The 230,686-nt window shown below is 44.0% G+C and carries 172 protein-coding genes, 6 tRNA genes and 3 pseudogenes (1 of these 181 cut by a window edge); 81 read left to right on the forward strand and 100 right to left on the reverse strand.

Features of this window, described 5'->3' with window-relative positions; genetic code table 11:
• From ABV001_RS15765 to ABV001_RS15775, 3 genes are all read right to left on the reverse strand, one after another.
• A partial coding sequence (locus ABV001_RS15765; protein WP_352423701.1) for a transposase occupies positions 1–1,571 on the reverse strand: 1,571 nt, incomplete at its 3' end.
• Between the two features lie 108 nt (positions 1,572–1,679).
• The gene (locus tag ABV001_RS15770) at positions 1,680–3,047 is read right to left on the reverse strand and encodes an LA2681 family HEPN domain-containing protein (RefSeq protein ID WP_352423702.1); all 1,368 of its coding nucleotides are present in this window, start codon (positions 3,045–3,047) and stop codon (positions 1,680–1,682) included.
• 43 nt (positions 3,048–3,090) lie between these two features.
• Complete coding sequence (locus tag ABV001_RS15775; RefSeq protein WP_352423703.1) at positions 3,091–4,413, reverse strand: ATP-binding protein; 1,323 nt, start codon at positions 4,411–4,413, stop codon at positions 3,091–3,093.
• A 1,000-nt stretch (positions 4,414–5,413) separates the two neighbouring features.
• On the opposite strand from ABV001_RS15775, the gene ABV001_RS15780 reads away from it, so the two are divergent.
• From ABV001_RS15780 to rbp, 6 genes are all read left to right on the forward strand, one after another.
• The gene (locus ABV001_RS15780; RefSeq protein WP_323424113.1) at positions 5,414–6,031 is read left to right on the forward strand and encodes a type IV toxin-antitoxin system AbiEi family antitoxin domain-containing protein; all 618 of its coding nucleotides are present in this window, start codon (positions 5,414–5,416) and stop codon (positions 6,029–6,031) included.
• The gene (locus ABV001_RS15785; protein ID WP_352423704.1) at positions 6,028–6,816 is read left to right on the forward strand and encodes a nucleotidyl transferase AbiEii/AbiGii toxin family protein; all 789 of its coding nucleotides are present in this window, start codon (positions 6,028–6,030) and stop codon (positions 6,814–6,816) included. Before ABV001_RS15780 ends, ABV001_RS15785 begins: the two co-directional genes overlap by 4 nt.
• Before the next feature lie 94 nt (positions 6,817–6,910).
• Positions 6,911–7,246 carry a hypothetical protein gene (locus ABV001_RS15790; protein WP_323424111.1) on the forward strand — a complete coding sequence of 112 codons (336 nt, stop codon included), beginning with the start codon at positions 6,911–6,913 and terminating at the stop codon, positions 7,244–7,246.
• An 801-nt stretch (positions 7,247–8,047) separates the two neighbouring features.
• Positions 8,048–9,268: a sugar transporter gene (locus ABV001_RS15795; RefSeq protein WP_352423705.1), complete on the forward strand. Its 1,221-nt coding sequence runs from the start codon at positions 8,048–8,050 to the stop codon at positions 9,266–9,268.
• A 181-nt stretch (positions 9,269–9,449) separates the two neighbouring features.
• Positions 9,450–10,181 (forward strand): lysophospholipid acyltransferase family protein, encoded by a 732-nt coding sequence (locus tag ABV001_RS15800; protein ID WP_352423706.1) that lies wholly within the window; start codon positions 9,450–9,452, stop codon positions 10,179–10,181.
• Positions 10,182–10,403: 222 nt separating this feature from the next.
• Positions 10,404–10,703: an RNA-binding regulator gene (rbp, locus tag ABV001_RS15805; protein ID WP_352423707.1), complete on the forward strand. Its 300-nt coding sequence runs from the start codon at positions 10,404–10,406 to the stop codon at positions 10,701–10,703.
• 288 nt (positions 10,704–10,991) lie between these two features.
• Here the strand turns inward: rbp and ABV001_RS15810 are convergent, their stop codons facing one another.
• From ABV001_RS15810 to ABV001_RS15820, 3 genes are read right to left on the reverse strand one after another with little or no spacing between them, the layout of a single operon-like run.
• Positions 10,992–12,593 carry a RagB/SusD family nutrient uptake outer membrane protein gene (locus tag ABV001_RS15810; RefSeq protein ID WP_352423708.1) on the reverse strand — a complete coding sequence of 534 codons (1,602 nt, stop codon included), beginning with the start codon at positions 12,591–12,593 and terminating at the stop codon, positions 10,992–10,994.
• Positions 12,594–12,608: 15 nt separating this feature from the next.
• On the reverse strand, positions 12,609–15,578 hold the full coding sequence (locus ABV001_RS15815; RefSeq protein WP_352423709.1) for a SusC/RagA family TonB-linked outer membrane protein: 2,970 nt from the start codon (positions 15,576–15,578) through the stop codon (positions 12,609–12,611).
• Positions 15,579–15,582: 4 nt separating this feature from the next.
• Complete coding sequence (locus ABV001_RS15820; RefSeq protein WP_352423710.1) at positions 15,583–15,804, reverse strand: hypothetical protein; 222 nt, start codon at positions 15,802–15,804, stop codon at positions 15,583–15,585.
• Between the two features lie 149 nt (positions 15,805–15,953).
• On the opposite strand from ABV001_RS15820, the gene ABV001_RS15825 reads away from it, so the two are divergent.
• Positions 15,954–16,316, forward strand: coding sequence for a hypothetical protein (locus tag ABV001_RS15825; protein ID WP_352423711.1), 363 nt, complete (start codon positions 15,954–15,956; stop codon positions 16,314–16,316).
• A gap of 64 nt (positions 16,317–16,380) precedes the next feature.
• On the opposite strand, the gene def is transcribed toward ABV001_RS15825, so the two are convergent.
• Positions 16,381–16,947, reverse strand: coding sequence for a peptide deformylase (gene def / locus ABV001_RS15830; protein ID WP_352423712.1), 567 nt, complete (start codon positions 16,945–16,947; stop codon positions 16,381–16,383).
• A gap of 111 nt (positions 16,948–17,058) precedes the next feature.
• Between def and ABV001_RS15835 the strand changes: the two genes are divergently transcribed.
• Positions 17,059–17,907, forward strand: coding sequence for a helix-turn-helix domain-containing protein (locus ABV001_RS15835; RefSeq protein WP_352423713.1), 849 nt, complete (start codon positions 17,059–17,061; stop codon positions 17,905–17,907).
• 75 nt (positions 17,908–17,982) lie between these two features.
• On the opposite strand, the gene ABV001_RS15840 is transcribed toward ABV001_RS15835, so the two are convergent.
• Genes ABV001_RS15840 through ABV001_RS15850 form a run of 3 tightly spaced genes read right to left on the reverse strand, consistent with a single transcriptional unit; the run spans position 17,983 to position 19,953 of the window.
• Entirely contained in the window at positions 17,983–19,533 is a 1,551-nt protein-coding gene (locus tag ABV001_RS15840) for a right-handed parallel beta-helix repeat-containing protein (protein WP_352423714.1), read from the reverse strand.
• Positions 19,530–19,748, reverse strand: a complete 219-nt coding sequence (locus tag ABV001_RS15845) for a HipA N-terminal domain-containing protein (protein ID WP_352423715.1) — start codon at positions 19,746–19,748, stop codon at positions 19,530–19,532. Before ABV001_RS15845 ends, ABV001_RS15840 begins: the two co-directional genes overlap by 4 nt.
• Positions 19,749–19,758: 10 nt before the next feature.
• The gene (locus ABV001_RS15850; protein ID WP_352423716.1) at positions 19,759–19,953 is read right to left on the reverse strand and encodes a helix-turn-helix domain-containing protein; all 195 of its coding nucleotides are present in this window, start codon (positions 19,951–19,953) and stop codon (positions 19,759–19,761) included.
• Positions 19,954–20,222: 269 nt separating this feature from the next.
• On the opposite strand from ABV001_RS15850, the gene ABV001_RS15855 reads away from it, so the two are divergent.
• The 3 genes from ABV001_RS15855 to ABV001_RS15865 all read left to right on the forward strand — a co-directional run bounded on the left by ABV001_RS15855 (position 20,223) and on the right by ABV001_RS15865 (position 22,440).
• Complete coding sequence (locus ABV001_RS15855; RefSeq protein WP_352423717.1) at positions 20,223–20,639, forward strand: VOC family protein; 417 nt, start codon at positions 20,223–20,225, stop codon at positions 20,637–20,639.
• A 125-nt stretch (positions 20,640–20,764) separates the two neighbouring features.
• Positions 20,765–21,703: a helix-turn-helix transcriptional regulator gene (locus ABV001_RS15860; protein WP_352423718.1), complete on the forward strand. Its 939-nt coding sequence runs from the start codon at positions 20,765–20,767 to the stop codon at positions 21,701–21,703.
• A 41-nt stretch (positions 21,704–21,744) separates the two neighbouring features.
• Positions 21,745–22,440: a DNA alkylation repair protein gene (locus ABV001_RS15865; RefSeq protein ID WP_352423719.1), complete on the forward strand. Its 696-nt coding sequence runs from the start codon at positions 21,745–21,747 to the stop codon at positions 22,438–22,440.
• 3 nt (positions 22,441–22,443) lie between these two features.
• On the opposite strand, the gene ABV001_RS15870 is transcribed toward ABV001_RS15865, so the two are convergent.
• From ABV001_RS15870 to ABV001_RS15890, 5 genes and pseudogenes are all read right to left on the reverse strand, one after another.
• A complete protein-coding gene (locus ABV001_RS15870; protein ID WP_323424096.1) occupies positions 22,444–22,965 on the reverse strand; it encodes an IbrB-like domain-containing protein in 522 nt (173 codons plus the stop codon).
• Positions 22,965–24,247: pseudogene (locus tag ABV001_RS15875) on the reverse strand (DUF3440 domain-containing protein). Before ABV001_RS15875 ends, ABV001_RS15870 begins: the two are co-directional and overlap by 1 nt.
• Positions 24,228–24,641 carry a hypothetical protein gene (locus tag ABV001_RS15880; RefSeq protein WP_352423720.1) on the reverse strand — a complete coding sequence of 138 codons (414 nt, stop codon included), beginning with the start codon at positions 24,639–24,641 and terminating at the stop codon, positions 24,228–24,230. The pseudogene ABV001_RS15875 and the gene ABV001_RS15880 overlap by 20 nt, the downstream one beginning before the upstream one ends.
• Positions 24,642–24,658: 17 nt before the next feature.
• Complete coding sequence (locus ABV001_RS15885) at positions 24,659–25,507, reverse strand: bifunctional helix-turn-helix domain-containing protein/methylated-DNA--[protein]-cysteine S-methyltransferase (protein WP_352423721.1); 849 nt, start codon at positions 25,505–25,507, stop codon at positions 24,659–24,661.
• A 69-nt stretch (positions 25,508–25,576) separates the two neighbouring features.
• Positions 25,577–26,263, reverse strand: a complete 687-nt coding sequence (locus ABV001_RS15890; RefSeq protein ID WP_352423722.1) for a Crp/Fnr family transcriptional regulator — start codon at positions 26,261–26,263, stop codon at positions 25,577–25,579.
• A 270-nt stretch (positions 26,264–26,533) separates the two neighbouring features.
• On the opposite strand from ABV001_RS15890, the gene nrfH reads away from it, so the two are divergent.
• From nrfH to ccsA, 4 genes are all read left to right on the forward strand, one after another.
• Positions 26,534–27,124, forward strand: coding sequence for a cytochrome c nitrite reductase small subunit (gene nrfH / locus ABV001_RS15895; RefSeq protein WP_294081293.1), 591 nt, complete (start codon positions 26,534–26,536; stop codon positions 27,122–27,124).
• Positions 27,125–27,296: 172 nt separating this feature from the next.
• Positions 27,297–28,793: an ammonia-forming cytochrome c nitrite reductase gene (gene nrfA / locus ABV001_RS15900; RefSeq protein ID WP_294081292.1), complete on the forward strand. Its 1,497-nt coding sequence runs from the start codon at positions 27,297–27,299 to the stop codon at positions 28,791–28,793.
• On the forward strand, positions 28,793–30,052 hold the full coding sequence (locus ABV001_RS15905; RefSeq protein WP_352423723.1) for a cytochrome c biogenesis ResB family protein: 1,260 nt from the start codon (positions 28,793–28,795) through the stop codon (positions 30,050–30,052). The genes nrfA and ABV001_RS15905 overlap by 1 nt, the downstream gene beginning before the upstream one ends.
• Entirely contained in the window at positions 30,049–30,837 is a 789-nt protein-coding gene (gene ccsA / locus ABV001_RS15910; RefSeq protein WP_294081289.1) for a cytochrome c biogenesis protein CcsA, read from the forward strand. Before ABV001_RS15905 ends, ccsA begins: the two co-directional genes overlap by 4 nt.
• Here the strand turns inward: ccsA and ABV001_RS15915 are convergent.
• From ABV001_RS15915 to ABV001_RS15960, 10 genes are all read right to left on the reverse strand, one after another.
• The gene (locus ABV001_RS15915; protein WP_294081288.1) at positions 30,788–31,165 is read right to left on the reverse strand and encodes a hypothetical protein; all 378 of its coding nucleotides are present in this window, start codon (positions 31,163–31,165) and stop codon (positions 30,788–30,790) included. The genes ccsA and ABV001_RS15915 overlap by 50 nt on opposite strands.
• A gap of 168 nt (positions 31,166–31,333) precedes the next feature.
• The gene (locus tag ABV001_RS15920; protein WP_352423724.1) at positions 31,334–32,698 is read right to left on the reverse strand and encodes an IPT/TIG domain-containing protein; all 1,365 of its coding nucleotides are present in this window, start codon (positions 32,696–32,698) and stop codon (positions 31,334–31,336) included.
• Between the two features lie 14 nt (positions 32,699–32,712).
• On the reverse strand, positions 32,713–33,507 hold the full coding sequence (locus ABV001_RS15925; protein WP_352423725.1) for an endonuclease/exonuclease/phosphatase family protein: 795 nt from the start codon (positions 33,505–33,507) through the stop codon (positions 32,713–32,715).
• A 20-nt stretch (positions 33,508–33,527) separates the two neighbouring features.
• Entirely contained in the window at positions 33,528–34,247 is a 720-nt protein-coding gene (locus tag ABV001_RS15930; protein ID WP_294081285.1) for a DUF3823 domain-containing protein, read from the reverse strand.
• Between the two features lie 22 nt (positions 34,248–34,269).
• Complete coding sequence (locus tag ABV001_RS15935; protein ID WP_352423726.1) at positions 34,270–36,186, reverse strand: RagB/SusD family nutrient uptake outer membrane protein; 1,917 nt, start codon at positions 36,184–36,186, stop codon at positions 34,270–34,272.
• Positions 36,187–36,198: 12 nt separating this feature from the next.
• Positions 36,199–39,348 (reverse strand): SusC/RagA family TonB-linked outer membrane protein, encoded by a 3,150-nt coding sequence (locus ABV001_RS15940; protein WP_352423727.1) that lies wholly within the window; start codon positions 39,346–39,348, stop codon positions 36,199–36,201.
• A 30-nt stretch (positions 39,349–39,378) separates the two neighbouring features.
• The gene (locus tag ABV001_RS15945) at positions 39,379–40,554 is read right to left on the reverse strand and encodes a beta-1,2-mannosidase (RefSeq protein WP_294081282.1); all 1,176 of its coding nucleotides are present in this window, start codon (positions 40,552–40,554) and stop codon (positions 39,379–39,381) included.
• 52 nt (positions 40,555–40,606) lie between these two features.
• Positions 40,607–41,863 (reverse strand): MFS transporter, encoded by a 1,257-nt coding sequence (locus ABV001_RS15950; protein WP_294081281.1) that lies wholly within the window; start codon positions 41,861–41,863, stop codon positions 40,607–40,609.
• 21 nt (positions 41,864–41,884) lie between these two features.
• Positions 41,885–42,928, reverse strand: a complete 1,044-nt coding sequence (locus ABV001_RS15955) for a glycoside hydrolase family 130 protein (RefSeq protein WP_352423728.1) — start codon at positions 42,926–42,928, stop codon at positions 41,885–41,887.
• A 19-nt stretch (positions 42,929–42,947) separates the two neighbouring features.
• Positions 42,948–43,748 carry an endonuclease/exonuclease/phosphatase family protein gene (locus tag ABV001_RS15960; protein WP_352423729.1) on the reverse strand — a complete coding sequence of 267 codons (801 nt, stop codon included), beginning with the start codon at positions 43,746–43,748 and terminating at the stop codon, positions 42,948–42,950.
• Positions 43,749–44,078: 330 nt separating this feature from the next.
• On the opposite strand from ABV001_RS15960, the gene ABV001_RS15965 reads away from it, so the two are divergent.
• The 6 genes from ABV001_RS15965 (at position 44,079) to asnB (ending at position 60,021) form a co-directional block, all read left to right on the forward strand.
• Positions 44,079–47,930: a hybrid sensor histidine kinase/response regulator transcription factor gene (locus ABV001_RS15965; RefSeq protein ID WP_352423730.1), complete on the forward strand. Its 3,852-nt coding sequence runs from the start codon at positions 44,079–44,081 to the stop codon at positions 47,928–47,930.
• Positions 47,931–48,189: 259 nt separating this feature from the next.
• A complete protein-coding gene (locus tag ABV001_RS15970; protein WP_294081277.1) occupies positions 48,190–49,344 on the forward strand; it encodes an AAA family ATPase in 1,155 nt (384 codons plus the stop codon).
• Positions 49,345–49,778: 434 nt separating this feature from the next.
• The gene (locus ABV001_RS15975) at positions 49,779–51,974 is read left to right on the forward strand and encodes a glutamine synthetase III family protein (RefSeq protein WP_294081276.1); all 2,196 of its coding nucleotides are present in this window, start codon (positions 49,779–49,781) and stop codon (positions 51,972–51,974) included.
• A 109-nt stretch (positions 51,975–52,083) separates the two neighbouring features.
• On the forward strand, positions 52,084–56,616 hold the full coding sequence (gene gltB, locus ABV001_RS15980; protein WP_352423731.1) for a glutamate synthase large subunit: 4,533 nt from the start codon (positions 52,084–52,086) through the stop codon (positions 56,614–56,616).
• A gap of 249 nt (positions 56,617–56,865) precedes the next feature.
• Positions 56,866–58,338, forward strand: a complete 1,473-nt coding sequence (locus tag ABV001_RS15985; RefSeq protein ID WP_352423732.1) for a glutamate synthase subunit beta — start codon at positions 56,866–56,868, stop codon at positions 58,336–58,338.
• A 15-nt stretch (positions 58,339–58,353) separates the two neighbouring features.
• On the forward strand, positions 58,354–60,021 hold the full coding sequence (gene asnB, locus ABV001_RS15990; RefSeq protein WP_352423733.1) for an asparagine synthase B: 1,668 nt from the start codon (positions 58,354–58,356) through the stop codon (positions 60,019–60,021).
• An 11-nt stretch (positions 60,022–60,032) separates the two neighbouring features.
• Here asnB and ABV001_RS15995 read toward each other — a convergent pair whose 3' ends face one another.
• On the reverse strand, positions 60,033–61,115 hold the full coding sequence (locus ABV001_RS15995) for a mannose-1-phosphate guanylyltransferase (protein ID WP_294081272.1): 1,083 nt from the start codon (positions 61,113–61,115) through the stop codon (positions 60,033–60,035).
• Between the two features lie 324 nt (positions 61,116–61,439).
• Here ABV001_RS15995 and ABV001_RS16000 point away from each other — a divergent pair.
• A tRNA-Leu gene (locus tag ABV001_RS16000) sits at positions 61,440–61,523 on the forward strand.
• Between the two features lie 88 nt (positions 61,524–61,611).
• Here ABV001_RS16000 and ABV001_RS16005 read toward each other — a convergent pair.
• The 5 genes from ABV001_RS16005 to ABV001_RS16025 all read right to left on the reverse strand — a co-directional run bounded on the left by ABV001_RS16005 (position 61,612) and on the right by ABV001_RS16025 (position 65,927).
• Positions 61,612–61,770, reverse strand: a complete 159-nt coding sequence (locus ABV001_RS16005; protein WP_352423734.1) for a hypothetical protein — start codon at positions 61,768–61,770, stop codon at positions 61,612–61,614.
• A 14-nt stretch (positions 61,771–61,784) separates the two neighbouring features.
• Positions 61,785–63,248 (reverse strand): Fic family protein, encoded by a 1,464-nt coding sequence (locus tag ABV001_RS16010; protein ID WP_352423735.1) that lies wholly within the window; start codon positions 63,246–63,248, stop codon positions 61,785–61,787.
• Positions 63,249–63,447: 199 nt separating this feature from the next.
• Positions 63,448–64,245 (reverse strand): site-specific integrase, encoded by a 798-nt coding sequence (locus ABV001_RS16015; RefSeq protein WP_352423736.1) that lies wholly within the window; start codon positions 64,243–64,245, stop codon positions 63,448–63,450.
• Positions 64,246–64,251: 6 nt separating this feature from the next.
• Positions 64,252–64,851, reverse strand: a complete 600-nt coding sequence (locus tag ABV001_RS16020; RefSeq protein ID WP_352423737.1) for a hypothetical protein — start codon at positions 64,849–64,851, stop codon at positions 64,252–64,254.
• A gap of 347 nt (positions 64,852–65,198) precedes the next feature.
• A complete protein-coding gene (locus ABV001_RS16025; protein ID WP_352423738.1) occupies positions 65,199–65,927 on the reverse strand; it encodes a FecR domain-containing protein in 729 nt (242 codons plus the stop codon).
• Positions 65,928–66,154: 227 nt separating this feature from the next.
• On the opposite strand from ABV001_RS16025, the gene ABV001_RS16030 reads away from it, so the two are divergent.
• From ABV001_RS16030 to ABV001_RS16045, 4 genes are read left to right on the forward strand one after another with little or no spacing between them, the layout of a single operon-like run.
• Complete coding sequence (locus ABV001_RS16030; protein ID WP_352423739.1) at positions 66,155–66,724, forward strand: RNA polymerase sigma factor; 570 nt, start codon at positions 66,155–66,157, stop codon at positions 66,722–66,724.
• A gap of 28 nt (positions 66,725–66,752) precedes the next feature.
• Positions 66,753–67,571, forward strand: a complete 819-nt coding sequence (locus tag ABV001_RS16035; RefSeq protein ID WP_352423740.1) for a 1-acyl-sn-glycerol-3-phosphate acyltransferase — start codon at positions 66,753–66,755, stop codon at positions 67,569–67,571.
• Between the two features lie 26 nt (positions 67,572–67,597).
• Positions 67,598–68,827: a glycosyltransferase family 4 protein gene (locus tag ABV001_RS16040; RefSeq protein ID WP_352423741.1), complete on the forward strand. Its 1,230-nt coding sequence runs from the start codon at positions 67,598–67,600 to the stop codon at positions 68,825–68,827.
• Between the two features lie 52 nt (positions 68,828–68,879).
• Positions 68,880–70,127, forward strand: coding sequence for a glycosyltransferase family 4 protein (locus tag ABV001_RS16045; protein WP_352423742.1), 1,248 nt, complete (start codon positions 68,880–68,882; stop codon positions 70,125–70,127).
• A 21-nt stretch (positions 70,128–70,148) separates the two neighbouring features.
• On the opposite strand, the gene ABV001_RS16050 is transcribed toward ABV001_RS16045, so the two are convergent.
• The 16 genes and pseudogenes from ABV001_RS16050 to ABV001_RS16125 form a co-directional block, all read right to left on the reverse strand.
• Entirely contained in the window at positions 70,149–70,322 is a 174-nt protein-coding gene (locus ABV001_RS16050) for a BF3379 family histone-like protein (RefSeq protein ID WP_323425033.1), read from the reverse strand.
• Positions 70,323–70,568: 246 nt separating this feature from the next.
• A pseudogene (locus ABV001_RS16055) lies at positions 70,569–71,429 on the reverse strand (alpha/beta hydrolase); the annotation flags it as partial.
• Positions 71,430–71,472: 43 nt separating this feature from the next.
• Complete coding sequence (locus ABV001_RS16060; protein WP_352423743.1) at positions 71,473–73,035, reverse strand: sulfatase family protein; 1,563 nt, start codon at positions 73,033–73,035, stop codon at positions 71,473–71,475.
• Between the two features lie 127 nt (positions 73,036–73,162).
• Positions 73,163–74,770 carry an alpha-L-arabinofuranosidase family protein gene (locus tag ABV001_RS16065; protein ID WP_352423744.1) on the reverse strand — a complete coding sequence of 536 codons (1,608 nt, stop codon included), beginning with the start codon at positions 74,768–74,770 and terminating at the stop codon, positions 73,163–73,165.
• 12 nt (positions 74,771–74,782) lie between these two features.
• Positions 74,783–76,327: an alpha-L-arabinofuranosidase family protein gene (locus ABV001_RS16070; RefSeq protein ID WP_352423745.1), complete on the reverse strand. Its 1,545-nt coding sequence runs from the start codon at positions 76,325–76,327 to the stop codon at positions 74,783–74,785.
• A gap of 77 nt (positions 76,328–76,404) precedes the next feature.
• Entirely contained in the window at positions 76,405–77,685 is a 1,281-nt protein-coding gene (locus ABV001_RS16075; RefSeq protein WP_323425037.1) for an MFS transporter, read from the reverse strand.
• Positions 77,682–79,178, reverse strand: coding sequence for an FAD-dependent oxidoreductase (locus ABV001_RS16080; RefSeq protein ID WP_352423746.1), 1,497 nt, complete (start codon positions 79,176–79,178; stop codon positions 77,682–77,684). The genes ABV001_RS16075 and ABV001_RS16080 overlap by 4 nt, the downstream gene beginning before the upstream one ends.
• A gap of 75 nt (positions 79,179–79,253) precedes the next feature.
• Positions 79,254–80,912 carry a RagB/SusD family nutrient uptake outer membrane protein gene (locus ABV001_RS16085; RefSeq protein WP_352423747.1) on the reverse strand — a complete coding sequence of 553 codons (1,659 nt, stop codon included), beginning with the start codon at positions 80,910–80,912 and terminating at the stop codon, positions 79,254–79,256.
• Positions 80,913–80,933: 21 nt separating this feature from the next.
• Positions 80,934–84,290, reverse strand: a complete 3,357-nt coding sequence (locus ABV001_RS16090) for a TonB-dependent receptor (protein ID WP_352423748.1) — start codon at positions 84,288–84,290, stop codon at positions 80,934–80,936.
• A 200-nt stretch (positions 84,291–84,490) separates the two neighbouring features.
• Positions 84,491–85,507, reverse strand: a complete 1,017-nt coding sequence (locus ABV001_RS16095) for a FecR family protein (protein WP_352423749.1) — start codon at positions 85,505–85,507, stop codon at positions 84,491–84,493.
• A 129-nt stretch (positions 85,508–85,636) separates the two neighbouring features.
• On the reverse strand, positions 85,637–86,194 hold the full coding sequence (locus tag ABV001_RS16100; protein ID WP_352423750.1) for an RNA polymerase sigma-70 factor: 558 nt from the start codon (positions 86,192–86,194) through the stop codon (positions 85,637–85,639).
• A 214-nt stretch (positions 86,195–86,408) separates the two neighbouring features.
• Positions 86,409–87,692 carry a phosphopyruvate hydratase gene (eno, locus tag ABV001_RS16105; RefSeq protein ID WP_352423751.1) on the reverse strand — a complete coding sequence of 428 codons (1,284 nt, stop codon included), beginning with the start codon at positions 87,690–87,692 and terminating at the stop codon, positions 86,409–86,411.
• Between the two features lie 236 nt (positions 87,693–87,928).
• Positions 87,929–88,537: a MarC family protein gene (locus tag ABV001_RS16110; RefSeq protein WP_352423752.1), complete on the reverse strand. Its 609-nt coding sequence runs from the start codon at positions 88,535–88,537 to the stop codon at positions 87,929–87,931.
• 83 nt (positions 88,538–88,620) lie between these two features.
• Positions 88,621–89,796 carry a glycosyltransferase family protein gene (locus tag ABV001_RS16115; RefSeq protein WP_352423753.1) on the reverse strand — a complete coding sequence of 392 codons (1,176 nt, stop codon included), beginning with the start codon at positions 89,794–89,796 and terminating at the stop codon, positions 88,621–88,623.
• A 204-nt stretch (positions 89,797–90,000) separates the two neighbouring features.
• Positions 90,001–90,636 carry an OmpH/Skp family outer membrane protein gene (locus tag ABV001_RS16120; RefSeq protein WP_323425050.1) on the reverse strand — a complete coding sequence of 212 codons (636 nt, stop codon included), beginning with the start codon at positions 90,634–90,636 and terminating at the stop codon, positions 90,001–90,003.
• A gap of 11 nt (positions 90,637–90,647) precedes the next feature.
• The gene (locus ABV001_RS16125) at positions 90,648–90,869 is read right to left on the reverse strand and encodes a hypothetical protein (protein ID WP_323425051.1); all 222 of its coding nucleotides are present in this window, start codon (positions 90,867–90,869) and stop codon (positions 90,648–90,650) included.
• A gap of 143 nt (positions 90,870–91,012) precedes the next feature.
• Between ABV001_RS16125 and ABV001_RS16130 the strand changes: the two genes are divergently transcribed.
• The 4 genes from ABV001_RS16130 to tatC all read left to right on the forward strand — a co-directional run bounded on the left by ABV001_RS16130 (position 91,013) and on the right by tatC (position 94,813).
• Positions 91,013–92,485 carry an aminoacyl-histidine dipeptidase gene (locus ABV001_RS16130; RefSeq protein WP_352423754.1) on the forward strand — a complete coding sequence of 491 codons (1,473 nt, stop codon included), beginning with the start codon at positions 91,013–91,015 and terminating at the stop codon, positions 92,483–92,485.
• A 3-nt stretch (positions 92,486–92,488) separates the two neighbouring features.
• Positions 92,489–93,523 (forward strand): endonuclease/exonuclease/phosphatase family protein, encoded by a 1,035-nt coding sequence (locus ABV001_RS16135; RefSeq protein ID WP_352423755.1) that lies wholly within the window; start codon positions 92,489–92,491, stop codon positions 93,521–93,523.
• Between the two features lie 121 nt (positions 93,524–93,644).
• Entirely contained in the window at positions 93,645–93,842 is a 198-nt protein-coding gene (locus ABV001_RS16140; protein WP_323425053.1) for a Sec-independent protein translocase subunit TatA/TatB, read from the forward strand.
• A gap of 140 nt (positions 93,843–93,982) precedes the next feature.
• On the forward strand, positions 93,983–94,813 hold the full coding sequence (tatC, locus tag ABV001_RS16145) for a twin-arginine translocase subunit TatC (protein ID WP_352423756.1): 831 nt from the start codon (positions 93,983–93,985) through the stop codon (positions 94,811–94,813).
• 61 nt (positions 94,814–94,874) lie between these two features.
• On the opposite strand, the gene ABV001_RS16150 is transcribed toward tatC, so the two are convergent.
• From ABV001_RS16150 to ABV001_RS16180, 7 genes are all read right to left on the reverse strand, one after another.
• Positions 94,875–95,249 (reverse strand): YccF domain-containing protein, encoded by a 375-nt coding sequence (locus ABV001_RS16150; RefSeq protein WP_352423757.1) that lies wholly within the window; start codon positions 95,247–95,249, stop codon positions 94,875–94,877.
• A complete protein-coding gene (locus ABV001_RS16155; RefSeq protein WP_323425056.1) occupies positions 95,246–95,623 on the reverse strand; it encodes a RidA family protein in 378 nt (125 codons plus the stop codon). The genes ABV001_RS16150 and ABV001_RS16155 overlap by 4 nt, the downstream gene beginning before the upstream one ends.
• A 41-nt stretch (positions 95,624–95,664) precedes the next feature.
• A complete protein-coding gene (rlmB, locus tag ABV001_RS16160; protein WP_352423758.1) occupies positions 95,665–96,408 on the reverse strand; it encodes a 23S rRNA (guanosine(2251)-2'-O)-methyltransferase RlmB in 744 nt (247 codons plus the stop codon).
• Positions 96,409–96,411: 3 nt separating this feature from the next.
• Positions 96,412–98,076: a DNA repair protein RecN gene (gene recN / locus ABV001_RS16165; protein WP_352423759.1), complete on the reverse strand. Its 1,665-nt coding sequence runs from the start codon at positions 98,074–98,076 to the stop codon at positions 96,412–96,414.
• An 11-nt stretch (positions 98,077–98,087) separates the two neighbouring features.
• On the reverse strand, positions 98,088–99,002 hold the full coding sequence (gene porD / locus ABV001_RS16170) for a type IX secretion system protein PorD (RefSeq protein ID WP_352423760.1): 915 nt from the start codon (positions 99,000–99,002) through the stop codon (positions 98,088–98,090).
• Between the two features lie 65 nt (positions 99,003–99,067).
• Positions 99,068–101,155, reverse strand: coding sequence for an OmpA family protein (locus ABV001_RS16175; RefSeq protein ID WP_352423761.1), 2,088 nt, complete (start codon positions 101,153–101,155; stop codon positions 99,068–99,070).
• A gap of 92 nt (positions 101,156–101,247) precedes the next feature.
• Positions 101,248–102,765 (reverse strand): DUF4301 family protein, encoded by a 1,518-nt coding sequence (locus ABV001_RS16180; RefSeq protein WP_352423762.1) that lies wholly within the window; start codon positions 102,763–102,765, stop codon positions 101,248–101,250.
• A 255-nt stretch (positions 102,766–103,020) separates the two neighbouring features.
• On the opposite strand from ABV001_RS16180, the gene dnaK reads away from it, so the two are divergent.
• The 19 genes from dnaK (at position 103,021) to ABV001_RS16275 (ending at position 121,444) form a co-directional block, all read left to right on the forward strand.
• Positions 103,021–104,937 carry a molecular chaperone DnaK gene (gene dnaK / locus ABV001_RS16185; protein ID WP_352423763.1) on the forward strand — a complete coding sequence of 639 codons (1,917 nt, stop codon included), beginning with the start codon at positions 103,021–103,023 and terminating at the stop codon, positions 104,935–104,937.
• Between the two features lie 602 nt (positions 104,938–105,539).
• Complete coding sequence (gene rpsU, locus ABV001_RS16190; protein WP_323425071.1) at positions 105,540–105,731, forward strand: 30S ribosomal protein S21; 192 nt, start codon at positions 105,540–105,542, stop codon at positions 105,729–105,731.
• A gap of 57 nt (positions 105,732–105,788) precedes the next feature.
• Positions 105,789–106,688 (forward strand): tyrosine recombinase XerC, encoded by a 900-nt coding sequence (locus ABV001_RS16195; protein ID WP_352423764.1) that lies wholly within the window; start codon positions 105,789–105,791, stop codon positions 106,686–106,688.
• Positions 106,689–106,700: 12 nt separating this feature from the next.
• Positions 106,701–106,994 (forward strand): ribosome hibernation-promoting factor, HPF/YfiA family, encoded by a 294-nt coding sequence (gene hpf, locus ABV001_RS16200; protein WP_352423765.1) that lies wholly within the window; start codon positions 106,701–106,703, stop codon positions 106,992–106,994.
• A 111-nt stretch (positions 106,995–107,105) separates the two neighbouring features.
• A tRNA-Thr gene (locus ABV001_RS16205) sits at positions 107,106–107,179 on the forward strand.
• 22 nt (positions 107,180–107,201) lie between these two features.
• A tRNA-Tyr gene (locus ABV001_RS16210) sits at positions 107,202–107,284 on the forward strand.
• Between the two features lie 99 nt (positions 107,285–107,383).
• Positions 107,384–107,456: transfer RNA gene (locus tag ABV001_RS16215), tRNA-Gly, on the forward strand.
• Positions 107,457–107,462: 6 nt separating this feature from the next.
• Positions 107,463–107,534 (forward strand) — tRNA-Thr (locus tag ABV001_RS16220).
• A 113-nt stretch (positions 107,535–107,647) separates the two neighbouring features.
• Positions 107,648–108,835, forward strand: a complete 1,188-nt coding sequence (gene tuf, locus ABV001_RS16225; RefSeq protein WP_352423766.1) for an elongation factor Tu — start codon at positions 107,648–107,650, stop codon at positions 108,833–108,835.
• A gap of 102 nt (positions 108,836–108,937) precedes the next feature.
• Positions 108,938–109,010, forward strand: a tRNA-Trp gene (locus ABV001_RS16230).
• Between the two features lie 22 nt (positions 109,011–109,032).
• Positions 109,033–109,224, forward strand: coding sequence for a preprotein translocase subunit SecE (gene secE / locus ABV001_RS16235; RefSeq protein ID WP_323425075.1), 192 nt, complete (start codon positions 109,033–109,035; stop codon positions 109,222–109,224).
• A gap of 23 nt (positions 109,225–109,247) precedes the next feature.
• Positions 109,248–109,790, forward strand: a complete 543-nt coding sequence (gene nusG / locus ABV001_RS16240; RefSeq protein WP_352423767.1) for a transcription termination/antitermination protein NusG — start codon at positions 109,248–109,250, stop codon at positions 109,788–109,790.
• 75 nt (positions 109,791–109,865) lie between these two features.
• On the forward strand, positions 109,866–110,315 hold the full coding sequence (gene rplK, locus ABV001_RS16245) for a 50S ribosomal protein L11 (protein WP_352423768.1): 450 nt from the start codon (positions 109,866–109,868) through the stop codon (positions 110,313–110,315).
• Positions 110,316–110,330: 15 nt separating this feature from the next.
• Positions 110,331–111,032 carry a 50S ribosomal protein L1 gene (rplA, locus tag ABV001_RS16250; RefSeq protein WP_352423769.1) on the forward strand — a complete coding sequence of 234 codons (702 nt, stop codon included), beginning with the start codon at positions 110,331–110,333 and terminating at the stop codon, positions 111,030–111,032.
• Positions 111,033–111,047: 15 nt separating this feature from the next.
• A complete protein-coding gene (rplJ, locus tag ABV001_RS16255; RefSeq protein WP_352423770.1) occupies positions 111,048–111,560 on the forward strand; it encodes a 50S ribosomal protein L10 in 513 nt (170 codons plus the stop codon).
• 91 nt (positions 111,561–111,651) lie between these two features.
• Positions 111,652–112,029: a 50S ribosomal protein L7/L12 gene (gene rplL, locus ABV001_RS16260; protein ID WP_076931514.1), complete on the forward strand. Its 378-nt coding sequence runs from the start codon at positions 111,652–111,654 to the stop codon at positions 112,027–112,029.
• Between the two features lie 96 nt (positions 112,030–112,125).
• On the forward strand, positions 112,126–115,938 hold the full coding sequence (gene rpoB / locus ABV001_RS16265) for a DNA-directed RNA polymerase subunit beta (protein ID WP_352423771.1): 3,813 nt from the start codon (positions 112,126–112,128) through the stop codon (positions 115,936–115,938).
• 128 nt (positions 115,939–116,066) lie between these two features.
• Positions 116,067–120,350 (forward strand): DNA-directed RNA polymerase subunit beta', encoded by a 4,284-nt coding sequence (gene rpoC / locus ABV001_RS16270; protein ID WP_352423772.1) that lies wholly within the window; start codon positions 116,067–116,069, stop codon positions 120,348–120,350.
• 74 nt (positions 120,351–120,424) lie between these two features.
• On the forward strand, positions 120,425–121,444 hold the full coding sequence (locus tag ABV001_RS16275) for a stealth family protein (protein WP_352423773.1): 1,020 nt from the start codon (positions 120,425–120,427) through the stop codon (positions 121,442–121,444).
• A 114-nt stretch (positions 121,445–121,558) separates the two neighbouring features.
• On the opposite strand, the gene ABV001_RS16280 is transcribed toward ABV001_RS16275, so the two are convergent.
• The 4 genes from ABV001_RS16280 to ppk1 all read right to left on the reverse strand — a co-directional run bounded on the left by ABV001_RS16280 (position 121,559) and on the right by ppk1 (position 128,719).
• Positions 121,559–122,686 (reverse strand): glycosyltransferase family 4 protein, encoded by a 1,128-nt coding sequence (locus ABV001_RS16280; RefSeq protein WP_352423774.1) that lies wholly within the window; start codon positions 122,684–122,686, stop codon positions 121,559–121,561.
• 361 nt (positions 122,687–123,047) lie between these two features.
• Positions 123,048–125,393, reverse strand: coding sequence for a TonB-dependent receptor domain-containing protein (locus ABV001_RS16285; RefSeq protein WP_352423775.1), 2,346 nt, complete (start codon positions 125,391–125,393; stop codon positions 123,048–123,050).
• Between the two features lie 150 nt (positions 125,394–125,543).
• Positions 125,544–126,398: a LytTR family DNA-binding domain-containing protein gene (locus ABV001_RS16290; protein WP_352423776.1), complete on the reverse strand. Its 855-nt coding sequence runs from the start codon at positions 126,396–126,398 to the stop codon at positions 125,544–125,546.
• Positions 126,399–126,649: 251 nt separating this feature from the next.
• On the reverse strand, positions 126,650–128,719 hold the full coding sequence (ppk1, locus tag ABV001_RS16295) for a polyphosphate kinase 1 (RefSeq protein WP_352423777.1): 2,070 nt from the start codon (positions 128,717–128,719) through the stop codon (positions 126,650–126,652).
• A 143-nt stretch (positions 128,720–128,862) separates the two neighbouring features.
• On the opposite strand from ppk1, the gene ABV001_RS16300 reads away from it, so the two are divergent.
• On the forward strand, positions 128,863–129,360 hold the full coding sequence (locus ABV001_RS16300) for a metallophosphoesterase family protein (RefSeq protein WP_352423891.1): 498 nt from the start codon (positions 128,863–128,865) through the stop codon (positions 129,358–129,360).
• A gap of 79 nt (positions 129,361–129,439) precedes the next feature.
• Here ABV001_RS16300 and ABV001_RS16305 read toward each other — a convergent pair whose 3' ends face one another.
• On the reverse strand, positions 129,440–130,075 hold the full coding sequence (locus tag ABV001_RS16305; protein ID WP_352423778.1) for a LysE family translocator: 636 nt from the start codon (positions 130,073–130,075) through the stop codon (positions 129,440–129,442).
• A gap of 130 nt (positions 130,076–130,205) precedes the next feature.
• On the opposite strand from ABV001_RS16305, the gene purL reads away from it, so the two are divergent.
• The 7 genes from purL (at position 130,206) to epsC (ending at position 140,289) form a co-directional block, all read left to right on the forward strand.
• Complete coding sequence (purL, locus tag ABV001_RS16310; protein WP_352423779.1) at positions 130,206–133,907, forward strand: phosphoribosylformylglycinamidine synthase; 3,702 nt, start codon at positions 130,206–130,208, stop codon at positions 133,905–133,907.
• Between the two features lie 38 nt (positions 133,908–133,945).
• Positions 133,946–134,347, forward strand: coding sequence for an acyl-CoA thioesterase (locus ABV001_RS16315; RefSeq protein WP_294082339.1), 402 nt, complete (start codon positions 133,946–133,948; stop codon positions 134,345–134,347).
• A 108-nt stretch (positions 134,348–134,455) separates the two neighbouring features.
• Positions 134,456–135,565: a DNA-processing protein DprA gene (dprA, locus tag ABV001_RS16320; RefSeq protein ID WP_352423780.1), complete on the forward strand. Its 1,110-nt coding sequence runs from the start codon at positions 134,456–134,458 to the stop codon at positions 135,563–135,565.
• Positions 135,566–135,780: 215 nt separating this feature from the next.
• Entirely contained in the window at positions 135,781–136,251 is a 471-nt protein-coding gene (gene bcp, locus ABV001_RS16325; RefSeq protein ID WP_352423781.1) for a thioredoxin-dependent thiol peroxidase, read from the forward strand.
• Between the two features lie 48 nt (positions 136,252–136,299).
• The gene (gene recA / locus ABV001_RS16330; protein WP_352423782.1) at positions 136,300–137,316 is read left to right on the forward strand and encodes a recombinase RecA; all 1,017 of its coding nucleotides are present in this window, start codon (positions 136,300–136,302) and stop codon (positions 137,314–137,316) included.
• Positions 137,317–137,465: 149 nt separating this feature from the next.
• Positions 137,466–139,454, forward strand: coding sequence for a DUF4954 family protein (locus ABV001_RS16335; protein ID WP_352423783.1), 1,989 nt, complete (start codon positions 137,466–137,468; stop codon positions 139,452–139,454).
• 13 nt (positions 139,455–139,467) lie between these two features.
• Positions 139,468–140,289 (forward strand): serine O-acetyltransferase EpsC, encoded by an 822-nt coding sequence (gene epsC, locus ABV001_RS16340; RefSeq protein ID WP_352423784.1) that lies wholly within the window; start codon positions 139,468–139,470, stop codon positions 140,287–140,289.
• On the opposite strand, the gene mfd is transcribed toward epsC, so the two are convergent.
• Positions 140,271–143,624, reverse strand: coding sequence for a transcription-repair coupling factor (gene mfd, locus ABV001_RS16345; RefSeq protein ID WP_352423785.1), 3,354 nt, complete (start codon positions 143,622–143,624; stop codon positions 140,271–140,273). The genes epsC and mfd overlap by 19 nt on opposite strands.
• Positions 143,625–143,698: 74 nt before the next feature.
• On the opposite strand from mfd, the gene ABV001_RS16350 reads away from it, so the two are divergent.
• Together ABV001_RS16350 and glgP are read left to right on the forward strand one after the other, a co-directional pair.
• Positions 143,699–145,408 carry a glycogen/starch synthase gene (locus ABV001_RS16350; RefSeq protein WP_352423786.1) on the forward strand — a complete coding sequence of 570 codons (1,710 nt, stop codon included), beginning with the start codon at positions 143,699–143,701 and terminating at the stop codon, positions 145,406–145,408.
• A gap of 219 nt (positions 145,409–145,627) precedes the next feature.
• The gene (glgP, locus tag ABV001_RS16355; RefSeq protein WP_352423787.1) at positions 145,628–148,192 is read left to right on the forward strand and encodes an alpha-glucan family phosphorylase; all 2,565 of its coding nucleotides are present in this window, start codon (positions 145,628–145,630) and stop codon (positions 148,190–148,192) included.
• A gap of 137 nt (positions 148,193–148,329) precedes the next feature.
• Here glgP and ABV001_RS16360 read toward each other — a convergent pair whose 3' ends face one another.
• From ABV001_RS16360 to ABV001_RS16375, 4 genes are all read right to left on the reverse strand, one after another.
• The gene (locus tag ABV001_RS16360; RefSeq protein WP_323425104.1) at positions 148,330–148,806 is read right to left on the reverse strand and encodes a helix-turn-helix domain-containing protein; all 477 of its coding nucleotides are present in this window, start codon (positions 148,804–148,806) and stop codon (positions 148,330–148,332) included.
• A 346-nt stretch (positions 148,807–149,152) separates the two neighbouring features.
• On the reverse strand, positions 149,153–149,629 hold the full coding sequence (locus ABV001_RS16365) for a helix-turn-helix domain-containing protein (protein WP_352423788.1): 477 nt from the start codon (positions 149,627–149,629) through the stop codon (positions 149,153–149,155).
• Positions 149,619–150,020, reverse strand: coding sequence for a hypothetical protein (locus tag ABV001_RS16370; protein WP_352423789.1), 402 nt, complete (start codon positions 150,018–150,020; stop codon positions 149,619–149,621). The genes ABV001_RS16365 and ABV001_RS16370 overlap by 11 nt, the downstream gene beginning before the upstream one ends.
• 181 nt (positions 150,021–150,201) lie before the next feature.
• Positions 150,202–151,875 (reverse strand): hypothetical protein, encoded by a 1,674-nt coding sequence (locus ABV001_RS16375; RefSeq protein ID WP_352423790.1) that lies wholly within the window; start codon positions 151,873–151,875, stop codon positions 150,202–150,204.
• A gap of 190 nt (positions 151,876–152,065) precedes the next feature.
• Here ABV001_RS16375 and ABV001_RS16380 point away from each other — a divergent pair, with 190 nt between their 5' ends.
• The gene (locus tag ABV001_RS16380; RefSeq protein WP_352423791.1) at positions 152,066–153,280 is read left to right on the forward strand and encodes an MFS transporter; all 1,215 of its coding nucleotides are present in this window, start codon (positions 152,066–152,068) and stop codon (positions 153,278–153,280) included.
• Between the two features lie 478 nt (positions 153,281–153,758).
• Here the strand turns inward: ABV001_RS16380 and ABV001_RS16385 are convergent, their stop codons facing one another.
• The 4 genes from ABV001_RS16385 to bamJ (ABV001_RS16400) form a co-directional block, all read right to left on the reverse strand.
• Positions 153,759–155,246, reverse strand: a complete 1,488-nt coding sequence (locus tag ABV001_RS16385; protein ID WP_352423792.1) for a RagB/SusD family nutrient uptake outer membrane protein — start codon at positions 155,244–155,246, stop codon at positions 153,759–153,761.
• A gap of 22 nt (positions 155,247–155,268) precedes the next feature.
• Entirely contained in the window at positions 155,269–158,307 is a 3,039-nt protein-coding gene (locus ABV001_RS16390; protein WP_352423793.1) for a SusC/RagA family TonB-linked outer membrane protein, read from the reverse strand.
• Between the two features lie 582 nt (positions 158,308–158,889).
• Entirely contained in the window at positions 158,890–159,900 is a 1,011-nt protein-coding gene (bamJ, locus tag ABV001_RS16395) for a BamJ family beta-barrel-assembly machinery protein (protein WP_352423794.1), read from the reverse strand.
• A gap of 124 nt (positions 159,901–160,024) precedes the next feature.
• On the reverse strand, positions 160,025–160,609 hold the full coding sequence (gene bamJ, locus ABV001_RS16400) for a BamJ family beta-barrel-assembly machinery protein (protein ID WP_352423795.1): 585 nt from the start codon (positions 160,607–160,609) through the stop codon (positions 160,025–160,027).
• Positions 160,610–160,780: 171 nt separating this feature from the next.
• Between bamJ (ABV001_RS16400) and ABV001_RS16405 the strand changes: the two genes are divergently transcribed.
• A complete protein-coding gene (locus tag ABV001_RS16405; RefSeq protein ID WP_352423796.1) occupies positions 160,781–161,467 on the forward strand; it encodes an SIR2 family NAD-dependent protein deacylase in 687 nt (228 codons plus the stop codon).
• Positions 161,468–161,479: 12 nt separating this feature from the next.
• On the opposite strand, the gene ABV001_RS16410 is transcribed toward ABV001_RS16405, so the two are convergent.
• Genes ABV001_RS16410 through ABV001_RS16425 form a run of 4 tightly spaced genes read right to left on the reverse strand, consistent with a single transcriptional unit; the run spans position 161,480 to position 162,673 of the window.
• Complete coding sequence (locus ABV001_RS16410; protein WP_502929914.1) at positions 161,480–161,731, reverse strand: helix-turn-helix domain-containing protein; 252 nt, start codon at positions 161,729–161,731, stop codon at positions 161,480–161,482.
• The gene (locus tag ABV001_RS16415) at positions 161,728–162,039 is read right to left on the reverse strand and encodes a GNAT family N-acetyltransferase (RefSeq protein WP_323425117.1); all 312 of its coding nucleotides are present in this window, start codon (positions 162,037–162,039) and stop codon (positions 161,728–161,730) included. Before ABV001_RS16415 ends, ABV001_RS16410 begins: the two co-directional genes overlap by 4 nt.
• An 11-nt stretch (positions 162,040–162,050) precedes the next feature.
• On the reverse strand, positions 162,051–162,455 hold the full coding sequence (locus tag ABV001_RS16420; RefSeq protein WP_352423797.1) for a CopG family transcriptional regulator: 405 nt from the start codon (positions 162,453–162,455) through the stop codon (positions 162,051–162,053).
• A 23-nt stretch (positions 162,456–162,478) separates the two neighbouring features.
• Complete coding sequence (locus tag ABV001_RS16425) at positions 162,479–162,673, reverse strand: type II toxin-antitoxin system HicA family toxin (RefSeq protein ID WP_352423798.1); 195 nt, start codon at positions 162,671–162,673, stop codon at positions 162,479–162,481.
• Positions 162,674–162,978: 305 nt separating this feature from the next.
• On the opposite strand from ABV001_RS16425, the gene mutS reads away from it, so the two are divergent.
• From mutS to ABV001_RS16440, 3 genes are all read left to right on the forward strand, one after another.
• The gene (gene mutS / locus ABV001_RS16430; protein WP_352423892.1) at positions 162,979–165,567 is read left to right on the forward strand and encodes a DNA mismatch repair protein MutS; all 2,589 of its coding nucleotides are present in this window, start codon (positions 162,979–162,981) and stop codon (positions 165,565–165,567) included.
• Positions 165,568–165,636: 69 nt separating this feature from the next.
• The gene (locus ABV001_RS16435; RefSeq protein ID WP_352423799.1) at positions 165,637–166,227 is read left to right on the forward strand and encodes a thymidine kinase; all 591 of its coding nucleotides are present in this window, start codon (positions 165,637–165,639) and stop codon (positions 166,225–166,227) included.
• Positions 166,228–166,290: 63 nt separating this feature from the next.
• On the forward strand, positions 166,291–166,761 hold the full coding sequence (locus ABV001_RS16440) for a hypothetical protein (protein WP_352423800.1): 471 nt from the start codon (positions 166,291–166,293) through the stop codon (positions 166,759–166,761).
• Positions 166,762–166,920: 159 nt separating this feature from the next.
• Here ABV001_RS16440 and ABV001_RS16445 read toward each other — a convergent pair whose 3' ends face one another.
• Positions 166,921–167,301, reverse strand: coding sequence for a hypothetical protein (locus ABV001_RS16445; protein ID WP_352423801.1), 381 nt, complete (start codon positions 167,299–167,301; stop codon positions 166,921–166,923).
• Positions 167,302–167,816: 515 nt separating this feature from the next.
• Between ABV001_RS16445 and ABV001_RS16450 the strand changes: the two genes are divergently transcribed.
• Both ABV001_RS16450 and ABV001_RS16455 read left to right on the forward strand, forming a co-directional pair.
• A complete protein-coding gene (locus tag ABV001_RS16450; protein WP_352423802.1) occupies positions 167,817–168,305 on the forward strand; it encodes a helix-turn-helix domain-containing protein in 489 nt (162 codons plus the stop codon).
• A 105-nt stretch (positions 168,306–168,410) separates the two neighbouring features.
• On the forward strand, positions 168,411–170,741 hold the full coding sequence (locus tag ABV001_RS16455; protein ID WP_352423803.1) for an ATP-dependent helicase: 2,331 nt from the start codon (positions 168,411–168,413) through the stop codon (positions 170,739–170,741).
• An 8-nt stretch (positions 170,742–170,749) separates the two neighbouring features.
• Here ABV001_RS16455 and odhB read toward each other — a convergent pair whose 3' ends face one another.
• Positions 170,750–172,066 (reverse strand): 2-oxoglutarate dehydrogenase complex dihydrolipoyllysine-residue succinyltransferase, encoded by a 1,317-nt coding sequence (gene odhB / locus ABV001_RS16460; RefSeq protein WP_352423804.1) that lies wholly within the window; start codon positions 172,064–172,066, stop codon positions 170,750–170,752.
• An 88-nt stretch (positions 172,067–172,154) separates the two neighbouring features.
• Positions 172,155–174,890: a 2-oxoglutarate dehydrogenase E1 component gene (locus ABV001_RS16465; RefSeq protein ID WP_352423805.1), complete on the reverse strand. Its 2,736-nt coding sequence runs from the start codon at positions 174,888–174,890 to the stop codon at positions 172,155–172,157.
• A gap of 297 nt (positions 174,891–175,187) precedes the next feature.
• Between ABV001_RS16465 and ABV001_RS16470 the strand changes: the two genes are divergently transcribed.
• Positions 175,188–176,849 (forward strand): diphosphate--fructose-6-phosphate 1-phosphotransferase, encoded by a 1,662-nt coding sequence (locus ABV001_RS16470; RefSeq protein WP_352423806.1) that lies wholly within the window; start codon positions 175,188–175,190, stop codon positions 176,847–176,849.
• Between the two features lie 93 nt (positions 176,850–176,942).
• Here the strand turns inward: ABV001_RS16470 and ABV001_RS16475 are convergent, their stop codons facing one another.
• The 8 genes from ABV001_RS16475 to ABV001_RS16510 all read right to left on the reverse strand — a co-directional run bounded on the left by ABV001_RS16475 (position 176,943) and on the right by ABV001_RS16510 (position 187,635).
• The gene (locus tag ABV001_RS16475; protein WP_352423807.1) at positions 176,943–179,072 is read right to left on the reverse strand and encodes a peptidylprolyl isomerase; all 2,130 of its coding nucleotides are present in this window, start codon (positions 179,070–179,072) and stop codon (positions 176,943–176,945) included.
• Positions 179,073–179,201: 129 nt separating this feature from the next.
• The gene (locus ABV001_RS16480; RefSeq protein ID WP_352423808.1) at positions 179,202–180,491 is read right to left on the reverse strand and encodes a hemolysin family protein; all 1,290 of its coding nucleotides are present in this window, start codon (positions 180,489–180,491) and stop codon (positions 179,202–179,204) included.
• Between the two features lie 163 nt (positions 180,492–180,654).
• Positions 180,655–181,305 carry an LPS export ABC transporter periplasmic protein LptC gene (gene lptC / locus ABV001_RS16485; RefSeq protein WP_352423809.1) on the reverse strand — a complete coding sequence of 217 codons (651 nt, stop codon included), beginning with the start codon at positions 181,303–181,305 and terminating at the stop codon, positions 180,655–180,657.
• Positions 181,306–181,331: 26 nt separating this feature from the next.
• Positions 181,332–182,696 (reverse strand): tetratricopeptide repeat protein, encoded by a 1,365-nt coding sequence (locus tag ABV001_RS16490; RefSeq protein WP_352423810.1) that lies wholly within the window; start codon positions 182,694–182,696, stop codon positions 181,332–181,334.
• A gap of 142 nt (positions 182,697–182,838) precedes the next feature.
• Complete coding sequence (gene bamG / locus ABV001_RS16495; RefSeq protein ID WP_352423811.1) at positions 182,839–184,185, reverse strand: BamG family beta-barrel-assembly machinery protein; 1,347 nt, start codon at positions 184,183–184,185, stop codon at positions 182,839–182,841.
• A gap of 156 nt (positions 184,186–184,341) precedes the next feature.
• Complete coding sequence (locus ABV001_RS16500; RefSeq protein WP_352423812.1) at positions 184,342–184,902, reverse strand: nitroreductase family protein; 561 nt, start codon at positions 184,900–184,902, stop codon at positions 184,342–184,344.
• A gap of 1 nt (position 184,903) precedes the next feature.
• A complete protein-coding gene (locus tag ABV001_RS16505) occupies positions 184,904–185,509 on the reverse strand; it encodes a riboflavin synthase (protein ID WP_352423813.1) in 606 nt (201 codons plus the stop codon).
• A gap of 92 nt (positions 185,510–185,601) precedes the next feature.
• Positions 185,602–187,635 (reverse strand): M13 family metallopeptidase, encoded by a 2,034-nt coding sequence (locus ABV001_RS16510; protein WP_352423814.1) that lies wholly within the window; start codon positions 187,633–187,635, stop codon positions 185,602–185,604.
• A 316-nt stretch (positions 187,636–187,951) separates the two neighbouring features.
• Between ABV001_RS16510 and ABV001_RS16515 the strand changes: the two genes are divergently transcribed.
• Positions 187,952–188,194 (forward strand): hypothetical protein, encoded by a 243-nt coding sequence (locus ABV001_RS16515; protein ID WP_352423815.1) that lies wholly within the window; start codon positions 187,952–187,954, stop codon positions 188,192–188,194.
• 632 nt (positions 188,195–188,826) lie between these two features.
• Here ABV001_RS16515 and ABV001_RS16520 read toward each other — a convergent pair.
• The 6 genes from ABV001_RS16520 to dapA all read right to left on the reverse strand — a co-directional run bounded on the left by ABV001_RS16520 (position 188,827) and on the right by dapA (position 201,247).
• Positions 188,827–189,645: a hypothetical protein gene (locus ABV001_RS16520; RefSeq protein WP_352423816.1), complete on the reverse strand. Its 819-nt coding sequence runs from the start codon at positions 189,643–189,645 to the stop codon at positions 188,827–188,829.
• A gap of 57 nt (positions 189,646–189,702) precedes the next feature.
• Positions 189,703–191,259: a RagB/SusD family nutrient uptake outer membrane protein gene (locus ABV001_RS16525; protein ID WP_352423817.1), complete on the reverse strand. Its 1,557-nt coding sequence runs from the start codon at positions 191,257–191,259 to the stop codon at positions 189,703–189,705.
• 21 nt (positions 191,260–191,280) lie between these two features.
• Entirely contained in the window at positions 191,281–194,427 is a 3,147-nt protein-coding gene (locus ABV001_RS16530) for a SusC/RagA family TonB-linked outer membrane protein (RefSeq protein WP_352423818.1), read from the reverse strand.
• A gap of 657 nt (positions 194,428–195,084) precedes the next feature.
• Positions 195,085–196,641 (reverse strand): SusD/RagB family nutrient-binding outer membrane lipoprotein, encoded by a 1,557-nt coding sequence (locus ABV001_RS16535; RefSeq protein WP_352423819.1) that lies wholly within the window; start codon positions 196,639–196,641, stop codon positions 195,085–195,087.
• A 25-nt stretch (positions 196,642–196,666) separates the two neighbouring features.
• Positions 196,667–199,870 (reverse strand): SusC/RagA family TonB-linked outer membrane protein, encoded by a 3,204-nt coding sequence (locus tag ABV001_RS16540; RefSeq protein ID WP_352423820.1) that lies wholly within the window; start codon positions 199,868–199,870, stop codon positions 196,667–196,669.
• Positions 199,871–200,359: 489 nt separating this feature from the next.
• On the reverse strand, positions 200,360–201,247 hold the full coding sequence (dapA, locus tag ABV001_RS16545; RefSeq protein ID WP_352423821.1) for a 4-hydroxy-tetrahydrodipicolinate synthase: 888 nt from the start codon (positions 201,245–201,247) through the stop codon (positions 200,360–200,362).
• A 381-nt stretch (positions 201,248–201,628) separates the two neighbouring features.
• On the opposite strand from dapA, the gene hydG reads away from it, so the two are divergent.
• Positions 201,629–203,050, forward strand: coding sequence for a [FeFe] hydrogenase H-cluster radical SAM maturase HydG (gene hydG / locus ABV001_RS16550; RefSeq protein ID WP_352423822.1), 1,422 nt, complete (start codon positions 201,629–201,631; stop codon positions 203,048–203,050).
• Between the two features lie 2 nt (positions 203,051–203,052).
• Complete coding sequence (gene hydF / locus ABV001_RS16555; protein ID WP_352423823.1) at positions 203,053–204,276, forward strand: [FeFe] hydrogenase H-cluster maturation GTPase HydF; 1,224 nt, start codon at positions 203,053–203,055, stop codon at positions 204,274–204,276.
• Positions 204,277–204,308: 32 nt separating this feature from the next.
• On the opposite strand, the gene ABV001_RS16560 is transcribed toward hydF, so the two are convergent.
• The 10 genes from ABV001_RS16560 to ABV001_RS16605 form a co-directional block, all read right to left on the reverse strand.
• Positions 204,309–204,818: an NADH-quinone oxidoreductase subunit NuoE family protein gene (locus ABV001_RS16560; protein WP_352423893.1), complete on the reverse strand. Its 510-nt coding sequence runs from the start codon at positions 204,816–204,818 to the stop codon at positions 204,309–204,311.
• Between the two features lie 142 nt (positions 204,819–204,960).
• Positions 204,961–206,730, reverse strand: coding sequence for an NADH-dependent [FeFe] hydrogenase, group A6 (locus ABV001_RS16565; protein WP_352423824.1), 1,770 nt, complete (start codon positions 206,728–206,730; stop codon positions 204,961–204,963).
• A gap of 327 nt (positions 206,731–207,057) precedes the next feature.
• Positions 207,058–208,881 (reverse strand): NADH-ubiquinone oxidoreductase-F iron-sulfur binding region domain-containing protein, encoded by a 1,824-nt coding sequence (locus ABV001_RS16570; RefSeq protein ID WP_352423825.1) that lies wholly within the window; start codon positions 208,879–208,881, stop codon positions 207,058–207,060.
• 10 nt (positions 208,882–208,891) lie between these two features.
• Positions 208,892–209,281, reverse strand: coding sequence for a (2Fe-2S) ferredoxin domain-containing protein (locus ABV001_RS16575; RefSeq protein ID WP_352423826.1), 390 nt, complete (start codon positions 209,279–209,281; stop codon positions 208,892–208,894).
• A gap of 256 nt (positions 209,282–209,537) precedes the next feature.
• Positions 209,538–210,104 carry an ATP-binding protein gene (locus ABV001_RS16580; protein WP_352423827.1) on the reverse strand — a complete coding sequence of 189 codons (567 nt, stop codon included), beginning with the start codon at positions 210,102–210,104 and terminating at the stop codon, positions 209,538–209,540.
• Entirely contained in the window at positions 210,097–210,816 is a 720-nt protein-coding gene (locus ABV001_RS16585; protein ID WP_352423828.1) for a PHP domain-containing protein, read from the reverse strand. Before ABV001_RS16585 ends, ABV001_RS16580 begins: the two co-directional genes overlap by 8 nt.
• A 237-nt stretch (positions 210,817–211,053) precedes the next feature.
• Positions 211,054–211,392 carry a DRTGG domain-containing protein gene (locus tag ABV001_RS16590; protein ID WP_352423829.1) on the reverse strand — a complete coding sequence of 113 codons (339 nt, stop codon included), beginning with the start codon at positions 211,390–211,392 and terminating at the stop codon, positions 211,054–211,056.
• 69 nt (positions 211,393–211,461) lie between these two features.
• Complete coding sequence (locus ABV001_RS16595; protein WP_352423830.1) at positions 211,462–212,823, reverse strand: [Fe-Fe] hydrogenase large subunit C-terminal domain-containing protein; 1,362 nt, start codon at positions 212,821–212,823, stop codon at positions 211,462–211,464.
• Positions 212,824–212,907: 84 nt separating this feature from the next.
• Positions 212,908–213,318, reverse strand: coding sequence for an ATP-binding protein (locus ABV001_RS16600; protein WP_352423831.1), 411 nt, complete (start codon positions 213,316–213,318; stop codon positions 212,908–212,910).
• Between the two features lie 196 nt (positions 213,319–213,514).
• The gene (locus ABV001_RS16605) at positions 213,515–213,859 is read right to left on the reverse strand and encodes a DRTGG domain-containing protein (protein WP_352423832.1); all 345 of its coding nucleotides are present in this window, start codon (positions 213,857–213,859) and stop codon (positions 213,515–213,517) included.
• Between the two features lie 374 nt (positions 213,860–214,233).
• On the opposite strand from ABV001_RS16605, the pseudogene lysS reads away from it, so the two are divergent.
• From lysS to ABV001_RS16620, 3 genes and pseudogenes are all read left to right on the forward strand, one after another.
• Positions 214,234–215,754 (forward strand): annotated as a pseudogene (gene lysS, locus ABV001_RS16610) (lysine--tRNA ligase); the annotation flags it as partial.
• Positions 215,755–215,780: 26 nt separating this feature from the next.
• Entirely contained in the window at positions 215,781–216,776 is a 996-nt protein-coding gene (locus ABV001_RS16615) for an NAD(P)H-dependent glycerol-3-phosphate dehydrogenase (protein ID WP_352423833.1), read from the forward strand.
• A 171-nt stretch (positions 216,777–216,947) separates the two neighbouring features.
• On the forward strand, positions 216,948–218,297 hold the full coding sequence (locus ABV001_RS16620; RefSeq protein ID WP_352423834.1) for a glucose-6-phosphate isomerase: 1,350 nt from the start codon (positions 216,948–216,950) through the stop codon (positions 218,295–218,297).
• 68 nt (positions 218,298–218,365) lie between these two features.
• Here ABV001_RS16620 and ABV001_RS16625 read toward each other — a convergent pair whose 3' ends face one another.
• Positions 218,366–219,148: a DeoR/GlpR family DNA-binding transcription regulator gene (locus tag ABV001_RS16625; RefSeq protein ID WP_352423835.1), complete on the reverse strand. Its 783-nt coding sequence runs from the start codon at positions 219,146–219,148 to the stop codon at positions 218,366–218,368.
• A gap of 254 nt (positions 219,149–219,402) precedes the next feature.
• Between ABV001_RS16625 and ABV001_RS16630 the strand changes: the two genes are divergently transcribed.
• The 8 genes from ABV001_RS16630 to ABV001_RS16665 all read left to right on the forward strand — a co-directional run.
• Positions 219,403–220,530, forward strand: a complete 1,128-nt coding sequence (locus tag ABV001_RS16630; RefSeq protein WP_352423836.1) for an SIS domain-containing protein — start codon at positions 219,403–219,405, stop codon at positions 220,528–220,530.
• A gap of 11 nt (positions 220,531–220,541) precedes the next feature.
• Positions 220,542–221,771, forward strand: a complete 1,230-nt coding sequence (locus tag ABV001_RS16635; RefSeq protein WP_352423837.1) for a class II D-tagatose-bisphosphate aldolase non-catalytic subunit — start codon at positions 220,542–220,544, stop codon at positions 221,769–221,771.
• On the forward strand, positions 221,768–222,721 hold the full coding sequence (locus ABV001_RS16640) for a carbohydrate kinase family protein (protein WP_352423838.1): 954 nt from the start codon (positions 221,768–221,770) through the stop codon (positions 222,719–222,721). The genes ABV001_RS16635 and ABV001_RS16640 overlap by 4 nt, the downstream gene beginning before the upstream one ends.
• A gap of 4 nt (positions 222,722–222,725) precedes the next feature.
• Positions 222,726–223,544, forward strand: a complete 819-nt coding sequence (locus ABV001_RS16645; RefSeq protein ID WP_352423839.1) for a class II fructose-bisphosphate aldolase — start codon at positions 222,726–222,728, stop codon at positions 223,542–223,544.
• Between the two features lie 34 nt (positions 223,545–223,578).
• Positions 223,579–225,633 carry a glycoside hydrolase family 36 protein gene (locus tag ABV001_RS16650; protein ID WP_352423840.1) on the forward strand — a complete coding sequence of 685 codons (2,055 nt, stop codon included), beginning with the start codon at positions 223,579–223,581 and terminating at the stop codon, positions 225,631–225,633.
• A 201-nt stretch (positions 225,634–225,834) separates the two neighbouring features.
• Positions 225,835–226,725 carry an amidohydrolase family protein gene (locus tag ABV001_RS16655; RefSeq protein ID WP_352423841.1) on the forward strand — a complete coding sequence of 297 codons (891 nt, stop codon included), beginning with the start codon at positions 225,835–225,837 and terminating at the stop codon, positions 226,723–226,725.
• A 235-nt stretch (positions 226,726–226,960) separates the two neighbouring features.
• Positions 226,961–230,140: a SusC/RagA family TonB-linked outer membrane protein gene (locus tag ABV001_RS16660; RefSeq protein WP_352423842.1), complete on the forward strand. Its 3,180-nt coding sequence runs from the start codon at positions 226,961–226,963 to the stop codon at positions 230,138–230,140.
• Between the two features lie 15 nt (positions 230,141–230,155).
• Positions 230,156–230,686, forward strand: partial view of a RagB/SusD family nutrient uptake outer membrane protein gene (locus ABV001_RS16665; RefSeq protein ID WP_352423843.1) — the start only. 1,185 nt of this gene lie beyond the right edge of the window; the window shows 531 of its 1,716 coding nt (coding positions 1–531); its start codon is at positions 230,156–230,158; the stop codon falls past the right edge of the window.

The following is a 230,686-nucleotide window of genomic DNA, read 5'->3' on the forward strand; positions in this document are numbered from 1 at the left end:
CCGTTGAACAACCGCTTGAAGGCGGCAAAAATGCCGTCAATGGTTCTTTGACTTGCTGTTATCAGGAAAATCTCCAGCCTCCGGCAGTTTATCCACATGCACCTGGCGTATGAGAACAGTTTCTGCTTGATCAATCCCCTGTAACGGGTCTTGTTGTTGCGAAGGTGGAAGCAGTACTGGAAGATGGTGGCCTCGACATTGTTGCGCATGTTGGTCTTTTCGGGCGGGATGTCCCGCAGTTCCCTGCGCAGCAGGGATATTTCCACCTGCCCGGGGGTAAAGTAGCGGTATTTGCTCTTTGCCCTGGGGTCGGGATGGGATATCCTCCACTTGTCTTTTGTCCTGACCGCCGGGATTACCTCTCCGGTCATGTTGTCAATCACCGTGAGGCTGTCCCCGTCGGGTATCAGTTCAAAACGGGAGGGTGTACCCTGCAACCCGCTTGTGATCAACTCGATGTTATTCTCTTCGGCGAATTCCCGGTTGTCGGGTCCCTGGTATGCCCCGTCGGTGATCACCGTTTCGACGGTGTCCCCGGTGACCTCCCCGGCGGCCTTGACGGCATCCTGCACGAAACCGTTGTCCGCTGCCGTGGCGGGCTTCACCTGCACGTCGACGATCAGGCCGGGCTTCCCGGTTTCACCGTCGATCGTTTCGGTGATGTTCGTGCTGTAGCCCTTGACCTTCTGATCCCCCTTCTGACGGTAGTGGGCCTCGGGGTCGTTGTGGTTCTGCAGGCTCGAAGCGGTAATTTCTCCCTTCTCCCGGGCGGCGGCTTTGCCCCTGTCCACGCTATACTGCTCGTGGAACACGTGCCACAGGAGGCTTCCCTCACCCGCCTTGACGCGGACAAGCACCTCGTAAATAACCTGCCCGAGCAGGGTGATGCGCTCACCGATTTGCTCGCCGCTTAAACGGTAAACAGTCTTTTGGGCATCTTCGTCCAGGAAGCTCTCCACCCGCCTGCGCAAGCTCGGGTTCAGCCGTGAAAGCATCCCCGCCGATTGTATCTCCCGGCAGAATGTATTGTGTATCAACTCGTAGCGGGAGTAGTGGGCGATATTGCTGCCGATCAGCTTGCTGTCCATGCGGATGCTCTTGCCAGATATGTTGAACTCCCCGGCCTGTTCACCTGTCACCTGGTGGAAGCAAAGCTCCATCAGGTTCACACCGTGAAGTTCCTCGTGTTGGCAGATACGCCGGCGGAAAAGGTACCAGGTGTCAAGTGAGACGACCTTGTCCCCGAGCTGCACCAACCCCAGGGCCTTGCGCGTGAGAAGGTCGAACTCGCATTTCTCGAACAGGTCCTCGTCGCTGCAACCGAATCCCTCCTTGAGGATGGAAAGGGCCACCAGTTGACGCACAGACGCGTTGGGGGCGCCGGTGCGGCCACTGCCCGAGGTGAACAGGGGCGAGAAGACCTCTTCGTCTATCTTCGAGGTGACCAGCTTGTAGAACTGGTTATGCCAACCGTTCGGGTCGTCATACTTTTTAGCTCCACGTTTAGACAGGTGGTTCGCCACGTTCTCAAACATGTCCAACTGGGGTGTATTATCGGTCTTTCTGAACATAATCGGTTGCGCTTATTTTCCCTACAAGATACGATTTTTTTTCCTGATAGCAATGGGTTTTTGAACCCCGCTCGTGATATTTTTAGTAAATAATCTGTCCGCGACTTTTTAAAGTGGACTCAATGATTTATCATAAAAATCAAGTCTTTCTATTTCATATGTCTCAGGAGACTCATCCCAACAAATATTTTTTGCTTCTACGATTTTAAATGATTTATGCTCCATAAAATTTCTCATTGTCGCTATTTCTTTCGCTTCCGGTTCTATAGGCGAGTCTGCTCCTTCATCCAAATCTTTGCTTAACCAAAATAAACCCTGTAGAGCCAAATTATTGGAAGCAAACATTTCTTCATTTATTGGATTATTTCTATTGCCTTTCTTATGCCATATATTCCTAAAAGAAACACGATTTTTATCAATGCCTAACTTCAAATAGATATTCAGAAGGTAGGCGATCTTGTCAAATATAGAATAGCAAATGCGAAAAGCAATTTTTACTTTTTCAATAGAAATAGCATAGACTGGACAATCCAAAGTAGTATAAAGAGTAACATCCTTGTCGGAATAATGAGGCTCATCAGTATTTACACCTTCATAGAAAAAAAATCTTGCAGAAACGAATTCTTGCTTCATTTGATTATACATTGATTGGTATATCGGTTTTTCTTCCCTCTTCAGAACCATCGTTGGCGTATGTAGAATATCATGTGCAACAACACTTTGCACCAAAACATCGTTTAATGGATTTAAGAATAATACATTATCAATACACCATTGACGATAATCGATTTCATCCGTTGATAGTCCTTTTAAAAAATCATCATATTGTTTGAAGTCATTCAAATCCTTTAAAGAGTATCCTGTGGCAATATGTTCAGCCAAATTGCTAAAAGAGGAACGAGCTTCATCATAGACATCCTCTTTTTCACATGCTTCGATTAGATATTTTCGTGCATATTGCAAAAAAATAAATTGATGTACTCCATCAAAAACCTCTCTTGCATAGCGATATAATCCCAAACCTTTATTCCCTAATGCCATGCCAAAGCTAGGGTTGATTGAAAGTGCTTTATTGAAATAATCTTGTGCTTCCGAGAAACGCCCAATATGATCAAAAGCACATCCAAGATTAGTAAGGATTTGACAAATGTTACTATTGTTTTCCTCGTTAGTAAACTGTAATGCATATCGTAAATGATATACTTGTTGCTCAAATTCTTTGGAACTAACAGGAACTTCGTAAGAATTTGGATATTTTATCTGTAATATATAACTCCAACCATTTGCTACAAAATAGTGAAATCTGCTTTTCTCTTCATCATTGAAACGGTTTAAGTCTACACTTGAAGTTAGATTCAGTCCATTTCGCAGAGAAACGAGGTCAGCAATATCTCTGGAATTTTCAAAAATGATGGCAAAGTTATTCAGTATCTCATTAGGGGAATGAGAGTTTATATTAGCTAAGTTTATGTTCATTCTTCTATCGTCCTATTGTTTCATATTAATTATTTTAGAGCACCTACATATCCTCTAACGACAAACAAACTGTCTCAATCTGATACTTTGGGAGTATCTTATTTTTAAGATGCTCCACCTTCGCTGCCAATAACTCCGGTTTGAAATTTTTCTTTTGTCGTTTCACTTCGGCAACTACCGCTTGATTTTTCTCCAATTTCAGGGCAACAATATCAATTTCATTTTGATTGCCTTTAAGTTCCCACCAAGAACCGATAGCACGGTATTGAAAACTTTCGGCGAATTGCTGTTTGAAATACCGTTCTAACATTATACCTGAATAGGTAGGATAATCCGCTTTTATAATAGACTGTAATCCTACAAAGTTTTTAATCTCTATCAGTGAACGATGACGATCAAAATAGTTGAACCAAAAACGGATGAAGTTATCCTGTATTTCGTACCGGACAGCTTGGCTTCCTTCCTTTGCTAGTATTGGACGTTGGCGGATAATGATGTTATAATCTTCAATCAGCCGTTTGATTTGACCTCCAATGCTCTTATCTCCCAATGCTGATTCTATTTCAGGTTGTGTATTGATACCGCCTGAAATAGCACTTAAAATAGAAAAATAAGTGGCGTAGTTTTTCCCAAATTCTTCTATTAGCAGATTTTTTCCTTCATCCGTAAAAGGGGAGTTCTCCCGAACCATGAATGAAATCATTTCGTCCACAGTCAACATTTTGTTATCACAGAATAGTTCTACATATTTGGGAACTCCACCCGTGAAAGAATAAAGAGCCAGCAAATCATCATTCGTATATTTCGGTTTGTAATCATGCATAATTTCTTTTAGCGTGGCTAAATCAAATGCAGAAAGTTTGATGATATTGTCAGCCCTACCAAATAACGGTTCTTTCTTGTTCTGGAATATTTTCTGCATCAACGAATAGATAGAGCCGGAAACAATAAGATTCATTTTAGATTTCTTCCGATAGGTATCCCATATATTCTGCATATCGCTATACACCGACTCATTGATGTTATAAAACTCTTGAAATTCATCTATAACAAGATTGAACGCCTTGTTTGATGCCAACTCCATTAAATATTGGAATAAAGAGCGGAATGTGCGTATTTCCGTCGGAACAAATGCGTCAAGTGATTGGGCAATAACCGGAATGAACTCAGAACAAAGTGTTGCTTCGGCTTTGCGACCAACAAATAAATAAACAGTTGGCAAACCTTCAACCGATTTCATTATAAGGCTTGTTTTTCCGATACGCCTTCTACCTGTTACAACAGTCAACCGAGAGTGGTCGTTAAACGATAAATCCTGTATCCGTTGTAATTCAGCTAATTCACTTGACCGATTATAAAACTTCATATCCTTTTCACTTTGTTATATCCGTAATAGTTACGGAGGTTACAAAGTTAAGAAAAAGTTTGGATATGTATGCAAATTGCGAATTAACTGATAGAATAAGTTCGTTTTATCCTTCGCTCACGCTCATTATATTTCTATAGTTCAGTATTTTTGCTGAATTATAGAAACAAAAACGCAATAAATAATTTGCAATAATGGACACAATCTGTACATCTTAGCAAAATATTTATGAGAAAAAACCATCTTGCTTTATCCCTGTTACCTTCGTTACAGTTACAGAGATAACAGGAAATTTGTTTTATTCATAGAATAAGAACATATCATTTTTGTTTTGTCGACAAAACAAAAACATCCTATTATTGTCTTGCGTACAAAACAGTCAAGATAAAACAGACAAAACACATGCAATTCCCACACTTTTTTGTAACTTTGCAAAAGCAACCCTGCTAATAGCGAGCAGAACGATGAAAAATAATCGTGTGCTAAATCGTGTGGGATTCCAATTTTGAAATATGATAAAAGATTGACTATCAGTAGAGATACAATTTAGGTTCTCTTCTTGGTGGCACCACTTGATAAAACCTCATAAAACGTTGTAATTAAACAAATTACATCGTTTTTTATTTGTCTTGGGTAAAACAATGGTAAAACATTTGAAATAATCTATTAACCTATATATCAAATATTTACATTGCAAATGTAAATATAATTTTGTAACCTTACGGTAATATTTAAAGAAAAATCAATATGAAAGCAAATGTTAACCAGTGATAAGAAATTTCTTTCATTTGAAATAAAAAATATCTTTCACTATGCTAAACGACTATCTTAATTATAATGGCAACTTACTGCATATCAAATATTTTCATTCTATAACCGCCACAACCGTTGCCGTAATAACAGAATGAAAAACATTCTAATGATATCAAACTCATTCCTATATTTTGTTTTGTTTCCAAGATGCACTATATTTGCATCATAATAGAAACAAAATAAAAGAATGACTTTTCTAGAATTTAAGGATAAAATGTTCGATTTGGCATGCTTCAATATCTATCAGATATATGCATGGCAGCCGGATTTTGACCGGAATAACCTTACCCGCTGGGTAAAGAAGGGATATCTTATTCGGCTACGACAGGGGTATTTTGCTTTTTCGGATTATAAGAACAAGCCGGATTATTCCCTTTATTTTGCCAACCGGATTTATCGTCCGTCCTATATCAGCCTGCACACGGCATTGTCGTTCTATGGAATGATACCGGAAGCGGTGGTTCAGATTACCAGTGTGACATCTCTAAAAACGGCATCATTCGCCAATGATTTCGGCGAATACTCTTATAAGAATGTCAAGGAAAACCTACTATTCGGGTATGACTTAAAGCCAATGGCAGATCACCGCACCATACAGTTTGCCACACCCGAAAAAGCATTGCTTGATTTGCTATATCTTTATCCATTCTACGATAGCGAACAAGAATTGGAAGAATTGCGTTTGGATGAAGATTACCTGCACGATGATTTGAACAAGGATTTACTGATGGATTACTGTGCCAAGTTTCAAAGCAAGGCACTTGACCATCGGGCAAAACTGCTCTTAAAGACTTACGATTTATGATACAGATTGAACAGATAAGAAATTATTTTCCGGCACAAATCCGTGGAATTTCGGGTTTTGATAAACACATACTGAAAGAGTATTTACAGTTGATGGTTCTGGATTATCTTTCTTCTACCCCAAATATCCAAAAGATGGTTTTCATCGGTGGAACAAATCTGCGTTTGGTAAAAGGGATAGACCGGTTTTCCGAAGATTTAGATTTTGACTGCAAAGACCTGTCGAAAGACGAGTTTATTGAAATGACAAACGGCGTAGTTCAATTTTTGGAACGTTCGGGATTACGAGTGGAAGCGAAGGATAAAGAAAATCCAAAATTAACAGCTTTCCGGCGCAATATCCATTTCCCGGAACTGTTATTCGATTTGGGATTAAGCGGACATAAGGAAGAACGTTTCTTGATAAAGGTCGAGAGCCAAGACCAAGGAATCGTTTATCCTCCGGTTATCACAAATATCAAAGGCTGCGGATTCTTTTTTCCGTTTCCCGTTCCTTCCGATGGTGTATTGTGTAGCATGAAGATTGCTGCCATGTTAGCCCGTGGGAAAGGACGTGATTTTTACGACTTGATGTTTTTATTGGCACAGTCTAAACCGGATTACAATTTTCTTTTAAAACGTTACGGAGTGCATAACTTGGAAGAATTCAAGCGGGTGACAACCGAACTGCTGAAAACGGTTGATTTGAAAAAGAAGCAGAAGGACTTTGAACACCTTCTTTTCAATAAAGCGAATAGCGAGAAGATTTTGAGGTTTGGGGAATTTATAGATTCGCTTACAGAATAATTCGATGCGAAATGTGCATTTCGGAACTGACGGTTTCGGAATAGAGATGAAGCAAAATGAAATGCCAACACATAACAAACTAAAGAATTTCAGTATGGATAATAAACTAAAAGCAGATATAAGTAAGATAATTGATGAGGTGGTGTCGTCCCGACTATCAAATCAACAAGCAACCCTAATGTTTAATCTGGAAGATTTGGATGCGGAAAATAGATTGAAAAAGATGCTGAATGTGGAGAATTACAGCATTGCCCTATATGATTTCAGTCAATTTCTAAGAAATTTCCTTAAATATGAAAATGGTCAAAAAGTGCGCTTCAAATCATTTGATGAGTACAAAGAGATTGTTCCCGATTATGATACGATGGAATACGTAAGGGAGAAGTTTTATGAATGCCTTGAAAACAATAGAGTAAATCTGGATGATTAATATTGACTAACTCAATATTTTTTCTTATTTTTGCAAAAACAATCGTGCTAAACGACGGGCAAAACGATGAAAAACAATCGTGTGCCAAATCGTGAAGGTTTTCCGGTTGAAGAAAAGATAAATCGGTGATTATCAATAGTGAATCATGTAGCGTTCACTTTTGGGTGGCACCACAGAACAAACACTTGAATATCAGATATTCAGGTGTTTTTCTTTTTATATAGCCTATATAAATCTTTCGCCTGAATTTTCAGTTTTTTGGTGCTTTTCTATGTAAAAGTTAAACCGGGAGTTAAACCGATATTGATACCGTTTGAACGCCAATACCGAGCCGCAAGCGGTTTTTAGAAATTTCTTCCTTTCGTTCCGAAAGAGTAAATTTCTAAAAAGTGTTGCCCCATCTTCCGCCTACATGAATGAAATGTATATCAATTGAAAAAAGGAAAAAATATGTTGTGGGAGAGGATTTGCTATAGAACCTTTACATCCTAATGTTCCCAAAGCTTGTTTGAAAGACAATAAATTGCATGAGTTACGGGCTTTGGTTGATGCTATCAGAATCGGAAACAAACGGGAATTTAATTTAGCAATAAACGAGTTAAAACAACGATTAGACGTATGAAAAACATATTGATAAACAAGCTTTTAGTTACCTGTGGTACCGATGAGTATTTGCATATCATAAATATGATTTCTATTTTACACGGAAATATCCTTCAGTGTTTAATAATTTTTCTGATATATATCAGTTCTACATGAGCATATATTCTATAATTTTGCAGCCGAAAAATTTCAGCTTCGGTGGATAACAAAACAAGCTTTCCAGGTTCTCACAATCATATCATAACAAGGACGGGGCGTCCGACCTTTAAAGAGTGGCTACCCTGCATTGGTATTGCCATTGCGGCATTCGTATTCAATACTACCGAATTTGCTCCGATAGCCCTTTTAAGCGACATCGCAAAAAGCCTTTCTATCACCGATGCCAAAGCCGGGCTCCTGATTACCATTTATGCATGGGTGGTGGCATTGGCCTCTTTGCCGTTGATACTTATTTTTGCGGGGGTAGAACGCCGTAAGCTGATGACTGCCCTACTGTTATTCTTCATTATAAGTCATCTCATTTCGTGGCAATCCTATAATTATACATCACTGCTTGTTTCACGTATTATGATAGCTTGTGCCCACGCTATCTTCTGGTCTGTCGCTGCTCCTACCGCTGTACAAATGGCACCGGAAGGATATCGTTCAACCGGGCTGGGTATCCTTGCCACCGGCGGTTCGCTGGCGACCGTCCTCGGGCTCCCTTTCGGGCGGACGGTGGGGCTGTATATGGGATGGAGGACAACTTTTTTATTCATTGGTGTAGCTGCTTCCCTGGTACTTATTCTTCTGGTATTCGTATTGCCGGTTTTAAAAAGCAATAATTCGGGATCATTCAAAAGTTTACCCCAATTAGTCAAACGCCCGGCCCTGACGGGTATATACATACTGACCGCACTCATGATCGCGGCTCATTTTACAGGATATACCTATATTGAACCTTTTATGATCAATATAGCCGGACTCAGTGAAAATACGGCTACAGTAGGACTGCTTATTTTTGGTATTGCCGGGATTGGCGGAAGTTTTTTATTCTCCCGTTACAACGAAAAGCGATCGCTATCTCTTATGGGTGGAAGCGTAATTTGTATAACCATATCGCTTTTACTTATATATCCGTTAGCGATCAACACCTTTACTGTATTTTTGTTATTTACATTCTGGGGTATCTCCATTATGATCTTTAACCTGGTATTTCAGGATGCCGTGATCAAAATCGCACCCGATGCCACCGCCGTGGCAATGTCTATTTACTCAGGCATATATAATGTCGGCATAGGCAGCGGTGCACTTACTGGCGGTACTGTAAGCACCCATGCAGGCACACAGTTCACAGGTATGGCAGGGTGCATTATAGGCATATTAGCCGTATCTTTTTATTTCTTTGTAATGAAACGCCATTTACAGGGAAGAATATAACAACTGGAACGTCCCATATATCCAGGGATTTCCGGATTGATAACACATCCCTCCAAAATAAAATCGTCAATTCAACCCAACCAAAACAACAGAAAGACTATCTTTGTCAGGTATTTCTTTTCTGTGTGGATGGCCAGGTCAGAAATATGAAAACAGATTATTCAAATAAGACAAAATCATTATGCAGAAGTTAATAGCATATCCTCTTTCCATCATTTATTATCTCTTATTTGGGACTACGTTGGTGATCTTTCACGTGATTCAATGGATATGTTTCAACCTGTTTGGATATAATGCGCACAAAAAGAGTGTAGATGCACTCTGTTTCTTCCTTGTGCTGAATACCTATGTGCTGGGTACAAGATATAAGATTACAGGAAGAGAGAAACTTCCTGCAAACATACCGCTGATCATCGCTGCCAACCACCAGAGCTGGTATGACATCACCACGATCGGCTGGTTTTTACGAAAAATTCACCCTAAATATGTCAGTAAGATTGAATTAGGAAGAGGAATTCCCAGCATATCTTACAATCTGAGGCATGGAGGATCGGTATTAATCGACCGAAAAGACGGGAAACAAGCCATATCCGCAATCCGTCATTTGTCCGAGTATATAGAAATCCACAGACGCTCCGCGGTAATATTCCCCGAAGGGACACGGAGCAAGACAGGCAAGCCACGGCGCTTTGCCGAGAACGGACTGAAAATCCTCTGCAAGTACGCCCCTTCCGCTTACATTGTCCCCATTACGATCAACAACACATGGAAAATGACCAAGTGGGGCTCTTTCCCTTTAGGTATCGGCAATAAGATCGAGCTTACCATTCATGACCTTATCCCCGTAAACGATACTCCATTCCCTCAACTTTTTGAAAAAACAGAGCAGGTAATAATACAAGCTTTACATTGATATGATACAATTAAGCTTGTCGATTATTTATCATTCCAAAAAACACCTCTGATGCCAAGGCTTTGTATTAACGGGAATCATACATTATAAATATTTATTGAATAATAACTTTAACAATCTGATAAACAGTAAATTTTATTTCGTACTTTTACAGTCTGAAAAAGGAGTTTATATTGTACCAATAAGAACGACCGGCAATCAGTAATAATTAATTTTAAAAAAATGAACATTTATGTATCAAATCTAAACTCAAGCACAACAAGCGAGAGTTTACAGGAATTATTTGCAGCGTATGGTGAAGTAACATCCGCTAAAGTTATTACGGACAGGGAAACCGGAAAATCCCGCGGTTTCGGCTTTATCGAAATGTCTGATGATTCGGAAGGGCAAAACGCCATTTCGAAATTAAATGACACGGATTTTGAAGGAAAAACAATTGTCGTGAACGTGGCTCGTCCTAAACCTGAAAGAAGTAACAGGGGCTACAACAACCGCGGCGGATATAACAGGAATCGTTATTAACCAAAAGATAAATATGTAAAACGGGCAGGGATAAGCTTTCTTATCTTGCCCGTTTTTTTTGAAAGAGATTCTCCATATTGTCGCCTTCAGGCTTCGCATATTTCACCATCATCCGATTACCCATATAACCAGTGTTATGTAAATTTTGACATGAGGTATCGTATATTTGCCTTTGAGTAAAAAAACTCATGATACGATATACCATAAAATTAACAAAATTATGATGGTACATTCAATCTGGAAGTAAAAACATTGCTAAAAATAGTTGAAGGTTCGTAAGGTAAGAAATTAATATCCAGTATTTTGAACAAGTCCCGGCTCTACTTTCAAGCTATTCTCATGGAACGGCCATAAGTAATTATGAGATTTAAACGAACGGTCTTCTACTTTCAAGGTCTCCCTATGTCCGTTTACTATTCTAGTATGTCCTTCCGCCGGGCTATTGAGTACATTTTCGGCTATCCGCCAACGAATGATATCATCATATCGTTGGCCTTCAGCGACAAGCTCCAACCTTCTTTCATTCCGGATCAACTCGATCCACTGTTGTTGGGTATACGAATTGTATTCCGGAAGCGTTACATCTGCATAAACCATATCAAGCCCTGCTCTCCTACGAATATCGTTAATACATTTTTTAGTTAAGTCATCTACCTGATTGAGCATGATTTTTGCTTCGGCATATGTCAATAGTACTTCGGCATAGCGCAATAATGGAAAATCCATATTACCTCCGGTTTTGAATGCATCCGTTTCGTCTACAAATTTTTTAAACCAGTAACCTGTCCTGCTGGCTCTCAAATTCTGATAAAACATAGGCGAATTTTCATTATAGATATCGATCTCTTCACCATAGAAAATATCTCCTTGCCCCATAATAGAGGCACTATAACGTGGATCCCTATTCAAAGAAGGATTCAACTCATATTCTTCTTTTGTATGCAACGGACAATCATCTATCATTCTTCCCTGTTTAGTCCAGTAGGCATCTACCAATGCTTTTGTGGGTACACAATAGGATTGTCCCGGTCCTGTCCTGTAATGAGGTCCCAGATGCTGAAACGATTGGGTGGCACTGTTAGCATGACTGGACATATCGAACCACATGATAAACTCTTTATTTGTGGAGGCCGCATTATAGTTGAACAGGTCGCCATAAACCGGATATAAAGAATATTTCCCGCTATCGATTATCTCTTTGGCCAATCTTGCCGCCAGTTCATATTTTCCGTTGTACAAAGCATAGCGCATGGTAAGTGCTTTAAATGAATACCGGTTGAACATGTACTTGTCAGATGTATATTCATCGGGAGGCAACAACGCAGCGATTTCTTCCGCCAACGGAAACAAAGTATCCAATATTTCTTCTTTGGGAGTGGCGGGTTGACGTGCCGTCTCCAAATCTGCCGGCTCCAACAGAAAAGGGACATTCGCCCATCTCATAGTAAGCCTGAAATAGTGCCATACCCTTAATGCTTCCAGGATGCCTTTGTATTTCCTCCTTACATTTTCATCTTCCACATAAGGAACATCCGTATTTGCAATAAACGTATTCAGGCGTCCCATATGTTTCGTGTAAAGTTCATAATAATATAGGAAAGCATACGTGTTACTGTTAAAGTTTCCGTTGGCAATATTTTGATGATAATCTCCTTCGAGACGACTGTAAGCATTATCCGACTTTCCTTCATCCATATAAAAGATAATTCCTCTTGCGGTGGGATTTGTGAATACATCCAGATAACTGCTGTAAACCACTCTTCTTAAATCTTCCTCGTCGTTGAAAAATTCGACAAAGGATGTGGCGGTAGGATCCCGCTTATCCAAAAAGTCGTCACAACCGCTTATTATGGATAATCCCAAAATCAGATATATAATTTTTTTCATCATTGTATAGTTTTAATATTAAAATAATGTTACCTGAAAACCGATACTGTAAGATGCCATTCTGGGATATGCTCCATTCCCCCCGTCCCGCTCCGGTTCAAGGCCTTCCCAATCGGTCAGCGTAAGGAAATCCTGCGCATTGAAATAAATACGAAGATTTCTTATATTATTTCCCACTTTAGGTATCGTATAACCCAACTGAAGCGATTTGACACGGAAATAAGAAGCATCGCTCAGCCATACATCGCTCAAGTAAGTATTCGTGCTTGATCCGGTCCACACCCGGGGAAAACGGCTATTCGGCGTTTCCGGAGTCCATCGGTTATCCGCATAGTATTGACGGGGAGCACCCAGATTATTGCTACCCCCATCCACATATACGGGATATCCTTCCTGTCCGCCGAGTCTTCCGACCCTTTTGCCTACTCCCTGGCCGAGAAAACTGAGATCCCATTGTTTATAACGTAGGTCGAATGTTATCGAGTAATTAAAGTGAGGGGCGGGATCGCCCAAAAAGACCCTGTCTTCATCATTCAATATTCCATCTCCGTTTTGATCTACATATCTGATGTCACCGGGAAGTGTGTTAGGAAATTTTGCATCGGTAGCATCAATCTCTGCCTGATTCTGAAAATATCCGTCGGTTACAAATCCGTAATAATTATCGATTGGGATACCGCGGCACCAGATCCGCTCGTTAGTCCCTTTAAATATCAAAGTATCTGTGGTATTGTATCCCGCCTTTAGTACCTTATTTTTATTATCGAAGATCATACCGCCTATACTGTACGAGAAATCATTGATTTGATCGCTCCATTTGGCTGAAACTTCCCAACCCTTGTTTTCCACCTCACCTATATTTACGGATGAAGTCAAATAGTAAGATCCGGTCAACGGTGGAACAGGAAAGTCCGAATAGATCAAATCATATGAATGCTTATTGTAAATATCGGCCGTGATCATAAGCCGGTTTTTTAACACCCCCAGATCAATTCCCAAGTTCCACTGTTTTTGTTTCTCCCAGGTGAAATCAGGATTCGGCACACGCATTGTCCAACCCCATGTATTGACCACCTCCTGCCATAGATATGGGTTTACATTTTCATTTCCTATTTTTCCCCACGAAGCCCTCAACTTGAGATTGGAGATAGCTCCTGATTCTCTGGCCGAACGCATAAAACCTTCATTATGGACATTCCAGCCGAACGAACCGGAAGGAAAAAATCCCCATTGATTACCGGGAGCAAACTTACTGCTGCCATCAGTTCTGACAGTTGCTTCAAGAAGATACCTGTCTGCAAAGGAATAATTCACTTTGGCAAAGAAAGAGGCTTTAGTTATTTCCCTGTAATCGGTAAAAATATAGGACATTATCTCCGATCCCCCCACGGCATAGAGTTTATCATTACTTCCCCGTAATTCTTTCTCAAAATTCAACAAGGCCCTTCCGGTCAATTGGCTCTGGCTCACATCCTGCGTGGAGCCAATATCATTTCCCCATGTTGTCACAGGCTTCCCATCACCGTCAAAAAATTTATAAGTAAGCCTTCTCCATTTACTGGCGGATTTATCGATCATATAAGATACGGTCCCTTCAAAATTCAGATCATCCGTAATGTAATATCGAGGTCTCAGATTGATCGTACTTTTGTCATACATGTAGTTCCAGGTTCCCCCTTCATTGATAAAAGCCACCGGATTCATATCATTGTGCAACATATAATGGTTAGGAATGTCCGTATCTTCATAGTACACTCCCTGGGTGGGATTCATTCTCCATGCAATCTGATATAAACCATGCCCGTCGTTATTCCTTCGAAGCCTGTCCACTTTCAGGCGATGTGCATAAAAGTCTGCCAACAGAATGAACCGGTCGGCAATATTGATGTTGGTATTAAAACGGGCGCTGAATTTATTCGACCCTTCTATTTTATTGAGTCCGTTTTCTTCAATGTAACCCAGCATAAGGTTAAACGTACCGACACCTCCTCCTCCGGAGATACTGGCTGTCGTATTGTAAGAAGTAGACGTTCTTTCCATGATCTTTTTAACCCAGTCCGTGTTGAGCGTTACACCCTCTTCGGCTAATCTGATATCTTCATCGGTATACAGCAGCGGTTGACCCTGTATGGTGTGGGCCTCATTCCTCAATCGCATAAAGTCAGAAGAGTTAACGAATTCAGGAAGGTTAAGAGGATCCTGCACGGCAAACCATGAATTCACATTCACCCTGAACTGCCCGGTAGTTCCCCTGTTTGTTTCAATAATAATAACTCCGTTCGCCCCTCTAGATCCATACATGGAAGCAGCAGCTGCATCTTTCAGAATGTTGATACTCTTGATCTGATTAGGATCCACATCGGTCAACGGCTGTTCCATACCATCGATAATCACCAACGGCGCCGCGTTTTGAAGCGTACTGATTCCCCTGATAGAAATACTGCCGGGAACAGAACCCGGAAGATTACTGCCCTGCAGCATGGTTACTCCCGGCACAGTACCTGCAAAAGCTTCTTCCAGTTTTATTATGGGGCGGGTCACCACCCTCTCCATATCCACTGATTCAATAGAAGATGCAAGGTGTTTTCTTTCGACTAAGTTATACCCGGTCACAACTACTTCATCCAACTTTACATTTTCTTCCAGCAAAATAACATCGATTCTGGATTTACCTTCTGTTGACTCTTCATAGTCCCTGAACCCCATATAACTAAAAATAAGCGAGACATCACCGGTTACATTGATCTCATAAATACCATTTTCATCAGTGACAGTCCCAATGTTGGTACCTTTGACGAGAACAGTCACAAAAGGCAGTATCTCTCCTTGCTGATCAGTTACCCTGCCATACACCCTTTTTTGTTGCTGATCCATATTGATTTCAGAAGGAAGAAGAGTGATCAGTCCTCTTTCGGCCCCTTTTGTTTTTTCGCTCAACAGTAATGAACAAAAAACGAAAAAGATAATAAAAACATTGAATTTTCTCATACTATTATTTTAACCTGGTTACTTGTGTTCCATCAATAAAACCTTGTTCAGTTACAGAGAATTGAGCTTTGTCTGCCCGCTCCAGACGGGATGCCGCAGCCCGAAGGGAACTTGCTTTAATAATTTTAAAAGGTATTACCACAGTTTCGCCAACCTTGATTGCCATCAACGTGGCAGGTATCGATATTTTAGTGACGGGCTTTATGGTATTTACCTGTTTATTCATATCTTTGCAGAATGCCTAATTTTGTTGCAATGTATTATTCTCTGTTAAGTTTAAGATGCAAAATTAACGAGCATACTCTATAAAAACAAACAAATTAACGAATATATTCAATATATATACTAATTTATAATTATTCTAAATAATAAGCTATGGAAACAACTGTAAAAGACAGAATTAAATTATTTTTGCAGCATCTTAATATCGGACAAAATAATTTTGAATCTAAAGTAGGGTGGTCAAATGGCTATATTAATAACACAAAAAACATATCAGCCGATAAACTAAGGCATGTCACTAACGAATATCCTCAATTAAATTTATATTGGCTTATTACGGGAAAAGGAGAAATGATATCTTCTTCCTCAGATCCTGCCGAACAAAGCATCGACGTTGTGGAAGAAGATGCTGTCAAGTATAAAAACAAATATCTTGAAGTACTGGAGGAGAACAGATCATTGCGAATAGAAATAGAAAAACTCCGCAAGATCATAAAACTAAAAGAGGAAAAATAATTATTGAGGGTTGCAATAAGACAGCTTCAAAGGACAACGATAACCCGATTATCTTATTACTTTATCATTGAAATTTTACTCGCTTTATTCCTTTTTGCATCTTTTTCAGTCTATTTCGTAACAACTGCTTCCTTAAAGCACTTAGCCGGTCGATATACAATATTCCCAGAGTATGGTCATATTCATGCTGGATGACACGGGGAGTATAACCGGAGAATGTACGTATCTGTTCCCGAAATTGCCTGTCATGGTACTTTACCGTAATTCTCCACGATCTGTTTACCGTCTCCGAAAGATCGGGCATACTTAAACAGCCTTCATCATCCGCAACCTCCTCGTCTCCATATTCAATGATTTCCGCATTGATAAATGTTTCTTCTATTCCGGTATCTCCTTCAAAATACAACTGTCGCGCCTGGTTACCCATATTCAAATAGGTATCACGGCTATTCACAACAAATAGCTTCAAGGACCGGTTGACCTGCGGTGCAGCCAAACCACACCCGTCTGCGGCATTCAACGTTTCCCACATATCCTTAATTAAATTCATGATCGTCGGGTCATCCGGAGAAACAGTGTCACAATGCCTCCTTAATATATTATTCCCGTAACAAACAATTGGCAATATCATTACTTTAAATTTATATTTTTCCCACAAAGATACGGTACCTATACCCTCCGTCTTTGTATTTTTTCGACATTCAGGATTAGTTTCCTGAGATTTATATACCTTTGTGGACATATGCCCATAAGACTGTTACAACATATCATTAAAGAAACGGCTGTTACGAATAACCTCAAAAAGATTATGCCGTCGGAACCCCTTATTGGCCTTATTGATTGTTTTTATGTGATGAGCTGTGATATTACATCCAATGAACTCCTTTTCAATGATGGGATGCCGGCCATGGTATGTATGTCATCTCCTGAAAGTATGGCAATGTTATCCGTAAATAAAAAAACGATAGAGATAAAAGGTGGATGGGTGAGCGGGGGCATTACAAAAAATACTTATATCGAACATCTTTTCAATACAGACTATTTATTCATTATCCGTTTTAATCCGACCAGTTTCTATACCCTCTTTGAAATTGATACCAGGATATTCAAGCAGCAATGCATCGGAACGATTAACGAAATACTCAAAACAAAAGGGAATCAATTGGCCTTATCAGTATTCGGGACAACGGATATAAGTGACAAAATTAATACGGTAGAAGCTTACATTGGGAGTCTGGAATATCGTCATTCTTCCGCTCCCCTTTTGAGTGAAGCCATCAATTTTATCAAGGCACAAAAAGGAAGAACATCCATCAAGGATGTCAGCCATAAAATCGGGGCAAATTACAAATGGCTTGAACGTAAATTTTCGAGTTGCATAGGACTAACCCCCAAGGAATATGCCAACTTACAACGATTTGCCCATACCTATCTGGAAATGACGGAAGATATAGAGAAAGACTTCCTGTCGATCGCTGTTCAGAACGGATATTATGATCAGAGTCATTTTTTTAAAGACTTCAGGTCGTATGCCGGTGTCTCGCCCTTACAATATATCAAGGCTTTAAACCCGGTCGGGATGAACCGGTAACCACTCATTACCCCCGACGAATACCGTAATTAAGAGTTTCCATTCCAAACACCCCGGAGTATTATTCAAAGTTATTTATTCCTTATATCGCATCACCACGTTCCTAAACATATACATATTGTCACTGGTTCTTAATGGTTTTCCACTTTCGGTCTTGATATCCTTGAGGATGACTTCTTTGGTGGTAATATATGGAAATTTCTCGACATAGGTATCATCGGTCATTTGTCGGTTGAAATTTGAAAAAACAGCTGCCCCATTATAATCCCCGGGATGGTCGGCGTCAATAATCTTCAAGTTCTCGATCGTGATCCGCTCAGGCATATAACATGTGTATCCAAAATCGTGCTGGCCGGAATTGGATCCCCCTATCAGGGCTATATTGCCTCTTTCCACACCGGTTGGCACAAAAATACAATCCTTGATGATAAATTCACCCTGCCAGGTGCTCCCGTAATCGGAACGTAAATTGACAAGACTGCCACTCTGTATAGTGGAATTTTCGATTGTAAAAACGCCACTGCCGATAGCATTTATCCCCTGGTGCCCCAGCGTGGAGTTACGGATCGTGGCATTTGCCACTCCCATGTGGGCATCGAAACGGGAAAAGATGCAGTTGTCATATACGAGGTTCTTACAGTAATTGGATCCCAGAATCCCCCAATAGGTACGGTCGTGAATATCGTTGGTCTGGCTACAGTTCTCGAAGGTAATGTTCGATGCCCGGTTGACATTGATATCATAGCTTCCCATGGAGACCGGAACACCTGCCGCTCCAATGGTTTGATACGTCTTATGACCGGTGAAAATGGTATTCCTGACGATCACGTTGGCGCAGTTGGTAATAGAGATAAAACCGGTATAAGGCGCTCCTGTCTCCCCTTCACCGGTAACATGGTGCTCCAGTCCATCGACAATGACATTCGACCGCTTGATCGTTATCCCGCGACTGTAATATCTGTAATTCGACTCATCACTGTTTGCAATAGTGGTAAAACGGCCCCCGGAAATGGTAAGAACCTTGTCATCCATCGGCAGACAACTGATCTCTGTGATCTGGTCGAAATCCCAGATGATGGGTGTATTTTTATCCACATTACCGTCCTTGTCCACAATAAATATATCTGTTTGCGGAGATCCGTTATTTTGATTGGGGCCATAACGGATATAACGCTTGACATTGGAATCAGTAACGGTCACAATACAAGAGAGAGGCAGTGAAACGGCTATCTTTTCCTGCCCCTTTTTCAACGTATGGATATTGTCAAGCGTAAATGGTTCCTGGCTTGAATGAATGGAGAAAACAGGTGTATTCCTGTCTTCCACGTCGGCATCGTCAATGATAAAGGCAGCATTTCCAAAATCGGTATCAGTCTGTACATCAACCGTCACACTTTTTCCTCCAATATAATAAGCAGCACCCTCACCGGCTTTAACCGTCAGACCATGTTCATTGGCGAATGCGTGTGTCGCCGCAATGGCATCCACATCATCGGTTTTTCCATCACCCGCGGCACCAAAATCACTATACTGTACCCATCCTCTCGAAATAAAGTCCTGTGCAGCCAACCCGCTCACGCCACCTATAATCGCTAAAAAGATAAAGAAAAGCCTGATATGTTTCATGCTGATATTTTATTTATTTCCATTAAAAGGGAAGGACAAAAAAGAAAAGCAGAAGAATATTCCTGTTGGCTTTTGGGCATCGTCAACGAAACAGGGGGGGTATCCGGATCATTATAATAAGCATCATCATAACGGAAAGAATAATGATTCCGGTCCTTTTCTTCCAGAACGCCGGCATACTTTCCCTTTATATACACTTTTACGGCTCTACTCATAATACCATCACTATCTTACGACAATATCAAGGCCTAATGTCTTTACGACATTGTACAACACATCAAACCGGGGATTCCCTGTACCCCGTTCCAAACGCCCCAGGGCATTGATCCCTACCCCGGCCAAAGCCGCCAGAGTAGACTGATCAATCCCCAACTCCTTACGCCTCCCGCGAACCAGTTGTCCTATTTCCGTCAAATTCATAATCAAGTCATATCAATCGATTCTACAATTCACCATATACAGTGAATTGAAGCAAAATTAGACTAATTATTTGAGATAAACAAGAAAATTCACCCTATATAGTTACTTTGCACTTTTCTGATCCCTCTCATTTCCTTCTCTTTAAAGAAATCGCATTATAGCCCAATTTTACTTATTGGTGCAATTAAAAAACTTGTTGACATAGGGGTGTCATAAGCGCCCATTACCTTTGTACAGGTAGTAAATTATTTATCTAAAAAAATTATTGTATGAATCTACATGTACATTTGGTTTTTGGTGGAAACTGCGAAGAAGCGTTTAACACCTACAAAGCGTTAATGAATGGCGAGATAGTATTCCTGTTCCGCAAGGGAGAAGATAAAACGATACAGGCAACCGATGAGGAGAAACATAAGATCTCTCATATCGTAATGAATACACCGCATTTCAGCTTACAGGGAGAAGATGCCGACACCGGAGTTCCGACATCTACAGGAAGCAGTAAACTGGTTTTGGAACTCAGGGATATGAAAGAGTTACAACATGTTTTCGATGTCCTGTCTGAAAAAGGGACTATAGTGTCTCCATTAGAAAGGACGTTCTTTTCAGAAGCCATAGGAGAAGTCATCGACCGATTCGGCATCCGCTGGTTGATCATGATGACCGACGAAAATTGGGAAGGATAACCTCCGTTCTTCCGATAATTGACAGGTTTTGCACCGATTCCTGTCAATTATCATTGTGCATTTTCATGATATGGGGGTACACCCCGGAAAATTTCCCTATATTTGCGACTTATCGATCACCCTTTATGAACCGCATAGACCGCTTATCCGCTATTCTTGTGCAATTGCAGTCGCGTTCCCTGGTAAAAGCGCGACAGATTGCCGACCGCTTCGATATCAGCTTGCGGACGGTTTACCGGGATATCCAGGCTTTGGAAGAAGCCGGTATTCCCATTATTGGAAATCCGGGGATCGGTTACTCTTTGGTAGACGGATACAGATTACCCCCGCTTATGTTCAGCCAGGCAGAGGCATTGGCATTCCTCACGGCTGAGAAACTGATCGATGAACTGACCGACGCCGGTAGTAGTGAACATTACAGGGCAGGAATGGATAAAATACGTGCCGTTATGCGTTTCGCTGATAAAAATAGCCTGGAGGACATGGAAAACAACATGGGAGTGTTGAGGACACATAAGCCGGAAATGGCACATTCCTTAAATATGATCCAACTCCTAATGGAAAGTATCCACAAAAAGAGAGTAGTACACATATCCTATTTTTCAGACTATAAGAAAGAGGTTTCGGAACGGACTATAGAGTCTGTCGGTATATTCTTCTCAAAAACAAATTGGTACTTGATCGCTTATTGCCAGATAAAAAAGCAGTACCGCATATTTAAAGTGAAGAGGATACAAGCCCTTGAAGTATCGGATATAACATTCACCACACAGCATCCTCCCTTAAAGGAGTTCCTGCATAAAGTGCAAAAAACGGAGGGATTAGAAGAGGTAGTTATCAGTATAATAACTGATAAAGCACCCATGCTGAATGATGACAAATACTATTATGGATTGCTTACCGAAAGAGAAATAGGGGATAAAACAGAACTCCGTTTTCTCACTTTTTCCCTCGATAAATTTGCACGGTGGTACCTCTCTTTTGCAGATATTGCTACAATAGTCAGCCCCGACAAATTAAAAAGAAAAGTCAGACAAATATTGCAACACGTTTCAACAGAATAACCACAACATACAAAGTAGTTTTAGATTAATACATATCAAATATGATCCAAAACGCAGCAATAAACCAGCAACTACAGACATTGGCTGAGACCGATTATAAAGTTTTCAATGAGAAGTTGATCCCGACCAACTATGAAATACGGGGCATCCGCATGCCGGCATTAAAGAAACTGGCAAAAGAACTTTCCAAAGAGCCGGAAATTGAAAGTTATTTGAAAAATGCGGAATTCACCACCTACGAACATGTGCTACTCTATGGATTAGTACTGGGCAATTTACCCAAACTCCCAATGGAAACAGTATTCGGCTATCTCGACCCGTTGATCCTGCGATTTGACAATTGGGCACATGTCGACACGATTACCTCCGCTTTCAAGATTTTCAAAAAATACCCGGAAGAGGTATTTGATCATTTCCTGCGGCTAAAAAACGACGAAGGTGAATTTACCAAGCGTTATTTTGTGATCCTGCTGATGTGCTATTACATGGACGGGGAATATATAGACAGCACATTGCGGCACCTGTCGGAAGTACCGCAGGGGCAATACTATGTGGATATGGCCATTGCATGGGGCCTCAGCGTGGGGCTTGTCAAATTCTACGATATGACTTTACTCTACCTCGAACAAAAAATCTATTCAAAATTCGTGCATAACAAAGCCATACAGAAGGCTTGTGAAAGTTACCGGATAACACCTGATATCAAGGAGGTGTTGAAAGGAATGAAGATCAAGTAAAACTCAGATATTTTCGGGAATACTGAAATCTTTATCGGCAAAAAGTGCTGCCAGGCCTGAAATCTGTTTAAGCCGGAGCAGTTCGTCTTTGTCCATCCCTATGTTTTTCATGATCCAGGTATCGCTCATCCCCGCTTTTTTAAGTTCAGACACAATATTGGTCATCAATTCAATGCTATGGGTGCCACGGGCACGGTTGTGCCTGATGGTCGATGCCATACGGTTGGAGAGATCTTTGTCGATCACCGTCACCGGTAAACAGCCCTTTTCCCGTTCATAGATGCGTTTCGAAGTCTTCATTATCAGGTAGCGGTGAAACCCGTCTACCAGCTCATACTTATCCTCCTCAGGAAAATAGTAACATACGCAGGGCATGGTATAACCATCCTCCCATATCGACAATTCAAGGAGCTCCATCTCCGGAGGAGCCACAACATTGGGATTATATGCATTGGCCTCTATCTTCTCTACCGGCACAGCTTTTACAGCATATACCGGGCTCATATATTTCTGTTCGTCTTTCATCAGCTATAAATTCCTTGGTAAAAATCCATCACTTTATTACGGAGATCCAGCTCCTTCTTCGTCATGGCAAATCCCATATATTTGCAAAGATGATCGTTCCTGAGGATGCAGATACACATCCGCTTAAACGTGGGGAGATACTTGAATCCGGGCACATCGAGATCATTCTGGTATTCCATCCTGACCGGACGTTTCTCAGTCTTATAATTTGTATAATCCAATACCTCTATATTAATCCCTATATTCTGCAATTGCTCTATTGTTTTTTCCGGAAGACATCCACCCCGTTTCCTCCAGAAGTTGATGCTCACCGAGAGTTTGTTGAGATAATTCTGCCGTATCTCTTCCGGCAGGGTAGCCAAAAGAAAGTGCATGTAACTTTCCCAGGTATGTCCTTCCGGAAGATTGATCTTTTTCTGTGCCACGGCGGTTGTATGCCCATAAAGGGACGTGAAGTTGATACCGTTCACGCGGCATATCATTTTTCCCCACATATCGGGGTCGATGGCCCGGTAAAGATGCAGACTCTCCTGTGCCGCCAGAAGGAAAGGGCTGGCAACACGTTGTTTGTCCAACGGCACCCCGGCCTGATAATACAAGTCATATAACCGGTTGTAATCCCACCCGAAGCGACCGTTGGCCGTCCATACATCCGTTGTCAGCCAGTCATGGATCACATAGGCATTGTAAATATCTTTTGAGAGCTGTTTTGTCCATTTCAGGTACGGTATATATGATGTTTCCGCTTGCCATAGATCGTTCGCCAACGATGCGAACTCTCCTGGGTGCGGATCCCGACCATGCAGCAGGTCTTCCCGGCATTCTTCTGCAGATGATACCATTGGGCAAAAAGGATATAAAATTCGGAGTCCCACATACCGGGATGATAGAACGGAAAATCTTCTTTCTGATAGCTGCCCGGCGGCATATCCCTCACCCAGAAATCCTTACAATCCTCATCCCAGGGACGCCAGTAAGTCTGGTGCATGGAGGTGCAGGTAGTCACCTTGAAGGGTACACATACACGGTACACTTCCAGAATATCGGCATTTTCTTTCAGCACCCTATCGACATATGCGATAGTCTCGTTATACTGTATTTCATAATCCATAAAAAATACACCGATCTTCCTGTCAAGATTGTTCTCCCTTATATATTGTATACAAAGGTTCAACATCACACCGCTGTCCTTGCCTCCTGAAAAAGAGACGTAGATATTATCGAATTCATTGAATAATATCTTTATACGCAGCATGGCCAGTTCATATACGTTTTTCCTCATCACTGAATATCCTCATTTTCACATACCTTTTCCAACAGAGCACTACCGAAAATCCACTTTTCTCAAATTCAGGGACATGCCGTACCTGTGTAACTGACTCAATCTCAAAGTCAGATGAAACGACCTTGATAATCTCTTTCAACAATGCAGAAAAAACGGTCCTGTCATCTTCCGCCACATAATAATTATTGATCGTAGCCTTGCCTCCTTCCAGTTTAACCGGTATAAAACCAAGAGTGGTACCGTTGTTATCTGTAGCCACAAACCACTCATAATCGGGAGAGGTCTTATAGGGGTAATTCAAATTATAACGGATCACCTCCTCGTCCATCACAAGGTGTGCCACCAGCGAATAAAGCTGCTTATCGTTCCCTTTTAACCGAATAATATCCATATCTGATTCTTCAAGTATCATTCCATCTGTTCCACTTTCGCAGCCTCCCACCCGAGGATAGCAGCCTTTCGGGTCAGCCCCCAATGATATCCTCCCAATCCGCCGGACGAACGGATCACGCGATGGCACGGTATAAGAAAAGAAACAGGGTTATCCCCCACTGCTGAACCGACTGCCCGTGATGCCTTGGGATTATCAATCCGTGCGGCAATATCGCCGTAGGTCGTCAACTGCCCCATGGGTATTTTCAATAGCGTTTCCCATACTTTCAACTGGAAATCGGTACCTTTCAAATGGCATTTTATTTGCCCCGGCTCACTCCAATCCCGGGAGAAAAAAGACAATGCCTTTTGCTGTACCTCATCTCTCTTTTGCTGATAGGAAGCCCTGGAAAACATCGACCGGAGGGCTTCGAAAGCCTCCTTTTCTTCATCGGCAAAAGCCATATAACAAAGCCCTTTGGATGTAGACGCTACAATTATCTTACCAAACGGGGTGTCGGCAAAACTGTAGTTGATCGAGAGTTTCTCTCCTCCATTTTTATATTCTCCGGGAGTCATCCCTTCTATATTGACAAACAGGTCATGCAACCGCCCGGTACCGGACAATCCAGCTTCATAGGCCGTATCGAAGAGTGAAGCCCTTCCCTCTTTCAACCTCTTCTTGGCATATTCTATGGTGGTGTATTGCAGGAATTTCTTCGGGCTCACACCGGCCCAGTTCGTAAACAAACGCTGAAAATGCGCCGGGCTCAAACCCACCTTTTCGGCTATATCTTCCAGTCCGGGTTGCCTTTTAAAATCCTGCCGGATATAAGTGATTGCCTCTGCCACACGGGCAAAATCCAGTCTTTCCTGAGTATTCATTCGTCTGTTGATTGTTTTTTATTACAAAAATAGGAATAAGGCGGTACTAAAGAAACCCGATTCATGCTTTTAAAACATATTTTGCAATGCCGCCCTGTCCCTGATAAATATATCGCGCCGGTCCACTTCAATAATGCCTTCCGCTGCCATCTCCATCATTACCTTTACCAGCGCGGGACGGGAAACACTGAAAAGACGGGCGATCTCTTCTTTGGGGGCATTTAACCGGAATGACTGTTCGCCGGCCGACTCTTTCAACAGGTAATAGGCCAGTTTTGCACGAATGGTACGTAGGGAAACAAGTCTTAACTTCTCGGAAAGGGACGACACCTTATTGGAGATATAGGAAAGAAAAGCCAGCATAAATGATTCATACTTCCTCATCAGGAAATAGACATTCTCTTTGGGAATAACCACTGCCACACAAGGCTCCTTGCATATAGCAGAAACGGGCGACCGGTTGTTGGTGGCAAACAGGAAACCGGGAGCCAACGGATTGGGGGCACTGATATGCGCCACCTTCATGAAATCACCTTTTTCATCCGCCATCTCCGTCACGACCTCCCCTCTGATCAGGATATAAAGCGACTCATAAAGAGCTCCCTGGGTGACGATTATATCGTCTTTCTGATAATTTTTTATTGAAAAGCGTACGTCCCTCATAAAGTCCTCACGCTGATCGCCCGGAACAGAACTGCATAAGGGACACTGAAAAATCATTCCGGTATGTTGGTTATCAAAATGTTGTCTTTCCATATTTTGTAAATTGAACGTTTTCGTTAAGCAATATGAGCAGAAGACAAATTTACTTGGAATATGCCATTGCGAGAAAATGTCTAACTTTAGTGAACTATTTCGTTAAGCGAATACAGAGACAAAACTTGTTTTGGCTTTGCTGAATGTAGAAATAATCTAATGAAATTAGACCCCGAATATAGTTTTTTTTCTTCAATTGTCATAATTATTACACTTTTTTCGTTTTTTTCTTTATTACTTTGTTTTTGAATATCTTTAATAAGTGGGACCATGGGCAAATTTCAAAATATCTGGAATGAAATACGGCCGCGGGGAGGATGGAGATACCCGGCTTTCATTATCAGTGGTGCCTTTGTAGGGCTCTTTATCTATACTTTCTTCGCATCACGGGCTTATAGTTATCTATCCAACGATCCTGCCACGTGCGTGAATTGCCATATCATGGGACCTTATTACGCCACTTGGGTGCATAGTTCCCACGGACGAAATGCTACCTGCAACGATTGCCATGTGCCGCAGGACAATAAAATAAAAGGATACTATTTCAAGGCTGTAGACGGATTACGTCATTCGGCTATATTCACTATACGGGGTGAACACCAGGCCATACAAGCCATTGAAGCGAGTTCCCAGGTGATTATGGATAATTGTATCCGTTGCCATACACAGCTCAATACCGAGTTTATAAAAACAGGGCGAATGGGGTTCAAAGATACGAAGGAGATGGGAGGAAGCGCTTGCTGGGATTGTCACAGGGATGTTCCGCATACCCGCAGCCGTTCGCTTTCATCTACGCCCAACGCACGGATACCAATGCCCAAAAGCAATGTGCCGGATTGGCTGCAGAAAATGATTGACTGAACCCGATAACTTGTCCCGATTTATCGGGAAATCGGCACAACTTGTCCCGACTTTCAGAAAGTAGTGCCAATCGAAGTGCGGTGGAAATCCCGGCTTGACGGGATGTAGATAATAAAGATGTAAAAATGTAAATAATTAATTGGTAACTGATTATTGGTAATTTCATATATTTATGAAGAACAAAAACGATAACAAAATGAAACCCTGGGTAGGGTGGCTACTATTTTTCTTTACCCTGGGAGTGGTATTCCTACTGGGAATGCTGGCGGCTTCCATCACCCAGCGACGGGCCGAGATTGCAAGTGTGATGAATAACAAGAAAGTGGAAATCAAAGGTATTGAATCGAGAAACGAACTATTCGCGGTGAATTACCCCCGTGAATATGAAACATGGGAACAAACCGCCGATACCACTTTCCAAAGCGAGTTTAACGGAAGCAGCGCAGTGGATGTACTGGCTCAACGTCCCGAAATGGTGATCCTCTGGGCAGGTTATGCTTTCGCCAAAGATTACAGTACACCACGTGGGCATAAGCATGCTGTTGAAGATGTACGCAATACGCTTCGGACAGGGGCGCCCATGACATCCGAGGAAGGCCCGCAACCGGCCACCTGCTGGACCTGTAAAAGTCCCGATGTACCCCGGTTGATGGATTCGGTGGGAATTGCGGAATTCTACAAGCAACCCTGGGCACACTGGGGGCACGAAGTGGTCAATCCGATCGGTTGCGCCGATTGCCATGATGCCGAGACAATGGATCTGAAAATCAGCCGCCCGGGTTTAATCGAAGGATTTCACAATATGGGAATGGATATCAGGGAAGCCTCCCACCAGGATATGCGTTCGCTGGCCTGCGCGCAATGCCACGTGGAATACTATTTTACACCTGAAGGGAAATACCTCACCTTCCCATGGCATAACGGCCTCACGATGGAGGGGGCGGAACAGTATTACGACAGTATCGGGTTTGCCGATTACACGCACGCGTTGAGCAAAGCACCTATCATCAAGGCTCAACATCCCGACTACGAAATATTTAAAACGGGAATACACGCCCAACGGGGTGTTTCGTGTGCCGATTGCCATATGCCTTATATTTCCGAAGGAGGTATAAAATATAGCGATCACCATATCATCAGTCCCCTTGCCAACATCAGCAACACCTGCCAGGTATGCCACCGGGAATCGGAAGAGGATCTCAGGAATGCCGTCTATGAACGGCAACGCAGTGCGAACCAAATCCGTAATCTGGTAGAGGAGGAACTCTCGAAAGCACACCTCGAAGCCCAATTTGCCTGGGAAAAGGGAGCCTCTGAAAAGCAAATGCACAATGCCCTCCAATTGATCCGACAGGCACAATGGCGGTGGGATTACGCAGTGGCTTCCCACGGGGGATCGTTCCACTCTCCTGTGGAATTCCAGCGCATCCTTTCCATGGGACTCGACCGTGCCCACAAGGCCCGCTTCGAGATCTCCAAAGTATTGGCTGATCTCGGCTTTACCGGAAATGTACCCCTGCCCGATATCTCCACGAAAGAGAAGGCACAAGCTTATATCGGACTCGATATGAATAAGGAAAGGGCCAACAAGCAGAAATTCCAGGAGACCATCGTTCCACAATGGCTTGAAACGGCAAGAGCCAATAATCGGCTCGTCAGTCTGAATTGATGAAGAAAATTTGGGAACACCCATGGGGGTATGCGGAAGGTTTTATCGTCGCGGCGGGCGTTTTGTTGGCGGGGATACTCCTGCAGCTTGCCGCCGGGAATATCGAGACGGCCCTGTTTGCTTCACCCGTCAACACGATCATCGGAGCCCTGTTCATCGCAGTACTTTTCGTCATCCATTTCCTCGCAGGAAAAAAACGGGTGGTCAGATGGCTGTCCAGCGTATATGCCACCATTCCGGCATTGGCAACCCTCCTCCTGCTCGCCATGATCCTGGGGCTAATTCCCCAGTTTGCTGCCGGCACCCCCGCGGAACAGCTGCCATCCCACCCCTTCACCTCCCTCGGCTGGTACCGGATGACCACTTCATGGCCGTTCGTCCTGCTTTGTTTTTACAACCTCACTATCCTGGGACTGACCATACTGAAGAGGAGCACCAGGAAGCAGACCTGGCGTGATATCGGCTTTTACCTGAACCACCTGGGCCTGTTCATCGCCCTTTTAGGAGGAATATTAGGCAGCGCCGATATGGAACGGCTCACCATGACCATACAGAAAGGACAGGTAGAATGGCGCGGAAGCCTGCAAACGGGGGAAATAAAGGAATTACCGCTGGCCATCCAATTGGATACCTTTATGATAGAGGAATATGAACCCAAACTGGTTATCATCGAAAATGAAACCGGGAAGATGTTGTCCGCCACGCGACCCGAAAGCTATATGTTTGAAGGAGTAGGAAAAACCACCCAATTAGCGGGAGTGGCCCTCACAATTACTGATTATCTTCCACATGCTGCCATCTTCAGGGACTCCACTTTCATGAACGTCGTGCCCATGATGATGGAAGGAGCCACCACCGCCCTCAAAGTGAAAGCAAGCAAACCGGGACTCGCACAACCTGTGGAAGGATGGGTCAGTAACGGGAGTTACCTCTTCCCCCCTATCTTTCTGCAGATTGATGACGAAACCAGTGTCGCCATGCCAATGCAGGAGATAAAGAAATACAGTTCGCATGTAACCACCTTTACCGAAAACGGAAAAACAAAAGAGGCGGTGATCGAAGTCAATAAACCGATTCAGGTGGAAGACTGGATGATCTACCAATACAGCTACGACGACACGAAAGGCAAATATTCCGACACCTCCGTCTTTGAACTGGTACGTGACCCCTGGTTAAAGGTGGTCTACACAGGCATTTTCATGTTATTGGCCGGAGCGCTCTTCCTGTTTATCGCCGGACCTAAAAAGAAAGCATCATGACCTGGGATTCGTTTATATATTTCGCCATCATCTCCGTGCTCCTTTGGGGAAGCGGTGCTGCACTTGCTTATGTAAGCAAACACAAGCGATGGCCGGCATTGCTGACCGTTGCCGGTTTGATCGTTTTTTCCATCTTTATCGCCGGATTATGGATATCATTAGAACGCCCGCCTCTGCGCACCATGGGCGAAACAAGGCTCTGGTACTCCTTCTTTCTCCCGGTGGCAGGTCTGCTTACCTACCTGCGGTGGAATTACAAATGGATACTCTCTTTTACCACCATACTCTCCACTGTTTTTATCATTGTCAATATCGTAAAACCCGATATCCATAACAAGGCACTGATGCCGGCACTGCAAAGTCCCTGGTTCGCTCCCCATGTGATCATTTATATGTTCTCCTATGCCATCCTGGGTGCTGCCACACTGGTCGCCATCTATTATTTGGTCAGGGAAAAGAAGATCAACAACAAAGCCAAACTGATGGAGATGACCGACAGCTTGGTCTACGCCGGCATTGCCTGTATCACGCTGGGCATGCTGATGGGGGCAATCTGGGCGAAAGTCGCCTGGGGACATTACTGGAGCTGGGACCCGAAAGAGACCTGGGCCGCCGCCACCTGGATAGGCTACCTGCTTTATATCCACTACCGGTTAAAGAAAAGTTCATCGGACAAAACCTCGATGATCCTCCTGATCATCGCATTCATCCTGTTACAGATCTGCTGGTACGGCGTCAACTACCTCCCATCCGCACAACAAAGCATCCACACCTATTCTTCGTAGGATAAGCCCCGCTCACCAGGTTCCTCATATTCCATTGTTTGTTGATAAGATAGTCCAACCAGACATCTTTACGGCTTACATGGAGGTACAGGTTATCGGGTTGTCCATACCGGTCCGAGTCCGCCACTCTCTCTATTGATTTCGCCCTTTCAATGGGATCGAGCAACCCATAAATCCGCTTCAACTCCTCGTCCAATGCCGCAAACGCGTTGACCTCGTCATAGAATAGGTTCTTGGCTTTTTTAGCATCATTGAAAGGATTATTATAATTCTCGGGATCGAGTTTATAATCCTTTACTAAATGATGGTAGGATTGGGCAGGAAACAACAGTGAGAGCTAAAGCGTGTCTATCTTATTAAGGTGCTCAGCCGTAAGCATTCGGTGCCCTCCGTATAGAATACTTACTATTCAACTTGGATTTCTAAATGGTTTAATGTCAATTAAACCAGAGGCTGCCTCCCTGAAGGGAGGCAGCCTCTTTTCAGTATTTATAATCTATTGCATCGCGATCCTGCGAATACGGTGGTTATTATTATCGGCAATGTACAATGCCCCATCAGGACCGAATTTACAACCAAATGGCTTGTTAAACTTGGCGATAGATGCTTCACCATTCACGAATCCGGCACTCTTTCCTGTACCGGCATACGTGGTCACAGTCCCGTCCGGTGTCACCTTACGGATGCAATGATTATCAGCATCAGCCACATAGATATTATCTTCGTCATCAATATCTATTTGTTGCGGATTATTGAAGCGTGCCTGGTCACCCTTGGCGTCTACATAGCCTGTTTGATTTACGGCATTACCAGGTACAGTAACAGCCGGTCCCGCCAATGTCCTCAAATTAGAAAAAGTATCGCTATCTTTATCGTAATCGGCAACCAGAATACTATGCCCTCTCCAAGCTATTGATATATATAACTTCTCTCCATCCTTACTGAATATCATATCTGTCAGCGTTCCATTCGCACTCAAAATATCCATCTTGAGATCCAATGAACCATTCTCATATTTCATGATAGCGGCAGAATTGTATCTCCCTATAAAAATATCTCCGGTAACCGGATGAACAGCGGCAGTAAGCGTGGTTTCTGAAGCATTATCAATAAGCGCCGTCATACTGGAAAAATTGTCCATGATGGAAAGCATGCCCAACCCCATTGTTCCGTTAGCATCCTTATCATTGGTGACATACAACGTGTTGTAGTCATTGGAGAACACAATCGTACGCATCTTTTCCGCCTCGGTTGAGCCCAAGCCAGTAAACAGCGTTTCGAGTTCATCATTCACCAATCTTCGCACTGCGGAGTAATTGGTGGGCGTACTGGGTGATCCGCCTTCTTCAAGAATAAACAAGCCACCGGCATTGTCCCAGTTCACACGATAGGGACCTTTCAACCGGGCTGTTTCCCGTGGGCCATCGACATCTTCTTTCGTCCCATCACCCAGGTAGGTGGAAACCAATGTTTGAAATCCATATTCAAATTCATGAGGAAACGTAAACTCTTTGGTTTCATTGTCATTATCCACATATATCTTCACTGCTCCCGAACCCGTATCTTTTTGTATGATTGCCGTTACAATACGACCATTTGAACTTGTAACTTCCGCTTCTTTATTGTTTATCGTCACGCGTATTTTGGATAGATCAGTAGGGAGATTACTACCATAGAATGATATTTCAGTCTCAAATCCCCCTTTCAAAGGCGAAAAAATTTTTACTTCGGGAATCCCTCCTCCGGCAGGTATCATCACTTCCTTGGACGGGTTATCATCACAGGAAATTATTCCGATACCCACTATGGCCATGAATAAAATTAGACACCTATTAATCAGGATATTATATATAATTTTCATCTTTTCAAATTTAATTATTTAAACATACATGTCGCGTATACAGGAAAATGATCTGATTCGGTATACGCTTTATAGTAAGAATTATATTGTTTCGATACAAAATCGCCATTAGAATACAATATAAAGTCTATGGCTCCATCAGGCTGAGGTACCGTCATCGTGGGAGGACAGTAATCATAGAGGCAGCCAATGGTGAATTGGTCTTGCAGCATCCTTACCGGCTCGCTCACTTCATCCCCGTTAAAGTCACCACACAGGATGACAGGCCCATCAAGTGCCTCCGTATACCCAAGTATCTGCTCTACATGGTATATCCGATTAATAGCCTGGGAATGGTCTATATGCGTAGTGGCAAAATAAAATTCCTTATCTTCCTTGCTCGTTTTCACGATGCCAATGGAACGGATATACGCTTCAATCTTGTAATCGAGTTTATGGCTCTCGGAGTGGGTAAACGGTGTTTTTGACAAGATCAGGTTTCCATAAGGAACGCCATTATTCTGTAATGCCTCCGCAAAAAATGAATAGGGCATGCCCGTAATTTCCTTCAATCTCTCTTCCACGTTTACCCCGTTTATGATATAGGACACTTCCTGTAACCCCACAATATCGGGATCAATATCCTTGATAACCTTTCCAATGGCATCGATTCCTTTCATATCCCCGGATTTTATATTGTAGGTCATACTTTTCACCTTAACGCCACTATCATCGGGAGGAGCTACTGTATTATCATCATCGGAGTTGCAAGCAGAAAAACATACAACAGTGAGCATGAATATGCTATAAAATATATTCTTAATCTTCATAATCTTAAGCGCTTAAATATTTAATTTATCGTAAGTTCAATCACCTTGCTATAATTCGTATTGGACATGGAAGCCACTTCAGTGGTAGCAGAGACCCGGACATATATCTTGTTTTTGTTCGACACAATCTTGTAATGGTTTTCCACGAACTCTCTGTCATTCAGCAATTCAAATAGATGAGAGCCCGATGCGGCACTTCCCTTCGTGGCAATGTTGGCATGATTGGCATTATTTATGTCTACACCCGGAGCATAATTCCACATTACCTGCACATTTTTCAAAACAAACGAAGGATCTAAAGTCTCCACTTCATAATTGACCGTAATCTCATTATCAGCAGATATAGAAGCATTCGCCGAGATTCGGGAAAAAGGTAACGCGAGAATGTCGAATTCGGTTTGTCCTTTTATCTCCACATATTCTTCTGCTATGCCCACTACAGGACAACTTCCAAAGGAGATACGATAATAACCATTGAAAACTTTTGTATTCCGGTATGTACCATCCTGGTTGGCCCTGAATGTAATCGGAGCCGTTGCCCCTGTTTCTATTTCGGTAAGAGAAACCATCACACCACTTCCCCCCTCTACGGGGAATGGGATTGCCTCTCCTGTCTGTTCATCGATCACAGTACCAAATATCCCCCCATTGGGCATATCATAATTGTCGATATCATTTTCACAAGATGCCATAAAAAACACAAAGGCAACTAATAAACATATATAATATATCTTTTTCATATTGTCCTATTTAAGATTTTGTTTAGTAAGCATAACCCGGATTTTGTATCAGCAACGGGTTGGGTGTAACATCTTCCGTTCCAAAACGGTTATAATAGTTTCTCTCAAGGAATAACCTTGTCTGTTTGGGTAGTTTTTCTCCAATTTCAAACACATATTTACCTGTCCGCACATCCAACCAGGGATACAAAGCTTTCCCCCTGAACCCTGTAAGTCCGCCCTGGGCTACCGGCAGATGGGCAATCCGCCATCGTTTCATGTCCCAGTAGCGATGGTTCTCGAAAGCGAGTTCAACCTTGCGTTCATGCCGTACTTTTTCTATGGTGAGCTCATCCTGGGTAATTTCCCTGATGCCCGCCCGGTCACGTATTTCATTGACAGCCCAAAGGGCTTCGCTTGTTTTGGGAGAACTCATTTCCAGGCATGCTTCTGCATAGTTAAGATAAATCTCACCTAAACGGAACATCACAAAAGGAGTAGAAGATTTCCTGTCATCAATATTGGCCAGGTCATCCAGTGTTTCATCCATAAACTTGCGTTGGTAAAACCCGGTTTTCGAGGCATCACCTGCATCCGCCCCTCCATCCTTACCCGACAAGATACCGGAGTAACCGGGGAGAGTGACCGCAACCTCATCACTTGGTTGTTTCGATGCCACATACTTCGTCCCATTTTGATCAATTACTCCTCTACGCCATTCCATCACGCTCCCCCTTAAAGGATACCCGGGAACATACACAGTGGCAAACAGACGAGGGTCTTTGTCCTTGAACAAGTCTAAAAGATTATCGTATTGAATAGGTGTGGCACCGTTTGCAATTCTCAACTCACCAGGTGTTCCGTCTATATATTCAAAAGCCTCTATCATTTCTAACACAGGAGAAACCCCGCATCCCCAACCACCTTGGCGGTAAGAGAACGGAATATTCATTTTATCCCACATGTGGCCTCTCCCTCCTGCCACGTTATATTGTTTTTGGAGGATATACTCGCCGCTGTTACCATTCGTTGTAGCAGAAAAGATATGATAAAAATTATCGGCCCTTGCTTCGGTTGTATTCGCGGTAGACCTTGGCAAGCTATAATTAGACATATCATGCAACAGCTCGTAAGAGGCATCATGTGAAGACTTAAAAAAGCGTTCAGCCTCGGTTTCCGGAATACATACATATCCCCTGGCTACAGCAGTACCGGAGAGTGAAAGTGTCTTTGAATATTTGGCAATCGTACCGGCATATAATCCGGCACGGGAACAAAGGGCCAATGCCGCACCTTTCGTAACACGATATTTCGATGCATCGGGACGGGTTTGGGGAAGTATATCCTTTATAGCATTACATTCATTGATAATGAAATCATATATTTCTGCCTCTGTATTCCGAGCAGCATACATCGAAGAGGGGTCAGCCGGATTGTACTGTTGGGGTTCAGTCAACAATGGCACTCCACCATAACGTTTCACCAATCCAAAATACTGATATGCACGAATCCATCGTGCTTCCGCATCGAGTTGCTCTTTTTGGGCATCATTCAGGACATCCGACTCTGCCACTTTTTCAATAAAGTCATTCGTATTACGGATATAGACATATCTCGTGCTGAGCGGATCATTCAAAATCCAATCATTATAAGTATATACGGCATCTGCATTACTAAACAACGGATTTTTCTGGTATGAACCTTGTGCCTCATCAGACATGGTAGTCGGGTTACGCAGGTCAGACTTGCTGCCATAATCCCAATAATCGAAGTCCTCGTGCTTAATACCGGCATCATACATGTTGACAAGCACTGCTTCTATGGCTTTGGGATTAGTCCAAACCAAGTCGGGGGTAATTATACCACTGATATCTTCCCGGTTGAGGTAGTCATTGCATCCCACCATTGAAAATGCAATAATACCAATAAGAGTTATTATTTTATATTTATTACGTTTCATAACGACTTCATTTTAAAAAGTTATGTTAGCACCAATATTGTAAGATTTTTGTTGGGGATAATAACGCAATCCGCTATTATTACTTTCCGGATCAACATACTTCATCAATCCATCTCTACTTGTAAATGTCAACAGATTGTTTCCACTCACATAAAAACGAAACTGGTCTATGTTCCACTTCGACAGGAAGCTTTTAGGCAATGTATATCCTACTTCTAACGTTTTTAACCTTAGATAATCTGCTTTGTGCAAAGACCACGAATTATTGCTCCTGTTGTCTTCAAACCCGGCCACCCTTGCCGCCGGCATCATTCCTGCAATCCAGTTACTGTAAGGGTTTGTAGGGTCTTCCCGGTGCCAGCGGTCTGTCATAACAGCCAAACCATTCCCAAGCCCTTGCTGTACAAACGTATCCAGGATATCACCCGCCACATAAATATCGTGTCCGGCAGCTCCCTGGAAAAACAAAGTAAGATCAAAGTTCTTATACGCTCCACTCATATTCAAACCGTAATACATCCGTGGCGTGGCACCGTGTCCGATAAGTTGTTCGTCATTCAGGTCAATGATACCGTCTCCATTAAAGTCTTCAAACTTCAAATCCCCCGGAAGAAGCGACTTATTCCCATTTCCATCCTGAATGGGGGAGTTCAGGATTTCTTCGAAAGATTGGAATTGTCCTACAACCTTCCTACCCCAACGGATATCTTTGTATCTTCCATTGGTATTATTCCGCCAGTCATCATACATATTCGTAGAGGCCGATCGCTCTACATAATCATTCTTAATACGGGTAACCGAGAAATTGGCACTTATATCATAATAGAAATCCTGGATATTATTCCGGTGTCCGATCTTTAACTCAAAACCGGTATTGATATCAGAATTGAGGTTTTCTTCCGGCATCGTTTCTCCAAAAGTCGAAGGCAGTGAATCCGTCCGTCTGGCCGGAAGTCCTGTGCGGTGGCGAAGGAACCAGTCAAATTCAGCTGATAACAAACCCTGCTTATACGATGCCTCAAATCCAATATTCGAGATTTTCGATTTATACCATGTCAGCCATGGATTAGCCATTCCCCGGCTGATCATACCGGAGATCAGTCCCCCTGTTCCCATGACGTAACTTCCTTGATATTTATAACCATCAAGATACTGGAAAGCTTCATAATTTCCTTCGTCTCCCAATTCGGCAAAAGATCCCCTTATCTTGATATTGTCGAACGGTGTATTCAAATCTTTAAAGAATGGTTCTTCCGACAAACGCCATCCGGCCAATACACCGGGAAAGAATCCCCAGCGGTCACCGGCCCTGTATTTATAAGTACCATCATACCGGAAATTGAATTCTACAAGATAGCGATTGTCAAACGCATAATTGAGACGCCCGACAAGTCCTGCATGAGCCGTCTCCAGGCTTCTACCTCCATTGGACATATTCTCTATGTCGCCATAGTCCATATCATCAACAAGTCCTATCGCGAAGAATCTTCTGGCCATTACGTCCGTTGTCCGGTCATCATACATTTCCCATAAGAGCAGTGCCCCCACGTCATGTTTTTCTGCAAACTTACGGTTGTAATTGAGTGAATACTGGTAGGTAGGCTTATAATAATTCTCCTGCTTGGATTCAAGATTCGAGTTGTTACGGATAGCAATCGGAGTATAGAAATCGGCATTGGCATCATAGATATAGTTGTATGCCTCTTTTCCCCAGCTTTTCCACTCTTTGTTCGAATAATCATAGGCAATCATCGCCTTTGCCATCAACCCTTCTACCCAGGGTATCTGCCAATTGAAGGTCAACGAGCTGTTGAATTCCCTACGCATACGGTTTTCATAACCGGCATTGTCGATATAGGAGGTCTGAATAACATTCGGAGAGTTTCCTGTTGCCTGCCAATACAGCGGATCGTCATTTGCATATTGGGAATAGGTAGGAATTGCCTGTTGGGCCGATGCAAATAATTTGTCTGCCTCAAAAGGCCGTTTCCTTTTATCGTATCTTCCACCAATGCGGAGTTCTACATCAAAGCCTTTGGCAACCTCCACTTTTACATTTGAACGCAAATTATACCGGTTATAATTCCAGTCTTTCGATTTCAATATCCCTTCTTGCTCCATAATACCTGCAGACAGGAAGTAAGAAACCTTGTCCGTTCCACCCGATATGCTCAAATTGTGGCTGGATTGAGGGGCCGAATCACGGATTGTCCCATTCCACCAATCTGTCCCGGCACCGGCTTTATATCTCGCCAATTCATCATTGCTATAGGCAGGCTGCCCTCTCCAAGGATTTACATTATAAATAGCCTCATTATAAAGTGCGGCATATTCGTATGAATTCATCCAATCGGGATAGCGTGTATTTTGTTGCCAGCCATAATAGAACCCGTAATCGATTTTCGACTCGCCCTTGGATCCCTGTTTGGTAGTCACCAACAATACCCCATTTGCCCCTTTAAAACCATACACGGCAGCTGCACCGTCTTTCAAGATAGAGACCGATTCAATATCATTGGGGTTAACCTGGGTATAATCACGCTCTACACCATCTACAATAACAAGCATACTCCCATAACCGCGGATATCCACCGAGGCATTGTCATCCCCCGGAGCACCACTGCGTTGTACGGCACGCAACCCGGGTAATCTGCCGGCCAGCATATTGGAAACATTGGGTGTCTTTACACTGACCAGCTCTTTTCCTTGTACTGCCGCCACAGCACCGGTCACGGAAACTTTTCTCTGTACGCCATATCCTACAACCACCAGTTCATCCAAAAGGGCTGCATTTTCTGTCATGACCACTTGCATATTATCTTGTCCATTCACGTCTTTCACGATAGACGTGAAGCCGACATACGAGAACTCGAGTTTCGAGTTCGGGGGGACAACCAGCGTAAAAACGCCATCAATATCGGTCATTGTCCCAACAGTTGGATTACCCTGGAGGGTAACGGTCACGCCAATAAGCGGCAACAGATCTTCATCTACAACAGATCCTTTTACACTTATGGACTGCTCTGAAGATACAATTTGTGCTTTCAAAAGAAAAGTGTCCAAAAACAGCGGATTTAATGTCAATAGGACGACCATGGTGAAAGATAATATCCACCGTGGTTTACAAGCCTTGATGGGCTTTTGCTCCAGTCTCTTTTTCATGTTCAACATATTTTAGAGTTTATAATCTGATTATTGATTATTTCTATCATTGTAAGTAGCGACACCTACAAATGAATCTGCACATCCGTAATAGAGGTAATATTTTCCTTCAAGGTAAGCAAGTCCTTCTGTAAACACTGTTCCGGAAGGATATTGTCCACTCTTTTCAAAATCAGCATCCGGCCAGAAAAACGGTTTGTCCAGGCGATCCAACACCTTAAAAGGATCATTCCTATCGAATAGGAATTGTCCCGCGGCATATGTTCCCGCCGGATAATTCGGATCTCGTTCTTCTTCATATCCGTTCTTTCCATTATAAATAAGTATTATTCCATCTTCTGTCATCAATGCCGGAGGTCCACATTCAGTCAGCCTGCTATCGAAATATCCATTCCGGGGCTTGACGATTTCCAATAAGTTATTGTTTTCGTCCAAAACCGGATCCCAATTGATCAAGTCATCTGATACAGCTGCGCAGACAGCCCTCTCTCCCCAATACATCACATACTTTCCATCGATTTTCTGAATGACGATCTTGCCATCTTTGAGGGTGGTTATAATGGATGCCGATTTGGAGTCCAGATCTTTAAAACGTCCATTATAGGCATTGCCGAAAGCCAGGCCATGTTTCTCCCAATGAATAAGATCGGTGGACGTAGCGACACACAACCGTGGATTCTTTTTGGCTCCTTCTGGATTATCCCTGTTCCAACCGGTATACAGCATTACATATAAACCCTCTTCTGTCATCGCAACACGGGGATCTTCACAACCACCTTTCCATTCCATCGCTTTAAAGTCGTCGTCATCAGGATATAGCACAGGGGTACTTCTCTTCTCCATGTGTATGCCATCTGTCGCTTCAGCATACCCTATCCGCGATGTACGAGACCCAATACCTGTAAAGGTATTGTCTTCGGCCCGGTATAGTACTACGATCTTGCCATCCTTCACCGTGGCAGCCGGATTAAAGGCATCACTTTCTTCCCATTTTATATTCATCTGTTGCATGGGACAGAAAAATTCCGTACTCTCTTGAGGTGAAATAACAGGGTTATCCTGTGCCCTGACAAAGGGTCCTAATGCCCAAGCGGGAAGATCCGAATTGGGCGAGGAAACACTCTCTTTATTCTTCTTTCTGGAGTCACAACCATGAAGAAAAACAAGTAGAATCAATGACAGGGAATAGAGAATTAGTTTATTCATTTTATTTAATATTATTGAATTGTTATATACACTTAATTTCTATAAACTTACCTTATCCACCCTTTACTATTTTTACACTGCTTGCTATTATATTCTTTGCAAGAGGATATGCCAGTAATTGTATCGAAGCAACAATTACCAAGGCATATTTAAGTGCAAAATCCTGAGAAATATAATAAGCAAGGCAAAGGAAAAGTATCAAACCCGATGCCCTACCGAGAAATAATCCCCATTCATGACTGAATATATACGTATATTCGTTGCGGTTTTCGATCTTCTTCGCGGTATCAGCAGCCTGCATCATGATTGGATTATAAGCAAGGTCAAACAACGGTTGAAAAATCGTTTTACACAATACAAACAATAGAACCCCGGTAGCGGAGAAAAGTATGCCATTAAACAAGGTACCGATAAAAAATATGAGCAACCCCGATCCGAATATTTTCAACCGGTCTTCCGGTTTGGCCATCCGCCCGAGAATATACACCAAAACAGCCGTGAGTGCCCCACTAATACTTTGTATCAAACCTAACGCACCTTCGTCTCCAACCAGTTTGAGAACAAGTATTGCCGGTGCGGTAACAAGAAATCCCTGTACCATCCCTTTCAGAGAAGATAACAAGAGCATTTTACGCCAGAGAGCGCAAAAACGCAAATAGATAAAATCCTTTTGGATAGGATTTTTAAATTTACCTCTCCAAAGAACGCTAACAGTATATAGAGTGATGATATTAACACCCAATGTCACCAGTAGATATGCTTGGTTGATATGTATGGTATAACTTAAAATAGTAGTACCTTCGAGAAAGCTGAGAAAAGCACCGATAACAAGCGGCACTGTAATGGATGTTATGGAAAAGAAGAAAGACTCCATTCCAAAAAAATAATTCCGGTTACCATCCTTTGTATTGTTCAATGTCAGCAAATAACGGTTTGTCCAGAAAAAACCGGATGCGGCTCCCAGCGAAAAACCGGTAATGCCGAGTTCGAGTATACCCAACGATTTCACCAACATCATGGCAAACATAGAAACTCCACTGAGCAAAATACCGGCAGCATACAATGTCTTCACACTCATATATTTCAATAGGAAACCATTCACCAGTGAGGTTGAAAGTACTCCTATATACATGAAAAGTTGATAGAAAGCAACCATCATAGGGTCACTCGTGTTACGCATGACATACGCCCCCACGAATATCTCCACCACGGGCAAGACAAGTGCATAAAGTAGATTCGTCTTCAATAAAGTACGCACATTCAATTCCTGCTCTTTAAAGAAGAGATATTCTTTCTGTAATCGGTTCATTTTGGATACTCGGTAATAGATTTATTTCAGTGTAGATATGATTTCTTTAATTGACAGTTGTGCTCCACATATTACCTCATCGCTTGCGCCGTAGTAGAGAGTTATTGTATCACCCTCTACCAACTGTCCATTTGTAAATACCACATTACCGAAGAAACCCGTCTGTTCATATTCAGCCATAGGTTCCATGATGGGCTCTACACTTCGCTCGATCACCCTGTAAGGATCTTCCAAATCTAACAACAAGGCACCCAGGCAATAACGGTGATTATCATCGGCCCCATGATAAATCTCTAACCAGCCATCGGCCGTTTTTATAGGAGCAGCCCCTGCTCCAACCCGGGCACAGTCCCACATACCTTTTCGTGATGTAGCTATGCATTGATGATTTCCCCAATGCAATCTATCGGGCGATTCCGCCAACCAGATATAATTTCCTCCCAAGACAGGACTACTCGGTCGGTGCAAGGCATAATATTTCCCGTTGATCTTTTCTTCAAAAATGGCACAATCTTTATTATGAGGAGGAAATATCATTCCATGGTGATCAAAACTCTTCCAGTCGGATGTATGCATAAGTCCCACTCCCACCGCTACCGGGGATACTTCAGTAAATGTAAGCCAGAAACCATCTTCCATGGAGGCTACACGGCAATCCTCGATGCCAAACGATTCGAGCTTCCCTTTCCCGAATATAGGAGGAAAGCGCGGTTCATCCTTAAAAGTCACACCATCTGTACTTGAGACCAAACGTAGATAGGACATTGTTGTGAGATAATCTTCTCCTTTATACCCGATGACGCGCGGGTCACTTGCATCTAAATTCGGGTCATCTATGTCGAAAGACAATACTTCTATTTCTCCCAGCTGATTGTATACAGGAAAACTGATAATACCCTCTTTTTGGATGGGTCGCTCAGCAACACGTAATAAGAGCCAGATTTTATTGTCATAACGGAATACACCCGGGTTCAACAAACAAGCTATTTCCATCCCGGATATCGCAGGATTCAAATCTGAAGGTCTCAGTAGTGGATTTTGAGGAAATCTTTTTGTAATGTCCATAACATTTACCAGTCATTAATTAATCTATAGTGAAAGTAGCCACCACCGGAAAATGATCCGAGGCTCCTTCGGCGTCATAGTATACCTTATATTCTTTCAGCTGAAAAGCCTTGTCCGGACCATATAATACATAATCAATGGTAGTTTCGGCGGGGCCGGGCGCCGGGACGGTGGGTCTCATATCAGGGAAACAGGGCATATTAAACCATCCGTGAAGCGTCGTCATTGGTTTTTGTGTCGGTTGTGCATTCATATCACCTCCCAATATTACCGGCGCATCCAACTCTTTTACAATGCCCAAGATTTCATGCACCATCTTCATCCGGGAAGCATCATTGCCCTTGTGGTCGAGGTGGGTAGCCGCAAAATAAAATTCTTTACTCCCTTTCTGCACTTTTATATACCCGAAAGAACGCACATAGTCCGTTTCTTCCACGCCATACAATTTATACGTTGCAGCATCCAATATAGGATATTTAGACAAAATTGCATTTCCATAATCACCCCCACTCTCTATATCAAGGGCATGAATAAAATAGTGGTATTTCATGCCGGTCAATTCCGAAAGTGTGGCCGGAACATCCGAAGGATTGATATCAGTAAACCGCTCAATCTCCTGAAGAGAGACTAGATCAGGGTTGATGTCTCTGATTACTTCAGCGATCTTGCCTATAGAGGAATTGCGGGTACTATAGATATTATACGTGACCGCCTTTATTGTATCCTCATTTTCGTCAGCCTTCCCCGGTGAGCAAGAGAGCAGGATGAGACCTATCACACATGATAATAGCGGGTGGAAATGCACAGGTAAAATATTCATCTACAAAAATAGTTATGTATTCATTCATCAAGCAGCAGCAAAAGTAAACCTCTCGTTCCAGAAAAATATATACTATAATGCCAAAATACTATATAGACTATTCATAGGGTTGTTTAACCCTGTATTTGGAATACAGATTTATCCTTTTTGTATATATTTGTAACCCGACTCCCGAAAATTTTCACTTGAAATTTTCAATGTTTGAAAATCAATGGGACCTCTAAAATATGAATTATGACCCATCTTCTTTCGAGATTGTTTTTTATACTTTTCTTCCTTTTGATCATTCCGGAAATTTTTGCTAAAAATATCGTAAGAAACATTACGAATATGGATGGTCTCTCCAATAACTCGGTAAATTGTTTTTTGGAAGACTCGCACAATATGTTATGGATTGGTACATGGGATGGGCTGAATTCATTCAACGGACGCGACTTTGTCTCCTACCGTTACACGTTGGAAGATGAATTCTCCATAAGCAACAATATAATAAGGAATATCATTGAACCTGACACTGCCTCTATCTGGATAGCCACAGACCACGGACTTAACAGATGGGACCGTGCAAGTGAAAAATTCCACAGGTATTTCGTTGAGTCCAATTCAGATAGCCATAAAGGGAATAATTTCTTATTGGTTTCTTCCACTTCTACAGGAACTGTCATATGTTATGTGCAATCGGTGGGGTTTTGCTTCTTTGATAAGGCAGAAGATAAATTTGTAAAAATTAAAGGTGCACAAAAAAAAGATATTACCAACTTCATCATAGACGCTGCTGACAACATCCATATATTATATAATGACGGTAGACTCTATAACTATGAACTTGATTACGAACGTCAATCATTTATTTCCGGAAAAAACTATCTTTCAGAGAAACCGATCAAGCAAATTTTCCATACCGGCAATATGCTCATAGCCGAGTATGTGGATTATGTGAAAATTATTGATGCTGATATGGATGAAAAACATGTAATACCTACTCCTCCGAATAAAAAAGTATCTCAAATAACCAGTTTCAAGGAGCAGCTAGTGATTGCATTTATTGAAGGAAACTGCCTATACTACGATCTTCATACCGGAACCAGCAGAAATATGGAGGAATTACCCGAAAAAGTTTCCATCTTCACATTGTATACGGGCACACAAGATATTTTATGGATAGGCACAGATGGAAAAGGAATTATACAACTTTATCAGGATTATTCATCTTTCAGTCGTGTAAAAACAGATTTCCCAGTACGCTCTTTTAACAAAGATGAGAATGGGGAAATGCTCATCGGCACGAAAGGAGAAGGCATATTAAAGCTGGAGATAGGAACAAATAAAGCCATTGAGTATGCTTCTACATCAGAGGGTCTTATTTCCAATCTTATTTATTCTATGGCCAAAAACAAGGATGGAGACATTTTCGTGGGCACAGAAGAATACGGGATCAATATTATCCGAAAAGATGGACAAGTCCAGACATTGGTGATGCCGACAGGTAGTATCAATTTCAGGGCTATCTATACCATGTTCCTCACTGAGAATGACAAAGTACTGTGGCTGGGAACAGCTGGTTACGGATTAATCCGCATCTCCATCAAAAAGGAGAATGGCCTGTATGTAGCCACCAACGTAAGACAATATATTCCGGACAGTTCCGATATGTCTATCACCAATAATATTATTTATTCCATTATCAGAGGAAAGTCAGACAATGAATTATGGATAGGAACTAGAAGAGGGGGGATATATCTATTCGATATCAATAAGGAAATATTTGTAAACCTGGAGGATATAAATGCTTCGTTGGTCTTATCAAACTATGATGTACTTACACTCCTCGGCAATAGAAGTGGCAGTATTTGGATAGGGACAAGTTACGGTCTAAACCATCTATCAATGGATAGTATTCCTGTATTAAAAAAATATGGCTCACCTGAAGGACTTATTAATAATACGATACATGGAATCATAGAAGATGGTAAGAACAATATATGGATTAGTACGAACCAAGGGATCGCATCCATAGACCCCACAACTACGACTGTCAACAACTATTCTATCCGTGACGGTCTTCATAATAATGAGTTTGCCGATGGAGCTTACTATTACGACAATGGTACCATATTCTTCGGAGGTGTAAATGGATTGACATATTTCAATCCTGATCATATTCATTTCAGGGATTATAAACCCCGGATAAGCCTAAGCAAGCTCCGGATATATAATGACGATCAAAAGATTCAAGACCGAATAAAAAACAACACGTTGGAACTTTCATATAATGAGCCTTATGTATCATTGACATTTATCGCGCATGAGTTCATCAACAATAAAAACTGTGAATATAGGTACCGCATCCACAATCTGCATAATAAGGATGTATGGATATACAATGGAAATAACCCGAACATCATTATGACAAAATTACCCTCCGGGAAATATATACTGGAAGTGGAATGTACAAACGGAGACCGGGTATGGAATGATATGAGCTATTCTTTAACCCTTTCCGTGGGATATCCATGGTGGTTAAGTATTTGGGCTTTCATTGGGTATTTCCTGCTTCTTGCCACGATTACCATGGTTACCATATCATTTATAAGGAACAGGATCCGGCTTAACAGGCAACTGATGATAGAACAAATAGAAAAGGAACATAAACAAAAGACACATGAAGCCAAGCTGGATTTTTTCACCAATGTGGCACATGAATTTTTCACCCCTCTCACACTCATCTTCGGCCCGGTGCAACATCTTCTGGACAATGCCGATCTCGACAGCTATGCCAAGCATTATATCTATATCATCAAAAATAATGCAGAAAGGATGCAGAAATTAATCAGCGAGTTGATTGAATTCCGTAAAGCCGAGTCAGGACAACCCAAACTGAAACCGGAAAAAGTGGATATACATGCATTAATCGAGTATACTACTGATAGTTTCCGGGAAATGGCTATAGAAAATAAAATTGATTTAAATCTGAATATAGAGGTTGACGCTCCCTTTATTACGGACGGCAGTGCATTGGAAAAGGTGATATTCAATCTTGTATCGAATGCGTTTAAATATACTCCGGTGGGTGGCCGTATCAATATTGATGCATTTCTCGAGAGTGACCACAGGTTCACCCTCAAAATAAGAAATACCGGCAGGGGATTGAGTGAAAAGCAGATGAATGAAATATTCGATAGATACAGAATGTTCGACACCCCAAAAATGAGAAATAGCGTCAGTTCCGGAATAGGGCTGAATATGACAAAGCAACTGGTTAATTTACTCGGGGGCAACATCTTTGTGGAGAGCGTGCAACATGAATACACACAGTTTTCTATCGAACTGTATGCTATGCACACAGGAGAACTCGGGCTGACAGGGAGAGTATCCGATATGGAACATCCTATCAATGAGAATAGGGAAATTGGCAGGAAGAAAGATATCTCCATCCTGGTTGTAGAAGATGAAAAGGATATCAGAACATTATTAAAGGATATACTTGCTCCAAACTATAATGTCATTGAAGCCGAAAATGGAGAAGAAGCGCTGAGGATAATAGAAAAAAACATTCCGGATATCATACTGACAGATATGCTTATGCCATTATTAGACGGTATGGGTTTTATTGACAAGGTCAAATCCAATGGACTAACGTCACATATCCCCATTATCAGTATTACAGCCAGAACCTCTATCGAAGACAACATAAAGGCTTTGGAGCATGGAGCTGATCTATATATCACCAAGCCTTTTCATCCGGCCCATATACAAAGCGCTGTAAAAAACATTCTTAACCGTAATCTGCAAATGAAAAGGTACTATTCTTCCAGTCAATCTTCCATCACCGTAAAAGGAGGGGAATTCCTTCACAAAGACGATGAGGTATGGCTAAAGAAAATAATGCAATTCATAGAAAAGAATATCGAAGACGAGTCTCTAAGTATTGATAGTATTTCCGATTACATGGGTATAAGTAGGACCAGTTTGTATCGTCGTTTAAAGGATATAATAGATAAAACACCCAGTGAGTTCATCAAGGACATTCGTCTTGAACATGCTGCATTGTTATTAAAGACAACGAAATTAACGGTCAACGAAATTATTTTTAAATCCGGATTTTCCAATAATTCCCATTTTTATAAGGAATTTAAAAAAAAGTACAACTTGTCTCCTTCTAAAATAAGGAAGGATAACTGATAAAAGAATTTACACTCAGTCTCAGGTCTCAGGTGAAAATATACAAAACCGTTAAGCATCTTTATACCCCCAATGGCAAGTATCGTGTGATGATTCGGATCAATCTCTTGTTACGAAAAATATATCCCGGAAACTTGAATGGATTTGAATTTGCAAGCATAGCACAATCTTATCGGAATGCGATTATTAAAATACGATTATTATATTTTGGTAATTAAAAAATAATATGTTTCTTTGTATACATTTTTAATAGAAAAACATGAAGAATCCTTTTTTAGTGAGCGGCTATATTTCGCAGGAATATTTTTGCGACAGGAAAGAAGAAAGTAATACGTTGATAAAACTGGTTACCAACGGTAATAATATCATACTTGTCTCTCCTCGAAGGATGGGAAAAACAGGACTTATTGAACATTGTTTTCACGATCAAAAAATTGCAGACGATTATTATACTTTTTTTGTAGATATTTATGCGACAAGCAATTTAGCGGAATTTGTCTATAAACTAGGAAAAGAAATTTATGAGCGGTTAAAACCCAAAGGAAAGTCGTTCATCGATAACTTTTTCGCCGTAATAACCTCTTTACGTGCAGGATTCAAGTTAGATCAACTGACAGGGTTTCCCATTTTTGACATCGGAATTGGTGAAATAAAATCACCCGAATTTACTTTAGAGGAGATTTTTACATATCTCAATACTGCAGATAAACCTTGCATTATTGCCATAGACGAATTTCAACAAATTGCAAAATACCCTGAAAAAAATATAGAAGCTATTCTCCGCACACATATACAAAAAACGATAAAGTCCAATTTTATTTTTTCGGGTAGCCAGCGCCATATTTTACACGAAATGTTTTTCTCCCCCTCAAAACCTTTTTATCAAAGCGCAGTACTTCTGTCGCTGGATGTGATTGACAAAGAAGAATACATACAATTTGCTTCAAAACTCTTCAAAAAAGGGAAAAAAGATGTGGATGACGCTTACATCGAAAAAGCATATACTATTTTCGAGGGACATACATTTTATGTACAATCTGTATTGAATCAATTATTTTCAGAACTTAACGAAGATGAAAAATGTACCCATGAAATTTTTGAAAAAGCGGTGTTAAACCGAATCTATTCTTATGAAACCTTGTTCTCCGAAATTCTAAATCTATTGTCCGACCGGCAAAAAGAATGTCTCCATGCAATCGCCAAAGAAGGTAAGGCAAGAAGCATCACAGGAGGTAACTTCATAAAAAAGCACTCTTTGCACTCTGCTTCTTCCGTCCAAACAGCATCACGGCAACTGCTCGACAAAGAAATTCTAACTAAAAATCGTAATACGTATGCAGTTTACGACAGATTCTTTGCATTTTGGCTACAAGCATACTTTGGCCCGAGGTCGTCATTAAAATTTGATTACTAATAAATTAACAACACCATGCTTGTAAGAGTAACTTATATGAAACAACATATATGAAACCGTCAGTTCCGAAATGCATTGAACATGATTATCTTAATATCCAATTCATCAATTGCAGATATCTGGAATTGAATAACTCCATCTATTCCCCCAAGAGAATTTCCTAAAAAACAGCCATTTCATTTTCAAAATGGTTACTTTTGCTATGAATTTCCATCATTCAATATAAAACGGAATTCAAAACAGCATCTTTTGTGCATTTTTAATACTAAAAACATAGTAAAACAATCATAAGGTTATTTTTTATCGAAAAATATAACTTTTTTACCGTTTTTATTTGGATTGTCAAACAAATTGATTATTTTTGCAGCATATTTATTTCACAACAATAAAATCAGGGGGATAAAAGAGCCCCGGTTATCAAACTTTCATTGATTATGTCAACATTACGTTTTAAAGCAGTAGAAGAAGCATCGAAGAGAACGCCCGTGGAAGTGGCTCCACCGACACACCTTCCTTCGGAGTATTATGGCAAGTATGTGTTCAACCGGACACAAATGGCCAAATATCTCTCCAAGGAAACAATGAATATCGTGTTGGAAGCGATCGACCGGGGTATTACGCTGCACCGGGGCATTGCCGACCATGTGGCGGCCGGCATGAAGATGTGGGCCATGGAGATGGGTGCCACCCATTACACCCACTGGTTCCAACCGCTCACCGAAGGGACTGCCGAGAAACATGACTCTTTTATCGACTATATCAACGGACCCGACGGGGGGATCATCGAACGGTTTTCCGGCAAACTGCTGGCACAACAGGAACCCGACGCGTCGAGTTTCCCCAGCGGCGGCATCCGCAACACCTTCGAAGCGAGGGGATATACCGCGTGGGATCCTTCTTCACCCGCTTTTATCATCGACGATACGTTGTGTATCCCTACCGTTTTTATTTCCTATACGGGAGAAGCGCTGGATTACAAGACACCATTGTTGAAATCGCTTTCGGCGGTGGATAAGGCGGCCGTGGAGGTTTGTAAACTGTTTACCCCCGATGTGAAAAAGGTCTATTCGTACCTCGGATGGGAACAGGAATATTTCCTGGTGGACCAGGCGTTATACGCTGCCCGTCCCGACCTGAGCTTGACGGAGCGCACCCTTATGGGACATGAAAGCGCCAAGAACCAGCAGCTGGAGGACCATTACTTCGGGGCAATTCCCCCGCGTGTGGCATCCTTTATGCGGGAGGTGGAGCTGGAAGCCTATAAATACGGCATTCCCTTAAAGACCCGCCACAACGAGGTGGCGCCCAACCAGTTCGAACTGGCACCCATTTATGGAGAGACCAACCTGGCAGTCGACCAGAACCTGCTCATCATGACGCTGATGCACAGGATTGCTGCCAAACATCATTTTAAATTGCTGTTGCACGAGAAACCATTTGCCGGCATAAACGGATCGGGCAAACACAACAACTGGTCGCTGGGTACGGATACCGGTATCGGACTGTTCACTCCGGGCAAAACCGCCAATGAAAACCTGTTGTTCGTCACTTTTTTAGTGAACACACTGAAGGCGGTCTACAAGCATAACGGATTACTGAAAGCCTCCATCATGTCGGCCAGCAACGCGCACCGTCTGGGTGCCAACGAAGCGCCTCCCGCCATCATCTCCATCTTCCTGGGAACAGAGATCACGGCCGTGCTCGACAAACTCGAACAGAGTTCCGAAGATGACGATATCACCGTGGATGAACTGAAGCAGATGAAATTGGGTATCGCCCATATTCCCGAAGTACTGATAGACAACACCGACAGAAACCGCACATCACCATTTGCTTTCACCGGCAACCGGTTCGAATACAGGGCCGTGGGGTCATTGGCCAACTGCTCATCGGCAATGACCGCACTGAACTCCGTGATGGCAGCCCAACTGATCGACTTCAAGAAGGAGATCGACGCGAAAATGAAAAAGGGGATGAAGAAAGAACAGGCCATCTTCGACACGCTCCGCCTCTATATCAAGGAGTCGAAACCCATCCGCTTCAACGGCAACGGCTATAGCGACGAATGGAAGGAAGAGGCCAAAAGACGCGGATTAGACTGCGAGACCAGCGTGCCCGTGATCTTCGACCGGTACACGTCGAAAGAGTCGGTGGAGATGTTCGAAAGCATCGGCGTACTGAACGAGAAGGAACTCCATGCACGCAATGAGGTGAAATGGGAGACCTATACCAAGAAGATCCAGATAGAAGCTCGGGTGCTGGGCGACCTCTGCATGAACCATATCATCCCGGTCGCCACGGAATACCAGTCGATGCTGCTCGACAATATTTATAAAATGCATGCCGTCTTCGACAAGGAAAAGGCCGACAGGCTGTCGAAGGAAGATGCCGCGCTCATCGAGGAGATCGCGGATCATATCTCGGCGATAAAAACCAATGTGGACGATATGGTGGAAGCCCGGAAAGCGGCCAATAAATTAGAGGATGCCCGCGAGAAAGCCGTCGCTTACCACGACAAGGTGGAGGTCTATTTCAATGTGATCCGCTATCATGTGGACAAACTGGAACTGATCGTGGATAACCAGATGTGGACCCTGCCGAAATATAGAGAACTGTTATTCATAAGTTAAGCCTCACAACTTCAAATGTAATTTTCACATTTATTTGAATAGCAGGTAAGTGATTATCTGCTATTTTTTTGGCTCAAAACTTAGGCTAAAATTAAAAAAAAGACGCAAAATGGGACAGGAAAATACATTCAGGAACCTCCGGAAATTCGAAAAAGAGTCGCTCTACTCTTTTCAGAACGAGCACGATGCCTGCGGTGTCGGTCTGGCAATGACATTGACGGGCGAAAAATCGCACGACATTGTGGAGAAGGGACTGCAAGTGCTGGAGAATATGGTGCACCGGGGCGCGGAAAGCGCCGACAACATCACCGGCGATGGTGCGGGAATACTGGTACAGATACCGCATGAGTTCATCCTTTTGCAGGGGATTGCGGTGCCGGCGGAAGGGCGGTACGGTACGGGAATCGTATTCCTGCCGCGGGAAGAGGAGAAAAGGGAGTATTGCCTTTCCCTCATCAAGGAGAAAGCCTATGAAGAGGATCTTTCGCTCTTCCATGTCCGTGATGTGCCGGTCAACAGCGGTTGCCTGGGCGAGATCGCACTCGCCAACGAACCGGTAATCAAGCAATTGTTCGTTACCGGCCACTTCCCCCCCGATGAACTGGAAAGGAAACTCTATATCCTGCGGAAAAAGGTGGAAAAGAGCATCTATGGTTCCGAAATAGCGGAAGAGCGCAGTTTTTATATAGTAAGCCTCTCCACCCGGCAGATGATCTACAAAGGGATGTTGTCGTCAATACAACTCCGCCAATATTTCCCGGATCTCACCAACCCCAATTTTACCAGCCGTGTGGCGCTAGTGCATTCCCGGTTCAGCACCAACACCTTCCCTACATGGGATCTGGCGCAACCGTTCCGGATGCTGGCGCACAACGGTGAAATCAACACCATCCGCGGTAACCGCCAATGGATGCAAAGCCGGGAAAGCGTATTGCAGTCGGATTTTTTCCCTGATATTACAGCACTCTATCCTGTGGTCCAGCCCGACATGAGCGACAGCGCCTCCGTCGATAACGTGTTGGAATTCCTGGTAATGTCGGGCAAGACACTCCCGCATGCCATGGCGATGCTGGTTCCCGAAAGCTTCAATGAGAAGAACCCCATTCCCGACGGTGTGAAAGCGTTCTACGAGTACCACAGTATGCTGATGGAACCGTGGGACGGCCCGGCCACGCTGATCTTCAGCGACGGGCGTTATGCGGGTGGCATGCTCGACCGCAACGGATTGCGACCGGCACGGTACACCATCACCCACAGCGGCATGATGATCATGGCATCGGAGACGGGAACCCTCGCCTTCAAACCGTCCGACATCAAACAGATGGGACGCCTCAAACCGGGAAAGATGATGATGGTCGACACGCTGACCGGCACCATCTATTCTGATGCGGAATTAAAAGACACGCTGGCAAAAGCATTCCCATACCGTGATTGGTTGAGCAGGAACTGCCTGAAACTGGATGACATCTCTTCGGGACGAAGCGTGAACAACGATGTAGCCCACTATGAAACCCTGCTGAAAGCATTCGGCTATTCGGTGGAGGATATCAACGTACTGATCAAACCGATGGCATTGGAAGGGAAGGAACCCGTTTCGTCCATGGGGAACGATGTGACGCTGGCGGCGCTGTCCGACAAGCCGCAACGCCTGTTCAACTATTTCCGACAGCAATTCGCACAGGTAACCAATCCCCCTATCGACCCGATCCGGGAAGAACTGGTAATGTCTTTGACTGGTTATTTAGGTGCCGTGCACCAAAATCTCCTCAAAGACATTCCTACTTTATCGGGTATCGTGAAAGTCAAAAGCCCGATCCTGACCAACACACAGTTCGACATCCTGCTGAACCTGCGGTACAAAGGATTCTCCTCCGCCATCATCCCCATGCTGTTCGACCCGGAAAGCGGCGCCGAAGGGATGCGGAGAGCGCTGGAACAGATGTGCGCTTCCGTGGAGAAAGCGATCGACGACGGTAAAAATTACATTGTATTGAGCGACAGGGGCGTGGATGTGGAACATGCACCTATCCCCTCCTTATTGGCCACTTCGGCCGTACACCACTATCTGGTGGAAAAACGCAAAAGGATGCAGATTGATATCGTGGTGGAGAGCGCGGAGCCGCGGGAAGTGATGCATTTCGCCCTGTTATTCGGCTTTGGCGCCAACGCCATCAACCCTTACATGGTCTTTGCGATCCTTGCGGAGAAGATAAAATCGGGAGAGATCGCACTCGATCTCGCCACGGCAAAGAAAAACTATATCAAATCAGTCAACAAGGGATTGCTGAAAGTGCTTTCTAAAATGGGCAACTCCACCCTGAGGAGTTACAGAGGCGCGCATATCTTCGAAGCCATCGGCATCTCATCCTCCCTTTTGAATAGTTACTTCAAAGGTACTTCTTCAAAAATAGAAGGGATCGATATGGAAGATGTCGCCCAGGAGGTGCTGCAACCGTTTTTCGAAGCATTTTACAACGACGGTAGTGAACCGTTCCATCTCCGGAACCTGGGGAATTATGCCTACAGGAACGACGGGGTGTACCACGCCTGGAACCCGGAAACTATCGCCCGGCTGCAAATAGCCACCCGCACGAACAATTATGCGGTATTCAAGGAATATACCGCGTTGGTAGACAACAAGGAAAAACCGGCTTTTATCCGTGACCTGCTGGATTATAAGCGCAACCCTATCGATATCTCCGAAGTGGAACCGGCAGAAAACATCATGAAACGGTTCTGTACCGGCGCCATGTCCTACGGCTCCATCAGCAAGGAGGCGCATGAAGCGATGGCCATCGCGATGAACATCATCGGCGGACGCAGCAATACCGGTGAAGGAGGCGAGGACCCGGAACGGTTCCACCCGCAGGCGGACGGACTGTCACGACGGAGCGCCATCAAACAGATCGCTTCCGGCCGGTTCGGGGTCACCACTGAATACCTCGTCAATGCCGATGAACTGCAAATTAAAATCGCACAGGGGGCAAAACCGGGTGAAGGGGGACAGTTACCCGGATTCAAAGTAGATGAGATCATTGCCCGTACGCGACACTCCATCCCGGGCATCACCCTGATCTCTCCCCCGCCCCATCACGATATTTACTCCATTGAAGACCTGGCGCAGCTTATCTTCGACCTCAAGAACGTGAACCCCAACGCGAAGATCAGCGTGAAATTGGTGTCGGAGAGCGGTGTCGGCACCATCGCCGCCGGCGTGGCCAAAGCCAAAGCCGACCTGATCGTGATCAGCGGTGCCGAAGGAGGTACCGGAGCGAGTCCTTCCAGTTCTATCAAACATGCGGGACTGCCGTTGGAGATAGGTCTGGCGGAAACGCAACAGACACTGGTGGCGAATAACCTGCGTGGGGTGGTCACCTTGCAGACCGACGGCCAACTGAAAACCGGCCGCGACATTGTAATGGCAGCACTGCTCGGTGCCGAAGAGTTCGGCTTTGCCACCAGCGCGCTGATCGTACTGGGATGCGTGATGATGCGCAAATGCCACCTCAACACCTGCCCGGTGGGTGTCGCTACCCAAAACGAAGAACTGCGGCGCCGGTTCGTGGGTCGCCATGAATACCTCGTCAATTTCTTCCGTTTCCTGGCAGAGGATACACGCGAAAAACTCGCGGAAATGGGATTCAGGTCGCTCGATGAAGTGACCGGACGGGCTGATTTGCTCAATCGCAAACATTATCCGGAACTGCCTAAGACCGAAAAAGTGGACCTGGCAAAGATCACCTATTTCCCGAAAGAAGCCGGCATGCTTCCTCTGAGGAGGATAACTACCCAGCACCACAAGATCGATGACGTGCTGGACCGCATGTTGATTTCCGAAGCCCTTCCGGCCATCGAGCACCAACAGTCGGTCGGCATCAAGGCAGCCATAAGAAATACCGACAGGGCAGTGGGCGCCATGCTTTCGGGCGCCATTGCGACGCGGTACGGGCAAAAAGGACTGCCGGAACACACCATCTCGGCCTATTTTGAAGGATCGGCCGGACAGAGTTTCGGCGCATTCCTGGCCGGCGGGGTTACTTTCTACCTCCATGGCGACTGTAACGATTACTTGGGCAAAGGATTGTCCGGGGGACGTGTCATCGTCGCACCGGCCAAAGGCAGCAACTTCAAGTCGGAAGAAAACATCATCTGTGGTAACACATCGCTTTACGGAGCCACCTCGGGTGAGGTGTTTATCAGCGGTATCGCAGGTGAGCGTTTCTGCGTAAGGAACTCGGGCGCCACTGCGGTGGTGGAAGGCGCCGGCGACCATTGCTGCGAATACATGACCGGCGGATGTACGGTCGTTTTGGGCAGCACCGGAAGGAATTTCGCGGCCGGGATGAGCGGCGGCGTGGCCTATGTGCTGGACGAGAAAGGCGATTTCGATTTTTACTGCAATATGGAAATGGTGGAACTGACGCTGCTGGAAGAGATGTCCGACGTCAGGGAATTGAAAAACCTCATCTCCAAACACGCTCAATACACCAATAGCGAGATAGCCAAACAGATCCTCGACAATTGGGATTTTTACGTGACGCATTTTATCAAAGTAGTGCCTATTGAATACAAGAAAGTACTACAAGAGAGGAAGATGGCGGCGTTGAACGAAAAGATCGCCGTGGTCGAGAGAGATTATTGATTTTTTTCATTTACATCCGGCGAGGATTTAGTATAGCCGGTGAGGATTTACAATTGAAGCAGGAACCTTTAGGTATTTTGTGGGGACCCATAGCTCGCAATGAGTAAAAAAAGAGTAGTTGTTTGAGCGAAGCGAGTTTTTACTCTTTTTACTCATAAGAGCTAACATGGGTCACAAAATATCGGCAGTGGATGCTTCAATGGCAAATCCGGGAACTTTTGACAATCAAATTATCAAACAAAAAACAAAATGGGAAATCCAAAAGCATTCATGACGATACCCCGGAAAGATGCCGGCTATCGTCCCGTAAGCGACAGAATATATGACTACAGCGAGGTAGAACAGACACTCAACAGGGAGGACCGCAAGTTGCAGGCATCACGGTGCATGGACTGCGGCATCCCCTTCTGCCACTGGTCATGCCCGTTGGGTAACAAAATGCCCGAATGGCAGGACCATATCTACAAAGGCGAATGGAAAAAAGGCGTCGATGTATTGATGGAGACCAATAACTTCCCCGAATTCACCGGACGCGTCTGCCCCGCCCCCTGCGAAAAATCGTGTGTGCTGGCACTGCACGAAGCACCGGTCACCATCCGGGAGAACGAGGCATCGGTCACCGAAGTAGCGTTCAGGGAAGGGATGATCAAAGCCCATCCCCCGAAGCGAAGGACAGGCAAGAAAGTCGCCGTTATCGGCTCCGGGCCGGCAGGACTGGCGGCCGCCCAGCAGTTGAACCGGAAAGGACATTCTGTCACCGTCTTCGAGAAAGACCACACCCCCGGCGGACTGCTTCGCTACGGCATCCCGAATTTCAAACTGGCCAAACAGGTGATTGACCGGCGACTGGCGCTGTTAATTGAAGAAGGAATAGAATTCAGGACCCATACAACGGTAGGAAAAGATATCTCCGGAGCGCAGATCATGGGAGAATTCGACGCCATCTGCCTGGCAGTCGGTGCCGGAAAACCGAGGGACATCACCCCGGAAGGACGTGACCTGAAAGGAATCCACTTTGCCATGGATTTCCTTTCTCAACAGATCCGTATCCTGCAGAAGGAAGAACCCGAAACCGCATCCACAATATCGGCAAGAGGAAAGCATGTGCTGGTGATCGGTGGAGGCGATACCGGTTCCGATTGCGTGGGTACATCAATACGGCAAGGCGCCTTGAGCGTGACGCAGATCGAGATCATGCCCAAACCGCCCAAGGGACATAATCCCGCTACTCCATGGCCAAGCCCCTACCCGCAGGTGTTAAAAACCTCATCATCCCACGAAGAGGGTTGCGAACGCCGATGGTTGCTGAATACATTGAAATTCAGCGGAGAAAACGGACAGGTGAAAGAGGCGCTGGTGGAAGAGGTGAGTTGGGAAAAAGACGGGAACGGCCGTTTCAGCATGGTAACCACAGGGAAGAAAGAGGTGCTGAAAGCCGATCTAGTACTGCTGGCACTTGGCTTCGTCCATCCCGTACAGGAAGGATTACTGAATGAATTGGGTGTCAATTACGATGTCCGGGGCAATGTGGCGGTCGACAAACAGCACCGGAGCTCTGTGAATAAAGTTTTTGCCACCGGCGACGCCGTCATGGGAGCCAGCCTTGTGGTGAAAGCCATCGCCTCGGGCAGGAAAACAGCGGAAAATATTCATAAAATGCTTACGCCTCAGGAGAACGGTCTCGTATATGCCCCAATGGCATCATCCCTTTTATCAAAATAAAAACAGAGAACGAATATGTGTGGAATAGTGTGTACATTCAATATAAAGAGACCCGAAGAGCAATTACGTCCCCAACTACTGAAAATGTCGCGGAAATTACGTCATCGCGGTCCCGACTGGTCGGGTGTCTTTTCCTCCGACAAAGCAGTCATGGCGCATGAACGCCTCTCCATCATCGATCCCGCATCGGGACAACAACCGCTTTACAGTAAAGATGGCAAATTGGTGCTGGCGGTGAACGGCGAAATATACAACCACCGGGAGATCCGGAAGCAACAGGAGGGAAAGCATGATTTCCTTACCCAATCCGATTGTGAAGTGATCCTGGCGTTGTATCGCGACAAAGGAACCGGTTTCCTGGATGACCTGAACGGTATCTTTGCCTTTGCGCTGTACGACACCGAAAAAGATGTCTTCCTCATCGGACGGGATCATATCGGCATCATCCCCCTCTATCAGGGATGGGACCAGGATGGCGCTTACTATGTAGCCTCGGAACTAAAAGCACTGGAAGGTTATTGCAACACCATTGAGGAGTTTCCTCCGGGGCATTACTATTATAGCGAGGATGACCAGCCTCGACAATGGTATTCCCGTGATTGGACCGAGTATGATAACGTGAAAGAAAATGTGTCGGACGCGCAACTGCTTAAGCAAGCGCTGGAAGATGCCGTACAGCGCCAGATGATGAGCGACGTGCCTTACGGGGTATTGCTTTCAGGCGGACTGGACTCTTCCATCATCTCCGCCGTCGCCAAGAAGTTCGCCGCCAAACGGGTGGAGACCGACAACAGCGAGGATGCCTGGTGGCCGCAACTCCACTCCTTCGCCATCGGCCTGGAAGGATCGCCCGACCTGGCGGCTGCCAGAAAAGTAGCGAACCATATCGGATCGGTGCACCACGAAATCCATTACACCATCCAGGAAGGGATAGACGCCATCCGTGACGTAATCTACCATATTGAGACATACGACGTAACGACAGTTCGTGCAAGCACGCCTATGTATCTTATTGCCCGTTTTATCAAGTCGATGGGAGTGAAGATGGTTCTTTCCGGCGAAGGTGCCGACGAGATCTTCGGGGGATACCTCTATTTCCACAAAGCCCCCAATGCTGAAGAGTTCCATAAAGAAACAGTCAGGAAACTGAGTAAACTACATCAATATGACTGCCTGCGGGCCAACAAATCGCTGGCATCGTGGGGAGTGGAAGGGCGTGTACCTTTCCTCGACAAAGAATTCTTAGATGTCGCCATGCGCCTCAATCCAAAGGACAAGATGGCGGGAAACGGAAAGATCGAAAAATATATCCTGCGGCAGGCATTTGCGGACTACCTTCCCGAAGAAGTGGCATGGCGGCAGAAAGAACAGTTCTCCGACGGCGTGGGATATGGCTGGATCGATACTTTAAAAGATATAGCTGCACACGAAGTAACAGACGAACAGATGGCCAACGTACATCATCGTTTTCCCATCAATCCGCCATTGTCAAAAGAAGAATATATGTACCGCTGCATCTACTCCGACCTGTTCCCGTCGGATAGTGCCGCCCGGTGTGTGCCGTCCGTCCCGTCGGTAGCATGCAGTACACCGGTCGCCCTCGAATGGGACGAGCAATTCAAGAAAAATGCCGACCCCTCAGGAAGAGCAGTCGGCCAGGTACATGAGCACGGGTATCAGTAGGTGTGTGGGGGTCAAATATATTCGTCCCCGTAACGGAATTTCACATCCGTGACGAAATGTTTGATCCGCTGTTCTTCGCTTTTTTTGCAGATCATCAGCACATTATCCGACTCAGCCACAATATAGTCATCAAGACCTTGCAAGACAACCAGTTTATCTTCACTCATAGCCACCACATTATCGGTACTCTCGACGAACAAGGTTTTGCAATGCAGGCTGGCATTGCCTTCCCCATCCCTGTCAGAAATTTCATGCAGGGCACCCCAGGTTCCCAGGTCGCTCCAGCCAAAATTGGAAATATTCACATAGACATTATCAGCTTTCTCCAAAATACCGTAGTCGATGGAAATATTGGGGCAGAAGGGGAAACTGGCATCAACAAATTTTTTCTCGTCCGGCGTGTTGAACAGATCTTTTCCTTCGCTGAATTTCTGGTTGATATCCGGAAGGTGCTTTTTGAAAGCATCCAGGATAGTCTTCACATTCCAGAGGAATATTCCCGAATTCCATACAAACTCGCCACTCTCCACAAATTTCCGGGCTAACTCTAAATTGGGTTTCTCGGTAAATGCTTTCACCTTATGGATCCCATTATCCTCTTCGTCATTCACCTGGATATACCCATAGCCTGTTTCGGGACGACTGGGTTTAATACCGAGCGTCAACAAGACAGACTTACGGTTCACAAAATCCAATCCTTTCTGGATATCTGCCACAAACTCGCCCGGATTCATGATCAGGTGGTCCGAAGGGGCGACAACAATATTCGCATCGGGGTCGATCGCGTTGATTCTGAAAGAAGCGTAAGCAATGGCAGGAGCGGTATTCCTCCTGATTGGCTCCAGCAAGAGCTGGTCATCCCTCAGTTCGGGTAACTGCTGCTTCGTCATCTCCGCATATGCATCGTTCGTCACAATGTATATGTTCTCTGCCGGAACAATCTGTTTAAACCGGTCGAAGGTACTTTGCAGCAACGACCGTCCCGTTCCAAAGAAATCAAGAAACTGTTTGGGTTTTTCCTCCTTGCTGAAGGGCCAGAAGCGGCTTCCTACTCCACCGCTCATGATAACACAATAATTATGATTGTTTCTCATTACTAAGATTATATATATTTTTTAAATATGAATTTCGGGGTTCTATATCTATTGTCATTGTTCAGCATTTTATTTAATTCAATAACGCCCTTTATCGACAATTTGTTTATAGTCTTCTATAATTTATCCTTAAAGGTACAAAACAAAACTGAAATAGCATCGGGAAACTGTCGGAAACAGCAGTATAAAACTGCAAACCTTTTACGACTCTTTCCCTATACTAAAAGAAAAATAGAAGGAAACCGCACAAAATCTGAAAAAAGAAGAGTGACTTATTTCAAAATACCAAAAATATGTGTACTTTTGCATTCTCTTTTTGGAGATGCCCAGATGGCGGAATTGGTAGACGCGCTGGTCTCAAACACCAGTGGATTCACTTCCATGCCGGTTCGATCCCGGCTCTGGGTACTATTTTAAAACGCTAAATTATTCGTAATAAATAATTTAGCGTTTTTATTTTTACTCCCATGTCCGCAATATGTCGCATTTTTCAAATTTAACATACACCAAAAATTATCACAAAAGTCAGGTTTGCCGTACCGGCGTCAACTCCCAGTTCAAGTACGATCAATCTTCCTATCATGGCTATTGCCAAAGCAGCAATAAAAACTATCAGTAATAGAATGATGTGGCTATTGATTTTGCGATAATCCATGTTGAAACCCTTTCTCAAAACTTTAACTTCCCTGATTCTGGTTCTTCAAAAGCTTCACTCTCTTTTAAGAACCCGTACACATCATCAAAGTTATCTCCTACGATGTGGGAGCTGAATAACTGTAATTTCTCCATAACCCGTATATATACCGATGGATCGTTGAGCCGGGAAAACCGTTTTAATGATAACAAATAGTCTTCTAGAAAAACAGTTGGAACAATAATACGTGTCCTATTGCTTTTCACCAATTCGGCATTCATCATGATTCGAGAAACTCTCCCATTCCCATCATTGAACGGATGGACTTCACTACAAACAAACATCATGAAGATAGCTTTTGCAAACGGGTCAGTCAATACTGTATATAATCGGAATCCATATCTAAGAGTTCCCTCTACCAGATGAGGCAATACAAAAATTGTATTTCCTGCTTGATTTGCTTTCGTCTTGAATACACCCGGTTCCATATCGGGCCGGCCTTCCATTAATATCGCATGACGATGTTTGAGTATCGCCAAAAAATCGTTTTCCGTTTCTGGAACAATATTCATCTCAGTTCTATTAGATACGATCTTAAATGTACCGAGTATATCATGGGAATCATTGATACGTTTTGGTATTATTTTACCTGTCTCCACAATTTCAAGCGCTTCTTCCACCTTGAATTTAGTACCCTCTATATAGTTAGAAAAATAACTTTCGAAAAAAGAAAACAGACGGAAAGAAGACTCATTCCCATTTTTATCCAGTATTTCTTTGAAAAATTTACTTGACAGTGTATCATACAATAATGAAAATAGTTGTGCTCTCTGTTCATCATATGGCATACCCGCAGCCCGAGCCTTACCGGATTCCGTGGTTAGTATTGAGGCTGGCCGGGTAGCCAAAAGGGCTGAGATTATTTTGTCAAGCTTGTCGAATTCCTTTTCCATGCCACATTGCGCTGCAATATTTCGGGCTTCATCCCGGAAACGGTTGACAGCATCCTCTCCTTGAGAATTAATCAGGGATTCCATTCTTTTTTCAACGAAGGATGGCGGAAGAGACTTGCTTTCATCCCCTTTCTTTCTACTTGACTGAAGAATTTCAAGAGTTCGACGGTAGTCTGAAGAAACATATAAAGGCATCTCTCCCAATTTTATATCGCTCGGTAAAGGATCTAGGCCTTTCATTACATTAAGTCTAATACCAGGAATGTCATCGATTAAGCGAGAAGATCCGGCTGTTAAAAAGAAATCTCCTGTTGGAGTCGGAGCCATGCTAAAGGCACTTCTATGACTGATAATCGCACCGGGAAGTCTCCATGCGATTACTTCAAGTAAATTCCGACGAATTATATTACTGTCAGAATCAAGTAAATTAGAAGTATAAATACGTGGAGCAATCTTTTTAAGCTTTCCCTCCTTTTCCATTCTCGTAATGCGACGTGACTCAACAGAGTCAGACGTTCCAAAAATGATCTCTTTATTTATATCCATAACTCAAAAAACATCGATTAGAAATCTAAATCACCACAAATTTGCAAAAAAGTATCGACTAAAACACGATTAATGCAAAAAAATATCGATTAAACTCTTTTCCATTTCCAAATGCAAAAAACATCGATCATCTAATATGTACTGCTCATTATTGCAAAATTTCATCGATTATTTCAAGCCAGACGCAAAAAAACGTCGATTAGTTCAATAAATCAATTAATTCTTTTTTCATATCGTCGTCGATAGTCCGGTATCGGGTAAAGGCTTTGCTTCCCTCTTTGTGTCCGCTTAATGCTCCGACTAAATTAGAATCTTTGACTTTCTTATAGATATTACCGATAAAACTGCGTCTGGCCATGTGGGATGATGCGACTTCAAATAATGGTCGTTGTACTTCCTGTCGGGATTGTTGATCCAATACTGTAACCATACGATCAAGTCCGGCTTTCTTAAAGGCTTTTTTTATTTTACGGTTATAGTCCTGCTCCGTATTGAAAGGAAAAAGACTTTCTCTGTCATTATCCTTATACTTTGTTATCAGTCGTTTGGCTGTATCATTTAGCGGTACACAAACTGTGATCGCCCTATCTTCTTTCGTTTTTCTCGGGATATATTCGATGGCATCACCAATAATACTCCTGTAGGTCATTTTATATAAATCACTCACTCGACAACCAATCAGACATTGAAAAACAAAAATATCCCGTTGAGTTTCCAATTTTTTATTATCTGACAAATCTGTTTCTAATAGTTTGTTTCGTTCGTCGTTACTTATGTAGATCGGAGTACCATAGACTATCTCCCCGATAATAAAATGTTTAAACGGGTTATTGAATGTATAACCGTTATCGTTTGCCCAAATAATAAAACTACGGAAGCGAAGCATCATGTCTGCAACTGAATTCTGCCCTCGTGGTTTTGGCATACCTTTAGGGATTTCATTACCATCATCATCCAATTTGGACGGACGTTTTCTTTTCGGTGTTTTAACCGCCACTTTAGTCTAATAAGGAATTTTCTCGTAAATATCAGGGTATTTCAGGAACGCTTCTTTTTCATTACTAAGAAAGTCCTCGATCTGGTATAGTATATCAACGGATAGGGATGCAAATGATCGCTTGAATCCTCCTTGTCCCTCTTTCCTCTTGAACAACTCAAATCGCTGCAAACTGCGAATAATCACCTTGAAATTCTTACGTCGTGATTCTGATAGTTTATGTGTAGATAAATATCTTTCGACAACCTCAAGAAATGATTCTTCTTTTGGAGATTTACTTTTCCTTACCGGTCCATGGTACTTTTTAATCTCCTTTTCAATCAGGGGTTTGTCGATTGTGCTTTTATTCTCACTGGTATTGATTAACTTTTCGAGGTGATCTGTCAGGGATTTCAGCATCGATTTCTTTTCAAGCAAGGCATCCCTTTCCTCTCCTTGTATTAGAGGTATATTTATTTCATTCTTCTTACCCCATCGTTTACAGTCAACCAAGATACCGGAACCTGTCCTGATACGAATATCGCGGGTAATATATAACCGCAGACTTATTTCAGATTCACCTGCATTATTGATGATTTTTCCAAGATAATAATTAGTCTGTGCCATCGCTGAAAAATTTATTTTTTCAAAGATCCTTAATTAAGGTATAATTGCAATACTATCGTGTCCGCAACATGTCCGCATTTTAAGAAAACCATCAAAATCACGTCCAAATAAAATCAATCAAATTCAATCTTTAAATATTGTATATCAATAGAATATAGTTTATTTTCAATCTTATCTGTTTTGCCTATTTTGGACTTATTCAAACCGGCTATGAATATTCAAACCCCTGATTATCAAATGATAATCAGGGGTTTTATTTTTTATAAAGTGTATTAAAAGTGTACTAAAAAGTATATTCTGTATATTCTGAAACTTTCTCCAGAGAATGGTAAAAAATAATAGATACATCATTTTTCAGGGATTATTTCTACTGTCCCTGTTTCTGCAACTCTTATCTTAAAAGTCGGACTTTTCATTATGACAGACCCAGTGTTGCTCTCCACAACAAACGGAGTGTCATCCCCTTCCACGGTTATAAAAACAGCTTCACCCTGTATCAACTCAACTTTCCGTGCAGTTTTGTTGAATTCATCTGAGCAAAACGAAATTACAGTGTTATCGTTCATTTTAACAAATGTGCCATCCGGTAAAACGAACTCCCTGTTTTCACCTTCGCCGGTATTGAATACGACATCTTCAAAGGGTGGTATGTCCGTTGATCGTTGTAAAAACCGCTCTTTTTGGTTGAAGCCAAAGTACATCCCGAAACCGGCTAAGAGGATAATTATCATAATTACCGGAAAACTCAACAATATGGACGGTTTAGCACTCCGACCGGACTGAACAGGTATAGACTCATTACTGTCGGTGACAACAGAAGGAAAATGTTCGGATATCTTCCTATAAATTTTTCTTTCCGCATCCTTTTCTTCTTTCCCATCGGGCAATACAGACAATTGCTCTTTCAATAAGGGATTCCATAGCGACAGAAATTGCTTTTCCTTTTTCGACGCCTTACCTGACTCGAAGCGGTCCAATAATTGATGGACAAACAGAAACCATTCAATTCTACTCCTTTCGTCTTTCCCTCCACGGTCCGGCATATATCCTTCTCTATTGTTTTTAGAATGGAACATAATCGATACATTGAAAATAAATAATGGTTTAATAACTTCCCTATATAGATAATAGAGTTTTCCGGGTTAATTTTTACCTGAAAAACATTAAGATTTTGTTAAGATTTATCTATCTGAAATAAAATCCGTTATCATGCAATCATCATCTGTTTCTTGTAGCAAATACTTAATAATATCGTGCTCAAATCGTAACACTTTTTCTATAGATTTGCCCAAAATATGATTATATGAAGCTCACAGACGCTACCCTTTTAAGGCAAATGGAGACCGGTTGTAAAGTGTACTTTTTCAATATTCTTTATGATCGTTACAACCGCCTTTTTTATAGATGGATATATACCCGCATAGGTTGCAAGGAAACAACAGAAGAGATAGCACAGAACTTCTGGGTGGAAATATGGGAAAATCCCTCTTATTTCAAAAACAATATACATGGTTCTGTCAAGGATTACTTTTTACGCGTTCTTTCTTTCAGGATGTTGGATTACCTGAAATCATCGTATGCCCGCAAATCGGGTGATAATTCCCTCTTGTCGGAAATTGAGAAGTCATTATCGTATACCCACATCCTTGAAGAAATTCATATGAATGAAGTGCATACCATCATAAACGGCGTATTGGATAACCTGCCACAATTGACAAAAGATATTTGTGCGTTGAGGTTAAACCAGCAATATACGGTAAAAGAAACCGCTTCCGCATTGAAAGTGTCCCCCAAGATTGTCCGTACCCGTTACCGGAGTGTATTGGCAATGTTAAAAGAACGCCTGGTAGGGGTTTACAGTTATTCGGGATAGGTTTGTTCATTTTACTTTATGATTATCAATGAAGGACAAATTAATCAGCCGGGAAGATATACGCACTTTACATCCTGTTTTTAGGGGAAAATATGGAGATCCCCTTATCGATGCGGGTGCCAAACTATCGGGCATACAGAATGCCAATGATATTTACGATCGTTCGAAACACTTGACCGGCGTTCCCTTTTGCCGGGATTTGCTTGACAAATTGGAAATAAGACGCGTGGTAAAGAACCCGGAGGTACTGGAACAGTATAAAAATAAACCCTTTATCACGGTATCCAACCATCCCTACGGCCACATCGACGGCATTGCACTATTGGAGGCTGTCGGCAGTTATTCGGGCCGGTTCAGGGTAATGGTCAATCATATTCTGGGATTGATCGATACAATGAAGGATAATTTTATCATCGTCAATCCTCACCAAAAGCAGGGAAATGTCACATTAAACGGGTTAAGACAATGCCTCCAACACCTGAAAAAAGGGAATCCCCTGGGTTTTTTCCCCTCCGGTGCAGTTTCTTATATCAGTTTCAAGCACCGGCGGTTCGGGATAATGGATAGGGAATGGCAATTGTCTGTCCTGAAGTTGATCCACAGGGCAGGTGTGCCGGTTATTCCCATCCATATTTCGGGCAGGAACTCCATACCGTTTTATCTCTCCCGTGTTTTCGGATGGAAAACCCGTACCCTGTTACTTTGTCATGAGCTGAAAAATAAGGAAGGGAAAGAAATTGTCATCACTGTAGGAAATCCGATTTTGCCGGAATTCATGCAAATTATCCGTGACGATGCAAAATTGGGGGAATACCTGAAACAACAGACATACAGTTTGGCACAATAACCACTCCACAATTAAACAAAACAAATATGCAGGTAAAGTCAATTCAAAAAAATCAACCGGAAGTAATTAAGAAAAAATCCAAAATAAAAGTGGCTTTTTTCTCGGATATATTAGTCCGCGATTTCGATGGGGCAAACAAGACCATGTTCCAATTGATAGACAGAATTCCCGAATCAGAATACAACTACCTGTTCTTTTGCGGGATGTCTTCAAAAAACAAGATGAGACATCTAATCAGGGAAATCCCCACAATGACCATTCCTTATAATCACACCTATAAATTAGCTCTTCCCCACTTTCGTAAAGCCGAATTGATCACCGTTTTATCCATGTTCCAACCCGATGTCATCCATATAGCCACACCTTCGTCATTGGGTTTCTTTGCGCTTAATTACGCGAAGAAACAGGGCATCCCTGTATTATCCATCTATCATACACACTTCATCTCATATATAAAGTATTACCTGAAGAACCTGCCTTTCCTTATTAATTTCACCGAGGCGGTAATTGCCAGGACATACCGCAAATTTTACAATAAATGCGACCTGACTTATATACCCACGCACCAGATTGCCAAAGAACTGGAAGCGTATGGGGTATCGACGCAAAATTTCAAGTTATGGCAAAGGGGGATCAACACCTCCCTGTTTTCGCCTGATAAAAGGGACCGGGCTTTCATAAAGAGATTGACCCACAATGATTACCCCTCCATCCTGTTCGCGTCGAGGCTGGTCTGGGAGAAAAACCTTGAAACGCTTTTTGCCATTTACGACCGGGTTCAGGTACTTGGACTGAAAGTTAATTTTTTGGTCGCCGGCAACGGCGTTGCCGAAGAAGATGCCCGGGCAAGGATGAAGGATGCATTTTTCTGCGGCTTTTTACCACACGAAACTTTGGCGAAAGTCTATGCCTCTTCCGATATTTTTTTATTTACCTCCGTATCCGAGTCATACGGGAACGTGGTGATCGAAGCAATGGCCAGCGGGTGTGTCCCGGTAATAGCCAGGGGAGGAGGATCACAAGCATTGGTGGATGACGGGATAACAGGTTTCTTGTGCAATCCCGATGAACCGGATGATTACATAGAAAAAATCAAAAAATTACTGGACAACTATCCCCTGAGAAAGAAAATGCAATTCGAAGGTCTGGAATTCACATCGACCCTGGATTGGGAAAGTTTAGCGAAGGTATATTTCAACGATATCAAGTATCTGGCGCATTACTCCGAAAGCTTACAAAAGGTAGCCGCGATTTGATAGGGATAAGGACCGTTTCCGAAATGAATTTCTCTTCAAATAATTCGTATAAATGACCGAAATCCTTTGCATTACTCACAAATATCCGCCATGTATCGGAGGAATGGAAAAACAGAGTTACGAACTGGTTACCGGTTTGGGTCGGCATTACAAAACGCATGTTATTGCATACCGGAATGATACCGGTAAAGTCGTATGGTTTTTGCAACTCAGGTCCAGAATAACCGGGATACTCAAAGAAAATCCCGGGATAAAACTGATCCACTTAAACGACGGATCGATGGCTGTCGCCTGTTTATGGCTGTTGAAACGGACTAATCTGCCTGTTATCGTCACTTTTCACGGGCTGGATATTACATTACCCTCTTTTGTTTTCCAACGGCTACTTATTCCGAGAATGACCCGGTATTCCGGCGCTGTTTGTGTAAGCAAATTCACAATGAATGAAGTATTACGGAGGGGGTTCAACGAAAAGACAACATTTACAGTAAATAACGGCGTAGATACGGGGATGGATAAAATACCGGTAAATAAGGATTACCCCCAATTAATCAGGGATAAGTACGGTATCGACCTTTCCGGCAAGCATATCCTTTTTACAACAGGCCGACCTGTCAAACGGAAGGGGTTTTCCTGGTTCATAAAGAATGTGATGCCATTATTGAATGACGACATCGTACTTTTAATGGCAGGACCGTTGAATACGCATCAAAATATTTTTCAGAAAACCATCCGTTACCTGACGGGAGTATTCAGCCCTGCGTTACAATTAATGTTAGGATTGGATTCCGATGCGAATAACATCAGTAAAGAAATCCTGAAAAGCAAGAACAGCTATCATTTAGGGCGAGTGACCCATGAGGATTTGCTCCAATTGTTATCATTGGCCGATTTGTTCATCATGCCCAACATAAAAGTGCCGGGCGATGAGGAAGGATTTGGACTGGTTGCCCTGGAAGCAAACATGAGGGGGACTTTTGTCCTTGCTTCGGGGATTGAAGGTATAACCGATGCGGTGATCGATGGTGAGAACGGTTATCATTTGCCTGCCGGTGACAGCCGGGTATGGGCAAATACCATCCATGAGGTATTACGTGACAAAGCACGATTGGATATGCTTTCACAAAAGGCGAAAGAATATGTGAAAAAGAATTATTCCTGGGATATTATGGTTGAAAAATATAAGGAAATATTCGATAGTCTTACCTTCTCCGACACATCCCCGACAATTTCCGACACATACAGATTTAATTTCCCGATAAACAAAAAAAGATTGCCCGGCTATGGACAATCTATATAATTCTATCAAGCTTGATCAACCTTATTTGGAAGCTTCGATTGATGCTTTACGGAAAGCTTTCAGTTGTTTTTCCAATTCCAAAGAAGCTTTACGGGCGCGGGCACCTGCAGCTTTGTTGTTGTTCTCTGCTTGAAGTGTTGCATTTTCCTGAAACAATGCAATTTGTTCGTTGATGTTTGTCAATAATGTTTTCATAATTCCTTATTTATTTTACAAAATTCTCCGCAAAGGTAATGGATAGATGGATTTCACAAAAATTATCGGGACTTTTATTTGGTTTTTTTGTAATAATTCCACACTTTACACTTCCTCGTATTCCCCCTGCCGAAGAAGATGGTCGGAAAACAGACCAATTCGACTTTGGCGGGATTAACGGGATTAACGGGGTTAAGATGATAGCACCCAGTGTACCTATTGTTGCATTTTCGGATTTCTTTCCTAAAAGCTCAATATCCAGGCCGTGAGGTCCTGCAACATCTCTTTGTTATATTTGAAACCCGGTCTATATCCCCAACCGTGTCCACCGGAAGGATAAATATATAAAGAGGCGGGGACATTATTTTTCTTAAGGGCCAGGTAATAATGTACTCCATTGGGTGTAGGCACCACATTATCATCGTCGGAGAAAACAATAAAGGCTCTCGGCGTCCCATTAGTCACCTGCTTTTCATTCGAATAGAGATCTTCCAGCTCCTGGGAGGCATCCTTTCCCAGTAAATTGTCATGCGAACCCCTATGCGTAAAAGTTTTGTCCATAGTGATTACCGGATAAAACAAAATCTGGAAGGCGGGACGTAAATCAGGCTTTACATGGGTGGCTACGGTAGAGGCCAAATGACCTCCGGCCGAAGATCCCATGATCCCGATGTCATCCGGATTGATATTCCATTCTCCCGCCATCCCCTTTATGATCCTGATCGCTTCTTCGGCATCCGAGAACGGCACCTCTTTCACTCCTTTAGGCATACGGTATTTCAATACGACATAGGCTATTCCCATTTCATTGAAAAAAGGAGCCCAGTCGTATCCTTCATGTTCATACGCCAATCCGGCATACCCTCCTCCGGGGCATGCAATCACCGCACGACCGGTAGCCAACTCTTCCTTAGGCAAAAACACCCGCAATGAGGGTTTATAATTTTGCACTTTATCATCAAAGGGCAAGTGATCCATACCATTCGTATTCGGAAATCCGTCTGCCCAGAGATCAATATCAAACTCTTTTTGGGTATACTGGGCAAATAACGATCCACTGACAAGTATAGCACACAAGACTGCGGTAAAAAAGATGATTCGTTTCATATCATTGAATATTTTAAAAATGTCATCAATTAAACTCTTTCGATCAACGGAATAAATAATTATGATCGTTCCTTTTAAATCGGTACCGTTGTCTTGGAACCGGAATGGGATCCTGGACTGAAATCTCCCATCTTAACAGATTCCCGATCATTTCATTTTTAATTTTTTCATAAGCCTTATCATCAAACAGGTTATCAAGTTCTGAAGAGTCCTCCTTCAAATTATAAAGCTGTCCGTTTCCATCCATATCATACACCAGTTTCCAATCGCCTTTGCGAAGCATCCGCATCGTACCGCTTTGTGTCCAGGTGTTCAATTCGTCAAAGAATAATCCTTTTCCTACGGCTCCTTCTTCCTGAAAGTCGGTAGCGTCATCACGGGTATAGTACATTCCGCCGAATCCATCCTGCACCATCACGCTTTCAAACTCTTTTTCAGGATATTCTTTTCCTTGCAACAGAGGCCATAAACTGCGTCCCTGTACTCCCAAGGGAATATCGGCCCCCATTATCTCGCATATCGTGGGAAAAATATCTATAATGCTCACATGGGCTTCATGGGGAGTTGGAGAGGCTTTTATTCCGGGTCCTGTCCATTGCAAGGGGATACGGGAAAGGGCATCATCCAGTCCCACTCCTTTTTTCATCAGACCATATTCCCCTGCGTAGTCGCCATGATCCGCCACGAACAGGATAATCGTGTTATCATAGACCCCTTTTTCCTTCAATTCATCCACAAGGCGAGCCAGCTGATCATCGATCATCCGCAGCATTCCATGGTAAATTGATCGCAAGCGCTGCAAATTATCCTGATAGCCCACATGCCCCTGCCCCATCATTTCAGCAAGTAAAAGATACTCTTCCCCCTTTGTTTTCAAATCCCCGGCGCTACTCTTCATCCGTGGCAATGATTCGGGAGGAAACATGGAATAATAGGGTTCACATGTCTGGTAAGGGTTATGCGGCTCAGCCATAGAGAACCACATTAAAAAAGGTGTATCCGACAGGGTATCGATCCAGTGAGAGGCATCATCTACCATCCGGTATGGTAATTGCCCCTCTACTCCGTAAGGGGAAGGCTTCATATCGGCATACATGTCCAGCGTTTTTAAATATTTATCGAATGCTTCGCCGATTTCGCTTTTATCCTCCGGGCCCTGTCCGTCGTGATTATACGGACGCCAATAATCTACCCGGTCAGGAGAAAGGTGAGAGTGATTTTTCCCGACCAGGGCCGTGGCATATCCTTGTTCCCTTGCCACATCGAAAAGGTCTTTCGTATAGAAGGCATCCCTAAGGTTATGGTTGGAACGCACATGAGTCGCACTGGGAAACCGTCCTGTTAACATGGAGACCCGGGCGGGACCGCTTGCCGGTGCAGCCGTATATGCCCGGTTAAACCATGTCCCTTGCCCAGCCAGGCTATCGGCAAAAGGCATTGTGTTTAACGGGTATCCTTCACGCTGCAGCAAATCTGCCCGCAACTGGTCCGCCATAATAATAATGACGTTTGGATTTTTTTGTACCTCTTGACCAAGCGCGGTGGAGAATATGGAGATAGAGACTGATATTCCTGCAAATATTTTTCTATTGAAATTATTCGTCATAATTCATTTTCCTTTAGTCGAACCTCAAGGAACTCTGCCATGCTGCTCCTTTGACATCCGTATTGATTTACACTTAACATGCCCGGGACAAAAGTATATGAAAATTCTCAACGACCATCCATATCAATCATTTTTTGTATTGAATAAGCGCAAATCCACAGGGAGGCATAATAATGGTCGAACTCAAATGTTTTCCGGAAAGATTTACCATCTGTGGAGATATATTTTCCCTCTCATTCTCCGAATTACCTGCATTGATATCATCGTTCTCAATTTTCCACATTGTGACAGGCAAATAACCATCCGGCACCTCTATACTGACTTTCTGGCTTTCCAGATGCGAACGGTTTATCAATGTGAGATTAATAGTACCATCTTCAGTTCTCACAGCTGCACCATCAATGTAAGCCACCTCTATTTCTTCAGGCATTAGTTCATCATCGAAATTGCCGCTAACAGCTAATTTTTGAACCGGTAAAGTCAGTTTAACTCCATTTATATCGACATTCATTTTCTCCCCTGACATATATTTTCGATAAAGATCGAAAATATGATAAATTGTACTTTTATAAGCATCTTCATTGCCTACTGATCTAACTAATCCATGCCCGTTTACGGGAAATATATAATTAGCCATTCCAATATAGGCACAATGTCTGATAAAAACATTTAACATCCCAGCCGTTGTCACTATATCAAACAATCTCCTATCGTCATTTCTAGTAAAAGCATATTGCCCATTTTCAAAAACGGAGTGTCTGCAATTCCATTCATCAATGCTTAATCGTATAGGGTTATCTGTTCTTCCTAACCGCCTATTCACTTCGTCAAAAAGAACTGCATTCTTTAAGATTTGTATTTCCGCTTTTACTGGGGAAAAAACAGTGTAAAGCGGGTCTTGGAGCTTCCCGTCTTTCATTTTTGCTCCCATATAGAGATGCATAGTTAAAAAATCAATCAGGTTGCCATTTCTCTCAAGTACTTTTTTATTCCAATCATAAACATGACCTACTGCCAAAAGGCTCAAATCAGGATATAGTAATTTTATACAGGAAGCCCATTGGTTTAACTTACTAGAATAAAAATCTGCAGTTTCGGCTTTGTGAATACCATATGAACCATAATTTTCATTTCCTATACACCAATACTTTACATTATAGGGATCAACATGCCCATTGGCGATCCGCTTCATACCAAATGCAGTTTCGGCAGAACCATTTACATATTCAATCCAGTTTAATGCATCACCCAACGATGCAGCGTAATCCGGATGATTACTCATATTAAAATTAATATAAGGCTCAGTCCCTATTTTTTGACACCATTGAAGAAATTCATCTGTTCCAAAAAGATTCGTATCATATCCTCCCCAACGAATACAATTAATTATAGGTCGTTTTTCTTTAGGTCCAATACCATTTTCCCAGTCATATTCATGAATATATGTACCAGCAGGCCAACGAACCACAGGCATCTGAAGTGATTTCAATAATGCAAAAACGGCCGGATTTTCTTCATTTTTTTTGTTAATGAGTCCTCCATATATTATTTTATCATTACAATCTTCCAGCATTTGTCCATAAATCATAGGATCTATAGTCACAGGATTGTCAGGAATTTCAACTGATATATTGGTCGCATGTTTTGCTATTTTCTTATCAGATGCAAAACCCTGAAAAAAACATGTAGCACAAATAAGGATAATTATAATTTTTTCTATTGTCATTGCGCCCATCCTGTTATTCAATTATTTATTTTTTTCATATCTAACCATAATAAACTCACAAGGAGATATCGTAACAGCAGAGTTCAAGAATTTCCTGGAAAGATTTACCATCTGTGGAGATATATTTTCCCTCTCATTTTCCGAATTAGCCGCATTGATATCATCGTTCTCAATCTTCCACATTGTGACAGGCAAATAACCATCAGGCACTTTTATGTTAACCTTCTGATTTTTATCATGCGAACGGTTTATCAATACAATATGTATTACACCTTCCTCTGTCATCACTGCCGTTCCATCTATATAATTCAGTTTGATATCACCTCTATTAAGTTCCTTACTGATAGCTCCCTCTACAGCCAACGCCTCAACCGGCAAGGTTATTGCCCCCCCTTTTATTTCCAGGTTCAACTTATTCCCCACCATATATTTCCGGTATAATTCGAAAATATAATAGATTGGAGTCTTATATGCTTCTTGTTCATCTATTGTCCTTACCAAGCCGTGACCATTTACAGGAAAAATATAATTGGCCATTCCGATAAATGGACTCTGACGAATAAACACGTTTAACATACCTGCAATTGTGACCACATCAAATTGCCTTCTGGCATCATTTCTTGTAAATTGATACTTTTCTCCGGCAAATACAGAATGACGGCAATTCCATTCATCAATACTATACCGTATTGGCCGATCCACACGGTTAAAATGCTGGTTTACTTCATTCAGCAGCTCAATATTTTTTCGAAGGTGGATTTCCACTTTGGCTGGAGAGAACAAGGTGTATTCCGGATTTTGCAGTTTTCCCCCATTCACCTTTGCTGTCATATAGAAATGCTTGGTCAGGAAATCTATCAAATCGCCGTTCCTGTGAAGAACCGTATCATTCCACTGATAGATATGACCAACACCCAGCAATTGCAAATCTGGATACTGAAAATGGATTGCACTGGCCCACCGGTGAAGCCTCTCTGCATACTGTTGGGCAGTTTCCGTGGTATGCCTTCCCCAAGGTCCGTAATTTTCATTTCCTATTCCCCAATATTTTACGCCATAAGGCTTTTCCTGTCCGTTGAATGCCCTTTTTTTCCCGAAAGTGGTCTCCGTCGATCCATTCACATACTCAATCCAACTCAGAGCATCTCCCAGCGATCCTCCATATACAGGATCATTTCCCATATTGAAGTTGATATAGGGTTCTGTCCCCATCTTCTTACACCATTGTAAAAACTCGTCTGTTCCGAATTGATGGGTTTCCACTCCTTTCCATGCAAATTCCTCCACAACCGGCCTTTCTTCTTTCGGTCCAATCCCTTTCTTCCAGTCATACTCATGCACATAAGTTCCTCCCGGCCATCTCATCACCGGCATATCGAGTGGTTTCAACAATTCATTGACCTTAGAATTTTCCGTACCATCCTCATTTATCAATCCTCCATAAATAATTTTATCATTACAATCTTCCAGCATTTGCCCGTAGATCATGGGATCTATAGGCACCGGATTATCCGGAATCTCTATGGATACTGTTGTTGGCTGTTTGGATGTTTTCTGCCCGTACATAACTGATAAAGGCAGGCACAATATCAAGCATAAAAACAAATATTTATTCTTTTCTACATTCATTTTGCAAATTATTTTTAATTATTGAAATTTCTGATGATTCCCAACTTACCGACCAGCAATTGCACACAAACAAAGCTAATAAGATAGGCACCACCAATATACATAAAAATGGGGAAGTAAGAATGGGTGGTCACCGTATTTCCTATCATTTGCTGGGAAATAACACCGGTTATACCACCCAAGGTTCCACCTATACCAGTCAGGGTTGCCTGTACCTGCTTGGGGTAAATCTCCGAAGGTATGGTGATGTTTGCCCAGAGCCCATGCGACAACATAATCCCTGAAATAAGCAATACTGCGACGATAGGATTTGCCCCCGAAAACAAAAAGAGACACAACAGAGGAATAAGAACGGAAGCCGTGACCATAACGGTTTTTCTAGATTTGTTTAAAGTCCATCCACGTCTCTCTATCAATAACTTCGGGATATAGCCTCCAAGTATTGTCCCTAACCCCATCGCCGTGTAGGGTAACCAAGCGGCGAAGCCCAATTCTTTCAAGGATAAACCCTGTACATCTTGCAGATATTTCGGTATCCAAAAAAGTAGAAAATAAGTGACCGGATCAATAAAAATTCTTGCTGAAAAACAACCCCAAGTTTCTTTCTTTTTGAGCAAATCCTTTAATCTTATTTTTCTCTCTCCCTCACTCTGGGCTTCAGGAGTGTCATCCTGAAGGATATAATCTTTTTCCACCTGCGTGATTTTGGGATGATCCTGAGGCCTGTGATAATTTCTTAACCAAAAGAACAGCCATACAAAACCCAGTATCCCCGTTGCTAAAAAGGCAATCCTCCACCCAAGAGCTAATGCCAGAAAAGAGACTAACGGTACAGCTACCGCTGCACCGATGGCAGTACCTGCGTTAAATATACCTATTGCCAACGCCCTTTCCTTTAACGGGAACCATTCCGTGGAAGCTTTTACACCTGCAGGAAAATTTGCGGATTCGGTAATCCCCAGAAAGAAGCGTACTATTGAGAATTGTGCCAAAGTATGTACCACAGCATGCATCGCTGCAACAAAGGACCAGCTTCCCACAGCGATACCAAAACCTTTTCTTGTACCTATCCTGTCTATAATCTTTCCGCTAAGGGCATACATTAAAGTATAACTAAACACAAAAACCGAAGTAAGATTGGCATAGTCAATGTCCGACCAATTAAACTCCCCTTGAATCGTTGAGGCCAAGATCGCAAAAGCATTCCTGTCCAAAGCATTTAGACCTGAAGCCAAACAGAGAAGAAGTGCAACTTTCCATCTTAGATTTCCATTATCAAAATAAACTTTCTTCATTTTTTCGTTCTAAAAGGGTTATAATGCATTGCTTTCTGCCCATCACTGTTTTCAGACTCTAATATCAAATCGGGATCGACCATCTCCTCTATATTTTCATTCAGCAGATATTGCCCTTGTTCTACCAGTTCTTTTCTTAATTGTTTAATGTTTATTTCACGTGTGCCACATTTATTATGGCATGCCATCGCAACGGCGACACCAGCAGCTTGCCCCATTGCCGTACAGGTAGCCATTACACGAATGGAGCCATGCGCAATATGTGTTGCGGAGATAGGCCGTCCTGCAACCAACAGGTTCGTCAGGTCTTTGGGAACAAGGCAACGGTAAGGAATCTCATAAACCGATTTTCCGGAACCTGTAAAGATTTGCTTTTTTCCATGAGGAGGATGGATATCTATGGCAAAAGTACCACAAGCAATACCGTCTTCAAAGGAGGTGCTATTCAAAACTTCCTCTTCGGTTAATACATAATCACCGGCAATTCTCCTGGTTTCACGGATCCCCACTTGAATACCGGTATCGAGAATGTATGAGTTTTCGAAACCACCGATATGTTTTTGAAGAAATGTATGCACTTCTAATACTTGTTTCCGCAAAGCAATTTCGGCGCGGGTTATATCTACCGTTTTTGTCCCATCAATATTTTGGATACGGGTAGTATTAATGCAGAATATCCCGGGGAGGGGCAATTCATACATAAGGATACGTGGAGCTACTTCCGAATGTAGCATTCCTGAATCTTTTGCCTCCTGAACCAACTGGTTCATGCCTAAGAATGCAATTGCTTTTTGTTTTTCAATTTGTTCATCATTGGGCGAATCTTTCAATAAATTCCTGTTTTCTTTCATCCAATTACGCAGCTGTGTCACATCCACTCCGCCAACTCGGAAATAGAGGGTCGCAGGTTGCATAGAACCATCATCTTCCTTTCCCTTTGCAAAAGGTGCACCCGAAAATGCAGCAACATCGGCATCACCTGTACAGTCTACAATATATTGGGGACAAATGGCTTGACGACCGGATTTATTTTCAATGACCACAGACTCTACAACCCCATTGGTTACATTCGCATCAACAATCCATGTATGAAAAAGTAATTCTACACCCGCTTCTTCCAGCATTTCGATAAGAATGATCTTCGCCCTTTCCGCATCAAAAGGCGTCATAGATGCATTATCAAAAGTTAGGTCGGCTACATGTCCCAAGGAAGCACCCCGCTGTTTCATGCGATCTACAAACTCCTCGGCAATTCCCCTGATAACCTGATTACCTTTTTCGTCATGAAATGTAAAAAAAGGGTTTACCATTGCCGTAGTCAGATTACCACCGGGAAACCCATATCTTTCAACAAGCATTGTCTTAACACCCGACCTGGCAGCTGCAATTGCAGCACCTATCCCGGCAGGACCAGCTCCAGCAATTAATATCTCCGGTGTAGCGATTACAGGTATTTCTCTTTGTTTCTCTATAACACATTCCATTATAGCCATGTTTTATATGGCTGTAATAGAAGAGTTGTGACTCTTCCATTACAGCTCATTGATTTATAAATCTTAAAAAAATAATTAATATCCAGGATTTTGCGTCAGATTTGGATTTGACTGGCGTTCTGAGGTAGGAATCGGTGATAGATAATCACGATTAGGATCGAAATAGCGCACCCCCAGTTTTGTACCGAACTTGTTTTTTTCTGCAAAATTTGTATAATCCGGATTCCCATATTCATCAATAGAAGGAGCTGCCGTCGGATATCCTGTAGGGAATCGTCCGTAACACATCCCATTCATTAGTCTATCGGCTATTTTCCATCGACGAATATCAAATAATCTAAGTCCTTCCCCCGCCAATTCATATTTGCGTTCTTTTCTGATTACAGATCGAAGTTCTTGTTGATTTTTATCTTTAGCTATCTCTGGCATACTAACTCTTCTCCTGATTTTATTAATCGCTTCGTAAACCGAATCGTCGAGTTGATTTGATTCTATTTTCGCTTCTGCATACATCAGAAGGACGTCTGCATAACGAAATGCAATAGCATTAATTGAAGAAGCCCCGTCAGACCGTAACTCAAGTGGATCGCAATACTTTCTCCAACAATATCCGGAAAAACTTGCATAGGCATGCGTTGCATCAAGATTGGCGATGCGTACAGCCGGAGTTTTATTATAATCCCAACATTGTACACTGTCTATATCAGTCTCAAATTGATAGCCGAAATATGTACTTCCGGGTAAAGCTACGGTGTGATGAAGCCTTGGATCTCTATTTTTCCATGGATATTGAGGATCATACAGTGGCGATTTATCAATAGATAATCCATCAATACATTCATAAGAATCCACCAAAGCCTGTACTGGCATTTTATTTGAAAATCCACCTGCCAATCTCGATTTCATACGACTAGGCATACCTTGGCTTCTATCGTCCTGATTATATTGGATAGCCCATATAACTTCTTTGGAAGTTTTTCCTTTCAGCATTGTAACATCACCATAATTAGGTTCCAGAATATACTCAACACCCTCAAGTTCAATTATTTTCTCACAAGCATCAATTACATCCGTCCAACGTTCATTATACAAAGCGGCACGCGCTTTTACAGCCCAGGCGAACCCTTTTGTTATTGCCATCGTATTTGGATCATTCGTCTGTTGTAAATATAACGCTGCTTGGTCGCACTCCGAGAGAATAAAATCTACAACCGAATCTACAGGATCCCTGCTAACATAAGCTTCATCTAATGTCAGCGTATGATCAATCAATGGAATATCTCCAAACATGGAGGTCAATGTAAGGTAACAGTAAGCACGTAAAACCTTAGCTTCTGCCTTATATCTCTCTATTTTATCAGCTGACACATTTTCACTGGCTCTGTCAATATTTTCCAGTATAAAATTACATCTGCTAATACTTTTATACATATTCACCCAGATGTCTCTTAATTGCCATGCCGTAGGATTCTGATATATTTGTTCAGGTTTGACATCTCTATCTGCTGAGATATCAGATCCTGTATCGTAGTAAATTATGAAAGGGATCTGATCATTATACAAATAGAATGGGGTATGTATTCCCACAATAGCCATCTGAATCTCCACTTCGGTTCGGAGGAATGTCTCAGTTGAAGGATAATTCAACGGATATTTCTCCAGTGTGTTCTCACAAGAGACAAACAACATGGAACACAATATGAATATGATGATTATATTTTTATTTGTTTTCATAAAATTATCTGTCTATAATAATTAAAATCTGATATCTACACCCACACTGATGGTCTTCACCTGGGGATAATATGCTCCTCCTGAGGCCGGAGAAACTTCCGGATCCCATCCTTTCCAGAAGTTAGTAAAAGTGAATAGGTTTTCACCGGAAACATAAAATCGCAAATGTTCCATTAATACCTTTCCTGAAATTGATGTAGGGACCTTATAGCCTAATTGGATATTCTTTACCCGCAAATAGGCTGCACTTTTCATATAAAAATCCGAATCAAGGTAGTTATTTGCCGAATCATAAAAATATAAACGAGGAAAAGCGGCGTGAACATTCTGATTCTCTTCAGTCCAACGATCTTTGTGTATCGTAAAAGCAGTCCCTCCTGACCAGAAGGGATACATAGCTATTGCAGATAGATAACCGTCAACTTTACCGACTCCCTGAAGTAATAGATTCAAATCAAATCCTTTATAACGCCCGCTAAAATTGAGTCCATAGGTGTAACGAGGAATTGTAGAGCCTAAAACTTCTCTATCGTCAGCATTTACAATATCATCATCATTCAAATTGGCATATCGTAAATCACCCGGAGCCAAAGAACGTCCCTGACGCTCCCATTTATATGAACCGTCACTATTGAAATCTGTACTTGATAGGATTCCTAAACTTTTTCTCATGTATAATGAGTTTATAGCATATCCTTCTCGGTTGGTAACCAGTCCCGTACCATTAATTCCCTTCAAATCCGTGATTTTATTTCTCACATCAGAAATATTGAACGATATATCAAAATCAAAATCACCGATCTTGTCCATATAAGCAATATTTAAATCATATCCTTTATTCTCGACGACACCTGCATTCTGGAAAGTGGGTTCTAATCCCATAGTTCCGGGAATATCCAAACGCATCAATATGTCACTTGTTTCTTTGTAAAACCAATCGAAAGTAACGTGCAGTTTGTTCCAGAGACTTACATCCAATCCTATATTGGTCATTGTTGTTGTTTCCCATGTAATAGCTGGATTATTCATAGTTAAAACGGCTGCACCATCTATTAGTTTATCATCTGAAATATACTTCGTACTCATATCAATATTGGAAGAAAAAGGATAGTCATTCCCAATATTCTGATTTCCCAAGGTACCCCAGGAAGCTCGTATTTTGAAATTAGAGACATCCTCCCTCAAATTATCCCAAAATGATTCTTCAGATAGTCTCCATCCGGCTGAAAAAGATGGAAAAGCACCCCATTTTTTACCTTTTGCAAATTTGGAGGAACCATCATATCGTATGTTTGCCTCCAGCAAATATTTACTCTTGTAGTCATAATTAACTCGTCCAAACCAGGATACAAGAACGTTCTCCCCTGCCCATCCATCATTTCTCATATTTTCGACGGAACCAGATTGTAATACGGAATACTCAGGAAATGGGAAATCGTCTCTAAAGGCATTAAAACCTGAGTAAAAATTAGACTCATATTGAAATCCGGCCAAAGCTGAGACGGTATGATCGTTGATTAACTTATGATAATTAGCAGTGGTTCTGGATTGAAGATATCTATTGTATGTTGACTCTTCCGACAAATTCGATTTACTCGGAAGTCGGGAAAAAATAGTCCCATTTGGGTTGTATGTTGTTACCTGTTTGACAAAACTTCTGGACAAAGGATAAGAAATCGATGGAGAAAAAGCTGTCTGCATCCAGAAATCTTTATGAGGCTCCCATTTGAATGACAAATTTCCTGTAATAGGAGTGGATTTATCATTCGTAAAACCTCCTTCATGTATACTGGCAACAGGGTTCTCTCCATTTTGACCTTCAGCATAATTCCCATTTGAATATTGCATTGCCTGAACTGCCGGCAGCTTATTCATTAAAAAAAAGATATATCCTATCCCAGATGAATTTCCAGAATTACTATTATACCTTGCAACAGAATTCCGATTAGAATTATAAAGAAATAAATCCAATGAAGAGGAAAAATTCTTTGTAAAACTAAAATCCGTATTCAATCGTATGGAAATTCGTTCAAAATTAACTTTTTCAATTATCCCTTCCTGTCTCAAATATCCTAAAGACGCCAACACTTTCAATTTGTCTGTCCCTCCAGTTAATGTCAAACTATGATTCTGTTGTAATCCACTTCCTTTTAATATCTCTTTTTGCCAATCCGTATCCGGGTAATTATCTCTATCACTGGGACCTTTTTCTCTCCAATTTTTAATTTGTTCTTCGGTATAGACTACTCCCGCACCGGCATTAATCTTCGACTCATTTAATAGAAGTATATGATCAAGTGCATTTACTTTATCAGGAAGATTTGTAGGACTTTGGTGAGCAACATATCCACTATATGAAATATTAAATTTTCCTTCAGACGCACGTTTAGTGGTAATCAAAATAACTCCATTAGCAGCTTTAGATCCGTAGATGGAAGAAGAGGCAGCATCTTTCAAAACAGAGATGGATTCAATTGTCGAAACATCAATATTATTTATCCCCATTTCAAGACCATCCACCAAAACTAGAGGATTAGAATTATTTAATGTCCCAATTCCCCTGATCTTTATATCCCCGGCATCCAATCCGGGCTGCCCAGATCGCTGCATAACGGTAACCCCCGGAGCAACGCCTTGCAGAGCTAAAGAAGTTTGCCCTACCTGACGTTTAGTCAACACCTCACTATTCACAGAGGCTACTGAACCAGTAAGATTTACGCGTTTTTGCGTACCATATCCTATCACAACCACTTCTTCCAATGTTTTGAGATCTTCAATCATGACAATTGTAACCGAACTTTGGGTTCCTACTGTAATTTCTTGTGACACATATCCAAGGTAAGAAACTTGCAAAACTGCATCATCTCCAACTGAAATAGTAAACTGTCCATCTATGTCCGTTATAACCCCATTGTGTATTCCTTTCTCAATGATATTTGCTCCAATAATCGGCTCTCCCCGTTCATCTTTAATTATACCGGTTATTTGTCTCTGAGGTTGTTGCTTAGTTTGAGTTATAGATATATCATGCAAACTCAATATGATCGCCTTATTATTTACCTGATAGGTTATACCAGTATTATTCAGGACAAGGTTCAAAACCTCGAATATAGTTTTGTTTTCTACATTTATAGATACTTTCAGGTTTTTGCTTATCTGATCATTACTATAGAAAAAATAGAAATCGGTCTGCTTCTCAATTTTACTAAAAAGCATACCCAGTTCAATTTCATTTTCATGGATCGTCAGTTGTGTTTTCTGAGCGTAAGAGTCTATTGCATAGATTTGAAAAACACCCACGACAAACAATAAGAAGGTCACTCTCATAATAAACAATAAAAATTTAGGAATAGGTATTCCAGGTCTACAATTTTTCATACATTTGTTTGTTTTTAATTTGAAGCCTCTAACCGGATCCTCCAAGATTTGTGGCTATTGGCTGGATTAAATAAATTGAAAACTTAACGAGTCGGATGATAGGCCCATATCTTCCGGCTCTTTTTTTATTCACTTTAAAGTAGGACTAATTTTACATTTTTTCCATAGGCATTACTTTTTTATTGGTTAGACAATAGATTTTATTTTTCATCTACATAGACATTTCTTCCTGAAATCCGGTATTTGATCGGATAGCTTTTTCCAATAGATTTTAAGACATCTTCTACATTTTCTCCCGGTATAACCCTACCCGTAAAGCGTTTATTTCTTAGAGATTCAGGAATTTGAATATCCAGATCAAAGCGTTTAGCCAATAATGGTACTATTCTCTCCAACGGTTCATCCGTAAATCTATAAGTCCCATCTTTCCAGGCCATATAATAATGGGTGTCGACATTTTCAATTTCCAGACTACCGTTTATTTGGTTTATACATGCCTGTTCTCCGGAGACAAGAGGTGCTGATAATTCTTTTCCCTCGATGTCTTTGTAATGTAAATTAACAGTTCCAGAAATCAAAGTAACAACTGATTTTCCTTTCTGTATCTGTGTGGACTCCACAAAAAATTCCGTTCCGGTAACTTCTATTTCCGCACTCCCTATTTGTACAATAAAAGGTGTTTCCGGGTCTTTACGGATATCGAAATAGGCTTTACCTTCTAGAGAGACCACCCGCTTCCCTTTAGGAAATCTTTCGGGATAAGTTATTCGGGTATCCTCATTTATCCAAACTTCCGAGTTATCAGGCAAAACGACAGATTGGACTCCTGTCTTATTATAAACCACATTTTGGACAAGAATATGTTGTTGCGATTCTTTTGAGATATCGGAAAATATCATCCAAACAGATGAAGCAAGCAGCACACCGATAAACACGGCAGCGGCATAACGGAGCCAGACAATCTTCCGTTTTTTAACTGGCACAATACGGCGTTCTTTCTGCGGACGGGCAGCTATCTCTCCGGTAAGTATCTGCCAAGCATTTTCGACAGCCTCCTCGGGAATTTTTTTTCGCGAATTCCAGATTTCTTCAAGTTGACAGTAATATGCCACATTCTCCTTCCCTTCCCTCAACCATTTATTGAGAATGGCCTGTTCTTCGGGGGAAGCAATTTTCTGGATTGATCGGATAATTATTTCTTCAGCAATTGGCAGCATCGTTTTAGTATTATAATTCAATTTCATTAGACGTTCTCTGCGCTCGGCAAAACGAGTAACCCAGTTCTGATCTTGCTTAACGAAAACGTTGTCTTTATATAGATAAGACAAGATGCCGAAGAAATTTACTTAAAAGAAAAATAAAAAAAATAAACTTTTTTTACCTTCACTCATAAATCGAGTGCGTAAGGTTTTCAATGCCAGATACAACTGGTGTTCCACCGTACGGATAGAAATATCCAGAGTCTCTGCAATCTCTGCATTTCTCTTTTCTTCAAAATAGGCCATTTTAAAAATGATCCGGCATTTTTCAGGTAACTTCTCAATCTCATCATAGATATACTGCATATCTTCTTTATCGATAAGTTGTTTTTCAAAAGAATCGTAATAATCAAGCCCTAAAATACGGTTATCCAATTCGGTGGATTCTATATAGTTCTTTTTCACCTGCTCCCTTATAAGGAAGTTCAGGCATTTGTTCCTGACAGCCATAAATAAATAAGAACGGGAAGGGAATTTCCCATTTACTACAGAATGATCCCATACATCAAGAAAAACATCCTGAATAATATCCTCTGCCATTTCCACAGACACAAAACGCCGGGCAAACAATATTAATTGGGATATATTTGCCTCGTAATAACTTCTAAAAGATGTAAGACTATTTTCTTCGTCCCTGTCTTTCATTTTTGGTCTTATTGTCGGTAATATATATACTTCATCAGTCCTATCTTCTCTAATAAATACAGATCTTGTCCGGGAGAACATCTATCAAACCAGTGAAGGAAGAATCACTCTGATGAACGGCAAAGTTATAGTATTTTAAATCACTCTCCAAATTGATATAAAAAAAGCCACCCCGAAGGATGGCCTTTAATTATAGTCTGTATCAAGATAATTATTATCTGATCCTCTTATATCCGTAAACGGCACGATCGCCCAGTTCTTCTTCAATACGGAGCAACTGATTATACTTGGCCATACGGTCTGAACGGCTCAAAGAACCTGTTTTAATCTGTCCGGCGTTGGTAGCTACGGCAATATCGGCGATAGTGGCATCTTCCGTTTCACCTGAACGGTGTGAAGTTACACTGGTATATCCGTGCCTGTGTGCCATTTCTATGGCATTCAACGTTTCGGTCAGTGTTCCGATCTGGTTTACCTTGATCAGGATAGAGTTGCCGCATCCTTCTTTGATACCTCTTGCAAGGAAATCCACATTGGTTACGAACAAGTCGTCACCCACCAACTGGCATCTGTTGCCAATCTTGTCGGTCAGCAATTTCCATCCTTCCCAGTCGTTTTCACTCATACCATCTTCGATAGAGTCGATAGGGTATTTGGTGATCAGTTCTTCCAGGTAAGCAGCCTGCTCTTCGCGTGAACGTTTCTTGCCGTTCGGACCTTCAAATTTTGAATAGTCATAGACGCCGTCTTTGTAGAATTCAGAAGAGGCGCAGTCGAGTCCGATCATCACATCTTTACCCGGTTCATAACCTGCATTCCTGACAGCAGTCAAGATTGATTCGAGTGCTTCTTCAGTTCCTCCGCTCAAATTGGGAGCGAAACCACCTTCATCACCCACAGCAGTGCTGAGACCCTTGTCGTGAAGCACTTTCTTCAAAGAGTGGAATACTTCAGCACCCATACGCAATCCTTCTTTGAATGAAGAGGCACCTACAGGACGAATCATAAATTCCTGAAACGCGATGGGAGCATCGGAGTGAGATCCACCATTGATGATATTCATCATAGGAACAGGCAATACATAAGTGTTGGTTCCACCAATGTAGCGATAAAGCGGCAGGCCGAGATAATTGGCTGCAGCTTTGGCTACTGCCAGGGATACACCCAAAAGTGCATTTGCGCCGAGGTTCGATTTTGTTTTCGTGCCATCCAATTCAAGTAATCTGGCATCGATCTGGGTTTGTTCCAGTACATTCATACCCAACAAAGCCGGAGCGATAGTATCATTGACATTGGCTACTGCTTTCAACACACCTTTTCCCAGGTAACGGCTTTTGTCCCCGTCACGTAGTTCTAACGCTTCGTTCTCTCCGGTGGAAGCACCCGATGGAACAGCGGCACGTCCAAATGCGCCCGATTCCGTCAACACATCCACTTCAACGGTCGGATTACCTCTTGAATCCAAAATCTCCCGTCCTAAAACACTTACAATTCTCATGTTGTTGAATTTTATAAATAGATTAATTTGAAAATCCTAATTGATAGAATAATAACCTGATATCCTAAAATGGGTGTCAGCATTTCCGACCTGCAAATATAGCTATATTTTTGCTATTTCGGGCTGTATTAAATTATAAAGTTCAATTACATCAGACTATTTTACGCTATGGCATAATATAAACAAGTTTATCTTCTGCTCATTTAGCTTAACAAAATAGTTGGTTTAAATAGCGGCTATGCCCCTGTACCGTTCACAGTGGCGATAAGAGTAGACAAATTAGACGTAAGCAATTTTACCGATATTGCCATCAGAATGACTCCGAAAAACTTGCGGAGGATATAAGCGCCACTCTCTCCCAACAGTTTCTTAACTAAATCTAAATATCTCAATACCAGGTAGACAATAGCCAGGTTGAGCATCACGGCAATGATGATATTCACTATATGAAATTCCGCCCGCATGGAAAGTAAGGTGGTAAAGCTTCCGGGTCCGGCAATCAGGGGAAATACTACGGGAAACATAGTAGTGGAATTTTCGGTAGAGGTACTGTCGTTCTTGAAGATTTCCACACCGAAAATCATCTCTATGGAGAGGATAAGCAACACAATTGCCCCGGCAACGGCAAAGGCGGAGACATCGAGTTGAAAGAGTTTCAGTATCCATTCCCCCACAAAAAGGAATCCGATCAGAATCAGCAATGAATAGAGAGCTGCTTTCTCAGGATGGATTGTCTTGTTCTGGCTTTTCAGATTCAAAAATATAGGCACAGACCCCGTCACATCAATAATTGCGAACAAGACAAGAAAAGCACTGACAATTTCGACTCCGTTAAGCACAGCCATAACACTTCTTTTAGAATTATGAAAGAAAAAACTTACTTTCTGAGCACAAAAATACAAAATATCAGCCAATTCCCCAAAAGTCTCTAATATTTGTCAACCAACGCAGCAAGACTTTCATACAAGAAAGGATCGGGATGCACTTGATTAAGGTATTTGATGATCCTGAAAGCGTTGAAATGATGAAAGAACCGTTTCCTGAATGTAACCGGCGTAGCACTATTCTCACTACAATCCCTGACAAGAGCCGGAAAATCGATTTCTTTCAGGAATTGTTGTAATGAGGGGTGCAATATCGCTGTCACCGCCTTAACCGACTGGTTATCTTTCTTAAAAAACTCATCTATCCTATCGAAGAGTTGTTTTAGTTCCTGGAATGATCTCTTCGAATAAGCCCTCATATTACCGGCCGGTTGATCCATCATTCTCTGCAATGAAGGTCCCGTACCGAACGGTACACGGTCGGAAAGGCGTGCCATGGGAAAAACGCGGACATCTTTGAGTTCATCAACATGTCCAAGAGCAAATATTTTTTGGAGAAAATAAAAATCTTCACCGCCCTGTTGGCGTCCCATACCTCCCACGCGTACATAAGCATCCGCCGAGACAGCAAATGCGGAACCAATCGTATGCCAGTAATAAGGAAATCCCGTATATTCCAGCATCGATCGAAAATAACGGATATAGGCCTCATACTCTCTTGCGGCACTTTCGGATAAAAGGCCGCCTGGTTCCACCCGGTGACGAAAGTCATGGATGGTGCCGTTCAGCAATTTGTCACCGGAGAAAGCCTCCCATATAGTTGTCAAAAAATTATCAGATACCGTGCAATCGGCATCCAGCGAAACAATTACTCCCCTTGACTTCCCGTTCCGCAGAAAATGCTCCACCGCCAGATCCATGCCTATTTTCCGCGCCAGCCCCACCCCGGCATGTTTTCGGGGTAAATCCTCAAACAGTAACGGAAAAAAACCAAAACCCGGTTTATTATATCTTTCGGCAAACTGGCCAATTTCTTCATAAGAGGTCCTATTCTGCGCCACAACTTCCTCATTGGCAAGCACTCCGGAATTGAGCACGATTACTGTCAGGACGTTCGTATCCGGACGACCGCAGACACGAAGATTTTCCAATGTCTCAAACAGGGCGGGCTCATTGTAGCAAGGGATCACCACAACCATATCTGCGGCTATCTCCGGTGGAATAATGGTATGCAGGTATTCCGGTTTTTGCCTTTCTATATATGTTCTCAGGCGGGACATTTTTTTAAGAGAGTAAAGACTAAAGACTATTAGAACCAAGACACAAAACCTTCAGTGCCAAGACAGTACCAATATGGAAAAATATTTCGATTACCTCATTGGTAATTAGTAATTGGTAATTGGAATTGGTAATTGGTAATTAAAAAAGGGTACGATCACCATGTGATATACCCTCTGATCTGTCCTGAAAACGGTGAACCCGGACTATTTTTCTGAAGTAATGGCTGCTGTAGCAGGGCCGTACTTGCTGTTTAAAAATTCAATCACCTCTTTGGTAATATCATACTTATCCTTGGCAAGCAGAATCGTACTCGTGGTCCTGTTACTGAATATAACTTCATAATGCTTATCCTGGTTGAATTCTCTCATTCTCGCCCTGATAGTATCCTCCATCTGGATATTCAGCTTCTCCTGTTCCAGCATAAACTCCTGGGTCAACCGTTCAGCCAACTGTTGATATTCCTGATCCATTTGCATGATCCGGTTTTGTTCCTGCTGGGCTCTTTCATTACTCAGGAAAGCATTATTACGCATCTTACGTTCAAAATCGTTTGCAGCAGAACGAATCTGTCCCTCTTTCTGGTTCAACGTTGCCCGGGTACTCTCCTGTTTTCTCAATAACGATTCGTTAAGATCCTTAGCGTAATTGTAATTAATCAACAATGAATCCACATTTACATAGCCTATGGGCAATGTAATGGAAGAATCGTTGAACAAAGTAGCCATATTTTTCCCGTTGGATCCGCTAATGGAGGGTTTGGATGTAAAATGTAAGACGTAAAGAATAATGATTGCGACCGCCAACACGCCGCTGACGATGTAAAGAGTAGAATTCTTCATTTTTGAGAGGTTTAAATATTTTCTGATTTCAACATTTCTTCTATCGGGCTTTCTCTTCTTCTCATCTCCGAGTCTTGCGATGTGGCACAATGGATTCCTCTGTCCTGTAATGGCTTGCTATCACCGATATGGAGGCTGGGAAACTCTCCTTTCCTGGTAAAGAAGACACGTATCCCCATCAATAGAATAGCGATAAACAGGATAACAGAGCCTATAATGAGTATTTTTATCATAACGATGTTTTTTAATACCGCAAAGATAGTCTAATTAGCCAATTAAATCACATTTTTTCGGATTAAAGATAGTAAATTTTTTGTCTGTCCACTATTTTTCTTGTACTTTTACCCACGCTATAAGCTATCTAAAATAAAATGATATGACGATAACAGATTTACAACCATCCGCCATCTGGAACTATTTTTACCAGATCACACAAATTCCGAGACCCTCTAAAAAAGAGAAAAAAATTCTTGCTTATCTGCTCGATTTCGCCCGCCAGCATAATCTGGAAGCAAAACAGGATAAAGCGGGCAACATAGTGATAACCAAACCGGCCACTCCCGGAAAAGAGAATATTCCGACAGTGATTCTACAGTCACATGTGGATATGGTTTGCGAAAAAAATTCAGATGTGACACATGATTTTGACAATGATCCCATAGAGACAATTATCGACGGCGACTGGATAAAAGCGAACGGCACTACGCTGGGAGCCGATAATGGCATAGGGGTAGCGGCCCAGTTGGCCTTGCTGGCAGCAGACAACATTAGCCACGGCAGGATTGAAGCGCTCTTCACCGTGGATGAAGAGACAGGATTGACAGGTGCCAATTCGCTCGACAAGAATCTCCTTACGGGTAATATCCTTATTAATCTCGATACGGAAGAAGAAGGTGAAATATATATCGGCTGTGCTGGTGGAAAAGGCACAAAAGCCTATTTCCATTACAAGGAAAAAGATGCTCCCAACAAATATTTCTGGTTCAGGATAAAAGTAAAAGGCCTGCGAGGGGGACATTCAGGCAGCGATATCGACAAAAAGCTGGCCAATGCCAATAAGATACTCACCCGTTTCCTGTATTCCATCACAAGGAAAAAATACGGTATGGTCCTCTCCGAAATTGGCGGTGGGAATCTGCACAATGCCATCCCCCGGGAAGCACACGCGTTACTGGGCGTAAAAGATAAATATAAGGAAGATATCAGGGTAAAACTAAACACGTTCCTGGCCCAGGTACAAGAGGAATACAAACACACTGATCCCGGACTCGACATACAACTCGAGTCAGTCCAGATCCCCTCGAAAGTAATCAATAAAAAGATTACCGAGAGGCTGATCAGTGCGCTGTATGCCTGTCCGCACGGCGTTATCGGCATGAGTTATGATATCCCCGGACTGGTAGAGACCTCCACTAACCTGGCATCCGTAAAAATGGTCGATCATCACCAGATTGAAGTTGGTTCCAGTCAGCGCAGTTCTGTGGAATCCCAAAAAGAATATGTGGTGAATATGGTATCCTCGGTATTTGAACTGGCCGGAGCCAAAGTGACCCATAATGACGGATATCCAGGATGGCAGCCTAATCCCGATTCCAATATCCTGAAGCACGCGCAAAAAGAATACGAAGCGCTCTTCGGCAAAAAGCCTAAAATAAAAGCAATCCATGCAGGCCTTGAATGCGGATTGTTCCTCGAGAAATATCCTAATCTGGATATGATCTCGATAGGGCCGGATATGACAGATGTACATTCCCCCGACGAACAAATGAAAATCTCTTCAGTGGGCAAGTTCTGGGATTTCTTAGTAAAAATCCTTGAAAATATGCCTGAGGAGAAGGAGAACATGTAAACAATGCGTTATCTACTCATTATCAACCTATTACTGATCGCCCATATTACGGGAGTCGTTGCACAAAACGACTTCCGTATTATGTTCTACAACGTGGAGAATCTGTTCGATCCCCATGATGATCCGTTGAAAGAGGATGATGATTTTTTGCCGGATGGTTTCATGCGTTGGACACCGTGGAAATATTGGGAAAAACTACGCAATATTACTCGTGTGATTACGGCCGTTGGCGGGATGCAATCCCCGGCACTGGTCGGACTGTGCGAGGTGGAAAACGATTCGGTGCTTTTCGACCTGACAAAACGGTCGCCCCTGCGGACACAAGAGTACGATTATATTATTACCGACTCACCTGATGACCGGGGTATTGATGTGGCATTACTCTATCAGCGCCATCAATTCAGGCCGTTGCAAACCACCGAATACGAGATAAGGTTCAGCCGTAAAAATATCAGGCCGACGCGTAATATCCTTCATGTCACGGGAGAGGTAATCAACGGCGACACACTCGATGTACTTGTCTGCCACTTCCCTTCCCGAAGCGGAGGACAGCGGGAGACTGAGCCTGCGCGCATAGAGACGGCAACTCTCCTGAAAAGAAAAACAGACAGTCTGTTTACCCTCCGGGAAAATACCCATATCATTATCATGGGTGATTTCAACGATCATCCCAATAACAAAAGTCTTTCTCAAATATTGGATGCTAAAAGCCTGCAATCACCGCTCTGGAGGAACCGGTTATATAATCTTTTCTATCACCGTTTAAAAGAACCGGAGTTTGGTTCTTTTAAATACCAAGGGAAATGGGATATTCTTGACCAGTTTATCGTCAGCGGGAACCTCTTAATGAAGGAGAGCTCCATCCATGTGAAGAACAATGAAGCACATGTCTTCAAAGCCGATTTCCTGTTGGAAGATGACGAGAGATACTATGGCAAGAAACCTTACAGGACAAATGTAGGACCACGCTATATAGGTGGATTCAGTGATCACCTTCCCGTTTATATGGATCTGAACCTCACTTTAGAACATCCATAAACAAGGCACGCACTTTTTTTCAAACTTTATCATAATATTTTTCCCTATATCCATAAATAAGTTCTATATTTGTATTTCATAACGGTAGAGCAGTATAAACAAAGTTAAACATATCGTACTTATGAATCCATTACTTATCAACTTGAACGGATGGGAAATACCTATTATAGTTTTGGTTATTTTGATTCTTTTCGGAGGAAAGAAAATCCCCGAATTCATGAAAGGCTTGGGAAAAGGCATCAATAGCTTCAAGAAAGGGTTGAATGACCTGGAGGAAGACATCAAGGCCGATCCGACAGAAAACAAGTCATCTAATTAGATCGCCACGGAAGAAACCTGTCAGATTATTCCGACGGGATTTTCTTTCATGTCATAATCATTATCATAAAGGTTTATTTTCGGAGACAAAACCGATTGTCTCCGGACGTTTATATGTCTATTATATAGCGTAGGATAGAAATGTCAGAGAAGGAAATGTCTTTCTGGGATCATCTGGAAGAATTCAGATGGACCATTATACGTATTATCATTGCTGTGATTGCTTTCTCTGTCATAGGGTTTATTGTTATTCCCAAGATCTTCGACACCATCATTATGGCACCGCGTTCGTCGGATTTTGTCACCTATCGGTTTTTTGAAAAAGCGAGCGAATATATTCCCTTTTTACCTGATTTCTCCGCGGATGCTTTTTCTGTGAGGATGCTTAACATCAACATGACCACACAGTTTATGACGTACATCTCCACGTCGTTGATGTTTGGAGTACTCTGCACTATTCCCTACATATTATATGAGATCTGGAAATTTATAAGTCCGGCGCTCTATGAGAACGAGGCAAAAGGGGTGAAGACCGCTTTCGGATTTGGAGGTTTCATGTTTGTGGTAGGTTGCCTGGTGGGGTACTTTATTGTATTCCCCCTCATATTCCGTTTCCTGATTACCTTTGAATTGAGCGAATCTATTGAGAACTCTATATCGCTCGATTCCTATATGAACAACTTCTACACCCTTATCCTGATCATGGGGTTGGTATTTGAACTTCCTTTGGTCTTTTGGTTGTTGTCCAAACTGGGATTGATCTACCGCTCCTTTTTCCGGAAATACCGTCGCCACGCCGTTGTGGGTTCACTCATAGCTGCCGCATTAATCACTCCTTCCGGTGATCCGTTCTCCCTTTTCGTGGTAACCATCCCCATTTATATGCTGTGGGAGATCAGCGCCTTTATGGTAAAGAAAGATCCACCTGAAGAGGAAGTTGAAGAGGAAAATCTCCCGGCAGTATTTGAATAAGAAAGTCCGATCCAATAAAGACCTCGGCATATTTGTTTAGCTAAAACAGAAACTGCCCCATCTACTTGTTCACAATTGTTCTACCGAAAGGAGTGAGCGCCAGGCTCATCAGTTTAAAATGCTGATTGCCGAAAGGAATACCAATAATGGTGATATAAAAAAGCAGACCGAATAACAGATGGGTCAACACAATAGGAATCCCGCCCACAAAAAACCAGATCACATTCATCAGCGTCGACAAGCAACCGGAGGATGGTTCTTTGCGTACCATTTTTTTGCCGAAAGGCCATAGGGCCACTTCCGCCAGTTTCAACGACTGAATCCCAAAAGGAATACCAATGATGGTAATCATCAACGCGACGCTTCCCACCAGATACTCGATGGCAATGAAAACACCACCGAATACCACCCAGATAATATTTCCAAGTGTCTTCATTTTACTGCAACTACTTCTATCTCCACCAAGGCATTTTTCGGGAGGGATTTTACGGCAAAAGCCGAGCGAGCAGGGAAAGCACCACTGAAACAGCTACCATACACTTCGTTCATCTCCCCGAACAGCGACATATCATCCAGGAATACCGTCGTTTTCACAATGTTATCCATAGTGGTTCCGGCTGCTGCCAGGACTGCTTCTATGTTCTTAAATATCCGGGAGGTTTGCTCTTTCACGCCACCTTCCACAATATTCCCGGTCGACGGGTCAATGGGTAACATTCCCGACAGGAATAACATCCCATTTGCCTCAATAGCCTGGCTGTAAGGGCCTATCGCCGCAGGCGCATTGTTTGTTGAAATTACTTTTTTCATTTTATCTTTTTTTGAAAAGTCCGAAGTTAAGAAGTCTGAAGTTAAGAAGTGAACCCGCGTTGCCTCACCACCTCATAAATCAAGACTCCCGCCGCAACTGACACGTTAAGCGACTGTATTGTACCTGACTGAGGAATCCTTATCAGTTCGTCACAAACACGAAGGTGCTCGGGAGCAACTCCTGTGTCTTCCGAGCCCAGCACAATGGCAACCGGCACAGAGAGATCCGTTTCGGTGTAAAAAGAAGCCGCTTTTTCTGTGGCAGCTACCACTTTTATTCCACTATTTTTAAGAAAGCCGATAGCTTCTTTCAGGCTCTTTTCCCGACAGACCGGAATAGAATGTAATGCACCGGCCGAAGTCTTTATCGCATCGGCATTCACTGATACACTTCCTTTCTCGGGAATTACAATGGCATCTACACCGGCCACCTCACAAGTACGTGCAATAGCGCCGAAATTTCGGACATCAGTCAGTCCGTCCAATACTAAGATAAACGGGATTTTACCCTCTTCATAGAGCAATGGTACAATATTCTCCAGTTTCTGGTAGGTGACAGCCGAAGTAAAGGCGATTACCCCCTGATGGTTTTTCCGCGTGATACGGTCTATCCGCTCCACCGGTACTTTCTGCATGGGTATCTCATAACGCCGCAGCTGTTCCTGCAACTCCAGGAATAACTCACCCGACAATTCACGCTTTACCAGCACCTTGTCTATATCTTTTCCGGCTTCTACTGCCTCAATAACGGCACGAATGCCGAAAATCATCTCTTTTTCCTTCATACATTAGTTTCTTTTCAGCATCACTTTGGCATTTTCGATTGCCTGCTCCGTGATTTCCGCACCGCTCAACATGCGGGCAATTTCTTGTACCCGCTCTCCGGGAGCCAGTTCTTTTATTCTTGTTGTTACTATATTATTATCCGCATCTCCCTTATATACCAGAAAATGGGTTGCTCCTTTGGATGCGATCTGCGGGAGATGCGTGATGCCGATTACCTGCATCCGCTCACCCATCTCTTCCATAATATTCCCTACCCTGTCTGCTACTTCACCCGAAGTACCCGTGTCAATCTCATCAAAGATGATAGTCGGCAGCGACGTCGCCCCCGCAATCATGGCTTTGATTCCCAACATCACACGAGACATTTCACCACCTGAAGCGATTTGCGAGACAGGTTGCAATGCCACATTCTTGTTAGCAGAGAAAAGAAATTGAACGGTATCGGCTCCAGTGGCGTCAGGAACCTCTTTGGCTCTGAACTCACATTGAAACCTCACATCGGCCATCCTCAGATAAGCGAGTCTTTCCACCAACTCCTTCTCAATATGGGGTGCGGCCTTCTTCCTCTTTTTACTTAATAATGCAGCTTTCTCCTGCATGGATTTCCGTTTTCCTTCGGTCTCCTTCTCCAGCGCCTGTAACCGTTCGTCAAGTGAATCAATATTCTCTAATCTCCGTCCCATTTCATCGCGCAAGGCGATCAGGTCTTCCACCGTAGTGACGGAATGTTTCTTCTGTAAGTCGTAGATAGCACTTAGCCGTTCTTCCAGCAATTGCCTGTGGGCGGGATCAAACTCCACCTCTTCAAAATAGCCGGTGATTTCCTCACGAACATCTTTCAGTTCGATAAAGGCTGAATCCACCCGTAAGGATAAATCGGATAACTTCGGATAAAACCGTTGCACGTTCCGCAGCGTATCGGCCACAGTCCGCAGCATCGACTCCACATTCCGATCCTCTTCCGACAAAAGCGCAGTCGCCGCGTAAAGTCCCGTCTTGATCTCTTCTGCGTGAGAAGCTGCTTCCAACTCTTCCTCAAGTTGCCCCTGTTCACCCGGCTGCAGGTTTATCTCCGCAAGTGCTCTATGCTGAAACCTGAGATAATCTTCCTCTTCCCGGTTTTTGCGTGATTGCTCCAGGAGATCACTCAATGCTTTCTCGGATGAGCGGTATGCTACATAAGCCTCCCCGTAATCCGTCCGCTCCGCCTTTGTATCGGCCAGCAGATCCACCACATTCAACTGAAAAAGATTATCGTTCAGCGACAGGTTCTGATGCTGGGAATGAATATCGATCAGCCTATCTCCCAACCCTTTCAGGTCATTCAGGTAGACAGGCGAGTCATTCACAAAAGCACGTGATTTTCCATTACTCCATATTTCCCGGCGAAGAATACATTCATCACCGTCATATACCCAATCCATCTCCTCAAAAAAAGAGGCAAGATGGTATGCCGAGACATCGAAAACACCTTCTATGACACACTTTTCGGCACCCTGCTTGATCTGCTTCACATCGGCACGCTGCCCAAGGATCAGCGAGAGGGCTCCAAGGATAATTGACTTACCCGCTCCTGTTTCACCCGAGATCACTGAAAAACCGGGATCAAACCCGATCCTAAGCGAATCGATCAATGCAAAATTCTGTATGTATAGCGATTTTAGCATATATTTTTATCTTATCTCAACCGTCCCAATTCGGTATTACGGACGGGGTACAACTTCATCAGGGCTTCATAGGCTTGTTTCTTTTGCGTGGCATCCACTTTGGAAAGAAGATTTACCATCTCTTCAAGCTTGGCATCTCCAAAAAGTTTTATCAGCACATTGGTCGGTCGTTTCGCTTGTAATGCCGACAAAACCAATACCGAAGGAACAATTTTTTCCGTTCCCGGGTCACCGCCTGCAAACGGCACATCCAGCCCCTGGTGATAATCGAACCACATCTGCCGGTATGCTGTAAGCGCCCCATCATTAAAAGCGGCAGTGATGGCTGAACGGTTACGGCTACTGCGGCGCTCCCACCCTTTCCATCCATAAGACTGTGCATAGGTCGCAATCAGCTCCATATTCCGGAAACAAGATGTGCCACCCAGCAAAGACTGGGAGTCAAGGTCGAGTCCCAGAATGAGATAAGCATAATAGGCGATGGTTGCCGTCAGGTTTCCCTGAATAAAATTGAGATCGAACTGCATAGGTTGATGTGCAGTATAGTCGAACTCCAACTCCGTGTCAAGCACATTCAGCATGGGAGTGATATAGGTACTGTGCTGTACCGGACGATGCGACTGCACATACAATTCACTCTTAAAAGAGCCGGCGGAAAGGGCCTCAGTAATTACCAGCGTGAAAGAACAATTTATCCGTTCATTCATCCGAAGCTGATTATCCGTCCATCTACGTCCATTGATAAAAGTCCGCACCGCCTCTTCGAGAGCACTAAACACCTGCCTGTCTGCCCCCTGCACCATAGAACTGTTCACCTTTACAGCAGCATTCAACTCCTGTGCATGCAGCCGGGTAAAGGGGTTAAACGCCATCAGGATGAATTGAGATACGATCAGAAATAACAATGCGATTGACTTATATTGCATACTCCCAAAGAAATCATGTTCCAAAGGTAGTAAAATCCTTTCAATGATTTTGGATTCTCGGGTGATTAATGCAATCCGGATGCAGGATCAATCACCTCGAATGATGTTCTGCGGTTGATCTGATCGGCAATCCCCTGTTGATCAGTCGTAAGGGTTTCAATAAATTTTTCGGTCAGCAGATATCCTTCTTCAAAGAAATCAAATTGTCCCGCTATCTTTTTGGTTACTTTCGCCGGACGGGTCTTACCAAAGCCATGGGCGGATAAACGTCGGGGATCGATACCATGGGCAATCAGGTAGTTTACTACCGACTGTGCACGACGCAGGGAGAGATCGAGATTATATTCGTCCGAACCTTTCCGGTCGGTATGAGCCGCAAGTTCTATGGTTATGGAGGGATATTCGTTAAGCATGGTTATCAGCTGATCCAGTTCCTCTTTCGATTCCGGCCGTAAGGTGGCACGATCGAAATCGTAAAATATATTCTCCAGGATTACCGGTTTATTATACGGTATCATCTCAAAATCGACATAGTAGAGTGTATCCTTCTCTACGGGATCGGTCGATAATTTCTGCTTTTGATTAAGGAAGCCGTCAACTGAAGCCATCAGCAGATAGTCCACCCCCCTCGCAGCTTTAAAGCGGTACTCTCCCTCTTTCCCCGTCACGAAGCGGAGTTGTGATCCGTCGCTTCCGACCGCGGTCACAATGGCGCCCGGGATAAATTCATCTTCCGGATCCACCACGAAACCCTCTATCCACGCAATTACTTCGGGATAAACAAAAGAGTAAATATGATCATATCCCCGCACATCATTCCGGTTAGAACTGAAAAATCCCTTTTCTCCTTTCTGTTCGAAGGTGATTCCAAAATCGTCTGCCGACGAATTGAGGGGTGATTGCAGGTTACGCACACGCCACTCTCCTTTCACCTCACCTCCCAATCCCCCAGTCCCCCGGTCTCCCAGTCTCCCGGTCTCCCGGCCTCCCAATCCCCCAGTCTCCCGGCCTCCCAATCCCCCAGTCCCCCGGCCTCCCAGTCCCCCAATCACCCTATCACCCCGTCCCCCGGTCCTCCTCCCAGCAGCAATTCCCACGAACAAATCCAGCCCTCCCATCCCGGGGTGTCCGTCGGAAGAAAAATAGAGTGCGGTATCATTACGCAAATAGGGAAAAAGCTCGTCTCCAGCCGTATTGATATCCGGCCCCAGATTCTCTAAAGAAAGGATTTCGTGATTATTCCTGATCGCTGCCCGCCAGATATCTTTGCCGCCATACCCTCCAGGCATATCGGAAACGAAGTAGAGCCAATGCCCCGACGGAGAAATGGCAGGATGGGCAAAAACGGATAACGAATCATCCTTTACAATCTCCAAAGGATGACCTTTACTCCACCGACCGTTAACCCGCCGGGAAAGATAGATTTTTGCTGTTGTAGGCTTGCCGGGATCCGCACCACTGAAAGTATAATACATCCATTCCCCATCCGGTGAAAAAGAAGGAGTTCCCTCATCATCCCCGGTATTGACACCCGAATCAAGCCGTTCGGGCCTCTGCCATTCTCCATGCACATTTTTGACCGAACGGAAAAGGTCGTTGTATTTCATTCCGGTAATGACACTCTTCTCTTCACCCAGCGCCTCTTCTCTCGAAGAGGCAAAATAGAGCCGGTCTCCATCCGGAGAAAACATCGGACTAAACTCTCCACGATTAGAATTCAACAACCCCATCCGTTCCACACTATATCGCGTAGGATTTTCGCTCCAGCCCTTTGCCTGTTCCACCCCCCGGAGCCCGCTGAGAGCCAATAGGTCGTCCGGTTTGAATGCCAGGAACCGGCGGTATGCTTCTGCTGCGGCCCCATAGTTCCCTTCCCGATGTAACATCCGGGCATAGTGAAGATACATGATGGTGTCGGGATAGCCATAGCGGATAGCATTGCTGTAAGCAGCTACTGCACGGGAGGACTGATTGAGTTTGCGGTAGTTTTCCGCCATCTCAAAAGCAATAATGCCTCGTTGCGCCTGCTCTTCACGTGATGCGTTCCGGTACAGTTTCCGGTAAGTCTCACTGGCGGCATGGTATTCTCCACGCAGGTACTGCTCCCTTGCGACCGTCAGTTTTGCCTGATCGCACGAAAGCAGTAGCCACATTACAGCCCACAAAATATATAGTATCCGGAGTTTCAAGCCTGTCGTTTTGGCTGTAAAACGGAATTTTCAGGCAAATATTGTGTAAACACAGATTACTGGTGTTCAGGACGCAGCAGGTCGTTCACCGTCTTCACCGGATTGAACGTAGAAACGGGAACCTCTACGAAAATAGTATTCCAGTTACTCATTGCTCCGTTCCATAATCCGGGTAGCTCCAGCGCTTTCAGTTCTTTTCCGTTTTTGGACTTATAGGAGATGAATCCGGTATTTCGATCGACAAATTTTGTCAGGTTGTATTTGTTCCCGTGATTACATTTCACACCGCACACCACATCCACGGGATTGAAATGAGAACCGTTCCTGAACGCTTCCATGGCTGCCGGATCATTTTTATCGATCTGGGAGCTCTCCAGTATTTGAAGCGAGGCGGTCCCGTCGGGATTAACCGCAATAAAAGGGCCTCCTCCCGGCTCACCCTGATTTTTCACCATTCCACAGACCCTGAAAGGCCGGTCGAGTTTTCTTTTCAGGTATTTTTTCAGTTCCTCTTCCGAAGCAAATTCACCGGGATGAGAGATCTGCAGTTCATTTTCGGTAAAAGCCAGCATTTCTGCCAACTCGTCCGCGGCGGCATCTTCCGACTCCAGCCGGTCCAGATAGGCATGAGTGCGTTGCTGCATAGTCACAAGAACACCCGCCAGCAATTTTTTATAACGGGCCTCATCCTCTTTCAACCTGTCGGGAATCACATTGTCGATATTTTTAATGAAGATGACGTCGGAATCTATATCATTCAGATTTTCTATTAATGCACCGTGTCCGGCTGGACGGAATAACAGTGATCCATCCTCATTCCTGAAAGGTTCATTGTGCATATCCACTGCTATGGTGTCAGTACTCGGTTTCTGAATACTGTATGACACAGAGAAGACAGCGCCCAGTTTGAATTCGTAACTTAGTTTCCTGGCTGCTACCAACAGCTCAAACATCTCTTTATGCTCCGGAGACACGGTGAAATGCACATCTACCTCTCCGGCTTTATTCCTGGCGTAGTAAGTACCTTCGGTAAGATGTTCTCCCACCGGAGTCCGGTTTCCTTCGGGATATTTGTGAAAAAGGAGCAATCCCTTGGGTAAATTCCCATAATCCATCCCGCCCGCATCAAGCAATGCCGAGACTACCTCTTTATATCGCCCTTCTTGGCACAATGCCTCCACGTCTTTTCCAAATAAATTCTTACAAGCCTCATCGAGTGGGCCGAAAAAAGCAAATTGTTGAATTCCTCCGAAAAACGCCTTCTCGAACGGTGTGGCCGGAACATCATAATCGGCAGTCAAAAAGGCAAACAGATCCTTAAACATACGGCTGGCAGCCCCGGAAGCCGGTACAAATTTTGTCACCTTCTTTCCGCTATTCAGGAAATTCTGCCAGGCATCGTGATATTCCTTTTCTTCTTTTTCTCCCACTTTCATGATGCCTCTCCCTACTGAAGCCGGAGCGATAAGCGAAAGATAGGGAAATCCCTTCACAAAATAATTCAGTTGCGTATCGATTTGATCCTGGGAAATTCCTTTTTCATGCAGTAATTCCAAGTCTTGTTGCGTATACATAGTGCTGGGTTTATTATTGTACTGTCTTTTAATCTTTATTCACCAAAGATAGAGATTTTTTCTGAAAGAGAAATCATTGAAAGTAAAAAATTAAAACCGTCATATTGGCAGAAACATCTTTTACCCGAAAATTTGGCACAACATTTGAAAAAGAAATAGTGTATCGAAAAAAGAACCGATGGCGATCGGCAGATTTTCGACCAAACAGTACAAAATAGGAATCAGAAAAAATAAATATAATAATAACATCAAATTATGGCAAAAATAATAGGAATTGACTTAGGGACAACCAATTCGTGTGTTTCCGTTATGGAAGGCAACGAACCCGTTGTAATCCCCAATAATGAAGGAAAACGGACTACGCCTTCGGTAGTGGCTTTCATGGATAACGGCGAACGCAAAGTGGGAGACCCTGCCAAGCGTCAAGCCATTACCAACCCTCACAATACGATATACTCCATCAAAACATTTATGGGGGAAACTTTCGATCGCGTGCAGAAAGAAATCGGACGTGTGCCTTATAAAGTGGTAAGGGGCGATAACAATACTCCCCGTGTGGATATCAACGGACACCTTTACACACCGCAGGAAATTTCAGCCATCGTATTACAGAAGATGAAAAAGACTGCCGAAGACCATCTCGGTCAGGAGGTAAAAGAAGCCGTGATCACCGTCCCGGCATACTTCAGCGACGCACAACGCCAGGCTACCAAAGAAGCCGGTGAAATCGCCGGACTGAAAGTACGCCGTATCGTCAACGAACCAACAGCCGCCGCTTTGGCTTACGGGCTCGACAAGCAGAACAAAGACTCAAAGGTTGCCGTATTCGACCTGGGTGGGGGTACTTTCGATGTCTCTATCCTCGAACTGGGTGACGGCGTTTTCGAAGTGAAATCGACAAATGGTGACACTCACCTTGGCGGGGACGACTTTGACCACCGTATCATCGACTGGTTGGCTGATGAGTTCATGAGCGATGAAGGTGTGGATTTGCGCAAAGACCCGATGGCACTTCAACGTCTGAAAGAAGCTGCCGAAAAAGCTAAAATAGAACTCTCCAGTGCCAGCAGCACTGAAATCAATCTGCCGTACATCATGCCGGTGAACGGAATTCCAAAACACCTGGTAAAAACGCTCTCGCGGGCTAAGTTCGAACAACTGATCGACGACCTGTTGCAGAAATGTAAACAACCCTGCCTGACAGCGATGAAAGATGCCGGGATGACCAATTCCGATATCGACGAGGTGATTCTCGTGGGTGGTTCAACCCGTATCCCTGCCGTACAGGATATGGTAGAAAAGCTGTTCGGCAAGAAACCGCATAAGGGTGTAAACCCCGATGAAGTAGTGGCTATCGGTGCTGCAATTCAGGGTGCCGTATTGACAGGTGAAGTAAAAGATGTACTTCTGCTCGACGTAACCCCGCTTTCTCTGGGTATTGAAACACTGGGTGGTGTGATGACCAAACTGATTGACGCCAACACTACCATCCCGACGAAAAAGAGCGAAACATTCTCTACTGCGGCCGACAACCAGCCGTCGGTACAAATCAACGTATTGCAGGGTGAACGGTCGATGGCGCGCGACAACAAACAGATCGGCGTGTTCAACCTCGACGGTATACCACCCGCACCACGTGGAATACCTCAGATCGAAGTGACTTTCGATATCGATGCCAATGGTATCCTGAGTGTTTCTGCCAAGGACAAGGCAACCAGCAAGGAGCAGAAGATACGTATCGAAGCCTCTTCAGGCCTGAGTGACGATGAAATCAAACGGATGAAAGAGGAAGCTGCCGCTAATGCTGAAGCCGACAAGAAGGAGAAGGAACGCATCGATAAACTGAACCAGGCAGACTCCATGATCTTCCAGACTGAAAAGCAACTGACGGATCTGGGAGACAAGATACCTGCCGACAAGAAAGCGCCGATTGAAGCCGCCCTCAACAAGCTGAAAGAAGCCCACAAAGCGCAGAATCTCGACGGTATCGACGCAGCCACTGCTGAGTTGAACACCGCCTTCCAGGCCGCTTCGCAAGACATGTACAATGCCTCCAACGCCCAGGCCGGGCCACAACCCGGTCCCAACGCAGGACCACAACAATCGAACGGCAGCGACCCCTCTTCAAATGACGACAACGTCACTGATGTAGATTTCGAAGAAGTGAAATAAGCGAGTAAGCGAGAGAAATGAAAGTGAACTTCCATTTCCGAATGTGAGCTTATTGCGACAAAGCAAAGCTTTGACGAAATAAGACTGGCTAAAGCAAATAACTAAATATTCTCAAACCGCAGTAAGCAATTGTTTTACTGCGGTTTTTATTTCGCATATTTGGCCATACAAGTACTATCCATACTTTATACGTCGTTTTTTAATAGAGCAGCATGCCCGAACCAACAAAAATATCCATCGGTTTGATTGTAAACCGGGTATTCAATATTACTGTATAGCTCTCCTGTAATTTGTCTATCTCAATCATATCAACGATTTCATAGATGTTGAAGAAAAAATATGCCGCGTAGCACGTTGATATTTATAATTTTATTCTTACCTTTGCAGCCCGAAACAGAGAGGAGGTTATTGTACAACCGGAAACAGAGCAAAGAAGAAATAAATAAATTTCAGGCTAAGGACTGACGCTGGAACAGGAGGCAGGCATACGAACAATGATGGGATCAAGATTCCGGGTTCGGATGTATGGTAAAAAACTGACCGATATGCGGCGTTCATCATTCCAATAATCTCAAACAAAAAATAATTAAAACATACAATAAATGATAGTAGTACAATTAAAAGAGGGCGAAAATATTGAAAGAGCCCTGAAGAAATTCAAACGTAAATACGAAAAAACCGGTGTAGTAAAAGAATTGCGTAGCCGTCAGGCATTCACCAAACCGTCAATCGAGAAACGCAAGAAAAAGCAGCATGCCGTTTACGTGCAGCAAATGCAACAAAACGAAGAATAAATTTTCGTATTTCAAAAAATTTTCTTTACTTTCGTAGTTCATCGACGGACCAACGAAATGTGGAAAGAAAAATTCATACAATATCTCCGTGTAGAGAAGAATTACTCTTCCCTCACGGAGATTTCTTATTTGGAAGATCTTTCTCAGTTTGAAGAATTTATCATTGGAGAGAAGGGAAAGGATAACGCTTTTGATCCACTCCGGGTCGATAGCGACGATATCCGTGTCTGGATGAGCTACCTCATGGAACAGGGAATAAAACCCCGTTCGGTAAACCGGAAGCTCAGTGCGGTAAAATCGTTCTACCGATACCTGAAGAAAAAAGGAGTGATAACACAAAACCCCGCCGACGCGGTCAAAGGTCCTAAAGTAGCTAAAAAACTCCCCTCATTCGTGAATGACCCGGAGATGACAAAAGTAATTGACGACCCGCTGGAATATTCCGACGATTTCCGTGGATACCGCGACCGCTTCCTGATAGAACTGCTCTACCTTACCGGAATGCGCAGAGCTGAACTGATAGCGCTAAAGGATGCCGACATCGACTTCTCCGCCTGTACGCTCCGGGTAACGGGAAAACGCAACAAACAACGTATTATCCCTTTTTCCGATGCTACAAAAGCAAAAATCAAAGAATACATTGCCGTCCGAGACGCCGAAATAGAGAACAAATCCCCTTTTCTGTTTGTTAAGGAAGATGGAGACCCCCTATATCCTAAACTTGTATACAATGTTATTCACAATCATCTCAACAGCATCCCTACTCTGGCGAAAAAGAGCCCTCACGTACTGCGCCATTCTTTTGCCACTGAAATGCTGAACAATGGCGCCGAAATCAACGCCGTAAAGGAATTATTAGGGCATTCCAGCCTTGCATCCACAGAGGTCTATACACATGTGACTTTTGAAGAATTGAAAAAAGCATATCAACACGCTCATCCCAGAGCAAAAAAATGAAGGAGGAAAAGTATGGAACTGACAATTCAATCTGTAAATTTTGACGCTACCGATCAACTGAAAGCGTTTATAGAGAAAAAGATCAAAAAACTGGAACGATTCTCCGATGACATCATCCAGGCAGAAGTGATCCTGAAAGTAATTAAACCCGAGACGGCAAAGAACAAAGACGCAGCCGTAAAATTGAAACTCAGGCATAGTGAAGCATTTGCCAATAAAACAGCCGACACTTTTGAAGAAGCGATAGACTTATGCGCTGTAGCAATAGAAAAACAGATCTTCAAAACCAAAGAAAAAAAAGGATAGATAACGCCAAAAAATTCAGATAAAAGTTTTGGCATCAAAAAAAATATCACTACCTTTGCGACCGTTTCTCTCTTAAAATTGGGAGAGAAGCGGTTAAATCAAAGAATATAAGCCTCTTTAGCTCAGTTGGCCAGAGCACGTGATTTGTAATCTCGGGGTCGTTGGTTCGAATCCGACAAGAGGCTCAAAAAGGAGAGAAACATAGTAGGGCAGTTACCAGAGTGGCCAAATGGGGCTGACTGTAACTCAGCTGGCTTACGCCTTCGGTGGTTCGAATCCATCACTGCCCACTGGTTCAATGAGTCGATCCCGATAACTTGTCCCGAATTATCGGGAAATCGGGATTAGTAAATTGGCGCTACTTGTCCCGGCTGCTCGGGATTAGTCTTGCGGAAGTAGCTCAGTTGATAGAGCATTAGCCTTCCAAGCTGAGGGTCGCGGGTTTGAGTCCCGTCTTCCGCTCTCCCTGCCTATGTAGCTCAGAGGTAGAGCACTTCCTTGGTAAGGAAGAGGTCGCGGGTTCAATTCCCGCCATCGGCTCAAAACAGATAGATCAACAAATTTCAAGAAAAGGCTTATTGTCCTGTCTCTTGCGTTTTACTGTTTATAATAATGCATATATAATTTATTTAAACTAATTAATAGTATATTTTATGGCAAAAGAACATTTTTCCCGGACGAAACCGCATGTGAACATCGGTACAATCGGCCACGTTGACCACGGTAAAACTACTTTAACGGCTGCTATTACCACCGTTTTAGGAAAAAAAGGTTTCTCTGAAGTGCGTTCGTTCGACTCTATCGACAACGCTCCTGAAGAAAAGGAAAGAGGTATCACCATCAATACTTCGCACGTAGAATACGAAACAGCTAATCGTCACTATGCACACGTTGACTGCCCGGGTCACGCCGACTATGTGAAGAACATGGTTACCGGTGCTGCCCAGATGGACGGTGCGATCATCGTAGTAGCTGCTACGGACGGTCCGATGCCCCAGACACGTGAGCACATTCTTCTGGCTCGTCAGGTGAATGTTCCCCGCTTGGTGGTATTCATGAACAAAGTCGACCTGGTAGACGACGAAGAAATGTTGGAACTGGTTGAAATGGAAATGAGAGAACTCCTTTCATTCTATAATTTCGACGGTGACAACACTCCCGTTATCCGCGGATCTGCCCTTGGCGGATTGAACGGAGACCCCAAATGGGAAGACAAAATCATGGAACTGATGGATGCTGTGGACACATGGATTCCGCTGCCTCCGCGTGATATTGACAAACCGTTCCTTATGCCGGTTGAAGACGTATTCTCGATCACTGGTCGTGGTACTGTGGCTACCGGACGTATCGAAACCGGTATCATCAAAACCGGTGAAGAGGTACAGATCATCGGACTGGGTGCAGAAGGCAAGAAATCAGTGGTTACCGGAGTTGAAATGTTCCGTAAGATTCTCGACGAGGGTCAGGCTGGTGATAACGTAGGCTTGTTGCTCCGTGGTATCGACAAAGATGAAATCAAACGCGGTATGGTAATCTCTCACCCCGGCAAAGTGAAACCTCACTCCAAATTCAAAGCTGAGGTGTATATCTTGAAGAAAGAAGAAGGTGGGCGCCACACTCCTTTCCACAACAAATACCGTCCACAGTTCTACATCCGTACGCTTGACGTGACCGGCGAAATCCAGTTGCCCGAAGGAGTAGAAATGGTAATGCCCGGTGACAACGTAACTATCGAAGTAGACCTGATCTACCCGGTAGCATGCCATGTAGGCCTCCGTTTCGCTATCCGCGAAGGTGGACGTACAGTGGGTGCCGGTCAGATTACTGAATTGATCGACTAATTCATCCTTCTCTCCTTTTCGCAGTAAAGAAGGAGGAAGAGTAAGATAAAACCCTGCCAGCAATATCCCCCTAATGAGGATTGGGATAGGCAGGGTTTATACACGGGTCTAGCTCAGTTGGTAGAGCACTGGTCTCCAAAACCAGGTGTCGGGAGTTCGAGTCTCTCGACCCGTGCAAAAAAACTATCTAAAGTTAAATGAAAAAAATAGTTGCATATCTCAGCGATTCCTATAATGAACTGGTTCATAAGGTATCCTGGCCATCAAGAGAAGAACTCTCCGGCAGCACGGTAATTGTATTGATTGCTTCCCTTATCATTGCCGTCATAGTGTTCGGAATGGATTCTCTATTTGAGTGGATATTAAAACTCCTCTACGGTATTTTATAAATCTGAAAGAAAGAGACTTAACTATGACTGATGAGAGAAAAAAATGGTACGTATTGCGTTCCGTTAGTGGAAAAGAAAATAAAGTCAAAGAGTATCTTGAATCAGAGATGAAGAAAACCGACTTGGGGAAATACATTTCCCAGGTTCTCATCCCCACGGAAAAGACTTACTCAATACGCAACGGAAAGAAAGTGATGAAAGAACGCGCTTATCTTCCCGGCTATGTGCTTATTGAAGCTGAACTGACGGGTGAGGTAATTCACGAATTGAAGAATATCAATTATGTTGCCGGCTTTCTGCCGAACACGACCGATCCCCAACCTTTACGGGAATCGGAAGTAAAACGGATCCTCGGAACGATGGACGAGTTGGAAGAGGCCGGTGATGAAATGGATATGAAATACTATGTAGGTGAAAGCGTGAAAGTGATCGGAGGTCCTTTCAGCAGCTTCTCCGGGATAGTAGAGGAAGTGAATGAAGAGAGGAAGAAGCTCAAGGTGATGGTAAAAATTTTCGGAAGAAAACAACTCCTCGAGTTGGGTTATATGCAAGTAGAGAAAGAATAGACCAGATATTTGGTTACGCAGATTCTGTAAATTCTTTAAGTGTTTCGAAAACTCCAATTTATTAAAATCAAAAAAATGGCTAAAGAAGTTGCCGGACAACTAAAATTACAAATCAAAGGAGGAGCTGCAAATCCATCTCCCCCAGTAGGACCTGCATTGGGTTCCAAAGGGATCAATATTATGGAGTTTTGCAAGCAATTCAATGCCAGAACTCAGGACAAAGCCGGTAAAGTGTTGCCAGTGGTCATCACTTATTATACCGACAAGTCTTTTGATTTTATTGTTAAAACTCCACCGGTTGCGATTCAGCTATTAGAAGTCAGCAAACAAAAAGGCGGTTCGGCAGAACCCAATCGCAAGAAAATTGCGGAAGTTACCTGGGAACAGGTACAGACAATTGCCGAAGAAAAAATGCCCGACTTGAACTGCTTCACGCTCGAATCAGCAATGCGGATGGTAGCCGGAACGGCTCGGAGCATGGGTATCGCAGTAAAAGGAGATTTCCCTGAAAATATCACCAATTAAAACTTCAATTGAGACATGAGTAAACTGACAAAAAATCAAAAGTTGGCTTTGAGCAAAATTGAAGAGGGAAAGACCTATTCACTAAAAGAAGCATCGGCACTGGTAAAGGAAATCACCAACACCAAGTTCGACGCATCCGTAGATATCGATGTACGCCTCGGCGTAGATCCGCGAAAAGCTAACCAGATGGTGAGAGGGGTTGTATCCCTTCCTCACGGAACAGGTAAACAAGTAAGAGTTCTTGTATTGTGCTCTCCAGAAGCTGAAGCCGCTGCCAAAGAGGCCGGCGCAGACTATGTGGGACTCGATGAATATATCGACAAAATCAAAGGAGGTTGGACCGATGTGGATGTCATCATCACACAACCGCAGATCATGGGTAAGATTGGTGCCCTCGGCCGTATTTTAGGGCCAAGAGGATTGATGCCGAACCCCAAGAGCGGTACTGTGACCCCCGACGTGGCGAAAGCCGTGACCGAGGTAAAACAGGGAAAAATCGACTTTAAGGTAGACAAAGCCGGTATTATTCACACCTCTATTGGAAAAGTATCTTTCACGCCCGAACAGATTCGAGACAACGCTAAAGAATTTATCCAAACGTTGATCAAATTAAAACCGACCGCGGCAAAAGGTACCTATATCAAAAGTATTTATCTTTCCAGTACGATGAGTCCGGGTATTAAAGTGGACACTAAGTCGGCAGATGAATCTAACTAAAAAGTAGAAAATCAGATGAAAAAGGAAGATAAAAAACAAATAATAGAGCAGATAGCCGCTAATCTCCAGGAGTATGAAAACTTCTATCTTACCGATATCGCTACACTCAATGCAGCGAAGACGAGTAATTTAAGAAGGGAATGCTCCAAACAGGGGATCAAGCTGGTAGTGGTGAAGAATACCCTATTGCAGAAAGCATTTGAGTCGCTCGAAAGAGACTATAGCGAACTGTATCCCATCTTGAAAGGGAATACGGCCATTATGTTCTCTAACACAGCGAATACTCCTGCCAAGCTCATCGATAAATACAAAGCCGATAAAATACCGGCTTTGAAAGGCGCCTACGTTCAGGAAAGTTTCTTCATCGGAGGAAATACTTTGCAGGACCTGGTGAATATCAAGAGCAAGACCGAGTTGATCGGAGATGTGATCGCACTGTTGCAATCACCTGCAAAGAACGTTATTTCCGCACTTCAATCCGGTGGCAACACGATCCACGGGGTATTAAAAACATTGTCGGAAAGATAACTGTCCAGTCGGGACGTGTATGCCTGACGCAGATAGTTGAAAAAAAATTTACAACAAACAGAATTAGTAATCAATTTAAATAAATACAACAATGGCAGACTTAAAAAAATTTGCTGAAGACCTGGTTAACCTGACTGTAAAAGAGGTTAATGAACTGGCTGAAATTTTAAAAACCGAATACGGTATTGAACCGGCAGCCGCAGCGGTTGCCGTTGCTGCAGGCCCCGCCGCAGCTGGTGAAGCCGCTGTAGAGGAAAAAACAGAATTCGATGTAATCCTCAAGAGTGCAGGTGCAGCAAAATTAGCTGTAGTTAAAGCAGTGAAAGAACTCACCGGGCTTGGTTTGAAAGAAGCCAAAGACTTGGTAGACGGAGCTCCCAGCGAATTGAAAAAAGGTGTAACAAAAGACGAAGCAGACGCTTTGAAAAAACAACTTGAAGAGGCTGGAGCAGAAGTTGAACTTAAATAACATTTACCTAATTTAGGTTAATATGGTTAGGAATCTTCTATCGGAAGATTCTTAACCTTTTGTGTCAATATATAGTAGGTTCAAAAACTCACATCCATGTCTTCAAATAAAGCCAATCAAAGAATCAATTTTGCGTCGATCAAAAATCCGCTTGATTATCCCGATTTTCTGGAAGTACAGTTAAAATCGTTTCAGGATTTCCTCCAACTCGACGCCCCCCCCGAAAGTAGAAAGAATGAAGGATTGTATAAGGTTTTCACGGAAAATTTCCCCATTGCCGATACCCGTAACAACTTCGTCCTTGAATTTTTAGATTACTATGTGGATCCCCCGCGCTACTCCATCGACGAATGTATAGACAGAGGACTCACCTACAGTGTTCCGCTGAAGGCTAAATTGTATCTATATTGTACCGATCCCGATCACGAAGATTTTACCCCTGTTATTCAGGATGTATATCTTGGTACGATCCCCTATATGACTGAGAAAGGTACGTTTGTCATCAACGGGGCCGAGCGTGTCATTGTTTCGCAATTGCACCGCTCTCCCGGCGTATTCTTCGGGCAGAGCATGCATGCTAATGGTACAGTGCTTTACTCCGCCCGTATCATTCCTTTTAAGGGATCATGGATTGAATTCGCTACGGATATCAACAATGTGATGTATGCCTATATCGACCGGAAAAAGAAATTGCCGGTCACCACGCTGCTGCGTGCCATAGGATTCGAAAGCGACAAGGATATCCTTGAGATCTTTGATCTGGCTGAAGAGGTAAAAGTAAATAAAGCAAACCTCAAAAAAGTGCTGGGACGCAAATTGGCCGCGCGCGTACTGAAATCGTGGATGGAAGATTTTGTCGATGAAGATACCGGTGAGGTAACATCCATTGAAAGGAATGAGGTAATTATTGAACGTGAAACCATACTGGAGCAGGAGCATATCGATGAAATCATCGAATCGGGCGTAGCTTCCATCCTGTTACATAAGGAAGCGGCCAACACCTCCGATTATTCTATCATTTATAACACATTACAGAAAGACCCGAGTAATACGGAGATTGATGCCATCCGCCACATCTACCGCCAGCTGCGAAGTGCAGAACCGGCCGATGATGCCAGTGCGAGGGAGGTAATCAACAATCTCTTCTTCTCGGAGAAAAGATATGACCTGGGCGACGTAGGGCGCTACAGGATCAACAAGAAACTGAATCTCGACACCGATGCCGACACACGTGTGCTCACGAAAGAAGACATGATCGAGATCATCAAATACCTGATCGAACTTGTCAACTCCAAAGCCATGGTGGACGATATCGACCACCTCAGCAACCGTCGTGTACGCACGGTAGGGGAACAATTATATACCCAGTTCGGCGTAGGTCTGAACCGTATGGCACGTATTATCCGTGAACGAATGAACGTGCGCGACAACGAGGTTTTCACCCCGATCGACCTGATCAACGCGAAAACCATTTCATCCGTCATCAATACGTTCTTCGGCACCAATGCACTCTCGCAGTTCATGGACCAGACCAACCCGCTGGCGGAAATCACCCACAAACGCCGCCTGTCGGCACTCGGGCCGGGAGGACTTTCGCGTGAGCGTGCCGGGTTCGAGGTGCGTGACGTGCACTACACCCATTATGGACGTCTCTGTCCCATAGAGACACCCGAGGGTCCCAATATCGGGCTTATCTCCTCACTTTGTGTCTATGCGAAGATCAACGATCTCGGATTTATTGAGACACCGTATCGCAAGGTAGAGAAAGGAGCGGTGAATATCAACAACGATGAAGTGATCTATCTTGCTGCCGAAGAAGAGGAAGACAAACTGATTGCACAGGGAAATGCGCCGCTCGACGACAAGGGGAAATTCATCAACCCGAGGGTGAAAGCAAGGCAGGATGCCGACTATCCCGTGATCGCCCCCGAAGAGGTGGAACTGATGGACGTATCGCCCATGCAGATCGCTTCTATCGCCGCGTCGCTGATCCCGTTCCTTGAGCATGATGATGCCAACCGTGCATTGATGGGATCGAACATGATGCGCCAGGCTGTCCCGTTGATGAGAACCGAATCGCCCATCGTAGGTACAGGTATCGAAGGACAAGTTATCCACGACTCCCGTACCCAGATCATGTCTGAAGGAAGCGGAGAGATCCTCTATGTAGATGCCACTACCATCAAAATAAAATACGACCGGACTGAAGAGGAAGAATTCACCAGTTTCGAGGATGCCGTAAAAACATACAACATCCCTAAATTCCGGAAAACCAACCAGAATACCACCGTTGACCTGCGTCCTATTTGTAAGGCGGGACAAAAGGTGAAAGCTGGCGATATCCTTACAGAAGGATATGCTACACAAGCCGGAGAACTGGCACTGGGCAGGAACCTGAAAGTAGCATTCATGCCTTGGAAAGGTTACAACTTTGAGGATGCCATCGTATTGAACGAAAGGTTAGTAAGTGAAGATATCTTCACATCTATCCACGTGGAAGAATTTTCTCTTGAGGTACGCGAAACCAAGCGGGGGATGGAAGAACTCACTTCCGACATACCCAACGTAAGTGAAGAGGCAACCAAGGACCTCGATGAAAGAGGAATTGTCCGTGTGGGAGCACGTATCAAACCGGGAGACATCCTGATCGGCAAGATCACCCCGAAAGGCGAATCCGATCCTTCCCCCGAAGAAAAACTGCTCCGCGCTATCTTCGGCGACAAGGCCGGTGATGTAAAAGATGCTTCACTGAAAGCTTCTCCATCACTGAAGGGTGTGGTTATCCATACCAATCTTTTCTCTAAAGCATCCAAGAAAGGAAAGACTAAACTTTCCAGCAAGGCGCTCCTTCCCAAACTCGATGAAGAGTATGAGCTCAAGATGGAAGAGTTGAAAAAAGTGCTGATCAATAAGTTGCTCGCACTCACCGAAGGCAAGACCTCCGTGGGAGTGAAAGACTACACCAATATGGATATTGTTCCCAAAGGAGCAAAATTCACACACAAGGTGCTCGCTGAGATCGATTACCAATCGATCCAATTGAACAAATGGACGGCTGATGCTCAAAAGAACGAGCAGATCCGCACTACGGTAATCAACTACCTGCACCGCTACAAGGAACTGGATGCCGAATTGAAACGGAAACGTTTCGACTTTACCATCGGTGATGAGCTTCCTTCGGGAATCATGCAGATCGCCAAAGTATATGTGGCGAAAAAACGCAAGATACAGGTAGGAGACAAAATGGCAGGCCGCCACGGCAACAAGGGTATAGTATCCAGGATTGTACGCCAGGAAGACATGCCTTTCCTTGCCGACGGAACACCGGTGGATATCGTGTTGAACCCGCTGGGTGTACCTTCCCGTATGAACCTCGGACAGATATTTGAGACCGTACTCGGATGGGCCGGACAGGAGCTGGGCGTGAAATTTGCTACTCCCATTTTCGACGGAGCATCACTCGACGACCTCAACACATGGACCGATAAGGCTAAAGTACCGGCTTATGGTAAGAGCTATCTCTACGATGGCGGTACCGGCGAGCGTTTCGACCAACCTGCTACCGTGGGTATCATTTATATGCTCAAACTCGGGCACATGGTGGAAGACAAGATGCATGCCCGTTCTATTGGTCCTTACTCGCTGATCACACAACAACCGTTAGGTGGTAAGGCGCAGTTCGGAGGCCAGCGTTTCGGAGAGATGGAGGTTTGGGCACTCGAAGCATTCGGTGCCGCACATATCCTTCAGGAGATACTTACCGTCAAATCAGACGATGTGGTAGGGCGCTCCAAAGCGTATGAAGCCATCGTGAAAGGTGAGCCGATGCCACAGACCGGAATCCCCGAATCGTTGAATGTATTACTTCACGAATTGCGTGGACTGGGTCTTAACGTCAGTCTCGACTAATCAACAATAATTTAATGCGCTGAGGCGTATCGCCCCATCCCGATAAATCGGGATCTCCGCTTCGCTTCGATTGGCTCATTATCTTATTAGCACATTAAACATCATAACTCTTTATACTTAATTAGTATATGGCATTTAGAAAAGAGAACAAAATAAAGAGTAACTTCTCAAAAATCACAATTGGGCTGGCATCGCCCGAACAGGTTCTGGAGAACTCTTTCGGCGAAGTATTAAAACCCGAGACCATCAACTACCGCACTTATAAGCCCGAACGCGACGGTCTGTTCTGTGAACGGATCTTCGGGCCGGTAAAAGATTACGAATGTCACTGCGGGAAATACAAACGTATCCGCTATAAAGGCATTGTCTGCGACCGGTGCGGTGTGGAAGTTACCGAGAAGAAAGTACGCCGCGAACGTACGGGGCATATCCACCTGGTGGTTCCTGTGGCTCATATCTGGTATTTCAGATCGCTGCCAAACAAAATAGGATACCTCCTGGGAATCCCGACAAAAAAACTGGACTCCATTATCTATTACGAAAGATACGTGGTGATTCAACCCGGCGCTTTGGAAGACCAGGTAGCAGAGAAGGATCTTCTCACTGAAGATGAATACCTCCAGTTACTGGACACGCTCCCCAAAGAAAACCAATTACTTGAGGACAGCGATCCCAACAAGTTCATCGCGAAAATGGGAGCAGAAGCAATCCTCGACCTACTGGAAAGGATCAACCTCGACAAGCTGGCTCACCAACTTCGTCACCGTGCAAGCACCGACACCTCTCAACAGCGCAAGAACGAAGCGTTGAAGCAACTGCAGATAGTGGAGGCTTTCCGCGGATCGAAGAATATCAACAAGCCGGAATGGATGATCATGAAAGTGATCCCCGTCATTCCGCCCGACCTGCGTCCGTTGGTTCCGTTGGATGGGGGTCGTTTCGCCACTTCCGACCTCAACGACCTCTATCGTCGTGTGATCATCCGTAACAACCGCCTGAAACGTCTTATCGACATCAAGGCTCCGGATGTGATCCTGCGCAACGAAAAACGTATGTTGCAGGAAGCGGTAGACTCGCTGTTCGACAACTCACGTAAATCGAGTGCGATCAAGACTGAGTCGAACCGTCCGTTGAAATCACTTTCCGACAGTCTGAAAGGGAAACAGGGACGTTTCCGCCAGAACCTGCTCGGTAAGCGTGTGGACTACTCGGCACGTTCGGTAATCGTCGTGGGACCCGAACTCAAAATGCATGAATGCGGCTTGCCGAAAGATATGGCAGCCGAACTATATAAACCATTTATCATCCGTAAGCTCATCGAAAGGGGCATCGTCAAGACGGTGAAATCTGCCAAGAAAATCGTGGACAGAAAAGAACCGGTGGTATATGATATCCTCGAGTACGTGATGAAAGGGCATCCGGTACTGCTGAACCGTGCCCCTACCCTCCACCGTCTGGGTATCCAGGCATTCCAGCCCAAGCTGATCGAAGGTAAGGCCATTCAGTTGCACCCGCTTGCCTGTACGGCATTCAACGCCGACTTCGACGGTGACCAGATGGCAGTCCACCTGCCGCTCGGCAACGAAGCCATCCTCGAAGCACAATTGTTGATGCTCGCCGCCCACAATATCCTCAACCCTGCCAATGGGGCACCGATCACCGTTCCCTCACAGGACATGGTATTGGGATTATATTATATCACCAAGATCCGCCCCGGCGCAAAAGGGGAAGGCATGACCTTCTACGGGGAGGAAGAAGCCATTATCGCTTATAATGAAGGAGCAGTGGATGTGCATGCCCTGGTGAAGGTAATCGTGGATGATATCGACGAAGAGGGCAACCCTATCCGTAAGATGCACGAGACCACCGTGGGACGTGTAATCACCAACGAAGCCATCCCCAAAGAGGTAGGATATATCAATGAACTGCTTTCCAAGAAATCGCTCCGCGATATTATCGGAAAAGTGATCAAGACCTGTGGAGTAGCCCGCACGGCACAGTATCTCGACGATATCAAATCGCTCGGTTACTATATGGCTTTCAAGGGAGGACTCTCGTTCAACCTCGAAGACGTGATCATCCCTGCTGAAAAGGAAACACTTATTGCTGAAGGATATGCCGAAGTGGAACAGATCATGGATAACTACAATATGGGGTTCATCACCTACAACGAACGTTACAACCAGATCATCGATACCTGGACGCATATCAACTCCAAGCTTTCGAATATCCTGATGAAGCAACTTGCCGAAGACGACCAGGGATTCAACTCGGTATATATGATGCTTGATTCGGGTGCCCGTGGTTCACGCGAACAGATCCGCCAGTTGTCGGGTATGCGTGGATTGATGGCCAAACCGCAAAAGAGCGGCGCCGAAGGAGCGCAGATCATCGAGAACCCCATCCTTGCGAACTTCAAGGAAGGATTGTCGGTATTGGAATACTTCATATCCACCCACGGTGCCCGCAAGGGTCTTGCCGATACGGCGTTGAAGACAGCCGATGCCGGGTACCTTACCCGTCGTCTGGTTGACGTGTCACAGGATGTGATCATCAATGAGGAAGATTGCGGCACACTGCGTGGCCTGGTGGCTACCGCCATCAAGAATAACGACGAGGTGATCGCCTCACTCTACGAGCGTATTTTGGGACGCGTGTCGGTACATGATGTGCAGCATCCCAACACCGGAGAGATCATTGTGAACGCAGGAGAAGAGATCACCGAAGATATAGCGAAGAAAATAGAAGAATCACCCATCGAGCGGGTAGAAATCCGTTCGGTACTCACCTGCGAATCGTCACACGGCGTTTGTGCGAAGTGTTACGGAAGGAACCTCGCTACCGGCAGGATGGTACAGAAAGGTGAAGCGGTGGGTGTAATCGCCGCCCAGTCCATCGGTGAACCGGGTACACAGCTTACGCTGCGTACGTTCCACGTGGGGGGGATCGCTTCCAACATTGCTGCCGAAAACAGCATTGTGACCAAATACGATGGTACGCTCGAATTCGACGAACTCCGTTATGTAGAAACTACTGATGCCGAAGGCAAACCCTACAAAGTAGTAGTGAGCCGCCTGGTGGAAATGCGTATCGTAGACCCCAACACCAAAATCGTGTTGCTGGCGCACAACATACCTTACGGTTCGAAACTCTATTTCAACCAGGGTGACAAAGTGACAAAAGGCGACCTGATCTGCGAATGGGATCCGTTCAATGCGGTTATCGTTTCCGAAGCATCCGGAAAGATCAGGTTCGAGAGTTTCACCGAAAACCTCACTTATAAAGTCGAGTCTGACGAGCAGACCGGTTTGAAGGAGAAGGTGATCATCGAATCACGTGATAAAACCAAAGCACCTTCGGCACATATCGTGGATGAGAATGACGATGTACTACGCACTTACACCCTTCCACTCGGATCGCACATCGTGAAAAATGAGAACGACGATATCAAAGCCGGGGATGTGTTGGTGAAAATCCCGCGTGCCGTAGGCAAGGCAGGTGATATCACGGGAGGTCTGCCGCGCGTAACCGAGTTGTTCGAAGCCCGTAACCCGTCCAATCCGGCGGTGGTCGCCGAAATCGACGGCGAGATATCGTTCGGCAAGATCAAACGCGGGAACCAGGAGATTTCCATCACCTCTAAAACAGGTGAAGTGAAGAAATACATGGTGCCCCTATCCAAACAGATATTGGTACAGGAAAATGACTATGTACGCGCAGGAATGCCACTCTCCGACGGAGCCATCACCCCGTCGGATATTCTGGCTATCAAGGGCCCGACGGCCGTACAGGAATATATCGTGAACGAAGTACAGGACGTATACCGTCTACAGGGCGTGAAGATCAACGACAAGCACTTCGAAGTCATTGTACGCCAGATGATGCGTAAGGTAGAAGTAGTGGACCCGGGTGATACCCGCTTCCTCGAGCAGCAACTGGTCGACAAGAATGAGATGATGGAAGAAAACGACCGTATCTGGGGCAAGAAAGTGATTATCAGCTCCGGCGACTCGCAACTATTCGAACCGGGACAGATCGTGACCGCCCGTAAGCTGCGCGACGAAAACAGTTCGCTGAAACGTCGCGACCTGAAACCGGTGGAAGCACGCGATGCCGTTCCCGCCACCGCAAACCAGGTGTTGCAGGGAATTACCCGTGCAGCACTCCAGACGACCAGTTTCATGTCGGCTGCTTCGTTCCAGGAAACTACCAAGGTATTGAATGACGCTGCCATCAACGGAAAAGTCGATTCACTCGAAGGTCTGAAAGAAAACGTGATCTGTGGGCACCTTATCCCGGCCGGTACCGGCCAGAGGGAGTTCGACAAACTGGTAGTCGGTTCACGCGAAGACTTCGAGAAACTGAATGCCAACAAACGTGTAAACTTATTCCAGGAGGCTACGGAGGAATAAATTCTTAGTAGCTAGCCACATTTATGAGGCTGTCTTTATTTTTGAGACAGCCTCTTTTTTTAGGAGGAAAGTCAATGGAGATAGATTTTGTGATTACTTGGGTCGACATGGACGATACTGAGTGGAAAAAAAATTTCGCCAAATATTCCGGAAAGATAGACAACACCAAAAACGAAGTTTCGGAAGCACGCTTTCGTGATTATGGCTTTTTAAAGTATTGGTTTAGAGGGGTTGAAAATTTTGCACCTTGGGTTCGTAAGATTCATTTCGTAACTTGCGGTCAAAAACCCGATTGGTTGGACGAGAATAATCCGAAACTGAATCTGGTGTCCCACAAAGACTTCATCCCGAATGAATTTCTGCCAAGCTACAATTCTGTTGTGATTGAACGGTATTTGCATAAAATCCCCGATTTAGCCGAGCATTTTGTGTATTTTAATGACGATTTCTATATTATTAACTCCATTCGTCAAGAGCGCTTTTTCAGAAACGGTTTGCCTTGCGATATTGCAGTATTTCAATACAATCCCGGTTGGTCCCAATGGTACAAGCGTATTAAAAACAATATCAGGGTCATAAACGAACATTTCGACAAAAAGGAAGTAATGGCCCAATATAAGGATAAATGGTTCGACAAATCCTACGGATCCAAGGCACGATGGAACTACCTTCTAAAACCATACGGCAAATTTGTGACATTACGTACGCCTCACAATGCGCAACCCTTTTTGAAAAGCACTTTCGAAGAAGTTTGGGCGGCTGCCGGCAAAGAGTTAACCGAAACATCGGTGAACAGGTTCAGGGCATTAAATGATTTGACGCCGGAGCTTTTTCGTACCTGGCAAATATGCCAGGGAAATTTTGAACCATACAATACCTATCAGGATACAAAAATGTTCCCGCTGATGGTGAGACCCAAACAAGCGGTACGAGCCATCCGTGAGCAATCCTACTCGCTCGTGTGCTTGAACGACAACATACATATCAGAGATTATGTGAAAACGATGGACGAGATTCGCACTGCATTTGAAAGTATTTTGCCCGAAAAATCAAGTTTTGAAACGAGCATGAACACCATTACACCCAAGGGATGATTATCGCGAGTTCCATACACCAACAAGAAAAAATAAAATAATCGTATGAATAACAGAATAGAAAAAAAATTCATCATGCATCTCATCAATGAATCAAAATTGCTAACGCGAGATTCAATGATGCTGAAAAATATGAGATGCTTTTCTAAAAAGAGAACTTATTTTTAGCCATGGAAATAACAAACGCAATCGCAAGCAGGCGAATTGCGTTTTTATATTTTTAGGAGCTTTCTCCTTGCTGTCGAAAACAAGGGTCAATTGTTTCGAGACTTGTTCTAAAGAATTGTTTTTAGCTACATATTCACGACATTTTCCACCCAGCAGTAAAAGGTCATTATAGCACCCTTTATATTTGTCTCGAATTGAAATTATTTGCTGTTTCAAAGCTTCCTTATGTTCAACAGGATTGTTGTAGGTATAAGAAAAGAACATTGATTTGTCTTGTATATCGGCAAGCGTTCCCGTTAGAGACGAAATAACGGATCGTCCATAAGAAAACGCCAATAGTGTAGCTCCACTGTTTAATGAAGATTCTAAATTGTAAGGAAAAACGAAAAGATGACAGTTTGCCGATATCTCAGGAATTTCTTCATCAGCAATAAATCTGAAGTTGGTTTTAATATGCTTGTTTTCACCAATTAAGTCTTGAAAATATTTCGTATCCCAACATCGTCCGATTATCTTTAACTCGACATCATCGAAATCCAGTTCGTTTATCGCCGAAATAAGTAGTTCAATGTTCTTATATGCTTTTATTTTTCCGAAAAAACACAATGATAATTTGTCATTCCGGAGGTGGTTTTCAGATTTTTCTGAACCATATATTCCGATATAATTCGGATGCGGAACATAAACAATTTTACTCAAAATGTCCGGATTGTTAGGACAAAGGTCCTTAATTATTTCCACAGATTCCTGACAATGAATCACTATTTTATGAGCGATGCTTGCCATTGAAATCATAATCTTCTTTGCCTTCTGAGTATTTCGAATATCATGTGGAATTTTGTTATGAACATTCCAGATGATTTTTTTCTTTGTAGCAGCTAAAAGTTTAATAACAGAAAGAGAATCAAATTTTTCAATCCAATGATGCCATATATAATCAGCGGAACCTCTCTTTTTGCCGGGCAGTGGCTCTATATCTAGCATACGTACCGCTGTTCTCATCAAATCCATGTATTTGTTTTCCTTTCCGGATGGAGCGATACTACAGGTAAGTTTATTGTTTGATTCTCTCATCTTATTTGACAATTTAGATAAATTATTATACATCAGCAGGAGAGTATCTTATTCGTTCAGCTAACTTTGCATATTGTCCTTTCCCTGGTGGTACTAATTGACGAAGAAATATATAAGTTCTGTTTCGGCTACAGTCACCCCCCTTGCTAAAACAGTACTTTTTTTCAATCGGATTTTCTCTAATTCAGTCATATTATTGTTTACCATATTTATAAGCGTTTGAAATTATTCATCAAATAGTTACTTTATTGAAATACAGCCAATACAAAAATACAACAATAGTCGGACATAATCAATATGAGCAATTATGTTTTTTTCAACGGATCCAATCAATATCGGACTTCCGGCATGTTTTTTTGGATTACAAATTTTTTATCCTTTTACTCTCCTCATTGATAGAAGAACGTGACTGATATTTACTTTTTTGAGAACTGAAACGATAAGTAAGAGAGAAATTCACCAGTTGGCGATCATAATAATAATGATAACCGATATACCTGTTATTGAGAGTAGTATAGGTGGTCATATCGTCCGTGCGGAACACATCGTTCCATATAATGCCTGCAGTCAATTTATCACTTGAGAATGATTTTCGAATACCTATATCCATCCTGAAGACCGGGTCGAAATAAAAAACATTCTCCAATCCCTTTGTAAAATACCGGATATTCGCATTTACCTTGAAACCGTAAGGCAATGTAAAGTCAAAGCCCGAATAAGCATACCACATGGGCTGTTTCAGATTGGCTATTTGCGACGCTCTATCGTTGCTGATAGTATAAATCATGCCTGTGGACAGATAACCACTAACCCACCTGTTTTGATAGGGCAGCACTGCATCCACCGATAAAACATCTGATTTATTGATATTCTTTTGGGTAATCCTCGTCAAAACCGGATTCATGGGATCTTGCTCCACATACCACGCTAACAGATCATTCTTTCTTGTATAACTGACTCCCAATGTTATCATTTTCAAATAGGATAATTTCAAGGTCAGGGCGTGGCGAATTTCAGGCACCAAGCCGGGATTTCCCTGAAAATAAGTTGTCGAATCCACATAGTCTATGGCAGGATTCAAATCCTGAAAAGTGGGTCGGGATATTTTCATCGCATAAGAAAAATTCACGTCCCAATCTTTCGCAATATTCCAATTTAGAGTAGCGCTTGGAAAGATATTCCATTGGGTGGTATCCTGCACAACCACATCCGTGGTCGCATAGTTATCTGAAACCTCCATTCTCGCCCCAAGTTCGGCATCTATTTTCCCGAATCGGTTGGACAACAGGAAATAGAAGGCTCCGATATTCTCTTTATAGTCGTAATCGATATCACGTAAAATGCCACCTCCCGTTGAAAATAGCGTATTACTCCGATTATGCATATTGCTGTATTTTACTCCTGTCTCCAACCTGTACCCTTTTGGAAGGGGAATAGAAGCATCCGTTTTGAAAGATGCAATGTCAATTGTGGCCTTTACGTCGTTTTGTTTTGTGATAACAGTCGAATTTCCGGTTTCATGGATAAGGGCATTCGATTTGGTATCGTAACGCGACCGGTCCAACACGGCATTCAGTTTCATCCCCGTGGGAGACGATTGATAAGAATAATACGCAGTAGCTGTCTGGTAATTTCTTTTAAAAGGGATTTCCTGCAATGACGCCAATTCGGATACCGGCGGCAGATGAATGTCGGCAGAACTATAAGTACGGCTGGTCTCCTCTTTCTTGTTATTTCCGTCCAGGAATTGGTCACTCAATTGCAGTCCCACTTTATGCTTGTCGGAAAGATCATAATCTCCCGATAACCGGATACGATGGCTTCCAGTGGTCCTGTTGATGCTTTCCATATCCACTAATCCGTATAGTGGCGGTATTTCATTCGTGTAGTCCCTCACATACGATTCGGTAATAAGGCTTTTTCCCGTGGAGTATGCGTAAAAGCCGTAAAACGATACTCTATCTGTTTTAGCTGAAATTTCAGTCCCCATATATGGGTTCCAATAGGTTCCCTTGCTCATCCGGCTGGTAACCGCCGCGCCAAATCCATCACGTTTCGCCTTTTTAGTAGTAATCTCGATGACAGCTTTGCCTTTTGCATCATATTTTGATGAAGGATTGGTGATAATATCTACTTTCCGGATTTCGGAAGAAGAGAGCGTCCCGAGTGATTGGCTTGCCGGCAATTCCCGCCCATCCACTATAATCATCGCATTACCAACTCCTAAAACGGATATCCCGCTCTCTTCGACTCTAACACGTGCGGCTTTCTGTAACACGTCCACAGCCGAACCTGATTCGCTCAAAGCGGTTCCCTCCACGTTCAATGTAATACGATCGGTTTTCATGCTAAACATGGGTAATGAAGCCTTAACAACCACTTCATTCAGCGTATAGCTTTGAGAAGCAAGGCGGATTTCTGCCAACTCTTCAATGTTAGACGAAACCAAAAACAAGGTATCCCTGAAACCAAAAGAGGTCACCTTCATTAAAACAGGAAGCCGATTCGTCTCAATGAAGAAATCAGGATCTAAAAAGAAATCTCCCTTATAGAGGGTTGAATCCTGAGGCGACAACAATATCACATTATAGCCGTCTGTGGGAGAACCGTCTTCACTAAGGACTTTACCTGAAATTTTTTGAATGGATTGCGCACTGGTCCAATAAGGAATGAATGATAATACAAGAAAAATGATTGTTGCCTTCATACTCGTTTCACCTGTTTTTATGTTTGAATTTGCTGCAAACATACATCACAGAATACGGAACCGAAAATTATAGTGACAACCAGACCGGTTTAGTGATCAAATGCAAAAATATGCGTCCTATCACAGCATTTTGGGACGAAATACAAACTTTCAACGCAAGATATCCCGGAAAGATTTGAGGTAAGTTCTGGAAACAGGTATTTCTTCAAGGGTGTCATAAAGGGACAATTTATATCCCTGCGCATTTCCGGTTACGTTGTGAATCTTTTGGGTATTGACGATAAATGTACGGTGGCATCGCACGAATACCGGTTGATCCTGCAATGACTCCTCCACTTGCTTGATGGTAGTACGAAGCAATTTGTACCCGACCTTATTATCCTGTTTATAATGCACATTGACATAATTACCGGTAGCTTCAATGAATAGTATATCCTCAGGGCTGGTTATTAACGACTCTTTGGTAGAACCGGTAAGTGTGATAACTCCCTCTTCTGTTTTATCCGGGGTTACTCTTTCGGCAAGCGCTTTGTTCATCACCTTCGCCTCGTTTAGATTCCGTTTCAAAGCCCGGTTTTGAATAATAAAAGTGATGATGCATAGCGGTATCATGCCAATTGTCAACGAAGCGAACATATCCGTCAGGAAAACCGGAAGATAATTTTCGGGAGGATGGGTGATGAAAACAAAATAATTAAGTGATGTGACACTTAATCCCATTAAAATGATAAGGAACAGATAAGACAATAGTGTCTTGCCTACCGTCCATCTCTCAGCAGTGTAATATTGTTTAAATATTTTTGGAAAGACCACAAATACAAGCGTACCACATAGCACAGTAGCCAGCGTAAACCATAATAAAACGCTCATTTGACCGCTAAAGCCAAAAGGTTCGAACAGGGATAAAATCAAAACGACAATAACTGTTACCAAGATAACGGTCAGCCAGGGCCGGTCGTTTACCGGCGCCGGTTGGGACAAATATTTTGCAAGTTTATTTTCCATTTATAGTTTGCTCTATCATAAATATTGACCTATCATGTGGTTATTGCTTACATATCACACATAATAAATATTTCCCCATTATGTCGGAAAATATTAAAGAAAGCGTACCCCATGAAGTATTTTTGACAATATTAAAACACTCATTATCAAGCGACTTTCTCTTGACTATGTTTTTCTTTAAACATTTTTTGAGTCCTTTTTGAACCCTCTCTTTCGCCTCTTCAACTGAAATAGCACGGTAAAAATACTCCCTACTGCCCGGTGGATTTCTTTAGGTACTCGTAGATTGCCTGCTGTGCGCGCACAGGAGGAGCATCAGCCGGAGCCGTATCCCGTTTGAAGACGTTCTGCAGGTTTTCATCGATCCAGACCGCGCTTTGATTGTCTCCAAGCTGTATTTTTAATATATCGATGATCTGTCGTTTCAACGATTCAGTATATATGGGAAAAGCCACTTCAATGCGGCGGTGCAGGTTGCGTTGCATCCAGTCGGCCGAAGTCAGGTAGATGTCCTCTTCCCCTCCGTTAAAGAAGTACCAGACCCGTGCATGCTCGAGATAGGCGTCCACAATACGGGTCACCGTGATATTTTTACTGTACGGCTGGTTGGGAACCAGACAACATATCCCGCGTATAATCAGGTCTATCTTTACTCCCGCCTCGCTGGCCCGGTAAAGCGCATCGACCACACCCCTATCTTCCAGGCTATTCATTTTCAGTATGATGTAACCGATACCGCCGTTTTTCACCTGATTGATCTCCCGCTCGATCATCCTGTGGATCTCGGGAAGCATATTGAACTGTGTCACCAAAAGGTGCTTGAAATTATGCATGTAAGGTTTTCCTTCCAATACCCGGAATACCTCATCGATATCCCTGATAAATTCTTTATTGGAGGTGAGCAGTCCCTTGTCGGAATAGATACGGGCCGTCTTCTCATTGAAATTGCCCGTTCCCAGATAAGCATATCCCTTAATAGGCTCATCCGGATCGTTGCTGCGCTTGCGCACATAGGCCAGTTTGGCATGTACTTTTAACCCCGGCAGGCTGTAAATGATCTTTACCCCTGCCTGTTGCATCAGTTCGGAGGTAAGATAATTGTTCATCTCATCGAACCGGGCTTTCAGTTCGACAAATACTGTCACCTTTTTTCCGTTCTTGGCAGCGCTGATCAGGCTGTTGATAACGGCAGAATTCTCCGCCACCCGGTACTGAGTCACCTTTATTTCCAGCACTTTCGGGTCGAATGCTGCCTGCATAAGGAACCGCAACAGATAATCGAACGACTGGTAGGGGAAATGCAGCAACACATCCTGTTTCCGTAATACCCTGAGGATAGAACTATTGGCTTCCACTTCCGGCACCCGGAGCGGTGGCGGCAGATGCTGCTTCAATGAATCCCCCACAGGATTGGGTAACTTGGAAAGATCTGCCCTGTTCAGGTAACGCCCGGAAGGAAGCAGCTCTTCCTCTTCAATCTCATATGCCTCACAGAGATAGTGCAGAAAATAATCCGGCATATCCTTATCATACTGAAACCGGGTGACCGCCCCTATCTTCCGTTTGCGCACCTTGCGCAGGATCTCCTCCGCAATATCTTTCTGATCCTCGTCTTCCAGGGAGAAGTCGGCATCGCGGGAGATCTTGATGCTGAAACAATCCTCAATCCGATATCCCGGGAATACACTCTGCATATTGGCCTTGATCACATCATCAATAAACATGATATAATACTTGCCATCATAGGAAGGAAGTTCAATAAACCGGGGAATTTTGGTATAAGGAATTTTCATAATGGCATAAGTATACCCCTGCTTCTTCTTTTTTTTCAACAGGCTGATAACCTGATAAATGCGACCATCCTGAATAAACGAATGGATATCATCCTTCTGAATAATCATCGGTTGCAAATAGGGAAACACCTCTTCATTGAAATATTTGCTTACATATTCCTGATGGAATGGCTCCACCTTGTCACTCTGATAGAGTATGATGCCATTGCGCCTCAACTCCGGTAATATCATCTCATGAAAGATATCATCATACTCCTCCTCCTGGGCCGTGACCTCATTATTGATCTGTACGATGGTCTTCATCGCCTCCTCCACCGACTCGTCACGCTTGATACTCTCCAGCAGGGAACTGTGGTATCCTGAGACACGTATTTTATAAAATTCTTCCAGATTGGAAGCATAGATGGCGAGAAATTTAATCCGCTCGTATACCGGCAACCGCTCATCCCTGGCCTCTAAGAGAACACGGTAATTAAATGACAGCCAACTAATATCGCGTTTGAAATACCTATATATAGAGTTGTTCATATTTTGAATTCGATTCCTTTTTGAATTATGCGATAAAAATAATAACTTTGGCCGAATAAAAAAAATGAACGTTTTCGTTAAGCAATACGAACAGAAGACAAGCTTGCTTGGATTATGTCGTTGCGAGAAAACGCCAAATGAAATTGAAAAGAATCGGCTTGCTTTCAGACACCCACGGTTATTGGGATCCTAAATTCGAGACATACTTTGCCCCGTGTGACGAAGTATGGCATGCCGGCGACATAGGCTCACTTGCCCTGGCACAACAATTCGAAGCATTCAAACCCTTCCGTGCAGTGTATGGCAATATCGACGATGCTGCCGTCCGCAGGGCATATCCCCACACGTTGCGTTTCACCCTCGAAAAGGTGGATGTAATGATCACCCATATCGGCGGTTATCCCGGCCGTTACAACCCGGCCGTCCTTCCGAAGTTACGTGACAACCCTCCAAAACTTTTTATTGCAGGCCACTCCCATATACTGAAAGTGATATACGATAAAAAACTGGAATGCCTCCACATGAATCCCGGTGCTGCGGGAAAATACGGCTTCCATCAGGTACGCACGCTACTCCGTTTTGTGCTGGACGAAGGGAATATCAGAGATTTGGAAGTTATCGAGATCGGAAAACAAGTGTAGACAGGGGGACTGGGAGATGGGGGGAAGCCGGTTGTAAAAAGATAGAGGGTAAAGGCGTTAAAGAGATTTGGAAGAAAAGCTATAACAATCCGGGGAAAAATGACAGAATAATTTTCCCTGCTCCCAACAGCATGAGGATGGCACCTACTGTCCGGTTCAATAACACCAATCCTCTGCGGTTAAAATGTCTACGTAAACGGGAAACCATGGTCGTGAGAAAAAACCACCATCCAAATGTAGCCATGATAATACCGGTTAATCCGGCAACAAAAAAATTTCTCCCATCACCCAAAGGATTAAATGAAAAGTGGGCATAAAGGCCCATGAGGATCAGGATAATCGCCACATTGGAAAAGGTAAGTAAAAACGATGAAATAAAATCCTTCACATAACGTGTCTCCTTGCACAACTGATCGGGAGTCCAGTCTCTCAAAGGGTTAGAACGGAAAACCATGAGGCCGAAGAAGAAAAGGACAACGCTCCCCACCCCTTGTATCGTTTGTTCATATTTGTCAAAGAAATCGGCTACTAAACCCACGCCTACCAATGTAATCAAAACATATATCAAATCTGACAACATGGCTCCCATTCCTGTTATGAAGCCATGCCGCCAGCCACGGCTAAGCGTTCGTTGAATGACCAGCATATTAATCGGGCCCATAGGGGCAGAGACCAACAATCCAATGAGAAATCCTTTGGCGATTGTTTCAAACATATACAGCTCTTTACAGAGATATGACTCTAATATTTCCGTTGCAAAGGTACATTCATTATCAAAAAGGACAAAAAAGTTTATTAACTTTGTGATTCCATTCAGATTGATAAAAGTTTGACAAAAAAGAGATATGATTACATTTTTCAAAGCTCCCTCCCAAAGCGTAATCGCCGTACAAACCCATTCGGAATTCACTCCTGAAGATGTTAAGAAACTGATCTGGTTATTTGGCGAAGCGGAAATGCTCCCCGTAGAAAGTATAGACCAACCCTTTATCGGCCCCCGCCGTGAGATGATCACTCCATGGAGCACTTGCGCAGTGGAAATCACCCAGAATATGGGTATCGGGGGAATTACACGCATCGAAGAATACACACCCTATATGAACGGTGACACAACGGAATTTGATCCGATGTTACAACGCAAATATGACAAACTGGACCAGACTGTTTTCACTATTGACAAGCAACCCGAAGAAATCATATATATCGATGATATCTCTGCTTACAACCAGGCGGAAGGATTGGCACTGAGCAATGAGGAAATCGACTACCTCAACGGCGTTAGCCAAAAGATGGGACGTAAATTGACCGACAGCGAAGTGTTCGGATTCTCACAGGTCAATTCCGAGCACTGCCGCCACAAGATATTCAACGGTAAATTCGTCATCGATGGTGAAGAAAAAGAGATGACGCTGTTCCAGTTGATCAAGAAGACCTCTATCGTCAACCCCAACAGCCTGATCTCGGCCTACAAGGATAATGTGGCTTTCATACAAGGCCCTGCCATACAGCAGTTCGCACCGGCAAGCGGCGACAAGCCTGATTTCTTCCGGACCAGGGAGGTAGAAAGCGTGCTCTCGCTCAAAGCCGAAACGCATAACTTCCCCACAACCGTAGAACCGTTCAATGGTGCGTCTACCGGTACGGGTGGCGAAATCCGCGACCGGCTTGCCGGTGGGAAAGGCTCGTTGCCGGTGGCTGGGACAGCCATTTACATGACCTCCTACCCCCGCCTCGAAGAGGGACGTGCATGGGAACAAACGCTTCCCCCACGCCCGTGGCTCTATCAAACGCCTGAACAAATACTTGTCAAAGCTTCCAACGGAGCATCCGATTTCGGGAACAAATTCGGCCAACCACTGATTTGCGGGTCAGTACTCACTTTGGAGCATGTCGAAAACGACAAGAAGTTCGGTTACGACAAGGTGATCATGCTTGCCGGCGGTGTAGGATACGCCAATAAACGCGATGCAAAAAAAGGTGAGCCGGAGAGCGGTGAGAAAGTAGTGGTACTGGGCGGCGACAATTATCGCATCGGTATGGGTGGCGGCGCCGTTTCGTCGGTCAATACAGGAGAATACGCTGCCGGCATTGAACTCAACGCTGTGCAACGCGCCAACCCCGAAATGCAAAAACGGGTAGCCAACGTGATCCGCTCTCTGGCTGAGTCCGAAGAAAATCCCATTGTCTCCATCCACGACCATGGTGCGGGCGGTCACCTGAACTGCCTGTCGGAATTAGTGGAGCAGACAGGTGGTGTGATTGAGATGGATAAACTGCCGGTGGGCGACGAGACACTTTCCGCCCGGGAAATCATTGGCAACGAAAGCCAGGAACGGATGGGTTTGCTGGTAGCGCAAAAAGATATAGAACGCATTGAACGGATCGCCTCCCGTGAACGGTCTCCCATGTACGTAGTGGGTGAGACTACAGGTGATATGAAATTCACCTTCCGCCAGCCGGACGGTACCTGCCCCATTGACATGGAATTGGAGGATTTCTTCGGAAAGCCACCCGTCACCATCATGGAAGACAGCACCATCACCGAAGCATACAGTGCGCCCGAATACGACCAAGAATCACTCAGCACCTATATAGAAAACGTACTGAAGTTAGAGGCGGTCGCCTGTAAGGATTGGCTTACCAACAAAGTGGACCGCTCCGTGACCGGAAAAATCGCCCGCCAGCAGTGCCAGGGAGAAATCCAGCTGCCGCTGAGCGACTGCGGCGCCATCGCACTCGATTACAACGGCTATGCCGGCATGGCCACATCACTCGGACATGCCCCACAGGTAGCCATGATAGACCCTGCCGCCGGTTCGGTGATGGCAGTGGCCGAAGCGCTTACCAACATTGTTTTCGCACCACTCGCCGACGGACTGCAATCCGTCTCCCTCAGTGCCAACTGGATGTGGCCCTGCCGCAATCCGGGAGAGGATGCCCGTCTTTACAAAGCCGTGGAAGCCTGCTCCGACTTTACCTGCGACCTGGGCATCAATATCCCTACCGGAAAAGACTCGCTCTCGATGACACAGAAATATGGCGACGATAAAGTGTATTCTCCGGGTACGGTGATTATCTCCGCCGCCGCCGAAGTGAAAAATATCCGTAAGATCGTGTCGCCCGTGCTGGCCTACATAAGAGGCACCTACCTCTATTACATCGATTTCTCGTTCGACACCTTCAAGCTGGGAGGTTCGGCATTCGCCCAGACCATGAGCAAGATTGGGGACGAAGCACCCACAGTAACCGATGCCGAATATTTCAAGAATACCTTCGCCGCCGTACAGGAATTGGTGAACCGCGGATTGATCCTTGCCGGACATGATATCTCCGCCGGAGGAATGATCACCACCCTGCTCGAGATGTGCTTCGCCAACCCGCAAGGTGGACTGGAAGCACGTTTCGATAAGATTCACCATGCAGACCTGATTAAAATTCTCTTCTCTGAAAATCCGGGAGTAATCATCCAGGTGAAACATCACCGCTTAGTGGAGAAAATCCTACAGGATTACGGCGTAGGAGCGGCCATCATAGCGCGTCCGATAGAAGAGCGCAAATTGGTGATCTCCAAAGATACCTTCCGTAAAGAATTCGATATCGACCAGTTGCGGGATATATGGTACAAAACCTCCTACCTGCTCGACCGTAAGCAGAGCGGAGAAACCTGCGCTGCACAGCGGTTCGGGAATTATAAAAACCAACCGCTCCAGTTCGGTTTCAACCCTTCTTTCACCGGAAAGATGGAAGACCTCGGGTTGAATTCCGGAAGGCAAGAACGGTCTGGACTCACTGCCGCCATTATCCGTGAAAAAGGCACCAATGGCGAACGGGAGATGGCATACACGCTTTGGTTGGCCGGCTTCGACGTAAAGGATGTACACATGACCGACCTCACGTCCGGGCGCGAGACATTGCAAGATGTGCAGTTTGCCATCTTCTGCGGGGGCTTCTCCAATTCCGACGTACTGGGCTCCTCCAAGGGATGGGCCGGTGGTTTCCGCTATAACGAAAAGGCGAAAGCCGCCCTGAATAATTTTTTCGCCCGAGAAGACACGCTGAGCCTCGGCATCTGCAACGGTTGCCAGTTGCTGATGGAGTTGGGATTGATCTACCCGGAGATGGGCGACAACCATCCCAAGATGCAGCACAATCTGTCCCATAAATTCGAATCCACTTTCGTCAGTTTAGAGATTCCCAAGAATAATTCGGTAATGCTCCAATCGCTCGAAGGCACAAAACTGGGCGTATGGGTAGCCCATGGCGAAGGCCGTTTTAGCCTGCCGGAATCGGAGTCCGCTTACCATATCGCTGCGAAATACGTCTACGACGAATATCCGGGCAATCCCAACGGTTCAGACTTTGCCACTGCCGCCGTCTGCTCCCGCGACGGGCGCCATCTGGCGATGATGCCTCACCCCGAACGCTCCATCTTCCCCTGGCAAAACGCCTGGTACCCGCACGCCTACCGCAAGCATGAGGTCACACCATGGATGGAAGCGTTCGCCAATGCGAGGGAGTGGATAAAAGAAAATGTTCAAAAGAAATAAAACGGATACATAGAATCAGGAAAGGAGGCGAAAAATCAATGGATCCAATTTTCACCTATAAGATGAAGGTGCGTGACTACGAGTGTGACACGCAGGGACATGTAAACAATGCTAATTATCAGCATTATTTCGAGGTGACACGACATGAGTTCCTGGAAAAAGTAGGACTCAATTTTCATGAATTGCATTTGCAGGGGATTGATGCGGTAGTCTCACAGGTGGAGATTCGGTATAAAGTCCCTTTGATTGGCATGGATGAGTTCAATTGTACGGTACATCGTATCGAAAGAGTAGGCGTGAAATATATTTTCCATCAGAAGATCATTCGCCTATCAGACAATACAGTGTGCGCCAAGGCAAAGATCGAGGTGGTGAACCTGGTGAACGGCAAATTGTCGCAACCTGAAATATTTGATGAAGCGTTTGCGGAATATATTTGAAGTGATTAGGTGCCTAAGTGGTTAAGTTGAAAAGAGGAATGGTGGAGAGGTACTCTTCGAGTGACAGTGTACTTTGCGCGATAATTAGTAATTGATAATTTCAGAGCCATGCGCACAAACAAAGACCTATATCGGATAGCGCTCACACAGATCAAAGGCGTGGGAGTGATGCACGCCCGCACTTTGATGCAGGTGATAGGCGACGAGGAGGCGATCTTCAAAGAGGATGTCCGCAAGCTGGAAGCCATTCCCCGCATCTCAAGACGGTTGATCAATGAGATTCGTGATCCGGAAGTACTGAAAAAAGCAGAAAAAGAGTTGGCATTCGTGGAGAACAATAAGCTAAGGCTCTTCTTCTTTACCGACGACGATTATCCCCAACGGCTTACCCAGTGTATTGACGCACCCCTGTTGCTCTATGCCAGAGGCAATGCCGATTTCAACCACCAAAAGACCATCAGTGTGGTGGGCACACGCAACTCCACCCGATATGGTGAAGATTTTTGTAAAGAGTTCATCGAAGAGCTATCACGCAGGATACCCGACGTACAGGTCATCAGCGGACTGGCGTATGGCATCGACATCTGTGCCCACCGGGCAGCATTGAAGCACAACCTCTCCACTGTGGCCGTACTGGCACACGGCCTGGACCGCATCTATCCCCAGATACACCGGCAGACAGCTGTGGAGATGTTGCAACAAGGAGCGCTACTTACCGAATTTCCCAGCGGTACCAATCCTGACAAGCACAATTTCGTGAAGCGCAACCGTATCGTCGCCGGCATGGCGGATGCGGTCGTAGTGATTGAATCGGCTGAGAAGGGAGGATCACTTACTACTGCCGACATTGCCAACTCTTACTACAGGGAGGTTTTCGCTATACCGGGCCGTATCCGCGATAAAATGTCGACCGGTTGCAACAGGTTGATATCGGACAACAAAGCCATCCTCTTTCAAAGCATCGACGGTTTTATTTCTCACATGGGATGGGAACCCGATGAGAAGCAATCTATCCCGATACAGCAAGACCTCTTCCCCGAACTATCGGAAGAAGAGTCGGTACTATTCGAAAAACTCAACGAAAAGGGAGCCATGCATGTGAACACCCTGGCTATCGAACTCAACATTCCTGTCTCGGATTTGTTTATGACATTACTGGAATTGGAAGTAAAAAATATTGTTACATCACTCCCGGGAGGAATGTATCAATTAGTGTGATTTTTTTTATATCTTTGACATAAAAAGTGCGAATCACAAGCAAAAGGATCATACTACTTTTTGGTGTTGTACTAATCCTTCCGTTCAGCCCAAAATCACAGGAAGATAGTTACACGTGCCTTTGGTAAATAACCTGTTCGACCACACAAATGTGATATCAATAGGTTTTACTTACGAGATCAAGAATTTACGAAAGAGAAAAATAGTTTAACAAGATGAAGATTGGCGACAAAATACCCGAAATACTGGGCACAGACCAGAACGGGGAACCGGTAAAGGCGGAGCAATTCAGAGGAAAAAAACTGGCTCTCTATTTTTATCCGAAAGATAATACGCCGGGGTGCACAGCACAGGCATGCAGCCTGCGTGACGGGTATAAGGACCTTCGTAAAGCAGGGTACGAAATCGTGGGTGTAAGTGTCGACAGTGAGAAATCACACCGGAAATTCATCGAGAAGTTCTCGCTTCCATTCCCTCTGATTGCCGATAGTGATAAGAAGCTGGTAGAGCAATTCGGGGTGTGGCAAGAGAAATCGATGATGGGGAAGAAATTCATGGGTACCGTCCGTACTACATTCCTTATAGATGAAAACGGGATTATCCGTGACAAAATAGAAGGAAGAGGGGTGGATACGAAAAACCATGCCGAGCAGATATTAGAGAATATGGAAACCGGCCGGGACTGATAAATCGGCAATGGAGTCAAGTGCAAAACATTAAACATAGCTAAAAACATGGCAGACGAAAAAGATAACAAGAACAGTGAAAAATTAAAAGCGCTGCGTGCAGCGATGGACAAGATTGAAAAGACCTACGGCAAGGGCTCTATCATGATGATGGGTGACGAAAAAGTGGAAGAGGTGCCGGTTATCTCCTCCGGTTCCATTGCCCTGAATGTGGCCCTGGGGGTGGGCGGCTATCCGCGCGGGCGTGTCATTGAGATCTACGGACCCGAATCATCAGGGAAGACCACACTCGCCATCCACGCGATTGCCGAAGCCCAAAAGGCGGGTGGTGTAGCGGCCTTTATAGATGCCGAACACGCTTTCGACCGTTTTTATGCCGAGAAACTGGGCGTAAATACGGATGAACTACTCATTTCACAGCCCAGCAGTGGTGAAGAGGCATTGGAGATCGCAGAACAATTGATCCGCTCCTCCGCAGTAGATATTATCGTCATCGACTCGGTGGCGGCCCTCACTCCAAAAAAAGAGATAGAAGGAGAAATGGGAGATTCCAACGTGGGTTTACAGGCACGATTGATGTCGCAGGCACTCAGGAAACTCACCTCAGCCATCAGCAAAACCAATACCACCTGTATCTTCATCAACCAGTTACGTGAGAAGATCGGGGTGATGTTCGGCAATCCGGAAACTACTACCGGAGGAAATGCATTGAAATTCTATGCCTCAGTACGTCTGGATATCCGCGGTAGTGGTACTGCTATCAAAGAAGGTGAAGAACAGGTTGGGAAACCTACCCGTGTAAGGGTTGTCAAAAACAAGCTGGCCCCCCCCTTCCGCAAAGCGGAGTTCGATATCATGTATGGAGAAGGAATTTCACGTACAGGAGAGATTATTGATCTGGGATCCGATTTGGGAATCATCAAGAAAAGCGGTTCATGGTACAGTTATAACGACACTAAACTGGGTCAGGGGCGCGACGCGGCCAAAGCTGCTGTCAAAGATAATCCCGAATTGGCAGAAGAACTCGAAAAACTCATCTTCGAGGCACTCAAGGAGAACAAATAACAGATTAAAGAGGGTATTTCCATCATGATTTTACCCTCTTTTTTGTTTTAATCACTAATTTCAGGATTCTTAACTTCTCAACTTCTTAACTTCTCTCTATTCATCTCATTACTCACATTAGTTACATTAGCATATTGGCACATTAGACTATGCAAATTCGCAGGAACTTAAAACAATCCGAAATCGACCAGTTGAAAAAAAACGGATGTAGCTGTACCGACTGGAAAAATATTACTGTAAAAGAAGGCTTCGACCCATGTCATATACGGGAAAGCCACTTTTCAGGAAGAGTAGAGATCGGCATATTTGAGAAGGTTTTTTCTTTGCCCGGCGGGTTACAAAAACATGCCGGCATCAACCGCGCTGTCATTCATAATTGTAGCATCGGCGACAATGTAGTGATCGAGAATGTGCAGAATTATATAGCCAACTACACTATCGGTGATAATTGCTTTATCCAGAATATAGATGTGATCCTGGTCGACGGGATGACTACATTCGGGAACGGAGTGCAAGTCAATGTGTTGAACGAAACCGGGGGAAGAGAAGTACATATCACCGACAAACTCTCCGCCCATTTTGCCTATATTTATTCCCTTTACCGCCATCGTCCAAAATTGGTCGAACGGATGAAAGCGATCATCGATTATTATTGCAACAAGCATGCATCTGACAGGGGAATCATCGAAAACGACTGCAAAATCGTGAACGTGGGTTATATCAAAAACGTGCGGATAGGCTCTTTCTGTAAGATCACCGGTGCGATGAAACTCAAAAACGGGAGCATCAACAGCAATGAATATGATCCGGTTTATATCGGACGGAATGTGATTGCCGAGGATTTCATTGTCTGCTCCGGTTCCACCATCGATGGGGGCTCCATTATCTCCCGCTGTTTCATCGGACAGGCCTGTCATATCGACCACGGTTATTCCGCTTCCGACTCCCTCTTTTTCAGTAATTGCCAGGGTGAGAACGGGGAAGCCTGTGCCCTTTTTGCCGGACCATACACCGTTACCCATCATAAATCGACCTTGCTGATTGCCGGGATGTTCTCCTTTATGAACGCAGGGTCGGGTTCCAATCAGAGCAACCACATGTATAAACTGGGGCCTATCCACCAGGGGATCATTGAACGGGGCGCCAAAACCACCAGTAACTCTTACGTATTATGGCCTGCCAAAGTGGGGCCTTTCTCGTTGATCCTGGGACGTCATTATCAACATGCCGACACATCGAATCTTCCTTTTTCCTACCTGGTGGAAAAAGACAACGGTACCCATATCGCACCGGGTGTGAACTTACGCAGCGTGGGTACTATCCGTGATGCCAAGAAGTGGCCGGAAAGAGACCGACGGAAAGATCCCGACCGGCTCGATTGTATCAATTTCAACCTGCTCAGCCCTTACACCATCCAAAAAGTGTTTGCCGGCATAGAGATCCTTAAGAACCTGCAATCGGCCGCCGGCGAGACATCCGAATTTTATACCTTCCAGAGTTGCGTTATCTCCAACTCATCGCTCCAAAGGGGATTAAAGCTCTACGAGATCATTATCCATAAATTCCTTGGGAACTCGCTTATCAAGCGTTTAGAGAATACCCGGTTTAAAAGTAATGAAGAGATCAGGCAGCGGCTTGACCCGCAAGGGGCGACCGGACAGGGAGAATGGGTAGATGTCTCCGGACTGATAGCTCCCAAATCGGAAATCGACGAACTACTCTGTAATATCGAATCGGGAGAGATCTCCTCACTGAAGGAAATCAATCATGTATTCCGGAAACTACACCAGGACTACTATGAAAATGAATGGACATGGGCCTGGGATAAAATCCAGTCGTTTTACGGAATAAAAGCCGATGAGATCACGGCCGCTGATGTGATTTCAATTGTGGATAAATGGAAAGCAGCGGTAATTGGTCTCGATGAGATGATTTACTGTGACGCAAAAAAAGAATTCTCACTTTCTTTCAAAACCGGCTTCGGTGCCGACGGTAATATTCAGGACCGGGCAATGGACTTTGAATATGTACGGGGTGCTTTTGACAAGAATCCCTTTGTCATGGCCACCCTGAAGCATATAGAAGATAAGAAGGCACTGGGAAACGAATTGATAGAAAGAATAAAGAATATACAATAAACACCCTATTTGTATGACTGACAAGATTGAGGAGCTCATTCAGCAGTTCAACCCGCAACCCATACGCATTCCAATAAACAAGTGTGACCTGGAAGAAGTGATAGAAACGCTTATTTCACAGATGTTTCCAATCTGCGACTGTGCGGAACCGGTAGATGTCCATGAAAAGCTGAAGGGCGCCGCTCTCACACTTTATGCCAACATATCCTCGCTCACCGGTGAGGAGAAAGCTGAAGGGATCACCGAATCATTTTTCCGTCAATTTCCCTTACTCCGGGAACGGCTCTATAAGGATGCGGCCTGCTACCTGAAAGCCGACCCTGCAGCCAAGAGTCTGGAAGAGGTAATCCTCACTTATCCCGGTTTTTACGCGCTCTGCGTACATCGTGTGGCCCATGAGCTCCACCGGTTGGGAGTCCCCCTGATTGCCCGGCTTTTCTCAGAGTACGCACACTCAAAAGTAGGCATCGATATCCATCCTGCCGCCAGGATAGGCAAGAATCTGTTTATGGACCATGGGACGGGAATCGTGATTGGCGAGACAACTGTGATTGGCGATAACGTGAAGATATATCAGGGTGTGACGCTCGGCGCTTTGTATGTGGAAAAAAAGTTGTCAGATATAAAACGGCATCCCACTGTGGAAGACAACGTGGTGATCTATGCCAATGCCACTATTCTCGGGGGAAATACATTGGTAGGCCATGACTCGGTGATTGGCGGCGGTGCATGGCTCACCCGAAGTGTGGTCCCCTACTCTCTCGTTTCTAACTCGATAGATGTAAAGATACGTATGGTAAGGGATTTCTCCAGTCCTTATGATTTTGTAATCTGATCTCCCCCGTCAATCTCTTCCAGTAAAGCGACAGCGGTTTCCACGGTCTCTATCTGACTGATTGCCACCGACCGTTTCCGGCCTTTCTCTTGCAAACGGCATCGGCGTGGTTGTTTCTGTACAAAATCCAATAACTGGTCGAACACCGGTGAATTGTAATAGGGCGACTCCGGATCAGAGATCAGGAAGAGGGTCATCTGTCCGTTTTTCAATACCACTTTCTCAATTCCCAGCGACTTGGCAATACGGCGGAGCCGCACAATACGGATAAGTTCCCTGCCCTGCGGCGGAATTTTTCCAAAGCGGTCTTCCAGACGTTTCATAAAGTCCATGATCTCTGTCTCCGACTCCATATTATCCATCTCGCGGTAAATTCCTACGCGTTCCGCATCATTCGGAATATAATTCACCGGGAACATCAGTTCCAAATCACTCTCCACCAGTACATCATCCACAAAATTATACGCCTGCGCCCTTTCAGCCTGCTGCGCATCGTACAATTCCGCAAACTCATCTTTCCGTAACTCCTGTACTGCTTCCTCCAGAATTTTCTGGTAAGTCTCATATCCCAGGTCGGCAATAAAACCACTCTGTTCCGCACCCAGCAGGTTTCCCGCCCCACGGATATCCAGGTCCTGCATGGCAATGTGAAGTCCGCTCCCCAGTTCGGCAAAATTCTCAATAGCCTGCAGTCGCCTGCGTGAGTCGCTGCTCAGCGTATAGAAGGGAGGAGCCAGCAGGTAACAGAACGCCTTGCGGTTGCTTCGTCCCACCCTGCCCCGCAACTGATGCAGGTCGCTCAGCCCGAAATTCTGCGCATCCATCACGATGATGGTATTCACATTGGGCATGTCGATTCCCGATTCGATAATGGTGGTGGCAATCAACACATCCTGTTCATGGTTGACAAAATCTTCAATCACGCCCTCCAACTTTTTCGGATCCATCTGCCCATGTCCCACCGCCACTCTCACACCGGGAATTTCCCTCTTGATCAATGCCTCCAGCTCATAAATATTCTTGATGCGGTTATTCACAATAAAAAGCTGCCCGTTGCGGTTCAACTCGAAATGGATGGCATCACGGATTAATTCGATATCAAAAGTATGCACCTCTGTTTGTATGGGATAACGGTTGGGAGGCGGCGTGCCGATGGTAGAGAGGTCACGCGACCCCATCAGTGAGAATTGCAGGGTACGAGGGATAGGTGTTGCCGTCATAGTGAGTGTGTCCACATTCACCTTCAACTGTTTAAGTTTCTCCTTGACCGACACGCCGAATTTCTGCTCTTCATCAATGATCAGCAATCCGAGGTCTTTAAACTCCACATCCTTCCCTACCAGCCGGTGCGTACCGATAAGGATATCGATCTTCCCCTCTTTTAAACGGAGCAGTATCTCTTTTTGTTCTTTCGCCGAACGCGCGCGACTCAGGTAATCCACCTTCACAGGGAAATCGGCCAGCCTATCCCTGAAAGTATGGTAATGTTGTGTGGCCAGTACAGTAGTAGGCACCAATACAGCCGTCTGCTTGCCGTCGGTTGCCGCTTTAAAGGCAGCACGGATGGCGACCTCGGTCTTGCCGAACCCCACATCGCCACAAACCAGCCGGTCCATAGGCCGCTCACTCTGCATGTCGGCTTTCACATCGCGGGTCGCTTTCACCTGATCAGGTGTATCTTCATACATGAACGACGCTTCCAACTCGGTCTGCAGATAAGTATCCTTCGAAAAGGCAAACCCTTTCTCCTGCTGGCGCCGGGCATAGAGTTTGATCAGGTCGCGGGCAATATCCTTAATTTTCTTCTTGGTCCTCTCCTTCACCTTCTCCCACGCCCCTGAACCCAACTTGTTGAGTTGTGGTTCCTCGCCTTCCTTCCCTTTGTACTTTGATATTTTGTGCAGGGAATGGATGGAAACAAATACGGCATCGTTATTTTTATAGGTGAGTTTAATTACCTCTTGTATCTTATCGCCGATACGCAAACGGACCAGTCCGGCAAACCGGCCGATACCATGATCCATATGCACCACATAGTCTCCCGGCTGGAGTTGGTTGATCTCCTTGAGCGTCAGGGCAATCTTACCCGAACGGGCCTTCTCGGATTTCAGGCTGTATTTATGAAAACGATCAAAAATCTGGTGATCGGTAAAGCAGCATATTTTCAACGTTTCATCCGAAAATCCCTCATGCAACGTCTTGTTGACCGGGATAAAGGGGATGGGATCGTTACGGTCCTCAAAAATATGGTAAAGTCTTTTCTGCTGTTTTTCACTGTCGCTCAATATATAAATTGTATAGCCCTCATCCATGAACCGGCGCAAAGATTCACTCAGGAGGTCGAAATTCTTATGATAAAGAGGCTGCATCGAGGTGTTGAATTCGATAGTGGCGTCGGGAGTATCCAACATTCTGGTATCGAAACGTATTTGCCGGAACGAACCGATGCACTCCAGGAAGTCTTTTTTCGAGAGCAGGTCGGCTTTCACAAACTCCTCATCCTTAGGATCGATTTGCAATTCATCTTCGTGGATCGATTCCACCCGGCTTACAATCCAACGCATATCCTCCGTACCGATTACCGAGTCACCCGGAAGAAGCCCGAACAGCGAAGCCGGTTTAAATCCATTACGGTCAAACTCGGGCACGATCCGTACTTCGTTAAATTTCTCCTTCGACAATTGTGTTTCCAGATCGAAATTGCGTATGGTCTCCACCTCGTCCCCAAAGAAATCGATGCGATAGGGATATTCACTCGAAAAAGAAAAAACATCGAGGATACTCCCCCTTACGGCGTATTGCCCCGGTTCATACACATAATCCGCAACCTGGAATCCCTGACTATCGAGCACTTCGCTCACAAAAGCACTGTCAACCCGGTCTCCCACCGATACCTTCAGCGTATTCTCCACCAATTGTTCACGTGAAACCGTTTTCTCTGCCAACGCATCGGGATAACTGACAATGACCAGTGGGCCTGAGCCGTCCTGCAGGCGGCTTAAGACACCTGCCCGGAGCACCTCGTTGGCACGGTCTATCTGCCCGTACTTGGCGGCCCTCTTGTAGGCCGACGGAAAAAAGAGCACATCCCCCGATCCCATCATCTGGGTCAGGTCATGGTAGAAATAACCTGCAGTCTCCGCATCATTGAATATATAGAGGTAAGTCCGGGGTTGTCTGTGGAATAATTCCCCGGCGAACAAGGCACGTGAAGACCCCTGCAAACCCGATACCGATAAGACATCTATATCTTTCAGTAAAGAGCCTGCCGCCGCCAGGTTGGGATGCTTTCCAATCAGCCGTTGTAATTGGGTAATGTCTATTGTTTCAACCATTCACAAGAAAGTTACAAAGATAAGCCATTTTTTTTTATTATCTTTGCCTCTCGTAGACAAGAAAATAATCACATATGGAGATAGATCCCAGGCACACACCTGATTACCTATTTGAGGCCAGTTGGGAAGTGTGTAACAAAGTGGGCGGTATTTATACCGTCCTATCCACACGGGCCAATATTCTACAAAAAACGTATAAAGACAAGGTATTTTTCATTGGCCCCGATGTGTGGGGTGAACAGGAAAGTCCCTGGTTCAGGGAAGATAAACATCTCTTTGCGTCATGGCGTGATTACGCATCGTGCAACCAACATCTCCCTATCCGTATCGGACGATGGAAAATTCCCGGGGAGCCCATCGTTTTTCTCATAAAGTTCGATGCATTCTTTGAAAAGCAGAATGATATCTACGCGGAGATGTGGATGGATTACGGGGTTGATTCGATAGCGGCTTACGGTGATTACCACGAAGCGACCATGTTCGCCTACGCCACAGGAGTAGTCATTGAAAGCTTTTACCGCTTTCATCACCTTGAAGCGGAAAACGTGATCGCCCATTTCAACGAGTGGATGACAGGTGCGGCAGCGCTTTATATCAGGAAGCATGTTCCCAAGATCGCCACCCTCTTCACCACCCATGCCACTTCCATCGGCCGTTCCATTGCCGGCAACAATCTCCCGTTGTATGATCATTTGCATCAATATAACGGCGACCAGATGGCCCGGCAGTTGAATATGACAGCCAAGCACTCCATCGAGAAGAAAGCAGCACACTATGTGGATTGCTTCACAACCGTGAGTGATATCACTGCAGCCGAATGTACCCAACTCCTGCAACGGCAACCCGACATTGTCACACCCAACGGGTTCGAAAAGGATTTTATACCCCAGGGACCTGATTACAACCGGGCACGTAAAAAAGCCCGGAAAGCATTGCTCAACGTTGCCGGGAAAATGGTAGGTCATGTCATTCATCCCGACGCATTACTGATTGCTACCAGCGGCAGGTATGAATATAAAAACAAAGGTATCGATGTATTTATCGACGCGATGAACCTGCTCCGGAAAATGCCCGAATTGACAAAGGATGTCATTGCCTTTATCATGGTGCCCGGATGGGTCAAAGGTCCCCGTAAAGATCTTCAGGAGCGTCTCTCCGGCAATGAACCAGCACCAATCGGGAACACTTCCCCGAGGCCTTCTTCTGACTGCCCCTTCCTTACCCATGAATTAGTAGACCCGGACCACGACATGGTGATGAATCAGATCAGGCATCTGGGGTTTTGCAATACAGAAAGTGAGAGGGTCCAGATCATCTTTGTCCCCTCTTATCTGAATGGAGACGACGGTATCTTCAACCTACCCTATTACGATCTGCTGATCGGACTCGACATGACGGTCTTCCCCTCCTATTACGAGCCGTGGGGTTATACTCCGCACGAAAGTGTGGCCTTTTCCGTTCCTACCATCACCACAAGCCTGGCAGGGTTTGGTGTCTGGGCGAAGAAACAAGGCGACAAGACAGAGGGAATAAGTGACGGTATTGAAGTAATTCACCGTAATGATGAAAACCATACGGAGGTGGCCGAAGAAATTGCCTCACTTGTACACGAGCTCTCGCTGAAAAGCAACGAACAAGTGAAAATATTAAAACAAAGCGCATCTGCATTAGCAGATATGGCAGACTGGGCACATTTCATCCGCTATTATCAGGATGCTTATAGCAAAGCATTGCATAACTCTTTTGTCAGATTATCGCATCCCTATAAACTTAAAACAGAATAAAAGTGTTATACTTGCCGTAAGATTCAAGAGCCAAAACTTTGTGAATTAATAGTGAATTTTCTTAGGAATGAGTGCAGAGTCAAACTTGTTTGAACTCTGCCGAGAGACGACAGAAAATCTACGGAGTGAAGAGTGAAAAATTAATAATGAAGAGTGAAGAGTGAAAAGTTGAGAATTCTTAATTCTTAATTTTTAATTATAAATTTTTAATTATAAAAGATGATTATTCAATCAAGTCATTCAAACGCGCCCATCTGGAAAGATATCCACGTACATACGGAATTACCCGATCAGTTACGTCCGCTGGAAGAGATCGTCCACAACTTATGGTGGGTATGGAATGAAGAAGCAAAAGCCATATTTGAAATCTTAGACCCACAGGAGTGGGAAAAGAGCGGAAAAAATCCGGTCGTATTATTACAAAACTTACGTTCCGAAGTCACTGAGAATGTATTGAACAACAATGAACTTCTGGAGCGGATTCAACGTGTCTACGGATACTTTAAGGATTATATGAGCGCCCCTCACAACAATGAGCGTCCAAGCGTAGCCTACTTCAGTATGGAATACGGACTGTCGCATGTGTTGAAAATCTATTCCGGCGGTCTGGGTATCCTGGCCGGAGATTATCTGAAGGAAGCGAGTGACAGCAATGTAGATATGACTGCGGTCGGTTTCCTCTACCGTTACGGTTACTTTACCCAGACACTCTCAATGGAAGGCCAGCAAATCGCCAACTACGAGGCGCAAAATTTTGGGAACCTGCCCATCACACAAGTGATGAACGAGGACGGGTCTCCCATGATACTGGAAGTCCCTTTCCATGACCGTTCTATTTATTCACATGTATGGAAAGTGGCGGTGGGACGCATCAACCTCTACCTTATGGACACCGATCTGGAACACAACAGTGAGTACGACCGCCCTATCACCCATCAACTGTATGGGGGAGACTGGGAAAACCGTATGAAACAGGAGTTTCTGCTGGGTGTCGGCGGTATATTATTATTAAAAAAACTGGGTATCCGCAAAGATGTATACCATATGAATGAAGGCCATGCGGCCTTTATCAACATCCAACGCCTGCATGATTATGTGCTGGAAGAAGGCCTCTCCTTTCAGGAAGCACTGGAGGTAGTACGCGCGTCGTCACTCTATACAGTCCATACACCGGTACCGGCAGGCCACGACTATTTCGACGAGCGCCTGATCTCCAAGTACATGGCACCTATGATAGAAAGTATCGGTATCCCCTGGCAACAGTTCATGGATATGGGACGCGATAACCCCGGATCGAATGAAAAATTCTCGATGAGCGTATTCGCATTGAATACCGCGCAGGAAGCCAACGGAGTAAGTAAACTCCACGGTACTGTCTCGCAAAAAATGTTTCAACCGGTATGGAAAGGTTATTTCCCAGAAGAACTGCATGTGGGTTATGTTACCAATGGCGTTCACCTACCCAGCTGGGCAACATCTTCAGTAAAAGCGCTTTACGAAAAATATTTCGGGGAATCGTTTTATGGCGACCAATCAAATACCGAGATATGGAAAAATATTTATAATGTGAGCGATGACGAGTTATGGGAGCTCCGCATGCATCTGAAAAAGAAACTGGTGGATTATATCCAGACAGAATTTAAAGAAGGATGGCTCAAGAACCAGGCGGCTCCCTCAAGGATTGTGAGCATGCTGGAGGAGGTTAATCCCAACGCGTTGCTGATAGGGTTCTCCCGGCGTTTTGCCACTTATAAGCGTGCACACCTGCTGTTCACCGACCTCGAACGCCTGTCGAAGATCGTAAATAACCCCAGATATCCTGTTCAGTTTATTTTTGCGGGGAAAGCGCACCCTGCCGATGGAGGAGGACAAGGATTGATCAAACAGATCGTGGAAATATCCCGTCGTCCTGAATTCCTTGGCAAGATCATCTTCCTTGAGAATTATGATATGCGCCTGGCTAAACGATTGGTATCCGGCGTGGACATCTGGCTGAACACTCCCACCCGCGCTCAGGAAGCCTCGGGAACTTCCGGCGAAAAAGCGGAGATGAACGGTGTATTGAACCTCTCGGTGCTTGACGGGTGGTGGTATGAAGGCTACAAAGAGGGCGCCGGTTGGGCCCTGACCGACGAACGGACTTACGACAACCAGTTTTACCAGGATGAACTGGATGCCTCCACAATCTACTCCCTGCTTGAAAATGAGATCGTACCCCTCTATTATGCCCATAACAGCAATGGCTACTCCCATGAATGGATACAATACATCAGGAAGTCCATGGCCGAAATAGCTCCCCATTTCACCACCAAACGAATGATGGACGATTACTTCGACCGCTTCTACAATAAGTTGGCAAAACGCTCTCACCAGCTTCACGAGAATAACTATGCAAAAGTCAAAGAAATTGTGAAATGGAAGATAGATACTGCCTCGAAATGGGATCAGTTTGAAGTTGTCAAATTAGAATTCAATCCCAATCAGAAAGTCGATTTTAATAACGGCCATAACGAGGTCTACGGACAGGTAGTAATCGACAAGAAAGGCATGATTTGTGACTTAGGCGTTGAATGCGTGGTTGTGGATCACGACACGATGAATAACGAACCCCAGTTCGTTGAGTCATATGAATTCGATCTGGTCAGGACCGAAGGTTCCCTCCTTTATTTCGAATCGCGTAAAGCACTTAACGATCCCGGCACACACCAGTATGGCCTACGGGTATATCCAAAGAATGCCGATTTGCCCCACAGGATGGATTTCGCATACATGCGATGGATATAATCCAATTCAGCCACCACCAAAAAGAAAAAGCGCCCTCTCACGAGTAGCGCTTTTTTAATTTCACCGACACACAAAGAAATAGTAATCGAAAACAATTACGAAGATTATGTTTACTTTATTATTATCAAAGGGTAGAGTCAGATAGCATTCGATAATCTGCTTTTGTGCGGTGAAATACCAAATCTCTTACTGTATGCGTTCACCAGATGTGATACGCTTTTAAAATCATATATCATAGATATTTCAGTGATACTGATATCGGAGTTAAGCACCAGAGACTGTATCTCTTCCATTTTACGGTCGAGCATCCACTGATAAGGTGTTTGTCCAAAACATTTCTTGAAATGGCGAGTAAAGGTCCTTAAACAGTCGTACTTACATAACCGTGCCAGTTCATTCATGTTTTTTGCCTGTGAATAGTTGCTCAAGACGCTGTCTTCAAACCGTTTTGACTTCGATGCCCGCGGGATAAATTTCACAAGCACAATCTCACTATCGGGCGATGGATTTACCCTGCTCTTCAAACCGTCCGAGAAAGTAAATGTGCAGGATGCCACATCTGTCAGCAAATATTTGCGTACGTCTTCTTTTTGTATTTTAGCGTTAGCATTCATAAGATCCTTTTTTAATGTTTCTGAATAATTCCCGAACCACGTATAATATGTATCCTATATTGCACAAAGATCAGGAATCAAAAATCGCTGTAATTAATTTTGAAATTTATAAACACAAAATAATAGAAGAATGACATAAAAAACAATAGCACTCCAATATTTTAACGGCATGGCAGCGAAAACACTATTAGTAATCAATATTTTACAGAAACCCAATTTAACGACCCTGCATAGAAAAAAAGCGCTCTCTCACGAGTAGCGCTTCTCTAATTTCACCGATACACAAAGAAATAGTAACCGAAAACAATTACGAAGATTGTGTCTGGTTTATTATCAAAGGGTAGAGTCAGATAGCATTCGATAATCTGCTTTTATGCGGTGAAATACCAAATCTCTTGGTATAAGCATTCACCAAATGTGATACGCTTTTAAAGTCATACATCCTGGATATCTCTGTGATACTGATATCAGAGTTGAATACCAAAGATTGTATTTCCTCCATCTTACGTTCAAGCATCCACTGATAGGGAGTTTGTCCGAAACATTTCTTGAAGTGGCGGGTAAAAGTCCTTACACAGTCATATTTACACATAGCTGCCAGTTCATTCATATTTCTTGCCCGCGAATAATTGCTCAATACACTGTCTTCAAACCGTTTTGATTTCGATGCCCGCGGGATAAACTTCACAAGCACAATCTCACTTTCGGGGGATGGGCTCACCTTGCTTTTCAAACCATCTGAGAAAGTAAATGTGCATGAAGCCACATCCGTCAGCAAATACTTGCGTACATCGTCTGTTCTTACTCTTGCACTAACGTCCATACGATGCTATTTTAAATGTTCCCGTAAACACTTCCGAACCGAGTGTAACACGTATAGTATATGTACCTGCACGAAGACCGGAAAGATTCGCTACACCAAAACCCATATCATATACTTCGATATAACTCTGTCTTACTTCCCTCGGACCGACAATCTCAACCCATGCGCCGCCTCGATAGTTCTGCACGGAGATGGAAATCACATTCTGAAGGTTGTATGCCTCCACAACCGGTACTGCAAGCTGTTCTCCCAGGTTATTTGCAGCCATTGCACCCCGGGTAGTACCCCCGAGCCTACCTAACTCAATTTTGTCTGATAATTGATCTGCCGAAACAGAAAATAAGAATGCACTACAAACGGTCATGAACAAAAATACCATTGACTTTCTCATATTTTAATCTCCTTTTTATTAATTAATTCTCTAATAATGCTTTTGAAATTCGTTGCGAATTATAGACACAAAGTAACGGAGGAATGACAGAAAAAGCAACAGGACTCTTCTTTTTTAATGGACAAAATACCGCTATTACACTAATAATAAAATATTTAAGACAATTTATTTAACGGCATTTTTATTCATGGAAGAGAGTCATATCCATGTTTTTTTCCTGCATTTTCCTTTTAAGTTGGGATTTTCTCACCCGGATACTCTCTAAACTGGTATTCATAAACGTGGCCAATTGTCGGTTATCGGCATTACATGCCAGTAACATCAGCATCATCTTTTCAGTCGCATTGAATATCCCCTCTTCATCTTTGAGGCGGGTATAGGCATAAAAAGTTTCATCGTCCGTGGCTATCGCTTTGGTAATATCTCGTAAATCGATGTCGGTATTCTTCAATATCTTCTCCATTTCATAGTATACTTTCGGGTTAGAAGAAATATATCGTTGGGTAAGCGATTCAAATTCACCCTGCAGGAAAGCCAGCCGCCCCGAGATATGGCTATAGAGTTGCAACAGCCACTTGCGTTTGCCTGCTTCGTCCTTTAAAATCCTGGCTTGCAGCTCTTGCTGTTCCATCTTATATTCAGCCTGTACCAGTCTCAATTTAGTGGTTCTCCTTACTTTCCAGGCATACATTAGAATGATTATCAGCACAATGACCAGAAGCAGGGCACCGATAACAATACGCAGGTTTTGTTGACGTGCTCTGAGGGTCTCATTCTCTGCTTCTGTAAGATCGTATTTTTTTTCCAATTCCACAATACGCGTATCCAAACGGTCCTTGATAGACTCACTATATAGCGAAAAAGCGTCTCTTAAATACTCATTAGACAAAGAAAGATTACCCTGTTTCTCAGCAATATTGGCCACATTCTGATAATAAAGATAAGTTTGCCTGTAGGTGGTATCTTGCATGGATCCAATAGCCATTTGGGCATATAACATAGCACTGTCCAATTGTCCAAGCCCGGTATATCTATCTGAAATATTATAGTATAACCTCGAAAGGTCAATATTTTCTTTCTGGGTATACGTTATTTGGAGTAATTCCTTTTCTCTTTCCAAGGCTTTTTCAGGCTCACCCAGCACATCATAATAGATGGATTGAGCATTCAAAATAAAATAATCCTTTCCGGGCAACCGGTTATAAAAAGATGAAAGCGTATCAAGGTACAACTTACCCGTTTCAATCTTTTTTGGCACCATTTCATTCCAATACAGGGCCAGATAAGTATCGAACAGATGAACAGAATCCCATTCTTGGCGAGCGTAGTCAAGTGCTTTACGAAAATATTCATCTGCTACCGTATTACTACGATTAGTATAATGAATATTACCCAGAAAATAGTTGATCAGGTAGCCTATTGAGGGATCCGGGTTTTGCATGGAGAGAAATAATTTACTTGCTTCCCTGAGTGGTTCAAAGACCGTACTGTCTCTCACTCCCATCCTGGTACGGACAATACCCTGATAAGCCAGGGCACGGATATAGTTATTATGTTTAGGATCATGTACACGGTAATAATCACTCACTGAGTTGATCAGGGAATCACTGGCAAAATTGACATACGTTTTATCATCCGAAATAACCTTTAACAGGCCATAATAAGCCCGGTTAGGCCAATCCAAATCCTCAGCGTCAATCATTTCCAAACTATCAGAAACAAGTTGCGGCATGCTGTCTATCATACTATCCCAGGAAGACAACTGCCGGTATACATGCTCATTAGCCTTGTTCCCGCATGAATAACAGATAACAAGGTAAACCACCGACAAGAAAAAAAAGAATAACCGCCACATTTTATAACCACCCATATAAAAGAGTACAAATATATACTTTTTTTTGATGATGTCTTTTTTTTACAACTTCAAATACCTCCATTAACCGATATTATTACCCTAAATTCTGTCAATCGGTAAACAGTTAGTATTTTTGTGCTGTTATAGCACTACCGTCCGTTTATATTGACGGTTTTTAGCATCCAACCGCATGAATAATAATTGGAAGAGGACCTTTGCAATTATCTGGAGTGGCCAGTTTTTCTCCATCCTGACCAGTAGTCTTGTGAACTTCGCCATCATTATATGGCTCAGCCTGGAAACGGGCTCGGCCGAAATGCTGGCGTGGGCAGCTATCGCGGGATTACTTCCCCAATCAATTATCGGGCCTTTTACCGGGGCATTGATAGACCGCTGGAACCGTAAACGGATCATGATGCTTGCCGACTCTTTTATCGCATTATGTACTTTGATACTGGCAATTCTTTTCTGGATCGATATAGCACAGGTATGGCACATATTCGGTCTATTGGCACTACGCTCCATAGGTTCTGCATTCCACATGCCGGCCATGCAGGCATCGGTTCCGCTCCTTGCTCTGACAAACCAGTTAACCCGTATTGCAGGCGTAAACCAGATTATCGCTTCGGTGAGTCAAATTGCAGGTCCCGCCCTCGGCGCCATGCTGATAACGATATGGAAGATAGAGTATGTGTTACTGTTCGACGTAGCCGGTGCCCTGATAGCTGTCACCTCACTCTTCTTCGTACATATCCCTAATCCGGAAAAGGAAGAGGGGGTAGAAAGGGATATTGTAAGGGAAATGAAAGAAGGCGCCATGATCATACTGAGGAACAAAGGGTTAAGCTGGGTTTTCATTTACGATATATCTGTCGCGTTCTTTATTATTCCCATCAGCGTACTATTTCCCCTGATGACATTCGACTATTTCAATGGCACAGAATTCCAGGCCGGTATCATTGAAGCGATATGGAGTGTCGGGGCATTGATAGGGGGTGCTGTAATGGGAGCGAAAGTGTATAAGATCAATCGCGTCGCATTGATCAATTGGATGTACCTCGTCTGCGGACTCACTTTCCTGTTGACCGGACTCTTGTCACCCGACGGATTTGTCTGGTTTGCCGTGTTAACCGCCATCGGAGGTGTTTCCGGCGCGGTGTATAACGCCGCATTTACCGGATTACTACAAACCAGGATAGAACCGGGCGTGCTTGGTAGGGTTTTCTCCATGTTTTTCACTTTCAGCCTTATACCGGCGATGTTGGGATTAGTGGGGATCGGCTTCTTGGCAGACGGACTGGGGCTCACCACATCTTTTATCCTATCCGGATCCATCATCATAGTGATAGGGATTGCGGCCTTCCTTACCCCACCCGCCATGCGGCTCGACCGACAGAAATATTAAAACAATTTACGTACGCTTGATCCACTTAGGATAAAACGCAAATTCCGGTTTGTCATATACAAATAAAATGTATATATCCACATTACTGCCATTCAATGTTACAATATCAATATTATCCCGTTAAAAAAGCCACTCATTCGCCAGATTAAAGCTAATATATCTCTATATTTTATAGAGTAGGTATAGAGAAGAAATAGAGTTACACTGGAGAAGATATGGCGGAAACACAGGCAAAGGTGCAGACTGTCAAAATTTTCATTTGTGAGGCTTGGCTCTCCAGCGGCTAAAGAATAGGCTAATCTCCATGCATAATTCAGTAAGTGAAGTGTATCACCACCAATATACGCAAACATAAAATGTGAGAGAAGAAATAGATTCACATGACCTTTCTCAAATGAGTCTATAGTGATCCTATAAAGGCTGACTCATAAAAGAGCCAGCCTTTAAATTTACATATTTAGGAATTAACACCTCCTGATCAATATCCAGCATTCTGCTGATCTTTCAAAGAAGGATTGGCATTCATTTCAGCAATTGGGATTGGCAAAATTGTCCTGAAATACTTATTATCGAACTGTCTTGAATCCGGTTCGGCTAATATATAATGGCGTCCCATATCTGCTTCACTAGTATAACGTGTGCAAGTAAGGTTGTTACGCATTAAGTCGAAAAACCGATGCCCCTCTCCTACTAATTCTTTTCTGCGTTCTTTTAATACCCTGTCTAAAGTGATATTGGCAGCAGTTATTGATTCAGTAGATGCAGGATTTGCCCGTTCTGCTATTGCTTTCACATAATCTGCCGCAATTTGAGTGTTAGATCCTCCCAGTTTTACCGCAGCTTCCGCACCGTTCAAATACACTTCAGAGAGACGTAATATTGGAATATTGGCAATAGGAATTTGAGATCCAGTTTTACCTCTGAATTTATTGACAAAGATTTTAGCAGTCCCCCAGGTTTTAATATTCGTCTCATCTTTAGACGCATCTACGATTGCATGACGAACATCAGCAGGGTCTTCATCTAATAGACTACTAAAAGTAGTGGTAACAATCATATCAGAGTATCCCGCCTCACTCATTAGATAACCAATTCCTTCACGGTCTCCCCAGTCACTTGTATCATAGTTTACAATCTCAAAAATAACTTCCGACGTACCTTCATCTTCCCAAACATCTGCATACTCAGCATTAGTCCAAAGTTCATAGGGTGAGTTATTTATAACATCCTGCGCCAGATTCAATGCTTGCTGATTATCTCCTTTATAAAGATAAACACGGCTAAGCAATGCCTTTGCAGCCCAATGATTTATATATCCAAGTTCGGTATCTCCTGAAGCCGGCAACAGACCAATTGCATTTTCCAGATCCTGAATAACTTGCTTATACACTTCATCAACACTGTTTCGAGAAGGAATAGCAGCTGGTTCTAAGGGTTCCGTCACAATGGGTACGCCTAAAGAAGCTCCCTGATCAACAACATATGGCTTACCATACACACGTACTAGATCAAAATGCACCAAAGCCCTTACAGCCAAAGCCTGTCCTTTAATAAGTTCAGCCTCCTCATCCGTAGCATCAGTAACAATTTCATTGTCAAATGCTTTAAGGATGTTATTGGCACGGCGAATTACATTATAAGGAACTTCCCAAATTGCAGGGGCATTATCTTTCGTATACCTCATTTCATATACAGCAGAAGTCCTATTGCCAGATCTACTGGCTTGCATATCATCACCTCTCACATCTCCATAATATATCATACGGGATGCATAATATGAATTTCTAGTGCTGCTACCTTGCAATCCGTCATACATACCTGTCAATGCGGCTCTTGCATCGGAAATATTTGTAATCGCGTCTTCTGAAGATATTGCAATATACTGTTCCGTGTCAAGGTAGTCAGAGCATGCAACCAACAGAGTGGCTACGATTGCTATTGTCAATCCTTTTATAATATTTTTCATATTCATTCTGTTTTCTAATTAATTAAAATTCTATTTCAATACCGCAAGCAATAGTCTTTAGAGGTGGCGTTTGAAAGGTAACCTGACCATCAATTGGCGTTTCGGGATCCAAATACAATCCTTTTTTCTTAAATGTCAAGAGATTTGACCCAGACACGTATGCACGAACTCTTCCAATTCCCACATTGCTAAGCCATTGTTTTGGCAAAGAATATCCTAATGTGATATTTTTCAACCGCAAATGATTAGTAGAATATAACCAACGAGAAGATACTGTATTCACGTTTCCATACACAAATGCAGGAAGTTTGGCATTATCGCCCGGCTGTTTCCACATATCGTCTATCTTGTAATAGGAAGGAACATTTGAACGATATTGATAAGTACCACCATTAGCCTGCATCCATGTAGCATAATCGTACACTTGCCCACCTAAAGAATAGGTAAATACAAACGAGAAATCAAGCCCCTTATAATTAAGAGAATTGGTAATACCTCCTGTAATATCGGGTGTAACGGATCCCATATTTTTCTTTTCCGCTTCAGCAATCGTAGTAGTTATTTCACGTTCTTTTCCTTCTTGATTGGTATAGAATGATTCTTTACCGGTTTCAGGATCTACACCGGCATATTCATACACATAGATAGAGTACAATGGCTTTCCTACTTCCATAATACTAACTCCAGTAATCACAGGATCACCAGATGTTCCAATTTTCTTAACCTTATTTTTATTATATGCCATATTGAATGAAGCCGTCCAGTTAAAATCGCTCCGAGATATGATATTGCCTTTAACGTCCAGTTCTATCCCTTTATTATTAATCGAGGCAATATTAGACCAAGCAGTGCTAAATCCGGTTGTTTGCGAGATAGGCACTTCATACAATAAATCCTTTGTATTTCTATTGTAAAGATCTAAGGTAACATTCAGCCTATTATTGAGAAGGGACACATCTAAACCTAAATTAGTAACCTCGTTCTTTTCCCAACGTAATGCATTATTCTGGATTGATTCTTCAGACGAACCAACAGAACCTGCATATTTATAGGTAAAACCATACACACCTTGGTAAGCATACCATCCATTCGGGAGATTACCATTTGTCCCATAAGAAAAACGGATCTTAGCATCAGAGACAACATCTCTCAATGGAGCAAAGAATTCTTCATTTGAGAATCTCCAGGCTCCTGATCCTGACCAAAATGCGCCCCATCTGGAATCGGAAGAAAGACGTGACGTTCCATCATTACGGAAGTTCGCACTCAGATAATATTTATCTGCATAGGTATAATTCAAACGTCCCAGAAAAGACATCAAGCGGGTTTTTTCTTTACTCGTCTCAGCATCTCTTTCTGCGGCACTCGCGATTTCCCGAAGTCTGACGTTTGGAAAATCATACCCCATAGCATATATATAACTGTACTTGGTCTCCTCTGTCTCAAAAGCAGCCAAAGCATCGAAACTGTGTAGATTATTCAAGGTCTTATTATATGTCAACTGAGTTTGGGTTCCCAGTGTTTCATACTCACTCATGATAGTCTGATTCAAACCATTATAGTTTAATCCGTCCCCTGAACGACTATCCCACCAAACGATTTCCTTATTGTTTAAAACGTCATAACTTATCCTTTGGCTCAAAACTAAGTTGTCCCATAGACGATATCCTAATTTAGCTGCAGAAGTTGAGCGGAATAAATTGGCATTATTAAAGTTGTATTCAGCACTGGAAAGTGGGTTAGTTGCCGAACTTGGATTCAATGGATAACCGCCAGTAGCATAAGATCCATCTTCGTTAAACGGATTATAGGCAGGACTACTACCGATTCCATATACAGTCATGATGGGACTTGCATATGAAGTTCCTTCGTTACTCCGATCTTGAATAGTTTTTCCTATTGCAGCATTTGCATCAATGGTCCATCTATCCGAATTATGAACAATACCTACTCTTCCTGAGTATCTCTTAAGGTTGGATTGGATGGAAACACCTTCGTTATCCAAATATCCCAAAGAAACAAAATAAGTGGTTTTTTGGTCACCTCCCCTGACACTGAGTTCGTAATTACTACGAGACGCATCGCGTAATAGTAGGTCTTTCCAGTTCACCCACCCGTTTGCAGGTTTATTCACAAATTGAGACCAAGTCGCACTGTTCAAATTATTTTCAGCCTTTGTGCTGGCAGTGGCCAAATCATCACCCTGAGCAACAAAATAATTTTCAAAACCATGCTTCAAAAGTGCACGACGGGAATCTCCATTCAAAGTAGGACGCCAATCAATTGCAAAATCAGATGTACCCCAATCTGCTTTCAGATTAACAACAGGTTTTCCTGCACGACCTCTTTTTGTGGTAATAAGTACCACCCCATTAGCTGCACGAGACCCGTAAAGGGAGGCAGCAGCAGCATCCTTCACCACAGTAATATCCTCTATATCACTGGGATTAATCAACGCCATAGGATCTGTCCCTGATTGTGCATATGTAAATTCTGAAATATCTTTCTGAAACATAGGCACACCATCAATTACATATAAAGGATTATTATTTGCAGAAAGAGACCCGGAGCCCCTAATACGCATTGAAGTAAATCCCCCAGGCTGTCCAGCGTTAGCAGAGACCTTCACTCCCGCAATCGCACCCGCCATCATCGATTGCACATTAGAAATGGGAGCGTCCTGTACAATCTTTGAAGTCATCGTTGATGCAGACCCCGTAAATGAAGATTTCCTAAATGTACCATATCCTGTAACAATTAGCTCTTCGAGTAACGCTGCATCTGTTATCAAGGTAATATTCACAATTGCACTTACAGGTACCTCCTGTGTCTGATATCCGACATAAGAAATAACCAATGTACCACTGGCAGGGGCAGACAGGTTAAAATTACCGTCGATATCGGAAATAGCTCCCTGTGACGTTCCTTTGACTTGGATGGTAGCCCCAATCACCGGTTCGCCGGTTTCATCCACCACGGTACCGCGCACCTGGGTCTGAGCCACAGCAAGCCCTATTCCAATAAAGAATAGGGCTAAAAACATTGTTAGCTTTCTTTTCATAAACTCTACTTTTAAATTAAACACTATTATAATTTCATATTTCAAAATTTCCCAAACTCCGGAAAAGTTTTAACTAACTAACAGAAAAAAAATAATCATCAGGGTAATTAGTATACAAACACTTTTCCTCCAGCAGAGACTCTACAACTCTACTATCCAGTTCCACAGCGTCACTCTACATTATTTTAACATTTTCGTGGTTATCTATACGTTTCGCAAATATAAATCATTTATTTTAATTACGTGGTTTTTTGCACTTTTTTTTTAAAAAAAACGTCATACTGAAATTTTCACCCCTATTTCTTATACATTTCATTAAAAATTCTGCTAAAAATCAGCAATGAAAAGACCGAAATATTTTAACAAATTCCAATGACATACCCTTACAATCTATAATAGTGCAAATATACACCGTCAAAAAACATTATGCAAGTAAAAATTGAATAAATCTTTATTTTTTATCGTATATTGAGGGAATCAATATAAAAAAGACAGAACATATCTTCCTTCAAAGGATAACAAAACAAAAAAAAGGGAGGCCTTTATGGGCCACCCTTTCTTACCGTTTTTTTGAAAAACCTATTACTCTATTCCCAGTAGTTCTACTTCGAAAATCAGATTGGAAAAAGGTTTTATTGTGCCGCGATCCTGTGCTCCATAGGCCAGGTTATAAGGGACATACAATTTCCATTTCGACCCCACGGGCATCAGTTTCAAGGCTTCAGTCCAACCGGCGATCACCTGAGTCACACCAAATGTAGAGGGCTCACCCCTGTCTACACTGCTATCAAAGACTTCTCCATTGATCAATGTGCCATGATAATGCACCTTCACTCGATCAGTATCGGTGGGAGTCGCTCCGTTGCCTTCACGAAGGATCTCATATTGCAACCCACTGGCGAGTGTAACCACGCCTTCTCTCTTGGCATTCTCGGCAAGAAAGGCATTCCCGGCAGCAATACTGTCGGCATATTGCACTTTAAGTTCTTCTTCATGACGGGCCTGTTCCGCTTCCTGGGCTTTCTCAATTTCCTTCTGTACCAATGCATTGGCATCCATTGAACTGATAGCCAATTGCTGATTCTTCAATACGGAGATCAATCCGGCCATAATCTGGTCGTTATTCGCCTTCTGGGTGGATTCTGCCCCGTAAAGCATGGTGTTGAGCTGAGGCAACATTTGTTGTGAAAATTGCACCCCGATACTCAACCCGTTGGCATAAGGAGATTTTTCCTCAAGGCTCATCGCCTCCTTTAATCCTCTGATAAATTCATTCAGACGGGGAGCGTTGAGCTTGTTCACTGAATCGACCTTCGCCGCCATCTCTTTCTGCAATGCCCCTTTCTGGGTAGAATCGGCTGCCGCAATCCTCATCTGATAATCATACTCGATATTGGAGGTGCCTTGCAATACGCCACTTTGTTCAAGAAATTGCATCAATCCTTGTTCAGCCATACTCACACCATAGGCATAAGATACACTGTCCACAGAATTTTTCAGGGATGTCTTCGGGGTGGAGGCTCCTCCACAGGATACCATCAACACTGCCAGCATAGTCATGGCACAAAATGCGCCTAAAATTGTTTTCTTCATTTTCATACGATTATTTTATTTTTTTATTTTGATGTATGGAACTCGCAATAATCAGGAACTTGGGTGAAATCATTTCATGCTCGTTTCTTCTATATTAAATATAGTGTATTATGCGGGGTTATATTTATTCTATTCCCAATAACTCTACGTCGAAGATAAGCGTTGAATTGGGTTCGATGGAGTTCCCTGCTCCCTGTGCACCGTAAGCAAGTTCGGAAGGGATATACAATCTCCACTTCGACCCGACTGACATCAGTTGAAGAGCTTCTACCCATCCTTTGATCACCTGGTTTACACCGAATACGGCGGGCTGGCCTCGCTGCACGGAACTGTCAAAAACCTGACCATTCAATAATGTACCGTGATAGTGGCATTTCACCTTGTCGGTAGCTTTCGGCTTAGCGCCGATTCCTTCCTGAAGCACCTCGTATTGTAATCCGCTTGGAAGTGTAACGACACTCTCTTTCTTGCTGTTCTCTTCCAGAAATGCCTCCCCTTCTTTCAGATTATTCTCCAGCATCTCGTCCTGCATCTTGCTGAAATAACTCTGAATAACCTGGTTGGCCTCCTGAGGGCTCATAGAGGGAGTGGTATTACTCATAATCTCCGTAAAAGCTTTCACAAACGATTCTACATCGATTTGCTTCAATCCTGAATTCATCAGATTTGATGCCATACTCATCCCTAACGCGTAACTTAATTTGTCCATCTAACTTTTTCCTTTTGATTTTAACTCACAAAAGTAAGATTTTAATATGAAATAACGCTGGTTTTAAGTGGAAAAATGTTATATTTGAAATCCAAAGACTTACGGAAAAACTAAGAAAACAGAGAAAAAGATCTATTTGTCAGTTACAACATAGCCAAAAACAAATATCTTATGCAAAAGAAACTGGTAGTATTAACAGGAGCAGGGATGAGTGCCGAGAGCGGGATTGCCACTTTCAGGGATTCGGGCGGGTTATGGGAGCAATATCCGGTGGAACAAGTGGCTACACCCGAAGGTTTTGAAATGAACCCTGAATTAGTCCTGAATTTCTACAATATGCGCCGCCATGAACTGATAAAGGCCAAGCCCAATGCAGGACATTATGGACTGGCTGAGATGGAAAAGGATTTCGATGTGCACATCATCACCCAAAACATTGACAACCTGCATGAACAGGCCGGTAGCACGAAAGTGATTCATTTGCATGGCGAACTGATGCAAGCGCGTTCCACCGGGGATGACTCACTGATCTATGATATCGACCCGGCACATCCCGACCTGCATCTGGGCGACATGTGCGAGAAGGGATTCCAGTTACGCCCCCATATCGTCTGGTTTGGCGAGGCGGTCCCCATGATATACGAAGCCGAAAAGATATGTAATCAGGCTGATATCTTTGCTATCATCGGCACCTCCATGAACGTCTATCCAGCAGCCGGATTACTCAACGATGTAAGGAAAGGCGTTCCGGTATACCTGATCGACCCCAAGGATGTACACACCAACCGTTACGATATCCACCATATTCAGAAAGGGGCATCGGAAGGAGTAAAGGAATTAAAAGAACTGCTAAAGTAATTTTCACTCTTTTTATACTTCGATTGAAATTCTAACTTCTCCTCCAAATCCTTTTTCAATAATGTAGTACAAGGTTTTCAGTGTCAAATTGCTTCCGTCATTTTCTACTCTCGAAATGTAAGTCCGTTTTTTGCCCACTAAATCTCCAAGCTGCTGTTGTGTCAGTTTTTTCTTCTCTGGCTTTTCGCAATAAAAGTCCAATTTTGAACGACTCAAAGTCTCTTTCAAGTTCGTCTCGGCGTTTAGTGCCTTTTTTGCCATCATTCCAAATATTTCCGCCAGTAAAGCATCGGCGGTGCTGTTTCACCAAATCCCATCTTTTCATACAGATGCTGCGCCACCATATTGTCTTCCCGTACTTCAAGCGTTATCCTGCTGCATTGCCGTTCTTTCGCAATCGTTTCTATCGCTTCCATCAGGCACCTGAAGAGGGTAGAGGATATTACTTCCTCGAACTCACTATCAGAGAATACAAACCACTCCTCCCGCGATTTGCAGGCGTAACATGCTTTCCGGAAATTGGGATCCTGTTTAAACAGGTTATAAAATTTAAACGCGTGGCTCAACGACATAATACAATAACCTACACGACGGATGAAAACTCCTTTCCTAATTTATGAAATCCCTCTATGATCTTCTCACGTAGCTTTTCCCTGGGTTTACGATATCCGGTGGCATAATGTCCCAATTGGCGCTCATTGATGCCCGTTATCCGTGAAAGAGCCGAACGAGTAAGAATACCATCATAATATTGCAAAAGCGCCGATATTTCCATTTTAAACTCAATCTCATAACCATTTCTCACCCAGCCAGGCATAGTATCATTACTGTGAAGATGACCCTCTCTGGAAAATTCGAGTGATTCTGCAATTGCCTCCTTAATACCCTCAAATGTTTTATGAGTAACTGCCACCACTTCATTTGGCAGTTCAACCAAGGCGCTATAATTGTGTGCTGCGTATCCAATTCTGGCGATAATTTTTTCCATATCCTATTTTTATGCAGGGAGGATTATTTCCACCCTGCCTGTTTCCAAATACTATTTAAAATAAATTGATCCAATACATCGTTTGGTTTCCCATTTACAGCCACTATCCCCTTCTTTACAGGGTGCTTAAATTGCTTGTGGCTGCCCCTCTGCCTCGCAATAAACCATTCATCTTCCAGCAACAGGCCTATTACTTCTTTTACTTTATACTTTTTCATACCGTTGCATTTATTATAGCCTGACATCTCAAAGATAGTAAAAATACTATTATTTCAGCATGAAAAAGCAAATATTTTTCACTAGTCGCGTTTTTTTTGTAATTTCGCTTCTTTAATACGTTTCGCGTGATAATTAGCTTCGCTTATAGTGTGCTTTGCACGATAATGCACTTCAGTCGATAATATGCTGCGCATGATAATGTAGCTTACGCCGATAGTACACTTTGCGCGATAATTGGTAATTAGTAATTGGTAATTGGTAATTTTAAATAAAGTTTGTGGGAAAGAAGATAGCGGAAACACCGATGATGAAGCAATATATCGAGATAAAGACAAAACATCCCGATGCCATATTGCTGTTTCGTGTAGGTGATTTTTATGAGACATTTTCGGACGATGCCATCGTTGCGGCGGAAATACTGGGCATCACACTCACAAGGAGGGCTAACGGCACGGCGCAATTCGTGGAATTGGCCGGATTTCCCCATCATGCGCTGGATACCTATTTGCCAAAATTAGTACGCGCCGGTAAACGCGTGGCGATCTGCGACCAGTTGGAAGACCCCAAGATGACCAAGAAGCTGGTAAAACGGGGAATTACAGAATTGGTCACCCCGGGGGTTTCCATCAACGACAATATACTCAACCACAAGGAGAATAATTTTCTTTGCGCGGTGCATATCGGAAAAGGTAACCTGTTCGGGATCGCTTTCCTCGACATCTCCACAGGGGAATTCCTGACCGCCGAGGGCATGGTCGATGACATCGACAAGCTCCTCTCCAACTTCTCACCCAAAGAGATACTCATTGAACGGGGCAATAAAAAGAAGTTTGAAGAGGCCTTCGGTTCCCAATGGTTTATTTTTGAACTGGACGACTGGATTTTTACAGAAAACAGCGCCCGGGACAGACTTCTATCCCATTTCCAGACAAAGAATTTAAAAGGCTTCGGAGTAGATCAACTCGCACAGGGAATCATCGCTTCGGGGGCTATACTCCATTACCTGGATATCACTCAACACAAACATATTGGGCATATAACCTCTTTGTTGCGTATTGAAGAAGAACGTTTCGTGCGTCTCGACAGGTTCACCATCCGCAACCTGGAACTGATCAATCCTCTCAACGAGGGAGGAAAAAGTCTGCTCAACGTGCTCGACAAGACCATCTCGCCCATGGGTTCACGCCTGTTACGACGATGGATAGTATTTCCCCTGAGGGAGGCTAAACCCATCGAAGCCCGCCTGGATGTGGTGGAACATCTCTTCAGGGAACCGGAATTGAAAACGCTGATCGAACAGCAACTCTCCCTTATAGGCGATCTGGAACGGATTATCTCCAAGGCAGCCACAGGAAGAATCAACCCGAGAGAAGTAGCCCAACTGAGAGTGGCGCTTACGGCCATAGAACCGATCCGTAACGCGTTTCTCTCATCCGACAACCAAAGTATCGCGGAGATGGGAGAAAAACTCGATCCCTGCCTCACGATCAGGGATCGTATCGGGAAGGAGATCGTACCCGATCCGCCGGCATTACAGAACAAGGGCGGGTATATCAGTAAAGGTGTAGACAATGAACTGGACGAACTGCGCCAGATTGCCTACTCAGGCAAAGACTACCTGATGCGAATCCAGCAACGAGAGAGCGAAAGGACCGGCATACCGTCACTAAAGGTAGCTTTTAACAATGTGTTCGGCTATTATATAGAAGTACGCAACACCCATAAAGACAAGGTACCGGAAGATTGGATACGCAAACAGACGTTAGTGAGTGCCGAACGGTATATCACAGCAGAACTGAAAGAATATGAAGAGAAGATATTAGGTGCCGAAGAGAAAATCATTTCAATTGAGAACCGTATTTATGCTTCATTGGTCGAAAGCCTGTTGGGATATATTCCTGCTATACAGACCAATGCCAACATCATTGCCCGGGTCGACTGCCTTCTCTCTTTCGCGAACGTAGCGCAGGAAAACAAATATATCCGCCCTGCGATCAATGAATCCGAAGTAATCGACATAAAAAACGGCCGCCATCCGGTAATTGAAAAACAATTACCTCCGGGAGAACCGTTTATCGCAAACGACGTTTATCTGGATAGCGATACCCAACAAATCATCATTATTACCGGTCCCAACATGGCAGGAAAATCGGCGCTCCTCCGTCAGATAGCTCTTATCACGCTGATGGCACAGATTGGATGCTTTGTCCCGGCCGAGTCCGCAAAGATCGGACTGGTAGATAAGATATTTACCCGGGTAGGTGCTTCAGACAATATCTCGCTCGGGGAATCCACTTTTATGGTAGAGATGAACGAAGCTGCCAATATACTCAACAATCTGTCGGACCGCAGCCTGATCCTCTTTGACGAACTGGGACGCGGCACGAGTACCTACGACGGCATCTCCATCGCCTGGGCAATAGTGGAATATATACATGAGAACCCGAAAGCACGCGCCAAAACACTCTTCGCCACGCATTATCACGAACTGAACGAAATGGAGAAATCATTCAAACGTATCAGGAATTACAATGTGGCAGTAAAGGAGATCGATAATAAAGTGATCTTCCTGCGCAAACTGGTACCGGGTGGAAGTGAGCACAGCTTCGGTATCCACGTGGCAAAAATGGCCGGTATACCGCAAAGTATCACCAAACGGGCAGATGCTATCCTTGCCCAGATGGAGTCTTCCAACCGCAAAGAGATGATAAAGAAACCTATCCAGGATTTTGTGGAAAAACGGGAGGGATACCAATTGAGCTTCTTCCAACTGGATGACCCGATCCTCAGCCAGGTGCGGGATGAGATTATCAACCTCGATGTGAACAACCTAACCCCTATTGAAGCGCTGAACAAACTGAATGAGATCAAGAAAATTGTCAAAGGGAAATAAATCTCCTTATGCTTCCGGCACCGGACAAACTCTCCGGAAACACATCAAAAGAAACTATCCTGACGAAAGATGTATAACGAAAATAAATTAAACGAAACAGCACGTACCGGACGTATCGAAGTCATTTGCGGTTCTATGTTCTCCGGTAAAACCGAAGAACTACTGCGAAGGTTACGACGCGCCCAGTTTGCACGCCAAACGGTAGAAATCTTTAAACCCTCCATCGATAACCGCTATTCCGAAGAGGAAGTGGTGTCACATGATAAAAATACAATCCCCTCCACCCCGGTAGAACACTCCAGTAACATTTTACTGCTTTCTTCCGGCGCGGAAGTGATCGGGATCGACGAGGCGCAGTTCTTCGACATGGGATTGGTGGATGTGTGTCAGGAGTTGGCCGACCAGGGAACAAGGGTGATCGTAGCCGGACTCGACATGGATTTCAAACGCGTCCCTTTCGGACCGATGCCGGGATTATGTGCCATTGCCGACGATGTGGTAAAAGTACATGCCATCTGCGTTCAATGTGGCAACCTGGCGAACTATTCACACCGACTGGTGGAAAACGACAAACAGGTGATGCTGGGTGAAACACAGGAGTACCAACCCCTCTGCAGGAAATGTTATTTGAAGTGGAAAAGTGAAAAAGTGGAAAGGTGAAAAGGGGGAAAGGGAGAACAAAATCAACAATTGTTTGTTATTCTTCTTATAAAACAAAATCATATGAAACTACAAAAACTACTTTTTGCTGCTCTTCTGACGACAGCATTTGCCACTACATTGAACGCACAACAGTACAACTCCTCACTCGGCGTGAGATTGGGTTACGACAACGGTGTGACGTTGAAACATTTCTTCGCGCCGGCATCCGCGGGTGAATTCATCATTGCGTTCTCTCCCAACTACTTCCAGGCAACGGGATTATATGAATACCAGCAACCGGTGCCCGATGTCCGAGGATTGGACTGGTACCTGGGGCTCGGTGGACACATCGGAGGGATCCACAAACACAAGGACCGCTACGATGGCACCTTCCTGATTGGAGCCGACCTGATTGGCGGTATCGAGTATACATTTCCCCAGGCACCCTTTAACATCTCCCTGGACTGGAAACCGTCAATTAACTTCACTCAAGGTTATAACGACTACTGGTATAGTGGATTCGCTCTTAGCTTGCGCTATACGTTCAGGTAAACCTAGTCGTTTTCCAGCTATGGCAAAGTTCAAACAAGTTTAACCTTGCTCATTTAGTATAACGAAAACGTTCAGATAAACTTAAAAAGGAAGCATTCCTTGAAAGCCGCCCTCGCTTGAGGGCGGTTTTTTAGTAAAAAGGGATGGAACGATTTCTAATTAATTCTCGACAATAACAGATGGATTATAAGACGGACTTTTATTGTCCATCTCAGTGGTTAAACGTTCATTTTCTATTTTTAATCTCTCATTCTTTGCTGATAATTCTTTGATCTCATTGACAAGTTTATCCAAAACCGATTCCGGGATATTATTGCCCCCCGAATTATTCAACATCTCACCTGTACCTAAAATCAACCACATTGGATTCAAATCCGGACAATTTTCTATTATCTGCATAAGAACGCCCTCGCCTACATCCGAAAGTCTTGCATACATTTTACTTATATAACCGTTTGAAACGCCTATCATCCTCTCAAATTCAGCCGGCCTCAATTCTTTCTCATTTATATACTGATATATTCTTTGAATTATTTTCATAAAAAATAGAAAATACTCCCCGATAAATTTGCTTAATTAGAAAATTGTCTATTACTTTGTGCAAAAGTTTCAATTTGAAAAACGCTATAAAGATAAAGAAAAGTTTTCACATATAACAAAAATGGGAAATACTATCATAAAAGTCGACTATGCGGTACGGAAAGAGATTATGAAAGTGCTCAATGTAACGTACCCTACAATTCGGAAGGCGCTAAATGGCGAAACAGATACGGAATTATCAAAAAGAATCAGACAAACAGCGATCGCAAAAGGAGGCATCGAATTAAAAATTGTCGATAAATGAAAGCCAAGGTTATATCAACTGGGCATGACAGAATTATACACCTGCATATCAAGACCTAAAAACGGCATATTCGCTGTATTGATCGTGGTCATTAAGAGTATTCATTAAAATTAGATTTTTTTCGTCATGACATAGTCCAAGCAAACTTGTCTTCTGTTCGTATTGCTTAACGAAAACGCTCATGCAATAGAACACTTAAAAAAAGGGAGGTATGGATAGCGCGAAATTCAAAAATGACAAACAGAAGGACGTACGCAAATATTTGCTTACGGATGTGGCCTCATGCACATTTACTTTCTCAGACGGTTTGAAGAGCAGGGTAAATCCATCGCCCGATAGTGAGATTGTACTTGTGAAATTTATCCCGCGGGTATCGAAGTCAAAGGGGTTCGAAGACAGAGTGTTTAAAAACTATCTGTCCGCCAAGAATGCGAATGAGCTGTCGGAACTTTGCGGCTACGATTGCATAAAAACTTTCACACGCCATTTCAAAAAGTGCTTCAGACAAACACCTTATCAATGGATGCTGGATAGGAAAATGGAGGAGATTAACTCATTGGTGATCAATTCGGATATAACTATTACGGAAATAGCCAAAATGTACGATTTCAAGAGCGTATCACATTTAATAAATCTCTATAGCAAGCGTTACGGAATCTCACCTCTTAAAAGCAGATCGTCAAAATTATCTGATCTATAACTTTTACAAAAAATACGGTATCCTGCTTGTCAAAGGATCGATAACCGCCCTCGTTTGAGGACGGTTTTTTATTCTGTTCCGTCGAAATTTCGTACTTTTGTAGTTATGCAAGAAACCGAAAAAAATAGCGACTCTGGTCTTCTCAGCCAGCTGAACGAAGCACAACGGGCAGCCGTGGCATTCTGCGACGGACCGTCGCTCGTAATCGCCGGTGCAGGATCAGGGAAAACCCGGGTACTCACTTATAAGATCGCCTACCTGCTGGAACAGGGACTCCCCCCCTACTACATCCTGGCACTCACCTTCACCAACAAGGCGGCACGCGAGATGAAATCACGTATTGCCGATATTGTGGGGGAGAAAAGGGCCCGGCGGCTCTGGATGGGTACCTTCCACTCCATTTTTGCACGTATATTAAGGAATGAAGCGGAAGCAGCCGGTTTTCAATCGAACTTCACCATCTTTGATTCATCCGATTCCAATAATTTAATCCGGCTGATCATCAAGGAAATGCAACTGGATGACAAACAATACAGGCCGGGAGCGGTACACGGGCAGATATCGAGAGCGAAGAACAGCCTGATCACGCCGGCCATGTATGCAGCCAATGCCGAAATCATACAGTACGACCGGATGGCGAAAAGGCCACAGCTTTTCGAGATATACCAGCGTTACCAAAGCAGGCTCCGCGCTGCCAACAGCATGGACTTCGACGATCTGCTGATGTACACCAATATCCTGTTCCGCGATCACAAGGATATACTGGAAAAATACCAGAACCAGTTCCAATATATCTTGGTGGACGAGTACCAGGATACCAACTTCGCGCAGCACCTCATTGTGAAACAACTGGCAGATGCCCATCACCGCGTATGCGTGGTGGGTGACGATGCGCAGAGTATCTACTCGTTCAGGGGTGCCAACATCGACAATATCCTGAAATTCAAATCGAATTTCCCCAATACACAGATATTCAAACTGGAGCAAAACTACCGCTCCACTCAAAATATTGTGAACGCGGCCAACAGCCTGATCAAGAAGAACAGTGAACAGATATTCAAAAATGTATTCTCGGAGAATGAAGAGGGTGAGAAGATAGAGATCAGAAGTGCTTTTTCCGATTTCGAAGAGGGATTGATTGTCTCCAACAAAATCGCCAGGATGCGGATAGAGAAACATGCGCATTACAGCGACTTCGCCATCCTTTACCGGACCAATGCCCAGTCACGTGTTTTTGAGGAGGCACTGAGGAAAAACAATATCCCCTACAAGATATACGGGGGACTGTCGTTTTATCAACGCAAGGAGATCAAGGATATCATCAGCTATTTCCGACTGATCGTCAACCCAAACGACGAAGATGCTTTTCGCCGTATCATCAACTACCCCACCCGGGGTATCGGCGACGTGACGGTAGGCAAGATTACTTCCATTGCCCAACTCCATAGTGTAAGCCTCTGGAAAGTGGTAACCAATCCGTTAGAATATAATCTGGCTGTCAACACGGGAACAGCCAAGAAACTGGAAAGCTTCCATAGCCTGATACAGGATCTTATCGATAAAAACGAGACGATGAACGCCTTCACACTGGCACAGGAGGTAATTAAAAACAGTGGCATCGCCAAAGAGGCTTACAATGACATGACGCCCGAAGGAATGAGCCGCGCACAGAATATGCAGGAGTTGCTCAACGCGATCAACGAATTTGTGGAAACACGGCAGGAGCAGGGTGAGGAAAATGTCAGCCTGACAGATTTTCTATCGGAAGTGTCGCTGCTCACCGACCAGGATACCGACAACGAAACCGACAACGAGCGGGTAACGCTAATGACTGTCCACTCCGCCAAAGGATTGGAATTCGATCATGTGTTCGTGGTAGGAATGGAAGAAGACCTTTTCCCGTCAGCGATGGCAAAATCGGAAACACGGGGACTGGAAGAGGAACGCCGCCTCTTCTATGTGGCGATCACCCGCGCAAAAAAAAACTGTACTATTACCTATGCGAAAAGCCGCTTCAGGAATGGGATGACCAGTGCGGCCTCTCCAAGCCGCTTCCTGAAAGATATAGATCCTTGTTTTATCGAAGGGGAGGATAGTGAAACTACTGTATGGCAGACGTCAACGGACGATTTCTGGGGATCTATGCGGGAACAGCGGGAGCGGAGAGAACAGGATACCTCAGATAGCAATTATGCCAGAACCCCTATTATTCCAAAACGACCAGTACCAATACAACGGGCTGCTTCCGTTGCGCCCTTATCGAAAGAAGCGCAAGAACTGGAAGTTGGACATATAATTGAGCATGAGCGCTTCGGACGCGGGGTAGTGACTTCCATCGAAATGAGCGGCAATGACCGACGGGCTTTCGTGGAGTTTGAGTCTGCCGGAAAAAAACAACTGCTACTTAAATTCGCCAAATTCTCAATTGTAAAGTAAATCCAATTTTAAATTCCAAGCAAGACTTTTTCGCCGTTACTTCCCCCGAACAACATGTCAGTCGGATTTTCCAGCAATTGTTTAACCCTGACCAGAAAACCGACAGACTCACGGCCGTCGATCACACGATGGTCATACGACAGCGCCACATACATCATGGGACGGATCACTATCTGGCCATCTACAGCGACCGGACGCTCCAGGATATTGTGCATCCCCAGTATGGCGGACTGGGGTGGATTGATAAGCGGAGTGGACATCATGGATCCGAAAACACCGCCGTTGGTCACCGTGAACGTGCCACCACTCATTTCAGGGATGGATATCTTGCCACTCCGGGCTTTTCCCGCAAGATCCTCAAGCGCGCGCTCTATTTCTGCCAATCCCAGGCTTTCCACATTGCGGATGACCGGTACCATCAACCCTTTGGGTGTACTCACCGCTACGGATATATCAGCATAGTCATAGGTGACCATATTTTCACCGTCCAACATGGCATTTACATTGGGAAATTCACGCAGTGCCACAGCACAGGCTTTCAGGAAGAAAGACATAATACCCAATTTGATACCGTGTTGTTCCACGAACCGGGTCTGGTATTTCTTGCGTAAATCCATAATGGACTTCATGTCGACCTCATTAAAAGTGGTCAACATGGCCGTCTCGTTCTTCACCGATACCAGCCGCTCACTCAACTTCCGGCGTAAGGAACTCATCCTTTCACTTTTCGACTCACGACTGACCGGTTTTTTCAGGCCATTTGTACCGATCCCACTTGCTCCTCCTATGGCCGACATGCCCAAAACCGCCTCTACATCTTCGCGTTTCAACCGTCTCAAACCGTTGATCACATCTTCCACCGACAAGCCGTTCTCCGTCATCACTTTCTTAGCCAGAGGCGTGATTTTTATTTTGTCATAATCCGTTTGGACTTCAGAAGGGTTAACAGCTGTCTTAGCTGTCGGGATATCAGTCGGGGCAGACTTCTCCACGGGTGGGACAGACGCTTTCTGTTCGGCCTGCAAAGGAGGCTGTGCTTCATCTCTTTTTGCAGAAGGCTGTTCCGAAGCAGACTCTTCCGGCTGCACGGACGTGTCTATGGTACAGGCCACGGCACCCACCTCTATCGATTCTCCTTCCGCAGCGTTGAGAGATATTTTCCCACTCTCTTCTGCCACCAGCATCAGCGTAGCTTTTTCTGATTCCAATTCTGCAATCTCACTATCTTTTTGTACTACTGCTCCCTCTTCCACTAACCAGCGGGAAAGTTCCACGCTTGTGATGGATTCTCCCGGACTCGGTATTTTTATTTCTATTATTGCCATATTCAATTAATGTGCTAATAAATCAATGTGCCAATGAAATTATTTTGGTTCATGCTTCTTGGCTCTAAAAGTCTTTACTCTTTATTCTTTACTCTTTACTCTCAAAAGAAAATGCTTCCTCCAAAATAATCGCCTGATGCACTTTATGCTGGGCCGACAGCCCTTCTGCGGTAACGCCACTGGGAGGGCGACTGATAACTCGTAACGTGCAATCGCCCATTTGCTGTTTTACAAAAAGGGCCGCTCCCATATTGAATGGCTCCTCCTGTACCCACACAAGTTCCACATTCTCCGGATATTGCTGTAATATCTCCCTGATCTGCTTTTCCGGAAAAGGATAGAGCTGTTCGATGCGAAGCACGGATATATCATCTATATTTCTTTTCCTTCTTTCAGCATTGAGTTCGTAGTAGATCTTACCGCTACAAAGCAACACTCTTTTCACTTTCGACAAATCTTCCATGGATGGGTCTTCCATCACTTCCAGAAACCGTCCTTCCGTGAAATCGGCAAGGGTCGACACACATTCGGGATGACGTAAGAGGCTTTTGGGGGTAAAGACGATCAGGGGAAGACGGATATCGCGGTGCAGTTGCCTTCGCAACACATGGAAAAAGTTGGCGGGAGTGGTACAATTCACCACTTGCAGATTATAGTTGGCACAAAGGCTCAGAAAACGCTCTACGCGGCCACTCGAATGTTCGGCTCCCTGCCCCTCATATCCATGGGGTAACAGCATCACCAACCCCGACCTTATACCCCATTTCTCTTGTGCTGCCGAGATATACTGGTCCACAATCACCTGCCCTACATTGTAAAAGTCGCCAAACTGTGCTTCCCAGATAGTCAGCCCATATGGGTGAGCCAATGAGTAACCATATTCAAATCCCAATATACCATACTCGTTGAGTGGAGAATTATAGACCCGGGCAGGCGCCTGTCCCTCTCCCAACGTCTTCAATGGAAAATATTTCTCTTCACCGTCTTCGGTGACCACCTCGGCATGCCGATGCGAAAAGGTACCCCGCTCGGAATCCTGTCCACTCAACCTCACCGAATGTTTCTCCTTGGCCAGGGAAGCGTATGCCATCAGCTCTCCCATCGCCCAATCATAACTGTCCTGCTCAATCATAGCCGCCCGCTGTGCAAACAGGCGCTGGGTTTTGTTAAAGAATTTCTTATCCTCCGGCAGCCGGGTAATACGCTGAGCCAGATCCAGAAATAACTCCTTCGGGATAGCCGTATCGGCACTCTTTTCAAAATCCGACGCTTCCGGATAACGTATATTCTTATACCTGTGCGGAAAAAAAGGCTGCAGGTTCAGTTTACTCGATTGAAGTGACTCCTCATAAGCCTCTTCCAATCGACGGTGAAACCGGGATACTTTTGCCTCAAACTCCTGCCGGGTGATAACGTTTTCGGCGATCAGTTTTTCCGCATAAATATCCCGCGGATTCTTATGTTTGGCAATGATATCATACAACTTTGGTTGCGTAAAACGCGGCTCATCTCCTTCGTTATGACCATATTTACGGTAGGAGAGCAGATCGATAAAGACATCGGTATTGAATTTTTGACGAAATTCCAAAGCCAGCTTGGCCACATACACCATCGCTTCTATATCGTCCCCGTTCACATGGAATACGGGCGAATGGGTCACCTTTGCCACATCGGTACAATAGGTACTGGAGCGTGCCTCTAAGTAATTAGTGGTAAATCCCACCTGGTTGTTAATCACAATATGGATGGTGCCCCCTGTTTTATACCCATCGAGTTTGGAAAACTGGATGGTTTCATATACCACACCCTGTCCGGCAATGGCCGCATCGCCATGAATGAGGATGGGCAACACCTGGTCATAATCATAATTGTGTGTATTTTCCAGCATCGACCGGGCAATACCCTGTACTACAGGCCCCACTGCTTCGAGATGGGAAGGGTTGGGTGTAAGGCTGAGTGTGATGGTACGTCCTTCGTAATCAATGGTACTGCTATATCCAAGGTGATATTTTACGTCACCGTATTTGATCTCCTCCTCATAATTCTGTGCATTGAATTCACGGAAGACCTGGGCATACGGTTTTTGCATCAGGTTGGTAAGTACATTCAATCGCCCCCGGTGCGCCATGCCAAACACAATCTCATTGACGTCATAGGCGCCGCCCCGCGACATCATGGCGTCCAAAGCGGGAATGATCGATTCTGATCCTTCCAAAGAAAACCGCTTTTGTCCTACAAACTTTTTATGAAGATAGTCCTCGAAACCCGATGCTTCGACAAGGCGGTCAAGAATACGCAATTTTGCCTCCCGGGACAACATTTCCCGGTTTTCCGAGAGTTCCATCTTGTCCTGTAACCATCGTACAATCTCCGGTTTGGTCATATAACGGTACTCCACTCCAATTGATGTACAATAGGTTTTTTCGAGACGGGCTATGATCTCCCGCAATGTAGCCTTACCCAGCCCTACCTCATGCCCGACTTCAAACTCCCGGTCAAGGTCGCTTTCGGCAAGGTCGAAATTCTCGATGGCAAGTGTAGGTGTATAACTCCGGCGCGTACGAACAGGATTGGTCTTGGTAAAAAGGTGTCCACGCCGCCTGTACGCAGTAATCAGGTTCATCACAGCCAACTCTTTCCGGGAATTCTCAACCGACACACTACCCTCTCCCGGCTTTACCGGAAAACGGGTGACGGCTAAATCAAAACCCTGAAAGAAATAACGAAAACTCTCATCCACACTCTCAGGATCTGCCTTATATTTTCTATATAAATCTTCTATGGCTTCCAGATCCACTGCATTCAATTCCTCTTTGGCATTCATCGGTCATTTTTTAATAAAGAGTCAAGAGCTAAGAATCAAGACAAAAAACTTCTCCACTTCTTAACTTCTTCAGTTCTCCACTTCTTACTTATCTGGTATGAATGGTAAAGATAGTAAAATTGTTCATTATTTCCCGAAAAAATAGTACTTTTGGGGTTGAACTCCATCAACTATATATCGTTGTCCGGCCGTAAAAATCCGTGTAGAGTCATCCTCTACCCGTTTACATAGCGGCCCCCCCGGCACAAGCTATCCGGGAAGAGACAAATACAATTCATCATAAAAAAAATCGATCTAATGACAAAAAGTGCTTTACAAATTGCAAGGGCAAGTTATGTGCCCAAGATGCCCGAAGGTTTGAAGGGCAATGTGGACATCCGGGAAGGTGCTGCCACACAATCGGTACTCGACCAGGAGGAGATACAAAAACTCTTCCCCAACACGTATGGGATGCCGGTCGTTCAATTTATCCATGCAGCCGGTGAACCCGGAGTATCGGCACCTGTAAATGTGGGTGTGATCCTTTCGGGAGGACAGGCTCCCGGGGGGCATAACGTGATCGCCGGCATATTCGACGGCATCAAAAGGCTTCACAAAGACAGCAAACTGTATGGTTTTATCCTGGGGCCTGACGGGTTGGTCAAACATACCTATAAAGAACTTACTTCCGACATCATTGATGAATACCGCAATACCGGCGGGTTTGACATTATCGGCTCCGGACGCACAAAGCTGGAGACCAAGGAACAATTCAACAAAGGGCTTGAAATACTGAAAAAACTGGACATCAAAGCGCTGGTCATCATCGGCGGGGACGATTCCAATACCAACGCCTGCGTATTGGCCGAATATTACGCATCCATTAACGCCGGAGTGCAGGTGATCGGTTGTCCCAAGACTATTGACGGCGACCTGAAGAACGAGCAGATCGAGACCTCTTTCGGCTTCGATACCGCATGCAAAGTATATTCAGAATTGATTGGAAATATCCAGCGCGACTGTAATTCGGCACGCAAATACTGGCACTTTGTTAAAGTGATGGGCCGTTCCGCATCGCATATAGCACTGGAATGTGCATTACAAACGCAACCCAATATCTGTCTCATCTCGGAAGAGGTGGCAGCCAAAGGACAGTCGCTCGATGACATCATCGATTATATAGCCGGCGTGATCACCCAACGGGCGGAAAAAGGATTGAATTTCGGCACGGTCATCATACCCGAAGGGCTGATAGAATTTATTCCCGCGATGAAAAAATTGATCAACGAGTTGAACGATTTCCTCGCCCATAACCAGGAGGAGTTCAACCTGGTACGCCGCTCCGGACAACGCGACTATATCATCAGCAAGCTCTCCGCTGAGAATGCGAAGATATACGCCAGCCTTCCCGAGACGGTAGCACGCCAACTCACGCTGGACCGTGACCCGCACGGCAATGTGCAAGTATCGCTGATCGAAACAGAGAAGCTATTGGCTGAGATGGTGAAGAAAAGGCTCGATGCATGGACACAAGAAGGCCGATATAAAGGTAAATTCTCCACTATTACCCATTTCTTCGGATATGAAGGCCGTTGTGCCGCTCCGTCGAACTACGACACAGACTATTGTTATTCACTCGGCTATACCGCCTCCATGCTGATTGCTGCCGGCAAGACCGGATATATGTCGTCCGTACGCAACACCACAGCCCCCGCTATAGAGTGGATCGCGGGTGGTGTACCCATCACCATGATGATGAATATGGAACGTCGCCATGGAGAAATGAAACCGGTCATTCAAAAAGCGTTGGTAGAACTGGATGGCGCTCCATTCAAATATTTCGAAAGCCAACGTGACCAGTGGGCGGTTGAAACCGATTATGTATATCCCGGCCCGATCCAGTATTTCGGCCCGACAGAAGTATGCGACCAGCCCAGCAAAACGTTGCAATTGGAACAAAACGGCACGATTAAGGAATAAACTCACTCGACACGAAACTTAAAAGAGGTGGCCTCATTTATGAAGCCACCTCTTTTGTTGCTATACAAAGCTATTATTAACCTTATAATGAGATCAGAAGAACCTGAAACGGTTGTCTTCCACACCCAGTTTAGCTTTCAACACCTCTATCGATTGCATTTGCAAACGATAAGCGTTGTTGTTCAGTATCTGGTTTTTCTGCTCTTCGGCATCATATTCATCTTCCCCTTCAGCACGGTTGGTCACCGTAGCCACATACACTCCCATATTTCCCTTCAACGGTCCCACTATCTTATTGGTCGGAGCGAATGCGGAAACAGCATTCAGAGCCGGTTCAAATCCCAACCCGGTAATATTCTGCGTATTGAAATTCACAAAACGGACAGTATCGGTATGGGTGTTCATAGCTGTTGCATACGCGTCGAGAGAGGAGAGGTTCTGTGACTTCAGGTCGCTGATGATCTTTTCAGCCTTCTTCTCATTCACCAATTGGGAACGGATACCCGAAGAGACCTCCGACAAGGGTGTCGTGCCTGAAGGGATTACCCTTTCCACCCTTGCGATGATACGCAGGTTGGTGAGGTCGAATTTCTTCACAGTCCCTGCTTTTTTCTCATTGGCAGCCCAAGTGATCACCTGGCGGGAACCGGGGATCTGAGCCAATGTAAATTCATTGGCAGAAACAGTAATACCGGGCATCACCATATATCCCTTTTCCGAAGCCAGTTCGTTGAACTTCTGGCTCACATCAGGCGAGGAAACGAACTGGTTCAGTTCATTGTCGATATTGTTGGATGTTTTTTCACTCGGCAATACCGGCATATCTACAATGGCCAGTTTGTATTTATTGACCGGCCGGGTACGTTCTTCTACCTGAAGGATAAGTTGTTGTCCGGGAATAGATAATTTAACCGGTTGTCCTACCGGCGCGTTGAAAGCAGCTTTTACCAGATCAGTACTGAATCCGGCAAGATCCAATTCCCTGGCCCATCCCATATCGCCGCCATTAGAATTAGGATTGAGGCTATTGGCTACCACCGCAAAAGGGGTACCGCCCGCTATGACCCCGTAAATACTATCCACAAAGTGGGTGATAACGGAATCCTGTCCCACTATTGAAGCATCGGGAATAGCCATCATGCTCAGATGTACAGAATCGGGAGCGACCGTCTTATCAATTAGCTTATAAATATGGAATGAGTCGCCTTCACGTGTCGGGCCATACATCTCGTTGATAGTTGCATCACGGACAAATTCCACCTGGGTGGGAGTCAGCATATGCTCGCTTACAAATACATCACGAAAGGGTGTCTGAGAATAATCGGCCACAATCGCAGCAGGATTGGCGGCGCTGCTCAATTCGTCAAAGGCTTTATGCGACTCGGCTTCTACGTCGGCATAATCTTCGTCACTGGGAGTGATTCCTTTGGTAAAGTAGGAAAGCTTTACAAGAGGGGCTTCCATCCTGAAAGATCCCTTATGTTTATTATAGAAAGCTTTTATTTCGTCATCGGTTACGTTTACCGTAGAATCAGGAACGGTAAAGAAACTCTTCATCGCGTACTCAATATCCGCATTTTGTTGTGAATAATCGAATGCGGCTTTCGCTTCCACATCATTCGCAATGATTGCATTAGAGAGAAGGGATATATATTTTTCCTCCAGGCGCTGCGTCCTGACCATTTCTTCGATAAACAGCCACAAACTCTTGTATTGGTTGACCAATGCTTGTTCCTGGGGATTAGGGCTTGGAATATTTACCGTATTGATAAATTGGATGAGAGCGTTCCGGTCGAACATGCCCGTTTGCGGGTCGACGAAAAAGGGAAGTTGTTGCAACACCGGTGAAATTGATTGACCATGTACCAGGTCATTCAGTTCTTCCTTGGTGATTGTGAGACCCAGCTTTTCGGCCTGATTACCCAGCAGACGATCCCGCACCATCTGTTGATACACCACTTCGCGTATCTGTGACGACACGTTTTCATCAAGCGACGATTGTCCGCTTACCATCTTCTGGAATTCCTCGAATTGCGTAATTTTATCGGCATATTGCTGGGTTGAAATCACCTCACGGTTCACTACGAACGCCTTGTCTTGTGCTCTTCCAAATAATGTTCTCCCGGAAGTGAGTAAATCTCCCAATACAAAGGCAAGCAACGCCAAGCCAATTATTATGACGAGGAGCGTACCTTTATCTCTAATCTTTTGTAAAGTAGCCATCTAACTATCTTTTATTATTCTTAGAACGTGATAAATTGTTATATTTCAAATAAGGGCACGAAGTTAGCAAAAATAATGCAGACAGCGTTATTTTTTAAGGAAAATGTGCTGATTTAGTTGTTCATCAAGTCAGGACAATATCTCCCTGCTGTCTTGTGTATCGGCAATAAGCCGTACAACCTCTATTTTCCGTGCGGTTACTTTTAGTATTTTAAAGGTATATTTTCCGATAATAACAGTTTCATAGGTCTTCGGGAAGCGTTGCATGTGAAATAACAGATAGCCGGCAATCGTAGAATATTCATCCGACTTCGGAATATCCAGGTGATATACATCGTTCAGATGGTCTATTTCCACACGCCCCGACATGACGAATTCATCTTCTCCCTCCCGCTTCACAAATTTCGATTCTACATCATATTCATCTTCAATATCGCCAAAAATTTCCTCTACAAGGTCCTCCATAGTTACAATCCCGGATGTACCTCCAAACTCGTCTACTACCACGGCGATACTTTTACGGTGTTGCATCAGGTCGCTCATCAACTGGTTGGCATGCATGCTTTCCGGCACGAAAGAGATGGAGGCGAGATTATTTGTCCAGTCCTGCGGGTTATTGAAAATCTCCCACATATGTATATAGCCTACTATATTATCGAGATTCTCTTTAAAGACAAGGATCCTGGAGATGCCGGATTCAATGAACAGCTCTTTCAATCTGTCGAGACCGGTATCGAGGTTCACTGCCACAATATCGGCACGGGGCACCATGCAATCCCTCACCTTTTTGGAAGAAAAATCAAGCGCATTGCGAAATATTTTCACCTCTGAATCAACTTCCACCTCTTTCGATATGTCACTACCGTTATTCTCTATGACGGTATCGAAATTTACCCGGTAAGACAGGTCATCCTGTACCGACTCCGACAATTTAACACCTGAAAGCCGAAGTATTAACTTCGACACCCCCTCAAATAATCCGGCAATGGGATAAAGCAATATATACAATAAAAAAGCGGGGAAAAGGAACAGCCTCACCCAAAGATCAGGTTTCTTTCCAAACAGGATACGCGGCAGGAACTCATCCACCAGCAAGAGTAAAAGCACGGCAATTGAGATAATCAGCAATATCCTTATAAAATCATTTTGGAATACATCATTCGATAATTGATATATGATCAAGGTAGTAAAATAAACAAAAAATAAGAGCAGGATAATCCTTCCCGTCATCATTGCCACCTGAAACCGGTGAAAACGGCCATAGATAGCATCCAACATATACCTGTAGCCACGCGTTGTACTCCCCCTGACAACATATTCCAACTTAGCCGAGGAAATATAAGCCAACTCTATCCCCGAAAAAAGAAGGGAGAGAAACAAGAGTCCAATCCACCACCCTATTTCTGTATGGGCACACATAAAATTACTAATTATGAATTAAAAGTTAAGAATTAAGAATTAAAAATTATCAGCCCCAATGATTTGTGATTAATGATTAAAGTAACCATTTCTTCTTTCTTCTTTCTTCTTTCTTCTTTCTTCATTCTTCTTTCTTCATTCTTCATTCTTCACTATTCATTTTTCATTCCCCATCAACCGCCAAACTATCCATTCCGGCTGTTTCACCGGGATCAGTTTCTAAAGAATCGCCAGGGGTGGTCTCAGAGAATGGGAGCTTACCGTCATGCGGCCGGAAAATACGGTAATGGGTCATTGTCTGGTTCGATTCAAACCCATACCCTTTGAGTTCCGTAAGGCCGCTCTTGATCTCGATATAGGCTTCTGAAAACACTTTCCCATTCTTTCCGTCCCAATAGAGCTCCTCGCTATCAAACTGCTCCCCTTTCCAGTTTTCTACATGGACGTTACTCCTTAATTTCCACAAGTCTTTCGCGGTATAACGCCATGCTGTATCGGCCTGCACGGTTGCCTCAATCTCAAAGTCGGGGGCAAATTGCTCAAAATATAATCCTTCGGGAAAATACCAGTAAGGTTCTTTTGCCTGGTCATATATCATCCACACATCCGCGACTATCCTGTAGCGGGTAATACCGGAATCAGAGATAAGGGTAGATACATCAGTGGTAATCATGGTCGGCACGGTGTCCGGATCATAAGCAAATGCGACCAGGTTGTCTTTCTTATCCTTACATGAAAAAAACGACATAACAACCACTGAAACAGTGATTGTTATGCGCCATATATATTGTATGTAACGATAGTTTCGCAACATTTGTCCAATTGATCAGACTGTACGGATTATCTCAAACGAACGGTAGTCGTTTCTCCGATCCAACCGGGAATAGTAATCGTTTCCCCGGCTTTGATCCCCATCATAAAGGCAGTCTCAGTATCCATAAATGCAGCAGAGTAGCGGTTGATCAGGTTATTCGCTTTACTGGCCACGCTTGGGTCAACCGATCTGGCTTTTTGCAATTTATCTACTGCCACGAGGTATACCAGTCCCGCTTTTTCGGTTTCGGGGAAAATGTTACCTGCCGAACTGGCGTAGAGTTGGGCGATCAGGATATAAGCTTCACCGTTGTTCGGGTTGTATTCCAACGCATCGTAAGCGGCTTGCCTTGCCCTTGCGAAATTACGCTGGTTAGAGAAAATCCCGGCAAGTTGCATCATATAATCGGATGCTTTATTTTTGTCGGTTTCCATTTTGGCGGCAGCAGAATAATACTTCATGGCCGTCTCGTAATCCTTATCCCTCAGGCTCTTGTTGGCCAACCCGAGGGCAGCTCCCGCTGTGGGCTCAAGATGATAGAGATACTCAGAAGTGGTAAAATAGAGATCGGTATCTGCACAACCTACCGATGCCAGCGCATCCAATACTTCATTCAGAAATGCCTTATCACCTTTATTGGGCTCTATCTGGTCGGCATAGTATTCAGTGAGCGTCTTGCAATCACCGGCGCCACTATTGACAAATCCCTTTACAATACCTTCTTTCACCTGTCCGAGATAGTCGGCGCTGGTTTCATCGTTCGCCGTACGGGCATTGGCAATAGCCTGCTCTACATAGCCCATCACTTTAAAATAGTCAGAGATGTAGCGATCCTTTTTGGAATTGTCACTCAGGTATTCGTTCAAAGAGGCCACCATAAAATAAGAATAGGCGTCGAGCGGGTTCAGGTGGTCTTTCATGTCTTCGACAGCTTCATTCAACATGCTGTAGACAACCCCCTGGTCGGCTTGTTCACCCATCAATTCCATATAGTCGTAAGCTTTATAGGCCAGGATCGTCCCTTTGTCATCATCCTGACCATAGTATTTGAGACGCGTGTCATATATCTCCATAACTTTGCCGAGATGCTGTTTTTTCTTGGCTGCATCTGTTTCTGCATCATGAAGTGCTTTGAAAATGCGGGGTCCATAAATATAGATATTCTTGCTGGAGGCGGGACAGTTCTCATATGTATACACCCACGGCTGCAAGGCGCCTTTATAATCTTCCGCCTTGGCAGATGTTTGCATAAGGCTTAAATTCAGGCGGCAGTTTACACTATCCTCTCCATGGCCGTAGGGCGCTTTCACAGGATCATATCCCGGCTTTTGCGCTGAGGCGGCAGCTACTACCACCATAGCTACCAAACCCGATAATAATAACTTTCTCATACTCTTTGATATTTATAAATTGTTTTTGCTCATGCTTGACAAAATGTCTATTTTGTGGGTTGGACAGAGTGTTAACGAAAAAGTTTAAACAACTGCCCGAATTTTGACTCTATTTTTCAATTGTATTCTTCTGTGCGCAGCATCAGTTAAATTGCCGCTTAAAGAACCAGAACTCGTTTATATTCACGCCTATGGTAATCTTAAACATATCCTGCTTGATCATATAATCTCTATCGGGTTGTTGCCTTGTATAGCCAAACCCGATATTAAGCATCGAGACATGCCCCGACATATAATCCCTGAATGGCAGTCCTAATCCCACATTAACTCCATATTCCTTGAAGGTGCCGGTATACTTTCCCGCACCATTCACCGGATCGTTGGGATCATTCACACTGAAATTGGTATAAGAGTTGGAATAAGAAAGCCCTCCCCTGAAACGGACACGGTGAAAATAGTTCTGGCTCATCGGGTCGATGACATACTCCATACCGGCGTTAACCCGGAAAGCGTTATTAAACCTGTTTTCTTGAGAAAGATTGTCCAGCACGTCGGGATAATCCAGCTCTTTCCACAATTGGTAAGTCCCGTCGATTCCGACCAGGAACCGATCGGTACTGTAAGTGACACCGGCTCCAAACGTATGAGGAAGTTGGAAGGAGGCATTCGTCAACGTATCGGTTTTCAGTACCTGTGAAGGTGATAGCCCGGGAGTGTTATACGGGTCACTGGTATATAACATTTCCGTTGGATTCACATCGGTCTTGGCATTCAACCGGGGTGAATAAACCGCTCCAAACGTAACCGAACGGACCTTATCGATCGGATAAGTAAATTGCATTCCGAGATCGTATTTAAACTCACGGAAAGAATAACCATATTTGGTTTCTCCCACCAGTCCCGATGCGGGGACAACCACACTGCTCCGCGAAAAATTACCGAACAGATAAGAAAAATTGGCTCCTATGGAAATATTTTGAATGGGTTCCCATGCAATACCTCCATATATCTGGTTCAAGCCGCCGGTGCCCCTGTATGTTTCCTGATACTGTGTATTCGACACAGAACGGACACTCCCGAAGTTATATCCCATCTTGGAAAACGGAAGCAAGCCTATACTGGCGCCTATACCGCGAAACAGCGGGAATTGTATGGCCACATAATCGAGATTTCCATTATAAAAATCCCGTGTATCGGTCACCCCATCGCTCATTCGTGCCATATGCCCCGAAATACCCAGATCAAAGATAAAGGTGAGCGTATCGAGTTTGGAATAGGATGCGGGGTTAACCCAATTCACCTGTTGACTCCTTCGCAGCCCATAGCTGATCCCTCCCATAGCTTCCGACGCACTCGGTACCGGATTCATGAGAAGTCCGTATCCATACCGGCTATAGGGGGAGTTAGACCCTACCTGTTGTGCGATAATAACTGTGGTAATCGAGAGAAAAGCGATCAATAAAGAGAAACGTTTTTTCCTAATATTCATCTGTTTCGGATATATAACCAGCTCTTAGCCGCCTTGTTTCATAATTTTTTTGCGTGTACAAAGATGACATATTTTTGCGATGTCACCAAAAATCGGAACAAACATCGTGTTAAAAAGATAAAAGTTTAATGTTTATAAACGATTAAATTATATTTATTATTTTTTTACACTATCCTTATACCCATTATATGAGACCACATCTGCCAATGCTTTTCGTTTTTTTTGCCTTAACGGCTGCACGCTATACCCTATCGCGATATCGAGCCATACTCTCTTTGATTCGGGGATCGACAAGACCTCCCGCATCCTGGGTTCGTTGAACCATCCGAGGATACAGGAACCCAACCCCTCGGCATGAGCGGCCAACGCAATATGCGCGGCAATTACCCCGAGATCCATCTGGGCATAATCTTTCTGTTTCACCCATCCACCGACTCCGGAGGTGAGATTCACCTTCTCTTCTACCAATACGATATGCACCGGCGCTTGTTTGGTGAAGTGATTCATTCCCAATGCACGGGCGGAGGTGGCATCAGCAACTTTGTTTTTCAGTTCCGGATCATCCACCACAATCATCCGCCATGGCTGTGCGTTACATGCCGAAGGAGCCAGCCGGGCCACCTCCACGATGCGATCTATTTTTTCTTTCTCTACCGGACGTTCAGGATCAAAAGCGCGATCACTCTGGCGGGTAGATACAAACTCCAAAAAATCCATATCAGGCGTTTAATGCCGCTATCCGGCTGATATACTTACCAATAATATCGAACTCCAGATTCACCACCGACCCTTTCTTTATCTGATGAAAATTGGTAAATTCATAGGTATAAGGGATAATAGCCACCTTGAAACTATTGTCCGTAGGCTCCACTACAGTGAGGCTGACACCGTTCACGGTAACGGATCCTTTGTCTACGGTCAAATATCCTTTTTTTGCCATCTCACGGTCAAATGCATATTCGAAGGTGAAATACCAACTACCACCTGCTTCTTCCACATCCGCACAGACAGCGGTCTGGTCCACATGGCCTTGTACGATATGGCCGTCAAGCCGTCCGTTCATCGGCATGCTGCGCTCCAGGTTTACCCTGCTTCCTACCTCCAAAAGGCCGAGGTTCGACCGATCCAGGGTTTCCTGAATCGCCGTTACGGTATAGGTATCCCCGTCGATGGAGACCACGGTGAGACACACTCCGTTGTGCGACACACTCTGATCGATTTTCAGTTCTCCGGTAAAGGAACACTGTAACGTTATATGCAGGTTACCTCTATCCTTATTCAATGCTACCACCGTTGCCGCTTCTTCTACAATTCCTGAAAACATGTTGATGATTTGTTGATCCCGATAAATCGGGACAAGTTATGATGATGTAATGATTTAACAATCTAATAATTAGTAATTGGTAATTGGTAATTTTACCAGATAGCCGCCCGTTCTTCCGCCGGAAGATACATCGGATCGGAAGGTTGGATACCGAATGCCTCATACCATGCACCGATATGCGGCAGCGCTGCGTCCACACGCCATTTGCCGAGTGAATGGGGATCCACCTTCGTAAGACGGAGAATTTCGGCATCCCGCACATTTCCCGCCCAAAGAGCAGCATAGCTCAGGAAGAAACGCTGTGCCGGAGTGAAACCATCGAGAAGTTCGTTCAACTGCGCTTGCCGGGTTTTCTGAAAAGCGTGATAGGAAACCTGCAAACCGCCATGATCGGCAATATTCTCACCCAATGTATAACGGCCGTTGGCATGCACAGTATCCAATACGACTATATTATTAAAATAGTCGACCAGCACATTGGCCCTCTCTTCAAACCGTCCGGCATCTTCGGCAGTCCACCATTCAGCCAAATTGCCATCCTTGTCGAATTTACGTCCCTGGTCGTCGAACCCATGCGTCATCTCATGACCAATCACCACGCCGATACCGCCATAATTGATTGCATCGTCACCGTCCATATAAAAGAAGGGTGGTTGAAGAATTCCGGCAGGGAAACAAATTTCGTTGGAGGAGGGATTATAATAAGCATTGACCGTTTGGGGCGACATAAACCATTTGGTCTTGTCGACCGGCTTACCCAGGTCATCCATCATCTCGGCGTAAGCAAATTCAGATGCACGCACCTTATTTTGCCAATAAGAATCGTCTTTTATTTCAAGAGAAGAGTAATCTTTCCACTTGTCGGGATATCCAATCTTCACGATAAACGTGCTCAGTTTCTCCTGTGCTTTTGCTTTTGTGGCATCACTCATCCATTCCAGGCCAGCAATGCGCTCACCCAAGGCAGTCTTCAGGTTGCCTACCAGGTCGAGCATCCGTTCCTTGGCTTCCGGTGGAAAATATTTTTGTACATAGAGTTGTCCGACCGCTTCTCCCATTGACCCGTTCACAGCATCTATGCTTCTCCGCCAACGGGGACGAAGTTCTTTGCTCCCGCTCAATGTCTTCCCATAGAACTCAAAATTGGCATTGACAAAATCATCACTGAGATATCCGGCGGCAGAATTGATTACTTTCCAGCCCAGATAATCACGCAGCACGTCCACCGGTTCTTTGTCGATAATGGAAATAGCTGCTTTCACCGGTTCTATTTGTCCAACATTCATGCTGTCTATACCGGCAGCCCCTACCTGCTCAAAATAATATGCCCACTCAAATGGAGCAACCTGCGAGTTAAGATCGGCTATCGCCAATTTGTGATAATTAAGCTCCGGCTGGCGTTGCATCTCCCTTGTGAAGTGCGCTTGCGCCAGTTTTGTTTCTATATTCAGCACGTTAAGGGCAGCCTTCTGCGCATCCTCATCACTAAAACCGGCATTGCGGAACTGTGTTTTTATCAGCTTCTCGTACTCTCCCCGTACCATTTTGGTATGTTCATCCTGTAGCAGGTAGTAATCCCGGTCGCCCATACTTATACCCGACTGGTAAAGATGGGCAATATTCATGGCGCTGTTCATGTCATCGGGGCCTACATAAAATCCGAAGAACGGGTTAGCCGCAAAACGGCTTATCCCGGCGGTCATCCGGATAACATCTTTCTTGTCGGAGATCGCCGCAATTTCTTCCAGTTGCTTACGTATCGGTTCCGCACCATCGGCATTCAACTTCACGCTGTCGATACCCATTTTATAGAGGTCGCCTACCTTCTGCGCATTGGAACCCACAGGGTTTTCCTGCTTTCCGAGTTCCTCTATCAGGGACTGTATCTGCGTTTGGTTGTTTTCGCGCAATTGGTCGAAAGAACCATACCGCGCATATTCATCGGGGATAGGGTTGGCTTCCTGCCATCCTCCGGTAGCGTATTGATAGAAACTCGCACCGGGGGCAGCCGTGGTGTCGAGGTTAGAGAGATCGAGCCGCTCCTTGGGCTGCCCTGCTTTCTGCTGTGTGCAACTTGTGGTGATCATAACAGCTAAAACGATAATAGGATATACAATCCGTTTCATATGACTATTTTTTAGAATAAAGAGTAAAGAACAAGGAATAAAGACTTCTTCAACATGTCATTATATCCTCATTTTGAATAAAAATCTCTTTTCTCCTTATTTATATTCTTACATATAACAAGATACAAAAGTACAAAAATATTTTGTACGATGTTCGTGAATATCGCTAAACTCGAAAACAGACGATTTCAACCCCTATTTATCCGATAAAATATTTGGATTTTAGATAAACCTTGCATATCTTTACAAGATAAAGTCGTATTCTGACAATACTGAATCGAACAAAGCGCGAAATACAATTATACATTAAAGGACAATGACAACAACCGAATTAAATACTGCAAAGATAGAATTTATACGAGAGTTCTTGAACGAACAAGATGACAACCTTATAATGGAACAAATAGCATTTTATCGCAGTATGAAACATACAAATGCTTTTTTAAATATTCCAAAGACGGAAGAAGAATTAAAGGCTTCCGTAGAGAAAGCGGAAGAAGACTATCTTAATGGCATTTTCTTTTCAACAGAAAAAGTATTTGAAAAGTATAAGAAATGAAAGTTATCTGGTCATCAGAGGCTACAAAATCAATAGAGGTTATTTATGACTTCTATTATAGCAAAAGTGAGAGAGCTGCAAATAAAATAATTACAGATATTTATAATGCAACTTTGCTTCTTTCTCAACAACCATTTATGGCCCCATAGAACCCGCATTAAAAGATTTACCGAAAACCTACCGATCAATGGTAGTCAGGCAACTTTTCAAGCTTATTTATCGTGTCGATGAAGAAAAACAGGAAGTCATTATTATGACTATTTGGGACTGTCGGCAAAACCCCAAAAATTTGAGAAAGAGAATACCATAGGCACTTTCAAAATCATTATAACCACAATGCAGAAGTAAACAGGTCGAACAGACATCCATTTATCCGATAAGATACTTGGGTTTTACACATGACCAGCTTGTCCCAATGACAACAGACCTTTCTCATACAAACTACTCGCAAGGATCACATAAAGTTAAAAGGCATATTACCCAAAAGCAGAACAAAAAAATAAACAGGGCGGGGAATCACTCCTGGCCCTGTTCGATCCTTTCAATAGTGTTTAATTTAATGTAGAGTTTATATAAATTGAACTGAAAGGTTTTTTATTTATTCTTTTTAATTGTCATACTTACATTCGAAGTTATGGTAAATAAATAATTTCAGTACCTCCGCCAAAACTTCCTGCCGAGACGGTATAAGCGCCTACCGTAAGGGTTACTTTCTTCTCGGCCTCATCATAGGTTCCTTTCACACTACCCATGGTCACAGGACCATAGCCCGAATGATTGTAAATTATCTGATTCGGACAAGTGACAGTTTCTCCATCCGCTAAAATCATAAATGCAATACTGGTATATCCAAAAGGTTGCACGATCTTATATACTTCTGACCCTTTGGCTTTCTGGACTTTTACATTAGAGATCACATCTTCCTCCCATCCACCACTGGAATCCAATGTAGCTTCACCCACTTCTTCAAATTCAAGATTATTTGATGTTGCCACATTGAAGGTTGATATATTTCCATAGGCAACCTGTTCCGAGGCAATTGTCAGAGAAAAGGGATAGGATAAACCTACATTCACATCCATTCCATTAGGAATAATGGATAGACTTGCGGGATTAATCGTAGATAAGTCTGAGAATCCCAGTGTTAATTCCGCATATTCTTCTCCATCAGTAAATACTGCGGGGGAAGTAATTCCAAACACATTTGCATAAGCCGCATTTGCAGCAGTTGTAGTCACCGAGACAGGCACAGTAAATCCTCCGGCAGTTGCCGTCCTTCCCACGACAACTTTCAAAGTGGCATCATTTAAATCCCAATTCGCAGACCGGGTAAGAAAAGTGGCTTTATCAGCCTGGCCGGCAGAAAATAGGGTACCCTCATTATCCTTATCACAAGAGATAAAAATACTCGATAGAATGACCCAAATAAATAATTTATTTATATTCTTCATATCCTATTTTTTAATATTTAAATTCATCATTTTAAAATCCAATACTCCATAGATTTATCAGGGTTGATCCCCTACGGGATTTTGATCCGTTTTTGGATCTAAACTTTCATTTCCGTCAAACTCGGCCTGCGGTATTGTCAAAACCCATGCGTATGTTTCAGGATTTTGCGTGTCAACGCCTGTAATAAGTGCGCTGGTTGGCCATCCCATTGCCGTAGTACGGGTGAATCCTTGTTTCAAACGTTTGATATCAAAGACACGACCATATTCACCCCACAGCTCAATACGTCTGTGAACAAGTATTTCTTCAAGCAGAGACCCGGTTTCATCTGAGGTAAGCGCACCTAATTGAGTGCCGGATTTGGAAGTAGTATATCCGGGATCACGCGTCTTTACCAAGTCCTCCAGCAGCTTTCTGGCAGCCGCATCATTTCCTAACCTATTTTCGGCTTCAGCTTCGGTTAAATACATTTCTTCCACCCTCATCCACAGTTTGTCTCCTGTGGAAGTTTGTGCATTGGAAAAACGGAATTTCACCTGAAGATAAGGAGCTACCGATGAATATTTGGTAGGTTCCCACCACTGACGGCGAACATCTTGTTGTCCCATTTTATTATATAGGGGAATACTTATGCATTTTGGAGCACTTCTTGCATAAACGGAGGTCTGAGAGGCATCCCACATGGTTATTGCATCCATATGGTATAAAAACGGACCCCAACCAGGAGTTTGCGTTTCAATTACTTTAGCCCCCCACATCACATTTCTCTTATTCACATCATTCATGCCACTCGTCAAATCACCGGCTGCCCCAATAGTATAATTTCCCCTGGCTTCTTTTGCAGCATCCCGTGCTTCCGCCCATTCGTTGGTGGTAAGGCAAATACGTGCTTTGATGCCATTGGCAACATAATAATCGATATGGGTTTTATCGGTCTGTTCAGGCGCATCCTTCAATAAAGTAACGGCCTTATCAATATCTTCTCTTATCAGCTTATAAACCTCCGAGAGTTTTGCACGAGGGTTTCCACCGGTTCCAATCCCAGTTGGTTCCGTATAAAGGGGTATCCCGGGCTCGTCTTCATGGCCTATATAAGTCCGTGCGAAAAACATAGCCAAATAATGATAGCAATAGGCACGTATGGCATAAGCTTGCCCGATCACATAATTTTTATCTGCCTCGTCGCCGCCCATAGTAGATTCGGCATTGATAATGTAATTGGCATTTGAAATCAACGTGTAATAACCGTTCCAGAGGTCATAAGATCTCCACGCACTGCTCGTAAAACGTGATTTGACATTATATACGGCATCGTACCAATACCATCCGCTTCCCTGCGCTTTCATCACCATGTCCTCACCCATCACGTCAGCCGCAAGGTTCCATGCGGAAAGGCCGTCGCATTGTTGCACATTAGCGGTTGTTGACCAGCCTTGTGTATACATCATGCGATAAATACCATTCAGGGGAACCAGCGCTTTCTTACCGGTACTGAACATATCATCTGCTGTTCCTTTGTCGGTGGGGGATGTTTCCAGAAAGTCGTCATTACAACTTATCAAGCATATTACTCCCGCAATCAGGAAAAGTATTGAATATAATTTCTTTTTCATATTGATTCCTTGTTATTATAATTAAAATTTCACATCAACACCAATTGAAAATGTTTTGTTTGGCGTATATGTATAGGCAGTTCCACCCGAAAAGTTATATTGGGGATCCATACCATCTAAATGAGAGAAAAGGGCAAAATTGTCCAAAGTGCAGAATAAACGCAAAGTATTAAAATCAATCTTTTTCAACAATTTGTTGGGCAAGGTATATCCTAATGTGACATTTTTGATGGCAAAATAAGATGCATCCACCAAAAAGCGATCACTCTGTGTATACTGAGGATTGATCTCCACACGAGGAACATCTGTTACGTCACCCGGTTTTTGCCAACGGCGCAGGGCATGTTTATTCCATGTATCCCCGTTATACATGATATTCATCGAACCCAGATAGAGGCTTTCGTAAATTTTACCACCTATCGAATAGGTCGTTTGTAACGATAAGTCAAAGGATTTGAGGAACGTAAAGTCCATACTAAGGCTACCATACAGATCCGGGATACGGCTACCTAAAAAGTATTTTGAAGTGGACGCCTTACTGTAATCACTTGTTATATATTCTCCTACGGCTTTTCCATTATCATCCATCGAGTCATAAGCCCAGTATAATTGTGCTCCTGTCAAGGGATCAACACCCGCCGATTTGGCCATATAGAAAGTGTTCAGTTCATAACCCTCTTTAATAGCATATACTCCGGAGATAATTTCATTTTTCTCAGTGTTAGTCAATTTCAACACTTTATTATTTACCGTAGATCCCATCAAAGTAGCACGCCAGGTAAAATCAGGTTTATTTACGATTTGTGCACCTATGGTAAATTCAAGTCCACTATTCCTGATATTTCCAACATTCTCATTATATCCGCTGAAACCGGTTGACAGTGCCATGGGATATTTTAATAACATATCTTCGGTTTTTCTATTGTAATACTCTACAGACAAATCGAACCGATTCAAAAATCTGCTTTCAAAACCAATATTCAGGTTATGATTCTTTTCCCACGTAATTTTCCTATTCTCCAGAGAAGATATTGTGGCTCCGGGCAAATAAGCATTTGGCCAAGTGTAGTCGTAATAACTTGCCCAAAGATAATAATCAGGGTTTTGGTCAGGATCGAGGATATTATCATTTCCCTGCACACCGTAACTGGCTTTAATAGATAAATTATCCAGCCAGTCTGCATCCCTTAAAAACTCTTCTTGCGATATTCGCCAATTTGCACCAACCGACCAGAAGTTACCCCAACGATTATCCTTGTAAAAACGAGAAGAACCGTCCCTACGGAAGCTGGTTGAGAAATAATATCTCTCATCATAGTTATAATTGATATTAGCGAGATAAGACTCAAGGGTATAATTATGCTCATAAGAATCTGCATCTTTCACTGTTGAAGCCGGAGCCAGTTCATAAATTCCTTCCACCAAACCGGTCCTTGAAGCGAGAAGATAATTGTATTTATACGCATAGCTTTCATGTCCGATCAAAGCATCGAGACTATGCTGGTTAAATTTTCGATTATAGGTAAGGAGTTGATTAAAGGTATGGCTCAGCATCCGGGTATTGTATTTACTCATCAACCCTCCACTGGTAGCAAAATTCCCATGGTATATATTATAATATACCAACCGGTTTTGGTTCCTATAATCTACCCCAAAATTCAGATTAAGCTTTAATCCTTTTAAAGAACCGGCTTTCTCTTCATCCGAACCAAATACGAGATAACTCCTTGCGCTTAAATTATCATTTTTTCGATCGGATTTATCATCATACAAAGTCGCCAATGCACTGAAATTATTCGCCTTAGGCCTATTCGAACCATAATCAAATTGTCTTTTCCCGTTAGCATCCAAAACATCATTTCCAGTTAAATCTTTTTCATACACGGGAAATATAGGAGCCATAAATTGAGCTGTGTACCAAACATTCGCGGTAGAAGAACCGGTATAGGTAGAATAATTCTGAGTACTTGAAGAGAATGAAGCGCTTAGCCCTGATTTCAGCCAAAATTTCGCCTGATTGTCCACACTTACCCTTCCGCTGAATCGTTCAAAACCGGTATTTTCCAACACTCCATCCTCTTTCAGATAGCCAAAAGAAAACAGGCTTTGCATTGTATTGGTTCCCCCGGAAAATGACAATTGATATTCCTGACGGGGGGCGCTGCTTCTTGAAACGGCATCTACCCAGTTTTCATCCCAAGCAGAAACGGCATCTGCCTGAACTTGCCCGGTTGTTGGATTAATAATATTATCCCATGTATAGTTTTTGAAAGGATTATATATTTCACCTCCCAATGTTGAAGATAATTCAGATCTTGCCTGATTTGAAGCAACATCCCAATCGTATCCACTATTAAAAACATAACCATTACGCAAAGCTTCATAAGTCAACTGCACATATTCCTTCTGATTGACCATTGCATAGGGGTCAATTGCACGGGAAGCCCAGCCATAGCTCGCTTTAAAATTAATCTGTGTCTTTCCTTCCCGTCCTTTTTTAGTGGTAATAATAATAACCCCGTTAGCACCACGTGCGCCATACAATGCTCCTGCAGAAGCGTCTTTTAATATCGTCATTGATTCAATATCTTCCGGGTTTATGGCATTTAAAGCTCCATCATAGGGGATTCCATCTACCACATACAAAGGAGTAGCCGCAGCATTAATGGATCCGTATCCACGAATTCTCACAGAAGCCCCCTCTCCCGGTTGTCCTCCTCCCGAAGTTGTCAAAAGACCGGGAGCTTGTCCGTCCAGTGCTTTTGTTATATCGGATACGGTTCTTTTGTCTATCTTATCAGTAGTAATCACTGCCGCCGAACCAGTAAAAGATTCTTTTTTTGCCGTTCCGTAAGCTACAACCATTACCTCTTCCAATAATCTGGCATCGGGTACCAATACTATTTTCAGATCAGCTCCTACTGGAACCTCCTGTGTTTGAAATCCCACATAAGAGACTACCAATGTTCCTCCGGCAGGGGCGGACAGATTGAAATTCCCGTCTATATCTGTTACGGTTCCCTGCGAAGTACCTTTAATCTGGATAGTAGCTCCAATCACCGGCTCCCCGGTTTCGTCCGCCACGGTACCCCGTACCTGTGTCTGAGCCACAGTAATCCCTATCCCAATAAAGAACAGGGCAAAAAACATCATTAGTTTTCTTTTCATACTCTACGTTTTTTAATTAATAATTTACTCAAAATAATATTTTGCTTTTATGACAAAAGGGAAGCATATATACGGCTTATAAGATGTATAAAGCCGTAAATTGCCAAATAATATATTGTGAATGTGGTTTGTCGGGATACACGAAGGGGTGCCGGTCTTTAAGGAAACCGGCACAAAAAGGGAATGCATGCCGAAAAGATATTTCGACAAAACATCAAATGCACAAATAAAATGGGATGATAACTTTTTAAGAAGGGATAATATAGAGTTTAGGAGATTATAAAGCGGTTTACCCCCCCCCCCCGTTAATATTTATTAACAAAAAGGATTCTATTGTATGGTTTCCTAACTTAAATCTCATCTGTCTCTACTTTCTTAAATAATTTGTCGCAAATTTATATCATTCTATTTTAATTTCACAATTTTTCCTTACAAAAAATCGTTTTTTAACATAGAAAAGATCAAAATCCATTCATAGAATTCCAACAACCATAAATTACAACCAAACTACAAGTCATATTTTTTATTGGCCAAAGAATAAAAAAACAGGGCGGGGAATCACTCCTGGCCCTGTTCGATCCTTTCAATAATATTTATTTTTTCGTAGAGTTTATCTAAAATGAACTGAAAGGTCTTTATTTTAATGAATTACAAACATTAATTATCCGCAACATCCCACCAAACTCGGGTATCGAAATTATCGGAGCCTTGCGCTGCAATAGCTTGTTTATAATTATCCATATTTGTCTCGTAATCGATCAGATAATACTGCCTTCTATATGGTACATGGGTAATTGGGTCTGCCGCCTGCCCGGGAACCAATTTGGGGACATTCAGCCTTCTCCAGTCGGACCAGGCTTCAATACCATCTTCCAGGAATCCGTTGAGCCAACGTTGCATGGCTATTTTTTCAATTTTCTCCGTGTCAGACCCTGTCAATGCAATCACAGGTTGTGCCAGATAATCGTCTAACGTCAAAACAAAACCATATTCAGCTTCCCAATCTTCCCACAAATCAGGGTCATTGTTTTTATAACCCGCAACATCGGTCGCAAAATCTTTTTCCTCGAATGACATGTCTATACCTTCCTTGTAAAGTGCTGCTGCATCAGCGCTGATCCAGCCCCTGACTGCCGCTTCCGCTGCCACGAGCAATATTCTTGATGCTGAAATAATGGTAATAGGAGCGTTCATCCTATACAATTTGGGATTGAACATTACTATCTTACCTTTATATTCCGAAATATTGGCACGAGGCACTCCAAATGGAACAGCCTCAAATTTATCATAAGGGTTGGGAATGCCGTAACTCATCACACGGGGATCCTTGTACGATAATAATACATCGACAATCGTTTTTGAAGGAGCAAAATCCTGTCTCCGGGAAATAGACATATTATCATGCAACGGATTCATGTTGGCGGTTTCGTTGAGATATTGATAGCGTAGATTATCGTCATTGGTTTGCATACCACCATCTTGATACGCCTTGGCAAAACGCGTTTTACCTGCGTCCGGTGCCACATCCGACAATTTAATCGCCAAAAGCATTCTCAATGATGCATTTAACTTCTTCCATTTTGAAACGTCGCCATTATAAAGGATGTCATAACTGCTGTTCAAGTGACCACTTTCTTCAAATAAAGTGTATGCTTCATTCAATTCGGCATCTAAAGCAGTGTAGATATCCTGCTGGGTATCGAATTTTGGGGTAAAGTTACCCTCATCACCCAATAATGCTTCTGAATAATAGATACTCCCAACAATATCTGTCATATGCATATAGTAAAACGCTTCCAATGTCTTGGCGACAGCAATTTGGTTATTATTACTCCCCATTGCGCCAACAAACTCCGTCGTATTCTGATTTTCATCTTCATTCATGGCGATGATCAGTTTTAAATTGCGCAGGAAAGTATTGTAGTAAGTACTTAACGCAAAATCAACAATTTTAAATTCAGTATACTGGATATTTTGCGCTTCGGCAAAATATTGCGGGTAGAGCTGGCTAAATGGGTCATAAAGACTGACACTTGGTGCGGGAGCGCTAGTGTATACACCAAAAGTAACACCTTGCATTGCCCTGGCAAATAGAAAACGGGTATCAGCCTGCGACGGATTGTTGGGATCCAAATTGATATCTCCAAAATCCCCACAACTACCCAAAGACAATATTCCTATTAAAGAAAATATATATATAATTTTATTTTTCATAATGTCTTATTTTTAATTCTGTTATTTAAAAAGTAAGATTGACAGTCAGGCCATAGGAGCGGGTAGAAATGGATTGTCCTCCTTCTACATAGTTATAGCTGGAGCCGCTTGTTTCCGAAGGATCTATATTGGGGGTTCCCGAATAAATCAACCACGGATTTTGGGCAACAAACGAAATACTTGCAGCTTTCAACCCAAGGCCGGTTCGGTTAAGGAAAGCTTTCGGCAATTCATATCCTATTGATATTTCTCTCAATTTCACATACGACGCATCATAAACAGAAGGAGCCCACACTTGAGGATATAAAGACTGGTAATAATATTGTGTATCGAAATACCCGTCTAATGGATTACCGTCGGCATCCACCCCGGAAAGATGTATACCACCACCTTCGGATACAGGATCACGCAAAGGATTGCCCTTATCATTCAGTCCGGCCGTATTGGTCAAAATTCCGGAACCATTCCCCCAATAATTTGTCCAGGAAACAATGTCTCCACCAAAAGAGAAGTCGAGAGCTGCCGCAAACATAAACCCTTTAAAATTAAGTGAAGTAGAAAAACCTCCGGTAAAATCGGGTTGAGCAATACCCAGATCTTTTGTTTGATTTTCAGTATCCACATAAGGACGCACTTCACCTAAAGCATGACCATCAGCCAATTTCCCTAAAATCAAATTACCATTATCATCACGTCTCCAGTCATTTCCCTGTATAAGACCAATGGGTTGCCCTTCACGCGCATTGATGGAAATCGGATAATAGAATTTTGTCCACCAAATCTGGTAAGAGTCGTCATCTTTATCATTCTCTATAAGCTCTACCAATGTATTTTTATTTTTCGAATAATTGAAATTCACAGTCCATTGCAGATCCCTGGTCTTCACGGGCATACCCCCCAAGGTAAGCTCAATACCTCTGTTCCGAATCAGACCGGCATTAATCTTTATGGTGCTATAACCACTGGCAGGAGTTACGTTCTGGTCAATAATCTGGTTTTTAGAATCTCTGTTATAGAAATTGAAATCTCCCCAGAACCGATTATGGAATAACCTAAACTCTGTACCGACTTCGTAAGAAGTAGAGATCGTCGGTTTGATGTTGGGATCTCTCAGGTTCGTACTCTGGCGCATTGTGGTCAATCCGCCATATTTCTTTGTGTTAGACCCGTCATTGGTGATGTAAACCGGATATACCAAGTAGGCGTCCATAGTAGAACCCACCTGGGCTGCAGAACCTCTCAGCTTCCAGAAGTTCAACCAATCGGCCTTCACTAAATTACTCATTATTACGGATGCACTTAATCCACCATAAAGATAACTGTTATGATCGGGATGCAATGTGGAAGTCCAGTCGTTCCTCAAGTTGGCATCTAAATAGTAAGTATCATCAAAACCAACTGTGGCAGTGGCAAAAATACTCTCAGTTTTATAGTGGGTAATGCTGGAAGAACCTCCTGGTAAACCGGTAGAAGCCGATACATTCCAGAATTTATTCAAAAACAACCCATCTCTGGTAAAGGCGTCGTTGGCTTTGTAAGAATAGTCCCTATTTTCCACAAATCCAGTAGCATCCACAGTTAAACGGTCATCTACATAACGGTCACTGAAACTGACATAACCTTGTATTTGCATATCTATCAACGAGTTCTGATTTTGAGAATAAGAGGAAACGACGTCGAAATTCATTGGAATTTTAGTTTCCTCTACCACATTCCGGAGATTACCGTTCACATTCACTCCCGCTTTAAGATTTTTGAAGATCGTGTAATCTACGTTTCCACTGAAAACATTCCACTGATATAGGCTATTCCAGTTTACCTCGTTCATCAAAGCGTACGGATTCCAATGATAAGCAGCTGACAAATCTGTTGGACCGTTAATATTCCAGGTTTTGAAAGACCCGTCGGACCGTGTATAATTATCTTTCATATCCAACAGGTTGACATTGGTATTTCCCCATTGCAGGTACGAGTATAGGAAGTTTCCGAATTCACCATAACCTTCTACAGCCGCGTTATGGTTTTTGCGGTATGTATATTTATAATCTAAACTTACTTTTAATCGTTCGGTAACGTTAAATGAAGACTTAATGGATAGAAACCTTCTTATCGCATCACTATTATAGAGCACACCTTCCCGATCTACATTGGTAAATGAAATACGGGTATTATAATCTTTCCCTGCTTTGGCAAATGAAATGTTAGTTGTATTGGTTACCCCTGTGCGATAGAGATCTTTAATATCCATTTGGTATTCCCATGGAGTTTGTTGTCCAAAACGATGATCTGTAGGATCCCATGCATACCACGGCATATAGAGTTCTCCATTATATTTTGGACCCCAACTCGAATCATCAGCATAGTCGTACATTTTCCGACCGTCGAATTGCTTCAGATAGTCCGGCATGGTAGCATCCCAATGAAAGGTAGGAAGTTCCGCATCTGCACCGAGATATCCACCGCCATACTCTTTTTGTATATCAACATGAGAATACACTTTTTCCCACGCCAATGTATGACTGAAATTCACTTCCGATTTTCCCTCGGCAACGCTTTTAGTTGTAATGATGATCGCACCGTTTCCTCCGCGTGATCCGTACAACGAAGTAGCTGCCGGCCCTTTCAACACATTGATGCTTTCCACATCATCCATATTGATGGAATTCTGATTGGTAATTACCCCGTCAACCACGTAGATGGGTTCATTACCGGTAGCACTTGTTAATGAACTTGTTCCTCTTAAGTAGATTTTCCCAGCATCAAATTTAGAACCAGATCCCCCTACAAAACGAACCCCTGAAACTTTTCCGACCAACGCATTATTCAAATCTGTTTGGCGCGCCCTGATCAATTCATCCGCTTTGACTTCCTGCGCCGCATAACCGATGGATTTCTTTTGCCTCGTGAGTCCCATTGCTGTCACAACTAACTCTTCAAGCACTTCACTTTCTGCCTCTAAAGTTACGCGTACATTCGCACTCACCGGCACCTCTTGTGTTTGCATTCCCACATAAGAAATAACCAATATTTCACCAGCAGGAGCGGACAGGTTGAAATTTCCGTCCATATCGCTTACAGTGCCTTGAGAAGTACCTTTGACCTGAATCGTGGCTCCGATTACAGGTTCTCCTGCTTCATCCACGACAGTACCCCGTACTTGTGTCTGGGCAGTAACAAACCCTATCCCAATAATGAACAGGGTCAAAAACATCATTAGCTTTCTTTTCATACTCTACTTTTTTAGATTAATGACTTTCTTAATTGCATTTACTATAATAGTTCTCTATCTATACCTACATTTACCAAAAACACAAACAACCCAAAATAACAAAGAAGCGTCATTTAGATTATATTACTATGACGAGAAAAAAATAAGGTAAAATATACAAATTCAGCCCACATCATCTAGAAGAAGAGTTACGAAAGGATGCAGAGATAAAATTTATATTAATTTTACCAATAAACACAAACATATATTATCTATCTACAATATTATACCCTATTATTCTTTCAAAAAGAAGAAATATTCTGCGAATATAATTTAAATAGATTAATCTAATAATATATCGACCGTTAAAATTATATTTTTTAACTAAAACATAACACAATTTACCCACAAAAGGCAAAAACAGAGACAGGTTAAATAAAAAAGACTCCTCCGGTGGTTATCCATACCGGAGGAGTCTCCCTATAAAAATCTGTTTTATGTAGATGAAAATCAACTGAATCTGACTAGTTCCTTCTTTATCTCCAGGAGCGTATTTTCACTCACTGGCACCAATGGGAGTCGAAGTTCGTTGTGGATCATACCCTTTAAAGAGAGCAGGCATTTCACACCCGCGGGATTACCTTCCACAAACATGAGATGGAATAGTGTATCAAAATCGGCATTCATCTTACGACGTGCCTCCGCGATGTTGCCTTCAAGGGCATTCTTTACCAACCACACCATTTCACGCGGAAAAGCATTCGCAAATACCGATATCACCCCTATCCCGCCAAGCGCAATAACGTCGGTGGTAATGGCATCATCACCGGAAATAACATGAAATCCTTCCGGAGCCTTGTCTATAATTGATTTGATTTGGCCAAGGTCGCCTGAAGCTTCTTTTATGGCGACAATATTGTCGCAATCGCTTGCCAAACGCAGCGTGGTTTCGGCAGTCATATTCACCCCCGTCCTGCCGGGCACGTTATAGAGTATGAGAGGTAACGACGAGGCCTGCGACAAAGCACAGTAATGCCGGTACAGCCCTTCCTGGGTGGGTTTATTATAATAAGGCGTGACCGAGAGAATGGCGCTTATCCCTGAAAAATCACTGTTCTTCAGGTCACTGGCAAGATCGGCGGTATTGTTTCCGCCCAACCCCATCACTACCGGAATTTTGCCACCTACCTCTTCCACGATAAACCGAACTACATCATCCTTCTCCTTCTTTGAAAGCGTAGGAGTTTCGGCCGTGGTACCCAAAGCCACAATATAATCTGTATCACTCTCCAAATGGAATCGCACCAACCGGGAAAGCGCTTCGAAATCTACGGAATTATCCTCTTTGAAAGGAGTGATCAAGGCCACCCCCAAGCCTCTCAAATCAACTTTTGACATGAATTGGTCGTTTTTTCCAGCAGTTTATTCACGGAATACTTATTTGAAGAACAAATTGATTCCGGCCCACAAAGGTATATATTTTTAATGAAGTTGAAAATTTTATGTCTACGGACATCCTATATTTTCAATATTTTGCGTGGCGTATCACTTATACTTTAGCTATACTTCACTCATACTTCACTCATACTTTACTCGTACCTTGTTCGTACCTTGTTCGGATAAATAAGAGTGAAGTAAGAACAAGATAAGAGTAAGACAAAGATATGGTAAGTGTAAAACAGGAACAAAGTACGAACAAAATAAATTTCAAATAGTTTCATGAAAGCGCAATAATAGTGCTATCTTTGTGATGGAGTTTGAATTAAAAAATTGGACATCATGCGATTTAACCCTGAAATATACCGCATCTCGGACATTCCCATGCAGCCGTTTATCGACGAGGATGAGATATGGGATTATCTGAATAACAGCCCTTCCTCACCCGCAAAAATCCGGCAGATCGTTGACAAGTCGCTTTCAAAGAACCGCCTGAACCTGGAAGAAACAGCGACCCTCATCAATGCAGATGACGAGGAATCGATAAGGATTATCAAAGAAGGCGCCAAAGCGCTCAAGACAAAAATATACGGCAACCGGATCGTGCTGTTTGCCCCGCTATATGTGGGCAATAAATGTGCCAATGACTGCAGTTATTGTGGTTTCAGGGTGTCGAACAGGGAACAGGTAAGAAAAACACTTTCACGGGATGAACTGGTCAAAGAAATCGAAGCCCTGGAAGACAATGGACAGAAGAGGCTGATACTGGTCTTCGGCGAACATGCCGAATATGATCCCGCCTTCATTGCTGCGACGGTGAAGACGGCCTATAGCGTAAAGAAAGGACACGGAGAGATCAGACGGGTGAATATCAATGCAGCCCCCCTGGATATAGAAGGATTCCGTGCGGTAAAAGAAGCCGGGATCGGCACCTATCAGGTGTTTCAGGAGACTTATCACCGGCAAGCGTACAAACACTATCACTTATGGGGGAAGAAATCCGATTATGATTACCGGCTCACTTCACTCGACCGGGCGCAGGAAGCCGGTTTGGACGATGTGGGTATCGGTGCGCTGATTGGCCTTTATGATTGGCGCTTCGAGGTGATGGGGCTGGTACGCCATACCAACCATCTGGAAGCGTGCTACAACGTGGGTCCACACACCATCTCCTTTCCGAGGATCAAAGACGCGTCGATGTCCAACATAGGGGATCGCTATTTCACATCCGATGAAGAATTCGCCCGGCTGGTAGCTATCCTGCGACTGGCAGTGCCCTATACCGGGATGATCCTTACCGCCCGTGAACCGCCCAAGCTGCGCAACGAACTGATTCAATACGGGGTATCGCAAATTGACGGCGGAACAAAAATAGAGCTGGGCAGCTATGTTTCCCGGCAAAAGAATCTCGACCTGAACAGGAGCCAGTTCCATATCAACGATGAGCGCTCACTCAATGAGGTTGTTGACGAATTGCTGCAACAGGGGATGCTTCCCTCGTTCTGCACGGCCTGCTACCGCCTCGGCAGGACCGGCGAACATTTCATGGAGTTCTCCGTCCCCGGCTTTATCAAACGGTTCTGCACTCCCAACGCCATACTCACGCTGGCGGAGTATCTGGAGGATTATGCCCCCGCGGCAACCGCACAAAAGGGTTGGGAAGTGATAGGGAAAAATATGGGAGAACTGGATGAAAAGATGCAGGATGAGGTAAGGGAAAAGATTGACAGGATCAAACAGGGAGAACGGGACCTTTACCGGTAGTTATGAGTATAAACAGTTTACATATAGGCATATTCGGCCGTAGGAATACAGGGAAGAGTTCGCTGATCAACATGCTCACCGGACAAGATATCTCTATTGTTTCCAACTTCCCGGGAACGACAACCGATCCTGTGAAAAAATCGGTGGAGATATCCGATATCGGGCCGGCCATACTGATCGATACTGCCGGGATAGATGACCTGGGAGAAATCGGGAATAAAAAAATCCGGAAATCGCAGGAAGTCATCATGAAGGTCGATTGCGCCATCCTGCTGATTGCCGGCAACCAGTTCGGCGATTATGAGATGCAATTGATCGAACAATGCATAAAGAATGATGTCCCTTATCTTTTAGCCCATAACAAAAACGATATCGACAAAATTGCTGCCATTACCGTAAGTGCTATCCACCAGCATTCCAATGCGGAAATCATCGATTTCAGTACCATCAATCCGGAAGACAAAGAGAGACTGATCAGCGCACTAAAACGGATCGTACCTCCAACCGCTTTCCAAAAGAGTTCGCTTATCGGCGACCTGGTACAGCCAAAAGACGTGGTACTGCTCATCACTCCTATCGATAGTGAAGCCCCGGAGGGACGGATGATATTGCCGCAGAACCAAACCATCCGCGATGCGCTGGACAACCGGTGCATTACCGTAGTAGTACGGGAAAATGAAATCGCCGATTTTTTAGCGTTAGGCGTCAGACCTGCTTTAGCGATTACCGACAGTTCTGCGTTCGGAATAGTAGCCGAAGTGCTTCCGGAAGATATCCCCCTGACCAGTTTCAGTATCCTTTTCGCCCGTATGAAAGGTAATTTCTCGGCTTTCCTGGAAGGAACACCCCACATCTCACGCCTCAAGGACGGCGACCGGATACTGTTGCTGGAGAGTTGCACACACCAGACCAGTTGTGATGATATCGGCAGGGTGAAGATCCCAAACCTGCTACAGCAATTCACCGGAAAGGAGTTGAATTTCACGGTCGTTTCAGGGTTATCGGAGCTCCCTCCGAAAACAGGGGATTTCTCCCTCGTCATCCAATGCGGAGGCTGCATGGTGACCCGCAAACAGTTAACAAGCCGACTCCGTCCGTTTATCGATCGGGGCATCCCGGTAACCAACTATGGAATGGTGTTGGCATATATACATGGTATCTTTAGAAGAGCATCCAAAATGCTCGAAAGAAAACCTGTCAACTTATCCCTATTCCCGGATGATTGAAAGAGCTAACCCGTTTGCGGAAAGAAATACCGCTACTTTTTATACTCGGCAATGATTGTTTTCACACCATCGGGCGATACCCGCCCATACACCTTCTCGCCGACTAACGCCACCGGTGCCAGGCCGCAGGCACCCACACAACGAAGGCAGTTGATGGAGAATCGACCGTCGGGGGCAGTCTCTCCGACTTCCACCCCCAATTCTTTCCTGAATTCATCCAATACCCTTTCAGCTCCACGGACATAACAGGCCGTACCGGTACAGACAGAGACAGGATGCTCTCCCTTGGGAATCATCGTGAAGAAAGTATAGAAGGTCACCACCCCATACACCTGCGCCACAGACAGGTGCAGGTTGTGCGCCACTATATCCTGCACTTCTGCCGGTATATAACCGAATGTATGCTGTACTTCGTGCAGCACATTGATCAGTTCCCCGGGATCATTGCCGAAGTCATTACAAATATCGTTGATCTTGTCAATCTTCTCCTTCGGAAGATTCACTCTTACCTCCACACCATCGCTGCCGGTCACCTTCTCCATATAATCAAACACCGTAGACGCTATATTTATTTTCTGGTTCATACTTATGTTGATTTGATTGAATTTAGAACTAAGTCTCCCACTCTCCAAGTCTCCCACCTTTCCACCTTTCCACACTTAACCATCTTTCCACCTCATCATATCACATCAAGTTAAAAGTCACCTCGTTGCTTTTCGGAAAATACTCGGTATGAAGCAGATGGTGTGCTTTATGGCTTCCGGGATTACCCAAATATTCATCATAAAGCCTGATGATAGAAGGGTTTTCATGTGACTTACGAATCACCTTACGCTCATCTTCAGTATAGATTGCGGCGATCCTTTTGCTCAGGATCTCACTGTCACCATGATGATAGGGTTGTCCGCCTCCTCCGATACATCCTCCCGGGCAGGCCATGATTTCAATTGCGTGATACTGCGATTTACCGGCTCTCACATCATTCAACAACTTGCGGGCATTTCCCAGGCCGTGCGCTATGCCTATATTCAGCTTCAATCCGTCGAAGTCGACCGTGGCAGAACGGATACCCTCCATACCCCGCAGCGCATGAAAATCAACTCTCTCCAATCTCTTACCAGTATATAGTTCATAGGCAGTACGGCAAGCCGCTTCAATTACGCCTCCGGTATTGCCAAAAATCACGCCTGCTCCGGACGATTCTCCCAGAGGGTCATCAAAATTTCCTTCAGGAAGATGAAGGAAGTCGATATTGGCTTGCTTGATAAAGGCAGCCAGTTCACGGGTAGAGATGGAATAATCCACATCGGGATTACCATCGACCTTGAACTCATCACGCTGGCACTCATATTTCTTTGCCAGGCAAGGCATGATAGAGACTACGATCATATCTTTCCGGTTCACCCCGATCTTTTCCGCGAAATACGACTTGGCAATGGCACCGAACATCTGCTGGGGCGATTTCGCCGTGGAGGGAACATCCAACAGATCGGGGAAATTATGCTCAAAGAAACTCACCCACCCCGGACAGCAGGAGGTAAGGATCGGCAGCCGCACTTCAGGGTCTCCTTCCAGGTGTCGCTGAAGGCGTTGTAACAGTTCGGCACCCTCCTCCATGATAGTCAGGTCGGCGCTGAAATCGGTATCGAATATATAATCGAATCCCAGTTCACGGAGGGCAGATACCATCTTCCCGGTGACCAGCGTGCCGGGTGACAATCCGAATTCCTCTCCCAGGGCGGCACGCACTGCGGGTGCCGTCTGAACCACCACCGTCTTGGCGGGGTCGCTTAGAGCACGGATAATATCGTTGGTGTGATCCACTTCGGTTAATGCTCCGGTCGGACAGACCGAGACACATTGTCCGCAGTAGGTACAGGGCGAGTCTTCGAGGTTCATCTCGAAAGCAGGCGCCACCACCGACATGAAGCCGCGGTTTACTGCCGCAAGAGCGCCTACCGTTTGTACCTCATTGCACATCATCTCGCATCTGCGGCACATAATACATTTGTCCACTTCCCGGATGATGGAAGGGGAAGTATCTTTCCGGTACCGGGACTGCTCCCCTTCATAGGGTTGGCTCCTGATGCCGAACTGTATGGCGAGGCTCTGCAGCTCGCATTGTCCCGATTTGGCGCAGACCAGGCAATCGAACGGATGGTCTGAAATAATCAGCTTCAGTACGGTCGTCCTCGCATTCAACACCCGTATATTGTGGGTATGTACCACCATTCCGTTCTGTGCTTCGGTCATACAGGATGGAGCCAGATTATGGCGTCCTTCTACCTCCACCACGCAAATACGGCATCCGCCGGGCCTGTTCTCAATACCCATGTCGCACAATTCAAAATGGCATAGCGTAGGTATTTCCACGCCTGCTTTCCGGGCTGCCTTCAGGATGGTAGTTCCCTCTTCTGCCTGTACCTTTTTATTATCTATTGTCAGTTCAATCATAATTTCGGTTGTTATTCAATTGTTATTCAATTGTTATTCGGTTGTTATTCAGTTGTTGTTCAGTTGTTGTTCAGTTGTTGTTCGGTTGTTATTCGGTTGTTATTCAGTTGTTATTCGGTTGTTATTCAATTGTTATTCAGTTGTTGTTCAATTGTTGTTCGGTTGTTGTTCGGTTGTTGTTCAGTTGTTATTCGGTTGCAATTGAGTTACGTGCGAAGCACAAATAACAGCGAAGCTGAATAACGCAAAGCGAATAACGGCGAAGCCGAATAACTATAGAATTGGCGAAGCCGAATAACTATAGAATTGGCGAAGCCGAATAACACATTATGCCATTACAGGTACTCTCGGATAATCATTCATCAGGCTGATGGCGTCGAACTGGCATTTCTCCATGCAGGCGCCACACTTGATGCATATCTCCTGATTGATGACATGCACCTCTTTCTTTTCACCGCTGATGGCATGTGTAGGACATACCCTCTTACACGCCATACATCCGATACAATCATTTTCCGATATTACATAATAGAGCAGATCCCGGCATTGTCCCGAACGGCATTTCTTGTCGTGTACATGTTCCAGATATTCATCCATAAAGTTATCGAGTGTGGAGAGTACGGGATTAGGGGATGTCTGCCCCAGTCCGCAAAGCGAAGTATCCTTGATGACACTTCCCAGGTTCCTGAGTTTCTCGATATCCTCCTGCATCCCTTTTCCTGCCGTAATCCTTCCGAGAGTTTCATGTAACCGTTTATTGCCGATACGACAGGGAGCACACTTTCCACAGGATTCCTCCACTATGAAACCGAGGTAAAATTTTGCTACCGATACCATACAGTCATCTTCATCGAGTACGATCATACCGCCCGACCCCATCATGGAGCCGGCTGCGGTCAGACTTTCGTAATCAATCGGTGTGTCAAGATGCTTCTCAGTAAGACAACCGCCCGACGGGCCTCCGGTTTGTACGGCCTTGAATTTTTTCCCGTTCTTGATACCTCCGCCTATTTCATAGATGATCTCCCTGAGCGTGATACCCATGGGAACCTCTATCAGGCCTACATTATTGATCTTACCCGCGAGGGCAAACACCTTCGTGCCCTTGGACCGCTCGGTACCGATAGAGGAAAACCATTCCGCACCCTTTAGTATAATCACGGGGATATTGGCCAAGGTCTCCACATTGTTCACGTTGGTAGGTTTTCCCATATATCCGCTCTGTGCGGGAAATGGCGGCTTGTTGGAAGGTTCGCCCCGTTTCCCTTCCATGGAATGGATCAGCGCGGTCTCTTCCCCACAGACAAATGCGCCGGCACCATACTTTAATGTGATATCGAAGCTGAAACCCGTACCGAAAATATGCTCTCCCAGGAGGCCGCACTCCCTTGCCTGTGCAATGGCGATTTTCAACCGTCTAATGGCCAGCGGATATTCCGCCCGGATGTAGATCAACCCTTTTGTGGCACCTATACAGTAACCACAAATTGCCATCGCTTCGAGAATGGAATGCGGATCGCCTTCCAGGATGGAACGATCCATAAAAGCTCCGGGGTCTCCCTCATCGGCATTACAGACCACATATTTCTGATCCGCATGGTTCCCCGCCGCAATCTCCCATTTCAGCCCCGTAGGAAAACCGGCGCCGCCACGGCCCCGTAATCCCGACCGTTTGACCAGGTCGATAGTTTCACGGGGAGTGTATTCGCCAAGTACTTTTCCCAATGCCTGATAGGCGTCACGGGCAATTGACTCGTCGATATTCTCAGGATCAATGGTACCACAGTTACGCAATGCTACACGCAGTTGTTTCTTATAGAAACCCATGTGCTTTGAGTCGAGGATATGCTCTTCCGTTTCAGGATCGGCATAAAGCAGACGGTACACCCGCCTCCCTTTGATAATATGCTCATCGATGATCTCCCTGGCATCGGAAGGTCCTACCTGCGTATAAAATGTATTGTCGGGCAATATCTTCAGGATAGGCCCTTTTTCACAAAATCCGAAACATCCGGTGCGGATCACCTGCACATCTTCCTCCAAGCCTTTTCTTTCTATTTCATCGCGCAACATTTCATACACCAGATTGCTCTCGGAAGAGTGGCATCCGGTACCTCCACAGACAAGTAAATGCATTTTATAACGGCTCATAAGCGCTGTTTTAGATCGTGTGGTAATTCTGAGGAATGATGCCATCCACCAGTTCTCCCTCTTTAATATATCTCTCAATGATCTCATCGGCCTTGCGGGTATCCACATAGCCGAAGACCATCGCCTCCCTGCCCGGCAGGGTAATCTCTACAGTAGGTTCCGCGAAACAGTATCCCATACATCCTGTCTGGGTGACGACCGCGTCAATCTTTCTTTTATCGAGTTCCTCTACGAAGAACTCCATCACCTCTTTGGCACCCGAAGCAATACCACAAGTGGCCATCGCCACTTTCACCTGAACCAACGATTCAGGATTCTCCGCCCTATTCCTCAGGCTCATGCGAGACATCACTTCTTCCTGTTTCTTTTTCAGATCAGCCAGTGTTTTTATTCCATCCATGTATGTATAATTACCAATTACCAATTACCAATTACTAATTACCAATTATCGCGCGAAGCGCACTATCCGCACAAAGTACGTTATCATTTTATCATCAATTACCTCTTCTTTCCCCCTCTCACAGTCTCACAGTCTCACAATCTCCCAGTCTCACAATCTCCCAGTCTCCCAGCCTCTCCCATCTTTCCACTTATACACTTCTTCACTTAGGCACTTAGGCACTTAACCACTTAGGCACTTAACCACTTAGGCACCTTTACATACACAGAAACCCATGTGAAGCCTGTTTATCGTAGACTCCCCTCAGGTTCTTCCTGATGTATTCCCTCACTGCACCCAGCATCTGAGGATATTGCAATTCAATGCCCTGTTCCTTCAACTCATCGGAATCCAGAAGAAACCCGGCTTCATCTATCCGGCATATAAACCGGAAACGGACTTCGGGATTCGCTCTCAGCAAAAGGGCAAGATACCCTCCCATATCGCCTAACGGCAGGCAGTCGGGATGATCGGTACGATAAACTGCTTCGACGATACTCCCTGCTCCTTCTTCTGAAAACACTTTCAATGTACCTCCTGCCTGCTCACAGGTCATTTTCAGAAAAGGGACTCCCAAACCTATTTTTCGGGTTGTGCGGGTGGAAAAGAAAGGGTCGTCCAATTTTTTCATCGTCTCCCCATCCATACCACAGCCATCATCCTTTATCCGAAACAATAACGTATGATTGGCACTATTCTCTATAATATCTATATCAATCCTCCCAGCGCCGGCGCGAAGAGAATTTTGCACGATATCCATCATATGCATGGCCAGATCAATCATAACGCAAATGAAAAAGTGCCTCCCTGAAACCTTTCCAACTCAGTTCATCCATTTCAAACCGGGTATAGGCACGGGCGATATCCTCCGGATAATGTGCATCTGAACTTTGCAGGAAACTTTTTCCCGCCAGTTCGGGATGTTTTTTGATAAATTCCCCGGGAGTTGTTGCTTTCGAAATTTCAAGTGCTTCATATTCCAAGTCAAAGGGAATAAAACCAAGTTGACTGAGCAAGCTGTTCTTCGGCCGATCAATATGTGCCGGCACAAAAATTCCCCCCAACCGATGTACCTGCCCCGCGACACCCTCTATTCCATCTTCTATACTCATAAACAGAGACCGTTCTTCTTCATAGACAATATTGTCGTTTTCATCCACCGCTACCTGGTATCCAAAACGACCGGGATCATTTTTTAAATGGGTCATCCGTTCATCCAGATAGGATTGAAACGCTTCCACGGCGTGCAGGTGCGGAAAGTAACAGAGCGTATGCACCTCTTCCCATGTATTCACCTCACATCCGGGAATCACATACACACCTTCTCGTTCGCCTAACGCCATACATACCCGTACATTCCACGTGCTATTATGATCGGTGATCGCGATCATCTGTAATCCCTTCTCCTTCGCGATACGGATAATATTGCGCGGACTCATATCCAGATCTCCACAGGGAGAAAGACAGGTATGTATATGTAGATCAGCGTTTATCATCTCAATATTATCGCTATTCGGATTCGCCAATTCTATTGTTATTCGGATTCACCAATCCTATTGTTATTCGGCTTCGCCGTTATTCGCACTTCGTGCGTTATTCAATAGTTATTCCCCGCTTTGCGGGGTTATTCGTGCTTCGCACGCAGTTCCAGAATTACAACTGAATTACAATCCAATTACTACCGAATTACTACCGAATTACCACCGAATTACCACCGAATAACTGCCGAATAACTACCGAATAACCTGATATAATTCTCCGGCAGTTTCGAAGGCCGGTTTCTTCGATGCCAGGATGACCACCTCTTCTGATTTGGCCAGATCCACCACTTCGGGATCGACTTTCCGTTCATTGACCACTATAATGGCACTCAGTTCTTTCAACGAAGCGACCGCTACGATATTCTTATGAACCTGCGAGGTGATCCACAGCATACCAGGTTGCGCCTTGCCCATTACATCACTTAACAAATCGGACACATAGGCACCCTCCACAATTCTATCAAGCTTTGTTTCGCAGGACAGACAATCGTAGTTCAATTTTTCTTTCAGGTTTTTCAAACTGATTTTCATGCGACTATTGTATTTTTTATATTTCCACCTTTTCCACCTTTCCACTTAATCACTCAGGCACCTTCCCCTTCACTTTTCCACGTATTTATCAAGCCTTCCTTTCCCCCATATCTTCTCTATGACTACAAAGGCCTGATCAGGACTCAGTTTGTAATTCTTTTCCATCACACGCTGTACAAAAACACAGTGTGAGATACTGGCCATGTCCTTCACAATGTCCTCCGCAAGGTTCCTGCAACTTGGCGCGCCACAGGCTCCACAATCGAAGCCGGGAAGATAGGTCTTCAGCCTTTCTATGCGTTGCAGCTTAATAAGCGCTTTTTCCATATCCTCGTCCAGCAGCAGGCCATCGCGCGGATAGACAGGATCGACACCCGACAGTGTATGAAGCGTTTCCCCGTATTCCATCAATGGGTTTCTCACCCTACCACCGTCAGCATCTTTCAGTTTTTGTAATCTCTTCTGTCGATACTCCAACCGTTCCACCGCCAGAAATCTGTTCCCGGGACAAAGAATACCCCCCGCGCATCCCTGGTCGCAGGCACGCACCTCCAGAAAATCGATATCGGAGATGTGTCCCGATTCGAGCTTTTCCAAAAATTCGATCACATTATCCATCCCGTCGATGGCAAGGTTTCTCCCGGGGAAATATTTTTTTTCGGTTCCCGATAACGACCAATTGACGGAATCGGGACTCATATTGGCGAAGGTTTTGTGTAACCCCGGTTTTTTCGTTTCGTATAAGATCTTGGATGCTTTATTGTAGATCTCCGTCATATTGACGGTGGCGTCGATAGGCGATTTTGCCTCCCCCACCGGTGCACGGGCCGCCACAATTTTCGCGGCACAGGGAGTAATATAATAAATGGATAACTTTTCCGGATTGAGACCCTCTTTCTCTTTTGATCTCCGGAGATAAAGCGCGGCAATGTCATGGGGCGCTTTCAACTGCATGATCTGCCCGACAAGTGAAGGATACTGCACCTGGATAAGCCGTACGACTGCAGGACAGTAGGAACTGATAAGCGGGCACGAGGGATTTTCCTTCGCCACGGACTGGTAGGCTACCTTCATGAAATCCACAGCTTGCTCTACTTCGAATACTTCATCGAACCCAACCTGTCTCACGGCATCCAGCACCTGTGTGGCAGAGTATTCCGAAGGGAACTGGCCGATAAAAACGGAAGGTATCAGGGCAATCCTGTAGTTGTCCGGAGGAAGCGTGACGAATCCATCATCTTTTGCATAGATGGCCCGCTGCGGACAGACACGAAAACATTCGCCGCAATCAACACACCTTGCTGGTTGTATCTGTGCATACCCGTCCACAATGCGGATAGCCCGTGTGGAACATACACGCATACAATGCGAACACCCGATACATCTGTCCGGATCAATCTGTATGGAATGTGTATAGTTCCGATCTTTCATTAGAATAAAGAATAAAGAATAAAGAGCAAAGAATAAAGACTGTCAATTCTCTTCGGATTATCTCAGGAACAGGGAAAAACCCTGTCAAATATTCACTTTTAATTCCAATCGGGTTCCCTTGCCGGGGGTGGAGGTAAGTGTCATCTCATCACTGTTTTTTTTGATGTTAGGTAATCCCATTCCCGCTCCGAATCCCATCTGGCGAACCTCTTCCGTGGCCGTGGAGAACCCTTCCTCCATGGCTTTTTCAATATCTTCAATACCGGGGCCTTCATCATCCACCACCACATAGATACAAGACGGTTGAATATCCACGCTCATGGTACCCCGGTAAGCATGAGCCACTACGTTCATCTCCGCCTCATAAAGCGCTATCGCGATCCTTCGTAACAGGAGCGGGGAAATATTGAACTGCTTCAATGTTTTTTTCACCCCCGAGCTTGCGCTCCCCCCTACGCTGAAATCACCCCCTTCTATTTGGTACTCAATCTTCATTCAAATCAACCAACTATCTCACTTTTTCCACTCTCCCACTCTCCCAGTCTCCCCAGTCTCCCCAGTCTCCCAGTCTCCCGCTCTCCCTGTGTCTCCGAGTTCCTCCTTTCCACCTTTCGCTTCGCGCAATCTGCTACCGCTCGGCAAACTTAAGTAAACTTACTTTGCCCTCACTTACTCGCAGACTTCCACCTTCTCACCCCACAACCGGTTGCAATCCGTTCTGATACAGCCTGCCGGCAATCTCGAACACAGTCAATCCGGATTCAATGATCGCTATATTGTTTTCTTTTGCCAGTTGAAGCATTTCACCCGATACCCGTTTACCACGAGCAAAAATAATACAGGAAATATTAGAGATCTCCGCAGTACGAATCACCTGAAGGGCACATAATCCGGTTATAAGGAGAGTATTTTCCATATAATAACGCAGCACATCGCTCATCAGGTCCGAGGCAAAAGCGCTTACGTATCGGTGAAAGGAATCCTGAGCAAAAAGGAGTTCCCCACTTACTATTTCATTTATCCGATCAACATTCATCTTCACATGGCGCAAGGAATTAACAAAATGTCACCCTATTCAAGCATCAGCCTCTATCCGCACAGAATAAATAATCATAATGCTCTAATAAGATTACAAACATAACAAATAATATGCAATTACAGAAATTTTTCCTTATTTATTTGCGGTAAATTCCCAAACCTTGTACAATCTGCATAATACGCCTGATAATCTATTATTTGATTCGATTATTCAATATCATTATCTATGGTATGATTATTTATGAATTATTTTGTACTTTTGCAGCCAAAGAGCCATTATCTATCCACACATACTATGGGACAATTTATTTTACCCTGTGTGAATAGAATATATTCGTTTAAGAGAATAATGGCTGAGAAAAAATCCTATTTATGCATAATTCAGAACTGAGCGAACAGGAAGTCATACGCCGGCAAAGCCTGGAAGAGTTAAGAGCGTTAGGAGTGGAACCGTATCCCGCCGCTTTGTATAATGTAAACGCCTATTCTACTGATATAAAATCCGAATTTAGCGACGATGCCGAGCGACGTCCGGTAAGCATTGCCGGAAGGATCATGAGCCGACGAATCATGGGAAAAGCCTCCTTTATCGAATTGATGGACTCCAAAGGGCGCATACAGGTTTACATAACCCGTGACGATATTTGCCCCGATGAAGATAAAGAGCTTTATAATATTGTTTTCAAAAAACTGACTGACATCGGTGATTTCATAGGCATCGAAGGTTTCGTCTTCCGTACCAAAACCGGAGAGATCTCCGTACACGCAGAAAAATTCACCTTGCTATCAAAATCATTGAGGCCGTTGCCAGTCGTGAAGATGAAAGACGGTGTGGCATACGATAAATTCTCCGATCCCGAATTGCGCTATCGACGGCGGTATGTGGACCTGCTGGTAAATGAGGACATAAAAGATATTTTTGTAAAGCGTACCCGCATCTTCGACGCGATGCGGGAGTTTTTCAATGGGTATGGCTACCTTGAGGTGGACACGCCCGTGCTGCAAAATATCCCCGGTGGGGCGGCTGCACGACCATTCATCACGCATATGAACGCGCTCGACATCGAACTATACCTCCGGATTGCCAATGAACTCTACCTGAAACGGTTGATCGTAGGTGGATTTGAAGGCGTTTACGAATTCTCGCGCAACTTCCGCAATGAAGGGATGGACCGTACGCACAATCCCGAATTCACGGTAATGGAGATATACGTCGCTTATAAAGATTATAAGTGGATGATGGAATTTACCGAGCAGATGCTGGAGCATGTTGCGATGAAAGTACTCGGGACAACAAAAACAAAAGTGGGTGATAATGAGATCGATTTTAAAGCACCCTACCGAAGGGTGACGATGATCGACGCTATTATGGAACATACCGGTATCGACATCAGCGGGATGGACGAGAACCAACTGCGGGATGTATGCAAACAACTGGGTGTGGAGCAGGACAAGACGATGGGTAAAGGGAAACTGATCGATGAGATCTTCGGTGAAAAAGCGGAGGGTAAATATATCCAACCCACCTTCATCATCGACTATCCCATCGAGATGTCGCCTCTCTGCAAGCGACACCGTGAAAATCCCGAACTGACCGAGCGATTCGAATTGATGGTCAACGGGAAAGAGCTGACCAACGCCTATACGGAACTGAACGACCCGGTCGACCAGCGCAAACGGTTTGAAGAGCAACTCCGCCTTTCCGAAAAGGGAGATGACGAAGCGATGTTCATCGACCAGGATTTCCTCCGCGCATTGGAATATGGCATGCCCCCCACTTCAGGGATGGGGATCGGCATGGACAGGCTTGCCATGCTGCTCACGGGACAGACCACCATTCAGGAAGTGCTTCTTTTCCCAATGATGCGTCCGGAAAAAACGACCAAAAAGGACGATGTACCACAAGACACTGATATATAATGGATTCTATCGGAAAAATCTGCATCCTTGGCGGCGGCACATGGGGAACGGCGCTGGCAAAAATCGTGCTGATAAACCAAAAAAGCATGAATTGGTTCATCCGGCGGGACGATCAGATAGAGGGATTCTATAAGTTAGGACACAATCCCAGCTACCTGACCAATGTGAAATTCAATCTGGCACAGATCACCTTCTATTCTAACATGGAAAAAGCGATCAAGGAGTCGGACACGATTATCATTGCCATTCCCTCTCCCTATGTGAAACAATATTTCCGCCGCATCTGGAACAACACGTTCAAGGGTAAATTCATGATATCGGCGCTAAAAGGGATTATTCCGAACGACAACATGGTGATGAGCGAGTTCCTTGCCGACAACTTCAAGATCCCCCTTGAAAACATAGGGGTGCTCTCAGGCCCTTGTCACGCTGAAGAGGTGGCATTAGAGCGGCTCTCATTCCTGACCGTGGCCAGTAAGGACCAGGAAAAAGCGAAACTGCTTTCGGACGCGATCAATTCAAGGTTGCTTAAAGCAGGCGTGTCGGATGATGTGGTAGGCATTGAGCTGGCTGCCGTACTGAAAAATATTTACGCTATAGCAGCGGGTATCTGCCAGGGGTTGCTTTATGGCGACAACTTTCAGGCAGTACTCATGAGCAATTGCGCAAAGGAGATGTCGCGCTTCCTCGACGGTGTGGTACCCATAGAACGCAATATCACCGAACAGCACTATCTGGGAGATATGCTGGTGACCGGTTACTCTCAGTTCAGCAGGAACAGGACGCTTGGGGCAATGATCGGGAAAGGTTATTCTGTGAAGTCGGCGCAACTCGAAATGGAAATGATTGCCGAAGGATATTACGGGGCAAAATGCATCTATGAATTGAATAGCCGTTTTAATATCAACATACCCATCGCCGAAACGGTCTATCAGATTCTTTATGAGAAAATCGCCCCACAGAAAGCAATCAAGAAGTTGATCGACTTCTTTTAAAAGATGGAAATCTGCGAGTAAGTGAGGGCAAAGTAAGTTTACTTAAGTTTGCCGAACGAAAGCAGATTGTGCGAAGCGAAAAGTGCCTGAGTGGTCAAGTGCAGTAAAAAAGCCATTAGCAATATAAATCAGATAATTGGTAATTAGTAATTAATAATTGGTAATTAATATATGGATACGATTCAATTACAGATCAAAGATCTCTCCGGATTCATTTCGGAAGAAGACATTCTGAAACAGTCTGCACAGGCAGCAGCCTGCAACCAGGCGCTCCATGACGGCTCACGTGAAGGCAACGATTTCCTGGGTTGGGTAACCCTCCCTTCTTCGATTACAGATCAGGTATTGAGGGAAATAGAAGATGCAGCTACAGTACTTCGCACGCACTGTGATGTTGTGGTGGTAGTCGGTATTGGCGGCAGTTATCTCGGTGCACGCGCGGTGATCGATGCACTCTCCTCCTCGTTCGATTGGTTGCAGGACAAGAAAGACCGCAAAAATCCGGTGATCCTGTATGCCGGAAATAATATCAGCGAGGATTACCTTTGCGAACTGACGAGCTATCTCAATGACAAACAGTTCGGCATCATCAATATCTCCAAATCGGGCACGACCACTGAACCTGCCATCGCCTTCCGGCTGCTGAAAGAGCAACTGGAAGATAGAGTAGGGAAAGAAGAAGCCAGAAAACGGATCGTGGCAATCACCGACGCGTCGAAAGGCGCACTCCGTACTCTGGCGGACACCGAAGGATACAAAACATTCGTCATCCCCGACAATGTGGGGGGACGTTACTCCGTACTCACTCCGGTAGGTTTGCTTCCTATTGCCGTGGCAGGGATAGATATCCGCAAACTGGTAGGTGGAGCAGTGGAGATAGAAAAGGCGACAGTACCAGCCACTTCTTTCGATTACAACCTCCCCGCTATCTATGCGGTAATCCGCAATGAACTGTACAAACGGGGCAAGAAGATCGAGATATTAGTGAACTATCACCCCAAACTCCATTTCCTGGCCGAATGGTGGAAACAACTCTACGGCGAAAGCGAAGGGAAAGAAGGCGTAGGGATCTTCCCGGCTGCGGTCGACTTCACTACCGACCTGCACTCCATGGGCCAATGGATACAGGAAGGTGAACGTACCATCTTCGAAACGGTGATAACGATTGGAGAAGCCAACGAGAAAGTACAGATTCCCCATGACGACAGGGACCTTGATGGGTTGAACTATCTGGAGGGAAAACGGGTGGATGAAGTCAACAAGATGGCGGAACTGGGCACCCGTATCGCCCATGTGGACGGTGGCGTTCCCAACCTGACAATAGAAATACCCCAATTGAACGAAAAGTATATCGGACAATTGATCTATTTCTTCGAGAAAGCCTGTGGCATCAGCGGATATCTGCTGGGTATCAACCCGTTCAACCAGCCGGGAGTGGAAGCCTACAAAAAGAACATGTTCGCCCTGCTCGAAAAACCGGGCTACGAAGAAGCGACCAAAGCCATCAAGGCAAGGTTATAACACAGAGTAATTTTTCACAAAAAATAGCAGGGCGGTATCGATTACTGCCCTCTGTTTTTTTCACACTATTAATATGAAGCGATATAAACTTTAATATTCCTACTTGTCAATTCAGATAATATTTTGGAAGGAATATCCTCATCTGTGACAATCGCGTCAATATCTTTCACCTGAGCAATAAATGCAAAACTCCTCTTGTCAAATTTAGAAGAATCAAATACGGCAATACATTCTTTTGCCATAGAGATCATCGTCTGATTGATGTTCGCTTCTTCGAGATTGGGTGTAGAAATACCCTTTTCTATCGAAAAACTATCCACTCCCAAGAAAAGCTTATCGCAATAGCATACCTTTAATACAGATTCTGCCAAAGGGCCAACGGTCGACAGAGAAGACTCTCTCAAGTGACCACCTAGTAGGATAACATTAAATCTATCATATTTAGATACTTCCAGCGCAACATCAATAGCATTTGTCACTATCGTGAGATTTTGGAATTTATGTAGATTTTTAGCAACTTCCATGGCGGTTGTCCCAGAATCTATAATGATAGTCTCATTTTCATTAATCAATGATGCAGCCAGACGTCCAATCGCTCTCTTTTGCTTATAATAAAAAAGCCTTTTAGCCTCTACTCGCGCATCATTACCGTCAGTAGTAGACGGTATACGGATTGCCCCTCCCCGAATCCTGAAAAGCAAGTTGCGTTTCTTTAAAATTTCCAGGTCTTTCCGAAGGGTCACTTCCGACAAACCATATCTCTCACAAAGTTCGGCAATCATCACCCTGTTCTTTTGATTAAGTATCTGAATGATATCCGCTCTTCTCTCATTGGTTGAATAATTCTCCATGACTTTTTTATTTACAAAAGTAATATCTTTTGTCTCACAACGAAACATTTCGAAATATACAACCTGCAATCATACAGTTTCGAAATATTTCGAAATAAAAACAACACAGGCAATATAATTATAACACACTATATATAAGCGGTTTACACAATTTACACCGAAGGATATGTTCTACAGCATATATTTCGATAATTTCGTTAGTTTCGAACTCTACTACTTTTGTGAAAAAAGTTCTAATTCAAAAATAAGAGATTATGTCAAACATTGATTCCTCACTCACCCATACTCACCGGGAAATTTTTCAACAGCCGGCAATGTGGAGGGAAACCTATAAATGTATTTCTGAAAAAGAAAAAGAAATATCATCTTTCCTTTCAACCTATTGCGATAATGATGTCACGATAATATTTACCGGTGCAGGTACCTCTTCATTTATCGGCAATATTTTAACGTTTATACTGCCGAAACATCATTTATATAATATAAAATCGGTCTCTACAACCGACATCACCACACATGCCAATGTGATTTTCCAAAAAGAAAAGAGATATATATTGGTTTCATTGGCCAGGTCCGGGAACAGTCCTGAGAGCATCGCGGCCGTTGATCTGGCAAACTCAATTTGTGGAGAGAATATCGCTCATATCTATATAACGTGTAATGCAAAGGGGGAATTAGTCAAAAAGGCTGAGCATAAAAATGTCCTCTCGCTGGTGCTTCCCCCTGAAACGAATGACAAGGGGCTGGCCATGACAAGTAGTTTTACCTCAATGCTTTTGGCCTCAGCACTGATTTTCGATATGCCAAATATCAAGGCAAAAGAATTTCTTATTGGCGTGCTGAGCGAAAAAGCAGAAGGCATGTTTGCAGAATATAAGGACAAAACAGCAGAAATTGCCTCCCACAATTTTGAAAGGGCTGTTTTTCTGGGATCGGGAGAAGAGAAAGGTATTGCCGAGGAATGCCACTTAAAACTGCAGGAACTGACCGACGGCAAGATCATTTGCCTGTTTGATTCATTCTTAGGCTTTCGCCATGGACCCAAAGCCGCGTTAAATGAGAAAACACTGCTTGTATACCTGTTCTCGGAAGATGACAACGTTTTCCAATACGAAAGGGATCTGGTAATCCAGATTAATCAACAACAGAAACCTATGGCACAAATTTATGCGGCACATAAAAAACGAAAAATAGAAAACATTGTGTTCGATATGGAAATGATCCCAAAAATTCAAACCCAAACCGAATACGATGTGATATTATATGTACTTGTCGGGCAAATGCTTGGAATGTTTAAATCAATGGAGCTTGGCCTTAATCCTGACAATCCCTCGGTCAACGGGAAAATAGCGAGAGTGGTAGAAGGTGTAACAATATATTAATAGTAATCAAAATGGCAAAGACGGAAAAAATACTGAGTAGAATAGAAGAACTAAAATCACAAACCGGTGTGCCTCGGACACTCTTCGCGGTTTGTCCAAACTCCCTGTCTGTGATAAAAGCGTCATTCAGGGCGGCAAAAAGGAACAATGCACCGATTAAATTCGCGGCGACACTCAATCAAATCGACTCAGATAAAGGATATGTGGGGATCACACAGAAAGAGTTTACTAAGCTGCTTGCGGATGAAGCGCGGTCAGTCAATTTCAACGGGCCTTATATTGTAGCCATAGATCATGGCGGACCCTGGTTAAAAGACAAACAATCGCAGGAGAAATGGAATTTGGAAAAAGCGATGAACGGTGTAAAGAAGTCGTTTGAAGATGCCATCGAAGCGAACTATGACCTGATCCATGTGGATCCTACGGTGGATATTTTTGTCCCTGCAGGAGAGATCATTGACATCAGGGTAGTTGCCCAAAGAACGGTAGAGTTGATCAAACACAGTGAAAATTTCAGGCGTAGCCACAATTACCCCCCTATTTCTTACGAAGTGGGTACCGAGGAAGTGCATGGAGGCCTTGCGGATGAAGACACCTTCGACACATTTATAGCGCTTTTGAAAAACGGCCTTGAAAAGGAGGGTCTCTCCGACGTGTGGCCTTGTTTTATTGTAGGAAAAGTGGGGACCGATTTGCATACGACTACTTTTGACAAGGAAGTAGCTACCACTCTCACCAAAAAAGTCCGTAAATTTGGGAGTTATATCAAGGGACATTATACCGACGGGGTTGTAAACCCCGGGGATTATCCGCTTTGTGGAATAGGTGCCGCAAACGTAGGGCCTGAGTTCACGATGAGCGAGTACGACGCTTTGATCGAGCTCGAACAGATGGAAAAAGGATTGTACGAGAACGATCAGATCGCGGTCCTTTCAACCATGAAACAGACACTGTGGAACTTGGTGATAGGATCTAACCGATGGAAAAAATGGCTGCAACCCGACGAAATGGACATCCCATTTGAAAATATCTCCACAGGAAGAAAAGAGTGGTTGATAAAAACAGGATGCCGCTATATCTGGCAACATCCGGAAGCGTTAGTGGCGCGTTATCGCCTTTATGAAAACCTGAACAGGAACGGAATAGATGCCGAAGAAGTGGTACTTTCGAGAATAGAGCGTGATATGGACAAATATTTTTATGCTTTCAATTTGGTAAACTTAAACGATTATTTATCATGAAGAAGTTCGATGTGATCGCGATAGGTGAACTTAATGTGGATTTAATCTTAAACAACATTGACGGTGAACCGGAAATTGGTAAGGAAAAATTCGCCAAAGCGATGAACCTGACCCTGGGAAGTTCCACGGCCATCTTTGCGGCCAACATTGCATGCCTGGGTTCAAGAACAGGATTTGTCGGCATGGTCGGCCGGGATACTTTTGGAGATTTAATTGAGTTTAGCCTTTCCGGCAAGGGAGTGGACACGTCCATGCTGATAAGATCGGACAAACACTCTTCCGGAGCGACAATATGCCTGAATTATCACGAAGAGCGGGCAAATATAACCTACCAGGGGGCAATGGATTATATGTCACTTGACGATATCGACAAAACCATTTTCACCAGGACAAAACATATCCACCTCTCTTCAATTTTTATGCAGTCAGGCATTCAAAGGGATTTGATTGACATTCTGAAACTGGCCCGGGACAATAAGGTAACCACATCACTCGACACCCAATGGGATCCGGCCGAAAGATGGAACATGGATTATGAAAAAATCCTTCCGCATGTGGATATCTTTCTTCCCAACGAGACCGAACTCAAGTTTATCACCCGGTCAATGACATTGGAGGAAGCTGTAGAGAAGATCACACCTTACATCCATATCTGCGTGGTGAAACGGGGAAGAAAAGGCTCTTTGCTGTTGCGGAAAAATCAGCCGCCAATACATCTCGATGCTTTTGTGAACAATGATGTGACGGATGCCATTGGCGCGGGGGACAGTTTTAACGCGGGCTTCATCCATGCTTTTGTGAAAGGGGATACCGCTGAGAATGCCCAGGTCACCGGAAATTTGACCGGCGCGGTCAATACGACGGCCGCCGGAGGAACGGGTGCTTTCACTTCGAAGGAAGCGGTGAAAAGTATCGCAAGGGAAAAATTCAAACAATCGCTAAAAATCTGACAGCATGACCCTACAAGAAAAACTAAAAGAGGTTCAGCAAAAACGTAAAGCGATCCTTGCCACCAACTTCTACAATTTGGAGACATTGCAAGGGATTCTTGCCGCCGCCGCGAAATGCCATGTCCCGGTTATTCTCCAACTGACCCGGAGTTCCATAGAATACATGGGGCTAAAGGAAGCCGTATGTCTTGCCCGACAATCCATGGAAACATTCGAAGTGGAAGGATGGCTCCATTTAGATCATGGAGATTCTTATGAATTGGTAAGTAGATGTCTGGAAATGGGGTTCGACTCCGTGATGATCGACGCCAGCAATAAACCATTCGATGAAAACGTGAAAATCACAAGACGAGTGGTTAAGGAGGCAAAAAAACACCATGCCAATGTGGAAGCAGAACTGGGATATATCGCCAAGTTGGGACAAGAACAGAACGGCGAGTACACAACGGCCGAAGAAGCGTCTGAATTTGTCAGGCAGACCGGAATAGACGCATTGGCCATCGCCATCGGGTCTGCCCATGGTTTTTACAAATCGGCACCCCATTTGAATATCGGGAGACTGAAAGAGATCCATGCGGCAGTAGATACCATACTGGTACTCCATGGTAGCTCGGGAATTCCGGACCACATATTACAGGAGGCTATCCGGAATGGCATCACAAAAGTAAACCTGGCCACAGAAATCAAGAATATTTTCATGAGAACCCTTCAAAAAGTACTGCTCGACACGGATGAAATTGACTTACGAAAAATATTTCCACAAGCGACAAATTCTGTCACCAAATTGCTCGTAGACAAATACAAGATCGTGAGTGTAAGTTAAATAAACTATGATACAAACAATAAAAAATAAGTTTATGAACTATGCAAATAAATCAATCCTGATAAGTCTATCTTTTTTCGTGTTTCTGTCATGTAGCCATATCCCGGAAAATAAGGTGCAGAATGGAAATATGATATATGAGGTAAATGACAACATGCAAACACGGGTGCAGTGGAATGGTTTATCCGACCAACCGGTAGATTTCGGATTTTCCGATCTGCTCATCACGGACGCCACTGAAGAATTCAAACACTTCACTTTAAATCATTCGGAAAAACGACGGGTATCCGACCAGATCGGTGCCGGAGAGATGTTTTATTTTCAAGGTGATACGGTAACAGACGGAGGAAAAATTACAAAAATCCTGAAGGTAATCAAGTACAATGAATTTCCCAATATGCTGGTAACTCAAACCTCTTATGTGAATCACACCGGGAAATCGATTAAAGTCAAAGGAATTAAAAATAACCGTTATGAAATAATCGGAGGTAATAGTACTCCCTCTTTCTGGTCTTTTCAGGGTCAATCCACTTCAGATAGGGCAGATTGGATATTGCCGGTGGCGGGTGATTTTTTCCAGCGCAACTATATGGGCATGAACGATTCCGATTATGGGGGTGGTATTCCTGTGACTTGCCTCTGGCGTCCCGACATGGGGATAGCGATTGGACACCTGTCGTTGCATCCGGAATTGGTTTCGTTACCGGTGGAGAAGAAAAAAGAGAGTAACAATGCGACTATCGCGATGGAGCATCTATATGATGATGTGAAAGCCCTCATGCCCGGCGACACCATCTCATCTCTCTTGAGTTTTGTGCAATTATATGAGGGAGATTGCTTCAAGCCCCTACGTCAATATTCAGCGTTCATGCAAAGGGCAGGGATCGTGATGCCTGAACCGGAACCGGCCGCATTTGAGTCGATGTGGTGCTCCTGGGGTTATGAGCGTACGGCAACCTTTGAAGAGGTTTTAGGCACTTTGCCAAAAGTGAGGGAATTGGGAATAAAATGGGCTACCGTGGACGATGGCTACCAGATTGCCGAAGGAGACTGGGATCTGGATCCGAAACGTTTTCCCGGGGGTGATCAGGAGATGATCGATTTAGTGAAGGATATGAAAAAGGACGGGTTGAAAGTCCAGCTTTGGTGGGCGCCGTTGGCCGCGGATCCCGGGACAAAGATACTGGAAGATCATCCCGAGATATTGATGCTCTCCAAAGAAGGCGAGCCGCATGATATTTCCTGGTGGAACAGCTATTATATATCTCCGTTGGCCGACAAAACCATTGAAGAGACGAAAAAGCTGGTACATAAATTTTTATCGGAATATGATTTCGACGGGTTAAAACTCGACGGGCAGCACCTGAACGCCGTACATCCTGATTACAGCGAGGCCAACCATCCGCACGATCCGGAATTATCAGTAAGGGAATTTCCGAATTATTTCAAACTGATCTATGACGAATCGTTGAAGATCAAACCCCACTCCGTCATCCAGAATTGCCCCTGCGGCACCTGCATGTCTTTTTACAATATGCCTTATTGTAACCAGGTCGTCTCTTCCGATCCGTTGAACAGCAGCCAGATAAGAACAAAAGGGTATATCTACAAAGCCCTGATTCCCAAGACGGCCTATTTTGGCGATCACGTGGAGCTTAGCGATAACGGTGATGATTTTGCCAGTTCCTTCGGAATTGGCGCTGTATTGGGCACAAAATTCACCTACCCCAGAAATAACCCCGACATAAAAAGAGACTATCTGCTAACCCCTGAAAAAGAGAAAATATGGAAGAAGTGGTTTTCACTCTATGATGAGAAAATGCTTTCCACGGGTAATTTTCTGGGAGGGTTATACGATATTGGGTTCTTCAAACCCGAGGCACATGTCATTGAAAAAGATGGTAAAATGTATTATGCATTTTATGCCGATGAATGGAATGGTGAAATAGAATTAAGAGGATTGGAAAAAGACAGGAATTATACCGTCGTAGAATACACTACTAACGAAAAAAGCAGTTATTCCATTAATGGAAATAACCCTATCATAAAGCCTGTTTTTAAAATGAATTATCTGATTGAAGTATATTAAAGATCCACATCACGAGTATATAATATAATTAATGTAACAATAAAAAACAATCGTATGAAAAATTTTTTAATACTTATCTGTTTGATTTTACTTCCAACAACAGGGTACTCTCAATTTGTAACTCTATATCCTGATATTCCTAGAATAGATGTACACACGCATACTAACAATAACTACGAGGGCATAAAAAACTATCTCGCATTGCGTAAAACGATGTTGGCCGAGAACAAGGCCGACCTTGCCATGCTGATAAATCTTAATGGTGAACAAGCAATTGATACCATATTCGAAGCGAGTCAAGGAAGAATCATGACAGCCATTAATGACTATAAGCCCCACAGGGGATTAACTCATACACCGGAAGATATCTTTTCGAGTATGGAAAGAGGGTATATAGGTTACAAGATATGGCATGGACCCTATTCAAGAGTACTAAACGAGGGTGAGGAAGGTATTAAGTATTTTGACGATCCCGCGCATGAACCAGTATTGGCGGCCATGGAGAAGGCAGGAATACGCGGTGCATCCATCCATATAGCAGATCCTAACGGTCCTTTCGGGAACAGAGGTAAATGGGCTGCTGACCCGGTAGAATACTGGAGGCAAATAGTATCGATAGAGAGAGTTTTACAGCGTCATCCCAATCTGGTACTTATTGTCGCACATTGTTCATGGCTCATCTGCCAAGATGCCCAGATCGATTATTTAAGGTACCTATTGTCCTCTTATACAAATCTCTACGTCGATTTGGCCGCCACTTTCCAATACTTCTATCTCGTAGACCATGCAAATCTCCGTGATTTTCTGATCGAGTATTCGAACCGCATTTTGTATGGAACAGATATCAGCAGCATTCGAAGTCAAGAAGATATACCCGGTTATATCGAACGGTTCTTGCGTACATTTAGAATTCTTGAAACTGATGAAATGGTAGAGGGCGGTTTTTTCAGCATGAATCCTGTCCAAGGGCTAAGTTTACCAAAAGAAACCCTGGAGAAAATTTATTATAAAAATGCACTTAAGCTATACCCCCGGCTCTTAGAAAATATGATAACGCTTGGTTATCCAGTCAATGTAAATGAACTGGAGTAATTACCCTTTTAATTTAATGTAAACTCTTTTCCCACCAGACGATATTATTCATCACATATCTAAATTGGATGCCTATGACAAAAGTATAAGACAAGAACCACTAAAGAGACCAGGAAACTGCTCCTACAGTATCCCGGACAAGCATTTGTTTAAAAAAACAAAATATCCATCTGTTACGTAAACATTTGGCATATTAATTTCTTAGTTTATCAAAAACATACAAATATATGAATATATGAATAAATCAATTGACACCCATGCATTTCTATGGCAAAAAATTTTCCTGACCATGAAGTTCTTATTCGTTTTTATGTTACTGGGCATTTGTAACAGTTTTGCCGGTAGTTATGCCCAAAATGAAAAGAAAGAGGGTAAAGAAATCACAGCAATCCAACAGAAAAAGCAGATAACGGGAACGGTTACCGACACGGACGGAACCTCTATTATAGGTGCCAATATCGTAGAAGTAGGCACAACCAATGGGACGGTTACTGATGTGGATGGCAACTTTATTTTGCATGTTGAAGACAATGCAGTGATTAGAGTTTCTTACATAGGTTATCTGGATCAGGATATTAGCACCGCCGATAAAGATAGTTTTAATATAACACTGCGGGAAGATACGCAAGCACTGGATGAATTGGTGGTTGTCGGATATGGTACGCAGAAAAAAGTGAACCTGACCGGCTCAGTCACCTCAATTAATATGAATGAAATTGCTGAAATCAGGCCGATAACATCTCTCTCAGCCAGTCTGCATGGTTTAGCCGCAGGACTTCATGTTAATCAGGGTAATGCTCGTCCCGGTGCAGATGGAGCTACTTTGACAATCAGAGGGCAAGGAACCCTTAACGAAGCCTCTCCCCTTGTGATTATCGATGGCGTTGAAGCCAATATGAATGATGTAAATGCACAGGATGTGGAAAATATATCTGTATTAAAGGATGCTGCTTCTGCTGCCATTTATGGATCACGTGCTGCAAACGGGGTTATTCTTATCACCACTAAAACGGGGAAAGAGGGTAAGATTCGTTTCAACTACAATGGCCAGATAAGTACTCAAACTGCTACAAACTTAATTAAGCCGGTGAGCAATTATGCCGATTATATGGAAATCTATAATGAGGCCACCAGAAATGGAGATCCCAACGCGAAATTACAATTTTCGCAGGAATCGATTGATCTGTGGAGAGCAAATGAAAACGGCAATCAACTGTTGTATCCCAATACAGACTGGACTGAAGAAGTTTTTTCTACCAACACTTCCCAAAATCACAATTTGTCTTTTAGTGGTGGAACAAATAAATTATCCGTATTCGGCTCATTCGGTTACTTAGACAATCCGGGAATCATCGAAAATGCAGGATTCAAAAGATACTCTGCCCGATTAAACGCTGATGCACAGGTCAAACCATGGCTTAAGCTGGGTGTAAATGCAAATGGTTATGTAAGTAGCGCAGATATTGGCACTACTCTGCTGGATAGTAGCGTGTTTGGTTTTGCTGCCGCAACCACACCGGGTATGGTAATACGGTCACCTGACGGAAGATACGGAGCTCCCCATAATCCAGAAGATGACCCACAGGCAAACAATGCATTGGCAACTATACATTTACGGAAAGGAGATATCAAAAGCAATCAGATACAGTCTCGTTTCTTTGCAGAATTATCTCCATTTAAAGGTTTTACATTAGAAGGCTCCTACAATTACACATTCAGGGATCAGCTACGTGAAGAACAACCCGTTTTTATTGATCGCTGGAATTTCCTAACCGAGACAATTGCAACAAGTGGTACCGGACGTACTTCTGTGACAAACAGAAATGATAAACAGTATCGCTATTTCATGGACGCTACAGCCCGATACGAGAACAAACTATTCAATAACAGGCTGAACTACAACCTGATGATAGGTGCCAGTCAGGAATCCTATAAAGAATCATGGTTTCAGGCCGGAAAATATGATTTAACAGACCCCAGCCTTTCTGTATTAAATGCTGCAACTGTTGATGCTTCTGCAAGCGGTACGGCAACAGATTGGGCGATGCAGTCATACTTCGGAAGGCTAAATCTAAACTGGATGGAGAAATATCTGTTTGAAGCCAATTTAAGATATGACGGATCTTCCCGTTTTAGAAGAGGAAAAGATAGATGGGGAGCTTTTCCCTCTTTCTCCGCAGCCTGGAGAATGGATCAGGAAGACTTTATGAGAGGTGTAACCTGGCTGGATAATTTAAAACTTCGGGCATCATATGGTTCTTTGGGTAATAATGCTATTGGTAATTATGAGTACCAGGCACTTTACGCTTCATACAATTATATATTGAACGATGCTTTGGTCGTTGGATTTACACAAAATGCATTGGCTAACGCTATACTTACATGGGAGAGCACCTATATAACCAATATTGGAGTGGATTTCGATATGCTCAGAGGTCGGTTATCCGGAACGATAGATGTATTTAACAAAAAAACCAAGAATATTTTGATTAATCTACCCGCACCATTGGTCGTAGGTAACGCCTCCATTCCTAAACAAAATGCCGCAGAAGTCCAAAACAGAGGTGTTGAACTAACGTTGGGGTGGAACGACAAAATTGGTAAGGTTAGCTACAGGATTAATGGCAACTTCAGTTTTGTTGACAATGAAGTGACCAAGTACAAGGGAGACGAGAGAACGATCAGCGGTACTAACGTTATTCAGGAAGGTTTGCCGATTAATGTGCAGTATGTGCTGGCAGTGGACCGAATTATCCAAACAGATGCAGACCTTGCACTGGTACAAGCGATGATTGACAATGCTCCCGTCGATGCGGCAACCGGTCAAAAAAGAAATCCATTTGCGGCTTTTGGCACTCCACAAAAAGGAGACCTCCTATACAAGGACATGAACGGCGATGGCATTGTAAATAACGACGACCGATATATGGTGGGACATGGGACGGCTCCCAGAATAAATTATGGACTTTCGCTTGGAGCGGCATGGAACGGCTTTGACCTCTCAATACTGCTACAGGGAGTAGCAGGAATCAAAGTTCACTGGTTAGATAACCATTATAGTCCACAAGTGAATTATGGCAGGTACATAAATAAAGATATTGCTGAAGGGCGGTGGTATGAAGGCAGAACAGATGCAACCTATCCACGATTGCTTCCGCAATCCAAGACAATCAATTCACAACCAAGTGATTTCTGGATGGCTGACAAATCTTATCTTCGTATAAAGAATATCCAGTTAAGCTATTTGATCCCAAGAAATCTAACGGAAAAGATTGGAATTGAAAGCATTCGATTGTATACCAGCTTAGAAAATTATTTCACTTTTACAAACTATAAGGGGTTTGATCCTGAAATTAGTGGAATAAACTACCCGATTATGAAGCAGACAACCTTCGGATTAAATGTATCATTTTAAACAAGAATATCAATTATGAATAACTTAAAATATATATTTCTGTTCGTGGGAATATCTTTTTTCACGAGTTGCTATGATTTAGATTTAGCACCTTACGATCAGATCAGTTCGGCTACATTCTGGAAAACGGAAGATCATGCGAAACAGGCCATGATGGGGGTTTACAGAAAGATGAAAGATCATAACGTATATGGTACGGCATTTATGTTCGATAACCTGGGTGAAACCGCCATCGGATATGACGCTCAATCATTAGAGAACGCATTCCTTGGCACTTATACCGACCGTACTGCGATTGTGGTAAACAAGTGGAGGGGAACCTACGATGGGATTCAAAAAGCCAATACAGTAATTAGGAATGTTTCAACAATGGAGATATCCGAAGAGGTTAAAACACAAGTTATTGGAGAGGCTAAGTTTATGAGGGCACTTTATTATTTTCACCTTATGGATTTCTACGGCGGGGTTCCTATCTATGATGAATCGATTGATTTGAATGCGGAATTTAACAATTTATTAGAACCCAGAAGTTCTGTAGATGTGGTT

This window comes from Proteiniphilum sp. (assembly GCF_040307845.1).
GTDB lineage: Bacteria > Bacteroidota > Bacteroidia > Bacteroidales > Dysgonomonadaceae > Proteiniphilum.

Coding starts and splice junctions, on each gene's coding strand:
- ABV001_RS16605 (WP_352423832.1), bottom strand. CDS start 213,859: ATGAATGTTGATCGGATAAATGAAATAGTAAGTGGGGAACTCCTTTTT.
- rplL (WP_076931514.1), top strand. CDS start 111,652: ATGGCAGACTTAAAAAAATTTGCTGAAGACCTGGTTAACCTGACTGTA.
- ABV001_RS16590 (WP_352423829.1), bottom strand. CDS start 211,392: ATGAAAATCAGTTTGAAAAACCTGAAAGAAAAATTGAACTACGATTGT.
- ABV001_RS16565 (WP_352423824.1), bottom strand. CDS start 206,730: ATGATTGAACTGACAATAGATAATAAAAAGGTACAGGCAGAAGAGGGA.
- ABV001_RS16510 (WP_352423814.1), bottom strand. CDS start 187,635: ATGAAACGGATTGTATATCCTATTATCGTTTTAGCTGTTATGATCACC.
- nrfA (WP_294081292.1), top strand. CDS start 27,297: ATGAAGAACAAAAACGATAACAAAATGAAACCCTGGGTAGGGTGGCTA.
- ABV001_RS16625 (WP_352423835.1), bottom strand. CDS start 219,148: ATGGAGAATTATTCAACCAATGAGAGAAGAGCGGATATCATTCAGATA.
- dapA (WP_352423821.1), bottom strand. CDS start 201,247: ATGTCAAAAGTTGATTTGAGAGGCTTGGGGGTGGCCTTGATCACTCCT.
- ABV001_RS16575 (WP_352423826.1), bottom strand. CDS start 209,281: ATGGATGGAATAAAAACACTGGCTGATCTGAAAAAGAAACAGGAAGAA.
- ABV001_RS16640 (WP_352423838.1), top strand. CDS start 221,768: ATGAAGAAGTTCGATGTGATCGCGATAGGTGAACTTAATGTGGATTTA.
- ABV001_RS15790 (WP_323424111.1), top strand. CDS start 6,911: ATGGATAATAAACTAAAAGCAGATATAAGTAAGATAATTGATGAGGTG.
- eno (WP_352423751.1), bottom strand. CDS start 87,692: ATGAGAATTGTAAGTGTTTTAGGACGGGAGATTTTGGATTCAAGAGGT.
- ABV001_RS16525 (WP_352423817.1), bottom strand. CDS start 191,259: ATGAAAAAGAAATTATATTCAATACTTTTCCTGATTGCGGGAGTAATA.
- ABV001_RS16315 (WP_294082339.1), top strand. CDS start 133,946: ATGGATCCAATTTTCACCTATAAGATGAAGGTGCGTGACTACGAGTGT.
- ABV001_RS16370 (WP_352423789.1), bottom strand. CDS start 150,020: ATGAGAAAGTCAATGGTATTTTTGTTCATGACCGTTTGTAGTGCATTC.
- nrfH (WP_294081293.1), top strand. CDS start 26,534: ATGGGCAAATTTCAAAATATCTGGAATGAAATACGGCCGCGGGGAGGA.
- ABV001_RS16455 (WP_352423803.1), top strand. CDS start 168,411: ATGCAAGAAACCGAAAAAAATAGCGACTCTGGTCTTCTCAGCCAGCTG.
- ABV001_RS15945 (WP_294081282.1), bottom strand. CDS start 40,554: ATGAATAAACTAATTCTCTATTCCCTGTCATTGATTCTACTTGTTTTT.
- tuf (WP_352423766.1), top strand. CDS start 107,648: ATGGCAAAAGAACATTTTTCCCGGACGAAACCGCATGTGAACATCGGT.
- rpoB (WP_352423771.1), top strand. CDS start 112,126: ATGTCTTCAAATAAAGCCAATCAAAGAATCAATTTTGCGTCGATCAAA.
- ABV001_RS15880 (WP_352423720.1), bottom strand. CDS start 24,641: ATGGATATTATTCGGTTAAAAGGGAACGATAAGCAGCTTTATTCGCTG.
- ABV001_RS16445 (WP_352423801.1), bottom strand. CDS start 167,301: ATGAAAATAATTCAAAGAATATATCAGTATATAAATGAGAAAGAATTG.
- ABV001_RS16290 (WP_352423776.1), bottom strand. CDS start 126,398: ATGGAAAATAAACTTGCAAAATATTTGTCCCAACCGGCGCCGGTAAAC.
- ABV001_RS16305 (WP_352423778.1), bottom strand. CDS start 130,075: ATGTTTGAAACAATCGCCAAAGGATTTCTCATTGGATTGTTGGTCTCT.
- ABV001_RS16030 (WP_352423739.1), top strand. CDS start 66,155: ATGAAGCTCACAGACGCTACCCTTTTAAGGCAAATGGAGACCGGTTGT.
- ABV001_RS15920 (WP_352423724.1), bottom strand. CDS start 32,698: ATGAAAATTATATATAATATCCTGATTAATAGGTGTCTAATTTTATTC.
- rplA (WP_352423769.1), top strand. CDS start 110,331: ATGAGTAAACTGACAAAAAATCAAAAGTTGGCTTTGAGCAAAATTGAA.
- ABV001_RS16480 (WP_352423808.1), bottom strand. CDS start 180,491: ATGTGTGCCCATACAGAAATAGGGTGGTGGATTGGACTCTTGTTTCTC.
- ABV001_RS15890 (WP_352423722.1), bottom strand. CDS start 26,263: ATGGAAAGACAACATTTTGATAACCAACATACCGGAATGATTTTTCAG.
- rplJ (WP_352423770.1), top strand. CDS start 111,048: ATGAAAAAGGAAGATAAAAAACAAATAATAGAGCAGATAGCCGCTAAT.
- ABV001_RS15885 (WP_352423721.1), bottom strand. CDS start 25,507: ATGAATACTCAGGAAAGACTGGATTTTGCCCGTGTGGCAGAGGCAATC.
- nusG (WP_352423767.1), top strand. CDS start 109,248: ATGACTGATGAGAGAAAAAAATGGTACGTATTGCGTTCCGTTAGTGGA.
- ABV001_RS16580 (WP_352423827.1), bottom strand. CDS start 210,104: ATGATTGATCTGGCCATGCATATGATGGATATCGTGCAAAATTCTCTT.
- porD (WP_352423760.1), bottom strand. CDS start 99,002: ATGCAATATAAGTCAATCGCATTGTTATTTCTGATCGTATCTCAATTC.
- ABV001_RS15850 (WP_352423716.1), bottom strand. CDS start 19,953: ATGAATTTGACGGAAATAGGACAACTGGTTCGCGGGAGGCGTAAGGAG.
- ABV001_RS16280 (WP_352423774.1), bottom strand. CDS start 122,686: ATGAGAGAATCAAACAATAAACTTACCTGTAGTATCGCTCCATCCGGA.
- ABV001_RS15865 (WP_352423719.1), top strand. CDS start 21,745: ATGATCCAAAACGCAGCAATAAACCAGCAACTACAGACATTGGCTGAG.
- ABV001_RS15845 (WP_352423715.1), bottom strand. CDS start 19,748: ATGAGTAGAGCCGTAAAAGTGTATATAAAGGGAAAGTATGCCGGCGTT.
- purL (WP_352423779.1), top strand. CDS start 130,206: ATGATTACATTTTTCAAAGCTCCCTCCCAAAGCGTAATCGCCGTACAA.
- ABV001_RS16405 (WP_352423796.1), top strand. CDS start 160,781: ATGCAAAAGAAACTGGTAGTATTAACAGGAGCAGGGATGAGTGCCGAG.
- ABV001_RS15855 (WP_352423717.1), top strand. CDS start 20,223: ATGAATCTACATGTACATTTGGTTTTTGGTGGAAACTGCGAAGAAGCG.
- mutS (WP_352423892.1), top strand. CDS start 162,979: ATGATGAAGCAATATATCGAGATAAAGACAAAACATCCCGATGCCATA.
- ccsA (WP_294081289.1), top strand. CDS start 30,049: ATGACCTGGGATTCGTTTATATATTTCGCCATCATCTCCGTGCTCCTT.
- rpsU (WP_323425071.1), top strand. CDS start 105,540: ATGATAGTAGTACAATTAAAAGAGGGCGAAAATATTGAAAGAGCCCTG.
- ABV001_RS16075 (WP_323425037.1), bottom strand. CDS start 77,685: ATGAAGAAAGTTTATTTTGATAATGGAAATCTAAGATGGAAAGTTGCA.
- ABV001_RS15905 (WP_352423723.1), top strand. CDS start 28,793: ATGAAGAAAATTTGGGAACACCCATGGGGGTATGCGGAAGGTTTTATC.
- ABV001_RS16420 (WP_352423797.1), bottom strand. CDS start 162,455: ATGGAAAAAATTATCGCCAGAATTGGATACGCAGCACACAATTATAGC.
- ABV001_RS16615 (WP_352423833.1), top strand. CDS start 215,781: ATGGATTCTATCGGAAAAATCTGCATCCTTGGCGGCGGCACATGGGGA.
- ABV001_RS16275 (WP_352423773.1), top strand. CDS start 120,425: ATGGAGATAGATTTTGTGATTACTTGGGTCGACATGGACGATACTGAG.
- asnB (WP_352423733.1), top strand. CDS start 58,354: ATGTGTGGAATAGTGTGTACATTCAATATAAAGAGACCCGAAGAGCAA.
- ABV001_RS16380 (WP_352423791.1), top strand. CDS start 152,066: ATGAATAATAATTGGAAGAGGACCTTTGCAATTATCTGGAGTGGCCAG.
- ABV001_RS16505 (WP_352423813.1), bottom strand. CDS start 185,509: ATGTTTTCAGGAATTGTAGAAGAAGCGGCAACGGTGGTAGCATTGAAT.
- ABV001_RS15970 (WP_294081277.1), top strand. CDS start 48,190: ATGAAGAATCCTTTTTTAGTGAGCGGCTATATTTCGCAGGAATATTTT.
- ABV001_RS15955 (WP_352423728.1), bottom strand. CDS start 42,928: ATGGACATTACAAAAAGATTTCCTCAAAATCCACTACTGAGACCTTCA.
- bamJ (WP_352423794.1), bottom strand. CDS start 159,900: ATGAAGAAAACAATTTTAGGCGCATTTTGTGCCATGACTATGCTGGCA.
- ABV001_RS16135 (WP_352423755.1), top strand. CDS start 92,489: ATGCGTTATCTACTCATTATCAACCTATTACTGATCGCCCATATTACG.
- recA (WP_352423782.1), top strand. CDS start 136,300: ATGGCAGACGAAAAAGATAACAAGAACAGTGAAAAATTAAAAGCGCTG.
- ABV001_RS15770 (WP_352423702.1), bottom strand. CDS start 3,047: ATGAACATAAACTTAGCTAATATAAACTCTCATTCCCCTAATGAGATA.
- ABV001_RS16390 (WP_352423793.1), bottom strand. CDS start 158,307: ATGAAAAGAAAGCTAACAATGTTTTTAGCCCTATTCTTTATTGGAATA.
- gltB (WP_352423731.1), top strand. CDS start 52,084: ATGGGACAGGAAAATACATTCAGGAACCTCCGGAAATTCGAAAAAGAG.
- recN (WP_352423759.1), bottom strand. CDS start 98,076: ATGCTAAAATCGCTATACATACAGAATTTTGCATTGATCGATTCGCTT.
- ABV001_RS15975 (WP_294081276.1), top strand. CDS start 49,779: ATGTCAACATTACGTTTTAAAGCAGTAGAAGAAGCATCGAAGAGAACG.
- hydG (WP_352423822.1), top strand. CDS start 201,629: ATGCGATTTAACCCTGAAATATACCGCATCTCGGACATTCCCATGCAG.
- ABV001_RS16175 (WP_352423761.1), bottom strand. CDS start 101,155: ATGTGGCTACTGCTTTCGTGCGATCAGGCAAAACTGACGGTCGCAAGG.
- ABV001_RS15930 (WP_294081285.1), bottom strand. CDS start 34,247: ATGAAAAAGATATATTATATATGTTTATTAGTTGCCTTTGTGTTTTTT.
- lptC (WP_352423809.1), bottom strand. CDS start 181,305: ATGTTGCGAAACTATCGTTACATACAATATATATGGCGCATAACAATC.
- ABV001_RS16005 (WP_352423734.1), bottom strand. CDS start 61,770: ATGGATTATCGCAAAATCAATAGCCACATCATTCTATTACTGATAGTT.
- ABV001_RS15825 (WP_352423711.1), top strand. CDS start 15,954: ATGGAAACAACTGTAAAAGACAGAATTAAATTATTTTTGCAGCATCTT.
- ABV001_RS16115 (WP_352423753.1), bottom strand. CDS start 89,796: ATGTCCCGCCTGAGAACATATATAGAAAGGCAAAAACCGGAATACCTG.
- ABV001_RS16475 (WP_352423807.1), bottom strand. CDS start 179,072: ATGGCTACTTTACAAAAGATTAGAGATAAAGGTACGCTCCTCGTCATA.
- ABV001_RS16570 (WP_352423825.1), bottom strand. CDS start 208,881: ATGAGCCGTTATAAAATGCATTTACTTGTCTGTGGAGGTACCGGATGC.
- ABV001_RS16035 (WP_352423740.1), top strand. CDS start 66,753: ATGAAGGACAAATTAATCAGCCGGGAAGATATACGCACTTTACATCCT.
- ABV001_RS16125 (WP_323425051.1), bottom strand. CDS start 90,869: ATGATAAAAATACTCATTATAGGCTCTGTTATCCTGTTTATCGCTATT.
- ABV001_RS16065 (WP_352423744.1), bottom strand. CDS start 74,770: ATGGGCGCAATGACAATAGAAAAAATTATAATTATCCTTATTTGTGCT.
- ABV001_RS16440 (WP_352423800.1), top strand. CDS start 166,291: ATGAAACTACAAAAACTACTTTTTGCTGCTCTTCTGACGACAGCATTT.
- ABV001_RS16630 (WP_352423836.1), top strand. CDS start 219,403: ATGTCAAACATTGATTCCTCACTCACCCATACTCACCGGGAAATTTTT.
- ABV001_RS16110 (WP_352423752.1), bottom strand. CDS start 88,537: ATGGCTGTGCTTAACGGAGTCGAAATTGTCAGTGCTTTTCTTGTCTTG.
- ABV001_RS16155 (WP_323425056.1), bottom strand. CDS start 95,623: ATGAAAAAAGTAATTTCAACAAACAATGCGCCTGCGGCGATAGGCCCT.
- ABV001_RS16285 (WP_352423775.1), bottom strand. CDS start 125,393: ATGAAGGCAACAATCATTTTTCTTGTATTATCATTCATTCCTTATTGG.
- ABV001_RS16520 (WP_352423816.1), bottom strand. CDS start 189,645: ATGAAGAATATAAATAAATTATTTATTTGGGTCATTCTATCGAGTATT.
- ABV001_RS16645 (WP_352423839.1), top strand. CDS start 222,726: ATGACCCTACAAGAAAAACTAAAAGAGGTTCAGCAAAAACGTAAAGCG.
- ABV001_RS16180 (WP_352423762.1), bottom strand. CDS start 102,765: ATGTATACGCAACAAGACTTGGAATTACTGCATGAAAAAGGAATTTCC.
- ABV001_RS16515 (WP_352423815.1), top strand. CDS start 187,952: ATGACAACAACCGAATTAAATACTGCAAAGATAGAATTTATACGAGAG.
- ABV001_RS16535 (WP_352423819.1), bottom strand. CDS start 196,641: ATGAAAAATAAAATTATATATATATTTTCTTTAATAGGAATATTGTCT.
- bcp (WP_352423781.1), top strand. CDS start 135,781: ATGAAGATTGGCGACAAAATACCCGAAATACTGGGCACAGACCAGAAC.
- ABV001_RS15860 (WP_352423718.1), top strand. CDS start 20,765: ATGAACCGCATAGACCGCTTATCCGCTATTCTTGTGCAATTGCAGTCG.
- glgP (WP_352423787.1), top strand. CDS start 145,628: ATGATTATTCAATCAAGTCATTCAAACGCGCCCATCTGGAAAGATATC.
- ABV001_RS16450 (WP_352423802.1), top strand. CDS start 167,817: ATGGATAGCGCGAAATTCAAAAATGACAAACAGAAGGACGTACGCAAA.
- ABV001_RS16465 (WP_352423805.1), bottom strand. CDS start 174,890: ATGAATGCCAAAGAGGAATTGAATGCAGTGGATCTGGAAGCCATAGAA.
- ABV001_RS16335 (WP_352423783.1), top strand. CDS start 137,466: ATGCAAATTCGCAGGAACTTAAAACAATCCGAAATCGACCAGTTGAAA.
- ABV001_RS16595 (WP_352423830.1), bottom strand. CDS start 212,823: ATGAAAGATCGGAACTATACACATTCCATACAGATTGATCCGGACAGA.
- epsC (WP_352423784.1), top strand. CDS start 139,468: ATGACTGACAAGATTGAGGAGCTCATTCAGCAGTTCAACCCGCAACCC.
- secE (WP_323425075.1), top strand. CDS start 109,033: ATGAAAAAAATAGTTGCATATCTCAGCGATTCCTATAATGAACTGGTT.
- ABV001_RS15810 (WP_352423708.1), bottom strand. CDS start 12,593: ATGATGAAAAAAATTATATATCTGATTTTGGGATTATCCATAATAAGC.
- rpoC (WP_352423772.1), top strand. CDS start 116,067: ATGGCATTTAGAAAAGAGAACAAAATAAAGAGTAACTTCTCAAAAATC.
- ABV001_RS16500 (WP_352423812.1), bottom strand. CDS start 184,902: ATGGATTTTTTGGAGTTTGTATCTACCCGCCAGAGTGATCGCGCTTTT.
- ABV001_RS15815 (WP_352423709.1), bottom strand. CDS start 15,578: ATGAGAAAATTCAATGTTTTTATTATCTTTTTCGTTTTTTGTTCATTA.
- ABV001_RS16425 (WP_352423798.1), bottom strand. CDS start 162,673: ATGAAAAAGTATAAAGTAAAAGAAGTAATAGGCCTGTTGCTGGAAGAT.
- ABV001_RS16025 (WP_352423738.1), bottom strand. CDS start 65,927: ATGTTCCATTCTAAAAACAATAGAGAAGGATATATGCCGGACCGTGGA.
- dprA (WP_352423780.1), top strand. CDS start 134,456: ATGCGCACAAACAAAGACCTATATCGGATAGCGCTCACACAGATCAAA.
- ABV001_RS16620 (WP_352423834.1), top strand. CDS start 216,948: ATGGATACGATTCAATTACAGATCAAAGATCTCTCCGGATTCATTTCG.
- ABV001_RS15870 (WP_323424096.1), bottom strand. CDS start 22,965: ATGAAAGACGAACAGAAATATATGAGCCCGGTATATGCTGTAAAAGCT.
- ABV001_RS16095 (WP_352423749.1), bottom strand. CDS start 85,507: ATGCTGCCAATTGCTGAAGAAATAATTATCCGATCAATCCAGAAAATT.
- ABV001_RS16530 (WP_352423818.1), bottom strand. CDS start 194,427: ATGAAAAGAAAACTAATGATGTTTTTTGCCCTGTTCTTTATTGGGATA.
- ABV001_RS15985 (WP_352423732.1), top strand. CDS start 56,866: ATGGGAAATCCAAAAGCATTCATGACGATACCCCGGAAAGATGCCGGC.
- hpf (WP_352423765.1), top strand. CDS start 106,701: ATGGAACTGACAATTCAATCTGTAAATTTTGACGCTACCGATCAACTG.
- ABV001_RS15960 (WP_352423729.1), bottom strand. CDS start 43,748: ATGAATATTTTACCTGTGCATTTCCACCCGCTATTATCATGTGTGATA.
- ABV001_RS16435 (WP_352423799.1), top strand. CDS start 165,637: ATGTATAACGAAAATAAATTAAACGAAACAGCACGTACCGGACGTATC.
- rlmB (WP_352423758.1), bottom strand. CDS start 96,408: ATGAAGGAAAAAGAGATGATTTTCGGCATTCGTGCCGTTATTGAGGCA.
- ABV001_RS16120 (WP_323425050.1), bottom strand. CDS start 90,636: ATGAAGAATTCTACTCTTTACATCGTCAGCGGCGTGTTGGCGGTCGCA.
- ABV001_RS16375 (WP_352423790.1), bottom strand. CDS start 151,875: ATGTGGCGGTTATTCTTTTTTTTCTTGTCGGTGGTTTACCTTGTTATC.
- hydF (WP_352423823.1), top strand. CDS start 203,053: ATGAGTATAAACAGTTTACATATAGGCATATTCGGCCGTAGGAATACA.
- ABV001_RS16020 (WP_352423737.1), bottom strand. CDS start 64,851: ATGGCACAGACTAATTATTATCTTGGAAAAATCATCAATAATGCAGGT.
- ABV001_RS16090 (WP_352423748.1), bottom strand. CDS start 84,290: ATGAAAAATTGTAGACCTGGAATACCTATTCCTAAATTTTTATTGTTT.
- ABV001_RS16650 (WP_352423840.1), top strand. CDS start 223,579: ATGAACTATGCAAATAAATCAATCCTGATAAGTCTATCTTTTTTCGTG.
- tatC (WP_352423756.1), top strand. CDS start 93,983: ATGTCAGAGAAGGAAATGTCTTTCTGGGATCATCTGGAAGAATTCAGA.
- bamG (WP_352423811.1), bottom strand. CDS start 184,185: ATGAATATTAGGAAAAAACGTTTCTCTTTATTGATCGCTTTTCTCTCG.
- ABV001_RS16040 (WP_352423741.1), top strand. CDS start 67,598: ATGCAGGTAAAGTCAATTCAAAAAAATCAACCGGAAGTAATTAAGAAA.
- ABV001_RS15965 (WP_352423730.1), top strand. CDS start 44,079: ATGGATGGTCTCTCCAATAACTCGGTAAATTGTTTTTTGGAAGACTCG.
- ABV001_RS16490 (WP_352423810.1), bottom strand. CDS start 182,696: ATGAGAAAGTTATTATTATCGGGTTTGGTAGCTATGGTGGTAGTAGCT.
- ABV001_RS15995 (WP_294081272.1), bottom strand. CDS start 61,115: ATGAGAAACAATCATAATTATTGTGTTATCATGAGCGGTGGAGTAGGA.
- dnaK (WP_352423763.1), top strand. CDS start 103,021: ATGGCAAAAATAATAGGAATTGACTTAGGGACAACCAATTCGTGTGTT.
- ppk1 (WP_352423777.1), bottom strand. CDS start 128,719: ATGAACAACTCTATATATAGGTATTTCAAACGCGATATTAGTTGGCTG.
- ABV001_RS16415 (WP_323425117.1), bottom strand. CDS start 162,039: ATGTCGTTGAGCCACGCGTTTAAATTTTATAACCTGTTTAAACAGGAT.
- bamJ (WP_352423795.1), bottom strand. CDS start 160,609: ATGGACAAATTAAGTTACGCGTTAGGGATGAGTATGGCATCAAATCTG.
- mfd (WP_352423785.1), bottom strand. CDS start 143,624: ATGGTTGAAACAATAGACATTACCCAATTACAACGGCTGATTGGAAAG.
- ABV001_RS16660 (WP_352423842.1), top strand. CDS start 226,961: ATGAATAAATCAATTGACACCCATGCATTTCTATGGCAAAAAATTTTC.
- ABV001_RS15800 (WP_352423706.1), top strand. CDS start 9,450: ATGCAGAAGTTAATAGCATATCCTCTTTCCATCATTTATTATCTCTTA.
- ABV001_RS16070 (WP_352423745.1), bottom strand. CDS start 76,327: ATGTACGGGCAGAAAACATCCAAACAGCCAACAACAGTATCCATAGAG.
- ABV001_RS16600 (WP_352423831.1), bottom strand. CDS start 213,318: ATGAAGATTGAGTACCAAATAGAAGGGGGTGATTTCAGCGTAGGGGGG.
- ABV001_RS16140 (WP_323425053.1), top strand. CDS start 93,645: ATGAATCCATTACTTATCAACTTGAACGGATGGGAAATACCTATTATA.
- ABV001_RS16365 (WP_352423788.1), bottom strand. CDS start 149,629: ATGGACGTTAGTGCAAGAGTAAGAACAGACGATGTACGCAAGTATTTG.
- rplK (WP_352423768.1), top strand. CDS start 109,866: ATGGCTAAAGAAGTTGCCGGACAACTAAAATTACAAATCAAAGGAGGA.
- ABV001_RS15775 (WP_352423703.1), bottom strand. CDS start 4,413: ATGAAGTTTTATAATCGGTCAAGTGAATTAGCTGAATTACAACGGATA.
- ABV001_RS16050 (WP_323425033.1), bottom strand. CDS start 70,322: ATGAAAACATTATTGACAAACATCAACGAACAAATTGCATTGTTTCAG.
- ABV001_RS15785 (WP_352423704.1), top strand. CDS start 6,028: ATGATACAGATTGAACAGATAAGAAATTATTTTCCGGCACAAATCCGT.
- ABV001_RS16150 (WP_352423757.1), bottom strand. CDS start 95,249: ATGAAGACACTTGGAAATATTATCTGGGTGGTATTCGGTGGTGTTTTC.
- ABV001_RS16635 (WP_352423837.1), top strand. CDS start 220,542: ATGGCAAAGACGGAAAAAATACTGAGTAGAATAGAAGAACTAAAATCA.
- ABV001_RS16360 (WP_323425104.1), bottom strand. CDS start 148,806: ATGAATGCTAACGCTAAAATACAAAAAGAAGACGTACGCAAATATTTG.
- ABV001_RS16085 (WP_352423747.1), bottom strand. CDS start 80,912: ATGAAAACAAATAAAAATATAATCATCATATTCATATTGTGTTCCATG.
- ABV001_RS16080 (WP_352423746.1), bottom strand. CDS start 79,178: ATGGCTATAATGGAATGTGTTATAGAGAAACAAAGAGAAATACCTGTA.
- def (WP_352423712.1), bottom strand. CDS start 16,947: ATGATATTGCCAATTGTTTGTTACGGGAATAATATATTAAGGAGGCAT.
- ABV001_RS16195 (WP_352423764.1), top strand. CDS start 105,789: ATGTGGAAAGAAAAATTCATACAATATCTCCGTGTAGAGAAGAATTAC.
- ABV001_RS15820 (WP_352423710.1), bottom strand. CDS start 15,804: ATGAATAAACAGGTAAATACCATAAAGCCCGTCACTAAAATATCGATA.
- ABV001_RS15835 (WP_352423713.1), top strand. CDS start 17,059: ATGCCCATAAGACTGTTACAACATATCATTAAAGAAACGGCTGTTACG.
- ABV001_RS15950 (WP_294081281.1), bottom strand. CDS start 41,863: ATGAACCGATTACAGAAAGAATATCTCTTCTTTAAAGAGCAGGAATTG.
- ABV001_RS16350 (WP_352423786.1), top strand. CDS start 143,699: ATGGAGATAGATCCCAGGCACACACCTGATTACCTATTTGAGGCCAGT.
- ABV001_RS16045 (WP_352423742.1), top strand. CDS start 68,880: ATGACCGAAATCCTTTGCATTACTCACAAATATCCGCCATGTATCGGA.
- ABV001_RS16060 (WP_352423743.1), bottom strand. CDS start 73,035: ATGACGAATAATTTCAATAGAAAAATATTTGCAGGAATATCAGTCTCT.
- ABV001_RS16540 (WP_352423820.1), bottom strand. CDS start 199,870: ATGAAAAGAAAGCTAATGATGTTTTTGACCCTGTTCATTATTGGGATA.
- ABV001_RS15925 (WP_352423725.1), bottom strand. CDS start 33,507: ATGAAGATTAAGAATATATTTTATAGCATATTCATGCTCACTGTTGTA.
- rbp (WP_352423707.1), top strand. CDS start 10,404: ATGAACATTTATGTATCAAATCTAAACTCAAGCACAACAAGCGAGAGT.
- ABV001_RS16130 (WP_352423754.1), top strand. CDS start 91,013: ATGACGATAACAGATTTACAACCATCCGCCATCTGGAACTATTTTTAC.
- ABV001_RS15940 (WP_352423727.1), bottom strand. CDS start 39,348: ATGAAAAAGAGACTGGAGCAAAAGCCCATCAAGGCTTGTAAACCACGG.
- ABV001_RS16100 (WP_352423750.1), bottom strand. CDS start 86,194: ATGAAAGACAGGGACGAAGAAAATAGTCTTACATCTTTTAGAAGTTAT.
- ABV001_RS16470 (WP_352423806.1), top strand. CDS start 175,188: ATGACAAAAAGTGCTTTACAAATTGCAAGGGCAAGTTATGTGCCCAAG.
- odhB (WP_352423804.1), bottom strand. CDS start 172,066: ATGGCAATAATAGAAATAAAAATACCGAGTCCGGGAGAATCCATCACA.
- ABV001_RS15935 (WP_352423726.1), bottom strand. CDS start 36,186: ATGAAACGTAATAAATATAAAATAATAACTCTTATTGGTATTATTGCA.
- ABV001_RS16585 (WP_352423828.1), bottom strand. CDS start 210,816: ATGATAAACGCTGATCTACATATACATACCTGTCTTTCTCCCTGTGGA.
- ABV001_RS16010 (WP_352423735.1), bottom strand. CDS start 63,248: ATGGATATAAATAAAGAGATCATTTTTGGAACGTCTGACTCTGTTGAG.
- ABV001_RS16385 (WP_352423792.1), bottom strand. CDS start 155,246: ATGAAAAATATTATAAAAGGATTGACAATAGCAATCGTAGCCACTCTG.
- ABV001_RS16560 (WP_352423893.1), bottom strand. CDS start 204,818: ATGGAGAAGGTGACCGGCAGCGATGGTGTGGAGGTAAGAGTGAATCTT.
- ABV001_RS16410 (WP_502929914.1), bottom strand. CDS start 161,731: ATGATGGCAAAAAAGGCACTAAACGCCGAGACGAACTTGAAAGAGACT.
- ABV001_RS15840 (WP_352423714.1), bottom strand. CDS start 19,533: ATGAAACATATCAGGCTTTTCTTTATCTTTTTAGCGATTATAGGTGGC.
- ABV001_RS15780 (WP_323424113.1), top strand. CDS start 5,414: ATGACTTTTCTAGAATTTAAGGATAAAATGTTCGATTTGGCATGCTTC.